209 protein-coding genes, 4 tRNA genes and 1 pseudogene (1 of these 214 running past the window's edge) are annotated in these 230686 nt (G+C 72.2%); 94 read left to right on the plus strand and 120 right to left on the minus strand.

The features are described 5' to 3' along the window. Window positions 1-85: 85 nt before the first annotated feature. Entirely contained in the window at window positions 86-880 is a 795-nt protein-coding gene (locus tag OG393_RS12290; protein WP_327374691.1) for a hypothetical protein, read from the minus strand. Window positions 881-1125: 245 nt separating this feature from the next. After that, window positions 1126-1575, minus strand: coding sequence for a helix-turn-helix domain-containing protein (locus tag OG393_RS12295; RefSeq protein ID WP_327374692.1), 450 nt, complete (start codon window positions 1573-1575; stop codon window positions 1126-1128). 185 nt (window positions 1576-1760) lie between these two features. Between OG393_RS12295 and OG393_RS12300 the strand changes: the two genes are divergently transcribed. From OG393_RS12300 to OG393_RS12310, 3 genes are all read left to right on the plus strand, one after another. Continuing rightward, on the plus strand, window positions 1761-2060 hold the full coding sequence (locus OG393_RS12300) for a WhiB family transcriptional regulator (protein ID WP_327374693.1): 300 nt from the start codon (window positions 1761-1763) through the stop codon (window positions 2058-2060). A gap of 139 nt (window positions 2061-2199) precedes the next feature. Further along, entirely contained in the window at window positions 2200-2916 is a 717-nt protein-coding gene (locus OG393_RS12305; RefSeq protein WP_327374694.1) for a hypothetical protein, read from the plus strand. Continuing rightward, a complete protein-coding gene (locus OG393_RS12310) occupies window positions 2913-3101 on the plus strand; it encodes a hypothetical protein (protein WP_327374695.1) in 189 nt (62 codons plus the stop codon). The genes OG393_RS12305 and OG393_RS12310 overlap by 4 nt, the downstream gene beginning before the upstream one ends. A 94-nt stretch (window positions 3102-3195) precedes the next feature. Here OG393_RS12310 and OG393_RS12315 read toward each other — a convergent pair whose 3' ends face one another. After that, window positions 3196-3489, minus strand: coding sequence for a hypothetical protein (locus OG393_RS12315; protein WP_327374696.1), 294 nt, complete (start codon window positions 3487-3489; stop codon window positions 3196-3198). A gap of 245 nt (window positions 3490-3734) precedes the next feature. On the opposite strand from OG393_RS12315, the gene OG393_RS12320 reads away from it, so the two are divergent. From OG393_RS12320 to OG393_RS12335, 4 genes are all read left to right on the plus strand, one after another. Next, window positions 3735-4142: a hypothetical protein gene (locus OG393_RS12320; RefSeq protein ID WP_327374697.1), complete on the plus strand. Its 408-nt coding sequence runs from the start codon at window positions 3735-3737 to the stop codon at window positions 4140-4142. Window positions 4143-4238: 96 nt separating this feature from the next. Next, the gene (locus OG393_RS12325) at window positions 4239-4835 is read left to right on the plus strand and encodes a phage tail tube protein (RefSeq protein WP_327374698.1); all 597 of its coding nucleotides are present in this window, start codon (window positions 4239-4241) and stop codon (window positions 4833-4835) included. A gap of 92 nt (window positions 4836-4927) precedes the next feature. Then, complete coding sequence (locus OG393_RS12330; protein WP_327374699.1) at window positions 4928-5218, plus strand: hypothetical protein; 291 nt, start codon at window positions 4928-4930, stop codon at window positions 5216-5218. A 65-nt stretch (window positions 5219-5283) separates the two neighbouring features. Then, window positions 5284-5628 (plus strand): hypothetical protein, encoded by a 345-nt coding sequence (locus OG393_RS12335; protein WP_327374700.1) that lies wholly within the window; start codon window positions 5284-5286, stop codon window positions 5626-5628. 198 nt (window positions 5629-5826) lie between these two features. Here OG393_RS12335 and OG393_RS12340 read toward each other — a convergent pair whose 3' ends face one another. Beyond that, on the minus strand, window positions 5827-6210 hold the full coding sequence (locus OG393_RS12340; RefSeq protein ID WP_327374701.1) for a DUF3592 domain-containing protein: 384 nt from the start codon (window positions 6208-6210) through the stop codon (window positions 5827-5829). 61 nt (window positions 6211-6271) lie between these two features. Between OG393_RS12340 and OG393_RS12345 the strand changes: the two genes are divergently transcribed. The 12 genes from OG393_RS12345 to OG393_RS12400 all read left to right on the plus strand — a co-directional run bounded on the left by OG393_RS12345 (window position 6272) and on the right by OG393_RS12400 (window position 18365). Continuing rightward, the gene (locus tag OG393_RS12345; protein ID WP_327374702.1) at window positions 6272-6886 is read left to right on the plus strand and encodes a hypothetical protein; all 615 of its coding nucleotides are present in this window, start codon (window positions 6272-6274) and stop codon (window positions 6884-6886) included. Window positions 6887-6933: 47 nt separating this feature from the next. Beyond that, a complete protein-coding gene (locus OG393_RS12350; protein ID WP_327374703.1) occupies window positions 6934-8133 on the plus strand; it encodes a phage tail protein in 1200 nt (399 codons plus the stop codon). Next, on the plus strand, window positions 8130-9419 hold the full coding sequence (locus OG393_RS12355; protein ID WP_327374704.1) for a tape-measure protein: 1290 nt from the start codon (window positions 8130-8132) through the stop codon (window positions 9417-9419). The genes OG393_RS12350 and OG393_RS12355 overlap by 4 nt, the downstream gene beginning before the upstream one ends. 36 nt (window positions 9420-9455) lie before the next feature. Then, window positions 9456-10391 carry a phage tail protein gene (locus tag OG393_RS12360; RefSeq protein WP_327374705.1) on the plus strand — a complete coding sequence of 312 codons (936 nt, stop codon included), beginning with the start codon at window positions 9456-9458 and terminating at the stop codon, window positions 10389-10391. 55 nt (window positions 10392-10446) lie between these two features. After that, window positions 10447-11652, plus strand: coding sequence for a hypothetical protein (locus OG393_RS12365; protein WP_327374706.1), 1206 nt, complete (start codon window positions 10447-10449; stop codon window positions 11650-11652). Between the two features lie 8 nt (window positions 11653-11660). Further along, window positions 11661-12767, plus strand: coding sequence for a hypothetical protein (locus OG393_RS12370; RefSeq protein ID WP_327374707.1), 1107 nt, complete (start codon window positions 11661-11663; stop codon window positions 12765-12767). A 3-nt stretch (window positions 12768-12770) separates the two neighbouring features. After that, entirely contained in the window at window positions 12771-13487 is a 717-nt protein-coding gene (locus OG393_RS12375) for a hypothetical protein (RefSeq protein WP_327374708.1), read from the plus strand. Between the two features lie 112 nt (window positions 13488-13599). Beyond that, complete coding sequence (locus OG393_RS12380; protein WP_327374709.1) at window positions 13600-15045, plus strand: phage tail protein; 1446 nt, start codon at window positions 13600-13602, stop codon at window positions 15043-15045. Between the two features lie 108 nt (window positions 15046-15153). Next, entirely contained in the window at window positions 15154-16059 is a 906-nt protein-coding gene (locus OG393_RS12385) for a peptidoglycan-binding protein (RefSeq protein ID WP_327374710.1), read from the plus strand. Between the two features lie 75 nt (window positions 16060-16134). Continuing rightward, window positions 16135-16377, plus strand: a complete 243-nt coding sequence (locus OG393_RS12390; RefSeq protein WP_327374711.1) for a hypothetical protein — start codon at window positions 16135-16137, stop codon at window positions 16375-16377. After that, on the plus strand, window positions 16364-16627 hold the full coding sequence (locus OG393_RS12395) for a hypothetical protein (RefSeq protein ID WP_327374712.1): 264 nt from the start codon (window positions 16364-16366) through the stop codon (window positions 16625-16627). The genes OG393_RS12390 and OG393_RS12395 overlap by 14 nt, the downstream gene beginning before the upstream one ends. Window positions 16628-16880: 253 nt before the next feature. After that, on the plus strand, window positions 16881-18365 hold the full coding sequence (locus OG393_RS12400; protein ID WP_327374713.1) for an outer membrane protein assembly factor BamB family protein: 1485 nt from the start codon (window positions 16881-16883) through the stop codon (window positions 18363-18365). A 306-nt stretch (window positions 18366-18671) separates the two neighbouring features. On the opposite strand, the gene OG393_RS12405 is transcribed toward OG393_RS12400, so the two are convergent. The 10 genes from OG393_RS12405 to OG393_RS12450 all read right to left on the minus strand — a co-directional run bounded on the left by OG393_RS12405 (window position 18672) and on the right by OG393_RS12450 (window position 32251). Continuing rightward, complete coding sequence (locus OG393_RS12405) at window positions 18672-22571, minus strand: DNA-directed RNA polymerase subunit beta' (protein WP_327374714.1); 3900 nt, start codon at window positions 22569-22571, stop codon at window positions 18672-18674. A 99-nt stretch (window positions 22572-22670) separates the two neighbouring features. Continuing rightward, on the minus strand, window positions 22671-26153 hold the full coding sequence (gene rpoB / locus OG393_RS12410) for a DNA-directed RNA polymerase subunit beta (RefSeq protein WP_327374715.1): 3483 nt from the start codon (window positions 26151-26153) through the stop codon (window positions 22671-22673). Window positions 26154-26696: 543 nt separating this feature from the next. Beyond that, on the minus strand, window positions 26697-27080 hold the full coding sequence (gene rplL, locus OG393_RS12415) for a 50S ribosomal protein L7/L12 (RefSeq protein WP_327374716.1): 384 nt from the start codon (window positions 27078-27080) through the stop codon (window positions 26697-26699). 113 nt (window positions 27081-27193) lie between these two features. Beyond that, window positions 27194-27724 carry a 50S ribosomal protein L10 gene (gene rplJ, locus OG393_RS12420; RefSeq protein WP_327374717.1) on the minus strand — a complete coding sequence of 177 codons (531 nt, stop codon included), beginning with the start codon at window positions 27722-27724 and terminating at the stop codon, window positions 27194-27196. A 347-nt stretch (window positions 27725-28071) separates the two neighbouring features. Next, window positions 28072-28998, minus strand: coding sequence for a hypothetical protein (locus OG393_RS12425; RefSeq protein ID WP_327374718.1), 927 nt, complete (start codon window positions 28996-28998; stop codon window positions 28072-28074). Window positions 28999-29145: 147 nt separating this feature from the next. Next, on the minus strand, window positions 29146-29874 hold the full coding sequence (rplA, locus tag OG393_RS12430; RefSeq protein WP_327374719.1) for a 50S ribosomal protein L1: 729 nt from the start codon (window positions 29872-29874) through the stop codon (window positions 29146-29148). Window positions 29875-29979: 105 nt separating this feature from the next. Continuing rightward, window positions 29980-30414 carry a 50S ribosomal protein L11 gene (rplK, locus tag OG393_RS12435; RefSeq protein ID WP_327374720.1) on the minus strand — a complete coding sequence of 145 codons (435 nt, stop codon included), beginning with the start codon at window positions 30412-30414 and terminating at the stop codon, window positions 29980-29982. Between the two features lie 427 nt (window positions 30415-30841). Then, a complete protein-coding gene (gene nusG, locus OG393_RS12440; protein WP_327374721.1) occupies window positions 30842-31735 on the minus strand; it encodes a transcription termination/antitermination protein NusG in 894 nt (297 codons plus the stop codon). Between the two features lie 42 nt (window positions 31736-31777). Further along, window positions 31778-32074 carry a preprotein translocase subunit SecE gene (gene secE, locus OG393_RS12445; protein ID WP_327374722.1) on the minus strand — a complete coding sequence of 99 codons (297 nt, stop codon included), beginning with the start codon at window positions 32072-32074 and terminating at the stop codon, window positions 31778-31780. A 104-nt stretch (window positions 32075-32178) separates the two neighbouring features. Beyond that, window positions 32179-32251: transfer RNA gene (locus OG393_RS12450), tRNA-Trp, on the minus strand. A 203-nt stretch (window positions 32252-32454) separates the two neighbouring features. Between OG393_RS12450 and OG393_RS12455 the strand changes: the two genes are divergently transcribed. Next, window positions 32455-33681, plus strand: coding sequence for a pyridoxal phosphate-dependent aminotransferase (locus tag OG393_RS12455; RefSeq protein WP_327374723.1), 1227 nt, complete (start codon window positions 32455-32457; stop codon window positions 33679-33681). A gap of 136 nt (window positions 33682-33817) precedes the next feature. Beyond that, window positions 33818-34861: an adenosine deaminase gene (locus tag OG393_RS12460; protein WP_327374724.1), complete on the plus strand. Its 1044-nt coding sequence runs from the start codon at window positions 33818-33820 to the stop codon at window positions 34859-34861. Window positions 34862-35097: 236 nt separating this feature from the next. Here the strand turns inward: OG393_RS12460 and OG393_RS12465 are convergent, their stop codons facing one another. The 8 genes from OG393_RS12465 to OG393_RS12500 all read right to left on the minus strand — a co-directional run bounded on the left by OG393_RS12465 (window position 35098) and on the right by OG393_RS12500 (window position 40009). Then, on the minus strand, window positions 35098-36153 hold the full coding sequence (locus tag OG393_RS12465) for a UDP-N-acetylmuramate dehydrogenase (protein ID WP_327374725.1): 1056 nt from the start codon (window positions 36151-36153) through the stop codon (window positions 35098-35100). A gap of 171 nt (window positions 36154-36324) precedes the next feature. Further along, a complete protein-coding gene (locus OG393_RS12470) occupies window positions 36325-37761 on the minus strand; it encodes an MFS transporter (RefSeq protein WP_327374726.1) in 1437 nt (478 codons plus the stop codon). 122 nt (window positions 37762-37883) lie between these two features. Then, complete coding sequence (locus OG393_RS12475; protein WP_327374727.1) at window positions 37884-38453, minus strand: TetR/AcrR family transcriptional regulator; 570 nt, start codon at window positions 38451-38453, stop codon at window positions 37884-37886. A 147-nt stretch (window positions 38454-38600) separates the two neighbouring features. After that, entirely contained in the window at window positions 38601-39029 is a 429-nt protein-coding gene (locus OG393_RS12480; RefSeq protein WP_327374728.1) for a MaoC family dehydratase, read from the minus strand. A 2-nt stretch (window positions 39030-39031) separates the two neighbouring features. Next, on the minus strand, window positions 39032-39484 hold the full coding sequence (locus OG393_RS12485) for a MaoC family dehydratase N-terminal domain-containing protein (RefSeq protein ID WP_327374729.1): 453 nt from the start codon (window positions 39482-39484) through the stop codon (window positions 39032-39034). An 82-nt stretch (window positions 39485-39566) separates the two neighbouring features. Then, a complete protein-coding gene (rpmG, locus tag OG393_RS12490) occupies window positions 39567-39731 on the minus strand; it encodes a 50S ribosomal protein L33 (protein WP_003956487.1) in 165 nt (54 codons plus the stop codon). Window positions 39732-39820: 89 nt separating this feature from the next. Further along, window positions 39821-39893 (minus strand) — tRNA-Met (locus tag OG393_RS12495). Between the two features lie 43 nt (window positions 39894-39936). Next, a tRNA-Thr gene (locus tag OG393_RS12500) sits at window positions 39937-40009 on the minus strand. 205 nt (window positions 40010-40214) lie between these two features. On the opposite strand from OG393_RS12500, the gene OG393_RS12505 reads away from it, so the two are divergent. Next, a complete protein-coding gene (locus OG393_RS12505; RefSeq protein WP_327374730.1) occupies window positions 40215-41495 on the plus strand; it encodes an amidohydrolase family protein in 1281 nt (426 codons plus the stop codon). Between the two features lie 2 nt (window positions 41496-41497). Then, window positions 41498-42154: an NAD(P)H-binding protein gene (locus OG393_RS12510; RefSeq protein WP_327374731.1), complete on the plus strand. Its 657-nt coding sequence runs from the start codon at window positions 41498-41500 to the stop codon at window positions 42152-42154. Window positions 42155-42271: 117 nt separating this feature from the next. On the opposite strand, the gene OG393_RS12515 is transcribed toward OG393_RS12510, so the two are convergent. Further along, window positions 42272-42353: transfer RNA gene (locus OG393_RS12515), tRNA-Tyr, on the minus strand. A gap of 330 nt (window positions 42354-42683) precedes the next feature. Here OG393_RS12515 and OG393_RS12520 point away from each other — a divergent pair. From OG393_RS12520 to OG393_RS12530, 3 genes are all read left to right on the plus strand, one after another. Next, on the plus strand, window positions 42684-43172 hold the full coding sequence (locus tag OG393_RS12520; RefSeq protein ID WP_327374732.1) for a YajQ family cyclic di-GMP-binding protein: 489 nt from the start codon (window positions 42684-42686) through the stop codon (window positions 43170-43172). Window positions 43173-43317: 145 nt separating this feature from the next. After that, window positions 43318-43824 (plus strand): methylated-DNA--[protein]-cysteine S-methyltransferase, encoded by a 507-nt coding sequence (locus OG393_RS12525; protein WP_327374733.1) that lies wholly within the window; start codon window positions 43318-43320, stop codon window positions 43822-43824. A 7-nt stretch (window positions 43825-43831) separates the two neighbouring features. Further along, the gene (locus OG393_RS12530) at window positions 43832-44455 is read left to right on the plus strand and encodes an alpha-ketoglutarate-dependent dioxygenase AlkB family protein (RefSeq protein ID WP_327374734.1); all 624 of its coding nucleotides are present in this window, start codon (window positions 43832-43834) and stop codon (window positions 44453-44455) included. Between the two features lie 88 nt (window positions 44456-44543). Here the strand turns inward: OG393_RS12530 and OG393_RS12535 are convergent, their stop codons facing one another. Further along, complete coding sequence (locus tag OG393_RS12535; RefSeq protein ID WP_327374735.1) at window positions 44544-44813, minus strand: GlsB/YeaQ/YmgE family stress response membrane protein; 270 nt, start codon at window positions 44811-44813, stop codon at window positions 44544-44546. Window positions 44814-44870: 57 nt separating this feature from the next. Here OG393_RS12535 and OG393_RS12540 point away from each other — a divergent pair, with 57 nt between their 5' ends. After that, a complete protein-coding gene (locus OG393_RS12540) occupies window positions 44871-46106 on the plus strand; it encodes an APC family permease (protein ID WP_327374736.1) in 1236 nt (411 codons plus the stop codon). Between the two features lie 77 nt (window positions 46107-46183). On the opposite strand, the gene OG393_RS12545 is transcribed toward OG393_RS12540, so the two are convergent. From OG393_RS12545 to OG393_RS12605, 13 genes are all read right to left on the minus strand, one after another. Further along, window positions 46184-46576, minus strand: coding sequence for a YccF domain-containing protein (locus tag OG393_RS12545; protein ID WP_327374737.1), 393 nt, complete (start codon window positions 46574-46576; stop codon window positions 46184-46186). Next, the gene (gene htpX / locus OG393_RS12550) at window positions 46573-47436 is read right to left on the minus strand and encodes a zinc metalloprotease HtpX (protein WP_327378403.1); all 864 of its coding nucleotides are present in this window, start codon (window positions 47434-47436) and stop codon (window positions 46573-46575) included. The genes OG393_RS12545 and htpX overlap by 4 nt, the downstream gene beginning before the upstream one ends. A gap of 157 nt (window positions 47437-47593) precedes the next feature. Further along, complete coding sequence (gene mscL, locus OG393_RS12555; protein ID WP_327374738.1) at window positions 47594-48049, minus strand: large conductance mechanosensitive channel protein MscL; 456 nt, start codon at window positions 48047-48049, stop codon at window positions 47594-47596. Between the two features lie 34 nt (window positions 48050-48083). Beyond that, a complete protein-coding gene (locus OG393_RS12560; protein WP_327374739.1) occupies window positions 48084-49634 on the minus strand; it encodes an NADH-quinone oxidoreductase subunit N in 1551 nt (516 codons plus the stop codon). Then, on the minus strand, window positions 49631-51235 hold the full coding sequence (locus OG393_RS12565; protein ID WP_327378404.1) for a complex I subunit 4 family protein: 1605 nt from the start codon (window positions 51233-51235) through the stop codon (window positions 49631-49633). Before OG393_RS12565 ends, OG393_RS12560 begins: the two co-directional genes overlap by 4 nt. Before the next feature lie 27 nt (window positions 51236-51262). Beyond that, window positions 51263-53242 carry an NADH-quinone oxidoreductase subunit 5 family protein gene (locus OG393_RS12570; RefSeq protein ID WP_327374740.1) on the minus strand — a complete coding sequence of 660 codons (1980 nt, stop codon included), beginning with the start codon at window positions 53240-53242 and terminating at the stop codon, window positions 51263-51265. Beyond that, window positions 53239-53613 carry an NADH-quinone oxidoreductase subunit NuoK gene (gene nuoK / locus OG393_RS12575; protein ID WP_327374741.1) on the minus strand — a complete coding sequence of 125 codons (375 nt, stop codon included), beginning with the start codon at window positions 53611-53613 and terminating at the stop codon, window positions 53239-53241. Before nuoK (OG393_RS12575) ends, OG393_RS12570 begins: the two co-directional genes overlap by 4 nt. Continuing rightward, window positions 53613-54170: an NADH-quinone oxidoreductase subunit J family protein gene (locus OG393_RS12580; protein WP_327374742.1), complete on the minus strand. Its 558-nt coding sequence runs from the start codon at window positions 54168-54170 to the stop codon at window positions 53613-53615. Before OG393_RS12580 ends, nuoK (OG393_RS12575) begins: the two co-directional genes overlap by 1 nt. After that, entirely contained in the window at window positions 54167-54856 is a 690-nt protein-coding gene (locus tag OG393_RS12585) for a NuoI/complex I 23 kDa subunit family protein (RefSeq protein ID WP_442817296.1), read from the minus strand. The genes OG393_RS12580 and OG393_RS12585 overlap by 4 nt, the downstream gene beginning before the upstream one ends. After that, a complete protein-coding gene (locus tag OG393_RS12590) occupies window positions 54856-55824 on the minus strand; it encodes a complex I subunit 1/NuoH family protein (RefSeq protein WP_327374743.1) in 969 nt (322 codons plus the stop codon). Before OG393_RS12590 ends, OG393_RS12585 begins: the two co-directional genes overlap by 1 nt. Next, the gene (locus tag OG393_RS12595) at window positions 55821-56966 is read right to left on the minus strand and encodes an NADH-quinone oxidoreductase subunit C (RefSeq protein WP_327374744.1); all 1146 of its coding nucleotides are present in this window, start codon (window positions 56964-56966) and stop codon (window positions 55821-55823) included. Before OG393_RS12595 ends, OG393_RS12590 begins: the two co-directional genes overlap by 4 nt. After that, window positions 56963-57556 (minus strand): NADH-quinone oxidoreductase subunit B, encoded by a 594-nt coding sequence (locus OG393_RS12600; protein WP_327374745.1) that lies wholly within the window; start codon window positions 57554-57556, stop codon window positions 56963-56965. The genes OG393_RS12595 and OG393_RS12600 overlap by 4 nt, the downstream gene beginning before the upstream one ends. Beyond that, window positions 57547-57948: an NADH-quinone oxidoreductase subunit A gene (locus OG393_RS12605; protein WP_442817297.1), complete on the minus strand. Its 402-nt coding sequence runs from the start codon at window positions 57946-57948 to the stop codon at window positions 57547-57549. Before OG393_RS12605 ends, OG393_RS12600 begins: the two co-directional genes overlap by 10 nt. Window positions 57949-58184: 236 nt before the next feature. Between OG393_RS12605 and OG393_RS12610 the strand changes: the two genes are divergently transcribed. From OG393_RS12610 to OG393_RS12630, 5 genes are all read left to right on the plus strand, one after another. Further along, entirely contained in the window at window positions 58185-59351 is a 1167-nt protein-coding gene (locus OG393_RS12610) for a sensor histidine kinase (protein ID WP_327374746.1), read from the plus strand. Between the two features lie 181 nt (window positions 59352-59532). After that, complete coding sequence (locus OG393_RS12615; protein ID WP_327374747.1) at window positions 59533-60819, plus strand: sensor histidine kinase; 1287 nt, start codon at window positions 59533-59535, stop codon at window positions 60817-60819. A gap of 260 nt (window positions 60820-61079) precedes the next feature. Further along, complete coding sequence (locus tag OG393_RS12620) at window positions 61080-61739, plus strand: response regulator transcription factor (protein WP_327378407.1); 660 nt, start codon at window positions 61080-61082, stop codon at window positions 61737-61739. A gap of 273 nt (window positions 61740-62012) precedes the next feature. Continuing rightward, window positions 62013-63965: a 2-oxoacid:acceptor oxidoreductase subunit alpha gene (locus tag OG393_RS12625; protein WP_327374748.1), complete on the plus strand. Its 1953-nt coding sequence runs from the start codon at window positions 62013-62015 to the stop codon at window positions 63963-63965. Then, window positions 63958-65010 (plus strand): 2-oxoacid:ferredoxin oxidoreductase subunit beta, encoded by a 1053-nt coding sequence (locus OG393_RS12630; protein ID WP_327374749.1) that lies wholly within the window; start codon window positions 63958-63960, stop codon window positions 65008-65010. The genes OG393_RS12625 and OG393_RS12630 overlap by 8 nt, the downstream gene beginning before the upstream one ends. A 172-nt stretch (window positions 65011-65182) precedes the next feature. On the opposite strand, the gene OG393_RS12635 is transcribed toward OG393_RS12630, so the two are convergent. Genes OG393_RS12635 through OG393_RS12645 form a run of 3 tightly spaced genes read right to left on the minus strand, consistent with a single transcriptional unit; the run spans window position 65183 to window position 70426 of the window. Next, on the minus strand, window positions 65183-67333 hold the full coding sequence (locus tag OG393_RS12635) for a bifunctional serine/threonine-protein kinase/ABC transporter substrate-binding protein (protein ID WP_327374750.1): 2151 nt from the start codon (window positions 67331-67333) through the stop codon (window positions 65183-65185). Window positions 67334-67337: 4 nt separating this feature from the next. Further along, on the minus strand, window positions 67338-69599 hold the full coding sequence (locus OG393_RS12640; RefSeq protein WP_327374751.1) for a bifunctional serine/threonine-protein kinase/ABC transporter substrate-binding protein: 2262 nt from the start codon (window positions 69597-69599) through the stop codon (window positions 67338-67340). Next, window positions 69596-70426: a hypothetical protein gene (locus OG393_RS12645; RefSeq protein ID WP_327374752.1), complete on the minus strand. Its 831-nt coding sequence runs from the start codon at window positions 70424-70426 to the stop codon at window positions 69596-69598. The genes OG393_RS12640 and OG393_RS12645 overlap by 4 nt, the downstream gene beginning before the upstream one ends. A gap of 239 nt (window positions 70427-70665) precedes the next feature. On the opposite strand from OG393_RS12645, the gene rarD reads away from it, so the two are divergent. From rarD to OG393_RS12660, 3 genes are all read left to right on the plus strand, one after another. After that, on the plus strand, window positions 70666-71682 hold the full coding sequence (gene rarD, locus OG393_RS12650) for an EamA family transporter RarD (RefSeq protein ID WP_327374753.1): 1017 nt from the start codon (window positions 70666-70668) through the stop codon (window positions 71680-71682). A gap of 223 nt (window positions 71683-71905) precedes the next feature. Next, window positions 71906-72358, plus strand: a complete 453-nt coding sequence (locus OG393_RS12655) for a VOC family protein (protein ID WP_327374754.1) — start codon at window positions 71906-71908, stop codon at window positions 72356-72358. A gap of 579 nt (window positions 72359-72937) precedes the next feature. Continuing rightward, complete coding sequence (locus OG393_RS12660; protein ID WP_327374755.1) at window positions 72938-74245, plus strand: M28 family metallopeptidase; 1308 nt, start codon at window positions 72938-72940, stop codon at window positions 74243-74245. Between the two features lie 149 nt (window positions 74246-74394). On the opposite strand, the gene OG393_RS12665 is transcribed toward OG393_RS12660, so the two are convergent. Beyond that, window positions 74395-75561, minus strand: a complete 1167-nt coding sequence (locus tag OG393_RS12665; protein ID WP_327374756.1) for a LolA family protein — start codon at window positions 75559-75561, stop codon at window positions 74395-74397. Between the two features lie 655 nt (window positions 75562-76216). Continuing rightward, on the minus strand, window positions 76217-77227 hold the full coding sequence (locus tag OG393_RS12670; protein WP_327374757.1) for a polyprenyl synthetase family protein: 1011 nt from the start codon (window positions 77225-77227) through the stop codon (window positions 76217-76219). 381 nt (window positions 77228-77608) lie between these two features. Here OG393_RS12670 and OG393_RS12675 point away from each other — a divergent pair, with 381 nt between their 5' ends. After that, entirely contained in the window at window positions 77609-79609 is a 2001-nt protein-coding gene (locus OG393_RS12675) for a CocE/NonD family hydrolase (RefSeq protein WP_327374758.1), read from the plus strand. Between the two features lie 82 nt (window positions 79610-79691). On the opposite strand, the gene OG393_RS12680 is transcribed toward OG393_RS12675, so the two are convergent. Next, window positions 79692-81002 carry an LPXTG cell wall anchor domain-containing protein gene (locus tag OG393_RS12680; RefSeq protein ID WP_327374759.1) on the minus strand — a complete coding sequence of 437 codons (1311 nt, stop codon included), beginning with the start codon at window positions 81000-81002 and terminating at the stop codon, window positions 79692-79694. Window positions 81003-81289: 287 nt separating this feature from the next. On the opposite strand from OG393_RS12680, the gene fahA reads away from it, so the two are divergent. After that, a complete protein-coding gene (gene fahA / locus OG393_RS12685; protein ID WP_327374760.1) occupies window positions 81290-82525 on the plus strand; it encodes a fumarylacetoacetase in 1236 nt (411 codons plus the stop codon). Between the two features lie 22 nt (window positions 82526-82547). On the opposite strand, the gene OG393_RS12690 is transcribed toward fahA, so the two are convergent. From OG393_RS12690 to OG393_RS12765, 16 genes are all read right to left on the minus strand, one after another. Further along, window positions 82548-83369: a dioxygenase family protein gene (locus OG393_RS12690; RefSeq protein WP_327374761.1), complete on the minus strand. Its 822-nt coding sequence runs from the start codon at window positions 83367-83369 to the stop codon at window positions 82548-82550. Between the two features lie 39 nt (window positions 83370-83408). Next, window positions 83409-84338, minus strand: a complete 930-nt coding sequence (locus OG393_RS12695) for a helix-turn-helix domain-containing protein (RefSeq protein ID WP_327374762.1) — start codon at window positions 84336-84338, stop codon at window positions 83409-83411. Window positions 84339-84548: 210 nt separating this feature from the next. Then, the gene (nuoN, locus tag OG393_RS12700; RefSeq protein WP_327374763.1) at window positions 84549-86198 is read right to left on the minus strand and encodes an NADH-quinone oxidoreductase subunit NuoN; all 1650 of its coding nucleotides are present in this window, start codon (window positions 86196-86198) and stop codon (window positions 84549-84551) included. Then, on the minus strand, window positions 86195-87808 hold the full coding sequence (locus OG393_RS12705) for an NADH-quinone oxidoreductase subunit M (RefSeq protein WP_327374764.1): 1614 nt from the start codon (window positions 87806-87808) through the stop codon (window positions 86195-86197). Before OG393_RS12705 ends, nuoN begins: the two co-directional genes overlap by 4 nt. Before the next feature lie 3 nt (window positions 87809-87811). After that, window positions 87812-89707, minus strand: coding sequence for an NADH-quinone oxidoreductase subunit L (gene nuoL, locus OG393_RS12710; RefSeq protein ID WP_327374765.1), 1896 nt, complete (start codon window positions 89705-89707; stop codon window positions 87812-87814). 11 nt (window positions 89708-89718) lie between these two features. Beyond that, a complete protein-coding gene (nuoK, locus tag OG393_RS12715) occupies window positions 89719-90018 on the minus strand; it encodes an NADH-quinone oxidoreductase subunit NuoK (protein ID WP_327374766.1) in 300 nt (99 codons plus the stop codon). Beyond that, the gene (locus tag OG393_RS12720) at window positions 90015-90881 is read right to left on the minus strand and encodes an NADH-quinone oxidoreductase subunit J (RefSeq protein ID WP_327374767.1); all 867 of its coding nucleotides are present in this window, start codon (window positions 90879-90881) and stop codon (window positions 90015-90017) included. The genes nuoK (OG393_RS12715) and OG393_RS12720 overlap by 4 nt, the downstream gene beginning before the upstream one ends. Then, entirely contained in the window at window positions 90878-91456 is a 579-nt protein-coding gene (gene nuoI, locus OG393_RS12725) for an NADH-quinone oxidoreductase subunit NuoI (RefSeq protein WP_327374768.1), read from the minus strand. Before nuoI ends, OG393_RS12720 begins: the two co-directional genes overlap by 4 nt. Beyond that, complete coding sequence (gene nuoH, locus OG393_RS12730) at window positions 91449-92846, minus strand: NADH-quinone oxidoreductase subunit NuoH (protein WP_327374769.1); 1398 nt, start codon at window positions 92844-92846, stop codon at window positions 91449-91451. The genes nuoI and nuoH overlap by 8 nt, the downstream gene beginning before the upstream one ends. Window positions 92847-92964: 118 nt before the next feature. After that, window positions 92965-95460: an NADH-quinone oxidoreductase subunit G gene (locus tag OG393_RS12735; RefSeq protein WP_327374770.1), complete on the minus strand. Its 2496-nt coding sequence runs from the start codon at window positions 95458-95460 to the stop codon at window positions 92965-92967. Then, window positions 95457-96806, minus strand: coding sequence for an NADH-quinone oxidoreductase subunit NuoF (nuoF, locus tag OG393_RS12740; protein ID WP_327374771.1), 1350 nt, complete (start codon window positions 96804-96806; stop codon window positions 95457-95459). Before nuoF ends, OG393_RS12735 begins: the two co-directional genes overlap by 4 nt. Then, a complete protein-coding gene (gene nuoE, locus OG393_RS12745; RefSeq protein ID WP_327374772.1) occupies window positions 96806-97555 on the minus strand; it encodes an NADH-quinone oxidoreductase subunit NuoE in 750 nt (249 codons plus the stop codon). The genes nuoF and nuoE overlap by 1 nt, the downstream gene beginning before the upstream one ends. Beyond that, a complete protein-coding gene (locus OG393_RS12750; RefSeq protein WP_327374773.1) occupies window positions 97552-98874 on the minus strand; it encodes an NADH-quinone oxidoreductase subunit D in 1323 nt (440 codons plus the stop codon). The genes nuoE and OG393_RS12750 overlap by 4 nt, the downstream gene beginning before the upstream one ends. Beyond that, entirely contained in the window at window positions 98871-99602 is a 732-nt protein-coding gene (locus OG393_RS12755) for an NADH-quinone oxidoreductase subunit C (RefSeq protein ID WP_327374774.1), read from the minus strand. Before OG393_RS12755 ends, OG393_RS12750 begins: the two co-directional genes overlap by 4 nt. Next, the gene (locus OG393_RS12760) at window positions 99599-100153 is read right to left on the minus strand and encodes a NuoB/complex I 20 kDa subunit family protein (RefSeq protein WP_009310345.1); all 555 of its coding nucleotides are present in this window, start codon (window positions 100151-100153) and stop codon (window positions 99599-99601) included. Before OG393_RS12760 ends, OG393_RS12755 begins: the two co-directional genes overlap by 4 nt. Before the next feature lie 17 nt (window positions 100154-100170). Next, complete coding sequence (locus OG393_RS12765) at window positions 100171-100530, minus strand: NADH-quinone oxidoreductase subunit A (RefSeq protein ID WP_327374775.1); 360 nt, start codon at window positions 100528-100530, stop codon at window positions 100171-100173. A 708-nt stretch (window positions 100531-101238) separates the two neighbouring features. Here OG393_RS12765 and OG393_RS12770 point away from each other — a divergent pair. The 4 genes from OG393_RS12770 to OG393_RS12785 all read left to right on the plus strand — a co-directional run bounded on the left by OG393_RS12770 (window position 101239) and on the right by OG393_RS12785 (window position 103553). Beyond that, the gene (locus tag OG393_RS12770; protein WP_327374776.1) at window positions 101239-102090 is read left to right on the plus strand and encodes a C40 family peptidase; all 852 of its coding nucleotides are present in this window, start codon (window positions 101239-101241) and stop codon (window positions 102088-102090) included. A gap of 264 nt (window positions 102091-102354) precedes the next feature. Then, a complete protein-coding gene (locus OG393_RS12775; protein ID WP_327378408.1) occupies window positions 102355-102669 on the plus strand; it encodes a LuxR C-terminal-related transcriptional regulator in 315 nt (104 codons plus the stop codon). A gap of 198 nt (window positions 102670-102867) precedes the next feature. Continuing rightward, a complete protein-coding gene (locus tag OG393_RS12780; protein ID WP_096624880.1) occupies window positions 102868-103110 on the plus strand; it encodes a hypothetical protein in 243 nt (80 codons plus the stop codon). Further along, complete coding sequence (locus OG393_RS12785) at window positions 103107-103553, plus strand: DNA-binding protein (protein ID WP_327374777.1); 447 nt, start codon at window positions 103107-103109, stop codon at window positions 103551-103553. The genes OG393_RS12780 and OG393_RS12785 overlap by 4 nt, the downstream gene beginning before the upstream one ends. Before the next feature lie 60 nt (window positions 103554-103613). Here the strand turns inward: OG393_RS12785 and OG393_RS12790 are convergent, their stop codons facing one another. Beyond that, on the minus strand, window positions 103614-104897 hold the full coding sequence (locus OG393_RS12790) for a geranylgeranyl reductase family protein (RefSeq protein ID WP_327374778.1): 1284 nt from the start codon (window positions 104895-104897) through the stop codon (window positions 103614-103616). A 151-nt stretch (window positions 104898-105048) separates the two neighbouring features. Between OG393_RS12790 and OG393_RS12795 the strand changes: the two genes are divergently transcribed. Next, window positions 105049-105234 (plus strand): hypothetical protein, encoded by a 186-nt coding sequence (locus OG393_RS12795; RefSeq protein ID WP_327374779.1) that lies wholly within the window; start codon window positions 105049-105051, stop codon window positions 105232-105234. A gap of 7 nt (window positions 105235-105241) precedes the next feature. Here the strand turns inward: OG393_RS12795 and OG393_RS12800 are convergent, their stop codons facing one another. After that, a complete protein-coding gene (locus OG393_RS12800) occupies window positions 105242-105994 on the minus strand; it encodes a demethylmenaquinone methyltransferase (RefSeq protein ID WP_327374780.1) in 753 nt (250 codons plus the stop codon). 185 nt (window positions 105995-106179) lie between these two features. On the opposite strand from OG393_RS12800, the gene OG393_RS12805 reads away from it, so the two are divergent. Beyond that, window positions 106180-106611: a hypothetical protein gene (locus OG393_RS12805; protein WP_327374781.1), complete on the plus strand. Its 432-nt coding sequence runs from the start codon at window positions 106180-106182 to the stop codon at window positions 106609-106611. Window positions 106612-106761: 150 nt separating this feature from the next. Here the strand turns inward: OG393_RS12805 and OG393_RS12810 are convergent, their stop codons facing one another. The 3 genes from OG393_RS12810 to OG393_RS12820 form a co-directional block, all read right to left on the minus strand. Then, complete coding sequence (locus OG393_RS12810; RefSeq protein ID WP_327374782.1) at window positions 106762-107412, minus strand: amidohydrolase family protein; 651 nt, start codon at window positions 107410-107412, stop codon at window positions 106762-106764. A gap of 7 nt (window positions 107413-107419) precedes the next feature. After that, window positions 107420-108619: a cyclic dehypoxanthinyl futalosine synthase gene (gene mqnC / locus OG393_RS12815; protein ID WP_327374783.1), complete on the minus strand. Its 1200-nt coding sequence runs from the start codon at window positions 108617-108619 to the stop codon at window positions 107420-107422. Between the two features lie 163 nt (window positions 108620-108782). Next, on the minus strand, window positions 108783-109649 hold the full coding sequence (locus OG393_RS12820; protein WP_327374784.1) for a menaquinone biosynthetic enzyme MqnA/MqnD family protein: 867 nt from the start codon (window positions 109647-109649) through the stop codon (window positions 108783-108785). A 259-nt stretch (window positions 109650-109908) separates the two neighbouring features. On the opposite strand from OG393_RS12820, the gene OG393_RS12825 reads away from it, so the two are divergent. From OG393_RS12825 to OG393_RS12880, 12 genes are all read left to right on the plus strand, one after another. Further along, window positions 109909-110112, plus strand: a complete 204-nt coding sequence (locus OG393_RS12825; protein WP_003967102.1) for a cold-shock protein — start codon at window positions 109909-109911, stop codon at window positions 110110-110112. Window positions 110113-110574: 462 nt separating this feature from the next. Then, on the plus strand, window positions 110575-111519 hold the full coding sequence (locus tag OG393_RS12830; RefSeq protein WP_327374785.1) for an SDR family NAD(P)-dependent oxidoreductase: 945 nt from the start codon (window positions 110575-110577) through the stop codon (window positions 111517-111519). A gap of 9 nt (window positions 111520-111528) precedes the next feature. Next, window positions 111529-111957, plus strand: coding sequence for a J-domain-containing protein (locus tag OG393_RS12835; protein WP_327374786.1), 429 nt, complete (start codon window positions 111529-111531; stop codon window positions 111955-111957). Between the two features lie 72 nt (window positions 111958-112029). Beyond that, window positions 112030-114132 carry a serine/threonine-protein kinase gene (locus tag OG393_RS12840; protein WP_327374787.1) on the plus strand — a complete coding sequence of 701 codons (2103 nt, stop codon included), beginning with the start codon at window positions 112030-112032 and terminating at the stop codon, window positions 114130-114132. A 133-nt stretch (window positions 114133-114265) separates the two neighbouring features. Beyond that, window positions 114266-114658, plus strand: coding sequence for a hypothetical protein (locus OG393_RS12845; RefSeq protein ID WP_327374788.1), 393 nt, complete (start codon window positions 114266-114268; stop codon window positions 114656-114658). Further along, window positions 114658-116721, plus strand: a complete 2064-nt coding sequence (locus OG393_RS12850) for a DUF6571 family protein (protein WP_327374789.1) — start codon at window positions 114658-114660, stop codon at window positions 116719-116721. The genes OG393_RS12845 and OG393_RS12850 overlap by 1 nt, the downstream gene beginning before the upstream one ends. A 14-nt stretch (window positions 116722-116735) precedes the next feature. After that, on the plus strand, window positions 116736-117227 hold the full coding sequence (locus OG393_RS12855; protein ID WP_327374790.1) for a hypothetical protein: 492 nt from the start codon (window positions 116736-116738) through the stop codon (window positions 117225-117227). Between the two features lie 92 nt (window positions 117228-117319). Next, a complete protein-coding gene (locus tag OG393_RS12860; RefSeq protein ID WP_327374791.1) occupies window positions 117320-117826 on the plus strand; it encodes a mycothiol transferase in 507 nt (168 codons plus the stop codon). Between the two features lie 73 nt (window positions 117827-117899). Further along, a complete protein-coding gene (locus tag OG393_RS35465) occupies window positions 117900-118520 on the plus strand; it encodes a Scr1 family TA system antitoxin-like transcriptional regulator (RefSeq protein WP_442817298.1) in 621 nt (206 codons plus the stop codon). After that, the gene (locus tag OG393_RS12870; RefSeq protein ID WP_442817299.1) at window positions 118517-118705 is read left to right on the plus strand and encodes a DUF397 domain-containing protein; all 189 of its coding nucleotides are present in this window, start codon (window positions 118517-118519) and stop codon (window positions 118703-118705) included. Before OG393_RS35465 ends, OG393_RS12870 begins: the two co-directional genes overlap by 4 nt. A 188-nt stretch (window positions 118706-118893) precedes the next feature. Further along, window positions 118894-123240: an AAA family ATPase gene (locus OG393_RS12875; RefSeq protein WP_327374793.1), complete on the plus strand. Its 4347-nt coding sequence runs from the start codon at window positions 118894-118896 to the stop codon at window positions 123238-123240. Then, the gene (locus OG393_RS12880) at window positions 123237-124103 is read left to right on the plus strand and encodes a hypothetical protein (RefSeq protein WP_327374794.1); all 867 of its coding nucleotides are present in this window, start codon (window positions 123237-123239) and stop codon (window positions 124101-124103) included. Before OG393_RS12875 ends, OG393_RS12880 begins: the two co-directional genes overlap by 4 nt. An 85-nt stretch (window positions 124104-124188) precedes the next feature. Here OG393_RS12880 and OG393_RS12885 read toward each other — a convergent pair whose 3' ends face one another. Together OG393_RS12885 and OG393_RS12890 are read right to left on the minus strand one after the other, a co-directional pair. Next, a complete protein-coding gene (locus tag OG393_RS12885; RefSeq protein WP_327374795.1) occupies window positions 124189-124611 on the minus strand; it encodes a Zn-ribbon domain-containing OB-fold protein in 423 nt (140 codons plus the stop codon). Then, window positions 124611-125060: a DoxX family protein gene (locus tag OG393_RS12890; protein WP_327374796.1), complete on the minus strand. Its 450-nt coding sequence runs from the start codon at window positions 125058-125060 to the stop codon at window positions 124611-124613. The genes OG393_RS12885 and OG393_RS12890 overlap by 1 nt, the downstream gene beginning before the upstream one ends. 156 nt (window positions 125061-125216) lie before the next feature. Here OG393_RS12890 and OG393_RS12895 point away from each other — a divergent pair, with 156 nt between their 5' ends. The 4 genes from OG393_RS12895 to OG393_RS12910 all read left to right on the plus strand — a co-directional run bounded on the left by OG393_RS12895 (window position 125217) and on the right by OG393_RS12910 (window position 133425). Continuing rightward, a complete protein-coding gene (locus OG393_RS12895; RefSeq protein ID WP_327374797.1) occupies window positions 125217-126395 on the plus strand; it encodes a flavin-containing monooxygenase in 1179 nt (392 codons plus the stop codon). Window positions 126396-126569: 174 nt separating this feature from the next. Continuing rightward, the gene (locus OG393_RS12900; protein WP_327374798.1) at window positions 126570-128801 is read left to right on the plus strand and encodes an acetate--CoA ligase family protein; all 2232 of its coding nucleotides are present in this window, start codon (window positions 126570-126572) and stop codon (window positions 128799-128801) included. Between the two features lie 73 nt (window positions 128802-128874). Beyond that, a complete protein-coding gene (locus OG393_RS12905) occupies window positions 128875-129669 on the plus strand; it encodes an enoyl-CoA hydratase/isomerase family protein (protein ID WP_442817412.1) in 795 nt (264 codons plus the stop codon). Window positions 129670-129996: 327 nt separating this feature from the next. Continuing rightward, entirely contained in the window at window positions 129997-133425 is a 3429-nt protein-coding gene (locus OG393_RS12910) for a FlgD immunoglobulin-like domain containing protein (RefSeq protein ID WP_327374800.1), read from the plus strand. Window positions 133426-133547: 122 nt separating this feature from the next. Here OG393_RS12910 and OG393_RS12915 read toward each other — a convergent pair whose 3' ends face one another. Continuing rightward, complete coding sequence (locus OG393_RS12915; protein WP_327374801.1) at window positions 133548-134870, minus strand: MFS transporter; 1323 nt, start codon at window positions 134868-134870, stop codon at window positions 133548-133550. Window positions 134871-135096: 226 nt separating this feature from the next. Here OG393_RS12915 and OG393_RS12920 point away from each other — a divergent pair, with 226 nt between their 5' ends. Continuing rightward, window positions 135097-136068, plus strand: a complete 972-nt coding sequence (locus OG393_RS12920; protein ID WP_327374802.1) for a GlxA family transcriptional regulator — start codon at window positions 135097-135099, stop codon at window positions 136066-136068. A gap of 315 nt (window positions 136069-136383) precedes the next feature. Here OG393_RS12920 and OG393_RS12925 read toward each other — a convergent pair whose 3' ends face one another. Together OG393_RS12925 and OG393_RS12930 are read right to left on the minus strand one after the other, a co-directional pair. Beyond that, a complete protein-coding gene (locus OG393_RS12925) occupies window positions 136384-137433 on the minus strand; it encodes a Zn-dependent alcohol dehydrogenase (RefSeq protein ID WP_327374803.1) in 1050 nt (349 codons plus the stop codon). Next, a complete protein-coding gene (locus tag OG393_RS12930) occupies window positions 137430-138362 on the minus strand; it encodes an SDR family oxidoreductase (RefSeq protein ID WP_327374804.1) in 933 nt (310 codons plus the stop codon). The genes OG393_RS12925 and OG393_RS12930 overlap by 4 nt, the downstream gene beginning before the upstream one ends. A 98-nt stretch (window positions 138363-138460) precedes the next feature. Here OG393_RS12930 and OG393_RS12935 point away from each other — a divergent pair, with 98 nt between their 5' ends. Further along, a complete protein-coding gene (locus OG393_RS12935; protein WP_327374805.1) occupies window positions 138461-139399 on the plus strand; it encodes a cyclase family protein in 939 nt (312 codons plus the stop codon). A 174-nt stretch (window positions 139400-139573) separates the two neighbouring features. Here the strand turns inward: OG393_RS12935 and OG393_RS12940 are convergent, their stop codons facing one another. The 4 genes from OG393_RS12940 to OG393_RS12955 all read right to left on the minus strand — a co-directional run bounded on the left by OG393_RS12940 (window position 139574) and on the right by OG393_RS12955 (window position 143734). After that, window positions 139574-140080 (minus strand): ATP-binding protein, encoded by a 507-nt coding sequence (locus tag OG393_RS12940; protein WP_327374806.1) that lies wholly within the window; start codon window positions 140078-140080, stop codon window positions 139574-139576. A gap of 395 nt (window positions 140081-140475) precedes the next feature. After that, window positions 140476-141402, minus strand: a complete 927-nt coding sequence (locus OG393_RS12945) for an acyl-CoA dehydrogenase family protein (RefSeq protein ID WP_327374807.1) — start codon at window positions 141400-141402, stop codon at window positions 140476-140478. A 5-nt stretch (window positions 141403-141407) separates the two neighbouring features. Beyond that, window positions 141408-142541 (minus strand): acyl-CoA dehydrogenase family protein, encoded by a 1134-nt coding sequence (locus tag OG393_RS12950; protein WP_327374808.1) that lies wholly within the window; start codon window positions 142539-142541, stop codon window positions 141408-141410. Then, a complete protein-coding gene (locus OG393_RS12955; protein ID WP_327374809.1) occupies window positions 142541-143734 on the minus strand; it encodes an amidohydrolase family protein in 1194 nt (397 codons plus the stop codon). Before OG393_RS12955 ends, OG393_RS12950 begins: the two co-directional genes overlap by 1 nt. 136 nt (window positions 143735-143870) lie before the next feature. Between OG393_RS12955 and OG393_RS12960 the strand changes: the two genes are divergently transcribed. Together OG393_RS12960 and OG393_RS12965 are read left to right on the plus strand one after the other, a co-directional pair. Next, window positions 143871-145415 (plus strand): class I adenylate-forming enzyme family protein, encoded by a 1545-nt coding sequence (locus tag OG393_RS12960; protein ID WP_327374810.1) that lies wholly within the window; start codon window positions 143871-143873, stop codon window positions 145413-145415. Window positions 145416-145518: 103 nt separating this feature from the next. Next, window positions 145519-146307 carry a polysaccharide deacetylase family protein gene (locus OG393_RS12965; protein WP_327374811.1) on the plus strand — a complete coding sequence of 263 codons (789 nt, stop codon included), beginning with the start codon at window positions 145519-145521 and terminating at the stop codon, window positions 146305-146307. 77 nt (window positions 146308-146384) lie between these two features. Here the strand turns inward: OG393_RS12965 and OG393_RS12970 are convergent, their stop codons facing one another. Together OG393_RS12970 and OG393_RS12975 are read right to left on the minus strand one after the other, a co-directional pair. Further along, window positions 146385-146966: an EF-hand domain-containing protein gene (locus OG393_RS12970; RefSeq protein WP_327374812.1), complete on the minus strand. Its 582-nt coding sequence runs from the start codon at window positions 146964-146966 to the stop codon at window positions 146385-146387. A gap of 28 nt (window positions 146967-146994) precedes the next feature. Beyond that, complete coding sequence (locus OG393_RS12975) at window positions 146995-147381, minus strand: STAS domain-containing protein (protein WP_327374813.1); 387 nt, start codon at window positions 147379-147381, stop codon at window positions 146995-146997. A gap of 222 nt (window positions 147382-147603) precedes the next feature. Here OG393_RS12975 and OG393_RS12980 point away from each other — a divergent pair, with 222 nt between their 5' ends. After that, on the plus strand, window positions 147604-148185 hold the full coding sequence (locus OG393_RS12980; protein WP_327374814.1) for a sigma-70 family RNA polymerase sigma factor: 582 nt from the start codon (window positions 147604-147606) through the stop codon (window positions 148183-148185). Continuing rightward, window positions 148182-149453: a zf-HC2 domain-containing protein gene (locus OG393_RS12985; RefSeq protein ID WP_327374815.1), complete on the plus strand. Its 1272-nt coding sequence runs from the start codon at window positions 148182-148184 to the stop codon at window positions 149451-149453. The genes OG393_RS12980 and OG393_RS12985 overlap by 4 nt, the downstream gene beginning before the upstream one ends. A gap of 29 nt (window positions 149454-149482) precedes the next feature. Here the strand turns inward: OG393_RS12985 and purU are convergent, their stop codons facing one another. Both purU and OG393_RS12995 read right to left on the minus strand, forming a co-directional pair. Then, window positions 149483-150334: a formyltetrahydrofolate deformylase gene (purU, locus tag OG393_RS12990; RefSeq protein ID WP_327374816.1), complete on the minus strand. Its 852-nt coding sequence runs from the start codon at window positions 150332-150334 to the stop codon at window positions 149483-149485. 46 nt (window positions 150335-150380) lie between these two features. Then, window positions 150381-150827, minus strand: a complete 447-nt coding sequence (locus OG393_RS12995; RefSeq protein ID WP_327378410.1) for an SCO4402 family protein — start codon at window positions 150825-150827, stop codon at window positions 150381-150383. A 181-nt stretch (window positions 150828-151008) separates the two neighbouring features. Here OG393_RS12995 and OG393_RS13000 point away from each other — a divergent pair, with 181 nt between their 5' ends. Both OG393_RS13000 and OG393_RS13005 read left to right on the plus strand, forming a co-directional pair. Next, complete coding sequence (locus tag OG393_RS13000) at window positions 151009-152280, plus strand: ABC transporter substrate-binding protein (protein WP_442817300.1); 1272 nt, start codon at window positions 151009-151011, stop codon at window positions 152278-152280. A 97-nt stretch (window positions 152281-152377) separates the two neighbouring features. After that, window positions 152378-152512 (plus strand): annotated as a pseudogene (locus OG393_RS13005) (IS5 family transposase); the annotation flags it as partial. 122 nt (window positions 152513-152634) lie between these two features. On the opposite strand, the gene OG393_RS13010 reads toward OG393_RS13005, so the two are convergent. From OG393_RS13010 to OG393_RS13020, 3 genes are all read right to left on the minus strand, one after another. After that, a complete protein-coding gene (locus OG393_RS13010; RefSeq protein ID WP_327374818.1) occupies window positions 152635-152961 on the minus strand; it encodes a hypothetical protein in 327 nt (108 codons plus the stop codon). A 125-nt stretch (window positions 152962-153086) separates the two neighbouring features. Then, entirely contained in the window at window positions 153087-154541 is a 1455-nt protein-coding gene (locus tag OG393_RS13015) for a hypothetical protein (RefSeq protein ID WP_327374819.1), read from the minus strand. A 293-nt stretch (window positions 154542-154834) separates the two neighbouring features. Further along, window positions 154835-156202: a transcriptional regulator gene (locus tag OG393_RS13020; protein WP_327374820.1), complete on the minus strand. Its 1368-nt coding sequence runs from the start codon at window positions 156200-156202 to the stop codon at window positions 154835-154837. Between the two features lie 268 nt (window positions 156203-156470). Between OG393_RS13020 and OG393_RS13025 the strand changes: the two genes are divergently transcribed. The 5 genes from OG393_RS13025 to OG393_RS13045 all read left to right on the plus strand — a co-directional run bounded on the left by OG393_RS13025 (window position 156471) and on the right by OG393_RS13045 (window position 161202). Then, window positions 156471-157148, plus strand: coding sequence for a bifunctional DNA primase/polymerase (locus OG393_RS13025; RefSeq protein ID WP_327374821.1), 678 nt, complete (start codon window positions 156471-156473; stop codon window positions 157146-157148). Between the two features lie 75 nt (window positions 157149-157223). After that, window positions 157224-158063, plus strand: coding sequence for an ABC transporter ATP-binding protein (locus tag OG393_RS13030; protein WP_327374822.1), 840 nt, complete (start codon window positions 157224-157226; stop codon window positions 158061-158063). Beyond that, window positions 158060-159706, plus strand: coding sequence for a transporter (locus OG393_RS13035; protein WP_327374823.1), 1647 nt, complete (start codon window positions 158060-158062; stop codon window positions 159704-159706). Before OG393_RS13030 ends, OG393_RS13035 begins: the two co-directional genes overlap by 4 nt. 521 nt (window positions 159707-160227) lie before the next feature. Further along, a complete protein-coding gene (locus OG393_RS13040) occupies window positions 160228-160677 on the plus strand; it encodes a subtilase-type protease inhibitor (protein ID WP_327374824.1) in 450 nt (149 codons plus the stop codon). Between the two features lie 159 nt (window positions 160678-160836). Continuing rightward, complete coding sequence (locus tag OG393_RS13045) at window positions 160837-161202, plus strand: hypothetical protein (protein WP_327374825.1); 366 nt, start codon at window positions 160837-160839, stop codon at window positions 161200-161202. Window positions 161203-161350: 148 nt separating this feature from the next. Here OG393_RS13045 and OG393_RS13050 read toward each other — a convergent pair whose 3' ends face one another. Then, window positions 161351-162163: a helix-turn-helix domain-containing protein gene (locus OG393_RS13050; RefSeq protein WP_327378411.1), complete on the minus strand. Its 813-nt coding sequence runs from the start codon at window positions 162161-162163 to the stop codon at window positions 161351-161353. 222 nt (window positions 162164-162385) lie between these two features. On the opposite strand from OG393_RS13050, the gene OG393_RS13055 reads away from it, so the two are divergent. From OG393_RS13055 to OG393_RS13070, 4 genes are all read left to right on the plus strand, one after another. Next, complete coding sequence (locus OG393_RS13055) at window positions 162386-162589, plus strand: hypothetical protein (RefSeq protein WP_327374826.1); 204 nt, start codon at window positions 162386-162388, stop codon at window positions 162587-162589. Window positions 162590-162615: 26 nt separating this feature from the next. Continuing rightward, window positions 162616-163578, plus strand: a complete 963-nt coding sequence (locus OG393_RS13060) for an ATP-binding cassette domain-containing protein (protein ID WP_327374827.1) — start codon at window positions 162616-162618, stop codon at window positions 163576-163578. Further along, the gene (locus OG393_RS13065; protein ID WP_327374828.1) at window positions 163575-164366 is read left to right on the plus strand and encodes an ABC transporter permease; all 792 of its coding nucleotides are present in this window, start codon (window positions 163575-163577) and stop codon (window positions 164364-164366) included. The genes OG393_RS13060 and OG393_RS13065 overlap by 4 nt, the downstream gene beginning before the upstream one ends. 240 nt (window positions 164367-164606) lie before the next feature. Next, window positions 164607-165788 carry a phage baseplate protein gene (locus OG393_RS13070; protein WP_327374829.1) on the plus strand — a complete coding sequence of 394 codons (1182 nt, stop codon included), beginning with the start codon at window positions 164607-164609 and terminating at the stop codon, window positions 165786-165788. On the opposite strand, the gene OG393_RS13075 is transcribed toward OG393_RS13070, so the two are convergent. From OG393_RS13075 to OG393_RS13085, 3 genes are all read right to left on the minus strand, one after another. After that, the gene (locus OG393_RS13075; protein WP_327374830.1) at window positions 165769-166707 is read right to left on the minus strand and encodes a N,N-dimethylformamidase beta subunit family domain-containing protein; all 939 of its coding nucleotides are present in this window, start codon (window positions 166705-166707) and stop codon (window positions 165769-165771) included. The genes OG393_RS13070 and OG393_RS13075 overlap by 20 nt on opposite strands. Window positions 166708-166755: 48 nt before the next feature. Continuing rightward, a complete protein-coding gene (locus tag OG393_RS13080; RefSeq protein ID WP_327374831.1) occupies window positions 166756-167613 on the minus strand; it encodes an alpha/beta fold hydrolase in 858 nt (285 codons plus the stop codon). A 546-nt stretch (window positions 167614-168159) separates the two neighbouring features. Further along, window positions 168160-168852, minus strand: coding sequence for a metal-dependent transcriptional regulator (locus tag OG393_RS13085; protein WP_327374832.1), 693 nt, complete (start codon window positions 168850-168852; stop codon window positions 168160-168162). Between the two features lie 149 nt (window positions 168853-169001). Between OG393_RS13085 and OG393_RS13090 the strand changes: the two genes are divergently transcribed. Continuing rightward, a complete protein-coding gene (locus OG393_RS13090) occupies window positions 169002-169769 on the plus strand; it encodes an SIS domain-containing protein (RefSeq protein WP_327374833.1) in 768 nt (255 codons plus the stop codon). A gap of 60 nt (window positions 169770-169829) precedes the next feature. On the opposite strand, the gene OG393_RS13095 is transcribed toward OG393_RS13090, so the two are convergent. From OG393_RS13095 to OG393_RS13145, 11 genes are all read right to left on the minus strand, one after another. After that, the gene (locus OG393_RS13095) at window positions 169830-171194 is read right to left on the minus strand and encodes a PAS domain-containing protein (RefSeq protein ID WP_327374834.1); all 1365 of its coding nucleotides are present in this window, start codon (window positions 171192-171194) and stop codon (window positions 169830-169832) included. 376 nt (window positions 171195-171570) lie between these two features. Then, a complete protein-coding gene (locus OG393_RS13100; protein WP_327374835.1) occupies window positions 171571-172827 on the minus strand; it encodes a sulfate adenylyltransferase subunit 1 in 1257 nt (418 codons plus the stop codon). 2 nt (window positions 172828-172829) lie between these two features. Beyond that, window positions 172830-173765 carry a sulfate adenylyltransferase subunit CysD gene (cysD, locus tag OG393_RS13105; protein ID WP_327374836.1) on the minus strand — a complete coding sequence of 312 codons (936 nt, stop codon included), beginning with the start codon at window positions 173763-173765 and terminating at the stop codon, window positions 172830-172832. Continuing rightward, window positions 173762-174322, minus strand: coding sequence for an adenylyl-sulfate kinase (gene cysC / locus OG393_RS13110; RefSeq protein WP_327374837.1), 561 nt, complete (start codon window positions 174320-174322; stop codon window positions 173762-173764). Before cysC ends, cysD begins: the two co-directional genes overlap by 4 nt. 19 nt (window positions 174323-174341) lie before the next feature. Beyond that, on the minus strand, window positions 174342-175700 hold the full coding sequence (locus OG393_RS13115) for an MFS transporter (RefSeq protein WP_327374838.1): 1359 nt from the start codon (window positions 175698-175700) through the stop codon (window positions 174342-174344). Continuing rightward, complete coding sequence (locus OG393_RS13120) at window positions 175697-176491, minus strand: class I SAM-dependent methyltransferase (RefSeq protein WP_327374839.1); 795 nt, start codon at window positions 176489-176491, stop codon at window positions 175697-175699. The genes OG393_RS13115 and OG393_RS13120 overlap by 4 nt, the downstream gene beginning before the upstream one ends. 73 nt (window positions 176492-176564) lie before the next feature. Further along, entirely contained in the window at window positions 176565-177710 is a 1146-nt protein-coding gene (locus OG393_RS13125) for a hypothetical protein (protein WP_327374840.1), read from the minus strand. Window positions 177711-177741: 31 nt separating this feature from the next. Further along, complete coding sequence (locus OG393_RS13130; protein ID WP_327374841.1) at window positions 177742-178473, minus strand: SDR family NAD(P)-dependent oxidoreductase; 732 nt, start codon at window positions 178471-178473, stop codon at window positions 177742-177744. Beyond that, window positions 178470-179222 carry a hypothetical protein gene (locus OG393_RS13135; RefSeq protein WP_327374842.1) on the minus strand — a complete coding sequence of 251 codons (753 nt, stop codon included), beginning with the start codon at window positions 179220-179222 and terminating at the stop codon, window positions 178470-178472. Before OG393_RS13135 ends, OG393_RS13130 begins: the two co-directional genes overlap by 4 nt. A gap of 45 nt (window positions 179223-179267) precedes the next feature. Next, the gene (locus OG393_RS13140) at window positions 179268-180494 is read right to left on the minus strand and encodes a transaldolase family protein (protein WP_327374843.1); all 1227 of its coding nucleotides are present in this window, start codon (window positions 180492-180494) and stop codon (window positions 179268-179270) included. A gap of 116 nt (window positions 180495-180610) precedes the next feature. Further along, window positions 180611-181294 carry an HAD-IA family hydrolase gene (locus OG393_RS13145; RefSeq protein WP_327374844.1) on the minus strand — a complete coding sequence of 228 codons (684 nt, stop codon included), beginning with the start codon at window positions 181292-181294 and terminating at the stop codon, window positions 180611-180613. Between the two features lie 339 nt (window positions 181295-181633). Here OG393_RS13145 and OG393_RS13150 point away from each other — a divergent pair, with 339 nt between their 5' ends. After that, window positions 181634-182458 carry an AfsR/SARP family transcriptional regulator gene (locus OG393_RS13150; RefSeq protein ID WP_327374845.1) on the plus strand — a complete coding sequence of 275 codons (825 nt, stop codon included), beginning with the start codon at window positions 181634-181636 and terminating at the stop codon, window positions 182456-182458. A gap of 84 nt (window positions 182459-182542) precedes the next feature. Here OG393_RS13150 and OG393_RS13155 read toward each other — a convergent pair whose 3' ends face one another. Continuing rightward, entirely contained in the window at window positions 182543-183376 is an 834-nt protein-coding gene (locus OG393_RS13155; protein ID WP_327374846.1) for an alpha/beta fold hydrolase, read from the minus strand. 157 nt (window positions 183377-183533) lie between these two features. Continuing rightward, entirely contained in the window at window positions 183534-184175 is a 642-nt protein-coding gene (gene pdxH, locus OG393_RS13160; protein ID WP_327378412.1) for a pyridoxamine 5'-phosphate oxidase, read from the minus strand. 216 nt (window positions 184176-184391) lie between these two features. On the opposite strand from pdxH, the gene OG393_RS13165 reads away from it, so the two are divergent. Beyond that, on the plus strand, window positions 184392-185501 hold the full coding sequence (locus tag OG393_RS13165; protein ID WP_327374847.1) for a citrate synthase 2: 1110 nt from the start codon (window positions 184392-184394) through the stop codon (window positions 185499-185501). A gap of 74 nt (window positions 185502-185575) precedes the next feature. On the opposite strand, the gene OG393_RS13170 is transcribed toward OG393_RS13165, so the two are convergent. From OG393_RS13170 to OG393_RS13215, 10 genes are all read right to left on the minus strand, one after another. After that, the gene (locus tag OG393_RS13170; protein WP_327374848.1) at window positions 185576-186649 is read right to left on the minus strand and encodes an isopenicillin N synthase family dioxygenase; all 1074 of its coding nucleotides are present in this window, start codon (window positions 186647-186649) and stop codon (window positions 185576-185578) included. 222 nt (window positions 186650-186871) lie between these two features. Continuing rightward, on the minus strand, window positions 186872-187483 hold the full coding sequence (locus OG393_RS13175) for a TetR/AcrR family transcriptional regulator (RefSeq protein ID WP_327374849.1): 612 nt from the start codon (window positions 187481-187483) through the stop codon (window positions 186872-186874). After that, window positions 187471-188193 carry an enoyl-CoA hydratase family protein gene (locus OG393_RS13180; RefSeq protein WP_327374850.1) on the minus strand — a complete coding sequence of 241 codons (723 nt, stop codon included), beginning with the start codon at window positions 188191-188193 and terminating at the stop codon, window positions 187471-187473. The genes OG393_RS13175 and OG393_RS13180 overlap by 13 nt, the downstream gene beginning before the upstream one ends. Further along, window positions 188190-189764, minus strand: coding sequence for a 4-coumarate--CoA ligase family protein (locus OG393_RS13185; RefSeq protein ID WP_327374851.1), 1575 nt, complete (start codon window positions 189762-189764; stop codon window positions 188190-188192). The genes OG393_RS13180 and OG393_RS13185 overlap by 4 nt, the downstream gene beginning before the upstream one ends. Before the next feature lie 47 nt (window positions 189765-189811). Then, complete coding sequence (locus tag OG393_RS13190) at window positions 189812-190948, minus strand: acyl-CoA dehydrogenase family protein (protein ID WP_327374852.1); 1137 nt, start codon at window positions 190946-190948, stop codon at window positions 189812-189814. Next, the gene (locus OG393_RS13195) at window positions 190945-192873 is read right to left on the minus strand and encodes an acetyl/propionyl/methylcrotonyl-CoA carboxylase subunit alpha (protein ID WP_327374853.1); all 1929 of its coding nucleotides are present in this window, start codon (window positions 192871-192873) and stop codon (window positions 190945-190947) included. Before OG393_RS13195 ends, OG393_RS13190 begins: the two co-directional genes overlap by 4 nt. A gap of 9 nt (window positions 192874-192882) precedes the next feature. Next, window positions 192883-194484 carry an acyl-CoA carboxylase subunit beta gene (locus tag OG393_RS13200; protein ID WP_327374854.1) on the minus strand — a complete coding sequence of 534 codons (1602 nt, stop codon included), beginning with the start codon at window positions 194482-194484 and terminating at the stop codon, window positions 192883-192885. Further along, on the minus strand, window positions 194481-196178 hold the full coding sequence (locus tag OG393_RS13205) for an acyclic terpene utilization AtuA family protein (protein ID WP_327374855.1): 1698 nt from the start codon (window positions 196176-196178) through the stop codon (window positions 194481-194483). The genes OG393_RS13200 and OG393_RS13205 overlap by 4 nt, the downstream gene beginning before the upstream one ends. Then, window positions 196175-196966: a TIGR03084 family metal-binding protein gene (locus OG393_RS13210; RefSeq protein WP_327374856.1), complete on the minus strand. Its 792-nt coding sequence runs from the start codon at window positions 196964-196966 to the stop codon at window positions 196175-196177. Before OG393_RS13210 ends, OG393_RS13205 begins: the two co-directional genes overlap by 4 nt. Before the next feature lie 153 nt (window positions 196967-197119). After that, window positions 197120-198076 (minus strand): EamA family transporter, encoded by a 957-nt coding sequence (locus tag OG393_RS13215; protein ID WP_442817301.1) that lies wholly within the window; start codon window positions 198074-198076, stop codon window positions 197120-197122. 137 nt (window positions 198077-198213) lie between these two features. Here OG393_RS13215 and OG393_RS13220 point away from each other — a divergent pair, with 137 nt between their 5' ends. Continuing rightward, window positions 198214-199071 carry a LysR family transcriptional regulator gene (locus OG393_RS13220; RefSeq protein WP_327374857.1) on the plus strand — a complete coding sequence of 286 codons (858 nt, stop codon included), beginning with the start codon at window positions 198214-198216 and terminating at the stop codon, window positions 199069-199071. A 212-nt stretch (window positions 199072-199283) separates the two neighbouring features. On the opposite strand, the gene OG393_RS13225 is transcribed toward OG393_RS13220, so the two are convergent. Then, on the minus strand, window positions 199284-202058 hold the full coding sequence (locus OG393_RS13225) for an FAD-binding and (Fe-S)-binding domain-containing protein (protein WP_327374858.1): 2775 nt from the start codon (window positions 202056-202058) through the stop codon (window positions 199284-199286). A gap of 80 nt (window positions 202059-202138) precedes the next feature. Here OG393_RS13225 and serC point away from each other — a divergent pair, with 80 nt between their 5' ends. Then, the gene (serC, locus tag OG393_RS13230) at window positions 202139-203257 is read left to right on the plus strand and encodes a phosphoserine transaminase (RefSeq protein WP_327374859.1); all 1119 of its coding nucleotides are present in this window, start codon (window positions 202139-202141) and stop codon (window positions 203255-203257) included. Between the two features lie 109 nt (window positions 203258-203366). Here the strand turns inward: serC and OG393_RS13235 are convergent, their stop codons facing one another. Then, window positions 203367-204395: a WD40 repeat domain-containing protein gene (locus OG393_RS13235; RefSeq protein ID WP_327374860.1), complete on the minus strand. Its 1029-nt coding sequence runs from the start codon at window positions 204393-204395 to the stop codon at window positions 203367-203369. A gap of 81 nt (window positions 204396-204476) precedes the next feature. On the opposite strand from OG393_RS13235, the gene OG393_RS13240 reads away from it, so the two are divergent. Then, on the plus strand, window positions 204477-205232 hold the full coding sequence (locus tag OG393_RS13240; RefSeq protein WP_327374861.1) for a GDSL-type esterase/lipase family protein: 756 nt from the start codon (window positions 204477-204479) through the stop codon (window positions 205230-205232). 111 nt (window positions 205233-205343) lie between these two features. After that, window positions 205344-206357 (plus strand): NAD-dependent epimerase/dehydratase family protein, encoded by a 1014-nt coding sequence (locus OG393_RS13245; RefSeq protein ID WP_327374862.1) that lies wholly within the window; start codon window positions 205344-205346, stop codon window positions 206355-206357. A 104-nt stretch (window positions 206358-206461) separates the two neighbouring features. Here the strand turns inward: OG393_RS13245 and OG393_RS13250 are convergent, their stop codons facing one another. Both OG393_RS13250 and OG393_RS13255 read right to left on the minus strand, forming a co-directional pair. After that, on the minus strand, window positions 206462-206674 hold the full coding sequence (locus OG393_RS13250; RefSeq protein ID WP_327374863.1) for a DUF4287 domain-containing protein: 213 nt from the start codon (window positions 206672-206674) through the stop codon (window positions 206462-206464). A gap of 92 nt (window positions 206675-206766) precedes the next feature. Then, window positions 206767-207438, minus strand: a complete 672-nt coding sequence (locus OG393_RS13255; RefSeq protein WP_327374864.1) for a DUF998 domain-containing protein — start codon at window positions 207436-207438, stop codon at window positions 206767-206769. 282 nt (window positions 207439-207720) lie between these two features. On the opposite strand from OG393_RS13255, the gene OG393_RS13260 reads away from it, so the two are divergent. Next, window positions 207721-208710, plus strand: a complete 990-nt coding sequence (locus tag OG393_RS13260) for an aldo/keto reductase (protein ID WP_327374865.1) — start codon at window positions 207721-207723, stop codon at window positions 208708-208710. A 199-nt stretch (window positions 208711-208909) separates the two neighbouring features. On the opposite strand, the gene thpR is transcribed toward OG393_RS13260, so the two are convergent. Beyond that, complete coding sequence (gene thpR, locus OG393_RS13265) at window positions 208910-209497, minus strand: RNA 2',3'-cyclic phosphodiesterase (RefSeq protein ID WP_327374866.1); 588 nt, start codon at window positions 209495-209497, stop codon at window positions 208910-208912. A gap of 33 nt (window positions 209498-209530) precedes the next feature. On the opposite strand from thpR, the gene OG393_RS13270 reads away from it, so the two are divergent. Continuing rightward, window positions 209531-210040 carry a GNAT family N-acetyltransferase gene (locus tag OG393_RS13270; protein ID WP_327374867.1) on the plus strand — a complete coding sequence of 170 codons (510 nt, stop codon included), beginning with the start codon at window positions 209531-209533 and terminating at the stop codon, window positions 210038-210040. A gap of 80 nt (window positions 210041-210120) precedes the next feature. Here OG393_RS13270 and OG393_RS13275 read toward each other — a convergent pair whose 3' ends face one another. Both OG393_RS13275 and OG393_RS13280 read right to left on the minus strand, forming a co-directional pair. Continuing rightward, window positions 210121-211419, minus strand: a complete 1299-nt coding sequence (locus OG393_RS13275) for an MFS transporter (protein WP_327378414.1) — start codon at window positions 211417-211419, stop codon at window positions 210121-210123. A gap of 228 nt (window positions 211420-211647) precedes the next feature. Beyond that, on the minus strand, window positions 211648-212091 hold the full coding sequence (locus tag OG393_RS13280) for a MarR family winged helix-turn-helix transcriptional regulator (RefSeq protein ID WP_327374868.1): 444 nt from the start codon (window positions 212089-212091) through the stop codon (window positions 211648-211650). A 163-nt stretch (window positions 212092-212254) separates the two neighbouring features. Between OG393_RS13280 and OG393_RS13285 the strand changes: the two genes are divergently transcribed. Next, window positions 212255-212479 carry a hypothetical protein gene (locus tag OG393_RS13285; protein WP_327374869.1) on the plus strand — a complete coding sequence of 75 codons (225 nt, stop codon included), beginning with the start codon at window positions 212255-212257 and terminating at the stop codon, window positions 212477-212479. On the opposite strand, the gene OG393_RS13290 is transcribed toward OG393_RS13285, so the two are convergent. After that, window positions 212449-213900, minus strand: a complete 1452-nt coding sequence (locus OG393_RS13290; protein WP_327374870.1) for an NCS2 family permease — start codon at window positions 213898-213900, stop codon at window positions 212449-212451. The genes OG393_RS13285 and OG393_RS13290 overlap by 31 nt on opposite strands. A gap of 234 nt (window positions 213901-214134) precedes the next feature. On the opposite strand from OG393_RS13290, the gene OG393_RS13295 reads away from it, so the two are divergent. Together OG393_RS13295 and OG393_RS13300 are read left to right on the plus strand one after the other, a co-directional pair. After that, window positions 214135-214449: a DUF2530 domain-containing protein gene (locus OG393_RS13295; RefSeq protein ID WP_327374871.1), complete on the plus strand. Its 315-nt coding sequence runs from the start codon at window positions 214135-214137 to the stop codon at window positions 214447-214449. Between the two features lie 132 nt (window positions 214450-214581). Next, window positions 214582-216984 carry an HAD-IC family P-type ATPase gene (locus tag OG393_RS13300; protein ID WP_327374872.1) on the plus strand — a complete coding sequence of 801 codons (2403 nt, stop codon included), beginning with the start codon at window positions 214582-214584 and terminating at the stop codon, window positions 216982-216984. Window positions 216985-217095: 111 nt separating this feature from the next. Here the strand turns inward: OG393_RS13300 and OG393_RS13305 are convergent, their stop codons facing one another. Further along, window positions 217096-220260, minus strand: a complete 3165-nt coding sequence (locus tag OG393_RS13305; protein WP_327374873.1) for a sacsin N-terminal ATP-binding-like domain-containing protein — start codon at window positions 220258-220260, stop codon at window positions 217096-217098. Between the two features lie 358 nt (window positions 220261-220618). Then, window positions 220619-221530, minus strand: coding sequence for a DUF3027 domain-containing protein (locus tag OG393_RS13310; RefSeq protein ID WP_327374874.1), 912 nt, complete (start codon window positions 221528-221530; stop codon window positions 220619-220621). 551 nt (window positions 221531-222081) lie between these two features. Here OG393_RS13310 and OG393_RS13315 point away from each other — a divergent pair. From OG393_RS13315 to OG393_RS13330, 4 genes are all read left to right on the plus strand, one after another. Then, a complete protein-coding gene (locus tag OG393_RS13315) occupies window positions 222082-223446 on the plus strand; it encodes an MFS transporter (protein ID WP_327374875.1) in 1365 nt (454 codons plus the stop codon). A gap of 222 nt (window positions 223447-223668) precedes the next feature. Further along, window positions 223669-224148, plus strand: a complete 480-nt coding sequence (locus OG393_RS13320; protein ID WP_327374876.1) for a DUF2771 domain-containing protein — start codon at window positions 223669-223671, stop codon at window positions 224146-224148. Between the two features lie 7 nt (window positions 224149-224155). Then, a complete protein-coding gene (locus OG393_RS13325; RefSeq protein ID WP_327374877.1) occupies window positions 224156-224944 on the plus strand; it encodes a futalosine hydrolase in 789 nt (262 codons plus the stop codon). Continuing rightward, entirely contained in the window at window positions 224941-225807 is an 867-nt protein-coding gene (locus tag OG393_RS13330) for a 1,4-dihydroxy-6-naphthoate synthase (protein ID WP_327374878.1), read from the plus strand. Before OG393_RS13325 ends, OG393_RS13330 begins: the two co-directional genes overlap by 4 nt. A 152-nt stretch (window positions 225808-225959) precedes the next feature. Here the strand turns inward: OG393_RS13330 and OG393_RS13335 are convergent, their stop codons facing one another. After that, window positions 225960-226343, minus strand: coding sequence for a cold-shock protein (locus tag OG393_RS13335; protein WP_327378415.1), 384 nt, complete (start codon window positions 226341-226343; stop codon window positions 225960-225962). Between the two features lie 326 nt (window positions 226344-226669). Here OG393_RS13335 and OG393_RS13340 point away from each other — a divergent pair, with 326 nt between their 5' ends. Next, window positions 226670-226939, plus strand: a complete 270-nt coding sequence (locus OG393_RS13340) for a hypothetical protein (protein ID WP_327374879.1) — start codon at window positions 226670-226672, stop codon at window positions 226937-226939. A gap of 214 nt (window positions 226940-227153) precedes the next feature. On the opposite strand, the gene OG393_RS13345 is transcribed toward OG393_RS13340, so the two are convergent. Then, entirely contained in the window at window positions 227154-227789 is a 636-nt protein-coding gene (locus OG393_RS13345; protein WP_442817302.1) for an HAD family hydrolase, read from the minus strand. A 133-nt stretch (window positions 227790-227922) separates the two neighbouring features. Continuing rightward, entirely contained in the window at window positions 227923-228960 is a 1038-nt protein-coding gene (locus tag OG393_RS13350) for a hypothetical protein (protein ID WP_327374881.1), read from the minus strand. A 62-nt stretch (window positions 228961-229022) separates the two neighbouring features. Here OG393_RS13350 and OG393_RS13355 point away from each other — a divergent pair, with 62 nt between their 5' ends. Continuing rightward, window positions 229023-230686: the 5' portion of a helicase C-terminal domain-containing protein gene (locus OG393_RS13355; RefSeq protein ID WP_327374882.1), read on the plus strand. It continues 934 nt past the right edge of the window; 1664 of the gene's 2598 nt are visible here — the first part of the coding sequence; the start codon lies at window positions 229023-229025; its stop codon lies off the right edge, out of view.

Below are 230686 nucleotides of genomic sequence, written 5' to 3' on the forward strand. Positions count from 1 at the left end.
ATCACCCTCCGCGCGCTGACGACCTCGGGGAACGCCCGGAGCGGGGGGTGCGGCGCCGCTCCGGGGGCGGTCCGGCCGACAGCCTTCAGGGCGGTTCACGCCCAGGTGCCGGGCGCCGTGCGCGCGGCGAGGGGATCCGGGGAATGGTCGGGACCTTCGACGTGCGGCGCTTGGGCACCAGACCGGGCCGGTTCCCGGGCGCCGCGGCGGGGGGCGCGGGGACGGCGCCCGGGGCCGGAGCCCGGCCTTCACCCGGGCCCGGACCGTCGTGCGGCCCCGTCCACCCGGCCCGCCCGCCGCGGTGACCGCCCAGGGGCACCGGTTCCCCGGCCCCGCCCGAGGCGTCGTCGGCCGTCCCGCGGCCCGCGGCCGGTGCCCGGCCCGCGTCCGACGTCATGCCCGCTCCCGGCACGCCGGCCGCTTCCACGCGGTCTCGCGGGAAGGGGATCACAGCGGCCTGCCCCGGGGTGCGGTCCACCACCCGGAGGGGACGGGCGCGGGCGCGCCGGACCTCCTCCAGGGCCGATTCGTACTCGGCGGCCGCCTCGCGCCAGCCCAGGGCGTAGGCCCGGATCTCGCGGCGCTCGATCTCCGCGCGCAGCAGGACGGCCACGTCCCCGGGGGCGTGCTCCTCCAGCAGACGGCCGAGCGCGGAGAGCAGTGCCGGGAGGTCGTCCGGACGTCCCGCCGCCTCGGGGTCGTCGGCGGCCGGCGCGGGGAGGTCGTCGGCGTGCTGCGCGCCACCCTCGCCCGCGGCCCCTGGCGGCGCCTCACCGGCCGCTCGCTCACCCCCCGGGTCCGGCGGCCCCTCGCCGCCGACCGTCGGGCCTGACCCGACGCCACCGCCCCCGGTGCCGGAGGAGCGGTCTTCCTCCTGCATACGTGTCTCTCGCTCGCGTCCCATCGCTTCGCCGCCCATCCCGCCCCCCCGTCGGAGCGCCCCCGGCGGCGCGTCCGGACCCGGGCACGCCGCGACTTCGCCCGTCGTGACACGTGTCGTGCGCGTTCGTGCGGGGCGTACTGCCTGCGTCAGCATGGGGGGACAGGCCGTGACAGCTTACTGGGGCCCTCCGGGCACGGGGTCGTGCCTCAGAGGCTGTCGGTCGAGGGCCGCCCGGCAGGCCCTCAGTCCTGGGCGAGCGGGACCCGCCGGGCGGGCGTGGACGTGGACGGCAGGAACTGCCCCGCCACCCTGATGAACATCTCACGCTGGTCGGCGGCGATGCCGAGACCTTCGGCGGCCTCCTCGAGCGTGAGCCTGCGCGTGCCGGACGTCGCCGGCCCCACCCCCGGCGACGGGGCCTGCGGGAGCGGCAGGTCCTCCTCGGTGAGCCGGCCGGAACGGATGAGCATCTCCCGCACCGACACGTCGAGGACGTGCGCGAGGCGCCGGGTGGTCTCCAGGTCCGGCATGGACTGCCGCTGGAGCAGGCGGGTGATCGCGGCGCGGTGGACGCCCGCCTCGTCGGCGAGCCGGGACTTGCCCCCGCCGCGCGGGCTGTCGATGTCGAAGCCGCGGCGACGGATGAGCTCTTCGATCCAGGCGGCGAACTGGTCCAGGTCAGTGGCGGTCATGGGTGATGTCGCCTCCCTCCGAAGCGGACCCCAGAATATCGCGCTTGCGCGCACGGAATTACGTGCTCCTGCGCGCGCACGGTGTCGATTTGGCGAAGGGTGCCCGATCAAAGAAGTTGCGAGCGCGAGCGCAACATGTCAGTGTGCGGGTTCGCAACATCCATTCCGACCCCGGAGACCGCCTGATGCACCCGCCCGAAGCGCCGGAGACCGACGACTGGCGCGCCGCCGCCGCCTGCGTGGGGCTCTCTCCCCTGATCGTGTTCGCCCGGCGCGAGGATGAGGCCCGACCTGCACTGACGGCGTGCGGCCGATGCCCGGTGGCCCGCCGCTGCGAGGAGGTGGTGGCACCCGCGGACAGCTACTTCGACGGGGTCTCCGCCGGACGCCTCTGGCGCAACGGCCGACCGGTCCGCGCCCGCCGCAAGGACGTTGCACGCTCGCGCGCTAGCGAACAGTCCGAACGCACCGGGCACCAGGCGTGACCGCTGCGCGACGCGTAGTCCCTCTACGCCACCGCGCCGATCCGCCGATGACGTCACGCGTACGCCGCTCGGAGTGCGCACGTCCGGACCACCCGGGCGCCCCGGTTGTCCCTTGTTCACCGCACTGGCTGGAGGCTTCATGACCACGCCCTCTCAGGACGCCGCCCTCTGGATCGAGGCGCTGCTGCGGCAGTTCCCCGAGCTGCTGTCCGAGCTCGCCCCGGGCCGGAGCGGCCCGTCGAACGGCTTCGCGGAGCGGCGGCCGACGGCGGGTGAGGCCGAGGAGCTGCGCCGGGAGCGCCGGGAGGCGCTGCTCATGGAACAACGGCACGGGCTGGCCGTGCCCGGTCACTCCGCCGCCCCGCTGCGGCTGTACGTCTCCGACGCCCTCCGGGACATCACCGACGGGGTCGTCGAGCTGGACGAGGCCGTCCACGACAAGCTCGGGCTGGGCAGGCCCCGCCACGCGCGGGTGCCGCAGCGCCTCGCACGGGTCCTCGCGCTGCTCGACAGGGCGGCGGACCACCCCACGCTCGTCGCACACGTCCGCGACGAGTCGCGCCGGATGGCCCGTCGTTGCGCCCGCGCACTCGGGGACAGCGAGTCGATGGTGCGGGTACGCGGGCGTTGCCCGTGGTGCGCGTCGGTGTCGCTGCGCGCTTTCCCCGCCCGCCGCGCGGTGCTGTGCGTCAACCCCGCGTGCCGCTGCGAGGACGAGCGGTGCGACTGCCACAGCGATCCGGCCTACCGGCACGTCTGGCGGGAGGCCGACTGGGCGGGACTGGCCGCGGCGGGCGCCGACCGTGCCGAGATCGCCGCGTCCATGGACACCGCGGACGAGGGGGTGCGCCGATGACCACCGCCGCGGCCCCCCTGATCAACGCGACCCTGGCCGCCGAGGAGGCGGGGGTCGTCCCCGCCACGATCCGCAAGTGGGTGCAGCTCGGGCACCTGGTCCCGGCCGGCCGTCAGGGCCGCGCGCTGCTCTACCGGCTCGAGGACGTGTTCGCCGCCGAGCGGACCGCGCGCCGCGGGCCGTAGCGGGTCCGTGGACCGGGCCCCGGCCGGTCCACGGACCAGGAAGAGGTGGCCGCCCCCGCATCGGGGGCGGCCACCTCTCACGTCTGTCCCGGGCTCATGTCCCGGAATCCCCCTCGGGGCGCATCCGCAGGACCTGGGCGCTCACCCTCGCCCCACCGCACGCGGTCTGCGCGGGCGCGGCCCGCAGAGCCTCCTGCCACCCGCTCGTGAACCCGCGGATCTCCGCGTCCACGGCGATCCTGGCGCCGACCTTGCCGACCACTGCCGTGAGCGTGCGCGCGACCTCTCCCGTGTAGCTCCCGCGCTCCCCCGCCTCGGCGGCGACTTCCACGGCTGCCGCGACCACCTCGGTAAGCCGCTCCTGCGCACTGCCACCTCCGTCGACCACACGCACCCCGCCTTTCGAATTTATGTTCGAATCTCTGAGGGTAGCGCCCTGTACGGGTGGGCGACCACTCGCCACGCGCGCGACCCCCTCCCCCTAAAGATCGACCTCGCACGAACTGGTTGCGCGCTCGCACGATCTCAATCACAATAGGTGCAGCGGCGGAGCTGTGCCCGCATCCCTCCAGGGCACCGCTCCGCCGTTCCGCTTTCCCTGTCCCCCATCGGCAACAGGAGTGATGCCCCGTCATGAGCTCAGCACCGAGCACCTTCCCGGACGTGGAGGCCATCGTCGTGGACCTCCTCTCCGACCGGGCCGAACTGGCGAGCGCGACCGTCGACGACACCCCGCCCGCGGGCTTCGACGGCACCCAGCAGGCGGTGATCGTCTCCCGCCGCGGAGGCGCCTGGATCGACGACCTCCATCTCGACCAGCCGCTGATCGAGCTGGAGTGCTACGGCCCCGACAAGGCGACGGCACACCTGCTGGCCAACGCGGCGCGCGCCGAACTCCTGGCCGCGGCCGGCACGGCGTACGGCGCGACGCAGATCACCGACGTCGTCGAGGCCGACGGCCCGCGCTGGCTTCCCGACTACCTCTACACCGCCGCCAACCGCTACCTCTGCGTGCTGCGGCTCTCCCTCCGTACGGCCTGACCCCGGGCGCGTACCCACCGACCAGGCCCCGTCGCCCGACGGGGCCTTTGCCGTACCCACGGCAGCCCACCGCACCACCCATCACAAGGAGAAACCATGGCAGGCAACAACGCCTCCGAGATCCGCGTGGCCGGCACCGGCCGCATCCTCGTCGCCGAGGTCGGCGCCGCCCTTCCGACCGCCTTCACCGGCGACTCCGCCGCCGACTGGGGCAGCGGCTGGGTCGACCTCGGCTACACCTCCACCGACGGCGTGGCCTTCTCCAAGAAGGACAAGCTCGACCCGGTGGAGACCTGGCAGTCGATCAGCCCGGCCCGGTTCGTCTACGCGGACCGCGACCTGACGCTGAAGTTCTCGATGCTCCAGTTCAACGAGGACACCCTGCCCTTCTTCCTGGGTGGCAAGAAGACGGACTTCCGCCACGACAACGCCACCAACCCGGGTGTGTACGAGTTCGACGTCCCGGACGGCCCGAGCTTCGACGAGCGGGCCCTGGGCCTGGAGTTCACCGACGGCTCCGCGGTCACCTACCGCTTCGTCATCCCGCGCGGCCAGGTGACGGCGACCGACGACCTCAAGCTCGCCCGCAAGGCCGCGGCGATGCTCGGAGTCACCTTCACCGCCCTGTCGCCGGGCGAGGGCCAGGCACTCGCCACCTTCGTCATGAAGGACGCGGCGTACACCACCGCGTAACACCCTCGCGGGCGGGTGCCGGCCCCGCGCGGCCGGCACCCGCCCGGCACCACCCGTTCCCCCGCTCCTCCTCAGACACGGAGAACACATCCATGGCTTCCTTCGACGTCAACGCCGCCCGCGCCCAGCGCATGGAGGCGCTCGGCCGCTCCTGGTCCTTCGAGCTCGACGGCGACACCTTCCAGCTGCCCACCGAACTCTCCCGCTCCGTGGCCAAGGGCCTGCGCGGGCTCGACGACAACGACGTGGACGGGCTGCTGAGGCTCCTGATGGGCGAGGAGCAGTTCGGTCGCTTCGAGACCCACGACATCACCATGCAGGACATCGCCGCGATCCTCGAGGCGTACGGCAAGGAGACGGGGCTGGGCCTGGGGGAAGGCTGAGCCTCGACGCGTTCGCCGAAGAACACGCCGAGGCCCTCGAAGCCGACCTGCTGCGGCACTACGGCGTGGACCTGCTCGACTGGCACCGCGGCCGGCTCTCCTCCCGCCGGCTCGCGGTGCTGGTGAAGCACATGCCACAGGACAGCGCCGTGGGCCGCGAACTGCACGGCGAGGACTCCCAGTGGACGGTCACCGACTATCTGCTGGCCGCCGCCGTGGACCACCTGGCCGCCGCGAACTGGATGTTCGCCTCCGTCAACACGGACGAGGACTCCGACCCGCCGGAGGCCCCGGTCCCGGTGCCGCGGCCGGGTGACGGCGACCGCCCGTCGGATGCGGGCGGGGCGACTCCGGAGGAGCCGGAACCCGAGGGCCCGAGCCGGGCGGAGCTGATGCGCTTCTTCGCGTGAGCCGTGCGGGATTCCGAGAATCATCGCCTTCCTTTGCGGCTCGCGCACCCGCGACGCCGGCGAGGATTTCACTCAGCCGGCGGGGAATTCTTTCGTCCGGCGCGGAGTCCTTTCACCTGGAACCGCGGCCGTCGACTTCCGCACACGGGGAGGGCCACCGCCTTCCGGCCGGGAGCCGGAAAGAATGCCATGGCCGTCTCAGAATACATAGGCGCCGAGGATCACGACGGCTCCCAGATTCAACACGACGGCTCCGAAAGCGAACCTGAAAACCCTCCCTATCGACAGGGGCAGGAATTCGCAGTTGGCAGGGTTTCGGGGGCTGTAGGCGACGGGGATCTCGTCGCCTACAGCCGCCAGCACCGTCTTCTGGTCCATGTTCGACACTTCGCGCTCCACCCCCTCCGGGTCCACGAAGACACCCACGGTGACGACTCCCTGCTTTCCCCATTCATGCCGCACACAGGTACCCACGGCCGGCCGCCATCGCATTCGAAGAGCGATGGCTCGAAAGAGAAGCCTGTTGATGATGAACAGCGCCGCCGCCCCCAGAAAAGCGACCGCCCCCCACAAAATAATCATTGCTCGTACCCCCAGTCGCCACGAGTAAGAATCGACACATAGTAGCACCCGGAGGTATAGGTTGATCGACGATCCAGGCATAGAAGGGCAGACCGTCACCCGCGGAGAACTGAGCAGCATCCTCTCGGATTTCAAGAAGGCGCTGGAGGCGAAATCACAAGGGCCGGCCGAGGAACTATTCGGTAAGTGGACTCCGGGATCGGAGTCCTGGAACGAGGCGGCCCAGGACGTCTACTTCAGCAATCAGTGGTTCAAGTGGGATATGGAAGCCGTGTCCGTCACACCGGACGGCCTCAAGGTCGCCGGAAAGACGGTCATCGACTTCCAGAAGTATCTCGTCGAACCCGTCTTGGAACTGGTCAAGAAGCCATTCGAAGCGAAACTCGACCAGGTCTCCGAGCTTTTCGATTTCACGCCCGGTGAGCCGTCTCGCCCCGTCGCGGGAGAGCTGGAGTCCCGAGAGGGCCGGAGTCAGCGCGTGCGCGGGGAGATCGACAACCGCGTGGCGGACGCCGAGCGGGTCGCCGCCGACATCGCCCGGCTGCAACGCAAGGCGAACAAGTCGCACGGGCAGATGCGCGAGAACTTCATCGCCATGCGCAACATCCGCACGCAGGAGTTCGCCGGCCTGGAGCGGGAGATCGGCAGGCTCTCCGCGCTGCTCTCAGGGGGCTGAGAGGACGATGAGGAAACCCGCCGTCAGCAGCAGACCGAAGGACGGACATGTCACTCTCCAGCTCTCTCGGTAGAGCCGCCCAATCCCTCAAGGGCTTCAAACAGAACGCCGACCAGGCGGCCCGAGCAGTCAACGGCCTTCAGGGCAACGCCAAAACCGGCGACCGCGAACTCAAGAAGATCAAGTCCTCGGCCTCCGGCTCCGCCCGCGAGCTGCAGAAGATGCAGCGCGCCGCGGACAAGGCCGAGCGCTCCATGGCCAAGGCCGGCAAGACCGGCCAGAAGAGCGGCACCCAGGTCGGGAAGTTCAAGTCCGGCGCCGACAAGGCGTCCAAGGGCATGAAGGGCCTGAACAAGTCGATGAAGGGCAACATCATCGGCACCCTGCTCTCGCTCTTCGCACCGCTCATCGAGAAGGTGGTCGAGATGGCCACCCGGTCGAAGACCATGCAGAAGGTCCTCAAGGTCGCCTTCACCGCGATCAAGAAGGTCATCGGCACGGTCATGAAGGCCGTCGGCCCGATCATGAAGAAGGCCGGGAAGCTGATCAAGAAGGTCTGGGACGGGATCAAGAAGGCGATCACGGTCGTCGTCAAGGCCGTCGCCAAGGTCATCACGACCTACTTCAACGCCTGGAAGAAGATCATCACTACGGTCATGAAGGCCGTCAAGAAGGTCGTCTCCAGCGTCTGGAACGGCATCAAGAAGGTCATCACCCCGGTCGTCAACTGGATCAGGAACGTCGTCCCCAGGGCGTTCACCGCCGTCAAGGACAAGCTCTCCCGCGTCTGGGGCGGTCTCAAGGACATCGCCGGCCGGGCCTTCGGCAAGATCAAGGGCGCCGTCAGGGGTCCGATCAACGCCGTCATCGACCTGATCAACTCCGCGATCCGCAAGCTCAACGGCATCAAGGTCTCGATCCCCGGCTGGGTCCCGATGGTCGGCGGCAAGACCTTCGGCGTCCACCTGCCCACCATCCCCCGGCTCGCCGAGGGCGGCGTCGTCCAGCCCCGCCGGGGCGGCGTGCACACCATCGTCGCCGAGGCCGGTGAGGCCGAGGCCGTGCTGCCGCTGTCCAAGCTGGACCGGCTGATGCGCCACACCGCACGGCGCGCACGGGCCGAGACTCTCGTCGCGGGCACCGGAACGACCGCCGGATTCCAGATCGAGAACTACTACGAGGCGTCCTCCAGCGACCTGCGGGAGACCGCCCAGGCCCTGATGTTCCTGTCCAAGGCGCGCGGATGAGTGCCGCGGCGCTCGCCCCCGGAATGGACCCGTTCGCGGGGGTCGCCTCGGCGCTGCGAGGTTTCCGCGGCGGCCTCCGGAAGAGCAACCGGTCCCTGGACGTCCTGGTCCGCCGTCTGCGCGGGGCCGCCTCGTCCGTCGACGGAGTCCGCGGCGGTGCTTCCTCGGCGGCGACCGCGGTGCGGGGGATCAAGCCGCGCGCCGACGCCTCCGCCCGCTCCCTGGTCCAGGCGGGCCGCACCGCCGGCACCACCTCGGTCCGGCTCAAGGGTTTCGGGGCGAAGGCCCGGGGCGCCGGCTCCTCGCTCGGGTCGGTGGCCTCGGGAGCCGGTGTGTTCGGCCTGCTGGGCGGGCTGCTCGGCGGCTTCGCCGGCAGGTTCACCAAGCTGATGGGCCCGTTCGGCACCGCCCTGACGGTGGCCTCCGGCGCCATGACGGCGGTGAACGTCGCCATGCGGGCCAACCCGCTCGGCTTCGTCCTGGGCCTGATCGTGCCGCTGGTGGCCGCGATCATCACCTTCGCCATGAACTCCGAGGCCGGCCAGAAGATCATGAAGCAGGTCTTCGACCGGGTCCTGAAGACCTTCCGCGTCATCGCGGCCTTCCTGGGCCCGGTCCTCAAGGCGTACGCCCGGGTGATCTCGGTCTACTTCACCGCGGTGCGGACGGTCGTCACCGTCGTGGTCAAGGCCGTCGGCGGTGCCCTCTCCAAGGGGTTCACCGGGGCCCGCTCGGCGATCTCCGGCGCGACCCGGTCGGTCACCGGGATCATCCGCACGGCGTGGGGCGGTTTCCAGCGGGTGATCCAGCCCGTCCTGGACTGGATCACGAAGAAGATCCCCGACATGTTCACCCGGGTCAAGGACGCCATGTCCCGCACCCTGCACGGCATCGGGGACTTCGTCACGACCGGCATGCAGGCCCTCGTCGGCGTGATCAAGGGACCGCTGAGCGGTCTGATCGCCTTCGCCAACTGGGTCATCGACGGGCTCAACAGCCTCAGCTTCGAATTCCTCGGCAAGAAGTTCGGCGTCCACTTCTCGAAGATCCCGCAGCTCGCCGAGGGCGGCGTCGTCCAGCCCTCGCCCGGCGGCGGTCCCGGAGCCGTACGCCCGCTGGCCTCCCTGGAGCGACTGCGGCCGGCCGAGAGCGGGCACCGGGAGCCAGGACCACGGACGGCCACCCGGGAGCGCGCCCGGCTGCACTCGTACCACCCGGGCGAGGGGCGCGGCCCGCTCACCGTCGCCACGGACCTGCTGTTCCTCCACCGGACGGCCGCCGCCTGAACGCGTTCCCCGACAGAAGTGAGGTGACGGCCCGTCATGGCCGAGACCACAAACGCATACCGAAGCGAGACCGCACCCGGCTCACTGATCACCCGCGACGGGCAGATCCAGTGGGCCGGACTGCTGATGGGCCCCGGCACGCCCTACCCGGTCGACCGAACGGGTATCACCGGCTGGGACGACCTGCCGGCCCTCGACACCGGCGACATCCCCCGCCCCGACCAGCACGGTTCCTGGCCCGGTGCCCGCTGGGCGCAGCCGCGGCTGGTCGGCGCGACCGTCTGGCTGCTCCCCGAGGACGCCTCCCGGGCCCGCGAGGTCACTTCGGACTTCCGGGCGGCCACCGGAGCCGAGGGCGGCGAGCGGTGGCTCGCGGTCCGGCTGCACGGCGAGACGCTCGCCGTGCGGGCGCGGGTCAGCCGGCGAGTCGTCCCCCAGGACCGCTCGTACCTCCACGGCGGCACCTCCAGGACCAGCCTCCAGTGGACCGCGACCGACCCGCGCCGCTTCGGCGCCGAACTGCGCCAGGGCCGTACCGTCCTGCCTCGGACCGAACCCGGCCTCGTCTGGGGAAGCGCCGTGGCCAACGGACTGGAGTTCCCGCTCGACTGGGGCGGAACCGGCTCCGCGGGTTCGCTCACCGCCGTCAACGCGGGCTCCGCGGCGAGTCATCCGGTCGTCGAGTTCCGGGGCCCGCTGCGCCGGCCGACCCTGACCCGGCTGTCCGACGGACGGCAGCTCCAGTACGACATCGTGCTCGGCCCGCAGGACGTCCTGACCGTCGACACCGAGGCGGGCACCGTCCTCCTCAACGGCTCCGCGTCCCGGCTCTACACCGCGACCTCCACGTCCTCGCCCGAGCAGCTGTTCCTCTTCGCCCCGGGCAGCACCGCGCTGGCCTTCCGGTCGGACGACGCCACGCCCGACCCGGCCGCCTCGGTGACCGTGCTGTGGCGTGACGCCCACTGGTGACCGGCCGCGGCCCCCGAATCCCCTCGTCCCGTACGTCATCTCCCAGGAGGACCACATGCCCGTGCGCAGCGCATGGCTGATCAACCGCACCGAGACCGAGTCCGGCCAGTCCCGCACCGACACCCGTCTCTCGCCCACCGGGACCCTCGCCCCGAGCGGGGCGCTCACCACGGCCTCCGGCGTCATCCCCGGGTCCCTGAACGGTGAGCACCTCATGTCGGGCCTGTACGTGTACGGCGAGGCGACGGGCATGACGGCGAACGTCGCGCCGGGACGCGCCGTCGTCCAGGGCGGCGCCCAGGCCGGGGCCTACCCGGTCGTGCTGACCGACTACACCCCGGTCACCTTCGAGGACGGCGACCCGCTCAACGCGCGTGTCGACCTCGTGGTGGTCCGGGTCTACGACGCCCAGTTCGAGGGCACCCGCACCGAGGCGACGCTGGAGATCGTCAAGGGCACGCCGGCGTCGGTACCGGAGCCGCCGGCCCTTCCCGACGGTGCGCTCCTGCTGGCCCAGGTCACCGTGCCGGCGGGAGCCTCGGTCGGTACCGGTGGCATCGACTGGCCGACCGCCGTCTACGACCTGCGCCACTCCACCGTCGCCGTCGGCGGCATCCTCGCCGAGGCGTGGAACCGCGACGTGCCGGGCGGCTACAAGGGGCAGTACCGCGACACCTCGGCCCAGCTCCAGCGCTGGGACGACGGCCGCTGGGTCTCCTACCCGCGCCAGGTCGGCGGCATCGCGCCGCAGGGCGCGCTGGCCGCGGGCGACTACGCGGGCCAGTACCGCGACGAGGGCGGACGCCTCCAGCGCTGGGACGGCACGGTGTGGCGCCCGGCCGTGGCGGCCCCGGCGAGCGCCTACGCCTTCCACAGCGACGGCGGGTACACGACCTCCACCACGTGGGTCGAGACCGTCACCGACACGACCGGTCCCACGATCACCGCGACGTTCACCGCGCCGGTCTCGGGAGCGGTCCTGGTGACGGTCGGCTTCATGGGCTACCCGCTGGCCGACGGCGAGTGGGCGAAGATGTCCGCCAACATCCGCAAGAACGGCGCCCTGGTGCTCGCCGCCGACGAGACCCGCGCCGCCCAGGCCGCGCACAAGGGCGGCTCGCACTCGGTCTGCCACACCTTCCGCGTCGGCGGGCTGGAGCCGGGCGCCACGCACACCGCCGTCTCCGCCTACCTGACCTCGGCGGCCAGCAGCCGGGCGTGGTTCGACAACCGCTACCTCCGCGTCGACCCGGTCCTGTGAGTACGCCGGTGAACAACTCCCCGACGACCCCGGTCTACCGGGCTCTCTTCTGCGACCTGCGCACCGACCGGGTGCTCGACGTGCTGCCGCTGACGGAGGCCAAGTTCGACGACTTCATCGGCAAGCCGGGCTCGCTCACCGCGACCGTCCCCCTGCCGGAGGGCAGGCTGGCCGTCCGGGCGCGGGACGCCCTGCGGCCCGGCCGTACCGCCGTCTGGCTGGAGCGGGACGGCGACATCTGGTGGGGCGGAGTGCTGTGGACCTGCACTCCGGCCTCGGACGAGCAGGGCCGGCTGAAGGTCCAGTTCCAGGCGGGCACCTTCGACTCGTACCTCGATCACCGGATCCTCTCCGGCGACCTGGCCGGCACGGCCGCCGACCAGTTCGACATCGCCAGGACGCTCGTCACCCACGCCCAGGAACAGCCCGGCGGTGACATCGGCATCAGCCTCGGCCACGAGCTCTCGGGCGTCACCCGGGACTACGCGTACGACTACTCGGCCCTGGGCCGGGTGCGGGAGCTGCTCGACAAGCTGGCCCAGCCGGCCGACGGGTTCGAATGGCGCGTCCACTGCTACCGGGACACCCAGGGCCGCCGCGTGAAGCGGCTCCAGCTGGGACATCCCCGGATCCAGACCGGCCACTTCGACATCGTCCTCGACCACCCCGGACAGGTCCTCACCTACAGCCTGCCGGCCGATTCCACGGTGCAGGCCAACGTCTGGGTGGCCCGCGGCGAGTCGGCCAACACCGACCAGGCGCAGGAGTCCCGGCCGCTGACCGTGCGCGAGGAGACACCGGACGACCTGACCGGCGGATGGCCCCGCCTGGAGCAGACCTCCGACCACAGCGGCGTGCGGGACGGGGACACGCTGCGCTCCCTGGCCCGCGCCGAACTGTCCCGCCAGAACCGGCCCGAGACCATCCCGGAACTCACCGTCCTGCTCGACGGCCGGATCACCCCGGCGCTGCTCGGGGCCCGCGTCCGGCTGCGGATCCACGACCTGTGGCACCCGGAGGGACTCGACCGTCCGTACCGGATCGTCGGCCTCGCCGTGAACCCGCCGCAGCGCACCAAGGCCGAGACGGCCACGCTCTACCTGGAAGGGGTGTAGCGGATGGCGATCATCCCCACCGACCTGCTCGACCGGATCCGCGGCCTGGAGCGTCAGGTCCGCGACCTGATGGGCAGTGCCAACACCTCGCCGCCGCTGAACCTCATCAGCGGCGGCGAAGTCGTCATCGGCGAAGGCGGCCGACTGCGGGTGCGGACATCCGGCGGCGAGGACCTGCTCTATCTCGGGCGGGTCGAGCCCGACCGGGACGAGGACACCCCGCAGCAGGGGTTCGTGGTCCGGCGGGACGACGGCTCACTGGCGCTGACGGTGTGGACGGGCAGCCCGGACACCCTCCCGGTGCAGCCGGTGCAGATCCTCGACCGGCGGGGGAACGTGGTCGTCGCCGACGACGCCGCCCGCGGAGGTCTGGCCCGCCCCTACATCCCGTACCCGCTGCCCGAGCCCGTCGACACCGGACGCTGGGAGTCGACCGGATCGACGACCTGGACCACCCTGTACAGCGGCCCCGGCATCGCCCAGCACTCCCGGCTGCACGGCCGGATCGCCGTTCAGGGCACCGCCGGCGCGGAGGTGCGGCTGCTGGTGGACGGCGTCCAGGTGGGACCGGCCGGCACGACGGGCGCGGGCCTGGTGTTCACCGAGCCCATCACCCCGCAGTTCGGGGCGACGGTCACCTTCGAGGTCCAGGCCAGGGTCGCCGCGCCGGGTGACACCGTGCGCTGCCGCCCGCTGGCCCTGTACGGCGTCCAGTCCTGAGCCCTGGTGGGGGACCGGACCGACCGGTCCGGTCCCCCACCGGCTCCTCCTCGCCGCGCCGCGGCGCGGCGCGCCCGCCCCGCCCGGCACCTTCCCGACCCAAGGAGTCACCGTGCTGCCCCCGTCCATTCCCACCGTTCAGATCACCGCCCGCTACCTGACCCCGGACGGCGGCCCGATGAGCGGATCGGTCGAGTTCCGGCCGCCCGCGCTGCTCACCCACGCGGAATCCGACGTCTTCGTCGGCGGGCCGACCCGCGCCACCCTCGACGGCGAGGGCCGGATCAGCGTCGTGCTGCCGGCCACCGACCTGCCCGGCTGGAACCCGGTCGACTGGACCTACCGCGTCACCGAGAAGCTCGGCGGACTCGAACGCGTCCGGACCTACCAGATCGCACTGCCCGCCGCCGTCCCCGTCGTCGACCTCGCCGACATCCGCCCCGCCGACCCGAACACACCGAACTACGTGGCCGTTCCGGGTCCTCCCGGCCCCGCCGGGGAACTCGGCCCGGAGGGCCCGGCCGGGCCCGTCCGCTCCGTGAACGGCCGCACCACCCCGGACATCACCCTCACCGCCGCCGACGTCTCCGCGCTCGCCGCCGCCGCGGCGGGAGCGGCGGGTGGCGTGGCCACGCTCGGCGCCGACGGCAAGGTCCCGGCGGCCCAGCTGCCCGCCGCCGGCGGCGCCGTGGCCTCCGTCAACGGCCAGACCGGGACGGTCGTCCTGACCGCCGCCGATCTGAGCGCGCTGACCCAGGCCGCCGGCGACCTGCGGTACATGGCGATCGACGGGGCCCCGGTCACCTCCGTCAACGGGCAGGCCGGCGCGGTCCAGCTCGACGCCGCCGACGTGTCGGCCGTCCCGTCCGGCGACGCCGTCCTGCTCGACGGCTCGCAGACGGTCACCGGGACGAAGAGCTTCACCGTCCCCCCGTCCACCACCGCCTCCCCCGCCACGGCCGACCAGCTGACCCGCCGCGGCTACGTCGACGCGGTGTCCGCCGCCGGCACCTGGTCCCCGGCCGCCCTCGGCTTCTCCGGCTGGGCCTTCGACCCGGCCGCCGCCTCCGCCGACCAGGCCCAGTACTGCACCAACGGCACGGTCTACCTGATCGGTGTCCCGCTGCACGCGGCGACCACCGTGCGGAACGTGGTCTTCTACGTGCCGGGATACGTCGGCGGCACCCTGAGCGCCTCCTCGTACGCCGGGCTCTACACCAGCGCGGGCAGCCGGGTCGGCCTGACCGCCGCCCTCACCACGCTGATCCCGGCGACCGAGGGCACCACCGTCGTCTGCCCGCTCGCCACCCCGTACGAAGCCCAGGCCGGTCACTACTGGGTCGGCCTGGTCGTCAACGGCCCCAGCCCCAGCTACAACGGGCCCGCCTTCCTGCGGGGCGCGAGCGTCGGCGACTTCCCGGGCGGCAGCGCCCGGATGCCGAACGCCTTCATCCGGCACGGCCGGCTCGGGACGACCGGACAGACCTCGCTCCCGACGTCCTTCAACCCCACGACCGTGGTCGCCGACGCCAACGCCGTCTGGGCCGCGCTGGCCTGAGACCCGTCGGCCCACCCGCCCACCGATCCACACCCGACGCCCCGCGCGGTCCTCAGGACCGCGCGGGGCGTCCGGCTTCACCCCGCCCCACCCACGGAAGGAATCCCCATGGCCACTCCCCTCTCCGCGGACCGGCTCCTCGCCGCCCTGCGCGCCGAGGGCGTCACCGTCGTCGAACACGACGGCTGGCGCACCCACCACCGCGACCACGTCGGCGCCTGGGGCCCGGTCAACGGCGTGATGATCCACCACACCGTCTCCAGCGGCACCGCGTCCTCCGTCGAGCTCTGCTACGACGGCTATGCGGGGCTCCCCGGCCCTCTGTGCCACGGCGTCATCGCCAAGGACGGCACCGTCCACCTGGTCGGCAACGGCCGCGCCAACCACGCGGGCGGCGGCGACCCGTCCGTCCTCCAGGCCGTGATCACCGAGACCTACGGGGACCGGCCGCCGGCCCCGCGCGAGCACCAGGGCAGTTCCGGCGCCGTCGACGGCAACGCCCGCTTCTACGGGTTCGAGTGCGTCAACCTCGGCGACGGCTCGGACCCCTGGCCCCCGGAACAGCTCGACGCGATCGAGCGCGTCTCGGCCGCCGTCTGCCGCGCCCACGGCTGGGGCGCCAAGTCGGTCATCGGGCACCTGGAATGGTCCGACTGGAAGAGCGACCCCCGCGGCTTCGGCATGCCGGGCCTGCGCGACCGGGTCCAGGCCCGGCTCGGCGCCGCCCCCGCGAAGGCCGCCTCGGCCCGGCCGGACACCCCGCGTCACGAGCCGTTCCCCGGAGCCTCCTTCTTCAAGGCCCGTCCCAGCTCCCCGATCGTCACCGCGATGGGCCGCCGGCTGATGGCCGAAGGCTGCGCGGAGTACCGGATCGGACCGGGGCCGCGCTGGACGGACGCCGACCGGCGCGCCTACGCCGCCTGGCAGCGCAAGCTCGGCTTCACCGGCTCCGACGCCGACGGCTGGCCCGGCCGCGCCTCCTGGAACGCCCTGAAGGTCCCGCACACCACGTGACGCCCCCGGGGAGAAGCAGCGAGTGCGCCCCTCACCACTCCCCGGAACACCGCACCGAAGCACGAGGAGACACCCATGTCCGATGCCGCCCAGCGCACGGTACGCACCGTCCTCCAGTCAGCCGTCGGCATCGCCGTCGTGCTGCCCGCCGTCGTCGACGCCTCCGGGATTCCGGCCTCCCTCCCCTGGGTCGCCGGAGCGCTGGCCGTCGCGGGAGCCCTGACCCGGATCATGGCCCTGCCCGGGGTGCAGGAGCTGCTGCCGCCCTGGCTGGGCGGCACCCCGGAAGACGCGGGGGACGCCGATGACCGAGGCTGAGCCGAACGACCCGATCACCGTGGCCGTCGAGCTGGAACGGCTCCGGGGCACCCTGGAGGCCGGCTTCGCCCGGGTCGACGGCGCGCTGGCGCTGCTCGTCCAGCGCAGCGACCAGACCGACAAGCAACTGGCCGACATGGAGTCCCGGCTGGACGCCCTGGAGCGCACCCGCTGGCCGTTGGCCAGCATCGCGGCGCTGACGGCGAGCGCGGGCCTGGTCCTCGCCGTCTGGGAGCTGGCCGGCCACTGACCGGCCCGTGCCCCGCCGGGCGGCCCGCCGCGCGCACACGGGCGCGGCGGACCTCCCGGCCGCGCCTCTCTTCCCCCGCCCGGCAACGAACCGGCCGAAGACCTACCGGAAACCGCACCTGACGCCTTCTCCTGCCTGCTGGGAGACTGCAGCCGGGCGCTGCCGTGCGGCCGGGGGCGACTTCCCCGCCACCGAGAACGGGTCGGCGCCCCCGGCCCGGCGGGCCGGAACGACCGGCGAAGGGACCAGGACCGTGGGTACTCGGGTGAGCGGCGGGCAGGAAGTGACATCCCTCGCCCTCGGCACGTGGTTCGGGGCCTCACTCGCCGGCGCCGTCGGGGGATGGACACTCGAGTACCGGAGCGTGGGCGGCGGCGGTCCGGCCGTCCTGGCCGTGCTCTGTTCGGTGAGCCTGCTGCCGGCCCTGGCCGTGCTCGGCGACAAGGCCGCGTCCGGCCGCTGGGCGGCGGGCGGCGCCCTGCTGGGCGCGGTACTGATGATCGGACCCCTGCTGGCGGTCATCAACGAGGGCGCGACCCCCCTCTGGGCGGCCCGCACGGACCGGCCCCTCGGCCTGAAGGCGGTCGGCAGCTGGACGACCGAGGACCTGGTGATCCGCTCGCGGCCCGACCGGGTGACCGCCCGCGCCCTCTCCGACGGCATCGTGGCCTGGCGCTGGACGCCTCCCCGCCGAGACGTCGTGTGCACGATGAGCCGGGAGACCACCGAGGGGGTGGCGCTGCTCGGTCACGCCCCGGAGACGAAGCCCTGCACCTCCGTCGTCGCCCTGGACCTCGCCACCGGCCGTGTCCGCTGGACCACGACACTTCCCGCCGGCGCGGTCCCGGCCGCGGGCGCACGCCCCGATCTGGTCGCCGCCGGCCACGGCCTGGCTGTCGTGCCGGCCGCCGACGGGTGGCGGGGACTCGACGCGGCGGACGGCAAGGAGCGCTGGCGCACCGGCACCGCACCCGGGTGCGTCCCGCTGCTCGCGCACACCGACCCCGACGGCCGTACCGCCGACGCTCCCGTCGTCACCGTCGCGGACTGCGGACCGGACAAGGCACCCGTCCTGCGCACCCTCACGGCCGGCGGCGGCCGGCGACTCTCCCGGACCGAACTTCCCGCGCGCGGCGTCCCGCGGGAACTGGCCGTCCTCGCGGCCCGCCCGCTCGCCGTGTGGGTGTGGGAGAGCGAGACACGAGGCACCCGCGCGGTCCTCTCCTACGACCCGCTCGGCAGGAAGCGGGCGACCGTCCCGGTCTCCACGCGGGACGGCGAACTCCGCGTGGTCCCCGCTCTCGGAGACCGGCCGGCACCCGTGTTCGCGGCCCGCCCGACCCGTACGGCCGTGGTCGTCGGGGAAATCCTGATCATGCCCCGGGTGCGGCCCGGGGACTACAAGGAACTGGCCAACGGCAAGGGCGGCAACGTGCGGCGCAGGTCCCGCCTCGACGGTCTCTCCCTGGCGACCGGACGCGTTCTGTGGACGACCGAGGAGTTCCACGGACACCTCCAGGGGCTCACTCGCGACGGCGCGTCCGTCTGGGCGCTGCAGGACGAGGAGATGCTGCGGATCCGCATCGCCACCGGCGGCATGGAGCAGTCGGTGTACCTGCACGGCCCCCGACCGAGTCGCCGCCCCGCGGACCTGTGGGTCAGGGGCGACGTGTACGCCGTCGTCAACGAGGACGGAACGGACGACTACGCGCCGGTCCGGGTCCTGCGCCACTCCTGACACGGAACCGCTCCGCCGGCGCCCCTGCCGGAGCCCGGCAGGAGAACACCGCCCACACGACCGGCACAGGGCTGTGCGAGCCGGGCACCCGGCAGATGATCGCCGAGGGCGAGGGGCCGGCCCGCCCGCGGCTGGGGCTGAACGGTGTCCGCACCGTCCATGTCGCCGCCGAGGACACCTGGACGTTCACCGTGCCCCGGGCCTGAGAGCCTGTCGGGTCGCCTTCGGCCGACAGGCTCTGACCCGGGGACGCCGAAGGGCGGCCACCCCACGGGGTGACCGCCCTTCGTACGTCAGGCGACTCGCTTACTGGTTGTACGGACCGTAGTCGTAGTCCTCCAGCGGGACGGCCTGGCCGGAGCCGGTGCCGAACGGCGAGTAGTCGATGTCGTCGTAGCCGACGGCCGAGTACATCGCGGCCTTGGCCTCCTCGGTCGGCTCGACCCGGATGTTGCGGTAGCGGGACAGGCCCGTACCGGCCGGGATGAGCTTACCGATGATGACGTTCTCCTTGAGGCCGATCAGGGAGTCCGACTTGGCGTTGATCGCCGCGTCGGTCAGAACCCGGGTCGTCTCCTGGAAGGACGCCGCCGACAGCCACGACTCGGTGGCGAGCGATGCCTTGGTGATACCCATCAGCTGCGGACGGCCGGAGGCGGGGTGACCGCCCTCGGTGACCACACGACGGTTCTCGGTCTCGAACTTCGAGCGCTCGACGAGCTCGCCCGGCAGCAGCTCCGCGTCGCCGGACTCGATGATCGTCACACGGCGGAGCATCTGCCGGATGATGATCTCGATGTGCTTGTCGTGGATCGACACGCCCTGCGAGTTGTAGACCTTCTGGACCTCGCCGACCAGGTGGACCTGGACCGCGCGCTGACCGAGGATCCGCAGCACGTCGTGCGGGTTGGTGGCACCCACGGTGAGCTTCTGGCCCACCTCGACGTGGTCGCCCTCGCCCACCAGCAGACGGGCACGCTTCGAGATCGGGAACGCCGTCTCGTCGCTGCCGTCGTCCGGGGTGACGACGATCTTCTTGGTCTTCTCGGTCTCCTCGATGCGGACGCGGCCGGCCGCCTCCGAGATCGGGGCGACACCCTTGGGCTGGCGGGCCTCGAAGAGCTCGACGACACGCGGCAGACCCTGGGTGATGTCGTCACCGGCCACACCACCGGTGTGGAAGGTACGCATCGTCAGCTGGGTGCCGGGCTCACCGATGGACTGGGCGGCGATGATGCCGACCGCCTCACCGATGTCGACCAGCTTGCCGGTGGCCAGCGAACGGCCGTAGCAGAAGGCACAGGTGCCGACCGCGGACTCACAGGTCAGGACCGAGCGGGTCTTGACCTCCTCCACGCCCGCGCCGACGAGGGCGTCGATGAGCACGTCACCCAGGTCGACGTTGGCCGGCGCGATGACCTTGCCGTCCACGACGACGTCCTCGGCGAGCATCCGCGCGTACACGGAGGTCTCGACGTCGTCCGTCTTGCGCAGCGCACCGTCGGCATCACGCTCGGCGATCTTCAGCTTCAGACCGCGCTCGGTGCCGCAGTCCTCCTCGCGGATGATCACGTCCTGCGAGACGTCCACCAGACGACGGGTCAGGTAACCCGAGTCGGCGGTACGCAGGGCGGTGTCGGCGAGACCCTTACGGGCACCGTGGGTGGAGATGAAGTACTCGAGGACGGACAGACCCTCGCGGAAGGACGCCTTGATCGGACGCGGAATCGTCTCGTTCTTGGCGTTCGACACCAGACCACGCATACCCGCGATCTGACGCATCTGCATCATGTTTCCTCGGGCACCCGAGTCGACCATCATGAAGATGGGGTTCGTCTTCGGGAAGTTCGCGTTCATCGCCTCGGCGACCTCGTTGGTCGCCTTGGTCCAGATCGCGATGAGCTCCTGCGTGCGCTCTTCCTTGGTGATCAGACCGCGCTCGTACTGCTTCTGGACCTTCTCGTCCTGCGCCTCGTAGCCCGCGACGATGGCCTTCTTGGCCTCGGGCACGACGACGTCGGAGATGGCCACGGTGACACCGGAACGGGTCGCCCAGTAGAAACCGGCCGCCTTCAGGTTGTCGAGCGTCGCCGCCACGATGACCTTGGGGTAGCGCTCGGCCAGGTCGTTGACGATCTCGGAGAGCTGCTTCTTGCCCACCGAGTAGTCGACGAACGGGTAGTCCTCGGGCAGCAGCTCGTTGAAGAGCGCGCGACCCAGGGTCGTCCGCAGCCGGAACGAGTCGCCCTGCTGCCACTCCGGCTCGCCCTCCTCGGCGACCGGGGGAACCCAGCCGCGCGGCGGAACGGTGCCGATGGGGAAGCGGATGTCGACCTTCGCCTGCAGCGAGAGCTCGCGGGCGTCGAAGGCCATGATCGCCTCGGCGGTGGAGCCGAAGGACCGGCCCTCGCCCTTGACCTCGCGCTCCTCCTCGTCCGTGGTGAGGAAGAAGAGACCGAGCACCATGTCCTGGGTCGGCATGGTGACGGGACGACCGTCGGCCGGCTTCAGGATGTTGTTCGAGGACAGCATCAGGATGCGGGCCTCGGCCTGCGCCTCCGCGGAGAGCGGCAGGTGCACGGCCATCTGGTCACCGTCGAAGTCCGCGTTGAACGCGGTGCAGACGAGCGGGTGGATCTGGATGGCCTTGCCCTCGACCAGCTGGGGCTCGAATGCCTGGATGCCGAGGCGGTGCAGCGTGGGCGCACGGTTCAGCAGGACCGGGTGCTCGGCGATGACCTCTTCGAGGACGTCGTACACGACCGTGCGGCCGCGCTCGACCATCCGCTTGGCGCTCTTGATGTTCTGCGCGTGGTTCAGATCGACCAGGCGCTTCATCACGAACGGCTTGAAGAGCTCCAGCGCCATGGCCTTGGGCAGACCGCACTGGTGCAGCTTCAGCTGCGGACCGACGACGATGACGGAACGCGCGGAGTAGTCCACACGCTTGCCGAGCAGGTTCTGACGGAAACGGCCCTGCTTGCCCTTCAGCATGTCGCTGAGGGACTTCAGCGGACGGTTGCCGGGGCCCGTGACCGGGCGGCCACGACGGCCGTTGTCGAAGAGGGCGTCGACCGCCTCCTGGAGCATCCGCTTCTCGTTGTTCACGATGATCTCGGGGGCACCGAGGTCGAGCAGACGCTTCAGACGGTTGTTGCGGTTGATCACACGGCGGTACAGGTCGTTCAGGTCGGAGGTCGCGAAGCGGCCACCGTCCAGCTGCACCATCGGACGCAGGTCCGGCGGGATCACCGGCACGCAGTCGAGAACCATGCCCTTGGGGCTGTTCGCGGTCTGCAGGAACGCGGAGACGACCTTGAGGCGCTTGAGCGCACGGGTCTTCTTCTGGCCCTTGCCGGTACGGATGATCTCGCGGAGGCGCTCGGCCTCCTCGTCCAGGTCGAAGGACTCCAGACGCTTCTGCAGCGCCGCCGCGCCCATCGAACCGTCGAAGTACGTGCCGAAGCGGTCACGCAGCTCGCGGTAGAGGAGCTCGTCGCCCTCCAGGTCCTGGACCTTGAGGTTCTTGAAGCGGCTCCAGACCTCGTCGAGGCGGTCGATCTCGCGCTGCGCACGGTCGCGCAGCTGCTTCATCTCACGCTCGGCGCCCTCGCGCACCTTGCGGCGCACGTCGGCCTTGGCACCCTCGGCCTCGAGCTCGGCCAGGTCGGTCTCGAGCTTCTTGGCGCGGGCCTCCAGGTCGGAGTCGCGACGGTTCTCGATCTGCTGACGCTCGACCGAGACGTGGGCCTCCAGCGACGGCAGGTCGCGGGTGCGGCGCTCGTCGTCGACGAACGTGATCATGTACGCCGCGAAGTAGATGACCTTCTCGAGGTCCTTCGGGGCGAGGTCGAGCAGGTAGCCGAGGCGCGACGGGACGCCCTTGAAGTACCAGATGTGGGTGACGGGGGCGGCCAGTTCGATGTGGCCCATCCGCTCACGGCGCACCTTGGCGCGGGTGACCTCGACGCCACACCGCTCACAGATGATGCCCTTGAAGCGGACACGCTTGTACTTGCCGCAGTAGCACTCCCAGTCCCGGGTCGGACCGAAGATCTTCTCGCAGAAGAGTCCGTCCTTCTCGGGCTTGAGGGTGCGGTAGTTGATGGTCTCCGGCTTCTTGACCTCGCCGTGGGACCACTGACGGATGTCGTCCGCGGTGGCAAGGCCAATCCGCAGCTCGTCGAAGAAGTTGACGTCGAGCACTATGCGTCAATCCCTCTCAGGGTTGAGTCTCAATTTGGTCTGATGGGGGTCCCGGGGTCGGTGGGGGGCTCGGGGTACGAGCCCCCCACCGGACTCCCGTCAGACCTCTTCGACGCTGCTCGGCTCGCGCCGGGACAGGTCGATACCGAGCTCCTCCGCCGCGCGGAAGACGTCCTCGTCGGTGTCGCGCATCTCGATGGACATGCCGTCCGAGGACAGCACCTCCACGTTGAGGCACAGGGACTGCATCTCCTTGATGAGCACCTTGAAGGACTCGGGGATGCCGGGCTCAGGGATGTTCTCGCCCTTGACGATGGCCTCGTAGACCTTCACGCGGCCGGTCACGTCGTCGGACTTGATCGTCAGCAGCTCCTGGAGGGCGTACGCGGCGCCGTAAGCCTCCAGCGCCCACACCTCCATCTCACCGAAGCGCTGGCCACCGAACTGGGCCTTACCACCCAGCGGCTGCTGGGTGATCATCGAGTACGGGCCGGTCGACCGGGCGTGCAGCTTGTCGTCGACCAGGTGGTGCAGCTTGAGGATGTACATGAACCCGATCGAGATCGGGTCCGGGAACGGCTCGCCGGAGCGGCCGTCGAACAGGCGCGCCTTGCCGGACGGCAGGACCAGACGGTCGCCGTCGCGGTTCGGGATGGTGTGCTCGAAGAGACCGGAGATCTCGTCCTCGCGGGCGCCGTCGAACACCGGGGTGGCGACGTTGGTGCCGGGCTTGACCTCGTCGGCGCCGATCACCTGGAGGCGCTGCGCCCACTCGTCCGCCAGGCCGGAGACGTCCCAGCCGCGGCTGGCGAGCCAGCCCAGGTGGATCTCCAGGACCTGTCCCGGGTTCATTCGGGACGGGACACCCAGCGGGTTGAGGATGATGTCGACCGGCGTGCCGTCCTCCAGGAACGGCATGTCCTCGATCGGGAGGATCTTGGAGATGACGCCCTTGTTGCCGTGACGGCCGGCGAGCTTGTCACCGTCGGTGATCTTGCGCTTCTGGGCGACGTAGACGCGGACCAGCTGGTTCACGCCCGGGGGAAGCTCGTCGCCCTCCTCGCGGTCGAAGACGCGGACGCCGATGACCTTGCCGGTCTCGCCGTGCGGCACCTTCAGCGAGGTGTCACGGACCTCACGCGCCTTCTCACCGAAGATCGCGCGGAGCAGACGCTCCTCGGGGGTCAGCTCGGTCTCGCCCTTGGGCGTCACCTTGCCGACGAGGATGTCGCCGGCGACGACCTCGGCACCGATACGGATGATGCCGCGCTCGTCGAGGTCCGCCAGGACCTCCTCGGAGACGTTCGGGATGTCCCGGGTGATCTCCTCGGGGCCCAGCTTGGTGTCACGGGCGTCGACCTCGTGCTCCTCGATGTGGATCGAGGAGAGGACGTCGTCCTGCACGAGGCGCTGCGACAGGATGATCGCGTCCTCGTAGTTGTGGCCCTCCCACGGCATGAACGCCACGAGCAGGTTCTTGCCGAGCGCCATCTCACCGTTCTCGGTGGCCGGGCCGTCGGCGAGGACCTGGCCCTCGATGACCCGGTCGCCCTCGGAGACGACGACCTTCTGGTTGACCGAGGTGCCCTGGTTCGAGCGGGAGAACTTGGCGATGCGGTACGTGGTGTACGTGCCGTCGTCGTTGGTGACGGTGATGTAGTCGGCGGAGACCTCCTGGATCACACCGTCCTTCTCCGCCTTGATGACGTCGCCGGCGTCGGTGGCACAGCGGTACTCCATGCCGGTGCCGACGAGCGGGGCCTCCGACTTGATGAGGGGCACCGCCTGCCGCATCATGTTCGCGCCCATCAGGGCACGGTTGGCGTCGTCGTGCTCGAGGAAGGGGATCATGGCCGTCGCGACCGACACCATCTGGCGCGGCGAGACGTCCATGTAGTCGACCTCGGTCGGCGGCACGTAGTCGACCTCACCGCCACGACGGCGGACCAGGACGCGGGCCTCGGTGAACTGAAGCTCGTCGTTCAGGGTCGCGTTCGCCTGGGCGATGACGAAGCGGTCCTCCTCGTCGGCGGTGATGTAGTCGACCTCGTCGGTGACCTGACCGTCGACGACCTTGCGGTACGGCGTCTCGATGAAGCCGAACGCGTTGACGCGGCCGTACGAGGCGAGCGAACCGATCAGACCGATGTTCGGGCCTTCGGGGGTCTCGATCGGGCACATGCGTCCGTAGTGGGACGGGTGCACGTCTCGGACCTCGAAGCCGGCCCGCTCACGGGACAGACCACCCGGGCCGAGCGCCGACAGACGGCGCTTGTGGGTGAGGCCCGACAGCGGGTTGTTCTGGTCCATGAACTGCGACAGCTGGCTGGTGCCGAAGAACTCCTTGATGGAGGCGACGACCGGCCGGATGTTGATCAGGGTCTGCGGCGTGATCGCCTCGACGTCCTGGGTGGTCATGCGCTCACGCACGACGCGCTCCATACGCGCCAGACCCGTACGGACCTGGTTCTGGATGAGCTCGCCGACGTTGCGCAGACGACGGTTGCCGAAGTGGTCGATGTCGTCGGTCTCGACGACGATCTCCCGGCCCGACTCGCCGATCGTCTCGGTCTCGCCCGCGTGGAGCTTCACCAGGTACTTGATCGTCGCGATGACGTCGTCCGTGGTGAGCACGCCGGCGTCCAGCGGCTCGTCCGCGCCGAGCTTCTTGTTCACCTTGTAGCGGCCGACCTTGGCGAGGTCGTAGCGCTTCGGGTTGAAGTAGAGGTTCTCGAGCAGCGTCTGAGCGGCCTCACGCGTCGGCGGCTCGCCCGGACGGAGCTTGCGGTAGATGTCGAGCAGCGCGTCGTCCTGGCCCTGGGTGTGGTCCTTCTCCAGGGTGGCCCGCATGGACTCGTACTCGCCGAACTCCTGCAGGATCTGCTCGGTGGTCCAGCCCAGCGCCTTGAGCAGCACGGTGACGGACTGCTTGCGCTTGCGGTCGATGCGGACACCGACCATGTCGCGCTTGTCGATCTCCATCTCCAGCCAGGCACCCCGGGACGGGATGATCTTGGCCGAGAAGATGTCCTTGTCGGACGTCTTGTCGATGGAGGAGTCGAAGTAGACACCCGGCGAGCGGACGAGCTGCGACACCACGACACGCTCGGTGCCGTTGATGACGAAGGTGCCCTTGTTCGTCATGAGCGGGAAGTCGCCCATGAAGACCGTCTGGGACTTGATCTCGCCGGTCTCGTTGTTGGTGAACTCGGCGGTGACGAAGAGCGGGGCACCGTACGTGAAGTCACGGTCCTTGCACTCGTCGATCGAGTTCTTCGGCGGCTCGAAACGGTGGTCGCGGAAGGTCAGCGACATCGACCCGGAGAAGTCCTCGATCGGGGAGATCTCCTCGAAGATCTCCTCCAGGCCGGACTTCCTGGGGACGTCCTGTCCCGACTCAAGGGCAGCCTCGACGCGAGCCTTCCAGGCGGCGTTGCCGAGGAGCCAGTCAAAGCTCTCGGTCTGCAGCGCGAGGAGGTTCGGAACCTCGAGGGGCTCCTTGATCTTTGCAAAGGAGATGCGCAGCGGGGCGGTGCTGGCGCCGTTGTTCGTATGGGTCGAGGCGTTGCGCGAGGCGGCCAAGAGGGGGTCCTTCCGAGGGCTCGGACTCACTACGCGCGTACCGGTCCCTTGCGGGGCACTGGGACAGACATTCCTGAATTGGACTGAAAAGCCAGGTCAGGGCTGGTCTGCCTACGGTGCTCTCGCGAGGGGATGCCCCTGGTGACGGGCAGGGGGCAGCTAACAGGCAGCGCAAAGGGACAGTGTAGCCACTTGGCCCACTGATGTCCAGGGCGAGTAATTCGCGACCCTCGTTGTTCTCAACTCCGCGGTACCTCGCGCCGTGCGGCGCACCTCGATACTGCCCGTTCCGCCGTCGATCCATGCCTCGGATACGGATCGTTGTGACGACGCGTCCTGAGAATTGCGCGCTGCGTGCGGTTCGTCAAGGCCCCCCGGTGGACGGGGCGCACGGCGATGATCACCATACTCCGCGTCACCGGCCTCCCACGACCCCCGCCACGCCCGGCTCCGGGTACGCCGAAGGGCGACCACCCGGATGGGTGATCGCCCTTCACGAGGCGCCTGAGAGGCGCCTGAGCGAGTCAGGGGACTCGCGAGGTGTTACTTGACCTCGACCGAGGCGCCGGCGGCCTTGAGGGACTCGGCGGCCTTCTCGGCGGCCTCCTTCGCGACCTTCTCGAGGACCGGCTTCGGGGTGCCGTCGACGAGGTCCTTGGCCTCCTTCAGACCCAGGGAGGTCAGCTCGCGCACGACCTTGATGACCTGGATCTTCTTCTCGCCGGCACCGGTGAGGATGACGTCGAACTCGTCCTGCTCCTCGACGGCCTCGGCGGCGGGGCCGACACCGGCCGGGCCGGCGACGGCGACGGCCGCGGCGGCGGTGACGTCGAACTTCTCCTCGAAGGCCTTCACGAACTCGGAGAGCTCGATGAGGGTCATCTCCTCGAACTGGGCGAGGAGGTCGTCCTGAGTGAGCTTCGCCATGATGGGCGATCCTTCCACTAATTCGGCAGGTGCCGGATGTACATGTAGGCGGGCGTACGTTCGGCCCGCTGCGACCGTCCCCCTAGCGGGCGGCGGTCAATGCGCGAGCCGAATTACTCGGCACCGCCCTGCTCGGCGAGCTTGACGCGAAGCGCCTCCGCGGTGCGGACGAACTTCGACGGCAGCGCCTGGAGGAGCGAGGCAGTCTGGGACTGCTTGCCCTTGAACGCGCCGGCCAGCTTGCTGAGCAGAACCTCGCGGGACTCGAGGTCCGCAAGCTTCTTGATCTCGTCGGCGGACAGCGCCTTGCCGTCAAGGACACCGCCCTTGATGACGAGGTTCGGGTTGTCCTTGGCGAAGTCACGAAGACCCTTCGCCGACTCCACCGGGTCACCGGTGATGAAGGCAGCGCCCGTCGGACCGTTGAACTGGTCGTCGAGCGAGGTGATCCCGGCCTCGTTGGCCGCAATCTTGGTCAGCGTGTTCTTCACCACGGCGTACTGGGCGTTCTCACCGAGCGAACGACGCAGCGTCTTCAGCTGCGCCACGGTGAGACCCCGGTACTCGGTCAGCACGACGGCGCTCGAGCTCTGGAACTTGTCCTTGAGCTCGGCTACCGCGGCAGCCTTGTCGGGCCTTGCCATGAGCGTCGGCCTCCTTCCGGGTGATGAGGACCGCTCAGAAGGGGCTGAACACAACAAACGCCCCGGCGCAGGCGCACGGGGCTCAGCTCGACCGGATTGCGAGAACCCGGGAACTCTTCCACGATCACCTGCGCGGGCCGTTCGCATCCCAGCGAACCTTCGGCCACCGCACCCCTTGCGGAGCACGGCAACGACCAGCGGTCTTTGGCTTCTCGGGAAGAGTACGCGACGTCGGCGGCGGCGAGCAAATCCGCCCGGACGGCTCAGCGCCGCCGGGGCCCCCGGTCCGGCCGGAGGCCCCCCGGCGGGTCTCGGTACCCGTCGGGTGGCCCGGGGTCGGGCGGCTCTCAGCTCGCGCCCGGAACCGAGGCGTCCCCGCCCAGCTCGCCGAGCATCTGGAAGAGGTCCACCGTCTCCCCGGCCGGCGGGGCCTGGACGCGGGCCTCGGCACCGTAGTCGGTGTAGTCGGCCTTCATGTGGACGACGCCCTGGCTCATGGTCATGCCGATGACCATCCGCGCCGGGTAGCCGTCCGCGCCGACCCAGACCTCGGTGTCGTAGCCCTTCATCCCGGCCTGCTCCGCGCTCTTCAGGAAGGTCTCCCGGTCCTTGCCGGCGAGCACCCGAGAGCTGTTCCCGTTGGCGTCCAGCATCTGCTCGACGGTGAGCGTGCCCTTGTAGTGCCGGGTGTCGACGCCGTTGACCTTCTCGCTGCCGACGTGCTTGAGGTTCGGGGACTCCAGCAGCAGCGCGAGTTGCCGGGCGGGGTCCTGGTTCATGTTCTCCATGCCGCCGGTCATCTGCTTGTGGAGGGCCTTGTCCCCGGCTGCCTCGGCCGCGGCGGCGAGGTCGAGCTTCATCCAGCGCTTGCCGTCCATCGCGGCGGCCGGCTTGGCTCCCATGTCCAGGTACATGACCTCGTCGAGCATGATCACCCGGGTCTCGTCGGGTGCCCCGGGGGCACCCGCGCCGAGGAGGGAGCTCTTCATGGTGAGGTCCATGACGCCCGGGTTCCAGCCCTGGACTCCGCTCATCTCCAGGGTGCCGCCGCCCTCCATGGCGGACGGCATGGTCACGGTCATCCGGACCTTGGCGGACTTGGCGTCCGTCGTCTTCTGGTACGCGGCCTGGATGACCCGGGTGACGCTCTCCCCGCTCCGCGGCGCCTTCGCCGCCCCGTCCTCTTCCGTACCGCCCTGGCATCCGGTGACGCCGCCGACGACGGCCACGGCGGCCAGCGTGGCCCCGGCGCGCTTCCATCCGGACAGACTCATGATTCCCCACCCCTTGAACGACTTCTCCTGCGGTCGGTCGAACGGTAGCCCACCCGGCCACCGACGCCGGAGACGCGAAAGCGGCCTTCCGCACCTCTGAAGAGGTGCGGAAGGCCGCTCAGGTTGCGCTCAGCGAGCCGGTGGGGCTCAGACCGACGCCGGGTCCTCCTCGACGAGGAGGTTGCGGGTGCGGTTGGAGTCCAGCGGGATGCCGGGGCCCATCGTCGTCGTCAGGGTCGCCTTCTTGATGTAGCGGCCCTTGGCGGCGGACGGCTTCAGACGGAGGATCTCCTCCAGGGCCGCGGCGTAGTTCTCGACCAGCTTCGTCTCGTCGAAGGAGACCTTGCCGATGATGAAGTGCAGGTTCGAGTGCTTGTCGACGCGGAACTCGATCTTGCCGCCCTTGATGTCGTTGACAGCCTTGGTGACATCGGGGGTGACGGTGCCGGTCTTCGGGTTCGGCATGAGACCACGCGGGCCGAGGACGCGGCCGAGGCGGCCGACCTTGCCCATGAGGTCCGGGGTGGCCACCACGGCGTCGAACTCGTTCAGGCGGTTGCCCTTGGAGATCTCGTCGATGAGCTCGTCGGAGCCGACGATGTCGGCGCCCGCGGCGATCGCGGCCTCGGCACGGTCACCGGTCGCGAAGACCAGGACCCGGGCGGTCTTACCGGTGCCGTGCGGAAGGTTCACGGTGCCACGGACCATCTGGTCGGCCTTGCGCGGGTCGACACCCAGGCGGAAGGCGACCTCGACGGTTCCGTCGAACTTGGTGGCGGCGGTGTCCTTGGCGAGACGGACGGCCTCGAGGGGAGCGTAGTTCCGCTCGCGGTCGATCTTGGCGTCCGCGCCGCGGAGAGCCTTGCTGCGCTTCACTTCTTCTCCTGTTGTCTCAGGTGTGGAGTCGTGGTGCGGGCCGGCGCTGGCCCTGCCACAGAGTGACCTTTGGCGGCTGGTGCCGCGTGGTCACGAGGGGGTTGATCAGCCCTCGACCGTGATGCCCATGGAACGGGCGGTGCCGGCGATGATCTTCGATGCGGCGTCCAGGTCGTTGGCGTTCAGGTCGGGGAGCTTGACCGTGGCGATCTCGCGGACCTGGTCGCTCGTGAGCTTGGCGACCTTGGTCTTGTGCGGCTCGCCGGAGCCCTTGTCCACACCCGCGGCCTTGAGGATCAGCTTGGCGGCCGGCGGAGTCTTGGTGATGAAGGTGAAGGAGCGGTCGTCGTAGACCGTGATCTCCACCGGCACGACCATGCCACGCTGCGACTCGGTCGCGGCGTTGTATGCCTTGCAGAACTCCATGATGTTGACGCCGTGCTGACCGAGCGCGGGGCCGACCGGCGGGGCCGGGTTCGCCGCACCGGCGTTGATCTGGAGCTTGATAAGCCCCGTGACCTTCTTCTTCTTGGGAGGCATTGCTCTCTCCGGGTCCTAGTGAGAGTGTCCAGCCCACCATCCGGTCATCCGGATGGAGGCATACCGCACCACGATAACGGGTACATACGCGCGGCCAAAAACCGAGCAGGTCAGAGCGTCTCCCGGGGGCGGTGGAACCGCCCGCACGAGACACCGCGGACCGGTCGGAAACCCGGGCTGCCGGGGCCGCGGCCGGCGAGGTCCACGCGAAGGGCGGACACGGCCGGCAGGATGCCGGGGTCTTCCGGCGGTAGTGGCCCGATTCTCTCACGCGCCGCGCTCGCCCGGCTCGCGCATTTCCGGCCCGCGACCGTCCCGGGGAAGCCTGCCGCCCCATCCCGGCCACCACCCCGGGGCGGCTCCCGTACACGCAGGAGCCCCTGTCCGACGGGCCGTCGGACAGGGGCTCCTGCGTGAGCCGGGAAGACTAGTTCTTCTGGATCTGGTCGAAGCTGAGCTCGACCGGGGTCTCGCGGCCGAAGATCTCGACGAGGCCCTTGACCTTCTTCGAGTCGGCGTTGATCTCGTTGATCGTGGCCTGGAGGGTGGCGAAGGGGCCGTCCGTGACGGTGACCGAGTCGCCGACCTCGAAGTCCAGCACCTGGACCTCGACCTTGCGGGCCGGAGCCGGCTTGCCCTCGGCCTCGGCGGCCTCGCGGGCGGCCTTCTCCTCGGCCTCCGGGGCGAGCATCTTGACGATCTCGTCCAGGGTCAGCGGGTACGGGTCGTAGGCGTTGCCCACGAAGCCGGTGACGCCGGGGGTGTTGCGGACGACGCCCCAGGACTCGTTCGTCAGATCCATGCGGACGAGAACGTAGCCGGGCAGCTTGTTCTGCCGGACGTTCTTGCGCTCGCCGTTCTTGATCTGGACGATCTCTTCCTCGGGCACCTCGGCCTGGTAGATGAACTCCTCGACGTTCAGCGAGACGGCACGCTGCTCGAGGTTGGCCTTCACGCGCTTCTCGTAGCCCGCGTAGGTGTGGATCACGTACCACTCGCCGGGCAGCAGACGGAGCTCGTCGCGGAGGGCCTGGATCGGGTCGACCGGAGCAGCGGGCTCCGCGTCGGCCTCCTCGGCCTTCTCCTCGTCGCCCTCGTCGGACCCGGTCTCGTCCTCGACGGACTCGGCGGTGTCGAGGTCCTCGTCGGACTCCTCGGTGCCGTCCTCGTCCTCGATCCGCAGGGCAGCCGCCTCGGCCGCCTCGCCCGCAGCGGCGTCAGCAGCCTCAGCCTGGTCCTCGTCGGCCGCCTCGACGATGTCGAGCTCGTCCTCAACGGACTCGACAGAATCGACGGCGTCGTTCAGGTTCGGGTCAGACACGGTGGCTGCTTCTTCCTGGATACAGATGGGTGGAACAAGAAATCAGCCGAAGACGTACTTGACTGCTTCCTGGAAGCCATAGTCAATCACGGTCACCAGACCGATCATGATGACGACGAAGACAATCACTACCGTGGTGTACGTCGTCAGTTGGCTGCGAGTGGGCCAGACGACCTTGCGGAGCTCCGCGATGATCTGGCGGTAGAAGAGCGCGAGGCGGCCCAGGGGGCCCTTCTTGCCGCGCTTGCCGCCCTTGCCGCCCTTGCGGGACTTCTTCTTCGAGTCCGGTGCCTCGTCCTCGGCATCAGGCATGTCGATGGAGCCCACGGCGTCCGTCACGCTTCTCACCTGATCCCGGGTCATGGCAGTGCCGTGCCCGAATGGAGCCGCACGGCGGTGCATCGAAGTACGTACATGCGCACACATCCTGGCGGTGTGTGTAGCAGGGCCGGAGGGACTTGAACCCCCAACCGCCGGTTTTGGAGACCGGTGCTCTACCAATTGAGCTACGACCCTTTGTGGCTTCCCCAACCTACCGCATCACGGGACACGGTCGGTGCGGGCCAACGAGCAGTGAGTGTACGTGGTGAGGGGGCCCCGCGTCGAACACGAGGGGCCCCGACCTGCTCCAGGACGTGCGTACGACCGGGAATGACCGTTCCTGTCCGCTCCTCGTGACCTGTGTGCGGGCCCACGAGAGGGTCTGCGAGCATGGCCGCATGAGCGCTGCTACCTCTCCGACCGAGCGCCGGGTCTCCGCCCGCGTCGGTGCGATCTCCGAGTCCGCCACTCTCGCCGTCGACGCCAAGGCCAAGGCACTCAAGGCCGCCGGGCGTCCGGTGATCGGCTTCGGCGCGGGTGAGCCCGACTTCCCGACGCCGGACTACATCGTCGAAGCCGCCGTCGAGGCGTGCAAGAACCCGAAGTACCACCGCTACACGCCGGCCGGCGGTCTGCCCGAGCTGAAGGCCGCGATCGCCGCCAAGACCCTGCGCGACTCCGGCTACGAGGTCGACGCCTCCCAGGTCCTGGTGACCAACGGTGGCAAGCAGGCGATCTACGAGGCGTTCGCGGCGATCCTCGACCCGGGCGACGAGGTCATCGTCCCGGCGCCCTACTGGACCACCTACCCCGAGTCGATCCGCCTGGCCGGCGGCGTCCCGGTCGAGGTCGTCGCCGACGAGACCACCGGCTACCGCGTCTCCGTCGCGCAGCTCGAGGCCGCGCGCACGGAGAAGACCAAGGTCGTCCTCTTCGTCTCCCCGTCCAACCCGACCGGCGCCGTCTACAGCGAGGCCGAGACCGAGGAGATCGGCCGCTGGGCGGTCGAGCACGGTCTGTGGGTGCTGACGGACGAGATCTACGAGCACCTGGTCTACGGCGGCGCGAGCGCCGTGTCCCTGCCGTCGGTCATGCCGGAGCTCCGCGAGAAGTGCATCGTGGTCAACGGTGTCGCCAAGACGTACGCGATGACCGGCTGGCGGGTGGGATGGATCATCGGCCCGAAGGACGTGGTGAAGGCCGCGACCAACCTCCAGTCGCACGCCACCTCCAACGTCAGCAACGTGGCCCAGATCGCCGCGCTGGCCGCGGTGTCGGGCAACCTGGACGCCGTCGCGGAGATGGGCCGCGCCTTCGACCGGCGCCGCCAGACCATCGTGCGGATGCTCAACGAGATCGAGGGCGTGCTCTGCCCGACGCCGGAGGGCGCGTTCTACGTGTACCCGTCGGTGAAGGCCCTGCTCGGCAAGGAGATCCGCGGCAAGCGCCCGCGGACCTCGGTCGAGCTCGCCGCGCTGATCCTGGACGAGGCCGAGGTGGCGGTCGTCCCGGGCGAGGCATTCGGCACCCCGGGATACCTGCGCCTGTCCTACGCGCTGGGTGACGAGGACCTGATCGAGGGCGTGTCGCGGATGCAGAAGCTCCTCGCGGAGGCCCGCGACTGAGTCCTCCCGAACACGCCGCTAGAACGCAAGAACGGGCCCCGGTTCCGAGGAACCGGGGCCCGTTCTTGCGTTCTAGCGCGGTCCCGATCGTGGAAAGGGGCTGTCCTCAGCCATTCGGGTGCGGCAAGATCCTTCAATGGAGCACGTTTCCGAGCACGTTTCCCGCGACATCGGCCTGCTGCCCAAGGCCCATCTGCACCTGCACTTCACCGGTTCGATGCGGCCCTCGACGCTCATCGAGCTCGCCGACAAGTACGGCGTCCACCTGCCCGAGGCGTTGCGCAGCGGCACGCCGCCGAAGCTGCGCGCGACCGACGAGCGCGGCTGGTTCCGCTTCCAGCGGCTCTACGACCTGGCCCGGTCCTGTCTGCGGGAGCCCGAGGACATCCGGCGGCTGGTCCGCGAGGCGGCCCAGGAGGACGTCCGGGACGGCTCGGGGTGGCTGGAGATCCAGGTCGACCCGACCTCGTACGCCCCGCTGCTCGGCGGGCTGATCCCGGCCATGGAGATCATTCTGGACGCCGTGGACGAGGCGGCCCGGGAGACCGGACTCGGCATGCGGGTCCTGGTCGCGGCGAACCGGATGAAGCACCCCCTGGAGGCGCGGACCCTGGCCCGGCTCGCGGTGCGGTACGCGGACCGGGGCGTGGTCGGCTTCGGGCTCTCCAACGACGAGCGCCGGGGCATGGCCCGCGATTTCGACCGGGCCTTCGCCATCGCCCGGGAGGGCGGACTGCTCGCGGCGCCGCACGGCGGGGAGCTGACCGGCCCCTCCTCGGTACGGGACTGCCTGGACGACCTGCGGGCGTCACGGGTGGGGCACGGGGTCCGCGCCGCGGAGGATCCATGGATACTGCGCGCACTTGCCGAGAAGGGCGTGACCTGCGAGGTCTGCCCGGCCTCGAACGTGGCGCTCGGGGTGTACGAGAAGCCGGAGGACGTGCCGCTGCGGACGCTCTTCGAGGCGGGGGTGCCGATGGCGCTGGGCGCCGACGACCCGCTGCTCTTCGGCTCGCGGCTCGCGGCCCAGTACGAGATCGCCCGCCGGCATCACGCCTTCACGGACGTCGAGCTCGCCGAACTGGCCCGGCAGTCGGTCCGCGGTTCGGCGGCCCCGGAAGACGTGCGGAAGAAGCTGCTCTCCGGCATCGACGACTGGTTGGCGGCCCCCGCCGCCTGAGAGCCTGTCGGGTGGCCTTCGGTCGACAGGCGGGCACGGTCCGGTGTGTGCGATTCCAAGGCGCCGGGATGCCGCCGTGGCGGAGCTACCGGGGCATCCCGGCAACGCCGGCAGCGCGCGTGCCAGGGCGTGACCACCCGGCCAGAGACCACCCGACAGGCTCCGAGAGCCCGGTGGGACCGTCCCGGGGGCGTCCCGGCCGCCGGAGCGGACTCGGGTGCGGACGGCCCCGGGACTCAGAGGCTGACGCCGACCGTCACGGGTTCGTTCTCCAGGGTGACCCCGAAGGCGTCCCGCACCCCGGCGACGACCTCGCGCGCGAGGCCGAGGAGGTCCTCGGTGGTGGCCTCGCCCCGGTTGGTGAGGGCGAGGGTGTGCTTGGTGGAGATGCGGGCCGGTCCGGAGCCGTAGCCCTTGGTGAAGCCGGCCCTGTCGATCAGCCAGGCCGCCGAGGTCTTCGTGAAGCCGTCCCCGACCGGGAACGCGGGCGCCGCCGCGTCGGGGCCGAGACGCTCGGCGACGCGGGCGCGGAAGACCGCGTACTCCTCGTTCGTGAGGACGGGGTTGGTGAAGAAGGACCCGGCCGACCAGGTGTCGTGGTCCTCCGGGTCGAGCACCATGCCCTTGCCCGCGCGAAGCTTGAGGACGGTCTCGCGGACGGTGGCCAGCGGAGCCCGCTCGCCGACCTCCACTCCCAGTGCCCGTGCCGTCTCCGCGTACGCGATCGGCATGCTCAGACCGCCGGCGTCCGCCAGCTCGAACCGGACCCGCAGCACCACGTAGTCGTCCGGCAGCCTCTTGAACAGGCTGTTCCGGTACGAGAAGGCGCACTGCTCGTTCGTCAGCGTCACCACCCGGTGCTCACGCGTGTCGTAGGCGACCACCTCGGTGATCGTGGCAGCGACGTCCTGACCGTAGGCACCGACGTTCTGGATGGGCGTCGCTCCCGCGGAGCCGGGGATGCCGGCCAGGCACTCGACGCCCGCGAGGCCCGCCTCGACGGTGCGCGCCACGGCGTCGGTCCAGACCTCGCCGGCCGCGAGTTCGAGCGTGGTGCCGTCGAGCGCGCAACCCTTGGTGGCGATGCGCAGGGCGGTGCCGTCGAAGCCCTTGTCGCCGATGACCAGGTTGGAGCCGCCGCCGATGATCAGCAGCGGGGTGCCCGTGACGTCCGCCTCGCGGACCGCGGCGACCACCTCGTCGTCGGTGGTGGCCGTGACGAGACGGTCGGCGGGGCCGCCGAGCCGGAAGGTGGTCAGGGGGGCGAGGGGGGCGTCGTGGAGTTCCTGCACGGGCCCAAGACTACGGGGACGGCCCCGCCGGTGGGGGCGGGGTCGTCCCCGGCCGGGCGGGACGGGGTGCGCGCGGGGGCCGTCGCGCGGCGGGGAGCCCTGGGGGTTGGGCTCCGGCCGGGCGGCCACGCCGCGGCACGCGTGCTTCCGGACGCGGGCCACCCCGTGGGCTCACGCGGCGACGAGCCGCTGCCGCTCGCTCTCCCCGGGGTCGCCGTCCGGTCGCCCCGCCGTCCGGCGTCCGGGGATGAAGAGCGTCGCGACCGCCCCCAGGGCGATCATTCCGGCGCCGACCCACAGGGCCGGCCGCAGGCCGTCCACGAACTGCTGGGCCGAGCCGTAGCCGCCCTGGGCGGCGAAGATGGAGGACATCAGGGCGACGCCGAGCGCGCCGCCCACCTCGCGCAGGGCGTTGTTGGCGCCGGAGGCGATGCCCTGCTCCGACGGGAGGACGCTGGACATGACCAGGTTGGCGGCGGGCGCGAAGTAGAGCGCCATGCCCACACCGCTCGTGATCAGGGCGGGCAGTTGGACGGCGTAGGCGGCGTCGGTCGTCACCACGGTCGCGAACCAGGCCAGGCCGAGCGCCTGGAAGGCGAGTCCGGTGGTGGCGACGGGACGGCCGCCGACCTTGTCGGAGAGATAGCCGGCGATCGGGGCGACGATCATCGGCATGCCCGTCCAGGGCAGCATGCGCAGTCCGGCCTCGGTCGGCGAGTAGCCGAGGACCCCCTGCATGTACTGGCTGAGCAGGAAGATCGATCCGAACATGCCCAGGAACATCAGCAGGCTCGCCGCGTTGATCCCGCTGAAGGCGCGGCTGCGGAAGAGCCGCATCGGGAGCATCGGCGCCCGCGCGCGGACGCCGTGGCGGACGAAGCCGGCGAGGAGCGCGACGCCCGCGATCAGCCCGGTGAGCACCGTGGCGCTGGTCCAGCCGTCGATGGGGCCGCGGATGAGTCCGTAGACGAGGCCGAAGATGCCTCCGCTGGCGAGCAGGGTGCCGGGGGCATCGAGCCGGGCGCCGGTACCGAAGGACTCGGCGAGGCGCAGCCGGGCGAGCGGGAGCAGGGCGAGGCCGAGCGGCACGTTCACCCAGAAGATCCACTGCCAGGAGATGTGTTCGGTGAGGCTGCCGCCGATGAGGGGGCCGGAGGCCACGGCGAGGCCGTTGACGGCACCCCAGACGCCGAACGCCATACCGCGCCGGGCGGCGGGGACGGCGGCGGTGAGCAGGGTGAGGGTGAGGGGCATCATGATCGCTGCGCCGACGCCCTGGACGGCGCGGGCGGCGATCAGGGCGTCTATGCCGGGGGCGAGGGCCGCCGCGGCGGAGGCGCCGGTGAAGACGGAGAGCCCGACGAGGAACAGCCGGCGGCGTCCGAAGCGGTCGCCGAGGGCGGCGCCGAACATCAGCAGGACGGCGAAGGTGAGGGTGTAGGCGCTCACCGTCCACTCGAGGTCGTCGAGGGCGCCGCCGAGGTCCTCGCGGATGGAGGGCAGGGCGGTGGTGACGACGAGGTTGTCGAGGGCCGCCATGAATCCGGCGGCGCCGGTGATCACCAGGGCCCAGGCGACGGAGCCGCGGCGGGCTGCGGGCTGGTTCATTGCTGCTCACCCTTCAGGTTAGTTATTGATGACTAACTTTCATGGACAGAGAGGTGCCGGGATACCGGACGGCGGGGCAGGGGCGGTCACCCGACGGCCGCGGGGCGGGACCCCGGGGCAGGTTACCCCTCCGGCGGGCCGGGGCTGCGGGCTTCGGGGTAGAAGCCCTCCCAGACCCGGTGTCCGCGCGGGAAGCCCATGGCGACGAGGGTGTTGACGAGCATCCCGTGCGCCAGGAAGGCCGTCGTCTCGTCGACGTCCGCGCCGAGCGCCAGATGGACGGTCTCCCAGAGCTCCATCCAGCCGGCCCGCACGGTCTCGCCGAATTCGTGCTCACCGGCCTCCTCCGCGGCGGCGACGGTCACGTACACCTGCATCTGCATCAGGAGCCGGTCCGGCTGCTCGGTGATCAGCCGGGTGTAGGCACCGGCCATGGCGTGCAGGGCCTCCTCGCCCGACAGCCCCTCGGACGCCTCCTCGAAGGCCCGCCGGGTGTCCTCCATGCAACGCTCGAACGCCGCCAGGAAGATGGCCTTCTTCCCGGCGAAGAGCCGGAAGAGGTACGGCTGCGAGACACCGACGCGCCGGGCGATCGCCTCCGTGGACGTGCCGTAGTACCCGCCGCGGGCGAACTCGCTCGTCGCCGCCCGGATCACGCTCTCGCGCCGTTCCTCCGCACTCATCCTGACCATGCACACGAAGTTAGTGCTCAATCACTAACTTCGTCAACCCGGGAAAGGCGGCCGTCTTGACGCGGCCGCCCCCCTCCACCGGAGCCCCGAGCGCGTCCGGAGCCCGCCGGGTGACCTCCGGCCGGGCGGAGGTCACCCGGCGGGCTCTCAGGCCAGCCTCACCACGGCCCGGGACATGCCCAGCACCTTCTGGCCCGCCGAGACGGCGGTCAGGTCCACCCGGACCCGGCCGTCGTCCAACTTCGCCGCGACCTTGGCACCGACCTCGATCAGGGCGCCCGTGTCGTCGTTCGGCACCACCACCGGCTTCGTGAAGCGCACGCCGTACTCCACGACGGCCGCCGGGTCGCCGGCCCAGTCGGTCACGACGCGGATCGCCTCGGCCATGGTGAACATTCCGTGGGCGATGACGTCGGGCAGGCCGACCCCCACCGCGAACTCCTCGTTCCAGTGGATCGGGTTGAAGTCCCCGGAGGCTCCGGCGTACCGAACGAGCGTGGCCCGCGTCACCGGGAAGGACTGGGCCGGCAGCTCCGTGCCGACCTCGACCTCGTCGTAAGCGATCTTCGCAGCCACGGTCAGACCTCCTCGGGGGCGCGCGAGACGAGCTTGGTCCAGGCGGTCACGACGTGCTCGCCGGACGCGTCGTACACCTCGCCGCGGATGTCCAGGATGTCGTTGCCCGCGAGGGACTTGATCGCCTCGATGGTCGAGGTGACCGACAGTCGGTCCCCCGCCCGCACCGGGCGGGAGTACGCGAACCTCTGGTCGCCGTGGACCACGCGGCTGTAGTCCAGACCCAGCTGCGGGTCCTCGACGACCTGGCCCGCGGCGGCGAAGGTGATCGCGAACACGAAGGTCGGCGGAGCGATCACATCGGGGTGACCGAAAGCCTTCGCCGCCTCCTGGTCGGTGTACGCGGGATTCGCGTCACCCACCGCCTCGGCGAACTCGCGGATCTTCTCGCGGCCGACCTCGTACGGCGCGGTGGGCGGATAGGTCCGGCCCACGAAGGACTGGTCGAGCGCCATGGACTCGATACCTCCTGGATTTGTTGCCGACAAACGACACGAGGCCGCCCCCTGGCGGGGACGGCCTCGTGTACGAGCCTGATTAGCGCGTCTCGCGGTGCGCCGTGTGAGAGTTGCAGCGAGGGCAGTGCTTCTTCATCTCAAGACGGTCCGGGTTGTTACGCCGGTTCTTCTTGGTGATGTAGTTCCGCTCCTTGCACTCCACGCAGGCCAGCGTGATCTTCGGGCGGACGTCGGTGGCAGCCACGTGAGTGCTCCTTGGACGGACGGATGGACGGATGAACGCATAAAAGAGTAGCCGATCGAAGGACCGACCCCACAATCGGCTACCGTGTGTAGCGGTGACCGGACTTGAACCGGTGACACAGCGATTATGAGCCGCTTGCTCTACCGACTGAGCTACACCGCTTTGATGTTCCGGAGCCCGCCCGAAGGCGGGTCCTTCACACCAGAGCCCCAATACGGAATCGAACCGTAGACCTTCTCCTTACCATGGAGACGCTCTACCGACTGAGCTATTGGGGCGAGCGATGAAGACATTACACGGTCCTCCGCCGATCGCCCAAATCCGTTTCGCGGCCCCCGCTCACCCCTCCGTCGCGGCCGTCCCGCGGGCCACACGCGACCCCATCAGTACGACTATTGCCTTCCTCCTCGAAGGGCGGCCGGACCGCCTCTAGGCTCGGCACACGCTGCGTGATCTTGATGGTGAGGAGCCTTGAGGAGCCCGATGTCAGCCGACAGCAAGCAGCCCCAGCCGCCCGACGACTGGGCCGCCGCCACCGCGGACTCCCCCGCCTCCCTGCTGCTCTCCAACGCCCGGCTCACGGACGGCCGGAGCGTCGACGTACGGCTCGGCGGCGGGCGGATCGTGGCCGTCGGCACGGCGGGCAGCCTCCCCGCCGCCGGCGCCCGCGTGGACCTCGCCGGCTATCTGCTGCTGCCCGCCCCCGCCGAGCCGCACGCGCACGCCGACACCGCGCTCGGCGCCGACTTCCCCGGGCCTCTCCGCCCCACCCCCGACGAGGTGCAACGACGGGCCACCGAAGCGGCGCTGCTCCAGCTCGGGCACGGCGCGACCGCGCTGCGCGCGCACGTCCGGATCGGCGACGTACAGGGGCTCGGGGCGCTCGGAGCGGTGCTCCAGGCCCGGCGCTCGCTGCGCGGCCTGGTGGATGTGACGACGGTCGCGGTGCCCCGGCTGCTGACCGGCGTGGCCGGAGCCGACGGGCTCGCCATGCTGCGGGACGCCGTGAAGATGGGCGCCGCCGTGGTGGGCGGCTGCCCGGACCTCGACCCCGACCCGGCCGGATACGTCGAGGCGGTCCTGGACCTGGCGGCGGAACACGGCTGCCCGGTCGACCTGCACACGGACGGCGGCGACCCGAGGCGCCTGGCCCGGCTGGCGTCGATGGCGGGCGGGCTGCGGCCGGGGGTCGCGATCGGGCCGTGCGCGGGCCTCGCGCGGCTGCCCGCCGACCAGGCCGGGCGGGCGGCGGAACGACTGGCTGCGGGCGGGGTGACGGTGGTCTGCCTGCCGCAGGGCGGCTGCGGCGGCGCCGGAACGCGCGGCGCGGCCCCGGTCGGACTGCTGCGGGCGGCCGGCGTCCGGCTCGCGGCGGGCAGCGGGGCACTGCGGGACGTCGCCAACCCGGTGGGGCGCGGGGACCCCCTGGAGGCCGCGTATCTCCTCACGTCCCTGGGCGGGCTGCCGGCGCCGGAGGCGTACGCGGCGGTGAGCGAGGCGCCGCGGGCGGCGATGGGGCTGCCGGAGGTGCGGGTGGAGGCCGGCTTCCCCGCCGAGCTGCTCGCGGTGCGCGGCGAGCGCCTGACCGGCGTGCTGTCCCTGGCGTACAGCCGCATCGTGGTGCACCGCGGCCGGGTCGTCGCCCGGACGAGTGCGGTGCGGGAGTACTGCGATTCGGCGGCGGCGCTCGACCTGCCGCGCCAGGGGCGCCCCGAGCGGCCGGAACCGGGAAGCCCTCCGGCCGGACCCGTCGTACGGTCGTGAGTATGCGCATCGTCATCGCTGGAGGACACGGTCGGATCGCCCTGCGTCTCGAGAGGCTGCTCGCGGCCCGCGGACACCGGCCGGTAGGTATCGTCCGCACCCCCGGACAGGCCGCGGACCTGCGTGCCGCGGGCGCCGAACCCGCCGTCCTGGACCTGGAGTCGGCGTCCCCGGACGAGGTCGTGGCCGTCCTGCGGGACGCCGACGCGGCCGTCTTCGCGGCGGGTGCGGGGCCGGGCAGCGGAGCGGACCGCAAGGACACCGTGGACCGCGCGGCGGCGGTCCTCTTCGCGGACGCGGCCGAACGCGCGGGCGTACGCCGGCACGTCGTCGTCTCCTCGATGGGCGCGGACGCGAACCACCAGGGCGAGGAGGTCTTCGACGCCTATCTGCGGGCCAAGGGAGCCGCCGACGACGCCGTGCGGTCCCGGACCGGCCTCGACTGGACGATCCTGCGCCCCGGCATGCTGACGGAGGACGCGGGCACCGGCCTGGTACGCCTGGCCGCCTCGACCGGACGGGGACCGGTCCCGCGTGACGACGTGGCGGCCGTCCTGGCCGAGCTGCTGGAGACCCCGGGCACGGCGGGCCTGACACTGGAACTGGTCGGCGGCTCGACCCCGTTCGACGTCGCCGTGCGCGATGTCGCGGGCAACTGACCCTCCCCTCCGGGGAACGCGTGATCCGCCGGGACAGGAGGTCCGGCGCTGCGACACTTGCACAGCAGAACGGCCCCTGATCAACGTTTCCGCTGATCAGGGGCCGTTCTCATCGCGTGGCGGCGCCAGGATTCGAACCTGGGTAGGCTAAGCCGACGGATTTACAGTCCGCTCCCATTGGCCACTCGGGCACACCGCCATGGGACATGTCGCCGGGACCCGCGTTTCGGCGGTGCTCCGTGGCAACGACGTAAACGATACCCGATGACCAAGGGTGCTTCGCCACCGGATAGCGCGGCGGCGGGACAGGACCCGGCGGTCGCGTTCCCCGGCGGACCGACGGACGGCGGCGGGTGCCGCAGGTCGCACGGCGGAGGGTGCTCTCGCGAAGGCCGCGGGCGGGCGTTCCGGCGGGGTCGCGGGGCGCCCCGGCCCTCGTCCGGCACCCCCCGGGGAGTGCCGGGGAAGCCTTAGGCTTGCGCCGTACGCCCAAGCAACCGCAGGCATTCGACGCAAGGAGCCACACGTCATGGCCGACTCCAGTTTCGACATCGTCTCCAAGGTCGAGCGGCAGGAGGTCGACAACGCCCTCAACCAGGCCGCGAAGGAGATCTCGCAGCGCTACGACTTCAAGGGCACCGACGCCTCGATCTCCTGGTCCGGCGAGAAGATCCTGATGCAGGCCAACGGCGAGGAGCGGGTGAAGGCGATCCTCGACATCTTCGAGACCAAGCTGATCAAGCGCGGGATCTCCCTGAAGTCGCTGGACGCGGGCGAGCCGCAGCTGTCCGGCAAGGAGTACAAGATCTTCGCCACGATCGAGGAGGGCATCTCCCAGGAGAACGCCAAGAAGGTCGCGAAGACCATCCGCGACGAGGGCCCCAAGGGCGTCAAGGCACAGGTCCAGGGCGACGAGCTGCGAGTCAGCTCGAAGAGCCGGGACGACCTCCAGGCCGTGCAGGCGCTGCTGAAGGGCAAGGACTTCGACTTCGCCCTCCAGTACGTGAACTACCGCTGACCGCGGGCGGCGGCGTTCGCCCTCGGGCACCCGTCGCGCGGCCGGCGGCCACCGGCGTGACCGCGGCGTCCGAAAACCGCCGGACCGCCGGCCGTGACCCTCGCACACTGGACGGAGACCGAGGGCGCGAGGAGAGGAACGAGCCATGACCGCAAGCGGCGTGTACGCCCGCGTCGACGGGCCGCTGGGCGAGATGACGCTGGTCGGCCGCGTCACCGCGACCGGGACCGCGGAACTCGCCTCACTGTCCCTTCCGGGACAGAAGGGCGGCGTCGGCGTCCGGGACGACTGGCGGCACGCGCCCGCGGCGTTCGAGGACGTCGCGCGGCAACTGGGCGAGTACTTCGCCGGCCGGCGCACCCGGTTCGACCTCGTGTGCGTCCCGGGCGGTACGGACTTCCAGCGACGGGTGTGGCGGGCCCTGGAGGAGATCCCGTACGGCGCGACCGTCTCGTACGGGGAGATCGGTCGCCGGGTCGGCGCCTCCGGCGCCGGGGTGCGGGCGGTGGGAACCGCGATCGGCCGCAATCCGCTGCTCGTGGTGCGGCCCTGCCACCGGGTGATCGGTGCGGACGGGACCCTGCGCGGGTACGCGGCCGGGCTGGAGCGCAAGGAACGACTGCTCGGGCTCGAAGGCGCCCTGGTGACGTGAGGTCGTGGTGACGGACGGGCTCTTCCCCCGCGAACGCGCGGTCGTCGCCCCGGGCGCGGTGCACGTGCCCGAGTGGCTTCCGCCCCTCCGGCGGCGGGAGTTGGTCGACGCCTGCCGGGCGTGGGGGCGCGGGCCGGTCCCGTACCGGCACACCGTGCTGCCGGGCGGGGGTGTGATGTCGGTACGGTCGCTCTGTCTCGGGCGGCGCTGGGAGCCGTACCGCTATCTCGACACCGTCGGGGTGGAACTGCCCGCCTGGCTCGCGGAGCTGGGGCGCGAGGCGCTGGTCGAGGCGTACGGGCAGCACGGCGGCTTCGCCCCGGACACCGCTCTGGTGAACTTCTACGAGCCCGGCGCGACGATGGGCATGCACCAGGACAAGGAGGAGCGGTCCGGCGCGCCGGTGGTGTCCCTGAGTCTCGGCGACTCCTGCGTGTTCCGGTTCGGGAACACCGAGAACCGCGGACGTCCCTACTCCGACGTGGAGTTGGCGTCCGGGGACCTCTTCGTCTTCGGCGGGCCCTCGCGTCTCGCGTACCACGGGGTGCCCCGGGTGCGGCCGGGCACCGCCGACCCGGCGCTCGGGCTGACCGGCCGCCTGAACATCACCCTCCGTCAGACGGGTCCGTGACGGAGGAGCCCGGGGCGACGGCCCGGCGTCCCGCGCGGGCTCGGAGGCTGTCGGGTGACCGCCCGGTCAGAGGCCACCCGGCAGGCTCTCAGCGCGAGCGCGAGTGGCCGAAGAGGACCCGGTAGCCGATCAGCAGGACGAGCGCGCCGCCGATGGCCGAGAGCCAGGTGGCGCCGTCGTAGAACTCCGTGCTGATCGGGCGGTCCAGGAAGCGCGCCGAGATCCAGCCGCCCACGAAGGCGCCCGCGACGCCGATCAGGGTCGTGCCGATGATGCCGCCCGGGTCCCTGCCGGGCAGCAGGACCTTGGCGATGACGCCCGCGATGAGGCCGAGGACAATCCAGCTGACGATGCTCATGCCGGGAAGGACGCGCGGGACCGCGTACCGGTTGCCGGACTGGCTAATGTGCGGCACATGACACAACTGCGCCGCTCGCTGGGAGTCTTCGACGCCGTCGTCATCGGGCTCGGTTCGATGGTGGGAGCGGGCGTCTTCGCCGCGCTCGGCCCGGCGGCACGGGCGGCCGGCTCGGGGCTGCTCCCGGCGCTCGCCGTCGCCGCCGTCGTCGCCTACTGCAACGCGACGGCCTCGGCCCGGCTCGCGGCTCTCTATCCGGCCTCCGGCGGCACGTACGTGTACGGCCGAGAACGCCTCGGCGCCTTCTGGGGGTACCTGGCGGGCTGGTCGTTCGTCGTCGGCAAGACGGCCTCGTGCGCGGCGATGGCGCTGACGGCGGGCGTGTACCTGTGGCCGGAGCACCCGCACGCCGTGGCGGTCGCGGCCGTGGTGGCGCTGACGGCGCTCAATTACGGCGGGGTCCACAAGTCGGCGCTCGTGACCCGGCTGATCGTGGCGCTGGTACTCGCCGTCCTGGCGGCGGTGGTGGTCGCCGCCCTGGTCTCCGAGGCGGTGGAACCCGGTCGGCTGACGCCCGGACCGGACGTCACGCCGGGTGGGGTGGCGCAGGCCGCGGGGCTGCTCTTCTTCGCGTTCGCGGGGTACGCGCGGATCACCACGCTCGGCGAGGAGGTGCGGGACCCCGCCCGGACGATTCCGCGGGCGGTTCCGCTGGCCCTGGGCATCACGCTGGTCGTGTACGCGGCGGTGGCGGTGTCCGTGCTGGCCGTGCTGGGGCCGGAGGGGCTGGCGGCGTCCCCCGCCCCGCTGGCGGACGCGGCCCGGACGGCGGGCGCCTCGTGGCTGGTGCCGGTGGTCACGGTGGGCGCGGCGGTCGCGGCCCTGGGGTCCCTGCTGTCGCTGATCCTCGGCGTGTCGCGCACGACGCTGGCGATGGCCCGGGACGGGCACCTGCCGGCGCCGCTCGCGGCCGTGCACCCGCGGTTCCGGGTACCGCACCGGGCCGAACTGGCGGTCGGCGCGGTGGTGGCGGTGGTCGCGGCGACGGTGGACGTGCGGGCCGCGATCGGGTTCTCGTCCTTCGGGGTGCTCGTCTACTACGGCATCGCGAACGCCTCGGCCTGGACGCTGGGCCCGCGGGCGCGTCCGCTCGCCGTCTGCGGGCTGCTGGGCTGCGGGGTGCTGGCCTTCGCCCTGCCGCTGACCTCGGTCCTCGCGGGGCTGGGGGTGCTGGCGGCCGGTGTCGTCGCGCACGCGGCCACCCGGGGGCGGCCCGAGGACCCGCGCGGCTGAGAGCCTGTCGGGTGACCTCTGACCGGGCGGTCACGCCCTGGCGCGCACGGGGCGGGCGGGCCCCGGTCCGTGCGGGATCAGTAGGCCGCGAACTGCTGGTCGGTGCGGACGATCTCCTTGCCGAGCGGGAGCAGCGAGACCGGGATCAGCTTGAAGTTCGCGATGCCCAGCGGGATGCCGATGATCGTGAGGCAGAGGGCGATGCCGGTGGTGATGTGTCCGAGCGCCAGCCACCAGCCGGCGAGGAGCAGCCACAGGACGTTGCCGACGCAGGAGGGGGCTCCCGCGTCGTGGCGGTCCACCACGGTGTAGCCGAAGGGCCAGAGCGCGTAGACGCCGATGCGGAAGGCGGCCAGGCCGAAGGGGATGCCGATGATCGTGATGCAGAGCACGACTCCGGCCAGCAGGTAGGCCAGGAACATCCAGAAGCCGCAGAGGACCAGCCAAATGACATTGAGGACTGTCTTCATGGTCGATGACCTGCCATCTGTTCGAGTCGGGAGATGCGCTCCGCCATCGGCGGATGCGTCGAGAACATCCTGGACAGTCCCTGGCCGGGACGAAAGGGGTTGGCGATCATCATGTGGCTGGCGGTCTCGATCCGGGGCTCGGCCGGCAGCGGAAGCTGCTTCGTGCCCGTCTCGAGCTTGCGCAGGGCGCTGGCGAGGGCGAGCGGGTCTCCGGTGAGCTGGGCGCCCGAGGCGTCCGCCTCGTACTCCCGCGACCGGCTGATGGCGAGCTGGATGACGGAGGCGGCGACCGGACCGAGGATCATGATCAGCAGCATGCCGAGCAGACCGGGACCGTCGTCGTCGCTGGAGCGGCCGACCGGGATCAGCCAGGCGAAGTTGACCAGGAACATGATCACGGAGGCGAGCGCTCCGGCGACCGAGGAGATCAGGATGTCCCGGTTGTAGACGTGGCTCAGTTCATGGCCGATGACCCCGCGCAGTTCTCGCTCGTCGAGGATGCGGAGGATGCCCTCGGTGCAGCAGACGGCGGCGTTGCGGGGGTTGCGGCCGGTGGCGAAGGCGTTCGGTGCCTGGGTGGGCGAGATGTAGAGCCGGGGCATCGGCTGGCGGGCCTGGGTGGAGAGCTCGCGGACCATGCGGTAGAGAGCGGGCGCCTCGAACTCGCTGACCGGGCGGGCGCGCATGGCCCGCAGCGCCAGTTTGTCGCTGTTCCAGTAGGCGTAGGCGTTGGTGCCGAGCGCCACGAGGAGCGCGACGATCAGGCCCGTACGGCCGAAGAAGCTGCCGATGAGGATGATGAGGGCCGACAGCCCTCCGAGGAGTACGGCGGTCCTCAGCCCGTTGTGCCGGCGGTGCACGGTACGCCCTCCCAGTGGTGCGGCGGGGGAACCCTTTGCCTGGTGCTGGTCCACTCGTCCAGTGGACCCTCCCCTACGGGTCAACGCCAGGCGGGAGGCACGGGTTCCCCTGGCCGCACCGGGCGCGAGCGCGCCGCGGTGTGGGCCGTACGGGTGATCAGCGGGGGGTCGGGAGGCCGGCGTTCTCCAGGACGGCGGCGACCGGCTCGACCTCGCTGGTGCAGTGGGCGCACCGGGAGGCGACGGCGGGGATCGAGGAGAAGCAGCGGGGGCAGTCACGCTTCGCCGCCGTGGCCTCGGCCTTCTCCTCCTTGGCGAACCGCGCCTGGATCTTCGCCATCGGGACGACGACGAGGAAGTAGAGCACCGCGGCGGTGATCACGAACGCGATGGCGGCGGCGATCAGCAGACCGTAGGGGAAGACCGTGCCGCGCAGCGTGAAGCTGGCCTCGCTGAAGTCGCCGACCGAGCCGGTGGCCAGACCGATGAGCGGGGTGATGAACGCCTTGCTGAATCCGGTGACGACGGCGGTGAAGGCGGCTCCGACGGCCAGCCCGATGGCCATCGAGATGATGTTGCCGCGGAGGATGAATTCCTTGAAACCGTTCAGCACGGGTGATGCTCCTTGTGCGTTTCCGTGGGGAGGGTCAGAACAGGCCGGTGTTCGCGAAGCGGAGGGCGAGCTGCGGGTAGCCCGACAGCACGACGCCCGCGACGGCGGTCAGCGCGATCGTCAGGGTCACCGGGGCGGGGACGCGCGGGCGGACGGCCGGCGCGCCCTCCGGGGTGTCCTGGGGTCCGCGGAAGAGTACCGCCGTCCAGCGCAGGTAGTAGACCAGGGCGATCACCACGTTGACGCCCATGACCACGGCCAGCCAGCCGAGGCCCGCGTCGACCGCGGACGAGAAGACGGTGACCTTGGCGAAGAGACCGATGACGCCGGGCGGCAGACCGGCCAGGTTGAGCAGGAAGAAGCCCATGGCGAGCGCCACGGCCGGACGGCTCGCGTAGAGGCCGACGTAGTCGGAGATCCGGTTGCGGGGGTGTGTGCGGGAGACCAGCGAGGCCACCGCGAAGGCGCCGAGGTTCACGACGGCGTACATCAGTGCGTAGGCGACGGTCGCGCCGATCTGGTTGTCATCGGAGTACGCGGCGGCGGCGATCGGCACCAGGAGGTAGCCGGCCTGGGCGACGGAGGACCAGGCGAGCAGCCGGACCGCGCTCCACGCGCGGGTGGAGACCTGGCGCAGGGCGGCCACGTTGCCGACGGTCATGGTGAGCGCGGCCAGGACGGCCAGCGCGGGGCCCCATACGTCCGCGTACGAGGGGAAGGCGACGACGGTCACCAGGATGAGGCCGGTGAAGCCGACCGCCTTGCCGACCACGGAGAGGTAGCCCGCCACAGGCAGGGGGGAGCCGACGTAGGTGTCGGGGACCCAGAAGTGGAAGGGGACGGCGGCCGTCTTGAAGGCGAAGCCGACCAGGGTGAGGATCACGCCGGTGCGGGCGAGGGTGTGCAGCGGCCCGGGGACGTCGCCGAGCCGCTGGGCGATCTCGGTGAGGTGGACGGTGCCGGTCGCGGCGTAGACGAAGCTGACGCCGAGCAGCGTCACGGCCGTCGCGGTGACCGAGGAGAGGAAGAACTTCAGCGCGGCCTCGCTGGACATCCGGTCGCCGCGGCGCAGTCCGACGAGGGCGAAGGCGGGCAGCGAGGCCACTTCGAGGGCGACGACGAGGGTCGCCAGGTCGCGGGAGGCGGGCAGCAGCGCGGCTCCCGCGGCCGAGGACAGCAGCAGGAACCAGTACTCCCCCGCGGGCAGCCGCTCCTCGGTGTCGGAAAGCGAGAGCAGCGCGGTGAGGAGGGCGCCGCCGAGTACCAGGAACTGGATGACCAGGGTGAAGTGGTCGGCGGTGTAGCTGCACGCCGCGTCGCCCGCCGCGTCGCGGGCCAGGCCGGCGGTCTCGGCCGCGCCGGGGGTGAGGCAGAACGTCGAGCGGTCGCCGGCGCGCAGCGGGATCAGCAGGGCCAGCGAGGCGACGAGTCCGGCGATCGCCGTCCAGCCCAGGTACCGCTTGCGCGCCGCGGGGAGGAACAGGTCCGCGACGAGGGCGACGAGCGCGGCCACCGCGGTGAGGGTGGGCGGCGCGATCGTGAGCCAGTCGACGGACTGGACGAGGTTCGCGGCTGTCTCGGTCACTGCGTTCCTCCCGCGAGGAGCTTCTGGACGGCCGGGTCGGTGAGGCCGAGGAGGACCGCGGGCCAGAGGCCGGCGAGGACGGTGAGGGCGACGAGCGGGGTCCAGGCGGCGAACTCGTACCCCTGGACGTCGGCGATGGCCGCCTCGCCACCGGGCCGGGGGCCGCCCATGCAGACGCGCCGCACGACCACGAGGAGGTAGGCGGCGGTGAGGAGGGTGCCGAGTCCGCCGATCGCCATGAAGGTGAGGAAGGCGGGGCGGCTGAGCCCCTCGGCCGGGTCGAAGGCGCCGAACAGGGCCAGCATCTCGCCCCAGAATCCGGCGAGGCCGGGCAGTCCGAGGGAGGCGACGGCGGCGAAGGCGAGGAGGCCGCCGAGGCGGGGCGCGCGGCCGTAGAGGGCGGCGCCGGTCGCGCCGGCGAGGGTGTCGAGGTCGGCGGTGCCGTACCGGTCCTTGAGCGCGCCGACCAGGAAGAAGAGCAGGCCGGTGATGAGGCCGTGGGCGATGTTGGCGAAGAGCGCGCCGTTGACGCCGGTGGGCGTCATGGTCGCGATGCCGAGCAGGACGAAGCCCATGTGGCCGACGGAGGAGTAGGCGATCAGGCGCTTGAGGTCGCCGTTGCCGCCGTTCGAGGAGCGGGGCAGGAGGCGGCTCGTCGCGGGGCGGCCGTCGGGTGACGGGAGGGCCAGGGCGAGGCAGGCGAGCGAGCCGTAGACGATGCCGGCGACGGCGAAGGCGGCGAGGTAGGGCGCGAAGACCCGCATGCCGTCGGGGGCGATCGGCAGGACGATCCGGACGAAGCCGTAGGTGCCCATCTTCAGCAGGACGCCGGCGAGGAGGACGGAGCCGACCGTCGGGGCGGCGGTGTGGGCGTCCGGGAGCCAGCTGTGCAGCGGCCACATCGGGGTCTTCACGGCGAGGCCGAGCCCGATCGCGAGAACGGCGACGACCTGCACGGTCAGGGTGAGTCCGCGGCCGTTGCCGGCGGCCAGCGCCACCATGTCGAAGGTGCCCGCCCGCACACCGATGAGAAGCAGGCCGAGCAGCATGACGACCGAGCCGAGCAGGGTGAAGAGGATGAACTTCCAGGCGGCGGGCCGCCTGCCCTCGCCGCCCCAGCGGGCGATGAGGAAGAACATCGGGATGAGGACCGTCTCGAAGGCCAGGAAGAAGAGGACGAGGTCGAGCACGGCGAAGGTCGCGAGCGTGCCGGCCTCGAGGACGAGCAGGAGGGCGACGAAGGCCCTCGGGGACGCGCCCGGCGGCATCTTGAAGTAGCTGTACAGGGCGCAGAGGAAGGTCAGCAGCGCGGTCAGGACCAGCAGGGGGAGCGAGATGCCGTCGACGCCGAGGTGGAGGCGCACGTCGAGTGCCGGGATCCAGGGGACGTCGGTGGTGGCCTGCATGACCGAGGGCCGGTCGTGGTCGAAGCCGAGGGCGAGGACGATCGCGGCGGCCAGGACGGCGCCGGTGACGGTCACGCCGTGCCGGAGGACGGCCTGGTCCGGGGACCTCCCCCGCAGTCCGGGCGGGGCGGGGAGCAGCGCGGCGGCGGCGCCGAGCAGCGGTACGGCCACCACCGACGCGAGGAGGTACTGCATCACGGTTTCGCTGACAGGGATCACGGCTCACGCTCCGGCGGCGACGAGTACGGCGGCGATCGCCAGGACGACGGAGCCGGCGAGCAGGGCGCTGAGGTAGGTCTGCACGTTGCCGGTCTGGGCGCGGCGCGCCAGCCAGCCCAGCCCTTCGGTGCCGGCGGCGGCGCCGCGGACGTAGGTGTCGACGACCTCGCGGTCCAGGAAGCGGACCAGGGCCGCGGCGGCCACGACGGGCCGCACGAACAGCCGTCGGTAGAGGGCGTCCAGGTGGAAGCCGGTGGCCGCGTGGGGGTGCAGCGGGCCGAGCAGCAGGCGGCCCGGGTCGGACGGGTCCGACGCGGGGTGCGGCAGGTGCAGCGCCTCGGCCTCCACCCGGCCGGCGTCCGCGTCGGGATGGGCGACGCGTGCGGGGCCGGCTGCCGGGCCGGGGGCGGCGGTCCGCGCCGTCAGCGTGTGCCAGGTGGCGTAGGTCATCAGCGCGCCGACGAGGGCGAGTCCGGTGCCCAGCACCGCCGTCGTGAGGGTCGGGGTGAGGGGCCGGCCGTCGAACCAGTCGTCGAGGTAGGTGACGGTCAGGCCGAAGCCGAGGGAGGGGATCGCGAGCACCCACAGGACGGTGGTCATGGCGAGCGGCTGGCGGCCGTGGTCGGGCGCGGCGGCGCCCCGGCCGTGGAAGGCGCGCAGCCACAGCCGGGTGGCGTAGGCGGCCGTGAGCAGGGCGGTGAGCAGCCCCGCGAGGAGGACGGTCCAGCCGGCCCCGGCGGGGGCGTCGGCCCGCTCGCCGAGGGCGGTGTGCTCGGCGGCCACGAGGACGGCTTCCTTGGAGAAGAAGCCGGCGAACGGTGGCAGCGCGGCCAGTGCGAGCAGGGCGACGGTCATCGTCCAGTAGGCGTCGGGGACCCGCTTGGTCAGTCCGCTCATCCGGGACATCGCGGCGAGTGAGTTGGTGCCGGCGGCGTGGATGACGGTGCCGGCCGCGAGGAAGAGCAGCGCCTTGAACGCGCCGTGCGCCATCAGGTGGAAGACGGCGGCGCCGCGGTCGCCGACGGCCAGGGCGCCGGCCATGTAGCCGAGCTGGCCGATCGTCGAGTAGGCGAGGACGCGTTTGATGTCGTCCTGGGCGAGCGCGGCGAGGGCCGAGCCGACCATGGTGAGCGCGGCCATCACGGCGAGCACGGTCATGGCCGCCGCGGACTCGGTGAAGACGGGCAGCAGCCGGGCCACGAAGTAGATGCCGGCGGCGACCATCGTGGCGGCGTGGATGAGCGCCGAGACGGGGGTGGGGCCGGCCATCGCGTCCGGGAGCCAGGTGTGCAGCGGGAACTGTGCCGACTTGCCGGCGACGCCGGCGAGGAGCAGCAGGGCGATCGGGGTGGGGTGGTCGACGCCGTCGGCGGCGACGGCGTCGAGGATTCCGCCGATGTCGAAGGTGCCCGCGTCGGCGGCGAGGGCGAACAGGCCGAAGAGGAAGGGGACGTCGCCGAGTTTGGTGACCAGGAACGCCTTGAGGGAGGCGGCGCGGGCCTCGGGGGTCTCCCAGTAGTGGCCGACGAGGAAGTACGAGCAGATCCCCATGACCTCCCAGCCGACCAGGAGCACCATCAGGTCGCCGGAGTAGACGACGAGCAGCATCGCGGAGGTGAAGAGGGAGACGAGCGCGGCGTAGGAGGGGTAGCGCGGGTCGTCGCGCAGGTAGCCGGTGGAGTAGATCTGCACGCAGGTGGCGACGACGCCGACCAGGACGGCGACGAGGGCGGCGAAGCCGTCGACGCGCAGCGCCAGGTCGATGGGGACGGACCCGGTGGGGGTGAGTTCGGTGGCGGCCTCGATCGTCTTGCCGCCGCCCTGCCGGACGGCGACGAGGACGGCGAGGACGGCCGCTGCGGCCGTCGGCAGGACGGCGAGCGGGCGGACGAACCCGGGCGCGGTGCGGCCGAGGAGGAGGCCGGTGACGGAGCCGAGGAACGGGAGGAGGGGGACGAGGACGGCGAGGGTGGTGGTGGTCACGCGGCGGCCTCGGTCTTCTCGTCGTCGGACGCCGCTCGGTGTGTGTCGGCCGGGCCGTCGGTGCCGGTCTCCGCGGTGTCGCGGAGCCGGTCGATGTCCGAGGTGCCGCGGTTGCGGTAGACCATCAGGACGATCGCGAGGCCGATGCCGATCTCCGCGGCGGCGATGGCGATGGTGAACAGGGTGAGCGCCTGGCCGGCGTGCAGGGTGTCGCGGAGCCAGACGTCGAAGGCGACCAGGTTGAGGTTGACCGCGTTGAGCATCAGCTCCACGGACATCAGGACCAGGATCGCGTTGCGGCGGGCGAGGACGCCGTAGAGGCCGACGCAGAAGAGCAGGGCGGCGAGGACGGCGGGGTAGGCGAGGTGCATCAGCGCTGCCCCTCCGGGGTCTCGGGGTCCCTGCGGGAGAGCACGATCGCGCCGACCAGGGCGGCGAGCAGGAGGACGGAGAGCGCCTCGAAGGGCAGCACCCAGTGTCGGAAGAGGAACTCGCCGGTGACGGCGGTGGACCCCTGGGCCGGTCCGTCGAGCTCGATCCAGGTGGTGCGGAACGCGTCGACGACGACCCAGACGAGCGAGGCGGCGGCGGCCAGGGCGACCACGAGGGCGACCGGGCGGTTGCCCGAGTCGGCGTCAGGGGAGCGGCCGATGGGGGCCTTGGTGAGCATGAGGCCGAAGAGGAGGAGGACGACGACGGAGCCGACGTAGATGAGGACCTGCACCCAGGCGATGAACTCGGCTGTCAGGAGCAGGTACTCGACGGCGACGCCGCCGAGCGCGACGACCAGCCACAGGGCGGCGTGGACGAGCTGCCGGGTGGTCACGCTGACGACGGCCGCGCCGAGGGTGACGAGGCCGACGAGGACGAAGGCGATCTCGACGCCGGACGGCGAGAGGAAGGCGGGGGTCTGTGTCGCGAGCGTCACCGCTGTTCCCCCTCCGGGTCGTCGTTCGCGGTCCCGGTCCGGGTCCCGTCGCCGGGGGTTCCGCCGGTGGTTCCGCTCTGCGCCGCCTCGGCCTGGGCCGCTGCCGCTGCCTGGGCGGCGGCGGCCTTCTCGGCGGCCTTGCGCGCCGCGGCGATCTCCTTGGGCTCCTCCGCCCGGGGGTCGAGCGCGGGCGGCTCGGGGACGGTCCACATCCATTCGCGGAGCTTGTCGCGCTCGTGGGTGAGTTCGTGGATGTCGGTCTCCGCGTACTCGAACTCGGGCGACCAGAAGAGCGCGTCGAAGGGACAGACCTCGATGCAGATGCCGCAGTACATGCAGAGCGAGAAGTCGATCGCGAAGCGGTCGAGGACGTTGCGGCTGCGCTCGCGCCCGCCGGGGGCGGCCGCCGGGACCGTCTCCTTGTGGGAGTCGATGTAGATGCACCAGTCGGGGCATTCGCGGGCACAGAGCATGCAGACCGTGCAGTTCTCCTCGAACAGCCCGATCACCCCGCGCGTGCGGGGCGGCAGTGCGGGCTGGGCGTCCGGGTACTGCGCGGTGTGCGCGCGCTTCGTCATCGTGCGGAACGTGACGGCGAGGCCCTTGGCGAGGCCCGAGCCGGGGAAGGAACGGGCCCGGCCGGAGGGTGTCGAGGGGGGACGGTGGTCGGGGGACGCGGTGGGCATTACTGGATCGCCACCTTCACGATGCCGGTGAGCGCGATCTGCGCGAGGGCGAGCGGGACGAGCGTCGTCCAGGCGAGCTTCTGGAGCTGGTCCTCGCGCAGGCGCGGGTAGCTCACGCGGAGCCAGATGACGACGAAGGCGAGGACCGCGGTCTTCAGCAGGGTCCAGACCCAGCCGAGGCCGTCGGCGCCGAACGGTCCGTGCCAGCCGCCGAGGAAGAGGACGGTGGTCAGGCCGCAGAGGACGACGATGCCGGCGTACTCGGCGAGCAGGAAGAGCGCGAACCTCAGGCCGGTGTACTCGGTGTAGGCGCCGAAGATGATCTCCGAGTCGGCGATCGGCATGTCGAACGGGGGACGCTGCAGTTCGGCGAGACCGGCGACGAAGAAGACGAGGGCGCCGACGATCTGCCAGGGCAGCCACCACCACTCGAAGGCGTCGAGGATGCCGGGGAGGGAGACGGTGCCCGCGGCCATCGCGACGGAGGCGGCGGCGAGGAGCATCGGCAGCTCGTAGGCGAGGAGCTGGGCGGCCGTGCGGAGTCCGCCGAGCAGGGAGAACTTGTTGGCGGACGCCCATCCGGCCATGAGGCTGCCGAGGACGCCGATGCCCATGACGGCGAGCACGAAGAAGATGCCCGCGTCGACGGCCTGCCCGACGGCTCCCCCGCCGGGCCCGACCGGGATGGCGACGAGGACGAGGAGGTACGGGAGCAGGGCGACGGCGGGCGCGAGCTGGAAGACGCGGCGGTCGGCGTCGGCCGGCACCACGTCCTCCTTCTGCGCGAACTTCACGCCGTCGGCGACGAGCTGTGCCCAGCCGTGGAAGCCGCCGGCGTACATGGGTCCGAGGCGGCCCTGCATGTGGGCCATGACCTTGTGCTCGGTCTGCCCCACGACGAGGGGGAGGACGAGGAACACGGCGAAGACGACGAGCAGCCGGAGGGCGACGTCGAGTGCGTCGTTCACGCGGGATCGCCTCCGGCGGGGTCGGTGGTGGGTGGGCTCGCGGACGGGTCGTCGGGCGCGGGCCGGGGGTCGGCTTCGGTGTCGGCTTCGGGCGGTGCCTGGGCCGCGGGCCGGGGGGCGGCGTCCGGCTCCGGCGCGGGTGCCGGCGTGCCCTGGGCGTCCTTGTCGTCGAAGGCCGGGCGGGGGTGGTGCCAGGGCGCGTCGGCGCCGCGGGTAAGCGGCGGTGTGGCCGCCGGGGCCGGCTGGTCCACCGCGCCGTCGGCCGCCGGCGCCGCCGCGCGCTGCGTCGCCGACCCCTGGCTCGCGGAGCGCGAACGACGCCCGGGTGCGGGTGCGGCGGCGGAGTCGGACGGGGGTGCGGATTCGGGCCCACCCGCCGTCTGGCTCGCGGAACCCTCGGCCGCGGAGCGGGCGCGGCGGGCCGGCGCGGCGGGGGCGCCCTCCGACGGGGCGGCCGGTGTGCCCGGCCGGCCGGCCGGACCCTCGGCGGCCGTGCGGGCGCGGCGCGGCGGACGGTCGCCGGCCGCGCGGGATGTACGGGCCGGAGCGGGCGGAAGCTGTCCCTTGAGCGGGCCCCACTCGTTCGGGTCCGGGACTCCCGGCGGGAGCATCTGGCGGCGCTTCGGACCGCCGTGTTCGGACTCGCCCGGTTCCTTGGCGCCCGGCCACGCCTTCGCGACGCGTGCCGCGAGCACGAAGTCCTTGCGGAGCGGGTGGCCCTCGAAGTTCTCGGGGAGCAGCAGCGGCACCAGGTGGGGGTGGCCGGTGAAGACGACGCCGAACATCTCGTGCGTCTCGCGCTCGTGCCAGTCCGCGCCCGCGTAGACCGCGACCGCCGTCGGCAGGACCGGGGCGTCGTGCGGGACGGTCGTGCGCAGCAGCATGCGGCGGACGGCCCCCGGTTCCGGCGCCACCACGTGGGCGCAGACGCGGAAGCCCGTGCCCGGCTCGTCGACGGCGCTCAGCCAGTCGAAGAAGGTGCAGCCCAGTGTGGTGCGGGCGGTCTCCAGCGCGGCGGTCCACGCGTCGGCGGGGACGTCGACGGTCAGCAGGTCGTACGCCCGCTCGGCCGTGGCCTCCTCGCCGAAGAGCTCGGTGACCGCGTCCGGGAGGGTGTCGTACGGGTGCGCGTTCCCGGTCACTCGGTGCCTCCGGACGGCTTCGGCGGGGCGACCGGTCCGCTGGTCAGCTGGGCGACGGAGGGCCGCCCCTCCGGCGTCCCGTAGCGCGCGGCCAGCGACTCCCGCGCGATCTTCTCCTGGAGCTTCAGGATTCCCTGGAGCAGCGCCTCCGGGCGCGGCGGGCAGCCCGGCACGTAGACGTCTACCGGAATGATCTGGTCCACGCCCTTGGTGACCGCGTACGAGTCCCAGTACGGGCCGCCGCAGTTCGAGCAGGCCCCGAAGGAGATCACGTACTTCGGCTCGGGCATCTGCTCGTAGAGCCGCTTCACCGCCGGAGCCATCTTGTCGGTCACCGTGCCGGAGACGATCATGAGGTCGGCCTGGCGCGGGCCGGGCGCGAAGGGGATCACGCCGAGCCGGATGAAGTCGTGCCGGGCCATCGACGCGGCGATGAACTCGATCGCGCAGCAGGCGAGGCCGAAGTTGAAGACCCACAGGCTGTAGCGGCGGCCCCAGTTCAGGACCACCTTCATCGGCTCCGGGGCGAGGCGCGCGAGCGGGCCCAGCTTCGGAGCGGGCAGCGGGGTGGGCGGCGGGGTCACGTCCATGTCAGGACGCCCTTCTTGTACGCGTAGAGCAGGCCCACGGCCAGGAAGCCGAGGAAGATGAACATCTCGACGAGCGTCGTCGCGCCGTAGCCCGGCGCGGCGAAGACCGTCGCCCAGGGGAAGAGGAAGATCGAGTCGACCGCGAAGATCACGTAGAGGAAGGCGTACACGTAGTAGCGGACCTGCGTGTGGGCCCAGCCCTCCCCCACCGGGTCGACGCCGCACTCGTACGTCAGCAGTTTCTCCGGCGTCGGGACCACCGGCCGCAGCAGCCGCCCGGCGCCGAAGGCCACGGCGACGAAGAGCAGGCCCAGGACGGCGAGCAGTCCGACGACGGAGTACGTCTGGAAGTAATCCGCCGCGAGTTCCGCGCGTACGGTCGGTTCCGGCACGTCCGCCCCTCGCTCCGTATCGACGATCTGTACGGACGGGAGTCTAGGCCCTGCTAAAGGGAGCGTAAGTAGGCGTGTCATCCATTGAACCCCCGGCCCGCGTCCCCGGTGGGCGGGCCGGGCCGAGGGGGCGGCGAGCGGCGCCCCGTGACCTGCCGCGGTGGGGATATCCCCACCGCGGCTCCCCCACGAACCCCATGGCGTGACGGACCCGCCGCCCGGCAGGCTGGCGTCTCATGAGCGTCGACACCGAAACCGCTGCCCGCGACAGGCCGCCTCCCGTCCGCGTGGCCTACGGCCGGCACACCTGGAAGGAGGTCTCCTTCCTTCTCACGAGTCTCCCGGTCTCCCTCGTCGGCTTCGTCTACACGGTGGTCTCGGTCGTCCTCGGCGTGGGCCTGGCCGTCACCGTGATCGGCCTGCCGCTGCTCGCCCTCGGACTGGCCGGCGCCCGGCTGCTCGGCCGGGGCGAGCGGGCCCGCGCCCGCGCGCTGCTCGGCGCGCGGGTGGACGAGCCGAGCCCGCTGCCCCGGCCGCACGGTTTCCTCCCCTGGCTGTGGGCGTCGCTCAGGGACCCGGTGGCCTGGCGGGCGGTGCTGTACGGCTTCGTCAGGCTCCCCTGGGGCATCCTCACCTTCGTCGTCTCCCTGGTCTCGCTGATCGTGCTGTGGCCGCTGCTGCCGTGGATCGCCCGGGGGCTGGCCAACGCCGACCGGGCCATGGTGCGCGGCCTGCTCTCCCCCTCGGACGAGCTGGAGCGGCGGATCGCGGAACTGGAGACGGACCGCGGTGTCGTCGTCGACACCGCCGCCGCCGATCTGCGCCGCATCGAGCGGGACCTGCACGACGGCGCGCAGGCCCGGCTCGTCGCGCTCGCCATGGGGCTCGGTCTCGCGAAGGAGAAACTGCTCGAAGACCCGGAGGCGGCGGCCATGATGGTCGACGAGGCGCACGGCGAGGTGAAACTGGCGCTGCAGGAGCTGCGCGACCTGGCCCGCGGCATCCACCCGGCGGTGCTCACCGACCGAGGGCTGGACGCCGCGCTGTCCTCGATCGCCGCGCGGTGCACGGTCCCGGTGACGGTCACGGTCGACCTGGACGCACGGCCGGCCGAGGCCATCGAGGGCATCGCCTACTTCACCGTGTCGGAACTGCTGCAGAACGTGTCCAAGCACGCGCGGGCGCGCTCGGCGTCCGTGGACGTGTGGCGCACGGGCGGCCGGCTGATGCTCCAGGTGCGGGACGACGGCCGGGGCGGCGCGCGGCTGGACACCGGGACCGGGATGGCCGGACTCGCCGAACGGCTGGGCGCGGTGGACGGGCTGTTCGTCCTCGACTCGCCGGAGGGCGGACCGACGACGGCGACGGCGGAACTTCCCTGGCGGGCGCGGCCGGCGTCCTGAGCGCTTCGGCCCCGGGCGCCGTGCCCGCAGCCGGGCCACCCGGCAGCGGCTTCTGGGGGCGCCGGTGTCCCGCGGTGGGGAAAACCCCCCGCCGCGGACGCCGACCCCCCTCATGGTCAGCCGCTCCCCGGGACGGAAGTCTTGGGGTACCCCCTCCACCACACAGAAACGGACACAGGCGATGGCCGACCACCTCCTCCCCGTGGCGATCCGCGCGCCGTTCCAGGCCCGCACCTGGCGCGAGTTCGGCTATCTGGTCCTCGGGCTGCCCCTCTCCGTCGTCTTCTTCTCCCTCTCCGTCGCCCTGGTCTCGGCCGGCGCCGGCCTGCTGGTCACCTTCCTCGGCATTCCGGTCCTGGCCGGCTGCCTCGCGATGTGCCGCGGCTTCGGCGCGGTGGAACGGGCCAGGGCGCGGGGCCTGCTCGGGCTGGACGTGGCCGCGCCCCGGCCGGTGCGGGGGCGTACCGGCGGGGCGCTGTCGTGGATGGGCGCGATGCTGAGGAGCGGGGCGTCCTGGCGGCACCTGCTGTACGCCGTCGTGCACATGCCGTGGGCGGTCTTCTCCTTCTCCCTGGCCGTGACCCTCGGGGGGTGGGGCTGGGCGTTCCTCACGTACCCGCTGTGGCAGTGGGTCTTCCCTGCGTACGCGGGCCAGGACGGCCTGCAGCTGTACGGGGACGGATCGCACGACCTCTATCTCGACTCGCCCTTCGAGCTCGCCGTCACCAGCGGCGTCGGTCTGCTGGTCGTCATGGCCTGGCCGTGGGCGGTCCGTTCCGTCGCGGCGGTCGACCGGCTGATGGTGGCCGGGCTGCTCGGCCCGTCGCGGATGGCGGACCGGGTGACGGAGCTGGAGAAGGACCGGGGGGTGGTGGTGGACACCGCCGCCGCCGATCTGCGCCGCATCGAGCGGGACCTGCACGACGGCGCACAGGCCCGGCTCGTCTCGCTCGCCATGGATCTGGGGCTGGCGAAGGAGAAGCTGTCCGAGGACCCGCGGGCCGCCGCGCGGATGGTGGAGGAGGCGCACGGCGAGGTGAAGACGGCGCTGCAGGAACTGCGCGACCTGGCCCGCGGCATCCACCCGGCGGTGCTCACCGACCGAGGGCTGGACGCCGCGCTGTCCTCGATCGCCGCACGGTGCACGGTCCCGGTCGCGGTGGAGGTGGACCTGCCGGCGCGCCCGCTGCCGGCGATCGAGGGCATCGCGTACTTCACGGCGTCCGAGCTGCTGCAGAACGTGTCCAAGCACTCCGGCGCGCGGCGGGCGTGGGTGGACGTGTGGCGGGCGGGCAGCCGGCTGATGCTCCAGGTACGGGACGACGGCCGGGGCGGCGCGGAGACGGCGACGGGCCGGGGGCTCGCGGGTCTCACGGAACGGCTGGACGCGGTCGACGGCGTGCTCGCGGTCGACTCGCCGGAGGGCGGACCGACGACGGTCACGGCCGAGCTGCCCTGGCGGGCCTGACCCGGCCGCCCCCGGGGGGACCCGCCGCGGCCGTACCCGGCCCCGACCCGCCGGCCGGCGGTCCCGCCCGCCTCCGGCGTCCCACCCGCCTCGCGGTGCCGGCGTGTCCGGCCCGTTCCGCGCTCCGGACATCGGTGATCCTCTTCCGGCCCCGGCGCGCCCCTCTTGCTGCGATGCTGGGGTCCGCTCGCCGGACCCGGCGGGACCGGTACCGGACAGGGGGCTTCGGAGACGTGGGTGTGGAAGACGTGGCGGACAGGGTGCGCGTGGTCATCGCCGAGGACTCGGTACTGCTGCGCGAGGGCCTGACCCGGCTGCTGACCGACCGGGGGCACGAGGTCGTCGCCGGAGTGGGCGACGGGGAGGCCCTCGTGCGGACCGTCGCCGGGCTCGCGGGCGAGAACGCGCTGCCGGACGTCGTGGTGGCGGATGTGCGGATGCCTCCCACCCACACGGACGAGGGCGTCCGGGCGGCGGTGCGGCTGCGCAGGGACCACCCCGGGGTCGGGGTGCTGGTGCTCTCGCAGTACGTCGAGGAGCGGTACGCCACCGAGCTGCTGGGCGGTTCCAGCCGGGGTGTGGGCTATCTGCTCAAGGACCGGGTGGCCGAGGTCCGTGAGTTCGTGGACGCCGTGGTCCGGGTCGCCCGGGGCGGCACCGCCCTGGACCCGGAGGTCGTGCAGCAGCTGCTCGGCCGCAGCCGCAGGCAGGACGTCCTGGCGAACCTCACCCCGCGTGAGCGCGAGGTGCTGGGGCTGATGGCGGAAGGGCGGACGAACTCCGCGATCGCGCGGCGGCTGGTGGTGAGCGACGGCGCCGTGGAGAAGCACGTCAGCAACATCTTCCTGAAGCTGGGCCTGTCCCCGAGTGACGGGGATCACCGACGGGTACTCGCGGTGTTGACCTATCTGAACTCCTGATCGACTGACACTCTGTCAGATATGGACCCACAAGGGGTCCGCAGACCGAAGGACGAACAAAGCACCACTTTCCGGACCCATCTGGGGGCGACAGAACGTGACATCAACGGCCAGAAGAGCGTCTCAAAACGACGTCCACGATACGAGAAGTCCCGGGAGGGGCACCCTTGCCGTCGTAGGGTGGGCCACGGGACGGCCGGTCGTCCGGTCGTCTCCCGAGCCTTCTCCCGCCTCGGGCGGGGAAGACCCTTGCCGCGAGGGAGGTCCAGTTCAGTGACCAGCCAGGTCAGCAGCCCGGCCGAGCAGGCCGACGAGGCCGACGAGGCCGTCGTCGGGGAACAGCGCAGCGCTTCGGCACCCACGGACGGCACCGAGAAGGAAGTCCGGCGCCTCGACCGGGTGATCATCCGCTTCGCGGGTGACTCCGGCGACGGCATGCAGTTGACGGGCGACCGTTTCACCTCCGAGACGGCGTCCTTCGGCAACGACCTCTCGACGCTGCCGAACTTCCCCGCCGAGATCCGGGCTCCCGCCGGCACCCTCCCCGGCGTCTCCTCGTTCCAGCTGCACTTCGCCGACCACGACATCCTGACCCCGGGCGACGCGCCGAACGTGCTGGTCGCGATGAACCCCGCCGCCCTCAAGGCGAACATCGGGGACGTGCCGCGCGGCAGCGAGATCATCGTCAACACGGACGAGTTCGCCAAGCGCGCGATGGCCAAGGTGGGTTACGCCACCTCCCCGCTGGAGGACGGCTCACTCGCCGGCTACCGGGTCCACCCGGTCCCGCTGACGACGCTGACCGTCGAGGCCCTCAAGGAGTTCGGCCTGTCCCGGAAGGAGGCCGAACGCAGCAAGAACATGTTCGCGCTCGGACTCCTCTCCTGGATGTACCACCGGCCGACCGAGGGCACCGAGAAGTTCCTGCGCGCCAAGTTCGCCAAGAAGCCCGAGATCGCCGAGGCGAACGTGGCGGCGTTCCGGGCCGGCTGGAACTTCGGCGAGACGACCGAGGACTTCGCCGTCTCCTACGAGGTCGCCCCGGCGACCAAGGCGTTCCCGCCGGGCACCTACCGGAACATCTCCGGGAACCTCGCCCTGTCGTACGGCCTGATCGCCGCCTCCCGGCAGGCCGACCTCCCGCTCTACCTCGGCTCGTACCCGATCACACCGGCCTCGGACATCCTCCACGAGCTGTCCCGGCACAAGAACTTCGGCGTCCGCACCTTCCAGGCGGAGGACGAGATCGCGGGCATCGGCGCGGCGCTCGGCGCGGCCTTCGGCGGCTCCCTCGCCGTCACCACCACCTCCGGGCCCGGCGTGGCGCTGAAGTCGGAGACGGTCGGACTCGCCGTCTCACTCGAACTCCCGCTGCTGATCGTCGACATCCAGCGCGGCGGACCCTCCACGGGCCTGCCGACCAAGACCGAACAGGCCGACCTCCTCCAGGCCATGTACAGCCGCAACGGCGAGGCCCCGGTCCCGGTCGTGGCCCCGAGGACCCCGGCCGACTGCTTCGACGCCGCGCTCGACGCGGCGCGGATCGCCCTGACCTACCGCACCCCGGTCTTCCTGCTCTCCGACGGCTACCTGGCCAACGGATCGGAGCCCTGGCGCGTCCCGGACCCCGACGAACTCCCTGACCTGCGCGTCCAGTTCGCCACCGGGCCGAACCACGAACTGGCGGACGGCACCGAGGTCTTCCACCCCTACAAGCGCGACCCCCACACCCTCGCCCGGCCGTGGGCCGTGCCCGGTACGCCCGGCCTCGAACACCGCATCGGCGGCATCGAGAAGCAGGACGGCACCGGCAACATCTCCTACGACCCCGCCAACCACGACTTCATGGTCCGCACCCGGCAGGCCAAGATCGACGGCGTCGAGGTCCCCGACCTCGCCGTCGACGACCCGGACGGCGCCCGGACCCTGGTCCTCGGCTGGGGTTCCACCTACGGCCCCGTCACGGCGGCCGTACGCCGGCTGCGGATCGCGGGCAAGCCGATCGCCCAGGCGCACCTGCGCCACCTCAACCCCTTCCCGAAGAACCTCGGCGACGTCCTGCGGCGCTACGACAAGGTGGTGATCCCGGAGATGAACCTCGGTCAGCTCGCCTCGCTCGTCCGGGCGAAGTACCTCGTCGACGCCCGCAGCCACACCCAGGTCAACGGCATGCCGTTCAAGGCGGAGCAGCTCGCCACGGTACTCAAGGAGGCCATCGATGGCTGAGTCGCTCCTGAAGCTCGTGCCCAGAGCCGAAGCCGCGCAGTCGATGAAGGACTTCAAGTCCGACCAGGAGGTGCGCTGGTGCCCGGGGTGCGGCGACTACGCCGTCCTCGCCGCCGTGCAGGGCTTCATGCCCGAACTGGGCCTGGCGAAGGAGAACATCGTCTTCGTCTCCGGCATCGGCTGCTCCTCCCGCTTCCCGTACTACATGAACACCTACGGGATGCACTCGATCCACGGCCGCGCCCCGGCCATCGCCACCGGACTCGCCACCTCGCGCCGCGACCTGTCGGTCTGGGTCGTCACGGGTGACGGCGACGCGCTCTCCATCGGCGGCAACCACCTGATCCACGCCCTGCGCCGCAACGTCAACCTGAAGATCCTGCTCTTCAACAACCGGATCTACGGTCTGACCAAGGGCCAGTACAGCCCCACCAGCGAGATCGGGAAGATCACCAAGTCGACGCCGATGGGGTCGCTCGACGCGCCCTTCAACCCGGTGTCGCTGGCGCTCGGCGCGGAGGCGTCGTTCGTGGCCCGGACGGTGGACTCGGACCGCAAGCACCTCACCGAGGTGCTGCGCCAGGCGGCGGACCATCCCGGCACGGCGCTGGTGGAGATCTACCAGAACTGCAACATCTTCAACGACGGCGCCTTCGAGGTCCTCAAGGACCGGGAGCAGGCGCAGGAGGCCGTGATCCGGCTGGAGCACGGACAGCCGGTGCGCTTCGGCACCGGCCTCGCCAAGGGGGTGGTCCGCGACCCGGCGAGCGGGGACCTGAAGGTCGTCGTGGTGACCCCGGAGAACGAGCGCGACGTCCTGGTCCACGACGCGCACGCCGCGTCCCCGACGACCGCGTTCGCGCTGTCCCGCCTGGCGGACCCGGACACCCTGCACCAGACGCCGATCGGGGTGTTCCGGTCGGTGGAGCGGCCGGTGTACGACTCGCTGATGGCGGACCAGCTGGAGGCGGCGGTCGAGCAGCACGGCAAGGGCGACCTGGGCCGGCTACTCGCCGGGAACGACACCTGGACGGTCGTCGGCTGAGGGCCTGACCGCCCGGCCAGAGGCCACCCGACAGGCTCCGAGAGCCTTGACGCGTGGCCCTCGGCCGCCCGGTCCGGAGGTCACCCGGTCGGGCTCCGGGCCATACGTGCGGGAAGGGCCCCGGTGCGGCACGCCGCCGGCCGGGGCCCCTGCCGCGTCCGGTCCCGGGTGGTCACGCCTCGGCCGCCTCGTCGAACCTGCCGAGGAAGCGGGGCACCCCGTCCCGCACCTGCCAGAGGAACAGCCCCTGGACGTGGACGAACGAGTTGTCGTTCCCGCTGATGGCGTAGGTCTTGGCGAGCCCCTGGTACGACGTCTTCTGCAGCCTGCCGCGCACCCCGTTGCGCTTCACCGACTCCGCGGGCTCCTCCGTGACGAGCCGCCGGAGTGACTCGGCGAAGAAGTTCGCGACGTCGAACGCCTCCACGGCGTACCGGTCCACCGGTGTGTTCTTCGCCAGCCCCCACCGCTCGCGGTAGGCGGCGGTGAAGGACGCCGCGGCCGGCAGCCGATCGGGGTCGACGTAGCTCGTGCCGAAGAACCAGCCTTCGGCGGCGGCCCCGGCCACCGTGAGGAACTCCGGCTGCAGGGGCTGTTCGACGCTTCCGCACCGTCCCCGGTACCCCTGGGCGCGGATCTCCCTGGCACACAGGGCGGCGCGGCGAGGCGAGGTCCCCGCGTACATCACGCCGTGCGGGTCGGTGGCGAGCGCCGCCCGGACGGCGGCGGTGAAGTCCTCGCTGTCGGCGGCGACGGGATGCGAGGACACCGTCCCCCTGCCCGGCGGCGAGTCCTTCATCGACTTGACGGCGAGCCAGCTGAAACGGCCGGCCTGCTGGTCCTCGACGACGGCGGTCCGGCGGGCTTCGTGTTCGGAGAGAAAGCGGGCGAAGGGCACGATCAGGGTGTCGGGGCCGGCCCGCATCTCGAAGTAGGTCGGCCCCGAAGCCTGGCCGCGGATGGCTCCCACGGGAACGGACGCGACGACGCTCACCAGGGGCACGACCCGACTGACGAGTTCGTTGCCGACGGCGACCGCGGTCTCGGTGGTGGTCGGTCCGAGCACCGTGAGCACCTCGGGGTCGCCGGCGTAGGTCCGGGCCGCCGCTGCGGACGCGGCCGGGTCCCCGCCGTCGTCGGTGACCCGCAGCGCGAGGGTGAACGGGCGGCCCGGGAGGGCGTTGAAGCGCTCCACCGCGATCCGCGCGCCGCGCTCCTGCGCCCGGCCGTCCGGCCCGCCGAGGTCGGAGATCAGTCCGAGCGCGTACGTCGGCAGGGGGCCGCCGGAGCCCTCGCCGCCACCGCCTCCGGTCAGCCAGGCGGCCAGGCCACCGGCCCCCGCGACGCCCGCCACCGCGCCGGCCGTCAGGAATCCACGCCGGGTGACGCCCTTCCGCGGTTCCTCCGGGCTCACCACCACGGTGGGTTCGGCCACCGGCAGGTCCAGCACCCGGGCGGACCGGACGGCGATCAGCGCGGGGAGTCCCGGCGGCAGCCAGTCGTCCGCCGGACCGTCCGCCGGGCCCAGCGCGGACCGTACCTCCACCGCCGACGGCCGGTCCGCGGGGTCCTTGGCGAGACAGGCGGTCACCAGCGGCAGCAGGATGTCCGGGACACCGCCGAGGTCGGGCTCCTCGTGCACGGTGCGGTAGACGACCGCGGCCACGGTGCCCGTGCCGAAGGGGCGCCGGCCGGTCAGCGCGTAGGCGAGGACGCAGCCCAGCGAGAAGACGTCGCCGGCCGGTCCGACGGGGCCGGACCCGTCGACCCGTGCCTGTTCGGGCGCGAGGAAGCCCGGGGTGCCGACCATCGCGTCGGTGGCGGTGAGCGCCGTTGCCCCGGCGGAGCGGACGATGCCGAAGTCGATCAGACGGGGGCCGTCGAGGGCCAGCAGGACGTTGCCCGGTTTCACGTCCCGGTGGACGAGCCCCGCCGTGTGCACGTCGGCGAGCGCGTCCGCGAGCCGGGCGCCGAGGGCGCGGACGGTCGTCTCGGGCAGGGGGCCGTGCACGCCGACGGCCTCGGCGAGCGAGGGTCCCGGCACGAACTCGGTGGCCAGCCAGGGTTCGCGTGCCTCCGGGTCGGCGCCGATGACCCGGACGACCCAACGGCCCGTGAGGCGCTCGGCGGTCCGCGCCTCCCGCCGGAACCGCTCGCGGAACCCGGGATCGGCGGCGTGCTCGGCACGGATGAGTTTGAGCGCGGACAGGGCCCCGCCGGCGGAGCGGGCGAGGTAGACCACGCCCATGCCGCCGGCGCCGAGCCGGCCCAGGAGGCGGTGGCCGGCGATCGACGACGGGTCCGCCGGACGCAGTGGCCGCACCGGGTCAGCCCTGCTTCGTCCTGGTCGGCGTGGCGGGCGCGGCGCCGACGAGCTTGTAGGCGCCGCCGGTCACCGCGTACAGGAAGGTGCCGCCCTGGGTCAGGTCGCCGCTCTCGTTGAAGGCGTAGGCGCCCATCGCGCCGTCGTACCGCTGCGTGCGCAGTGACTGCCAGAGCCCCTTGCGGGCGGGGGCGCGGCCGGCCGCGGCGGCGGCGGCCAGCTGCCGCAGGGTCATGGCGACGATGTCGTAGGACTCGCCCGCGTAGGGCGGCGGAGCCGTGCCGTACCGCTTCCGGTAGGCGGCGGCGAAGGCCGCGGACTTGGTGCGGGTGTCGGCGGAGGTGTCGGGGGCGGGCGAGACGGGGTCGCCGACGGGGGCGGTGACGAACCAGCCTTCGGCGGACCGTCCTGCCTCCTTGAGGAACGTCGTCCCGAAGACGTGCTGTCCACCGAACCTCGGTCCGGTGAAACCCAGTGCGGTCAGGGCGCGGGCGGCGAGGACGGCGGTCTCGGCGACGCCGCAGTGGATGTAGCTGTCGATGCCGGCGTCGATCATGCCGGCCAGGATCGGACGGTAGTCGGTGACGCGGCCGGGGATCACGCGATAGCGGCGCTCGACGCCGGCCACCCGCAGGCCGTAGTCGACGCCCCGGACGTACTGCCAGCTGTAGTGGTCGTCGGTGCGCTCCTGCAGGACACCGGGCCGCCGGACGCCGTCGAGGAGCAGGGCCGCGTAGGAGAGGTGCATGCCGGCGAAGATGTGGTGCGGTATCGCGCGCAGGATGGTGACGTTCGGCGGGGCCGACGTGTCCCGGAGGGTCAGCAGGTTGTACCCGGCGGAGACGGTGACGAGCGCCAGGCCCGCCTCCTCGAAGACGGGGAGCACGGCCTGGCCGGTGGCGTCGGAGGTGGGGCCGAGGACGGCCAGGACGGCCGGGTCGGCGGTGAGGGCGCGGGCGGCGGCCGGGGCTCCCGCCGGGTCTCCCCGTTCGTCGGAGACCTTGAGTCCGGCCGGCGGGAGTTTCCCGAGCGGGTCGCCGTTCTTCGCCGCGGCGATCCGGGCGTTGAACTCCTCCACGGCCAGCCGGGCGCCCCTCTCCTGGGCCCGGCCGATCTCCCGCGCCGGGCCGGAGAGGTCGGCGAGGACGCCGACCGACCAGTGCGCGGACGAGGCCGCGGGTGTGGTTCCAGGGCCGTCGTCGCCGTCGCGGAGGGCGGCCCAGGTGCCGAGGCCACCGGCGGCGACGAGGGCGGCGCCGCCGGCCGCGAGAAGGAATCCGCGCCTGCCGGTCGCCGGCGTCGGGGTGTCCGGTCGGTCGGCCTGGGTGAGGTCGATGGCGGGCAGGGCGAGCATGCGGGCCGCCCGCTCGGCGATGGTCCGGACGACGGGGGCGGGCAGCCAGTCGCCCGCCTCACCCGGGGCGTCCTCGGTGAGCAGGACGGTGGCCTCCGCGGCGGTGGGCCGCGCGGCCGGGTCCTTGGCGAGGCAGCTGCGCACCAGGCCCAGCAGCCCTTCCGGCACGCCGTCGAGGTCGGGCTCGTCGTGGACGGTCCGGTAGAGGAGGGCCTCGACGCTTCCGGCGCCGAAGGGCGGCCGGCCGGTCGCCGCGTGGACCAGCAGGCAGCCGAGGGCGAACACGTCGGCCGGCGGTCCGAGTTCGCCGGTCCGGGCCTCGGCCTGTTCGGGGGCGAGGAAGCCCGGGGTACCGACGACCATGTCGGTCGAGGTGAGCGTGGTGTCCCCGGTCGTCCGGGCGATGCCGAAGTCGATCAGACGGGGACCGTCGACGGCGAGCATGACGTTGCCCGGCTTCACGTCCCGGTGGACCAGCCCCGCGGCGTGCACCGCGGCGAGCGCGCGGGCGACGGCGCCGCCGAGGATCCGCACGCTCCGTTCGGGCAGCGGTCCGTGGGCGGCGACCGCCTCGCCGACGGAGAGGCCGGGGACGAAGGCGGTGGCCATCCAGGGTGCGGGGGCGTCCGGGTCGGCGCCGGTCACCGGGACGGCCCAGGGACTGGTGACGCGCCGAGCGGCCTCGACCTCGCGCCGGAAACGGGCCCGGAATTCGGGCTCGTCCGCGTACTCGCCGTGGGTGACCTTGACGGCGGCGAGTGCGCCCGCGTCCGTGCGGCCGAGGTAGACCACGCCCATGCCACCGCTGCCGAGCCGGCCCAGGAGGCGGTAGCCCGCGAGCGACGAAGGGTCCGCGGGCAGCAACGGCTGGAGGGCGCCCGGCTCGGGCACCGGTGGGGTGTCGGGGCTCACGACTGCACCTTCAGCTCTGCCTTGACGCGCTCGATCATGGTGACGAGTGCCTGGATCTGGGCACTGTCTGTCTCCCCGTCGACGTAGCCCGGCGCACCCTTGACGACGGTGGCGACGGTGACCTGGCCGATGCGGGACTGGTACCAGCTGTAGAAGTACCGGCCCTCGACCGCGTCGTTCTCGTAGGCGCCGCGCTCGCCGAGCGAGTCGGAGGCCGTGTAGTTGCCGCCGACGCCGAACGGGTTGCCGAGCGAGTTGAGACCGGTGAGCCGCTCGCCCTCGCGCAGTGTCTGATTCGGGCAGCGCAGCGCCTCCTCCAGGGTTCCGGCCATCTCCCAGTCGCCGTCCTCCTCGGTGCGGTGGACGGTGACGGTGGCGGAGACGCGCAGCAGTCCCTTGCCCGCGGTCGCGGGGACCTGGCTGGAGGCGGTCACGCTGTACAGCACGGAGGCGGGCGGGGTGCCCCGGTCCCACACGCAGTCGTCACGCAGGACGGGCCAGTGCTCGGGGTCGCTGACGTAGGGGGTGCGGCGGACGTAGCCGGGGCCCCAGGCGTCCGGGCCCGCGACGACCCGGAGCGCCAGCCGCTCGGCGTCGGCGCGGTTCGCGGGCGCCCGCGAGGGGTCGGGGGTGAAGTCGAGGCGGGAGGGAGGCGCGGACGGGACGGCGGCGGTGCCCGGTGCCCTCGCGGTGGGACTCGCTCCGGTCGTGCCGCTGTTCCTTCCGTCGTCGCGGTCCGCCCCGCCGGCCGCGCAGCCGGTCAGGACCAGGGCGCCCGCCAGTAAGGCGTGGCAGGCGCGCACCACTCTTCCGTCCCCGTACGCCACGGATCCCCCACGGTCCTTCGTACGCTCCCGATTGGTGAGCAGATCGTACGCCGGAGCGGGTCGGCTGATCTTCTTTATCGCCGCATCGAGGCGCAATGATGACGATTCCGCGACGCGCCCCGCCGGTCCCGCGCCGGGCCGCACCCCAAGGTCATGACCGTATCGCGGTACGGGCATGACAGTCCGCCCCCCTCGGCGCTACCTTCATCGGGACGGCGCGGCACGGGGCAGGAGGTTCGGTGAAGACGGACGACGAGGGACGGGCAGGACTCCTCTACGGGATCGGCGCCTACGGCATGTGGGGACTGGTCCCGCTCTTCTGGCCGCTCCTGAAGCCGTCGGGGGCGATGGAGATCCTCGCCCACCGGATGGTGTGGTCGCTGGTCGTCGTCGCCGTCGCGCTCCTGGTGCTCCGCCGCTGGGGCTGGATACGCGCCGTGCTGCGCACCCCGCGCAGACTGGCCCTGATCGCCGTGGCCGCGTCCGTGATCACCGTGAACTGGGGCCTGTACATCTGGGCCGTGAACGCCGGGCAGGTCGTCGAGGCATCGCTCGGCTACTTCATCAACCCGCTGGTCACCATCGCCATGGGCGTCCTGCTGCTGAAGGAGCGGCTGCGGCCCGCGCAGTGGGCGGCGGTCGGCATCGGCTTCGCGGCGGTGCTCGTACTGGCCGTCGGATACGGGCGACCGCCGTGGATCTCACTGGTCCTCGCGTTCTCCTTCGCCGTCTACGGCCTGGTGAAGAAGAAGGTCAACATCGGTGGCCTGGAGTCGCTGGCGGCGGAGACCGCGATCCAGTTCCTGCCGGCCCTCGCCTTTCTGCTCTGGCTGGGCTCTTCCGGCACCTCGACCTTCACGGGCGGGGACCCCGGGCACGCGGCCCTGCTCGCCGCGACCGGCGTCGTCACGGCCGCGCCGCTGATCTGCTTCGGCGCCGCCGCGATCCGTGTCCCGCTGTCGACGCTGGGACTGCTCCAGTACCTGGCGCCGCTCTTCCAGTTCGGCCTGGGCGTCGCGTACTTCCACGAGGCGATGCCGCCGGAACGGTGGGCGGGCTTCTCCCTGGTGTGGCTGGCGCTGTCGGTCCTCACCTGGGACGCGGTGCGCACGGCGCGCCGGAGCCGGGCGGCCGTCGAGGCGGCGGGCGCGGTCGCGGCGGAGGTGGTCGCCCACGAGGCGGCGACGGCGGCCGTGGAACCGGACGCCCCCGGGACGGGCGGCGGGGCCGGAGTGCGGAGCGGGACCGGCGGCTGAGAGCCCGTCGGGTGGCGGACGGGGCCACGCCCCGGGCGGGCGCCTCCCCACCCGTCGCGGCGGGCGGTCCCCGCTCCTGCGCCGGCCCGGGGCGGTGGGGCCGGGACCTCGGTGAGCAGCGGTCCAGCCGGAACGCACCGGTGCCGAAAAGGGCCGCCCGGCCGGATGCCCGGAGCGTCGTTCCGGTGGCGGACCGCGTCATGCAACCGCTATGACAAGTCACATGACTCCACTGCACTGGAAGCTTGTGATCGACGCCTCCGACCCGCACGCCCAGTCGGCCTTCTGGGCGGCGGCTCTCGGCTACCTGGAGGAGGACCACAGCGCGCACATCACCCGGCTGCTCGACCTGGGCGCCGCGCCACCCGAGGTGACGGTCACCGTGCACGATCACCCCGCATGGCGAGATCTCGCCGCTGTCCGCCATCCGGACGACCCCTTCGAGCCCGCGTCGGACGTCGGTCTGGGCCGGCGCATCCTCTTCCAGCGCGTCCCGGAGAGGAAGTCGGCCAAGAACCGGCTCCACCTCGACCTCCACCCGGCCCCGAACACCCGTGAGGAGGAGGTCGGACGCCTGGAGGGTCTGGGCGCCTCGGTCCTGCGCCGGGTGAGCGAACCGGGCGGCTCCTGGGTGGTGATGTCGGACCCGGAGGGCAACGAGTTCTGCGTGCACTGAGGCCCGCACGGCAGGTGAGCCGAACGGGGCGTTTTGCCCGCTCTCGCTTCACGAGACTGCCGAGCGGCAGCGTCGGATAGTCGTGGTCCACGCCGAGCGCGGCGAACTCGGCAGCCATCCGTTCGCACCGTGGGTCGGGCAGCTCTCGCGTGTGCTCGTCGCGGAAGATGGCGCGCACCTCCCGTGGAGCCGAGACCACGCGTCCGGACCGGACACGCCCCGCGCTCGGCAGCGGGCGCGTGACAGAGCTCCCGCACCCGTCGCCCCGGTGTGGATGACGCGTGCGGGAGAACCAGGCATCAGCCGTTCGGTACACGCGTGAGGCGGGCAGCTGTCACGGACTCGACGCTGCGAGCGGAACCTCATGAGGACGGTCCTCACCCGGACGCCGTCCGGTGAGCGAACTCCTCTGACCGGTTTCCGCTCTTGACGAGAAGTCAAAACCTCGTTGAACATTCAGCACGCACAGCCGTACGACGCACAAACGCACCATGCACAGCTCCAGCGCCTCGTGGCACCCATGCCCCGGGGCGTCTCGCACGTTCCGTCCCATCCCCGTTCGGAATCCGGAGCCCCCACATGAAACTCTCCGTTCCCGGAAGAGCCGGTGCCGTCGCCGTGCTCGCCCTCGCCGGGCTGCTCGGCACCTCGGCCCCCGCCGCCGTCGCACAGCAGGACGCCGCGCTCGCCGCGCCCGACATCCCCGTGGCGAACGTCAAGCAGCATCTCGCCGACCTCCAGTCGATAGCCAACGCCAACGGCGGCAACCGCGCCCACGGCCGTACCGGCTACAAGGCGTCCATCGACTTCGTGAAGGCCAAGCTGGACGCGGCCGGATACACCACCACGGTCCAGCAGTTCACCTCCAGCGGCTCCACCGGCTACAACCTGATAGCCGACTGGCCCGGCGGCGACCCGAACCAGGTCCTGATGTCGGGCGCCCACCTCGACTCGGTCACCTCGGGACCGGGCATCAACGACAACGGCTCCGGTTCCGCGGCCGTCCTGGAGACCGCGCTCGCCGTCTCCCGGGCCGGTCTGCAGCCCACCAAGCACCTGCGCTTCGGGTGGTGGGGCGCCGAGGAACTCGGTCTGGTCGGGTCGAAGTACTACGTCAGCCAGCTGTCCTCGTCGGAGCGCTCGAAGTTCTCCGGGTACATGAACTTCGACATGATCGGTTCGCCGAACCCCGGCTACTTCGTCTACGACGACGACCCGACGATCGAACAGACCTTCAAGAGCTACTTCGCGGGCCTCGGCGTTCCCACCGAGATCGAGACCGAGGGCGACGGCCGCTCCGACCACGCCTCGTTCAAGAACGTGGGCATCCCGGTCGGCGGTCTGTTCACCGGCGCGAGCCGCGTGAAGAGCAGTGCGCAGGTCCAGAAGTGGGGTGGCACGGCCACCTCCTTCGATCGCTGCTACCACTCCTCCTGCGACACGACGTCGAACATCAACGACACCGCTCTGGACCGCAACAGCGACGCGATCGCCCACGCGGTCTGGACGCTGTCGGCCGGTACCACCCAGCCGCCCGGCGGGACGGTCTTCGAGAACACCGCCGACGTGTCGATCCCGGACTACGGCTCCGCCGTCACCTCGACGGTCAACGTCACCGGCGTCGCCGGCAACGCCCCGAGCAACCTCGCGGTCGGCGTGGACATCATCCACACCTGGCGCGGTGACCTCGTGGTCGACCTGATCGCCCCCGACGGCAGCGTCTACAACCTGGCCAACCGCTCCGGCGGCAGCGCCGACAACATCCAGCAGACGTTCACCGTCAACGCCTCCAGCGAGGTCGCCAACGGCGCCTGGAAGCTCCGTGTCCAGGACAAGGCCCGCTACGACACCGGCTACATCAACAGCTTCAAGCTCACCTTCCCGTAAGCCCCGGTACCCGGAGTCCCGCGCACCCGGCGGGCTTCCGGGCCGAGGGCGGCGTCCGGCTCCACGGCCGGGCGCCGCCCGCACGACTCCCGGGTGGGCCGGTGACGCAGCCCGGCCCACCCGGGCAACCACCGTCGGGGCGGTGCGGGTCAGCGGCCGGCGTTCGCCGCGTCCACCAGGGCGTCCTTGGTGACGGCGCCGACGTAGACCTTTCCGTCATCCGTCATCAGCGCGTTGACGAGCTTGGTCGAGAAGACCGTTCCCGTACCGAACTTCCCGCTGACCTTGTCGCCCAGCGCGTCGAGGAATCCCCGTGCCTCCGCCGGGATCTCGGAGTCCTCCGGAGCCGGGGTCCCCGTGTCGAGCCTGGCGATCGCCGTCCAGCCCTCGCCGATGACGTTCACGCCGTCGCCGTCCTCCAGGCCCGTGAGGTCCCCGAGACCCCCGAGACCCCGCGGCGCCTTGTCCTCACCCTCCGGGAAGCCCTCCGTGATCCTCGCTCCGCTCGGTGCCGCGAAGGACGAGGCGGCCGGCTTGCCGAAGTCGATCTTCGTGAAGCCCGCGTCCACGACCGGCTTCCCGCCCGAGGCCGACCGGAGCGTGAACTTCAGCGGGGTGCCCGTGGCGGCGTCCACGGCCACCTTCACCGACTCGACCGTCGAGCCGCTCTGCTTCGGCTTGACGACCAGCTGGTAGGCATCCCGTCCGGCCACCTTCGCCGTTCCGCCGACCGTGATCGACGTCGTGCCGTCGGCGACCCTCAGAAGCTCGTCCGCGAGTTCCTTCGGGGTGGCGGGCACGCCCCCCGGCGTCCCTCCGGCCTTCGCGCCGTCCTCGGCGCCGCCCTTCGGGCCGTCCGCCTTCTCGTGGTACGCCTCCTTGGACGCGCTGTCGTACGCCCAGACGTCCTCGCCGTTGTGGATCAGGCTGTACTCGTCCGAGCCGTCGAGCACCGTCAGCCGCTGCCGCTCGGGGCCGTCCGCCGCGAGCCGCAGCGTGTGCGTGCCGGTGAAGAGCTCGGTGAGGCGGTCCTGCGGGTCCGCCGAGGAGGAACCGCCGCCGCCGACCAGACCCGCGAACGACGGCAGGCCCAGATCCGTGCTGATCTTGAAGGTGCCGGACAGCGACTGGGTGTCCGAGGCGGCGATCTTCTCGACGAGTTCCCGTGCCGTGATCTCCGGCAGGTCGGGGTCACCGGACGCGGCCAGCGCCGGGACCAGGCCGATGGTCGCCGCGGCCACTCCGGCCACCGCGACAGGGACGATGTAGCGACTCGCCCGGCGGCGGGGCGTCTGCGTGGTGTCGTTCGGTGCCATGGTCTGTGCTACCTCCGTGGTCGATGACATCCATCTGACCAAAACGGCGGTACGGAATCGTCAGTCTCCGGGCGCAACCTCACGTACTGCTACGGGATGACGGAACCCTGAGATCCCCGGGGCCGTCTCGGGCCGGTGCGCCGGGGTTCCCGCGCGCCGGACACCGGCCACGGGCGGGAGAAGGCCGCCTTCCGGACCGACGCGGTCCACCCGTACGGACCCTCACCGGGGAGCCGTACCGGGACCGGCCCGCGCCTTCGGCGACGCGGGCAGCGCGCGTGCCGGCGGCGTGACCGCCCGGCCGGAGGTCATCCGGCGGGCTCTCAGAGCCTGTCGGGTGGCCTTCGATCGACAGGCGGGCGCGGTCTGGCGCGGGCGATCCCAAGGCGCCGGGATGCCGCTGTAGCGGAGCTACCGGGGCATCCCGGCAACGCAGGCAGTGTGCGTGCCAGGGCGTGACCGCCCGGCCGGAGGCCACCCGGCGGGCTCTCAGAGCCTGTCGGGTGGCCTTCGATCGACAGGCGGGCGCGGTCTGGTGCGGGCGATCCCAAGGCGCCGGGATGCCGCTGTAGCGGAGCTACCGGGGCATCCCGGCAACGCAGGCAGTGTGCGTGCCAGGGCGTGACCGCCCGGCCGGAGGCCACCCGGCGGGCTCTCAGCCCGCGCGGTGGACCACCGCGTCGCACAGCTCCTCCAGGGCCGCCTTGGCATACCCCTCGGGCAGCGGCGCCAGCATCGCCCGCGCCTCCTCGGCGTACCGCACGGTGTCCCGGCGTGCCTGCTCCAGGGCGGGGTGGACCCGCAGTCGCCGCAGGGCCTCGGCGTGCCGTACGTCGTCGGTGAGGTCGCTGTCGAGGAGCTCGACGAGCTCCACGTCCTCGGGGCGCCGGTGCGTGGCTGCGGCGGTCCGCACGTGGAGCACGGGGAGGGTCGGAACGCCCTCCCTGAGGTCGGTGCCGGGCGTCTTGCCGGACTCGTGGGAGTCGGAGGCGATGTCGAGGACGTCGTCGGCGAGCTGGAAGGCGACGCCGAGCCGCTCGCCGTACTGGGTGAGGATGCCGACGATCCGCTCGTCGGCACCGGACATCATCGCGCCGAAACGGCAGGAGACGGCGACGAGCGAGCCGGTCTTGCCGCTGAGGACGTCGAGGTAGTGGTCGACGGGGTCGCGGTCGCCCTGCGGACCCGCCGTCTCCAGGATCTGACCGGTGACGAGCCGTTCGAACGCCTCTGCCTGGATGCGTACGGCCTCGGGTCCGAGGTCCGCCAGGGTGTGCGACGCACGGGCGAAGAGGAAGTCACCCGTGAGGACGGCGATCGAGTTGCCCCAGCGGCTGTTCGCGCTGTCGACACCGCGTCGTACGTCCGCCTCGTCCATGACGTCGTCGTGGTAGAGCGTGGCCAGGTGGGTGAGCTCGACGACGACGGCGGAGGGCACGACACCCGGTGCGTAGGGGTCGCCGAACTGGGCGGCGAGCATGACGAGCAGGGGCCTGAAGCGCTTGCCTCCGGCCAGCACGAGGTGCTGGGCGGCCTCCGTGATGAAGGGAACCTCGCTCTTGGTGGCGTCGAGGAGACCTGCCTCCACAGCCGCGAGTCCGGTCTGGACATCGGCTTCGAGAGCCTGGTCCCGCACGCTCAGCCCGAACGGCCCGACGACGGTCACGAGGGGGTCTCCTGTCTGCTGAAGCCTGCTGACGATCACGCGGATTGTCGATGTGTCTCCGGATTCGCTCAAGTCAGCGTATCCGGTCGCGTTTCGATCACCATGGGCGCCTTCCCGCCACCCCCGGTATGTTCGTGATCAGTTCATACGACCAGGAGTAGGCGTTTTGTCCCGAACGGCGATCGAGCGTGTGACGGGCGGCCACGACCGCCGCCCCGAGACGATCATGCCTGCTTCGGCCGGCCGGGGGAGGCGTCGCCCGCTTCGGGACCGCGGTCCGCGAACCCTCCCCGCCCCTTCCCGGCGCACGGCCGAGGGCGCCTGGCGTCCCGCCCGCGCCGCCCCCCGCTCCCCGTCCGCCCAGGCAGCCCCGAGGTGACCGTGCCGAAGATCCGCACCGAGTTCCCCTACGAGACCGTCCACGAGGACGTCCGGATCCCGCTGCCCGACGGCACGCCGCTGTACGCGCGGGTGTGGCGACCGGTCACCGACGAGCCGGTACCGGCCCTCCTGGAGTACCTGCCGTACCGGCTGACGGACTGGACCGCGCCCCGGGACCGGCAGCGCCATCCCTGGTACGCCGGGCACGGCTACGCCTCGGTGCGGGTCGACGTGCGGGGTCACGGGAACAGCGGGGGGCTGCCCGGGGACGCGTACGACCCGGTGGAGCTGGCGGACGGGGTGGCCGTGGTGCACTGGCTCGCCGCGCAGGAGTGGTGCACGGGCCGGGTCGGCGTGTTCGGCATCTCCTGGGGCGGCTTCGACGCGCTCCGGATCGCCGCACTCGCGCCCGAGCCGCTGAAGGCGATCGTGACCGTCTGCGCGACCGACGACCGCTACGACAACGACGTGCACTACCTGGGCGGCTCCGTCCTCGCCGTCGACATGCACGCCTGGTCCTCGACCATGCTCGCCTTCGCCTGCCGCCCGCCCGACCCCCGGTACGCCGGGCGGGAGTGGCGTGACCTGTGGCTGCGGCGCCTGGAGGCCGTGGAGCCGCCCGTGCACACGTGGCTGGCCCACCAGACCCGCGACGACTACTGGCGACGGGGCAGCGTCCGTGAGGACTACGGGGCGGTGCGGGCGGCCGTCCTCGCGGTGGGCGGCTGGCACGACCCGTACCGGGACACCGTGCTGCGGCTGGCCGAGCACCTGCCCCAGGACCGGGTCCGCGGGATCATCGGGCCCTGGTCGCACCAGTACCCGGACCGGGGGCTCCCGCCGGGTCCCGCGATCGGATTCCTGCAGGAGACCCTGCGCTGGTGGGACCACCATCTGAAGGGCGCCGAGAACGACGTGATGGCCGAGCCCCTGCTGCGGTCCTGGATCAGCGGCGCGCACCCGCCGGCCACGGTCTACGAGGAGCTGCCCGGCCGCTGGGTCGCGGACCCGGCCTGGCCCTCACCGAACGTCACACCGGTGGTGTACGCCTTCCAGGGCGGACCGGTAGCGGTGGACTCCCCCCAGTACACCGGTCTCGACGCGGGGCGTTTCCTCCCCCGCGGCGACGCCGCCGATCTCCCGCCCGACCAGCGCGACGAGGACGCCCGCTCCGCCTGCTTCGACTTCCTGGTGCCGCCGGACGGCGGGCCCGTCGAGATCCTGGGCCGACCGCGGGTGAGTCTGGCGCTGTGCGCCGCCGCGCCGACCGGTCAGGTGATCGCCCGGCTCTGCGACGTGGCGCCGGACGGCTCCTCGACACTGGTGACCCGGGGCGCGCTGAACCTGTCGGCCCGCTACGGGACCGACCGGGCGGTGGAGTCGCAGATCGGCGAGAGCGAGGACCACGTCGTCGAACTGCACGGCATCGGCCACGCCTTCGCACCCGGACACCGGGTGCGCCTCGCCGTCTCGTCCGCGTACTGGCCGTGGATCTGGCCCCAGCCGGACGCGGCGGGCTTCACGCTCGACCCGGCCTCCTCCCATCTGACGCTGCCGGTCCGCCGGCCCACGCGGGACGCGGTCGAGTGGGAGGAGCCGGAGCAGTCCGAGCCGCTGGGGGTGAGCGTCCCGGCGACGCTGGAGGAACCGCGGCCGGAGCGGCTGGTGGTGCGGGACGTGGCGAAGGGCGAGTGGCGGCTGGAGGTCGGTCCGCCGCACGGTGGGACCCGGGTCTGTCCGGACGGTCTGGAGCTGACCGAGGAGGCCCTGGAGACGTACACGATCGTCGAGGGCGACCCCCTGTCGGCCCGCACCCGCACCGACCGGTCGATCCGGCTGCACCGGCCGGAGGAGGGGTGGGACGTCACGGTCGAGACGCGGTCGGAGATCACCTGCGACGCGGACGCCTTCCTGACGGCGGACGAGGTGGTGTGCCGGGAAGGCGGGGAAGTCCTTTTCCACCGGACCTGGCAGGAGCGAATTCCCCGTACGTCGGGATGAATTCCGCTTCCACGCGGAGAATGCGGCCCGCACTCCTCCCGGAATGCGGGCCGCATTCGCCCGCGGTCTCGTGCCGTGGTGACTACGCCCGCGAATCGGCCTTGCGGCGGCGGACGACGAACATCGCGCCGGCGCCGAGCACGACGGCCGCGCCACCCGCGAGGGCGATCTGCGGCACGGCGTCACCGGAGCCGGTCTTCGCCAGCGAACCGGTGGTGCCGGTGGTGCCGGTGGTGCCGGTCGTGGTCACCGGGGTGCTGGACGTGCCGCCCTGGCCGGTGGTGCCGGTGTTGCCGCCGGAGGAGTCCGGGAGGGGCTTCTTCGACTTGGCGGCGATGTCGAACTCGAGGACGGACTCCTGGGACAGGCCGCAGGAGCCGTCCTCGCCGTCGTAGCCGCTGACGGCGAACATGAGGCCGCGACCGGCCGGCGACGTGGCGTCGACGGTCAGCTTCAGCTTGATGTCGGCGCGGGCGCCGGGGTTCAGACGGCCGAGGTCGATGCCCTCCTCCTCGTCGACCGAACGCCACTTCGGACTGGCGGCCGAGGACCACTTCAGGTCCAGGTACCGGTCCAGGTCCTTGAAGGTGTCGGCGTTGAACCCGGTGACGAAGGCGTAGGCGCCGGCCTGGTCCAGCACCTTGCCGGTGCCGTTGGTGATCTTCAGGCTGTAGTCGGCGGTGGTGCCGGCGACGACCTTCTTCGGACCGGTGAGGACGGTCACGAACGTGGACTCGTCGACGCACTCCTCGCCGCCTTCCTCGGCCTCCTCCTCGGCGTCGGCGAGGGCCTTCTTGGCGGCGTCGAGGGCCGTGCCGGCCTCCGTCTTGGCCTTCTGGGCCTTGGACAGTTCGCGGACGCCGTCGACCCGGGCGTCCTCCACGGCCGTGCGGGCCTTCGCCGCGTCCGCGTCGGCCGTCGCCTTGGTGGCGGCGGCGGTCTCGGCCGCCTTCTTGGCCTCGTCGAGGATCTTCTCGGCGGCGGCCTTCTCCTCGTCGGTGGTGGCGGCGTCCACCTTGGCCTGGGCGTCGAGGACGGCCTGGTCGGCCGTCTTCTTGTCGGTGTCGGCCTTCTCGGCCGCCGCCTTGGCCTCGGTGTAGGCGACGGCGAGCGGGTGCGTCCCGCCGTTCTCCAGGGACTTCAGGAGCGCGTCGAGGGTCTTCTGGGCCTCGGCCTCGGCGACCACGGCGGCGTCGTACGCCTTCTGCGCCGCGGTGACCTCGAGCCTCAGCTGCTCGATGGTCTTCTTCTTGTTCTGCGTCTGGTTCTGCGTCTGGTTCCGCGTCTGTTCGGCCGGCTTGGTGTCGGCGAACGCGGGCGCGGCGGAAAGGAGAACCACCGGCGTGGTCACAGCTGCCGCCACGGTGGTGGCGAGAATGCGACGGATGTTCAAGTCGGACCCTTTTTCTGGTCTGGGAAAGAAGGGAAGGAGGTGAGGTCGCGCCTGCGGAGGACTACACGCGACACGACATGAAGAGGATCGTATGACCTGAATGCGCGTGCGACGGAAGGAAATTCGAGGCCGCCGACACGCACAGCCGCCTCACAGGACGCGTAAACCACCTGAACGCGGACAGTTGTGCACGGAGGCCCCGGATTTTGTGTGACCCATGTCATCCGCGCCGCGCCGCCCGCCCCGTAACGTGTCCCCCACACCCGTGGAAAGCGAGGCAAGCACCGATGCCCGAGCAGTCCCCGCTCGACCTGCCCGAAGGCGATCCCTTCGGCCCGCACAACCTGCCGTACGGCGTCTTCACGACCGCGGACGAGCCCAGCCGGCGGAGGGTCGGCGTCCGCATCGGCGGGCATGTCCTCGACGCGGGGGCGGCGGCGCACGCGCTCGGCTCCCCCTACGCGGCGCTGCTCGACCGCCCCAGCCTCAACCCACTGCTCGCCGCCGGGCGCACCGCCTGGCGCGACGTGCGCCGGGCGCTGACCGCCTGGGTGACCGTACCCGCCCACCGGGCGGACATAGAGCCGCTGCTGCACCCGCTGGACGCCGTCACGACGCACCTGCCGTACGAGGTCGCGGACTACGTCGACTTCTACGCGAGCGAGCACCACGCCACCAACGTCGGCCACATCTTCCGGCCCGACGGCGCTCCGCTCACCCCGAACTGGAAGCACCTGCCGATCGGGTACCACGGGCGCGCGGGCACCGTCGTGGTCTCCGGCACCGACGTCGTGCGCCCCTCGGGCCAGCGCAAGGCCCCCACCGACCCGGCCCCGGTCTTCGGCCCGTCGGTCAAGCTGGACATCGAGGCGGAGGTCGGCTTCCTCGTCGGCACCCCCTCCGCGCAGGGCGCGCCCGTCCCGCTCGGGGACTTCCGCGAGCACGTCTTCGGGCTGACCCTGCTCAACGACTGGTCGGCGCGGGACGTCCAGGCATGGGAGTACGTGCCGCTGGGGCCGTTCCTCGGCAAGTCCTTCAGCACGTCGGTGTCGGCCTGGGTGACGCCCCTGGAGGCGCTGGACGCGGCCCGGGTCGCTCCGCCGGCGCGCGACGCCGCGCTGCTGCCGTACCTGGACGACTCGGCCGACGAGGAGCCCGGCGGCTTCGATCTGCGGATCACGGTGCGGATCAACGGCGAGGTGGTCTCCGAACCGCCGTTCTCGACGATGTACTGGACGGCCGCCCAGCAGCTCGCCCACATGACGGTGAACGGTGCCTCGCTGCGGACCGGCGACCTCTACGGCTCCGGCACGGTCTCGGGCCCCGAGGTGCACCAGCGCGGCTCGCTGCTCGAACTGACCTGGAACGGCCGGGACGCGCTCGAACTGCCCACCGGCAAGAGGACGTTCCTGGAGGACGGCGACGAGGTCACTCTGACCGCCTGGGCGCCGGGTCCGGACGGCACCCAGGTCGGTCTGGGCGAGGTGACGGGCCGGATCGTTCCGGCACCCCCCGCGTCCTGACCCCCGCCCGGGAGGGGGAGCCCTACGCGGCCCGCCAGAGCGCGGGTACCGAGGGGGGCTCCCAGCCCGGCTGGGCCACGTGGCCCTGGAGGCAGGCGTATCCCCGTCCCGCGTGGCTCACGCGGTCACCCGTCCGGTAGGCCGTGCCGGCGGCCCAGGTACCGGCGGGCGGCGGGGTGGTGGGGGTGGCGGTCGGTGTGGGGCCGGGGTCCTGCGGGATGTCCAGCACGACGTCGTAGGCCGCCTGCTTCGCTCCGCCCTCCTCGCGTACGGTCATCAGCAGCCGCGGGTCGAAGATGCCGTCGGTGTTGTTGCGCGGTTCGCCCGGGAAGTAGAGCTGTGTGGTGAGCACGGGCCGGCCGGGCGCCTGCACCTTGACGTGGATGTGGCGGGTGCGGCCGGGATAGAGCCCCGGGACGATGGTGGTGAGGGCGAACGCGCCGGTGGAGTCGGTGAACTGGTGGCCGCGGAAGCGGAAGCCGGTGTTGTCGTACGCGCCGTTGACGTCGGCCTGCCAGAAGTCCATCAGCACGCCGGCGACCGGCCGGCACGCCAGCCCGAAGACGTAGCCGCTGACCGTCAGGCGCGTGCCGGGCGTGCCGGGCTCCAGCAAGGACGTGCGCAACGGCGAGCCGGGCGTGAAGTAGGGCCCCTCGGTCTGCGGCGGGGTGGGGTCGTCGCCGTCGTCGCACGTGGGCGTGAGGGCGGGTGTGCCCCCGTCCGCCAGGGTGCGTGCCAGCGCCGGTACGCCCATCAGGGCCATGGGCGCCGCCATACCGGCCGCGAGCGCGGCGCGCAGAACCGTCTTGCGGCTGGGGTGTGCCGAGCTGATCTCGCCGTCCATGCCTGCTCCTTGTGGGGGGCTGCGGGGTCGGCCACGAACCTACGCAGCCCCGCGCGGCCCTTCGATGGACCGGGCGCGGGCGTCATGGTGTTTTCGGAAGTCCCCCGGGGTGGTGCCGGTCTCCCTGCGGAAGAAGCGGCAGAAGTAGGCGGGGTCACCGAATCCGGCCCTTGCGGCCACCTGATGAACCGACAGTTCCGTTCGGGCCAGCAGCCTTTGCGCCTCGGCCACGCGGGCCTCACGGAGCAGGGGACCGGGGGTACGGCCGGTGGCGGTGCGCACGGCCTCGGTGAGGTAGCCGGTGGTGACGCCCAGACGTCCGGCACACTCCCGTACGCTCCACGCCCCCGGTCCGGGCGGGGCGATCAGCCGCGCGAACCGCTCGGCGAGGGCCGCGGGGCGGCCGGGGGCGGAAGCCGGGACATCGGCGCCGGCCAGCCGTCCGGCGCGGATCAACAGGACGTGCAGCAGGGAGCGCAGGACGGTCTCGTGGCCGGGAGGCCGTCTGCGGTACTCCTCGCCCAGTTCCGCCATCAGCGCGCCGACCGTGGCGTGCGCCGCCCCGTCGAGGGTCGTCGCGGACCGGTCCGCCAGCCGACGCAGGATCTCCCGGTCGCCGGGGTGGTCGAGGAGGAATTCCTCGGTGAACAGCGCGACGGCGCCGTCCAGGCCGTCGGCGTCCTCCCAGTGGTGGATCCGGCCGGGGAGGATCACCTCCAGCTGGGGCGGGCGCAGCCGTCGGTGCGCGAGGTCGACGACGTGCGCGCCGGTGCCGGCGGTGACGTGGACGATCTCGTAGAAGGTGTGACGGTGGGGGAAGTCGGCGCGGGACAGCGGGCCGATGGTGTCGAAGGTGCCGGCGGCGAACGGCACGGCGTCCGGCAGGCTCAGTTCGAGGCGATGGAGCGGTGGCTCCCCCTCACGCGGTGTGAGACAGGGCGCTCCGGGTGACACGGTGGTGCCGCGCATCGTGCGTCTCCCTCGGCTCGGGACTACAGGTCCAGACCGGTCGGTGGTGCCGCCCACCCTGACACGGACCGGCCGGACCGGGCCACCGTGCGGGCGGCGCGCGGGCGGCTCAGAGCCTGTCGGGTTTCGGCCATGCGTCAGGGCCCGGTACCCGCCGACGCGGGTACCGGGCCCTGGGGGTCCCGCCGGGTGGCCTTCGGCCGGCCGGAATCAGCGCACGAACACGCTCGCCTGGTTGGCGAGGTCCAGGAAGTACTGCGGAGCGACGCCCAGGACCAGGGTGACGGCGACCCCGACCGTGATCGTGGCCGTGGTGAAGCCCGAAGGCACCGCGACCGTGGGGCCGTCGGGCTTGGGCTCGCTGAAGAACATCAGCACGATCACCCGGATGTAGAAGAACGCGGCGATCGCGGACGAGATCACGCCGACCACGACCAGCGCGCCCGCGCCGCCCTCCGCCGCCGCCTTGAACACGGCGAACTTGCCGGAGAAGCCGGCGGTCAGCGGGATTCCGGCGAAGGCCAGCAGGAAGACCGCGAAGACCGCCGCGACGAGCGGTGAACGACGGCCCAGGCCGGCCCACTTGGACAGGTGGGTCGCCTCGCCGCCCGCGTCCCGCACCAGGGTGACGACGGCGAAGGCGCCGATCGTCACGAAGGAGTAGGCACCCAGGTAGAAGAGGACGGAGGAGATGCCGCTGGGGGTGGCCGCGATGACACCGGCCAGGATGAAGCCGGCGTGGGCGATGGAGGAGTAGGCGAGGAGCCGCTTGATGTCGGTCTGGGTGATGGCGACGATCGCACCGCCCAGCATGGTGACGACGGCGACGCCCCACATGACCGGCCGCCAGTCCCAGGTGAGACCCGGCAGCACCACGTACAGCAGGCGCAGCAGCGCGCCGAACGCGGCGACCTTCGTCGCGGCGGCCATGAAGCCGGTGACGGGGGTCGGAGCTCCCTGGTAGACGTCCGGGGTCCACATGTGGAACGGCACCGCGCCGACCTTGAAGAGCAGGCCCATGAGCACCATCGCGAAGCCGATGAGCAGCAGGACGTCGTTGCCCATGGTCTGGGCGAGGGCCGGGTCGGCGGTGCCGACGGTGCCGTCGACGACGTTCGCGATGGTGGCGTACGAGACGGAGCCCGCGTAGCCGTAGAGCAGGGCGATGCCGAAGAGCAGGAAGGCCGAGGAGAAGGCGCCGAGGAGGAAGTACTTGACCGCGGCCTCCTGCGACATCAGGCGCTTGCGGCGGGCGACGGCGCACAGCAGGTAGAGCGGGAGGGAGAAGACCTCCAGTGCGATGAAGAGCGTCAACAGGTCGTTGGCGGCGGGGAAGACCAGCATGCCGGCGACCGCGAACAGCACCAGCGGGAAGACCTCGGTGGTGGTGAATCCCGCCTTGACCGCGGCCTTCTCCTGTTCGCCGCCGGGGACGGCGGCGGCTTCGGCGGCGAAGGAGTCGACCTTGTGGCCGTGGTCCGCCGGGTCGAGCCTGCGCTCGGCGAAGGTGAAGACGGCGACGATCGCCGCCAGCAGGATGGTGCCCTGGAGGAAGAGCGCCGGGCCGTCCACGGCGACGGCGCCCATGGCGGCGATGTGCGCCTTGGTGGAGCCGTAGCCGCCGGCCGCGAGGCCGACGACGGCGGCGAACGCGGCGGCCAGCGCCAGGACGCTGAGGAACACCTGGCTGTGGTAGCGGCCCCTGCGGGGCACGAATGCCTCGACGAGGACGCTGAGGACCGCGGCGCCGACCACGATCAGCACCGGTGAGAGCTGGGTGTACTCGATGTGGGGTGCGGGAATCCGGGTGATCGGCTCGGCGGCCGTCGCCCACAGGCTGTGGACAGCCGTTTCACTCACTTGGCCGCCTCCGCGTTCTGAATGGGGACCGTCGGCTCGGGGTCCTGCTGCCGGACGTCGGACAGGGTGTGTGTGACGGCCGGGTCGACGACGTCCGTCAGCGGCTTCGGGAACACGCCGAGGAAGATCAACAGGGCGATCAGCGGTACGACGACCGCCAGTTCACGCGCCCGCAGATCCGGCATGGTCCGCACCTCCTCCTTCACCGGGCCCGTCATCGTCCGCTGGTACAGGACGAGGGTGTAGAGCGCGGCGAGGACGATGCCGGTGGTGGCGATGACGCCCGCCACCGGGTAGCGGGCGAAGGTGCCGACGAGGACCAGGAACTCGCTGACGAAGGGCGCGAGGCCCGGCAGCGAGAGGGTGGCCAGGCCGCCGATCAGGAAGGTGCCGGCGAGGACCGGGGCGACCTTCTGCACGCCCCCGTAGTCGGCGATGAGCCGGGAGCCGCGCCGCGTGATCAGGAAACCGGCGACCAGCATGAGCGCGGCCGTCGAGATCCCGTGGTTGACCATGTACAGCGTGGCACCGCTCTGGCCCTGGCTGGTCATCGCGAAGATGCCCATGATGATGAAGCCGAAGTGCGAGATCGACGCGTAGGCCACCAGGCGCTTGATGTCCCGCTGGCCGACCGCCAGCAGCGCGCCGTACACGATGCTGACCAGGGCGAGCGCGACGATCACGGGGGTCGCCCACTTCGACGCCTCCGGGAAGAGCTGGAGGCAGAAGCGGAGCATCGCGAAGGTGCCGACCTTGTCGACGACGGCCGTGATGAGCACGGCGACCGGCGCGGTCGCCTCGCCCATCGCGTTCGGCAGCCAGGTGTGCAGCGGCCACAGTGGCGCCTTCACCGCGAAGGCGAAGAAGAAACCGAGGAAGAGCAGCCGCTCGGTGTTGGTCGCCATCTCCAGCTGACCGTTCACCCGCGCCTCGGCGATCTCCGTGAGGGAGAAGTTCCCGGCGACGACGTAGAGCCCGATGACCGCGGCCAGCATGATGAGCCCGCCGACCAGGTTGTACAGCAGGAACTTGACCGCCGCGTAGGACCGCTGGGCCGCGGCGTTCTCGTCGGAGCCCGTGTGCGCCCGGTCGCCGAAGCCGCCGATGAGGAAGTACATCGGGATGAGCATGGCTTCGAACAGGATGTAGAAGAGGAAGACGTCGGTGGCCTCGAAGGAGAGGATCACCATCGCCTCGACCATCAGGATCAGGGCGAAGAAGCCCTGGGTCGGGCGCCAACGGTTGCCCGGCTTCTCCGCCGGGGCCTCGCCGCCGGAGGCGGCCGGGACGTCGGCGTCGTGCCAGCCGGCCAGGATGATGAAGGGGATGAGCAGCGCGGTCAGCGCGATGAGCGCCACCCCGATGCCGTCCACGCCCAGTTCGTAGCGGACGCCGAAGTCCTTGATCCAGGCATGGGACTCGACGAGCTGGTAGCGGTCGCCGCCGGGTTCGAAGCGGACGAACACGAACGCGGCACACACCAGCGTGGCCACGGAGACCAGCAGCGCCAGCCATTTGGCGGCGGTGCGGCGGGCGGCGGGCACGGCGGCGGTGAGGATCGCACCGGCCGCCGGCACCGCCGCCGTCACCGTCAGGAGGGGAAAGGACATCGGTTACACCGCCCTCATCAGCAGGGTCGCGGCGATCAGCACCGCAGTACCTCCGAACATGGAGACCGCGTACGAGCGGGCGTAGCCGTTCTGGAGCTTGCGCAGCCGGCCGGACAGGCCGCCGACCGAGGCCGCGGTGCCGTTGACCACGCCGTCGACCAGGCTGTGGTCGACGTAGACGAGCGAGCGGGTGAGGTGCTCGCCGCCGCGGACGAGGACGACGTGGTTGAAGTCGTCCTGGTACAGGTCGCGGCGGGCGGCCCGGGTGAGCAGCGAGCCGCGGGGCGGCGCGACCGGGACCGGGCGGCGGCCGTACTGGAGGTAGGCGACGGCGACGCCGACCACCATGACGGTGACCGTCGCGGCGGTGATGGCACCGGCGCTGATCGGCGGGTGGCCGTGCTCGAACGGGGTCACCGGCTCCAGCCAGGCGACGAAGCGGTCGCCGATGCCGAAGAACGCGCCCGCGAACACCGACCCGAGGGCCAGCAGGATCATCGGGATGGTCATGGACCGGGGCGACTCGTGCGGGTGGGGCGGTTCGCCGTTCTCGTCGGCCTGCCAGCGCTTCTCACCGAAGAAGGTCATCAGCATCACGCGGGTCATGTAGTACGCGGTGATCGCGGCGCCGAGCAGGGTGACCGCGCCGAGGATCCAGCCCTCGGTGCCGCCCTTGGCGAAGGCCGCCTCGATGATCTTGTCCTTGGAGAAGAATCCGGACAGGCCGGGGAAGCCGATGATGGCGAGGTAGCCGAGCCCGAAGGTGACGAAGGTGACCGGCATGTACTTCCGCAGGCCGCCGTAACGGCGCATGTCCACCTCGTCGTTCATGCCGTGCATGACCGATCCCGCACCGAGGAAGAGGCCGGCCTTGAAGAAGCCGTGGGTGACCAGGTGCATGATGGCGAAGACGTAGCCGATCGGGCCGAGGCCCGCCGCCAGGATCATGTAGCCGATCTGCGACATCGTGGACCCGGCGAGGGCCTTCTTGATGTCGTCCTTGGCGCAACCGACGATCGCACCGAAGAGCAGCGTGACCGCGCCGACGACGGTGACCACCAGCTGCGCGTCCGGCGCGGCGTCGAAGACGGCGGCGGAGCGGACGATCAGGTAGACACCGGCGGTGACCATGGTGGCCGCGTGGATGAGGGCCGAGACCGGGGTCGGGCCCTCCATCGCGTCACCGAGCCAGGACTGCAGTGGTACCTGGGCCGACTTGCCGCAGGCAGCGAGGAGCAGCATCAGGGCGATCGCCGTCAGGGTCCCCTCGCTCGCGCCGTCCACGGAGCCGAGGACCGGCCCGAAGGCGAAGGTCCCGAAGGTGGTGAACATGATCATGATGGCGATCGAGAGGCCCATGTCGCCGACCCGGTTGACCAGGAATGCCTTCTTGGCGGCGGTGGCCGCGCTGGGCTTGTGCTGCCAGAAGCCGATCAGGAGGTACGAGGCGAGGCCGACACCCTCCCAGCCGAAGTACAGCAGCAGGTAGTTGTCGGCGAGGACGAGCAGGAGCATCGCCGCGACGAACAGGTTCAGGTACCCGAAGAAGCGGCGGCGCCGCTCGTCGTGCTCCATGTACCCGATCGAGTACACGTGGATGAGCGTGCCGACACCGGTGATCAGCAGGACGAACGTCATCGACAGCTGGTCGAGCTGGAAGGCGATGTCCGCCTGGAAGCTCTCGACCGGGATCCAGGTGTACAGCGTCTGGTGCAGCGCCCGGTCGTCGGCGCCCTTGCCGAGCATGTCGGCGAAGAGCAGCACGCCGAGGGCGAAGGAGACGGCGGCGAACAGGGTGCCGAGCCAGTGCCCGGCCTTGTCCAGGCGCCGGCCGCCGCACAGCAGGACGGCCGCTCCCAGCAGGGGCGCCGCGATGAGCAGCGCAATCAGGTTCTCCACGATTCAGCCCCTCACAGCTTCATCAGGCTGGCGTCGTCGACCGAGGCCGAGTGGCGCGCACGGAAGACCGACACGATGATCGCGAGGCCGACGACGACCTCCGCGGCGGCGACGACCATCGTGAAGAACGCGATGACCTGGCCGTCGAGGTTGCCGTGCATCCGGGAGAACGTCACCAGCGCGAGGTTGCAGGCGTTCAGCATCAGCTCGACGCACATGAACACCACGATGGCGTTGCGCCGGATCAGCACACCGGCCGCGCCGATGGTGAACAGCAGTGCGGCGAGATACAGGTAGTTGACGGGATTCACCGCGGGGCCTCCTCTTCGTCCCGGTCCCGGCCGAGCCGCTCCTCGGAGCGCTGTTCCAGCGCCTTGAGATCGGCCAGTGTCTCGGTGGACACGTCCCGGATCTGGCCGCGCTTGCGCAGCGTCTGCATCACCGTCAGCTCGGCGGGGGTGCCGTCGGGCAGCAGACCGGCGACGTCCACGGCGTTGTGCCGGGCGTAGACCCCGGGCGCGGGCTGCGGGGTCGGCAGCGGCCAGGCGGTGTCTCCGGCCGAGGGCCGGTGGTCGGGCGAGCCCTCGCGCACACGCCGCTCGGACAGCTCGCGCTGGGTCCTGGCCTTCTCGGTGCGCTCGCGGTGCGTGAGCACCATCGCGCCGACGGCGGCGGTGATCAGCAGCGCACCGGTGATCTCGAAGGCGAAGACGTACCGGGTGAAGATGAGCGCGGCGAGACCCTGGACGTTGCCGCCGTAGGCGCCGTTGGCCGCGCCGAGTCCCTCGAATTCGGTGAGCGACGCCTGGCCGATGCCGGCGACGAGCAGGATGCCGAAGCCGAGTCCGCAGGCCGCGGCCCACCAGCGCTGTCCCTTGATGGTCTCCTTCAGCGAGTCCGCGGCCGTGACACCGACCAGCATGACGATGAAGAGGAAGAGCATCATGATCGCGCCGGTGTAGACGACGACCTGGACGATGCCGAGGAAGTACGCGCCGTTGGCGAGGTAGAACACCGCCAGGACGATCATGGTCGCGGCGAGGCACAGCGCGCTGTGCATGGCCTTCTTCATCAGGATCGTGCACAGGGCGCCTGCCACGGCGACGGTGCCGAGCACCCAGAACTGGAATGCCTCACCGCCGGAGGTGGCGTACGCCGCGAGGTCGGCACTCATACGTCCACCTCTTCCGGCTCGCCCTTCTCCCCCTTGGTGGTGGCGACCTGCCGGACCGTGCCGGGCGCGGCTTCGGTGACCAGCCCCCGGTAGTAGTCCTGCTCGTCCATCCCCGGGTAAATGGCGTGCGGGGAGTCGACCATGCCCTCCTCCAGCCCGGCGAGGAGCTGTTCCTTGGTGTAGATCAGGTTCTCGCGGGAGGAGTCGGCCAGTTCGAACTCGTTGGTCATCGTGAGCGCCCGCGTCGGGCACGCCTCGATGCACAGTCCGCACAGGATGCAGCGGGCGTAGTTGATCTGGTAGACCACGCCGTACCGCTCGCCCGGGGAGTAGCGCTCCTCGTCGGTGTTGTCCGCGCCCTCCACGTAGATGGCGTCCGCGGGGCAGGCCCAGGCGCACAGTTCGCAGCCCACGCACTTCTCAAGTCCGTCCGGATGACGGTTGAGCTGGTGCCGGCCGTGGAAGCGCGGCGCCGTCGCCTTCTGCTGCTCCGGGTACTGCTCGGTCAGCCGCTTCTTGAACATGGCCTTGAAGGTCACGCCGAAGCCGGCCACCGGATTCTGGAAATCAGACACCGTCCGTCTCCTTTCCCTCACTCGCGGTAGCAGAATCGGGGGCGCCGCTGACCACCAGGTCACGGTCGTGGCGGGGCCGCCGCCGCGGGACCGGCGGCAGGGACTGTCCCGGCTTGGGCGGTACGGGGAACCCGCCGGCCATCGGGTCGAAGGGCCGCGTCTCCTCGGACTCGGACTCGGCCGCCTCGCCCTTGGCCTTCCGTTCGCGGAACATGTCCGCGACGAAGGAGAGCAGCAGGACGGCGAGGACGGCGCCGGCGACGTAGAGCACGATCGTCTGGAACGCGTAGTTCTCGTTCCGCAGCGCGCGGACGGTGGCGACCAGCATCAGCCAGAGCACCGAGACCGGGATGAGGACCTTCCAGCCGAGCTTCATCAGCTGGTCGTAGCGGACGCGGGGCAGCGTGCCGCGCAGCCAGATGAAGAAGAACAGCAGCAACTGGACCTTGATGACGAACCAGAGCAGCGGCCACCAGCCGTGGTTCGCGCCCTCCCAGAAGCTGGAGACCGGGTACGGGGCCCGCCAGCCGCCGAGGAAGAGCGTCACGGACACGGCCGAGACCGTCACCATGTTCACGTACTCGGCGAGCATGAACATCGCGAACTTGATCGAGGAGTACTCGGTGTTGAAGCCGCCGACCAGGTCGCCCTCGGACTCCGGCATGTCGAAGGGGGCCCGGTTGGTCTCGCCGACCATGGTGACCACGTAGATGATGAAGGACACCGGCAGCAGGACGATGAACCAGCGGTCGGCCTGCGCCTCGACGATCGCCGAGGTCGACATCGACCCGGAGTAGAGGAAGACGGAGGCGAACGCGGCGCCCATGGCGATCTCGTAGGAGATCATCTGCGCGCAGGAGCGCAGACCGCCGAGCAGCGGGTAGGTGGAGCCGGACGACCAGCCCGCGAGCACGATGCCGTAGATGCCGACGGAGGCGATGGCCAGCACGTACAGCATGGCGATCGGAAGGTCGGTGAGCTGCATCGAGGTGCGGTGGCCGAAGACCGAGACCTCGTTGCCCGCCGGGCCGAAGGGGATCACGGCGATCGCCATGAACGCCGGGGCCGCGGCGATGACCGGGGCGAGGACGTACACGACCTTGTCGGCCCGCTTGACGATCACGTCCTCCTTCAGCATCAGCTTGATGCCGTCCGCGAGGGACTGGAGGAGGCCCCAGGGGCCGTGCCGGTTCGGGCCGACCCGCCGCTGCATCCAGGCGACGACCTTGCGCTCCCACACGATGGAGAAGAGCACCGTGATCATCAGGAAGGCGAAGCAGAAGACGGCCTTGACCGCGACGAGCCACCAGGGGTCCGTGCCGAACAGGGAGAGGTCCTCGGCGGCGAGCACGCTGCGCTGTGCGTCCGCGAGTGGAGCGAGGGCGGTCATGCGCGCACCTCCGGAGCGGCTACGGCGCGGGCAGCGCCCGGCCTGACGAGGGGGAAGCGGGGGCGCTGCCCGGCGGGCCCGCGGCCTGTGGCGGGGCCCGGCCGGGCGAGGGACACGGTCATGACCGGACCTCCGCCGCGCCCGCGCCCGCCGGACCGATGCGGACCAGGTCGCCCGGGTGGGCGCCGGTGTCGGAGAGGACTCCGCCGCCGGTGGAGTTGAGCGGCAGCCAGACCACCCGGTCGGGCATGTCGGTGACCGTCAGCGGGAGGTCGACCGAGCCGGCGGGGCCGGTCACCGTGAGGAGGTCGCCGTCCTTCACACCGGTCTCGGCGGCGGTGGCCGCCGAGAGCCGGGCGGGGGCCGCGTGACGGGTGCCGGCCAGGGCGGTGTCGCCTTCCTGGAGCCGGCCCAGGTCCAGCAGGAGCCGGTGTCCGGCCAGGACTGCCTCGCCCTCGCCCGGCCGGGGCGCGGCCTGGGCCGGCTCGACGGGCTCGGAGGCCCGTTCGCCGGTCCAGCCGCCCAGCCGGTCGAGTTCGCGGCGGATCGAGCGCAGGTCGGGCAGTGCCAGGTGGGCGTCGAGGGTGTCCGCCAGCATGTGGAGCACGCGGGCGTCGGCCGGGGCCAGGCTCCGGGTCATCTGCTCGGGCTTGAGCGCGGCCTCGAAGAGGCGTGCCCTGCCCTCCCAGTTGAGGAAGGTGCCGGACTTCTCGGCGACGGCGGCGACCGGCAGGACCACGTCGGCCCGCTCGGTGACCTCGCTCGGCCGGAGCTCCAGCGAGACCACGAAGGCCGCGTCGAGCGCCTCGCGGGCGCGGGCGGGGTCCGGCAGGTCCCGGACCTCGACACCGCCGACGAGCAGGGCGCCGATTTCGCCGATGGCGGCGGCCTCGACGATCTGGCCGGTGTCGCGGCCGTAGCCGTGCGGGAGTTCGCGCACGCCCCAGGCGGCGGCGACCTCCTCGCGGGCGCGGGGGTCGGTCGCCGGACGGCCGCCGGGCAGCAGCGTCGGGATGGCACCGGCTTCGAGCGCGCCACGCTCTCCGGCCCGGCGCGGGACCCAGACCAACGCGGCACCGGTGGCCGTCGCGGCGCGGACGGCGGCGGTCAGGGCGCCGGGTACGGCGGCCAGCCGCTCGCCGACCACGATGACGGCGCCCTCGGCGCGCAGCGCCTCGGCGGCGTCCGCGCCGGCCGGGTCGAGGCCGACCCGGGAAGTGAGGGCGTCGAGCCATTCGGTCTCGGTGCCGGGAGCGGCGGGCAGCAGCGTGCCGCCGGCCTTGGTCAGTCCACGGGTGGCGTGCGAGGCGACGGCGTAGGTGCGGGTGCCGTGCCGGCGCCATGCCTTGCGCAGCCGCAGGAAGACGCCGGGAGCCTCCTCCTCGGCCTCGATACCGGCCAGGAGGACGGCCGGGGCGGCTTCCAGGGCGGAGTAGGTGACCCCGCTGCCGTCCAGGTCCTTGCCGCGTCCGGCCACCCGCGAGGCCAGGAAGTCGGCCTCCTCGCCGGAGTGGACGCGGGCACGGAAGTCGACGTCGTTGGTGTCGAGGGCGACCCGTGCGAACTTGGCGTAGGCGTAGGCGTCCTCGACGGTCAGCCGGCCGCCGGCCAGGACCCCGGTACGACCGCGGACCAGTCCGCGGGCCGCCGCCTCCAGGGCCTCGGGCCAGGAGGCGGGTTCGAGGACGCCGTCGGCGTCGCGGACGAGGGGGGTCGTCAGCCGGTCGCGCTGCTGCGCGTACCGGAAGCCGAACCGGCCCTTGTCGCACACCCACTCCTCGTTGACCTCCGGGTCCTCGGCGGCCAGGCGGCGCATGACCTTGCCGCGCCGGTGGTCGGTCCGGGTGGCGCAGCCGCCCGCGCAGTGCTCGCAGACGCTCGGCGTCGACACCAGGTCGAAGGGCCGGGAGCGGAAGCGGTAGGCCGCGGAGGTGAGTGCGCCGACCGGGCAGATCTGGATGGTGTTGCCGGAGAAGTACGACTCGAAGGGGTCGCCCTCGCCGGTGCCGACCTGCTGGAGGGCGCCGCGCTCGAGCAACTCGATCATGGGGTCGCCGGCGACCTGGTCGGAGAAGCGGGTGCAGCGGGCGCAGAGCACGCACCGCTCACGGTCGAGCAGCACCTGGGTGGAGATCGGCACCGGCTTCTCGTAGGTCCGCTTCCTGCCCTCGAAGCGGGACTCGGACTGGCCGTGCGACATCGCCTGGTTCTGCAGCGGGCACTCGCCGCCCTTGTCGCAGACCGGGCAGTCCAGCGGGTGGTTGATGAGCAGCAGCTCCATCACGCCGTGCTGGGCCTTCTCGGCGACCGGGCTGGTCAGCTGTGACCTGACCACCATGCCGTCGGTGCAGGTGATGGTGCAGGAGGCCATCGGCTTGCGCTGGCCCTCGACCTCGACGATGCACTGGCGGCAGGCGCCGACCGGGTCGAGGAGCGGGTGGTCGCAGAACCGCGGGATCTCGATGCCGAGCTGCTCGGCGGCGCGGATGACGAGTGTCCCCTTGGGGACGGAGACCTCGGCGCCGTCGATGGTCAGCGTGACCATGTCCTGGGCGGCGGCCCCGGACGGCCCCGCCGCGCTGCCGCCGCTGGGCGTGGACGCGATGACGGTCATGCGGTCACCTCCTTGTGGTTGTCCGCCCAGGCGGTCGACTTGGCCGGGTCGAAGGGGCAGCCGCGGCCGGTGATGTGCTGCTCGTACTCCTCGCGGAAGTACTTCAGCGAGGAGAAGATCGGGGAGGCGGCGCCGTCGCCGAGCGCGCAGAAGGACTTGCCGTTGATGTTGTCGGCGATGTCGTTCAGCTTGTCGAGGTCGGACAGGGCGCCGTCCCCGTTCTCGATGGACCGGAGCAACTGCACCAGCCAGTAGGTGCCTTCGCGACAGGGAGTGCACTTGCCGCAGGACTCGTGGGCGTAGAACTCGGTCCAGCGGGTCACGGCCCGGACGACGCAGGTGGTCTCGTCGAAGCACTGGAGGGCCTTGGTGCCGAGCATCGACCCGGCCGCGCCCACGCCCTCGTAGTCCAGCGGCACGTCGAGGTGCTCGTCGGTGAACATCGGGGTGGAGGAGCCGCCCGGGGTCCAGAACTTCAGCCGGTGGCCGGGCCGCATCCCCCCGCTCATGTCGAGGAGCTGCCGCAGGGTGATCCCGAGCGGGGCCTCGTACTGGCCGGGCGAGGCGACGTGCCCGCTGAGCGAGTAGAGCGTGAAGCCGGGGGACTTCTCGCTGCCCATCGACTTGAACCAGTCCTTGCCCCGGTTCAGGATCGCGGGAACCGAGGCGATGGACTCGACGTTGTTCACCACCGTGGGGCAGGCATACAGACCGGCGACCGCGGGGAAGGGGGGACGCAGCCGGGGCTGGCCGCGCCGTCCTTCGAGCGAGTCGAGCAGGGCGGTCTCCTCACCGCAGATGTACGCGCCGGCGCCCGCGTGCACGGTGAGTTCGAGGTCGAGTCCGCTGCCGAGGATGTCCTCGCCGAGGTAGCCGGCCTGGTATGCCTCGCGCACGGCCTCGTGCAGCCGGCGCAGGACGGGGACGACCTCGCCGCGCAGGTAGATGAAGGCGTGGCTGGAGCGGATCGCGTAGCAGGCGATCACGATGCCCTCGATGAGGGAGTGCGGGTTGGCGAAGAGCAGCGGGATGTCCTTGCAGGTCCCGGGCTCCGACTCGTCGGCGTTGACGACGAGGTAGTGCGGCTTGCCGTCGCCCTGCGGGATGAACTGCCACTTCATCCCGGTGGGGAAGCCGGCGCCGCCGCGTCCGCGCAGTCCGGAGTCCTTGACGTACGCGATGAGGTCGTCGGGCGACATCGCGAGGGCCTTCTTCAGGCCCTCGTAGCCCTCGTGCCGCTTGTACGTCTCCAGGGTCCAGGAGTTCGGCTGGTCCCAGAACGCGGACAGGACGGGCGCGAGAAGCTTCTCGGGGCTGCTGTTGTCGATCTCGGCTGCCAAGGTCATCACTCCCCCTCCCCACTGGCTGATTCGCCACGCGGGTGGACGATCTTGTGGTGCGGGGCCTCTCCCTTGGCCAGGCGAAGCCCGATGAGCGAGGCCGGGCCGGCCCCTCCGGTGGCCTCCACGGCCCCCTCGCGCTCATCGGGGAAGCCGGCCAGGATGCGGGCGGTCTCCTTGTACGTGCACAGGGGCGCGCCCCGGGTGGGTACGACGGGACGGCCGGCGCGCAGGTCGTCGACGAGCTTCCGGGCGGACGCGGGCGTCTGGTTGTCGAAGAACTCCCAGTTGACCATCACCACCGGCGCGAAGTCGCAGGCCGCGTTGCACTCGATGTGCTCGAGGGTGACCTTGCCGTCGGCGGTGGTCTCGTCGTTGCCGACGCCGAGGTGCTCCTTGAGCTCCTCGAAGATGGCGTCGCCGCCCATGACCGCGCAGAGCGTGTTGGTGCACACGCCGACCTGGTAGTCGCCCGACGGCTTGCGGCGGTACATCGTGTAGAAGGTCGCGACCGCGGTGACCTCGGCCGTCGTCAGGCCGAGGACGTCCGCGCAGAACCGCATGCCCGTGCGGGTGACGTGGCCCTCCTCGGACTGCACCAGGTGCAGCAGCGGCAGCAGCGCGGAGCGGGACCCCGGATAGCGGGCGATGATCTCCTTGGCGTCCGCCTCCAGCCGGGCCCGGACGTCGGCCGGGTAGGCGGGGGCGGGGAGCTGGGGCATGCCCAGGTCCGTCGACGAAGCGTTGTCGGTCATCGGTCGACGCCTCCCATCACGGGGTCGATGGAGGCGACGGCGACGATGACGTCGGCGACCTGGCCGCCCTCGCACATCGCCGCCATGGCCTGCAGGTTGGTGAAGGACGGGTCACGGAAGTGGACCCGGTAGGGGCGGGTGCCGCCGTCGGAGACGACGTGCACGCCGAGTTCGCCCTTGGGTGACTCGACCGCCGTGTAGACCTGTCCGGCCGGGACCCGGAAGCCCTCGGTGACCAGCTTGAAGTGGTGGATCAGGGCTTCCATGGAGGTGCCCATGATCTTCTTGATGTGGTCGAGGGAGTTGCCGAGTCCGTCCGGTCCGAGGGCGAGCTGGGCGGGCCAGGCGATCTTCTTGTCGCCGACCATGACCGGGCCGGGCTCCAGGCGGTCGAGGCACTGCTCGACGATCCGCAGGGACTGCCGCATCTCCTCCAGGCGGACCAGGAAGCGTCCGTAGGAGTCGCAGGTGTCGGCGGTGGGGATCTCGAAGTCGTAGTCCTCGTATCCGCAGTACGGGTCGGTCTTGCGCAGGTCGTGCGGGAGACCGGCGGAACGCAGGATCGGCCCGGTGGCGCCCAGCGCCATGCAGCCGGTGAGGTCGAGGTATCCGACGTCCTGCATGCGGGCCTTGAAGATGGGGTTGCCGGTGGCGAGCTTGTCGTACTCCGGCAGGTTCTTCTTCATGGTCTTCACGAACTCGCGCACGGCGTCGACTGCGCCGGGCGGGAGGTCCTGGGCCAGGCCCCCGGGGCGGATGTACGCGTGGTTCATCCGCAGGCCCGTGATCAGCTCGTACAGGTCCAGGATCATCTCGCGGTCCCGGAAGCCGTAGATCATGATCGTGGTCGCGCCCAGCTCCATGCCGCCGGTGGCGATGCACACCAGGTGCGAGGAGAGCCGGTTGAGCTCCATGAGCAGGACGCGGATCACGGAGGCGCGGTCGGGGATCTCCTCGGTGATGCCGAGCAGCTTCTCCACGCCCAGGCAGTACGCCGTCTCGTTGTAGAACGAGGTGAGGTAGTCCATGCGCGTGACGAAGGTGGTGCCCTGGGTCCAGGTCCGGTACTCGAGGTTCTTCTCGATGCCGGTGTGGAGGTAGCCGATGCCGCAGCGGGCCTCGGTGACGGTCTCGCCGTCGATCTCGAGGATCAGCCGGAGGACACCGTGCGTGGAGGGGTGCTGGGGGCCCATGTTGACGACGATCCGCTCGTCGTCGGCCTTGGCCGCGGACTGCACGACCTCGTCCCAGTCACCACCCGTGACCGTGTAGACGGTGCCTTCGGTGGTCTCGCGGGCGCTTGCCGATGGGGTAGTCACGAGTACGACCTCCGCTGGTCGGGAGCCGGGATCTGGGCGCCCTTGTACTCGACGGCGATGCCGCCGAGGGGGTAGTCCTTGCGCTGCGGGAAGCCCTGCCAGTCGTCCGGCATCATGATCCGGGTGAGGGCGGGGTGGCCGTCGAAGACGATGCCGAAGAAGTCGTACGTCTCGCGCTCGTGCCAGTCGTTCGTCGGGTAGACGGCGGTCAGCGACGGGATGTGCGGGTCGGCGTCCGGAGCGGACGTCTCCAGGCGGATGAGCCGGCCGTGGGTGAGCGAGCGCAGGTGGTAGACGGCGTGCAGTTCGCGGCCCTGGTCGCCCAGGTAGTGGACGCCGGAGACACCGGTGCAGAGCTCGAACCGCAGGGCGGGGTCGTCGCGCAGGGTCCGCGCCACCCGGACGAGGTGCTCGCGCGCGATGTGGAAGGTGAGCTCGCCGCGGTCCACGACCGTCTTCTCGATGGCGTTCTCGGGCAGCAGCCCCTGCTCGTCGAGGGCGCCCTCGAGTTCGTCGGCGACCTCGTCGAACCAGCCGCCGTAGGGGCGGGTGGCCGCGCCGGGGAGGCGCACGGAGCGGACGAGGCCACCGTAACCGGAGGTGTCGCCGCCGTCGCCGGCGCCGAACATGCCGCGCTGGACGCGGACCTCCTCGCCGTGCTCCCCGCGCTGACCGGGCAGGTTCTGCTCGCTCAGCTCCTTCTCGGGGTTGGGTGTCTCGTCACTCAACGGAGGAGCCCCTTCATCTCGATCGTGGGCAGCGCCTTGAGCGCCGCCTCCTCCGCCTCGCGGGCCGCTTCCTCCGCGTTCACGCCGAGCTTCGAGTTCTGGATCTTCTGGTGGAGCTTGAGAATCGCGTCCATCAGCATCTCGGGGCGCGGCGGGCAACCCGGCAAATAGATGTCAACCGGCACAATATGATCAACGCCCTGCACAATCGCGTAATTATTGAACATTCCGCCCGACGAAGCGCAAACCCCCATGGAGATGACCCACTTGGGGTTCGGCATCTGGTCGTAGACCTGCCGCAGGACGGGCGCCATCTTCTGGCTGACACGGCCGGCCACGATCATCAGGTCGGCCTGGCGCGGCGAGCCGCGGAAGACCTCCATGCCGAAGCGGGCCAGGTCGTACCGCCCGGCGCCGGTCGTCATCATCTCGATGGCGCAGCAGGCCAGGCCGAAGGTCGCGGGAAAGACGGACGCCTTGCGCACCCAGCCCGCGGCCTGTTCGACCGTCGTCAGCAGAAAGCCGCTCGGCAGCTTCTCTTCGAGTCCCATAGGTGCCCCTCAGCCCCTCAGTCCCATTCCAGGCCGCCGCGCCGCCACACGTAGGCGTAGGCGACGAAGACGGTGAGCACGAAGAGCAGCATCTCCACGAGCCCGAAAAGCCCCAGGGCGTCGAACGTGACGGCCCAGGGGTAGAGGAAGACGATCTCGATGTCGAAGACGATGAAGAGCATCGCCGTCAGGTAGTACTTGATGGGGAAGCGTCCGCCCGCGACAGGTCTGGGCGTTGGTTCGATACCGCACTCATACGCCTCAAGCTTCGCCCTGTTGTACCGTTTTGGGCCGATAAGCGTGGCCATGACCACGGAGAAGATCGCAAACCCCGCACCCAGGGCGCCGAGCACGAGGATGGGCGCGTACGCATTCACGCTCCTCGCTCCTTCCAGTCGTCCTTGACCGTTGGACCGCACCGTCGGGGTCTTCCTCGTTCGCGGCCCCACCGCCACGCGAAGATCGCGTTCATGTGAGGCAGTTCACAAGCCCGACTGCCCCGCATCCTATGCCCGCCCCTCTGTGATCTGCGACACGGGGTACGACAACGTCTTTGTGATCTCCACCACCTGACGAACGATCATCAAGTCGGATGAGCGGTGATCTTGACACGCGAAGCGCCCAGGCGATCACCAGTCGTGACATCCGGACCCGAAACAGCAGGTCGGAAGGGTGTTGCCCTATCAAGAGCTTCCGAGTACAAGCAAATTGGCGGGAGACTCCAGCGGGGTGATAAAGAGTCCGCCCGTCGCCCGGTCGAGGGTTCCGGCGTACCGAAGTGGACGCCCGCACCCCCTCGCGCACCCGAGAGGCGACCCGAGGTTGCCTGAATGTGACCTGCACCACACTCGCACCCGCCCCAGGAAAGCAGGGCTTGGCCATCGGTGCGAAGAGGTGGTAAGTGGCGGTCAATTCGGACGTTTCGCGGAAAACCCATGATCAAGGGCTTGATCATGGATGTCCGATTTGCCCGTTACGGCGTCAATAAGGGACCCAGAGAAGCGGATTGGACGCTTCCGGTCGTAACTGTGGCGCAACACACGTTTCTTGAAGGGAACCGCGAACGCCTGATAGCGGTTGTTCCTATGTCCCAGACCGCTCACATACCCAGCCACCGGAAGCCCCGTCGCGGCGCCTCGAAGCTCTCGCTGCGGGCCGGAGTTGCCGGTGGCGTCCTCAGCACCATCGCGGTGGCCGGAGCCGCCGGGCCGGCGAACGCAGAACCGCTGACCGAGACCGTCGAGATGCCGACGCTGACCTCGCTCGACACCGACCTGGCGAGCGTCGTCGCGGCGTCGGCCGAGGCGTCCCAGCAGGAGGCTCTCGACCTGAGCCTGCGCGCCCAGGAGGACGCCGCCCTCCAGAAGGCCGCCAAGGAGGCCAAGAAGGCCAAGGCGGAGGCCGTCCGCAAGGCGGAGGCCGAGAAGGCGGAGGCCGAGAAGGCGGAGGCCGAGAAGGCGGAGAAGGCCCGCTCCGAGGCGCGTGAGCGCGCCTCCCGCACCGCGAGCCGCACCTCGCTGACCGCGCACTCCTCCGCGGGCACCTCCGCCGGAGGCTCCAGCACCGCCTCGAAGCCGGTCACCGGCTCCGCCGCGGCGATCGTCGCCTTCGCCCGCGCCCAGGTCGGCGACGCCTACATCTCCGGCGGCACCGGGCCGAACTCCTGGGACTGCTCCGGACTCGTCCAGGCCGCCTACCGGCAGGCCGGCATCAGCCTGCCCCGCGTCTCCAGCTCCCAGTCGTCCATGGGGACGTCCGTCTCGCTGAGCAGCCTCCAGCCCGGCGACATCCTCTACTGGGGCAGCCGCAGCGGCTCGTACCACGTGGCCATCTACGTGGGCGGCGGCAAGTACGTCGGCGCGCAGAACCCGTCGACCGGCGTCGTCGAGCGCTCCCTGGACTGGGACATGCCCTCCGGCGCCGTACGGATCGTCTGAACACCCGCTCCGCGAAAATCCGTCACTCCTCGGGGGAGTGACGGATTTTCCCTTTTCCGCCCCCTTGTGGCGTTATGGAATCCGGTCGGTCCGCGTGGATGCCGCTGCCGCGCGGGCGGCGGGCCGCTGTCCGGCCGACGGCGCTCCTTCCGGCCAGTGTCGCCGCCCTCCGGCCGACGGCGCGGACTCCGGGCCGGAAGCGGAGCGCTGGGCCCTCGGACCGGGTGAAGTCCGAGCCGGGAACTCGTTCGCGCCCCGCGGCCGATCGGTGACACGGGCCCGCCGGGCGGACCCGGCCGAACCGAACGTCGGTTTCCGGCCTGTCCGTCCCGGGCCGCCGGGCGAAAGGACCTCGCGCCGCGGCTCGGGATCACCGAACGCACCGTGAAGTTCCACGTGACGAACATGCGCGGGAAACTGGGCGGGCTCTCCCGCATCCAGCTCCACCTGGTGGCGCTGCTCGCCGAGATCGTCCGGCCGGGCCCCCACCACCGGCCCGCCGGGACGCCGGCCATGACCGTGCGGAGCCACGGGCTCCGGCTACGGCGCAACCCCGGGGTCCGGGCCTCCTGCCCCTAGGGCCACCGCCGAGGAGCTTCCCGGCTCACCGAAGGTGGGGATCGTCGGCGTGTGAGGGTTCACCCGCCGCCGTAGGCCGGGCCACTCCCCCTGTGCCGATGGCCCGGCCCGGGACGGTCAGGCTTTCGGCGCCACCTTGGTTCCACCGAGGTAACCATCGGACGAGAAATTTCCTACCGGCGGTGTTACGTTTTAGGTATGAGCAGTCACGTAGCACCCCAGGCCGTCGAGCGGGCCGGCAAGAGATCCGTGTCGCTCGCCCAGTCATTGATCAAGGAAGTCGAGGAACGCACCGGCAAGAGCGGGTTCTCCTCCGTTGTAGCCGAAGCTCTGGAGGAATGGCTCGCCGCGCAGAAGCTCCGCGAAGTCGTGACCGCTGACCGCAAGGCGTTCGGCCCCGTCTCCGCCGAAGCGCGGCGGCAGGCGGAACAGGAGTGGTGAGCAAGCGCCTCAAGATCAAGGCAAAGAGCGAGGGCACGCTCGTTCTGGACGCCCAAGGGCTTTCACTGCACGTCGACGGCGACGACGGAATGCGGGCCCGCATCGAGGTCGCTCAGCAGAGCGGCCGACGAGTGGCGCTGTCCGCACTGACGCCCTTGGAAGTGCGGCGAACAGGACAAGCCGCCAAGCGACTCCAGTTCCTGCTGTCCCGGTTCGACGTAAAACCGGTCAACGACGCGGTGATAGACGCCGCAGCGAAGCTACTGGACACCTCAGGCATTGACGGGCACGAATGCCTCGTGGACGCACTCGTGGTGGCCACGGCCGCACTCTGCACTCCCCCGGTACTACTCGTCACTTCTGACAAGTCGCACATCCCAGCGCTGTGCAAGGCCGCCGAGGAGCTTCCCGGCTCACCGAAGGTGAAGATCGTCAACGTTTGACGGCCAAACGCCACGAGCCGGGCCGCTCGACTACCCAACGAGCGGCCCGGCCTTGAATGGTCAAGCTCGGGGGGCCACCTTGGACAGGCCGTTGATGATCCGGTCCATGGCGTCGCCGCCCGTCGGGTCCGTCAGGTTCGCCAGCATCTTCAGCGTGAACCTCATCAGGACCGGATGCGTCAGGCCGCGCTGGGTGGCGATCTTCATGACCTTCGGATTCCCGATGACCTTCACGAACGCGCGGCCGAGCGTGTAGTACCCGCCGTAGGTGTCCTTGAGGACCTTCGGGTAGTTGTGCAGGGCCAGTTCACGCTGGGCCGGGGTCGTCCGGGCGTGCGCCTGGACGACGACGTCGGCCGCGATCCGGCCGGACTCCATGGCGTACGCGATGCCCTCGCCGTTGAACGGGTTGACCAGACCGCCCGCGTCACCGACGAGCAGCAGACCCTTGGTGTAGTGCGGCTGACGGTTGAAGGCCATCGGCAGCGCGGCACCGCGAATCGGCGTCGTCATGTTGTCCGGGGTGAACCCCCACTCCTCCGGCATGGAGGCGCACCACGCCTTGAGGACCTCGCGCCAGTCCAGCTCGCGGAAGGCGGAGGAGGAGTTGAGGATGCCGAGGCCGACGTTGGACGTGCCGTCGCCCATGCCGAAGACCCAGCCGTAGCCGGGCAGCAGACGGTCCTGCGCGCCGCGGCGGTCCCACAGCTCCAGCCAGGACTCGAGGTAGTCGTCGTCGTGGCGGGGGCTGGTGAAGTACGTCCGCACGGCCACGCCCATCGGCCGGTCCTCGCGCCGGTGCAGCCCCATGGCGAGGGAGAGTCGCGTCGAGTTGCCGTCCGCGGCGACGACGAGCGGCGCGTGGAAGGTGACCTCGCGCTTCTCCTCGCCGAGCCGGGCGTGCACGCCGGTGATGCGGCCGGTGCGGTCGTCGACGATCGGGGCGCCGACGTTGCAGCGCTCGTACAGGCGCGCGCCGGCCTTCTGCGCCTGCCGGGCGAGCTGCTCGTCGAAGTCGTCCCGCTTGCGGACCAGTCCGTAGTCCGGGTAGGAGGCGAGGTCAGGCCAGTCGAGCTCGAGCCGGACACCGCCGCCGATGATGCGCAGGCCCTTGTTGCGCAGCCACCCGGCCTCCTCGGAGACGTCGATCCCCATGGCGACGAGCTGCTTGGTGGCGCGGGGCGTGAGCCCGTCGCCGCAGACCTTCTCGCGCGGGAACGCGGTCTTCTCCAGGAGCAGGACGTCGAGTCCGGCCTTGGCGAGGTAGTAGGCGGTCGTGGAACCGGCCGGTCCCGCCCCGACGACGATGACGTCTGCGCTGTGCTCGGAGAGGGGCTCGGTCACGGCGGGGTCTCCCGAAGACTCGACGGTAGTACGTACCGGGGCAGTCTATGGTGGCGTCCCCCGGACCGGTCCGAGGGGCGCCCGTCGGCGGATGCCGTCCTCCCGTAGCGCAAGAGGGCGCGTGCGAGCGGCGGAGGCATGATCGTCACCCGTGACGAGATTTCCTCAGCGGATACCACCGGGCGGGGTGATCGCGGCCGCACTGGCCCTTCTCGCCCTCGCCGGCACCGAGCCCCTCACCCCGCCGACGGACCGGGCCGGCGGGGCCGATGTCCACCGGCGGATCGCCGAGGCCGTCTACACGGGAGTCGGCGGCTACGGGACGTACGCCCGGTAGTCCCGGTTCAGGGCCTGCCGGGCGCGGTGGCCTCCGGCAGGTCAGCAGGCCCCGGCAGGCTCTCGCCCCCGGCCTTGAAGCCCCGGTGCATGGCCACCACACCGCCCGTCAGGTCGCGCCAGGCGACCTTGGACCAGCCGGCCTTCTGCAGCAGTCCCGCGAGGGCCGGCTGGTCGGGCCAGGAGCGGATGGACTCGGCGAGGTAGACGTAGGCGTCCGGGTTGGAGGAGACGGCACGGGCCACCGGCGGCAGGGCGCGCATCAGGTACTCCTCGTACACGGTGCGGAACGGCGCCCAGGTCGGGTGCGAGAACTCGCAGATCACGACCCGGCCGCCGGGCTTCGTCACCCGGTACAGCTCGCGCAGGGCGCCCTCGGTGTCCTGGATGTTGCGCAGGCCGAAGGAGATGGTCACGGCGTCGAAGACCTCGTCGCGGAAGGGGAGCTTCGTCCCGTCGCCGGCGGTGAACGGCATCCACGGGTGCCGCTCCTTGCCGACCCGGAGCATGCCGGTCGAGAAGTCGCAGGGCACGACATAGGCGCCGGCGCGGACGAAGGGCTGCGAGGAGGTGCCCGTGCCGGCCGCCAGGTCCAGGATCCGCTGTGCCGGGCGGGCGTCGACCGCCTTGGCGACCTCCTTGCGCCAGCGCCGGTCCTGGCCGAGCGACAGCACGTCGTTGGTCAGGTCGTAGTTCGCCGCCACGTCGTCGAACATCGAGGCGACTTCGTGCGGCTTCTTGTCCAGGGATGCTCGGATCACGCACCCATTCAAGCAGCCCGGCCCCGGGCTCCCCCGCGGCGGTCGCCCGCGGGTCGGACCCCGGCTTCCCCGGCGCCGGAGCGCCTCCTCCGGCGCCTGCACCGACTGCGCGACCTGCTCGCCTTCACCAGGACCGGCGGACTCGGCAGGCCGCCGCCCTCCTGGACGAACTGCTGCCGTCGGCCGTGACGGACGTCCGGCCGGTGGCGGGCGAGGTGGCCCTCCACCGGACCACCTCCGCCGGCCGGAACTTCGTCACGACCCTGTCGGTCCGCCCGGCGGAAGGGGAGTCGCTCCGTACCTGCCGGAACGTCCCGTCGAAGAAGACGACCTGCGAGACGGCGGACCTCGCCGCGGGCCGCACGGCACAGGCGTACACGATGCCGGTCGACGACGTCGACACCCTGGGCGCGTCGGTGCTCTTCGCCCACGGCCGCAGCCATGTCCTGCTCTCCGTCGCCCTTTCGGAGAGGGCGACGTCCACGCCCGGCGCCTCGGCGCCGGTGACGGCGGATCAACTGCTGGACGTCGCCCGCGACCCCCGTTTCACGAGCCTGGTGAAGTACGCGGACGAGCACCCGGTGCAGGCGGCGTCGGAGGCGGTCCGGGGCGGCTGACCGCGTCGGGCGTGCCGGGGGACCCGTGCCCACCCGGCCGAAGGGACCGGCGTAAGAGCACCCCCGGGCGCCGCTGAGCTTGGTGTCCAACCTCGTGGGAGCCTGTCGGGTGGCCGCTGACCGGGCGGTCGCAGGCCACCCGACCGGCTCTCAGCGGCGGCGGAAGACCAGGCGCCCGCCGAGGACCGTGGCGAGACAGCTGCCGGCCCCCCGGCCGGCCAGGTCGGTCGCGTCATCCGCGTCGAAGACGGCGAGGTCGGCGGGTCCGCCCACGGTCAGTGGGCCGTGCGCGGTGCCCGCCAGGTCGTGGCCCTCCACGAAGGGGTCGAGGTGCGGGCCGTCCCGGACCGGCGGGGCCAGGCGTGGCGCGTTCGCCACCTCGCGCAGACCGGCTCGCGCCACGGCCTGCCGGATCTCCGGCCGGGCCCCGAGGCCGACGTGCGTCGTCCCGTGCGCCAGCATCCGCTGGATGCCGCGCCGCACGCTTCCCGCCATCCGGGCGGCGTCGGGCGCGAGGGCCTCGAAGGCGGGGCCCGTGAGCGGAGCGGTGCCCAGTTCACCGACCTCGCGCGGGTCCGGGTGGTACACCCGGGTGAGGAGCCAGTGCGCGTGCCACTGACGGAGCCCCGGCGTCAGGACACCCGGCCAGCGCCGCACCCGCGCGCCCGGGTGGGCGGCGACCACCACCTCGTACGGGCCGATCGCCGCGATCTCCGCACCCCGGACGACGACGGCCCCACCGGCCACGGGGCTGTCCTCGCCGGCCGGCAGGACCAGGTCCGCCGCGTGGATCGTCAGCACGCGCAGGTCAGTTGGCGTTCAGGAGCTTCAGCTCCGGGTGCGCCGTGCCGCCCTCGATCGCCGTGGAGGAGATGTGCGAGACGACCCGCTCGTCGACCGGGTCGTTCGCCGGGTCCTCGTGGACGACCAGGTGCTCGTACGTCGTCGCGCGCTGGGCCGGGACCCGGCCCGCCTTGCGGATCAGGTCGATGATCTCCAGGCGGTTCGAGCGGTGCTTCGCGCCCGCCGAGGAGACGACGTTCTCCTCCAGCATGATCGAGCCCAGGTCGTCGGCGCCGTAGTGCAGCGACAGCTGGCCGACCTCCTTGCCCGTGGTCAGCCACGAGCCCTGGATGTGGGCCACGTTGTCCAGGAAGAGCCGCGCGATCGCGATCATCCGCAGGTACTCGAAGAGCGTGGCCTGCGTGCGGCCCTTGAGGTGGTTGTTCTCGGGCTGGTAGGTGTACGGGATGAAGGCCCGGAAGCCACCCGTCCGGTCCTGTACGTCGCGGATCATCCGCAGGTGCTCGATGCGCTCGGCGTTCGTCTCGCCGGTACCCATCAGCATCGTGGAGGTGGACTCCACACCCAGGCCGTGGGCGATCTCCATGATCTCCAGCCAGCGCTCGCCGCTCTCCTTGAGCGGGGCGATCGCCTTGCGCGGGCGCGCCGGGAGCAGCTCGGCGCCGGCGCCGGCGAAGGAGTCCAGCCCGGCCGCGTGGATCCGGGTGATCGCCTCCTCGACGGAGACGCCGCTGATCCGGGCCATGTGCTCGACCTCGGAAGCGCCGAGGGAGTGGATGACCAGGTCCGGGAAGTCCTTCTTGATCGCCGCGAAGTGCTCCTCGTAGTACTCCACGCCGTAGTCCGGGTGGTGACCGCCCTGGAACATGATCTGCGTGCCGCCGAGCTCCACGGTCTCCGCGCAGCGGCGCAGGATGTCGTCGAGGTCGCGGGTCCAGCCCTTGTCGGTGGCCTTCGGCGGGGCGTAGAAGGCGCAGAACTTGCACGCCGTGACGCACACGTTCGTGTAGTTGATGTTCCGCTCGATGATGTACGTCGCGATGTGCTCGGTACCCGCGTACCTGCGGCGCCGCACGGCGTCGGCCGCCGCGCCCAGGGCGTGCAGCGGCGCCGAGCGGTAGAGGTCGAGCGCCTCCTCGGGGGTGATCCGGCCACCCTCTGCGGCGCGGTCGAGGACGGACTGAAGGTCGGCCTTCTCGGTCACCGGGTGAGTCCCTTTCGGAGGGGTTCTGGACGGACCGAACCAGCCTACGCCAGCGTTTCCCGGGACTTTCGCAGGGTTCCCGCGGGTCTCCCCCGCCGTACCCGCCGGGCCGAGAGCCTGTCGGGTGGTCGCTGACCGGGCGGACGCGGGCCACCCGACCGCTCTAACTCGGTCCCAGCAGCTCGACCCGCACGTCGGCCGGGAACCCGGTGGTCGGGCCGGTCCGGCGGGCGAATTCCCGCACACCGGACAGCTGCTCGGGACCGAAACGGAAATCGAGGGTCCGGAAGTACCGTTCCAGGAGCTCCGCGTCGAAGGACTCCCAGCGCGCGGCCTGCTCGGCGACCTTGGTGACCTCCACCAGCGACAGGTCCCGCGAGGCCAGGAACGCCTCGTGGACCTCGCGGACGGTCTCCGGCCGCTCCGCCAGGAAGTCCTTGCGCGCGGCCCACACCGCGAAGACGAACGGCAGACCCGTCCACTCCTTCCACATCAGCCCCAGGTCGTGGACCTGCAGGCCGAGGCGCGGAGCGTCGTGCAGGGAGGCCCGGAGGGCTGCGTCGCCGATCAGGACGGCGGCGTCCGCCTCCTGCATCATCAGCCCGAGGTCGGGCGGGCACGTGTAGTAGTCCGGCCGCACCCCGTACCGCTCGGCCAGCAGCAACTGGGCCAGCCGTACGGAGGTGCGGGAGGTGGAGCCGAGGGCCACCCGCGCCCGGTCCAGTCGGTCCAGCGGACGCTGCGAGACGATCACGCAGGACATCACAGGGCCGTCGCAGCCCACCGCGATGTCCGGCAGGGCGACAAGACCGTCCGCGTTCCGGAGATATTCGACGAGCGTGATGGGTCCGATGTCGAGGCCGCCCCGCACCAGCCGCTCACTGAGCTTCTCCGGAGTGTCCTTCGTCAGCTCCAGATCGAGAAGCGTTCCGGTGCGGGCCAGACCCCAGTAGAGGGGCAGACAGTTCAGGAACTGGATGTGCCCGACCCGGGGCCGGCGGGGCTGCTCGCCATCGGTTGCGTTGTCCACAGCGCGAGGCTAGACCCGTCTCGTACGGTGGACGCCTTCGGGGCACGCGTCAGCACGTCAGAGCCGTGTCAGACCTCCGGGTGACGTGATCTTTCCCTCTAGTGCGTCGCACACCCTGCGTGCTACGCTCATCGCAAGTTGCAGTTTGGTTTCCCTTGCAGTACAGAGCCTGCGGAGCATGTGACCCGCAGGCTTTTGTAGTTTTCAGACTTCTTTGCAGGTTCTGGAGCAGGGCAACCCTTTGGCCCAAGGAGGGCTTATGGCTACCGGAACCGTCAAGTGGTTCAACGCTGAAAAGGGCTTCGGCTTCATCGCCCAGGACGGCGGCGGCCCGGATGTCTTCGTCCACTACTCCGCGATCAACGCGTCCGGGTTCCGCTCCCTCGAGGAGAACCAGGTCGTGAACTTCGACGTCACGCAGGGTCCGAAGGGCCCGCAGGCGGAGAACGTCACCCCGGCCTAAGTTGCCCGGGTCGGCGATCGCGCACGGCTAGAGAAGTACCCAAGGAGCCCCGCTCCGTGTCTTCGGGCACGAGCGGGGCTCCTGCCTTGTTCCCTTTCGCGTATTTCCGGTCCCGGCGGTCCGGCATTCACCCGGTCGCCTTTGTCCCGTGGCCCGTCGTTTCCCCGCGAGGGGACACGGACGCGGATTTCCCGCGGAAAGGGAACGGCGGGGACCCGCGGCGGGCCTCAGCCCCTCTTCATGGCGTTCCGTCGGCATCTCGACCGGCCCCGGGGCGCCTCTTAGTGGTCCGCTCCGGAAATCCTTCGGGGGTTGATTCCGGGGCCGGGCGGTGTGTGTCGCATCGTTGGACGTCCGGGGCGGTGTGGTGGGGGCGTTCTCGGCCCCCGCGGAAGGGGGGCCTGGGAGACCCAGGTTGATCTGGGCCTGGCCGGCCCGAAGGTTGGTGGCGAAGCTGTGGTCGTGACCGACAGCAACAGCGATGTGACCGGCTTCCACGACCGTGTCGTCCTCATCACCGGCGGAACCAGCGGAATGGGCCTGGCCACCGCGCGTCCACTCCTGGAAGCCGGCGCCCATATCGTCATCACCGGCCGCGACGACGCCCGCCTGGACCGCGCAGCCGAACAATCGGACACGGCGTCCGACCGGGGTGGCCGTCCGTCCACGGTCCGGGCCGACTCCGCCAGCCTCACCGATCTCGACCGCTTGGCTGCCCTGATCCGTGAACGCCACGGACGTCTGGACGGGGTGTTCGCCAATGCCGGGGTCGGAGTGTTCCAGCGCAGTGGTGAGGTCACTGAGCAGGACTTCGATCTCAGCGTCGACGTCAACTTCAAGGGGCGTTCTTCACGGTCCAGAAGGTTCTGCCGCCGCTCCCTCCCGCACCTCGAAGACGTCGCCCTGCCGGCCGGAGGCCGGCGCCGGGTCGCCGGCCCGCGCCGCGAGGAGATCGCCCAGCTCGCCGGAGTGAGCGTCGACTACTGCACCCGGATGGAACAGGGCCGCGTACCCAACCCCTCGGGTGCGGTACTCGACGCCCTCGCCCGCGCCCTGCGGCTGGACGGGGATGCCACCCGGCACCTGCACCGCCTCGCCGGACCGCAGTCCGCCGCCCGGCACGTTCCCCGACGCCCGACCCGGCCGCAACACGTACGCCCTGTGCTCCAGCGGCTGCGCGCTGACCTTCCGGGCAGTCCCGGCCTCGCCGCCGGCGACCCGCACCTGTGTCAGACACACCACCGGTCGCCGAGGCGGGTACAGCAGACGACAGGGCGGAGTGATCCACTTCTCCCGATCGGCCCGCCTGTCATGCCCGTTGCCCCGGCCCGCCCGCCCGCTATACCCAACCGCTGGGCCCTGGCAGCCCGATCAACCCCCGAAGGATTTCCGGAGCCGACCACTTAGGCTGGACGCATGACCGAACGCAAACCGCCCGGCGTCAGCTTCGAGTCATTCGTGGACAAGCAGATCCGCGAAGCGGCGGAGCGAGGCGAGTTCTCGCGGCTCGCCGGCTTCGGCAGACCACTCGGCGACGACCGCGCCCCGTACGACGAGCTCTGGTGGATCAAGGGGAAACTGCACCGCGAGGGTGCCTCCGTCCTGCCGCCGTCGCTCGCGCTGCGCAAGGAGGCCGAGGACACCGTCGAGGCGGTCCGCGCTGCCGTCTCGGAGGGTCAGGTGCGGCGACTCCTCGGCGAGATCAACACCAAGATCGCCGAGGCGGTGCGCCGGCCCCCGGCGGGCCCTCCGCTGAACCTCGTGCCGTTCGACGTGGACGCGATGGTGGAGACATGGCGTCGCGAGCGGGAAACCGGGCCGGGAGCGGGGTCGTCCTCCGACTGAGACCGGCCTCCTCTACCCTGATGCCCGTTCGACTGACCACGCATCAGGTACGACCGGGGGGAACAGACCGGCATGCGCAGCGACAGCGGCACGGAGAACACGGAGGGCGGGGGCGGGGGCGAGGACGGCATAGCACCGCTCGTCGCCGGCGATCCGCGCAGGATCGGCCCCTACCGCCTGCTGGGGCGGCTCGGCTCCGGGGGCATGGGCCGGGTGTATCTCGCCCGTTCCGAGGGCGGGCGGACGGTGGCCGTCAAGGTGGTGCACGAGGAGCACGCCTCGGACGGCCGGTTCCGGGCCCGGTTCCGTCGCGAGGTCGAGGCGGTGCGGAAGGTCGGCGGCGACTTCACCGCCCCCGTGCTGGACGCCGACCCGGAGGCGGACCGGCCCTGGGTGGCGACCGGCTTCGTCCCCGGGCCTTCGCTCGAACAGGTCGTCCGCACCCACGGGCCGCTGCCCTCGGCCTCGGCGCTGGCGCTCGCCGACGGCCTGCTGAAGGCGCTCCGGGGCATCCACGGGGCGGGCATCCTGCACCGCGACCTGAAGCCCTCCAACGTGATGCTCACGGTGGAGGGCCCCCGCGTGATCGACTTCGGCATCGCGCGGGCGCTGGAGCCCTCGGTCGAGTCCTTGCTCACCAGCACGGGCATGGTGGTCGGTTCCCCCGGGTTCATGGCCCCCGAGCAGGTGCGCGGCGGGGCCCTGGGTCCCGCCGCCGACGTCTTCACGCTCGGCTGCGTGCTCATGTACGCGGTGACGGGGCGCCTGCCGTTCGGGCACGGCGCCGGCAACCAGCACGCGATCATGTTCGGGATCGTGGAGGCCGAGCCGGAGCTCGACCGGGTGACGGACGACGCCCTGCGCGGGGTCATCGCCCGCTGTCTGACGAAGGACCCCGACGAACGCCCCGGCGTCGAGACGCTCCTGGCGGACCCTGCGCTGTCGGCTGCCGTCACGGCCGAAGGTTCCTGGCTGCCCCCCGCGCTCGTGGCCCGCCTCGCACGGCAGGCGGCGCGACTGCTCGACGCCGAGGCGTTGTCGGAGCAACTCGCGGAGGAGACGGCGGAGTCACGCGCGGCGCGGGGGTCCGACGCGCTCGATGGACCCGACGAACCCGACGCACCCGATGAGACCGGGGAAGGCGACCAGGGCGGCGAGGCCGCGGCCGGCACCCTCCGGCTACGGCCGGGAACGGCGGGCTCGGCCTCCGACACCCCTGATGCCGCCGACACCTCCGGTGCTTCCGGCCCCTCGGCCTCCTCCGACACCCCCGACGCGGGCACCCTCGGCCTTCGGCCGAAGGCAGCCGTCGCCGCGACCGGACGGGACGGCGGCGACCGGGAGCCCCGCCGTGCCTCGCGGGCCTGGGCGGTCGTGGCCGCCGTGTTCGCCGTGATCGGTATCAGCGGCACCGTGGTGCACTTCGTCGACGACGACGCCCGGCAGCGCGACGTCCGAAGCGCCCCGGGCGCATCCGGCACCACCCCGCCCCCGTCCGCCGGCTCCGACAGCGCGTCGTCCGCTCCCCCCGCCGGTACGCCCGGTACGGGCGCGGCTCCCTCGCAGGGCTCCCCGCCACCCGGCGGCGCCGACACGGCCGGAGACGCCGGAGGCGCGGCGGGCGGTGGCTCGGCCGGGACGGTCACGGCCGGTGTGGCGACGGCGGGCAACTCCTCCTCGGGAAGCGGCTCGGGAAGCGGCTCGGGCAACGGCTCGGGAAGTGGTTCCGGAACCACTTCCGGCAGTGGCTCCTCCGGGCCGGGCGGGTCCTCCGGGGTTTCCTCGGCCGGCTCGTCGGCCGGCACCACCAAGCCGCCCGCCACCGCGGACAACCAGGTCCCCGCGGCCTTCGTCGGCACCTGGGCCTACGCGGGCCAGTTCAACATCAACCAGCCCGCCACGGTCTACCTCTACCGGGTCGCCCCGGGGCAGATCGCGGCCAGGATGATCACCGACGCCGGCGGCGCCCACTGCGAGCACGTGGCCAAGCTGGTCTCCGTCACCAACGGCGGCAAGCGCGTCAACCTGGGCACCGGCACCGTCGACAAGGCCCGCTCGGCGAGCTACTGCGGCAGCGCGGACCCGTCGTACTTCGAACTCGCCACCCCCACCGGACTGCGCCACGACGTCGGTCCGGCGCACGGTGACGGATACCACTACGAGCGGTCGAACTGAGCCGCACCCGTTCCGGCGGCGGCACTATGGTGAGTCGCACTCACGTACCAACAGGGAATCGCACGGGGGTCTTGTGTCATTCGAGGACGAATGGACCGGTATCCGGACGGCGGCGCATGAGAAGCAGATCAGCATGCGCCTCAACCAGCTCGACGGCGGCGGAGGGAGCGGCGGTGGCGGCGCGCAGCAGGGCGGAGACCTGCGCGTGGAGCAGACGGACCTGGCGGCCGTCGGCGACGCGGCGTTCAAGCTGTACCAGCGGCTGGACACCGACGGCGATCACGCCAAGGCCAGCACCCAGGAAGCCGGTACCGCGATGAAGCGGGACTTCGCGCTCGGCCCGGCCCTGACCACCGTCGCGGAGAAGTGGGACAACCAGGTCAACACCTTGCTCGACGCCTGCGGCCACATCTCCAACCACCTCGAGTACTCGAAGAAGACCCACGCGGACGACGAGTACTGGATCGCCACCCAGTTCAAGTTCGAGCAGCTCGACAAGGGCTTCGAGGAGAGGGCGCGGCACTGATGGATCTCGACGCGCTCAGGTTCGGGGACTTCTCGAAGCTCGGTACGGCCGCCGGTGACTGGGAGGCGATGGGCAAGAAGCTGTGGGAGCTGGAGTCGGACGCCCGTGACGACCTCGGCGGCAAGGCTGCCAAGGCGAACTGGGAGGGCGTGAACGCCACCGTCACCAAGGAGTTCATCGGCAAGACGGCCAAGGAGTTCGCCGACGCCGCCACGCAGGCGACCAGCATCGCCAACATCCTCAAGGACACCCACGGCGAACTCGTCGGATACAAGCAGCAGTTGAACGAGGCGATCGAGCAGGGCCTGACCCGGAACCTGACGGTGGTGGAGACCGGGAACGGTGGATTCACCGTCACCATGAACATCCACCCCGACCGAGCCGCCAAGGGCCACGAAGTGCCGGAGCACACCCAGGCCGACGTCACCGCCCTGCGCGATCAGGTACAGAGGATCCTGGAGCAGGCGACCGAGAGCGACACCACCGCCGGGCAGGCGCTGACCATGCTCGTCAGCCAGACCCCGTACGGCTTCTCGGACGCCGCCTACTACAACCGGGACCGTGCCGCGCAGGCCATGAAGGACGCCGAGCGGATCGCGGACCTCCTGAAGACCAAGGGGGACGACCTGTCCCCCGAGGAGTTCGACCGGCTGAACAGGGAACTCGCCGCCTACAAGGACGACCGGCTCTTCCAGGAGAAGCTCGCCACCACGCTCGGCCCGCGCGGCGTCCTCGACTTCTGGGCCGACCTCTCGGACGGATCGGACGGCGGCGACCTCCAGCGCGCCCGGCTCAAGGAACTGGGGGACTTCCAGCGGAACCTGTCCTTCGTCCTGGCCGGTGCCACCCAGTCGGACAGCCCGGCCATGCGCGGCTGGGAGAACGACATGGTGAGGCTCGGCGAGGAGCGGATCCAGACGCGCGGCAGCCAGGTGTACGGCTACCAGCTGATGAGCAATCTGATGCGGACCGGTGACTGGGACGACCGCTTCCTCAACGACTACGGCAACAAGCTCGTCGAGACCGAGAAGAAGATGAAGCTCCCGGCCAACTACTGGAACGCCGGGGCGCCGCCGATGCCGAAGATGAACTTCATCGGCGAGGACTTCGGCCGGGACCCGATGACCGGGTTCATGACGGCACTGTCCGCCAGCCCCAACGCGGCCACCGAGTTCTTCAACGCCACCGAGCCCGACGACAACGCGGCGTACGTCCTCGGCGACCGCCAGGTCTTCGACGACACGCCGCTGGACAACAAGGACGGCAACTCCGCGTTCGACGCCACCGGCGCCGCGCTGGCCGCCGCCGCCACCGGCATGAACCCGAACGACCCGACGGCCCCCCAGGTCGAGCTCACCCCCGAGCACCGTAAGGTCCTCGACCGGTCGCTGGAGTACCTGTCGGCGCGCGGCGACGACTTCCCGCCGGAGATACGCGACGACATGGCGAAGACCCTCTCCCGCCACAGCGACGTCGTGCACCACTCGATGAGCTCCCTGTCGGACAACGGCAAGGACCCGCGCCTGCTGGACCGGCAGGCGCTCCTGGAGGTGAGCAAGCAGATCTCGCGTGACCAGAATGCGTACGGCATGATCAACGAGGCCATGAACCAGGAGATCATCAGAGACATCCACGAGGACGACCAGAGGCACACCAAGGAGACGCTGCGGCGTGGCGGCGCCACCATCGGCTTCCTGGAGCAGGCCCGCTACATGGCCATGGAGACCGACAAGGAGGATCCCTCCTGGGACGCCAAGTGGGGCTACCACGGCTTCGGTGGCGCGGCGAACTTCATCCCCGTCGTCGGCGACGCGGTGCAGCGCGGGGTGGACGCCCTTGCCTACCAGTGGCAGCTCGACGAGCAGGACCGCATCGACGACGAGATCAAGGAGCAGAACGGGAAGACGTTCGAGCACCGGTCGAACCAGCTCAGGACCATTGCCGAGGAGTGGGCGAAGATCAACCCTAGTCACGGGGAAACGCCGTACCTGCTTGAAGAAGAAATCAATGGCGCGGCGTTGAACGGAAACGACCAGGCCAAGGGTCTGGCAGGTGCCAAGTGAGGCGCGGCGCGATCGTGACGATCGCCGTGATCGTCGCTCTGGCGGGCGCGGGATGCACGGAGAAGAAGGAAGAGTACGCCACGCCCAGCAAGCTGTGCGGGGTCCCGGTCGACCCGGCCGTGCTGCGGCCGGTGCTGCTGCCGGGCGAGAAGTTGACCACCAGTACGGCGTACTCGAACCCGACGACACAGCGTTGTTCCGTGGCCGTCGACGGAGAGCGCGTCCTCTCCCTGGAGAGCAGCGCGGACGAGAAGTACGAGGCGCTGTGGGACTACCAGATCGCGGGTGGCACACCCGTGGACATCGGCGATGAAGGGCGTGCGAACGATACGGCCGTCGGCGCCCATGGACGTTGTGTCCTCAAGGGTGAGGAGCGGGACTTCTATGCGCTGGCCATGCGTTTCTACCCCAAGAAGGATGACGCCGCCGCCCGCAGGGAGGCCCTGATCCGGTTCATGGCCGCTTACCTTCCCGCCGCGCGGAAGGCGGCCGGCTGCGCGGACTGAGGGCCGCGGGGCCGGCGGCCGTCCGGGTGAATCCCGCCCGGACGGCGCCGGTCCCGTGCCGGCACGGGACCGCGCTCGGCGAGGCTGGCGGCATGAGAAGCAGCGATCTGCTCCTGGACGCGTTCGACCGCGTACGGGAATCCGTGCACGCGGCCGTGCGGGGTCTGACCGAGGACGACCTGACCGCGCGTGTCGATCCCGACGCCAACTCGATCGCCTGGCTGGTCTGGCACCTCACCCGCATCCAGGACGATCACGTCGCGGGTGCGTTCGGCACCGCGCAGGTGTGGACCGAGGACGACTGGATCTCCGCCTTCGGTCTCGGTTTCCCGCCGGGGGCGACCGGCTACGGTCACTCCCGCGCGCAGGTCGCCGCCGTCCGCGCCCCGGCGGACCTGCTGCTCGGCTACTACGATGCCGTGCACGCCCGCACGCTGGAGCACCTGGAAACCCTCACCGAAGCGGACCTCGACCGTGTGGTGGACGAGGCGTGGGACCCACCGGTGACCCTCGGTGTCCGCCTGGTGAGCGTGATCACCGACGACAACCAGCACGCGGGCCAGGCGGCCTACGTCCGGGGCATGCTGGAACGGCGGTAGGGCCGGGCCCGCGCCCCGGCAGGGCGGGGGACGCCGGGACGCTCACCGCACCGGGACCGTCGCCCAGACCGTCTTGCCGACGACGCGGGGCGCTGACACCCCAGGCGGTGGTGAGGGCGACGACGAGCAGCAGCCCGTACGCCCTCGTCGGGTACCGCCACCGGCTCCGGCCGGCTGTCCCCGCGCGCGTCGCAGACCGCGATGCGGACCTGGTCCCCGTACGGGACGAGGTGTAACGCGAAGTCGCGCCCGGCCACCCGGCCGTGGCGCACCGCGGTACGGCGCACTTGTTCCGTGCGCTCGGCAGAATCGTCAAGGTGCTGCGCCGCAACGCTCGGCTGAGCCAGGCGGAGCCGGCGGAGGCCACGCACTGCAGCGAGGACCTGCGAGGACCTGCCCGGACGTCCACCGCGAGCAACCGCGGCGGGTGCGGGAGGTGGCCACGCGGCGGACGGTCGACCTTCAGGTGATGCCCCTGGACCGGCCCGAACACCCCTATCTGGGTGGCGCGTTCATCCTGCTGACCCCGCGCGGTCGGCGGGAGGTGGCCTATACCGAGATCTACGGTCACGCCCGGCTGATCACCGACCCGGAAGAGGCACGCCAGTACGCCGAGCGCTATGGCATCATCCGGGCGCGGGCGCTCACACCGCAGGAGTCCCTGACCTGGATCGAGAAACTGCCGGGAGAATGATGAACACCACGGAACTGACCTGGTTCAAGAGCGGTCACAGCGACTCCGAGGGCGGCGAGTGCGTCGAGGTCGCCGCCCATCCCGCCGTGCACGTGCGCGACTCCAAGAACGCCGACGGCCCCCGGCTCACCCTCGCCCCCGCCTCCCGGGCGGCCTTCGCCACCGCCGTGGCATCCGGCATGTGACCAGCGGGAAGTACCTCCTCTTCGACGTCGAGCGGGGACGCGTCCGGGACCCGGCTGATCGTGGACGCCGCCTCTCCTGAACCCCGTTCGTCGTCCACGGCCTCTGCGTTCGCCGGGACCACACCCGCCTCCTTCACTATCGTCGGAGGTGGAGCCCACGGGACGGGAACGGGGAACGGGGAACGGCCATGACCGAGGAACAGCGGCATGCCGTGCTGTCCTTGGGCATTGCCCTGGAGCGGACCGAGGACGGGTCGTCTCCGCGTCTCGGGCTCGACCCGCTGGAGCAGGCCCCACGGCACTCCGAGGACGTCGTGGCCGTGCTGGGCGACTTCCGGTACGAGCCACTGCCCCCGCCGGGCGAAGGGCCCGTCGGCCACCTGCGGCAGGTGGAGAGCGCGGTGGTCAGCCAGGACGTCGACGTCCTGATCGTGCACCTCGTGGGCCACGGTGAGCTCGCCGAGGAGCGCAGCGAGAAACTCTACGTCCTCGACGGGGACGGCAGGCGGCTGGCGCGGCCCGTGGCCTCGTGGATCGAACTGATCGAGGACCATCCGGACGAGCACCGTCCGATGACGCTGTTCATCCTCGACGTCTGCTACGCGGGCGAACCGGCCGTGCGGGCCTGGCACGGCCGGATGGACGTGGCCAGGCGCAGGGCCTGGGTGCTCGCCGCCACCGGGCCGCGGGACACCGCCTTCGGCTACCGGCTGAGCCGGGCCGTCGTCCGGGTCCTGGAGAAGTACCGCAACCGCGAGGTGCGCTTCGACCCGTCGGTGCGGTACATCCCGCCCGGAACGTTCTTCCGGGAGATCGACCGCACGGTCAACGACCTGGTGGCCGAGGCCCCGGGGAACCTTCCGCAGTCGATCCTCACCAGTCTCGTGCCGGCCCACGCGGACCTGTCGGGGCTGCCGTTCTTCCCCAATCCCTCCTACGGCGAGCCGGCGGCCGACGGCCTGCCGGGCGATCTGCCGCCGGAGATCGCCCGGCTCACCGACTGGGCGTGGGACCCCGAGCACTTCATGCGGCGCGGGGGCGGAGGCGAGCCGGTCGGGCGCGACTGGGGGGAGGGCTACTTCTCCGGCCGTGAGGAGGAACTGGGCGAGCTGTCCGCGTGGCTCGACGACGCGGAGGCCGGACCGCGCGTGCGGATGGTCACCGGAAAGCCGGGGTCGGGGAAATCGGCCCTGCTGGGCGTCCTGGTGTGCGCGGCCCACCCCCTGTTACGGCGGCACACCCGGCGGCTCTGGCACCGGCTGGACGGTCCGGTGCCCGGCGAGAACGACCGGCTGGCCGTCGTGCACGCCCGGCGCCTCGGGCTCGACCAGATCACCGCCGCGCTCGCCCGCCAGCTGCGCCCCGGCTCCCCCGCCGAAGAGCCGGGCGGCGCCGCGAACCCCGCCGACCACCTGTACGGGCTGCTGCCGGAGGAGGGCGCACCGGTCACCGTCGTCCTCGACGCGCTCGACGAGGCCGACCGGCCCGAGGACATCGTGGCCGCGCTGCTCCTGCCGCTCGCCCAGCGGGCCCGGGAGCCGGGCAGCCGGCTGCGGCTGCTGGTCTCCACCCGCGAGGACGCCCGCTTCCGCCCGCTGTTCGACCTGGCCTGTGACGACGGCGGACACACCGATCTCAGCGGCGCGTCCCCCGACACCGTCCGCCGGGGTGTCGCCGCCTACGTGGAGCGGCTGCTGCGGGACGACGGCCCCTACGCCCGGGGCAGCCGGAGCGGGGCCCGCGAGGCCCTCGCACGGGCCGTCGCCGAGCGGCTGGTGGGCCGGGGAGACGAACTGCAGTGGGGCGAGTTCCTGGCGGCGGGACTCTACGTGCACTACCTCCTCGCCGCCGAGGAACCCCGCGACACCCCCGAGGAGGCCGCCGCGCTCGGCGCCCGGGTCCCGCTCGGTCTGCCCGAGCTGCTCGAACTCGACCTGATGCGCCACTCCGGCGAACCGCGGCTGCGTCCGCTGCTGACCGGGCTCGCCTTCGCCCAGGGCCGGGGCATGCCCGAACGCGTCCTGGCCTCCGCCGCCTCGGCGTTCACCGGCTCCCTCGACGCCGAGCCGCCGCTGCCGCCGGCCGCGCTGCACGAGGTGCTGGACCGCACGGCCCGCTTCTACCTGCGGCGGGAGGTGGACGAGGACGGCACGACGCTCTACCGGCTCTTCCACGAGGGGCTCGCCCAGTGGCTCCAGGCCAACGCCGTCGTGCCGGCCGGGGAGACCGGGGAAGCCGGGGGGGCCCACCCGGTCGGCGACGGGGCCCCGGCGGGGCACTCGGTGACCGGCGCGCTCTACGCGCGGCTCCTGGAGTCCGTCCCCCGCGACGGGACGGGCCGTCGGCTCTGGCATCTCGCGGCCCCGTACCTCTGGCGGCACACCGCCCGGCACGCGCTCGACGCGGGCCGGCTGGACGACCTCGTCCGGGAGAGCGAGTTCCTCCTGCACGCCGATCCGCACGCCCTCGCCGACGCCCTGCGGAACGTCGGCTCGGAGCGGGCCCGCCACATCGCGGCGGTGTACCGGGCGTCCTGGGGCACGCACCACACCCTGCCGCCGTCCGGACGACGACAGCTCCTGGCCCTGGACGCGGCCCGGTTCCGCGACGAGGAGCTGCGGGCGAGTCTGCCCGGGGACGCGGACTGGAGCGTCCGCTGGGCGACCGGACACCAGGTGACGCTGGAGCTGGTCCGCACGCTCGTGGGGCACGACCGGACCGTCACCTCGGTGGCGGTGACGGCCGTGGGCGGGCGCGTGCACGCGGTGACCGGAAGCACGGACCGTACGGCGCGCGTATGGGACCTGACCACCGGACGGCAGGTGGGCACCCTCGTCGGAGGGCACGGCGAGGTGGCCGCGGTCGCGGTCGCGGAGGTGGACGGCCGGCCGCACGCGCTCACCGCCGGTCAGGGACCCGCCGTCCGGGTGTGGGACCTCAGTAGCGGGCGCCTGGTACGCGAGCTCCGCGGCCACACCGGCCCGGTGACGGCCGTGGTGGTGACGTGGGTGGACGGCCGGCCACACGCCCTCACCGGAAGCCAGGACCGGTGGGTGCGGATGTGGGACCTGACGACCGGGGAGCAGACCCAGTTGGTCGGCCGGCACTCCAAGATGGTCATCTCGCTGGCCGTCACCGAGCTGGACGGCCGCCCGCACGTCGTCGTCAGCGACCGGTCCGGCGCCGTGTCGGTGTGGGACCTGGTCGCCGCCTACCGGGTGCGGGAACTGAGCGGCCACCGCGACTGGGTGGTGTCCTCGGCCACGGCGGTCGTGGACGGTACGCCGCAGGCGCTGACCACGGACACGACCGGCACGGTGCGGGTGTACGACCTGGTCACCGGGCGGCTGGTGGGCGAACTGACGGGGCACACCAAGGCCGTCGACGTGGTGACCGTGACAACGCTGGACGGTCGGCCGCACGCGCTCACCGGGGACCGTTCCGGGGCGGTCCGGGTGTGGGACCTGACCACCCGGCGGCAGGTGCGGGTGCTGATCGGCCACACCAAGGCCGTCGCCTGGGTCACCGCCGCGACGATGGACGGCCGGCCGCACGCGCTCACCGGCGGCCACGACGGGACGGTCCGGGTGTGGGACCTGACCGCGCGGCCCGAGACGAGCCCCTTGCGAGGCCGGACCGACCGGGTCGACGCCGTCGCGGTCGCCGAGGTCCACGGCGCGCCGTACGCGCTCACCGGGGAGCGGGCCGGGGCCCTCCGGCTCTGGGACGTGGCAGGCGGCCGGTACGCGGGGGAGCTGAGCGATCACGGCAGCGCGATCCAGACCGTCGCGGTGACGACGGTGGCCGGCCGGCCGCACGCCCTGGCCGTCGGCATCGACCCCGAGGTGCGGATGTGGGACCTGACCACCCGTACTCCGGCGCCCTCGCTGGTCGGCCACGAGAGCGCGGTGGTCGCGCTCGCGGTGACCGAGCTGGACGGGCGACCGCACGCCGTCACCGCCAGCCACGACCGGACGGTCCGGGTGTGGGACCTGACCACGGCCTCGGAGACCGGCCGGATGACGGGTCACAAGTCGGCGGTGATCTCCCTCGCCGTGACGCGGGTGGAGGGGGTGCCGGTCGTCCTCACGGGGACGAGCAGGGGCACCGTCGAGGTCTGGGACCTGACCACCAGGACACGGATACGGACGCTGACCGGGCGCGGCAGCGCGGTGATCGCTGTGGCGGCGACGGAGGTCGACGGACGGCCGCTCGTCCTGGTCAGCCGGCGCTCCGGCAAGGTGGACCTGTGGAATCCGGCCACGTGCCGGCCGGCCGGCACGCTGTCGGAAGGGCACGCGGCGGTGCCCGCCGTGTCGACGGTGACGTTCGACGGCCGCCCCTGTGCCGTCACCGCCGGGCTCGACCGGACCGTGCGGCTGTGGGATCTGGGAACGCGGACGTGCGTCTCCACGTTCCATCTTCCGGACGAGGCGCGGGCGGTGACCGTCGGCCCCGGCTCGGCCGTGCTCCTCGGCGTCGGCCACGAGGTCGTCGCCCTCAGCCTCGAACCCCTCGCGCGGAGGCTTGGATGACCGCTGCCACTCCCCTGTCCCTCGTCGCCGTCCACGGTGTCGGCAACAGCTTCGGCGCCGACGTGACCGGGGCCCTGCTCGAGGACCTGCGCCGACGCAAGGCCGCCGACTGGGGCACGGCGCTGGCCAAGGGTCTGGGCGTGGACCCGGGGCGCCTCGACGTGGACTTCGCCTACTACGCCGACAGACTCGCCACCCGCCCGGTGGCGCAGGGCGACGGCGAGGATCTGTCGGACGACCCCGCGGCCCGGGAGGTCCTGGAGCGGTGGGCGCGGGAACTCGGTGTCTCCGACGAGGAGTCCCAGGGCCACGCGGGAGTCCCGCTGCGGGCGCTGTCCTCCTGGATGGCGCGGAAGTTCGACCTCGCCGAGGGCCCACTACGGATCTTCATCCGTCTGCTGTGCCGTGAGGTGGCGACCTACCTGCGGGCCGAGGACGCGCCCGAGCGGGTGGCGGCCCGCGAGGAGGTGGCGGCGCGGATCGCCGCGCATCGCCCGCGCGTCGTCATCGCGCACTCGCTCGGTTCCGTGGTCGCCTACGAGGCACTGCACGCCCATCCGGAGCTGCGGTGCGACCTGTTCCTGACACTCGGCTCCCCGCTCGCCCTGCCGCGCGTCGTCTTCGAGCGCCTGACTCCCCGCCCGGAGGGGCGGGGCACCCGCCCGCCCGGAGTCGGCCGTTGGGTGAACATCGCGGACCCGGGTGACCCGGTGGCCGTGCCACCCGGTCTGAGTGGCTGGTTCGACGGGATCGCCCTCGACCACACCTCGGTCGTGGGCTTCCACTTCGACCTGCACAACGCGGTGAACTACCTGCGGGGGGCCACGACGGCGGCGACGCTGGCGCCGTACCTCGGGGTGTGACGCCGGTCCGGGACGAGGGGCGTGCGCGGGGCGAGTCCGCCTGCGGGTACGCCCGGGGGTGGCGCGCGGACCCGGCCGTCCGGGGTCAGGCCGACGCGGCGCCGGCGCCGCGGGCGGTGAAGAGGGGGATCGCCGTGCCCTCCACCGTGCGGACGGTCAGCTCCAGGTCCATGCCGATGCGGAGGTCGTCCTCCGCCACTCCGACCACCTCGGTCGTCATCCGCGGGCCCTCCGCGAGGTCGACGATCGCGGCGACGTAGGGCACGCGTTCGCCGAAGGGCGGGAGGTCGTTGCGGTGGACGACGGACCAGGTGTAGAGGGTGGCCAGGCCGCTCGCGGGCTCCCAGGCCACGTCCTCGCTCCAGCAGTGCGGGCAGGACTCGCGCGGGTAGTGGTGGGCGCGCCCGCAGCCGGCGCAGCGGCGCAGGAGGAGCCGGCCTTCGGCCGCCGCGTCCCAGTAGGGCCGCGTGAAGGCGTCGGTGTCGGGCAGGTCGTAGCGCGCGCCCATCAGAAGAGCCCGGTCGCGTGGTCGAGGGACCAGGTCTGCCAGGAGACGGCGAGGAGGGCGACCACCGAGATCAGCGCCATCATCGCGTTCTGCCCCTGCTCGGCCCAGTCGTGGATCATCAGGACCAGGTAGAGGAGGTTCAGGAGCAGTCCGCCGATCAGGGCCACCGGGGTGAGGAGGCCGGCGACGAGGCCGAGACCGAGGGCGAGTTCGGCGTGGACGACGATGTGGGCCATGAGCTTGGGCCGGGGGGCGACGACCGTCTCGAAGCCGCGGCGCACCGCCGTCCAGCGGTGCCTCGCCGCCACGTCCGCCGCCCAGGCGATGCCCGTGCCGCGCTTGAGCCAGCCCTTCCTGTCCTTGTGGCGCCAGCTCTCCAGCCACCACAGGCCGAGCCCGATACGGAGGACGGCGAGCCATTCGGCGCCGGTGAGCCAGACGGTCTGCATGGGTCGGTACCTTTCCCTCCCGAATACATCTGACGATACGTCAGTTCAGCGGACGGCGCCCTGTCCCGCAAGAGGCAGGCGGGCGTGACCTATTCGCAACCAATTCCCCTCTTGACCGAGACCCAACAAGTGGTCATGTCACTACGCTGAGCATTCATGGCCAATACCCCCCATGCCCACCCCGACCACCCCGTTTACGTCATCGGCGGCGGACCCGGCGGACTCGCCGTCGCCGCCGCCCTGCGCGCGCGGGACGTCCGGGCCGTCGTCCTGGAGAAGTCCGACGCCGTCGGCGCCTCCTGGCGCGGGCACTACGACCGGCTGCGGCTGCACACCACCCGCCGCCTGTCCGGCCTCCCCGGACTCAGGATGCCGCGCTCCTTCGGCCGCTGGGCCGCCCGCGCGGACGTGGTGCGCTATCTGGAGAAGTACGCCGAGTTCCATGAACTGGAGATCGTGACGGGCGTCGAGGTCACCCGCGTCGAGCGCGAGGGGGACGCGTGGCTGCTGCACGCGACCGGCGGACGGCGACTGACCGGACGGGCCGTGGTCGTGGCCACCGGATACAACCACACCCCGCGGATACCCGCGTGGCCGGGTCGCGAGGAGTACGACCGGGAACTGACGCACGCGAACGCCTACCGCAACCCGGCCCCCTACGCGGGCCGCGACGTACTCGTCGTCGGCGCGGGCAACACCGGCGCCGAGATCGCGGCCGACCTCGCCGAGGGCGGTGCGGCCCGGGTGCGGCTCGCGGTGCGTACCGTCCCGCACATCGTGCGCCGCTCCACGGCCGGATGGCCCGCGCAGCGCACCGGCATCCTGGTGCGCCGCCTGCCGGTCCGCCTGGTGGACCGGATGGGCGGGCTCATGGCGAAGGCCGCGGTCCCCGACCTGTCGGCGCACGGACTCCCGCGGCCGGACACCGGGTTGTACTCGCGGGTCCGTGAAGGCGCCGTCCCGGTGCAGGACGTGGGCCTGATCGACGCGGTCCGGACCGGGAGGGTGGAAGTGGTCGGGGCGGTCGAGTCCTTCGACGCCGACAAGGTCGTCCTCGCGGACGGGACCCGGATCACCCCGGACGCGGTGATCGCCGCGACCGGCTACCACCGGGCGCTGGAGCCACTGGTGGGCCACCTCGGCGTACTCGACGAGCGGGGTCGGCCGACGGCCCGGGGGGCACGGACACCGGAGGGGGCGCCCGGACTCTACTTCACCGGGTTCACGAGCCCGATCAGCGGGATGCTGCGGGAACTGGCCATCGACGCGGAGAAGATCGCCCGCCGGATCGCCCGCCGGTCCGCCCGCCGCGACACGGAGCGCCGGGCGGCCTGAACCGGGCCCGGCCGCCGGGCCGGGGGGACCGAGGCCCGGAAGGGACCGACCGACCACGGGGCCCGGTCGAGAGTTCGCCCCCACCCATTCCTGACTTGCCGTCAGTTCTGTAATCTGACTATGCGTCAGTTCACTGCGGGCTCTTCGGCGACGAGTGGGAAAGCGGGCGGAACGATGCTTGGATCGACTCACGGCACCTTCACCTCCGGTCTCCGCGCCCGCGTGGTCGCCTGCGGGGAGCACGCGGGGACGCCCGGCTTCGCCGTGCACGGCACGACGGCGGTCGAGGGTGACGTCGACGTCAGCGGCCGGCCGCTGTACGCCCCCGTGCCGGACCTCGACAGGTTCTTCCGGCCCCGGTCCGTCGCCGTCGTCGGAGCCTCCGACGGCGAGGGCCGCCCCCACACCGGCATCACCCGGCAGCTCATCGCCTGGGCCGAGCGGGTCGGCGCCCGGCTCGTGCCCGTGCACCCCACCCGCACCCGCGTCTTCGGGATCGACTGCGTGCCTTCGGTCGGCGCGCTCGGCGAGCCCGTCGACCTCGCCGTGCTGCTGGTCGCCGACCCGCTGCCGGTCGTCGAGGAACTCGCCGGGGCAAAGGTGCGGTTCGCCGTGGCCTTCGCCTCCGGATTCGCCGAGGCGGGCGACGAGGGGGCCGCCGCGCAGGAACGCCTCACGGCCGCCGTGCGCCGCTCGGGGATGCGCCTGCTCGGCCCCAACACCAACCTCAACGCCTTCGAGCACTTCCGTGAGGACCTGGACGGTCCGGCCATCGCGCTCATCACCCAGTCGGGACACCAGGGGCGCCCCGTCCACACCCTCCAGGAGCTCGGCGTACGGCTCTCCCACTGGGCGCCCACCGGCAACGAGGCCGATCTGGAGACCGCCGACTTCGTCTCGTACTTCGCGACCCGGCCGGAGGTCGGGGCCATCGCCTGCTACGTCGAGGGGCTCAAGGACGGGCGCTCCTTCCTGCTCGCGGCGGACCGCGCCGCCCGCCAGGGCGTGCCGGTCGTCGCGGTGAAGGTCGGACGGACCGAGACCGGAGCGCGGACGGCCGCCTCGCACACCGGCAAGCTGACCGGGGCGGACCGGGTCGTCGACGCGGCCATGCGGCAGTTCGGCGTCATACGGGTCGACGGACTCGACGAACTCCAGGACACCGCCGCCCTGCTGGCCCGAGCACGCAAGCCGGTCGCGGACGGCGTCGTCGTCTACTCGATCTCCGGCGGCACCGGCGCCCACTTCTCCGACCTGGCCACGGCCGCCGGCCTCAGCCTGCCGACGCTGCCGCAGGCCAAGCAGGACGAACTGCACACCTGGATACCGCCCTACCTGAGCGTGGCGAACCCGGTCGACAACGGCGGGCACCCGGTCGGCGACTGGCGCGGCCGGAAGATCATCGACGCGATCCTCGCCGACCCGTCCGTCGGCGTCCTCGTCTGCCCCATCACCGGGCCCTTCCCGCCCATGAGCGACCGGCTGGCGCAGGACCTGGTCGACGCGGCAGAGGCCACCGACAAGCTCGTGTGCGTGGTCTGGGGCTCGCCGGTCGGGACCGAGGCCGCCTACCGCGAGACCCTGCTGGGCTCCTCGCGCGTCGCCACCTTCCGCACCTTCTCGAACTGCATCGGGGCGGTGCGCGCCTATCTCGGCCACCACCGCTTCTCGGGCGGCTACCGCTCACCCTTCGACGAGGCCCCCCGCACCCCCTCCCCCTCCTTCCGCAAGGCGCGGGCCCTGATACGGCCCGGCGAACAGCTCAGCGAACACGCGGCGAAGCAGCTCCTGCGGGCGTACGGAATCCGGGTCCCGCGCGAACAACTGGTCACGAGTGCCGCGGCGGCCGTCCGGGCGGCCGGGCTCGTCGGCTATCCGGTGGTGATGAAGGCGTCCGGGGCGCGGCTGGCGCACAAGACCGAACTCGGCCTGGTGAAGGTGGGACTGACCTCGGCGAGCCAGGTCCGGGACGCCTACCGCGAGCTCACCGACATCGCCCGGTACGAGGGCGTCGGCCTGGACGGGATCCTCGTCTGCCAGATGGTCGGCCGCGGGATCGAGATGGTGGTGGGCGTGGCCCGGGACCCGCTCTTCGGGCCCACGGTCACGGTGGGCCTGGGCGGTGTCCTGGTCGAGGTCCTGGACGACGCCGCGGTGCGGGTACCGCCGTTCGACGAGCGCGAGGCCCGGTCCATGCTCGGCGAACTGCGCGGCCGGGCCCTGCTGGAGGGCGTACGGGGCGCGCCGGCGGCGGACACCGAGGCGCTGGTGGAGGTCGTGCTGCGGGTGCAGCGGATGGCTCTCGAACTCGACGGCGACCTCGCCGAGCTGGACATCAACCCGCTGATGGTGCTGCCGCGCGGGCAAGGGGCGGTCGCCCTGGACGCCCTGGCGGTCTGCCGATAGGAGACCCGTGCCGGACGTACTGCACGCCGTCGAGGACGGCGTCTCGTGGATCACGCTCAACCGCCCCGCCGCCATGAACGCGGTCACCTGGGACCAACGGGAACGGATCATCGCCCTCCTGGCCACGGCCTCCGCGGACCCCGACGTGCGGGCGGTGGTCCTGACGGCGACCGGCCGGGGTTTCTGCGCGGGCGCGGACCTGCGCGGGTCCCCGCCCGCCGACGGAACGGGGGCGATACCGGACCACGGGCCGGGCACGGCGGGCGGAACGGCCGGGGCGGCGGGGGCCCCGGGCGCCGCGCGCGTCCCCGGGGACGTGGCGCGGACCATCCGGCTCGGGGCGCAGCGCCTCATCGCGGCCGTACTGGACTGCGAGAAGCCGGTGATCGCCGCGGTGAACGGCACGGCCGCCGGAATCGGCGCGCATCTGGCCTTCGCCTGCGACCTGGTGCTCGCGGCCGAGTCGGCCCGGTTCGTCGAGGTCTTCGTCCGGCGGGGCCTCGTACCGGACGGCGGCGGGGCCTACCTGCTGCCACGGCTGATCGGCACGCAGCGCGCGAAGGAGCTGATGTTCCTCGGCGACGCGGTGGGCGCGGGCGAGGCGCGGAGCCTCGGCCTGGTGAACCGGGTCGTGCCCGACGAAGAGCTGGCGAAGACGGCCCGCGCCTGGGCCGAGCGCCTGGCCCAGGGACCGACCCGGGCGATCGCGCTCACCAAGCAGCTGGTGAACGCCTCCCTGGACACCGACCGCGCGACCGCGTTCGCGGCGGAGGCGGCGGCCCAGGAGATCAACATGGCGACGCGCGACGCGAACGAGGGCGTGGCGAGCTTCGTCGAGCGGCGGACGCCGCGCTACGAAGGGCGCTGAGAGCCTGTCGGGTGGCCTCCGGCCGGGCGAAGTGACCGGTCGAGCGGCCGGATAACGAGTCATATCGTGGCTGAAAACCCTTGCAGGTACCCACATCGGGACGTCTCCCCCGCCGGAGGCGGCACCGCGCTCCGGCGGCCCGGTTCACCCTCCTCGACCGCCCGGAACGGGGCCGGACTCCGCCCGCCACCTCAGGGAACGCGACTGTTAGGGTCCTGTCCATCGCACAGGGGTCCCCGCCCCCGGCTGCGGCGAGATGACGGCTGCCCTGACCGGCAGGTGGTTCCCCCAGTACCGGCAACGGGACCCTCAGGGGAGGGGAACCAGATGAATCGTCGGGCGTGGGCACGCGGCGGACTCAGCGCCGCCGTGGTCGTGGGGCTGCTCGGATCACCCGCCGTACTGGCCGGACCGGCCGTGGCCGAGGAGCCGGTACCGGCCGAGACCGTCTTCCAGTCGGACCGGTACGTCCCGAGGGAGACCGTCCCGATCGGCGCCGGAGCCTCGGGCGTCCTCTACCGGCAGGAGGGGCGCGCCGGATACCTGTGGAGCGGCTGGGACGGCGGCACCCGGACGGTGGACCTGGGCGGCATCGCGCTGGACCCCGGCTACGGCGGGTCCACGCGGTCCTGGCTGCCGGCCGGCACCGACGTCTTCCTCCACTCGGTGGCGGGTCAGTGGACCCGTGAGGACTTCGGTACGGGCGCGAGGGTGACCTTCGCGCTGCCCCAGGGGCACACCGTGGTCGCGCGCGCCGGCGACTCCGCGCTGACCCGGACCGGGGCGGCCGGATCGTACGCCTTCCAGTTGTTCGAGGTCGGCGCGGACGGCACGGCGACCGAGACGGCCGGCGTGCCACTGCCGGCCGGCGCCACCCTCTACCAGCAGGTCGCGGCGGACGCGGGAACCCTCGTCGTCGTGTACAAGGACCCGGAGGGCGTCACCCGGCTCGGCCTGATCGACCTGAAGACCGGCGCGTTCACCAAGGGTCCGGTCTCCGGCGACATCCGGAGCACCCAGATCGCCCTCACGCCGGACCGGATCGCCTGGGTGACGTACAGCACCCGGCGGGTGCGGTGGGCACCACGGACCGACCCCTCCGCCACACCGAAGGTCCTGCCGGTGAAGCCGGTCGGCGACGAACGGCCCGTCATCGGGGCCGCGGGCGACGACCTGCTGCTCACCTGGTACGACCTCAACGACCCGAACGACATGGTCGACCTGTCCGGTTACCGGCTCCAGCGGATCTCCTTCGAGGGCGCCGCGCCCGTGGAGGTGCTGCGGCACGCCGGACCCGCGATCGTGACGAACGGGGCCGGTGAGGCCGTCGTCACCGGCGGCACCGACTCCTCCCACTGGGCGCTGCGCACGGTACCCGGCGGCGGCAAGCCCGTGACGGCCGTCACGGCCGTCGAGCCGGTCGCCGCGAAGGTCACCGACCTCTCGCTGGCCAACGGCCTGCTCGCCACCCGGGAAGTCGACGCGAGCTTCATGGACAGCTACCAGACCCGCCCCGTCACCCGGGACGGGGCCGCGTTCAAGCCCGGCGAGCGGGCCTGGAAGAGCTGGACGATCGGCGACGCGGCCCACTCCGGCCCGTACGCGACGGGCGACGGGCGCGTCGAGCGACTGCGCCCCGACAACAGCGGCGCGGTGCTCGGGTCCCCGGACAGGCAGGACGACGCCGGCTTCTTCCGTACGGCGTCGAAGACCGCCGAGCTCGTCGACCTCACCGGCCGCTACGCCATCCTGAACGGCGCCGACCCGGCCCGCCAGTACGTCGGCGACATCGGCGTCCACCACGACCTCGGGCCGATCCGCACCGGACCGGTCACGGCGGCCTCGGTGTGGGGCTCCACCTACTGGACGCAGACCGGCACCGCCGGCCGGCTGTCGGGCGAGGACCTGCGCACCGGCGCCACGACCACCCTCGACACCGGCGCGCCCTGCGTGGCCGAGGAACTCCAGGCGGTCGGGCGCTGGCTGTACTGGTCCTGCGGCACGGACGCTCCGGCCGGCGTGTGGGACCGCACGGCCCGGAAGAACATCGACGTGCCGTCCGGCGAGGCACTCGTCGGTGACGGCTACCTGGTCCGGCACGACAAGACCGCGGGCGAGCTGCTGCTCACCGCGTTCCGGGACGGCTCGACCGTCACGCGCGCCATCGGCGACCTGGCGGGCACGGCGGCCGACCAGCGCGGCGTGACCTGGACGGTCGACAAGTTCGGCGGCCCGGCGGCCTACGTCGACGCCGACCGGCGGATCCACCTCGTGCCGAGCGGGGTGCCGACGGAACCGTTCGCCGTCGTGCAGTCCACGGTGAAGAGCGGCGAGCGGGTGTCCTACGGCACGACGTGGACGCCGCGCTGGCTGACGTCCCGGCCCGCCGGGTCCTGGACGGTGACGCTGCGGGACAAGAGCACCGGCGCCGTGGCGCGCACCCTGACCGGCACGGGCGGCGGCCCGTCCGGCGGCGCGGTCTCCGTCTCCTGGGACGGCAAGGACGACCGGGGCCTGGGCCTCGCGGACGGCGCCTACACGTGGACGTTGGACGTGCTGCCCGCCGACGGTCCGGGGGCCGCGCTGCGGGAGTCCGGGGTGGTCGAACTGCGCGACAGCGCGGTGACGGTGCCCGAGGGCACCTTCGCACCGCTGACGCCCACCCGGGCGCTCGACACCCGGTCCGGGCTGGGTGCGCCGAAGGCCAAGGTCGGGGCGGGCGAGACGGTGACGCTCCCGCTCGCGGGGGTGGCCGGCCTGCCCGCGACCGGTGTCACGGCGGTCGTCCTCAACGTGACCGCGACGAACCCGTCGGGACCCGGGTACGTGTCGGTCCACGCGTCGGGCCTGAAGCGGCCGTACACCTCCAGCCTGAACTTCGCCGCCGGGCAGACCGTCGCGAACGCGGTGGTGGTGCCGGTCGTCGACGGCAAGGTGAGCTTCTACAGCAACTCCGGCACGGTGGACCTGGTCGCCGATGTCTCCGGCTACTTCGCGCGCGGCGAGGACGGTTCGGTCTACACGCCGGCCGGCCCGGCGCGGCTGATGGACACCCGGTCCGGTCTCGGGGTGCCGAAGGACGAGGTCGGCGCGGGCGAGACGGTGACCCTGCAGGTGGCCGGCCGCGGCGGAGTGCCGCAGACCGGCGTCACGGCGGTCGTCCTCAACGTGACCGCGACCGCGCCGACGCGGAGCAGCTTCGTGACGGTCTTCCCCGCGGGGACGAGCCGCCCGACGGCGTCCAGCCTGAACTTCACGGCCGGGCGCACGGTGCCGAACCTGGTCACCGTCCCCGTCGTCGACGGCAAGGTGAGCTTCTACAACCACTCCGGCACGGTGGACCTGCTGGCCGACGTGGCGGGCTACTACTCGGAGGACGCGTCCGCGGGCTCGGCCTTCACCGGCGTCTCCTCGGTGCGGGTCCTGGACACCCGGTACGCCGTTCCGTACAGCATCCGGCTGACCAGCTCGGGCTCCTCGGTCTCCCTCCGGATGGCGGGCGCGCCCGGCATCCCGCCCGAGGGCGTGACCGCGGTGGTCCTGAACGTGACGGCCACGCGGCCGACCGAGACGAGCTTCGTCTCGGTGTACCCGACGGGCGGCGACCGCCCGAGCGTGTCGAACCTCAACTTCGCCGCCGGGCAGACCGTCTCGAACCTGGTGGTCGTCCCCGTCGTCGACGGGGAGATCACCTTCTACAACCACCTCGGTTCGGTGGAACTGATCGCGGACGTCGCCGGCTACTACGGCGGCTGACCCCCGCACCCGGAACCGCCCGGACCCGCCTGCGAGGGCGTGTCCGGGCGGTTCCGTGCGTTCCGGGGCCGTCCGGGCTCCGGGCCGTCCTGGCGGTGTCCGCGGGCCCGTCCGACAGGCTCTCAGGCGGTGGGCGGCGGCGAGGCCGCGACCCCGGGGCGGCGGCGGATGACCAGGGCCATCAGGGCCGCCGCCGCGCACAGTGCTCCGGAGGCGTACCAGACGACGTCGTAGGAACCGAAGACGTCCCGCGCCACCCCGCCCGCGAACGCGACCACCGCCGCGCCCACCTGGTGGGAGGCGAGCACCCAGCCGAAGACGATCGCGCTGTCCTCGCCGTAGTGCTCCCGGCACAGAGCGATCGTCGGCGGGACCGTGGCCACCCAGTCCAGGCCGTAGAAGACGATGAAGAAGATCATCGGCGGATGGATGGAGGGAGCCAACAGCATCGGCAGGAACAGCAGGGACACACCGCGCAGCGCGTAGTACACCGACAGCAGTCGGCGCGCCTCGAAGCGGTCCGTGAACCAGCCCGACGCGATCGTGCCGACCACGTCGAAGACACCGATCACGGCGAGCAGCGAGGCCGCGGCGGTGATCGGCATGCCGTGGTCGTGGGCGGCCGGGACGAAGTGGGTCTGGACCAGGCCGTTGGTCGTGGCGCCGCAGATCGCGAAGGTGCCGGCCAGCAGCCAGAACGGGCCGGTGCGGGCCGCCCGGAGGAGGACCCCGACCGTGCGGCGCGCGGCCCCCGTGACCGGTGCGGACTTCTCGGCGTACACGCCGCCGTACGGCGCCTGCCCCACGTCCGCGGGGTGGTCGCGCAGCAGCAGCCATACGAAGGGAACGACCACCAGGGCGGAGAGCGCGACGGTCACCGAGGCCGGGCGCCAGCCGTGCTCCTCGACCAGCCAGGACAGCAGCGGCAGGAAGATCAGCTGCCCCGAGGCGCTCGCGGCGGTGAGGATGCCGGTGACCAGTCCCCGGCGCTCGGTGAACCAGCGGTCGGTGACGGTGGCGGCGAAGGCCAGCGCCATCGATCCGCTGCCGAGTCCGACCAGCAGTCCCCAGTACAGGACGAGCTGCCAGCTCGACGACATGAAGACGGTGAGTCCCGAGCCGACCGCGATGACCGTCAGGGCCACCGCGACGACCCTGCGGATGCCGAAGCGGTCCATCAGCGCAGCCGCGAACGGCGCCGTCAGCCCGTACAGCGCGAGGTTGACCGAGACCGCGAGACCGATGGTCCCCCGGGACCAGCCGAACTCGCCGTGCAGGGGATCGATGAGCAGGCCCGGCAGCGAGCGGAACGCCGCCGCGCCGATGATCGTGACGAAGGCGACCGCCGCGACGAACCACGCGCGGTGAATCCGGGGACGGCGGGGCGAGGGCGGCGCGGAGGGCGGGGCGGTGGTGTCGGTTGTCTGGGTCACGTCACTCAGCATCCTGAGGCGGCACCGCGCGGGCCATTGGCCCGGATGACAGCTTTGACAAGAATCAGGCCAGCCGGCGCCGGGGATGCCTGGGCCGGGCACCCCGCTCCGGCGGCTCCGCGTGCCCCGGGAATGACGGCGCCGGACTCGGGCTTGTACGGGTGGGTACCGTCACGGTCGGGCCCGCGATGAATCGACAAGTGGTCTGGGCCACCAAGGGGTCTTCGGAGGAACCACCGTGCCGCACCGCGTCGTCGTCCTGGCCCTGCCCGGCCTGCTGCCCTTCGAGCTGGGCATCCCGCACCGGATCTTCGGCAGGGCGAAGGACGCCGAGGGGCGTTCGCTGTACGAGATCGTCACCTGCGCGACGGCCGCCGGTCCGGTCCGGACGGACGCGGACTTCGCCGTCCACGTCGAGCACGGGCCGGAGGCGCTGGCGACGGCGGACACGGTGATCGTCCCGGCCTCGTACGAGCTCGGACCGGTCCATGAGGAGGGCCGGCTGCCCCCCGAGCTGGCGGCTGCGCTCGGTCACGTCCGGCCCGGGACGCGGATGGTGTCCATCTGCACGGGCGGGTACGTGCTGGCCGCCGCCGGGTACCTCGACGGGCGGCCCGCCACCACCCACTGGTGCTCGGCGGAGCACTTCCAGCGGCTCTTCCCGCGTGTGCGGGTCGACGCGGGCGTGCTCTTCGTGGACGACGGGGACGTGCTGACGTCGGCGGGCGTGGCGGCCGGTATCGACCTGTGCCTGCACATCGTGCGCCGGGACCACGGCGCGGCCGTCGCCAACGAGGTGGCGCGCCGCACGGTCGTCCCGCCGCACCGGGACGGCGGCCAGGCCCAGTACATCGAGCGCCCGCTGCCGGAAGCGGGGTCGGCGACCACCACGACGGCCCGCGCCTGGGCGCTGCGACACCTGCACGAGCCGCTCCGACTGCGGGACCTGGCGGCGCTGGAGTCGATGAGCGTGCGGACGTTCACCCGCCGCTTCCGCGAGGAGGTGGGCGTCAGCCCGGGGCAGTGGCTGACCCGTCAGCGGGTGGAACGCGCCCGTCACCTCCTGGAGTCGACCGACCTCCCGGTCGACCGGATCGCCCGGGACTCCGGCTTCGGCACCCCACAGTCCCTGCGGACCCACCTCCAGACGGTGATCGGCGTGACGCCGACGGCCTACCGGCGCACCTTCCGGGCGGAGGCCGCGGGCTGAGAGCCCGTCGGGTGGTCTTCGGCCGGCAGGCGGGCGCGGTCTGGTGCGTGCGGTTCCAAGGCGCCGGGATGCCGCTGTAGCGGAGCTACCGGGGCATCCCGGCAACGCAGGCGGCGTGCGTGCCAGGGCGTGACCGCCCGGCCAGAGGCCACCCGACGGGCTCCGAGCCCGTCGGGTGGTCTTCGGCCGGCAGGCGGGCGCGGTCTGGTGCGTGCGCCCCCGTCCTGACCGGGGGCGCGGGCGCACCCCCGGCGGCCCGGGTCGCGGAACACCGGAGGCCGGTCGCGGCGGGCCAGGAAGCGAGGCACGGAACACTCAGAAGGTGAGCACTCCGCGTGCGACCCTCCCCTGTCCGGCGTCCTCGGCCGCCTTGGCGAAGTCCTCCACCGGATAGGTGGCGGTGACGAGTTCGTCGAGGAGGAGGCCGCCCCGGCGGTACAGCTCCGCGTAGAGCGGGATGTCCCGCTGCGGGCGTGAGGACCCGTAGCGGCAGCCGAGGACCGACTTGTCCAGGAACATCGCGGCGGGCGGGAAGCTCGCCTCCTCCGACGGGGCCGTCATGCCGAGCAGGACGGCCTGGCCGTGCCGGTCGAGCAGGTCGATCGCGGTGCGGACCAGGCCGACGTGCCCCACGCACTCGAAGACGTGGTCGGCGCCGGTGGGCAGGATCTCCCGCACACCGTCCGCCGAGCGCAGGAAGTGCGTGGCGCCGAAGGCGCGGGCGGTCTCCTCCCTGGCCGGGTTGGTGTCGACGGCGACGATCGGGTGCGCGCCCGCGATCCGTGCGCCCTGGAGGACGTTGAGGCCGATGCCCCCGGTACCGAGGACGACCACGGTCTCACCGCGGCCCACCCTGGCCCGGTTCAGGACGGCGCCGACCCCGGTGAGGACGGCGCAGCCCATCAGGGCGGCGGAGGCGAACGGGATGTCGGAGGGGACCGGCACCGCCTGGACGGCCTTGACGACGGTCCGCTCGGCGAAGGAGGAGTTCGAGGCGAACTGGAACAGCGGCTTCCCTCCCCGGGTGAAGGGCTGTCCGGGTCTGCCGATGGTCTTGCGGCACATCGTGGGGCGGCCCCGGTCGCAGTCCGCGCAGGCACCGCAGTTGGCGAGCGTGGAGAGGGCGACGTGGTCGCCGGGGACGAGGTGCGTCACCCCGGGTCCGACGGCCTCGACGACACCGGCACCCTCGTGTCCGAGGACGACCGGGGCCGGGAAGGGGATCGTCCCGTCGACGACCGCGAGGTCGCTGTGGCAGAGTCCGGCGGCGGCGACGGCGACCAGCACCTCGCCCGGTCCCGGTGCGCGCACCTCCAGGTCGTCGACCACCAGGGCCCGCTCCCCGTCGAACACGACACCCCTCATGACCGCTCCCCACCCGGGACGTTCGGCCGGGCACCGGCCGCCGCGGCGCGCGCCATCTCCTCCAGCCGGCCGAGCAACGGCATCGGGTCGGTGCCCACCGTGCCGGGCAGGAAGTCCGCGATCCGCTCCGGCGTCCACGCCCCGCCCTCCGCGTACCCGGCCCGCAGTTCCCGGGGCTGTGCCCACACGGCGATCTTGGGGCCGGCGACCGTGTAGACCTGGCCCGTGATCCGCTCCGCCCGCGCCCGGTCGGAGAGGAGGTAGACGACGAGCGCGGCGACGTCCTCGGGAGCGCCGATCTCCTTCAGCTCCATGGGCACGCCGGCCGACATCCTGGTCCGGGCCACCGGCGCGACGGCGTTCGCCGTCACCCCGTACCTGTGCAGTCCCAGGGCGGCGCTGCGGACGAGCGAGATGATCCCGCCCTTCGCCGCGGCGTAGTTGGCCTGGGCCACCGAGCCCTGGTGATTGCCGCTGGTGAAGCCGATCAGCGTTCCGCCGCCCTGGGTTCGCATCACCGCCGAGGCGGCCCGGAAGACGGTGAAGGTGCCCTTCAGGTGGGTGGCGACGACCGGGTCCCACTCCTCCTCGGACATGTTGAACAGCATTCGTTCGCGCAGGATGCCGGCCACGCAGACGACCCCGTCGACCCGTCCGTACTCCGCGAGCGCCACGTCCACGACGCGCTGCCCGCCCGCCATCGTCGAGATGTCGTCGGCGACGGCCACCGCCGTGCCGCCGGACCCCTCGATCTCCTTCACGACGGAGGCGGCCACCTCCGAAGTGGGCTCCGCGCCCCCGACGGAGACGCCGTAGTCGTTGACGACGACCCTCGCGCCCTCCGCGGCGCAGGCGAGGGCGACCGCGCGGCCGATCCCCCGACCCGCGCCCGTCACGGCGATGACCTTGCCAGTCAAGAAGTTCCCCACGCCCGGCCCCTTCCCGCACTTTCTGACGGTCCGTTAGATTCTTCGACAGGATTCTACGGCCCGTCAGATACCGGAGAACAAGACCCTTGGAGGCTCCGATGTCCCAGCCCCCGGCTCTCCCCGCCGCCTTCCACGACATCGCCAAGCGCGTCAACAACTGGGGCCGCTGGGGCCGGGACGACGAGATCGGGACCCTGAACCTGGTCACCGACGAGGTGGTACGGGAGGCCGTCGCCACGGTCCGCACCGGACAGCGGGTCCCCCTCGCACTCGACCTGAGGCAGGACGGGGTGCAGACCGGCGTGATCCCCGGGCGGGTCAACCCGCTGCACGTGATGATCCAGGTCAACCAGGAGCTGTTCGGCCCCGGAACGGTCGCCATCAGCGACGACGCGGTGACCTTGGGCCTCCAGGCGGCGACCCACTGGGACGCCCTCGCCCACGCGTCGCACTCGGGCCGGATCTACAACGGGCGCCCGGCCGGCTCGATCACCCCGCACGGCCGCTCCGGATTCAGCGGCATCCACACCGCACGGCACCTCGTCAGCCGCGGGGTCCTGCTGGACGTGGCCGCCGCCAAGCGTCTCGACCGCCTGCCGGGCGACCACGCCGTGACCCCCGAGGACCTGGACGAGGCGGCGGACTTCGGCCGGGTGACCGTCCGGGCCGGAGACATCGTGCTCGTACGGACCGGGCAGGTGCGGCAGTACCTGGCCGGGGACAGGCACGGCTACGCCTTCCCCTCACCCGGGCTCTCGGTGCGCACGCCCGCCTGGTTCCACGCCCGAGACGTCGCCGCCGTCGCCAACGACACCCTCACCTTCGAGGTCTTCCCGCCCGAGATCGAGGACCTCTGGATGCCCGTGCACGCGCTCGACCTGGTCGAGATGGGAATGCTCCAGGGCCAGAACTGGAATCTGGAGGAGTTGTCCACGGCCTGCGCGCGGCACGCGCGGTACGCCTTCCTGCTCTCGGCGACGCCCGAACCGTTCGTGGGCGGTACGGGCGCACCGGTGGCGCCGGTCGCGGTGCTCTGACCACCGCCCACCCGCGACGCACCGGATCACCCGGGGCGCGGGCTCACGGGCGCGGGCTCACGGGTGGCGGCGAGCATCATGCCCGCCCCGAGCACGGCACGGCGGCCGCCACCCTGTCGCGGCCCGCACTCGTCGAGGGTGCGACATCCTCGACGTCCCCTCGCGACGGATCGCTCACCCCAGGGTGAACACACCGTCACGAACCGTCGACAACGCCTTCGGGGGCGGGTCAGCGGGAGGCGCGGTCGAGAGCGACCGGCTCCGCACGGCCGACGCGGACGGAACGCTCCGGTCCACCTCGCACCAGATGCTCTTGCCCGCGCCCTCGCGTTGCCATCCCCACCGGTCGGCCAGGCCGTCCACGAGTTCCAGGCCGCGCCCATTGGTGTCCTCACCCCGGGCGTGGCGCTGGAGCGGCGGCCGGTCGCTGCGGTCGGCGACCTCCACGCGTACCGTCCCGGCGTCCGGACAGCCACCGAACAGCATCCGCAGCACGGCCGGACAACCCGTGTGCACCACGGCGTTGGTCACCAGTTCGGAGATGAGCAGCACCAGCGTCTCCGCGAGCGGCTCGTCCTCCCCTATGCCCGATCCGGCGAGCCGTGAACGAGCCCAACGCCTGGCTCGTCCCACCTCTGCCGGGTCCGGCCCGACCTCCAACTGAACCTGAAGCACCTGCACCGTTCACACCATCCGAACCGGCGGACACATCGCCTCGCGCCCCACAGCCATCGACGTCCTCACGGAGCGTGATTTCCTTGCGAGACAGCATGGTTGACGTACAGTCACCGCAACAAGCGCTTCAGGCATATTCCAGCGCGAAGGAGTACGCGTGGTCCATACTGTGCGACGCACGTTGCGGGGAGTCGAACAGGGGCGCGCACGGCGCCTCCAGGGAGCGCGAACGGCGGGCATTCCGGGACACGGAGCCGCCGCACCGGCGGCACCGGGACAAACCGGGACCACAACCACTCGCATCTCACGGAGCGTACCGGAGTGGGACCCCGACTCCGGCCCGTGACGGCCCGGTCGAAGGACACAACCCGATATCGACGCTCCGTGAGCGACTCGGCACACTAGAGACAGGCGGCCTCCACCTCCTCCGCGAGGGTCCTCGGGATCCACCGCTCGGCCCTCACCCAGGCTCGTTTCAGATGCAGATGGACCTCCGCCTCCCAGGTGAAGCCCATACCACCGTGCACCTGAAGGCAGTCCCGGGCACAACCGACCGCGGCCTCGTCGGCGAGCAGCTTGGCCCCCGCGATCTCGACCGGGTCGCCCGTCACGGCCGCCGCGTAGACGGCGGCGCGGGCTACTTCCGTTCGTACGAGCATCTCGGCGCACAGGTGCTTGACGGCTTGGAAGGCTCCGACCGGTCGCCCGAACTGCTGCCGCGCGCGGGCGTGACGCACGGCCGCCTCGGTGGTGCGCCCGGCGCTCCCGAGCTGTTCGGCGGCGGTCAGCAGCGCCCCGAGCGCGACGGCCGGCTCGGATACCGGGCCGGCCGGCGCACCCTCGCGCACCCCGGCCGCGCCGGTCCGCCAGGCAGCCGGCGCGGCGGTGTCCGGCAGCCGGTGCAGCGGGGTGAGCGGGTCGACCGAGCGCACCGGGGCGGCGCCCGAGGTGTCGCCCCGCACCACGTCCGCCTCGTCGAGCCACTCCACGAACGGCCCGCCGGGCGCCGTGACCACGGTCTTGCCCTCCGCCGCCCCCGGCACCTCCCCGGCCGCCAGGTGCGTGGCGACCAGCGGACCCGGCAGCAGGGCCCGCCCCGCCTCCTCGAAGACGAGCACGGCCTCGGGTGGTCCGAGACCCACGCCCCCGGACTCCTCCGGCAGCCGCAGCGCGAAGAACCCCAGCTCGCCCAGGTCCCGCCACAGCGCCCGGTCGAGCCTCCCCGACGCGACGGCCGCCCGGAGCGCGTCCGGGCCGAACCGCGCGGTGAGCATTTCCCGTACGCCCGCCTTCAGGGCCTTCTGGTCGTCCGTGAGCCGGAAGTCCACGCGGGTCACCGTCCCTTCGGCAGGCCGAGGACGCGCTCGGCGACGATGTTCCGCTGGATCTGCGAGGTGCCGGCGGCGATGGTGTACGACAGCGAGGACAGCCGGTCGGGGTTCCACTCCCGCCCGAGGTCCAGCGCGTCCGGGCCGAGGACGGCGGCGGCCGTGTCGTACAGCTCCTGACGGGCGTGCGAGTAGCGCAGCTTGAAGACCGAGCCGCCGGCGCCGGGGGGCCCGCCGCCGGCCTGCGCCTCGCTGACGTTCCACTGCGTGAGCCGCCACAGCGCCCGGAACTCCGCGCTCAGCGCGCCCATCCGGCGACGCAGTACGTCGTCCGACCAGGCGCCGTTGCGCCGGGCCGCGCGGGCGATCTCACCGAGGGTCCGGCGGCAGGCGACGACCTCTCCGGCGAAGGCGGTACCGCGCTCGAAGGACAACGTCACCATCGTGACGCGCCAGCCGTCGTTCTCCGCGCCGACCCGGTTGGCGACCGGCACCCGCACCTCGTCCAGGAACACCTCGGCGAACTCGGTGGACCCGGCGAGCGTCCGCAGGGGCCGGACGGTGATCCCCGGCGCGTCCATCGGCATCGCCAGCCAGCTGATGCCGCGGTGCCGGGGCGCCTCCGGGTCGGTGCGGACGAGCAGTTCGCACCAGTCGGCCACCTCCGCGTGCGAGGTCCATGTCTTGGAGCCGGTCACCACGTAGGCGTCGCCGTCCCGTACCGCCCGGGTCCGCAGCGACGCGAGGTCGGAACCGGCCTCCGGTTCGCTGAAGCCCTGGCACCAGACCTCCTCGCCGCGCAGGACGGGCGGCAGCCAGCGTTCCCGCTGCTCCCGGGTGCCCTCGGCCGCGATGGTCGGCCCGGCGTGCAGCAGGCCGACGAAGTTGGCGCCGACGTAGGGGGCGCCGGCCCGCTCGGTCTCCTCCAGGAAGATCAGCCGCTGGGTCGGCGAGGCGTCCCAGTGCACGTCCGCGTACCCGGCGTCGTGCAGCCGCCGTTGCCAGTCGCAGTCGTACGCCCGCCGGCCCGGCCAGTCCAGGGGGTCGGGCCGCGGCGGCAGGGTGGGCAGCACGGCCGCGAGCCAGGAGCTCAGCCGCGCCCGGAAGTCCTCCTCCTCGGCGGTGTACGCCAGGTCCATCAGACGATGCCCAGTCCGAGCATGCGGATGGCGTTGCCGCGCATGAGCTTGTAGACCGTCTCGTCGTCGAGGTCCTTGACGTGGTCGAGGGCCACCTGGCGGGTGTGCGGAAAGGTCGAGTCGACGTGCGGGTAGTCGGTCTCGAAGGTGGCGTTGTCCCGTCCGACCACGTCGATCGAGGCGATGCCGTGCTTGTCGCGGAAGAAGCAGCAGAAGATCTGCCGGTAGTAGTAGGTGGACGGCGGTTCCGGGATCAGGCCGCGGACACCGCCCCAGGCACGGTGCTCCTCCCAGACGTCGTCGGCGCGTTCCAGGGCGTAGGGGATCCAGCCCATCTGGCCTTCGCTGTACGCCAGCCTGAGCGCCGGGAAGCGGACCAGGACCCCGCTGAAGAGGAAGTCCGTCATCGAGGCCATGGCGTTGTTGAAGCTGAGCGCGGCCTGGACGGCGGGCGGGGCGTCGGGGGACGCGGCGGGCATCTGGGAGGAGGAGCCGATGTGCATGTTGACGACGGTCTCCGTCTCCTGGCACACGGCGAAGAAGGGGTCCCAGTAGCCGGAGTGGATCGACGGCAGGCCCAGATGGGTGGGGATCTCCGAGAAGGTGACGGCCCGCACGCCGCGGGCGGCGTTGCGCCGGATCTCGGCCACGGCGAGGTCGATGTCCCACAGCGGGATCAGGCAGAGCGGGATGAGCCGCCCGCCGCTGTCGCCGCACCACTCCTCCACCATCCAGTCGTTGTAGGCGCGGACGCAGGCGAGGGCGACCTCCTTGTCCCCGGCCTCGGCGAAGGTCTGGCCGCAGAAGCGCGGGAAGGTGGGGAAGCACAGCGACGCCTCGACGTGGTTGAGGTCCATGTCCCGCAGTCGCTCGCCCGGGTCCCAGCAGCCGCGGCGCATCTCGGCGCGGGTGATGCCCTCCAGGGTCATGTCGTCGCGGTCGAAGCCGACCGCGGCGATGTTGCGCTTGTACGGGAACCTCAGGTCCTCGTAGACCCACCAGTCGGTGGGCGGACCGTCCGGGTCCATGGTGATCCGGTACTTCCCGCCCACGTAGGCGAGCTCGCCGATCCCGGCGGTCACGGGGCGCGGGCCGCGGTCGCGGTACTTCGCCGGCAGCCAGGTCTCGAAGAGGTGCGCGGGCTCGATCACGTGGTCGTCGACGCTGATGATCCGAGGCAGTTCCTGTTCCATGGGCGCTCCTCTTCTGACGGGCCGTCAGATATCAGGCTAGCCCCGCCCCCCTGGACCGACAAGGAGCGCGGCCCTACGCTCTCCGCACGATCTGACAGACCGTCAATTCACTGGAGCCGTCCCGCTCGGAGTCGCCATGACCGACACCGCACACGCCCTGGGCACCTCGCGCACGCTCTGGGAACTCGTCGACCGCCGCGCCGCCCTCACACCCGACCACCCCGTCCTGCTCCAGGGCGACCGGACGCTGACCTTCGGCGAACTGCGCGACCGCGCCGAGCGGTGCGCCGCCGGCCTGTACGGCATCGGAGTACGCCCCGGCACGGTCGTCGCCTGGCAGTTGCCCACCCGCGTCGAGACCGCGGTCCTCTCCTTCGCCCTGGCCCGCCTCGGCGCCGTCCAGACACCGCTCATCCCCTTCCACCGGGACCGCGAGGTCGGCTTCGCGCTGCGCGCGTCGAAGGCCGAGTACCTCGTCGTCCCCGGGGTGTGGCGCGGCTTCGACCACACCGCGATGGCCCGGCGGCTCGGCGCGCCCCACGTCCTGACCGCGTACGACACGCTGCCCGACGGAGACCCGGCCGTCCTGCCGCCCCCGCCGTCCCCCGCGTCCGGCCACGACGTGCGCTGGATCTACTGGACCTCCGGGACCACCTCCGACCCCAAGGGAGTCCTGCACACGGACCGCTCGCTGCTCGCGGGCGGCTCCTGCCTCGCCCACGCCCTGCGCCCGACCTCCCGCGACGTGGGCTCGATGGCCTTCCCGTACGCGCACATCGCCGGACCCGACTACACCGTGATGCTGCTGCTGTACGGCTTCCCCGCGGTGATGTTCGAGCGGTTCGCCCTGCCCGACGCCCTGGCGGAGTACCGCAGGCACCGGGTGACGGTGGCGGGCGGCTCCACGGCCTTCTACGCGATGTTCCTGGCCGAGCAGCGCAGGCTGCCGCCCGGCGAGAGGCTCATTCCGAGCCTGCGCCTGCTCGCGGGCGGCGGGGCGCCCAAACCGCCGGAGCTCCACCACGCGGTGGTACGGGAGATGGGCTGCCTGCTGACGCACGGCTACGGCATGACCGAGGTTCCGATGATCACCATGGGCTCGCCCGACGACACCGCCGAGAACCTGGCGACGACGGAGGGCCGGCCCCCGGAGGGCATGGAGATCCGCGTCGTGCCCGACGCCTCCGGCAACGGCGAGATACGGCTGCGCGGCGAAGCGGTGTGCCGGGGCTATCTCGACCCCGCGCAGACGGCGGAAGCCTTCGACGAGGACGGCTTCCTCCTCACCGGTGACGTGGGGCACCTCACACCCTCCGGCCACCTGGTCCTCACCGGAAGGATCAAGGACATCATCATCCGCAAGGGCGAGAACATCTCGGCCAAGGAGATCGAGGACCTCCTCCACCGGCACCCGGCGGTCGGCGACGCCGCCGTCATCGGCCTGCCCGACCCGGTGAGCGGCGAGCGGGTGTGCGCGGTCGTCGAACCGGCCGGACGACCGCCGGGCGCCGAGCCCCTGACCCTGGAGTCCGTCACCGGGTTCCTGCGCGGCGAGGGCCTCTCCGTCCACAAACTGCCGGAACAGCTGGAGGTGGTGGAGGAACTGCCGCGCAACGAGACCCTGCGGAAGGTCCTCAAGTACAGGCTGCGGGAGCGCTTCGCCCCGGCCGGCCCGGCCTGAACGACCCTCGGGGCCCGGCCGGGCCCCGAACGGGTGAAACCCTTTCGTCCTTCCTCCCGTCCTCCTCTCGGGAGAGGGTCGCGCACCGCCGGGGAGGACGTTCATGACACTGGGGAAGTACACCGCGCACATAGCCGTGGTGGCATCGGCGATCGCGCTGACCGGAGCGGTGTGGGGGGCGTCCGTCCTGACGGGGCCTGAGCCGGGGGACGCGGGGCGGGTGCCGGCCGCCACGGACCACCCCTCGGCACGGCCGGCACCGGTCCGCCCGGCACCGAAGATCCCGGAGAGCATCGCGCACGCCTCGGAGGCGGGCGGACGGGCCGTCAACATCACCATCGACGACGGGCCGGACCCGCGGTGGACGCCCGACGTCCTGCGCGTGCTGAGGAAGAACGACGTGAAGGCCGTTTTCTGCATGATCGGCCCGCAGGCCCGACGCCATCCGGACCTGGTGAAGCGGATCGTCGCGGACGGCCACCGGCTGTGCGACCACACCACGGACCACGACACGGCGATGGACGGCAAGTCCGTCGAGTACCAGCGGCGGCAGATCATGGCCGCCAAGAAGATGATCGAGGACGCCGCGGGCGGCGCGAAGGTCGAGTACTACCGCGCGCCGGGCGGCGCCTTCACCCCCGACAGCCGCCGGATCGCCGCGGCGGCCGGCATGCGGCCCCTCGGCTGGAACGTGGACACCAAGGACTTCCACCGTCCCGGCGTGGCGGCGATCGTCGCGACCGTGCGCGAAGAACTGCCCAACGGGCCGACGATCCTCTTCCACGACGGCGGCGGGGACCGCGGACAGACGGTCTCCGCGCTGGAAGAGCTCCTGCCCTGGCTCGCGGCACAGGGCCACCCGACCGGCTTCCCGGTCCGGACCTGCCCCTGATTCCGGGGTCTCAGAGCCTGTCGGGTGACCTTCGGCCGATGGCGTGACCGCCCGACCAGAGGCCACCCGACAGGCTCTCAGGCGCGGTCCTCCGTCATGAAGTACCGGGCGAAAGCGGTGACGGCGGCCTGCTCGTCGACCACCCCGGAGTCCACGGTCGGCAGCGTACGGGCGCTCAGCGCGGCGGCCACCGGGGAGAGGCCGAGCGCGAGCAGCCCGCGCTCCACCTCCGCGGGGGTCGAGGCGATGGCCAGCGCGGCGTGCAGGAAGGGCCGGGCGATCTCGGCGAAGCGCTCGGGGTGGTCGTGCAGCCGCTTGGCCGCGCCGCCGAGGAACTCCTCGTGGCTCACCTTCTGGTCGCCGTCCACGTCCGCGATCCCGTCCATGCCCTGCCAGAACGCCTCGGCGCCGTCGCACAGGGCCTGGCCCCGGTCGGAACGGAAGGTGACCCCGAACTCGGTGAGCAGGCGTTTCGCCGCGGTGGAGAAGTCCTCGCGCGAGATCGTCCCGTCGCCCTGCTGGTCGAAGGCGGCGAAGCGGGAGGCGAGCCGTCGTCGCAGGAGCCGCCGGCCCTCCGTCTCCCCGGTGTCCGCCACGTGCTCACCGCGTTCCCCCGGCTCGGTGTGCTCCGTGTGCTCCATGTGCTCCATGTGCTCCATGTGCGGGAGACTACGACTCCGCGGCCCGCTATGCCGAGAGCGGCCGGGCGTCCTCGTTCACGGCCGCGTCCACGTCCCGGTACACCTCGAACAGGCGCCGTACGCCGAGCGCGGCGAGCACCCGGTTGACATGGGCGCCCTCCATCGCACCCGGCGCGGGCAGCACCACGTGCAGCCGGCCCCGGCAGGAGTGCATCAGACGGCGGGCGGCGATCAGCACGCCGACCCCGCTGGAGTCGCAGAACACCACCCCGGACAGGTCCAGGACCAGATCGTGCCGCCCTTCGGCGACCGCGTCATGGACCCGTCTGCGTACCAGGGGAGACGTCACCAGATCGAGCTCCCCGCGGATGCGCAGCACCATCCAGGAGCCCTGTCCGTCTTCGTCATCGTCTTCGTCGACATGGAGCGTCACCGATCGCGCCCTTCAAGCGGAGGGAGTCCTTCCCGTGACTCTCCCGCTGCCCCGGGAGGACTCCGTGAAACCCCCGGCCTCACGGATGGCGCTTTCCTTACCATCGGAATTTCCGCCGAGGGCGCACTTGCGGCAAAGAGGAGTGCACCGGCGCCGCCGCCCATTACTTTGGAGTATGAACTCGGGTCGGGAGGGCCGTCGCAGAGCTCCGGAGGGCTTCGTATGGCGAAGGACACACCACCGCGCTGGGACCGAAGGATGCAGCAGCGGCTGGCGCGCGGCGAGGCGGCCGCGCTCGGAGAGCTGTACGACCGTTTCGCCTCGCTGGTCCACAGTCTCGCCCACCGGGTCCTCAACGACGACGCCGCGGCCGACCAGGTCACCCGCGAGGTCTTCGGCTACATCTGGGAGAACCCCGACGCCTTCGATCCCAAGGAGGGCAACATGCGTGCCTGGGTCGCCCGGCTCGCCCAACGCCAGGCCGTGCACCGGCTGCGGCAGTCGGAGGCCGTGGCCTACGCGGAGACCGGCGAGGGGTCCGCGGAGGAGCTGGAGCAGAAGGTGCGCCGGGCCTCGGTCGCGGCCCGCGCGGACTACATCGTGACCTCGATGCCGGCGCCACTGCGCGCGGCGCTGGAACTGGCTTATTTCCAGCGGCGCGACTACCGGCAGACGGCGGCCGACCTCGGCGTGACGGAGGACGAGGCACGCCGCCGGCTGCGGCTCGGGCTCCAACTGCTCTCGACGGCGAACACCCGCCCGCTGGAGGGCTCCTCGCCGCCCGGCCACGGACCCGCCCGGTGAGCGCGCCCGACGGACCCGACGACACCCCCGACGACACCCCCGACGACGTGGCACGCGCCCCGCGGATACCGGGCCCTCGCCGGGCGGCGGACGACCACGCCGACCTCTCGCGCGCGGTCCCGTCCGCGGACGGGCGGTCACCCGAGCCGGCGGCCCCGCCGGCTGCCCCGCCCCCGCACTCGGTGCTCAAGTCGCTGCTCGGGGCCTGGGCCCTGTCGGCGTGCTCCCCGGAGGAGACGGAGCAGGTCGAGAACCACCTCACCGAGTGCGCCCCGTGCGCCGACGAGGCCCTGCGGCTGCGGGACGCCGTCGGGCTGCTGCACGCGGAACGCGACCTCGATCTCGACCCGCTGCTGCGCTCCCGGGTCCTGGAGAACTGCCTGGGCCGCCGCCCCGCCAGGATCCCCGTCCCGGCCTGGGCCACCCCGTACGACGCGGAGACCGCCCGCCTCGACGCGCTGCTCCGGGACATCGGAGAAGCGGAGTGGCACGCGCCGGTCCGGCTCAAGTGGTTCGAGGCGGAACGGAGCGCCGACCGCCGGACCACCGTGGCCGGGGTGATCGGCCACCTGATGGCGGTGGACGGCCTGGTGGCGACGGCGCTGGGCCTGGACGACCCGCTCGGCGCGGCGGCCACCGAGGTGTCGCCGACCCTGCGGACGGAGGCGTACTGGCAGGGCGCGGAGCATCCGGTGACGTGCGAGGTGCGTGAACCGTGGCGTGAGCAGAGCCACACGCTGATCCGTACGGTCTCCTTCGCGGGCCGCGGCGTCGGGGACCTCGCGGTCGGCTACGGGGACTTCACGCTGCCGATGCGCGACTCCCTGCTGGAGCGGGCCTTCGAATGCTGGGTGCACGCGGACGACATCGCCAACGCGGTGGCCTATCCGTACGAGCCGCCGAGCGGGGCGCATCTGCACGGCATGATCGACCTGGCGGCCCGGATGCTTCCGACCGCGCTCGCCGGCCGGCGCCGCGCGGGCCTCGCCGCCCCGGCCCGCGACCTGGTCACGGCCGGCGCCCCCGGCCGCTCGCTCCACCTGGAGGTCGAGGGCGCGGGCGGCGGTCACTGGTACATCGCCCTGGACTCGCCGGCGGCCGTGGGGTCGCCGGACCACGCGGTGGCCCAGGTGGCGATGGACGGTGTCGAGTTCTGCCAGCTGGTGGCGGGCCACGTCCCGCCCGAGGAGGCCGCGGCGGGTCAGGACGGCGACCGCGAGGCGATCCGGGACGTGCTGTTCGCGGCGGCTTCGCTGAGCCGCCTCTAGCCGGGTCCGACCGGGTCTGGCCGGCTTGGTCAGGCGAAGACGACCGTGCGCCGGCCGTTGAGCAGGATGCGGCGTTCGGCGTGCCACTTCACCGCGCGGGCCAGGGCCTGGCACTCCACGTCGCGGCCGGTCGCCACCAGCTGGTCCGGGGTGACCTCGTGGCCGACCCGCTCGACCTCCTGCTCGATGATCGGGCCCTCGTCGAGGTCGGCCGTCACGTAGTGCGCCGTGGCGCCGATCAGCTTCACACCGCGCGCGTGGGCCTGGTGGTAGGGCTTCGCGCCCTTGAAGCTCGGCAGGAAGGAGTGGTGGATGTTGATGATCCGGCCGGAGAGCTGCTTGCACAGGTCGTCGGAGAGCACCTGCATGTAGCGGGCGAGGACGACCAGCTCCACGCCTTCGGCGCGTACCAGCTCCAGGAGTTCGGCCTCCGCGGCCGATTTGGTGTCCTTCGTGACCGGAACGTGCCGGAACGGAATGCCGTACGAGCCCACCAGTTCCGCGAAGTCGGTGTGGTTGGAGACGACCGCGACGATCTCGACCGGCAGCGCTCCGATACGGGAACGGAAGAGCAGGTCGTTGAGGCAGTGGCCGAACTTCGACACCATCAGCACGACCCGCATGCGCTCGTCGGCCCGGTGGATCTGCCAGTCCATCGCGAACGCGTCGCCGACCGCGGCGAACCCGGCCCGCAGCTTGTCCACCGAGACCGGCGCCTCCGCCGAGAAGTGGACCCGCATGAAGAAGAGCCCGGTGTCCCGGTCTCCGAACTGCTGGCTGTCCTCGATGTTGCAGCCGGTGATGAAGAGGCAGCTCGACACGGCGTGCACGATGCCCTGTTTGTCCGGGCAGGAGAGCGTGAGGACGTACTGGTCGGTCATCCCCGTAGCCTGCCACACGCCGGGAACGCGCACCGGCCCCCGTCCGTCAGGCGGAACGCGTCATGATCCGCAGCACGTCCAGCGAACGCGGAGGCGTGTCCGGGTCCTCGCCGTCGGCGGACGCCAGCCGGACGTGCGCCTCGCGCGCGGCCCGGACGGCCTCCGGCCAGCCGTGGTGGTCCATGTACGCCGACACGGGCGCGTCCGGACCGACCTGGTGCATGATCCGGAGCACCCGCAGCACGGCCACGTCGACGAGCGCGGCCTCTCCCGAGTCGCGGAAGATCGTTCCCACGTACTTCTCGGCCGACCAGTTGTCCAGCCAGGTGTCCTCGACCAGGCGGTACACGGCGTCGGTGACGTCGCCGTACCCCTCGCGGCCGGCCAGCCAGGTGTTCTCGTGGAACCCGGGATCGGAAAGCATGTGCAGCGCCGAGCGCACGTTGCTGCGCCAGCGCCACCAGGGCAAGTCGTTGAGCGGCATGCCGCCCATGGTGGAGGAGCGACGGCCGCGACGGGAAGAGTTCACCGAACCGGAGACTGGACTGGACACCTTTCGATCGTACGTTCCCCCGGGGTGGGCGCGGACGGGCCCCCGGGATTCACCTTCACGTCACCCAACGTTGAGCTGTGCTCACTCCGGCGTTCCGAGTGAGGCGGAAATGTGCATGCCCATGACCGGTAGGCGACTGACCTCACTCCTCGCGTACGTCACGACAGCGGCGACCGGAGTATCGCTGCTCACCGGGTGTGGCGTGCTCCCTGGTGCCACGGGGGGCTCCAGGGAGCCCGTCACCGTGATGACCTGGGCGCCCGAGAACACCCGGGCCACCAACATGCCCGGCATGCCCGCCATGGCCGAGGCGTTCGGCCGTTGGATCAACGAATCCGGAGGCATCGACGGACACGATCTCCGTGTCCTCACCTGCAACGACGAGAACACCTCCGCCGGCGCCGCGGCCTGCGCGCGCCGGGCCGTGGAGGAGGGCGCCGTGGCCGTGGTCGGCTCCTACAGCCAGCACGGACGGTCCTTCCTCGCCCCTCTGGAAGCCGCGGGAATCCCGTACATCGGCGGCTACGGCATCTCCGAGGACGAGTTCACCAGCGCGCTCTCGTACCCCGTCAACGGCGGCCAGGCGTCCCTCATCGCGGGCAACGGCATCCAGCTCGCGGAGACCTGCCGCAAGGTCTCCCTCGTCCGGCCGGACACCAGCGCCGGGGACAAACTGCCCGAACTCCTCAACAACGGCCTGCGCCACTCGCGACACGGCGGCGCCGTCGACATCCCTGCCGCCGAGGACTCCACCGAGTACACCGAACAGGCCGGCCAGGCGCGCAGCAAGGCCGGGCGGGAGAAGGGCTGCGTCACCGCCGTGCTCGGCGAGCGCACCCAGACCTTCTTCGACTCCTTCCGCCGGCTGCCAGAGCCCGAGGGCGACACCACGGACGGGGGCGAGGACGGCGTCCGGATCTCCTCCGTCCTCGGCAGCGTCGGACAGCCGGTCATCGACCGCACCGGAGGGCCGCACAGCCCCTTCGAAGGCGCGTTCGTGACGGGCTGGTACCCGGCTGCGAGCGACGCCCGCTGGGCGCCGATGCGGAAGGTCATCAAGGAGCAGGCGTTCGTCGACAACCGTGTCGACCCGGCCGACACCGGCGTCCAGACGACCTGGATCGCCTACACGGTCCTGAAGAAGGTGATCGAGTCGCTCGACTCCGACTCGATCAGCGCGAACGCCATCTCACTCGCCCTGGACCGCGGGGTGCGGGTCGACACCGGCGGCCTCACACCCGAACTGCGCTGGCGGTACGAGGACTTGCTCGGCGCCTCCGGATTCCCCCGGATCGTCAACCACAAGGTGACCTTCCAAGTGGTCCGCCAGGGAAGGCTGGTGGCGCAGAAGCCCGGCTTCGTCGACGTCGGCCAGACGGTGCTCGCTCCGTAGCCCCGCCGGTCCGGACAGAGGCTCCGGCCTCTGTCCGGACCGGCGTTGCCCGCCCCGGCCGTACGGTCCGTGAGGCCGAGCGTACGACTTGTTCCGTCGGTGGCGGCGAGACGGCACCTGGCAGCGGATCTTCCCGGCGCTCCAGGCCCGGGCCGACGCGAAAGAGCTGATCACCCGGGATATCAGCGTCGACTCCACGGCGTGCCGGGCTCACCAGCACGCCGCCGGGTCGAGTGCGGTACCAATCGCCTCGAGCGCCAGCGGACGGTGGCCACGAGGTACGACAGGCTCGCGGTCCGCTACGAGGCGACCGTTCTCCTGGCGGCCGTCAACGAGTGGCTGCGACCAGCACGGTCACTCCACGACCGCCTCAGGACACCGGGCGATCCGCCGGGCAACCCCGCGGATCGCGCCCATGAGCCGCGATACGGCATTCAGCGACAGGATCACGGCAGCCAGCATCAGGCAGGCACGTGCCGCCCCCCAGGACCCGGCAGCGATCGCGCGGGCGTACGACGCCACCCAGGGCCCCGCGCTTCCAAGGTCCCGGACAGGCCGCTGCGGGAAGTCGGCGCCGACCACCTCGCTCAAGCACCAGCTCGAAACGCCGAGCATCGTCAGGGCGAAGGCCGCGATCGCAAGTCTCCACAGAACCGGATGCCGCTTCGGTACCTCACTCATGCCCTCCCCCTCGTCAGCTCCCTGGCAACCATACGGACCGACGCGCGATTCGCCCGCCGCACTGCGTCGAAGCGGATTCAGACCGCGACGTTCGAGTGCGACATGCACGTTCGCCACGCCCCGCCCTAGAGCTGGGTGGGGTTCCGCGTGGCGAGTCCGAACTTCTCGGCGGTCGGGTTCCACAGCGCGGCTGCCTTCCGCTTGGCGACGGTCGCCTCGCTGCTCGCCTTGCCGGCCGCGAGCGTCTCGCCCGTGCTGCGGGCCTTGCCTCCCTTGCACTGCTTCTTGTTCTTCATCTGGTCGGCCCAGGCGGCGTAGTGGTCGTCCGCCGAGGCGGACGCCTTCCACGCCTCCGTCAGGGAGGACGTCAGTTCCGCGTGGTCGGCCAGCTTGTCGACCGACAGCGTCTGGAGGCGCGTCACCAGGCCGCGACGCTGCTCGGCGGCGTCCCGCAGATCGTTGGCGGCCTCGTCGAGGTTCTCGCACCGCTTGATGGACTCGACCGAGCGGATCACCGCGTCCCGGCTGCTGTTGCTGTCCGCGAGCAGCTTGTCGAGCCCCTTCGCCTGCGGCTCGGCCGGGTCGGCCGCCTTCTCGGTGGGCGCGGGGGATGGGGTGTCGGACGTCGCGGCGACGGTCTGACCGGGCTGCTTGCTCGTGTCGTCGTCCCCGCCACTCAGCAGCGCACCGGCGCCGAGACCGACGACCGCGCAGCCGATGACGACCGCGGCAATCAGCGCGACCGGCGACCTGCGGCGCGGCGCGGGCTCGTCGTCGTACCCGTCCTGGTAGGCGCCCTGGAAGGGCGACGGCTGCTGGAGTTGCTGCTGCGGCGCGTACGCGGCCTGTTGGTACGGCTGCTGCGGCGGGGCCTGGTGATGCGGCGCGGGCGGCTGGGGCAGGTGAGCCGTCGCGTCACTGCGGAAGAGGTTGTCGAACTCCGCCGGAGGCTGGCGCTCGCCGCTCGTCCGCGGCGGCACGGGAGGCATGTACTGGGTCGCGTCGGAGGCATCGGCGGGTGGCCGCGCCTGCGGATGTCCGTGCGGCTGCTGCGGGTCGGCGCCCGGGAACGGAGGCTGCCCGCCGCCCGGACCGGGGACCGGCGGGATGTACTGGGTGGCCTGCAGGTCGGAGGCACCGGCCGCCGGGGCCTGGGGGTAGCCGTAGCCGCCCTGGGGCGGGTACGCGTCCGCCGGGGCCTGGGGGTAGCCGTAGCCGCCCTGGGGCTGCCGTCCCTCCGGGGCCTGGGGGTAGCCGTAGCCGCCCTGGGGCGGGTACGCGTCCGCCGGGGAGCCCGTGCCCGAGGCCGCGGGCATCGCGCCCGGCATCGGGCCGGGCCGCTCGGGCTGCGGCGGGACCGGCGGGATGTACTGCGTGGCCTGGAGGTCCCCGGCCGCGCCCGGCGCGGATTCCGGCGGCAGCGGCTGCCCCTGCCGCCCTCCGCCGGGGCCCCAGGCTCCGCTCCACGGCGCCCCGGCGACCTGACCGCCCGCCGCACCACCCTCGGCGGGCAGCGCGGCACCTTCGCGCGTGGGCCGCGCCGGGTACTGCGGCTCCGGACCCTGTCCGCTTTGCGTCACCGGGACTCCTACTGGTGGACCTACCGAATCGTCGGCTCACGCTACCGGGTGCGTCCCGCGGCGCGCACACCCACGTGAGAGCGGTCACACAACCGCGACAACTCCCGTCACTCACCGCCCTGGTGGGGGAAGTGACGACACTCACCGCCCGGCCTTCGCGGGCGACGGACACCCCGGCCCGCCCGGCCAGGACGTGTTGCGGGAGTACCTCCTGGCCCGTGACGCCGGCCCCGCCCTCCGGGCGGACGGAGCTACTTCCGCAACCTCGCAGGGCAATACACCTAGGACGGCGCTCAGAGCCGGCCGGTGAACTCCCGGACCACCGCCTCCCCGGCGAAGGGCTCGAGGCGCTCCCTCAGGTCCTCCAGGTACTCCACGCCCCGCGAGGACCGCAGCGTGCCCAGGAGGTCCAGCGCCCGCGTGCCCGTGTGACATGCCTGTTCCACCTCGCGCCGCTGCACCTGCGCCGACGCCAGCAGCACCAGCCCGATCGCGCGGCGCCGGGCCCGCGTCTCGGGATGTCCGTTCAGGGAGTCCTCCGCGGCCCGCGCAGCGGCCTCCGCCTGCCCCAGGTCGCGGTAGCAGTGGGCCAGTTCGTCGGCGAGGTAGGCGTGGTCGAAGTGCGCGATCCACGCCGGGTCGTCCCCCGAGTCCGGGTCCGCCCGCTCCAGTGCCCGCACCGCGCGCCCGGCCACCACCTCGAAGGCCCGCTGGTCCCCCAGCAGCGCGTGCCCGCGGGCCTCCGCCGCGCAGAACATCGCCTCCGCCCGTGGCGTCACCCGCCCCCGCGCCCCCTCCTGGGCCGCCCGCGCCAACTGCGCGATCTCCCGGGGGCTGCCGAGCTGGGCGGCCAGATGACTCATGGAGGCCGCCAGCACGTATCCGCCGTAGCCCCGGTCCCCCGCCGCCTGGGCCAGCCGCAGCGCCTGGATGTAGTAGCGCTGGGCGAGCCCCGGCTGGCCGGTGTCCACCGCCATGTAACCGGCCAGCTCCGTCAGCCGGGCGACCGCCGCGAACAACTGTCGGCCCACCGCCTCCCGGTACGAGCCCGACAGCATTCCCGCGACCACGCTGTTCAGGTAGTGCACCACCACCGGGCGGACGTGCCCGCTGCCGAAGCGCCGGTCCAGATCGACCAGCGCGGCCGTCATCGCCCGGACCGCCCGCACGTCCGCGACCCCCACCCGCGCCCCCATCGACCGGGCCACCTGCGCGTCCGCGCCGGTGATCAGCCAGTCCCGGCTCGGCTCGACCAGCGCGGAGGCCGCCACCGCGGAGCCCGACAGGAAGTCCCGGCGTCCCACGTCGCTGCGCCACAGCTCGCAGACCTGCTCGATCGCGCCGAGCACCGTCGGCGCGAACTGGAGCCCCACCCCGGTGGCCAGGTTCCTGCCGTTGGCCATGCCGATCTCGTCGATCGTGACCGTCCGCCCGAGCTTGCGCCCCAGCGCCTCCGCGATGACGCCCGGCGCCCGGCCACGCGGCTGCTGTCCCCTCAGCCAGCGCGCCACCGAGGTCTTGTCGTAGCGCAGTTCGAGGCCGCGTTCGGCTCCGACCATGTTCACCCTGCGCGCGAGACCGGCGTTGGAACACCCGGCCTCCTGAATGAGCATCTGCAGCCGTTCGTTCGGCTGACGGGCAACGAGTGGCCTGGCTGCCATGACTTACCCCCTGAGGCCGGTGTGCGAGCGATTGGACTGATCACTGCCCGGCAGATATCCGGTCAATGCAGATGTGAACACGCGAAACCGGACGCATCGGCCACGCCGTTGCCGCCGACCCCACCCACCCCTCACTACCCCGCCGCCGCTCTCCGGCCGCACGCGCGCCCCCACCCGTGCACCGATGCGCCCCACGTGCGGGATCGATGTTCCGCACCGCTCTTCGCCTCGCCCGTAACCCCAGGTGGCGGGGGGAGTTGAGTTCACCGTGGAAGAGACGATCGGAGTCACGGAGGCCGCGCAGATCCCCCAGCAGCGAGGGGAGCTGCTGCTGGACAGCGCCGTGCGATACGCGGAAGAGCGGCACTGGGACGTGTTCCCCGGCACATGGCTGGAGGCGATCGAGGGCGGGGAACGGTGCTCCTGCGGTGTCGACGCCTGCGCGGCGCCCGGAGCCCACCCGGCCCGGCCGGACTGGTCGACCCAGGCCACCGGCAGCGCGGTCGGGGCGCGGCGCATGTGGTCGAAACAGCCCAAGGCGTCGATCCTGCTGCCCACCGGCCGCACCTTCGACGCGATCGACGTACCCGAGTCGGCCGGCTTCCTGGCCCTCGCCCGCATGGAGCGCATGGAGCTGACCCTCGGCCCGGTGACCTGCACGCCCGACCGCCGGATGCTCTTCTTCGTCCTTCCCGGCGCCGCCACCAAGGTGCCCGACATGGTGCGCAGACTCGGCTGGGCCCCGGCCTCGATCGACCTGATCACCCGGGGCGAGGGCCACTACGTGGCGGCTCCGCCCACCCGGGTCGGCGGGATCGGAGCCGTGCAGTGGGCACGCCGTCCCACCCCGGCGAACCGCTGGCTCCCGGACGCGGAGGAGCTGCTCAGTCCGCTCGCCTACGCGTGTGGCCGGGAAGCGGCGGCGGAGCGGGCCCGCACGTCCTGATCCGGTCGGCTCGAAACGGTCGCCGTAAGGTGGGGCCCCGTCGTAATACGGGGACAGCCGAGGGGTTGACAGAACATGCCCGACCAGGCATTTGGTGATGTTTTCGGACAGGCGGACCTCGATACGGACGACGGCGCGGTGCCCGCCGTCCGTATCGAGGGACTGTGGAAGCGCTTCGGGGCGCAGGTCGCGGTGGACGGGATCGACCTCGTCCTGCCGGCGGGGAAGTTCATCGGGCTCGTCGGGCCCAACGGGGCGGGTAAGACCACCACTCTCTCCATGATCACCGGCTTGCTGCGGCCCGATCACGGACGTGTCCTGGTCGCCGGTCACGACGTCTGGCGCGATCCGGAGTCGGTGGCCGAGGCCAAGGCCCGGATCGGCATCCTGCCCGAGGGCCTGCGGCTCTTCGAACGGCTCTCCGGGCGCGAACTCCTGGCGTACACAGGGCGGCTGCGGGGGCTGCCCGGGGCGGAGGTCGACAAGCGGGCAGCCCAGCTCCTCGACGTCCTGGACCTGGCGGGGTCGCAGAACAAGCTGGTCGTGGACTACTCGACCGGTATGCGCAAGAAGATCGGCCTGGCCGCGGCGCTGCTCCACAACCCCGAGGTCCTCTTCCTCGACGAGCCGTTCGAGGGCGTCGACCCGGTGTCCGCGCAGACGATCCGAGGCGTCCTGGAGCGCTACACCGGCTCGGGCGCGACCGTCGTCTTCTCCAGTCATGTGATGGAGCTGGTCGAGTCGCTGTGCGACTGGGTCGCGGTGATGGCCGCCGGCCGGATCCGGGCGCAGGGCACCCTCGCCGACGTGCGCGGCGGGGCTCCGTCCCTGCAGGCGGCCTTCCTCGAACTCGTCGGGGCGAACGGACGCGACAACGGTGAGTCGCTCGACTGGCTGGGTGGTCCCGCCCGATGACCGCGACCACCTCCGGTCTCCCGACCGCTCCCCCGCGCCGCGCCTCGGCGCCCGCCCTGACGTCCGTCTTCGTACGGCTGAAGCTGACCCTGCTGCGCAACGGGCTGCGCCAGTCCGGGGCCCGGACGGCCGTGTACGTCACCTCGGTCGTTCTGACGCTGCTCCTCGCGGCGGCGATGATCCCCGGCTTCCTGCTGATGCGGGGGAACGCGGGCGCGGCCTCGCTCGCCGTCCTGGCGACGGCGGTGCTCGCACTCGCCTGGACCGTGATGCCGCTGTTCCTCCCCGGCGGTGACGAGACGCTCGACCCTTCGCGGCTGGTGATGCTGCCACTGCCGCCCGGACCGCTGGTACGGGCGCTGTTCTCCGCCTCGCTGGTCGGCATCGGTCCGCTGTTCACCCTGTGCCTCGCGCTCGGCGCGACGCTGTCCCTGGCCCGGGGGGCCGCCGGCGTCGTGACCGCGGTGCTCGCGGTGCCGCTGGTGGCCCTGGTGTGCGTGGCGCTGTCGCGGGCGGTCGCGGCGGCCAACGTGCGCCTGCTCACCTCCCGTAGGGGCCGGGACCTGGCCGTGCTGAGCGGCCTGGTGATCGCGGTCGGCATGCAGTTGGTGAACTTCGGTGCCACGAGCCTCAGCCGGTCGGGCGGGCTGGCCGCACTCGAACCGGCCGCCGAGGTGACGGGCTGGCTGCCGCCGGCCGCCGCGATCGCGGCGGTCGACGCGGCGAGCCGGGGCGACCACGCGAGCGCCGCCGCCCGCCTGCTGCTGACGGTGGCCGCGCTGGTGGCGCTGGTGTACTGGTGGCAGCGGAGCCTGGTGAAGCTGATGACCGCGCCGGACGGCTCGACGATCGGCGCGGCCGACGGGAGGTCCGCGAAGGAGCGGCGCGGGAGCGGCCTGCTCGCCCGGCTGCTGCCCGGCGGGCGCACGGGCGCCGTGATGGAGCGCAGCCTGCGCTACATCCTGCGCGACCCGAAGACGAAGGCGGCGTGGATCACCGCGCTGGCGGTCGGCGCGATCGTGCCGCTGCTCAACGCCTTCCAGGGAACGGGCTCGATCTACTTCGCGTGCTTCGCCTCGGGGATGCTCGGCCTCCAGATGTACAACCAGTTCGGCCAGGACACCTCGGCGTTCTGGATGGTCGCGCAGACGATCTCGACCGCGGCGGACGCGTACGCCGAGTTGCGGGCGCGGGCGCTGACGCTGCTGGCGATCACCGTGCCGTACATGATCCTGGTGACGACCGTGACGGCGGCGGTCCTCGGCGACTGGTCCTCGCTGCCGAGTGCGCTGGGTCTGGCGTTCTCGCTGCTCGGCGCCATGGTGGCGACCGGTGCCGTGGCGTCCGCGAGCTTCGCGTTCTCGATCCCGCAGGACAGCGGCTTCAAGAACGTCGCGCCGGGGCAGGCCGGACTGGCCTGGATCTCGATCTTCGGCGGGATGTTCGTGTCGGCGCTGGTGTGTTCCCCGGTGATCGGCGCGATGGTCTACCTGCGGGTGACGGACCACCACGGGCTGCTCTGGACCCTGCTCCCGGGCGGCGTGCTCTACGGGGCGCTGGTCGTGCCGGCGGGCCTGAAGCCGGCGGCGGCGCGGACGGCGAAGCGGCTGCCGGAGATCCTCGCGGCGGTCAGCAAGGGCTGAGAGCCTGTCGGCCGAAGGCCACTCGACAGTCTCTGCGACGGATGGTGTTCCCGCCCGGCCGGGCGGGAACACCACGCCGCGCCGCCGCGCCTTTCCGTCCGGCACCGCACCTGCGGCCGTCCGGCATCGCACCTCCGGCTGCCGTGCGCTCCGGCGACGACGTCGCCCTCGCGCCCTTTCCGTGTTCCCTGGCTCACACCCGGGCCGGCCGGCGCCGGGACGGAGCGAGGTTTTCCGGCCGAACGGACCACCCCGGTGTTGCTGCAGCCCTCAACCTCTTTCGCGTCCTCCCAGGTCACGGGTTCGTTCTGGGTTGAACGACGCCTAAGCGGGCGTACAGCGGGCGCACTGCGTCGGCACCGGCGCACCGAGCGCCAACTGCCCGAACGACCAGTCGGTCGGCTCGAAGCGGCGGGCGTGGACCGGGGGCGGCCGGAAACCGCGCGAGCGACGTGCGATCACCCTGCGCATCGGCAAGACTCCGGACCGCAATCGCACCCGCATCCGAAAAGGAGTCATCCGTGCGTTCCCTCCGCAGCACCCTCGGCGCCACCGTTGTCGCCACCGCCACGGGCGTCGCGTTCATCGGCACGGCCCTCGCGGGCATCGCCGACGCCAAGCCCGCACAGCCCGCCTCCCTCTACCCCGCGTCGGCCGTCGTACTCACGATCGGCAAGGGCGAGACCGCCGCGACGGCGGCGGTGCAGCGGGCCGTGACCCTGGACTGCACGCCCCGCCCCGCGGGCAGTCACCCCACGCCCGTGGCGGGCTGCGCGGAACTCGCCGTGGCCGAAGGCGACTTCGCCCGGCTGTCCGCCGCGCCGGACCACCGTCCGTGCACCCGCGAGTGGGACCCCGTCACGGTCACCGGGGACGGCGTCTGGGAGGGCAGGCGCGTCAGCTGGTCGGCGACCTACGGCAACGCCTGCACGATGAGGGCAGACCTCACGGGAACGGTCTTCGCCTTCTGACCCGGCCCGCCGCTCCGAGCCCGCCCTCACGGACGCGCGCCTTCCCGCGCCGGCCGGACCGGACCGGGCGGCGCGATCGTGGTCACCGGGGAACCGGGGCCCTATCCTCGGTCTGGGGCACGGCCCCGGTTCAACGGTGTCACGGGGGAGGGAAACGGTGTGAACTGGATCTGGGTGGTTCTCATCCTGTTCTGGACGGGCGGCTTCGCGTGGGCGGCCGACAACGTGCGCACGGCGCTGCGCCATCGACACGAACGCAAGATGGAGCGGCTGGAGGCCGCGAAGGCGGAGCGGCTGGCCGTCGAGGCCGCGCATCGGACCCCGGAGCCCGTCTGCGGATGCACCCACCACCTCGCCAAGCACGACAAGCAGGGCCAGTGCCATGAGCGGGTCGAGGTGCCCACGGCCTGGGACGAGAACAAGTTCCCGCTGCGCTACGAAGCCGCGCAGTGCAACTGCCAACAGTACGTGGGCCCGCAGCCCCTCTCACAGGTGTACGCGGAGGAACTGACCGACCGGGCCTGACCCGCGCCGGCGGGCGCAGGCGGCCGGTGTCGGCCGCCTCCGCACGCCGCGCCGCCCCGGCCGCCCACTCGCGGGACGGTCGCGCGGCACTCTCCGGAAGTACCGCACGGCCTCCCGGACGACGCTCCCCGCACGGCCACCGGACCTCCTATCCGCGCTCCGGATCCGCTTCGGGGGCCGAGGCAGGGGCCGGCTCCGCGCCCGGGTCCGGAGGGTCCGGAACCACCGCGGCGCCCTCCGGGGCCCCTCCGGCCTTGTCGGAGAGCAGGATGTCGCGGGCCTGGTCCGCGGCGCGGGCGAGACTTTCGGCGACGAAGTCGAAGAAGCGGGCGACGTTCTCCAGACGTACGGCGGCCGGGGTGCCGGGACCGAGGACGCCGACGCCCTGACGTGAGATCTCGACCTGCTGGATGAGCGCGCGGACGCTGGCGGTCATCGACTGGTGCCAGAGGGTCTCGTCGATGATGTAGCGCTCCCGGCGGCGTTCGTCGCGTTCCCGACGGACGAGCGCCTGGCTCTCCAGGAAGGCGATCGCCTTGGAGATGGACGCCGGACTGACCTGGAGGCGCTGGACGAGTTCGGCGGCGGTCAGGCTGCCGGAGTCGGTCGTGAGCAAGGAGACCATCACCCGCGCCATCATCCTGTTCGGCAGACCCGATTGCATCAGGACGGTGGTGTACCTCTCCTCGTACTCGGCCACCGCCTCCGGGTCGCGTCCGTGCGGCAGGGCGACCGGCTCCGCCACCCGGGACGAGCCGGACTTCCGCCGGGCACGCCGCTCCGTGGCGCGATGGGCCAGGTCCGCACGGTATCCGGCGGGGCCGCCGTTGCGCATCACCTCACGCGTGACCGTCGAGGTCGGCCGTTCGAGACCCCGGGCGATTTCCGCGTAGGCGAGTCCGTCCGCCAGCCCCAGCGCGATCCGCCGACGGTCCTCCTGGGTGAGCCTGCCTCCCGGCATCCCTGCCTCCTTCGTGTTGCCCGAGGTCCGCAGCATAGCGTTCACAGTCACTTCATTGCAACACTCCACCACTCGACCGTTGCGTTAAACCCACCCCCATAGCAACGATTTCAACGGCGAGACCTGCGATGACTGCCTTGTGACGCAACAAGCATGTTGCCACTATCATGAACGCAACGTAGCTTTTCCATTGTTCGAAACAATGAGCAACGGGAGAGCACCATGCTGACGTTCGACACCCCCGCCCCGATCGCCACCGACCGTGCCGGCACCACGGGGGCCACCCCCGGTGTGCCGGCCTCCCTGGACACCGGCACCCTCCACGGCCGCTTCGGCGACGGCGACGGCCCCGGGAACGACGGCACCGCCAGGCTCGAGAGCCACGCGACCACCTCCCAGGGCGGCGTCACCGCCCGCGGCCTCTGACCGGCAGTCCCAGAAGGAGCACCCTCATGACCAGCTTGGCCATCGCGGCGAACGGGCTGCGCAAGTCCTACGGCGACCAGGTCGTGCTCGACGGCGTCGACCTGGCGGTGCCGGCCGGAACGGTCTTCTCCCTGCTCGGACCGAACGGCGCCGGCAAGACCACCGCCGTCAAGATCCTCTCCACTCTCATCGGCGCCGACGGCGGCGAACTGCGCGTCGGAGGCCACGACCTGGCGACCGCCCCGCAGGCGGTGCGGGCCATGATCGGCGTGACCGGTCAGTTCTCGGCGGTCGACGGGCTGATCACCGGCGAGGAGAACATGCGCCTCATGGCGGACCTGCACCGCCTGCCCAAGCGGGAGGGACGGCGGGTCAGCGCCGAGTTGCTGCACCGGTTCGGCCTGTCCGAGGCGGCGAGCAAGCCGGCCGCCGGCTACTCGGGCGGCATGCGGCGCCGTCTGGACATCGCCATGACGCTGGTCGGCGACCCGCGCGTCATCTTCCTCGACGAACCCACCACCGGCCTGGACCCGCGCAGCCGCCACGACATGTGGCGGATCGTCCGTGAGCTGGTCTCCGGCGGCGTCACCGTCTTCCTCACCACCCAGTACCTGGAGGAGGCCGACGAGCTCGCCGACCGCATCGCGGTACTGAACGACGGCAGGATCGCCGCGGAGGGCACCGCCGACGAGCTGAAGCGACTCGTCCCGGGCGGACACGTCCGGCTGGGGTTCACCGACCCGTCCGCCTACCGGTCCGCCGCCGTCGCCCTGCGCGGGGTGACACGGGACGACACGTCCCTGTCCCTGCGCATCGCCGCCGACGGCAGCCCGCGCGCACTGCGCGCGATCCTCGACCGGCTGGACTCGGCCGGCGTCGAGGCCGACGAGCTGACCGTACACACCCCCGACCTCGACGACGTGTTCTTCGCCCTGACCGGCTCCGCCGTGCCCGCCCGGAACGACCAGCCCGAGGAGGCTGCCCGATGAGCGCCCTGTCCCTCGCCGTTCGCGACTCGTCCACGATGCTCCGGCGCAACCTGCTGCACGCGCGCCGCTACCCGTCGCTGACCCTGAACCTGCTGCTCACGCCGATCATGCTGCTCCTGCTGTTCGTCTACGTCTTCGGTGGCGTGATGAGCGCCGGCATCGACGGTGGCGACGGCGACCGCTCCGCCTACCTCGCCTACGTCGTCCCGGGCATCCTGCTGATGACCATCGGCAGCACCGTCATCGGGGCCGCGGTGTCCGTCGCCACCGACATGTCCGAGGGGATCATCGCCCGCTTCCGCACCATGGCCATCCACCGCGGGTCCGTGCTCATCGGGCACGTCGTCGGCAGCGTGCTGCAGTCGATCGCCGGCGTGGTCCTCGTCGGCGCCGTCGCCGTGGCCATCGGCTTCCGCTCCACGGACGCCACCCTCCTGGAATGGCTGGCGGCGTTCGGCCTCCTCACACTCTTCTCGCTGGCCGTCACCTGGATCGCGGTCGGCATGGGCATGGCCAGCCCGAACGCCGAGGCCGCCAGCAACAGCGCGACGCCGCTGATCCTCCTGCCCCTGATCTCCAGCGCGTTCACGCCGATCGACGCGATGCCGGGCTGGTTCCGGCCCCTCGCCGAGTACCAGCCCTTCACCCCCGCCGTCGAGACCCTGCGCGGCCTTCTCCTCGGTACCGGGATCGGGAACAACGGATGGCTCTGCCTCGGCTGGTGCCTGGTGCTCACGGCACTCGGCTACCGCTGGTCCACCGCCTCGTTCAGACGCGACCCGAGGTAGCCGGTCCGTACCCGCGGGCCGCACCCGCACCTCGCCGCACCCCGGCGGTCCGTCGGCACCACACCGGGGCCGCCGCCCACGGACCCGGCGTCCGCGTCCGTCTCACGAGTGCACCGGCCGGCCTTCCGCCCGGTCTCCCCCGCCGCCCGTCCGGCTCGCCGCGACGACGCGACCTGCCCGGTGGCGCGGGAGACGGTGCCCGTAGGCTCGGCCTCTCCTGCCGTCTTGAGGAGTCGTCACTTGATCAAGCTCTCCGCCGTCACGCCCCCGCTCCTGTCGGGAGCGACGCTGGCCTCACCCGTCAGCGTCGCTCAGTCCGTCTACTGGGAGTCCGTCGACCAGCTCTGGTACCTCTGTCAGCCCGACGGCACCGAAGCCGACATGGACCGTGTCACCGTCACCCGGCTCACCGCGGACGGGGTCCTGCTGGACTCGATGCACCTCGGTCGGTCCGGACACGGTACGGGGCTGAGCGTCGAGCGGGACGCGACCGGCGTCCACCTCTGGGCCGGTGCCCTGCCGCAAGGCGGCTGGTCCAGGGCCCTCGCCCGGGTGCCCTACGCGGCGGGCGGCACGGCCGACGCCTCCGACCCCTCCGTCCTGCGCACCCCCCGCTCCGGGGTGTACCGCGTCTCCTCGACGATCGACCCGACCCGGCGCCAGCTGATCTTCCGCTGGCAGTCGGACAACGTCTCGTCCCCGTCGGGCTCCGGCGGCATCGACCGGTACGACCTGGCCGCCGCCGCTGCCGGAACGTTCACTCCCCTCCAGACGCTGCCCTTCGGCCCCTCTGGCAAGACCCTCCAGGGCTTCGTCGGCCTGGGCGACCACGTGTACCACCTCTACGGCGACCAGAACGTCGACAACACCACCGTGACCTGCACGGACTGGAACACCGGAACGGTGCTCCAGTCACAGTCGGTCGGCGCCTTCCCCGGGCTCGTCAACCGCGAGCCCGAGGGCATATGCGTGTACGGGAACAGCCCCGGTGACCCGGCGGCCACCCTCGCGTTCGGCATCGCGGCGAAGCCCGCGTCGGGGCGGCAGATCAACATCGCCCGCTTCCCGCACCCCGGCACGAACCCCTGGGTCGAGGTGCCCTACGACACCACGGCGTACACGCCGAACAGCCCGAACTACGTGCCCCAGTACCGGCTCTCCGGCGACCGGGTCCATGTGCACTTCTCGCTGGCCAAGGCCGACGGGACGGCCTGGGAACCGGGTGAGACGCTCTTCCGGCTGCCGCTGCGGGCCCGGCCGGACCGGACCCAGCGTCTGGTCGGAGTGGTGAGCGGGGCCGCCGTCGCCGCGGACACGATGGCCGTGCGGTTCGAGGTGACCACGGACGGCCGGGTGTCCGTCTGGGACGAACGCGATCTGGCCGGCTGGATCGGCGGGGACGTCAGCTTCTGGGTCTGCTGACCGTCGCCAGCATCCCGTCCAGCAGCTCGGTCGCGGCCCGCCGGGCCTCCGCCGTGGCGTGACCGGGCTCGCTGAGGGTGAACGGCCGCCGGAGACCGGCCGTTCCGCCGGGCGAGCGCGTCACGGCCGCCCTGGTCCGGCGGGCCCAGCGGCCCTCGCCGGGGGAACCGGGGAGGACGACCACGCCATACCGCGCCGGATCGACCCTGGCCCGGTGCAGATCCTCCTCGGTCGCGTAGGTGACGTCGTAGCCGGACTCCTCGAGCCAGCGGGCCGCGCTGGTGTCCGTGGCGAAACCCGGGGGCATGCCCAGACCCGGGTACGCACCGGCCGCGGCCGACAGGGGGACCACGGCCAGCACGTCGGAGCGGCGGGCCGGATCGCGGACGACGAAGGGGGCGTAGGCCCGGTGGCCGTCGGCGGACGTGAGGACGGCCAGGAAGATGCCGGACACCCAGCTCGGGGGCACGCGCAGCGTCCAGGCCGGGCGGGCGCCGGCGGCGGCGGCGACCGCCACGTCCTCCGCGGTGAGCAGATGGCGGGCGCGCAGCCCCCCGTAGTGGCCGAGCCGGTAGACCTCGACCGTGCAGGACCGGGCGGTACGGGAGGAGAGGCGCAGACCGAGGGTCTCGCCGGGGGCGACGGAGGCGGTCGACGCGCTGCCCTGGATCTGCGGCCGGTCCAGGTCGACCCCGCAGGTCTCGCGGCAGCCGAGACCCCATTCGTCGGAGCCGGCCGCCGTGTTCTCCCGTACGACCGGGTTGTCGCCGGTGCTCACGGGCGGAGCGGTCGGCAGCGCCTCGGCGGGGCCGGCCGTCCACCAGGCGCTCGCGGCGACGCCGGTCCCCGCGCCGAGCGTGCGCAGGACCGTACGACGGGACAGTTCCCCCACGGGTCGACCTCCGGAGCCGGTTGTCATGGAGTGATCATCGTACGGACACCGGGGGGTGGCCCTCACCGCGGTCGGTCAGGACGTGAGGACGCCGTTCAGGAAGGGTTCGACGGCCTCGCGCCAGGCGGTGGCGTGCGCGGCTTCGTAGGGGAGCAGATGGCCGGCGTCGGGGACCTCGGCGTACGCCCCACGGGGCAGCACCCGCACCATCTCCTGGGCCTCCGCGCGCCCCAGTTCACCGTCCAGGCCGCGGACCACGAGGGTGGGGCAGCGGACCTGGGCGAGCGAGTCCCAATGGGCGTCGTGAACCCAGGTCTCGCGGGAGGTCAGCATCTGGGCGGGGTCGAAGACGGGCCGCCAGCCGTCGGGGCCCTCGGTCATCACCTCGGCGAAGAACTCGCCGCGGGCCGGGTTCGGGCGGTCGACCCAGGGGTCCTCCTCACCGAACCACGCGCGTACCGCGTCGAGCGAGGCGAAGGGGACGGGCCAGCGGCGGAACCAGTCCTGCCACTCCCGCTGGGACGCGGCCCCGAGGGCGGAGGCCCGCATGTCGCAGATGACCAGGGCGCGGACGAGATCGGGGTGCTGGGCGGCGAGCTGCCAGGCGGTGAGGGCTCCCATGGAGTGTCCGACGAGGGTGACGGGGCCGAGACCGAGCCGCTCGACGACGGCCGCCGCGTCGGCGACGTACGCCTCGCGCGTGAACGGGCCCGCGACGGGTTTGCCGCTGCGGCCGTGACCGCGCTGATCGAGGGCGACGGTCCGGTGACGCCCGGCCAGCCAGTGCGCGGTGGGGGCCCAGTGGGAGGCCCGCCCCATCAGCCCGTGGAGAAGTAAGACCCCGGAGGTGTCCTCCCGGACACGCTCCTCGCCGAACTCCCAGGCAACCAGGCGTACGCCGTCGGCTCCGGGGACGTCCATACGTCGCACCATGTTCCCTGGCACCCCCTCTTTTTCATCGAGCGTGTCCAACCCGGCCAGACTATCGAACCTCTATTCGAAAACGGCGGTCCGCCGCTCAACACCCCTCGTTCGAGTGACCACGTTCAAGGATTGACGGCCGACGCCGGGGGGAGATGTTCAGCGGGAGGCGGACCGCTCGGGGAAAACGGTCCGAGGGGAACGACCCTGGGAGCTCGGGGCTCCGGGTCGACACAGGGGAGGACAGGCCCCGGCGTCCATGGGCGCCGGGGCCCTCTGTCGTTCGGCGCACCGCCCACATCGCACCCTCCCCGGCACGTACGGCTTGCTCGCGTGGCACCAGCGTGGCACGCCGCGGGTGCGGCCGTGGTGGTTCCGCCGTAAAACGGGAGGGCTGTTGACCGCGCGAGGGGCGCGCGGCCGACGACGACCCGCCCCGGTCATGGCGGAAACCCGCCGGGCGGAACACCCGGGGGCCTCCGCCGGCGGGTCCGCGGTGCGGAGGAGGGAGCGGCGGGGCGGACGGTACGGGAAGAGCGGGTGCGCGCAGAGCGGGGGTCAGCGCTTGGCGACGAAGACGTGCGCGGCGACCTCGGCGTCCAGCTCCGCCGCCTCGCCGCTGCTGCCGACGAGGACACCGCCCGGCGACTCGGTCACGCTGACGACCGAACCGGGCTGCACACCCGCCCGCCGCAGCGTGTACATCAGCTGCGCGTCCGTCTGGATCGGCTCGCCGATCCGGCGGACGATCACCGTCTTGCCGCCGTCGCCCGTCTCCAGGTCCGCCAGCGACACCATGGAGTCGTCCAGGAACGCCTCCGCCTCGGCCTTCTCGCCCAGCTCCTCCAGGCCCGGGATCGGATTGCCGTACGGCGACTCCGTGGGGTGCCGCAGCAGCTCCAGCACGCGGCGCTCCACGGCCTCGCTCATCACGTGCTCCCAGCGGCATGCCTCGGCGTGGACCTGCTCCCACTCCAGGCCGATCACGTCGACAAGCAGGCACTCGGCGAGCCGGTGCTTGCGCATCACGCGGGTCGCCAGTCGTCGGCCCTCCTCCGTCAGCTCCAGATGACGGTCGCCGGCGACGGTCACCAGGCCGTCGCGCTCCATACGGGCGACGGTCTGGCTCACGGTGGGACCACTCTGGTCCAGCCGCTCCGCGATCCGGGCACGCATCGGGACCACACCTTCCTCTTCGAGTTCGAGGATGGTGCGGAGATACATCTCCGTTGTGTCGATCAGTCCGGACATACGTGCCCCTCGATGAGTCGTGCGCTGGCCCTGCACCAATTCTGACGCATCGCGCCGACAACCGTGCCGCGCCGGGGCGAGGCGGTATTGACAGAGCAATGGTCCAGACCGCACCGTGATCCGCGACACGACGACAAGGAGCTTCTGGAATGGGCGACAGCGCGGGCGAGAGCAAGCTGGCCGGAGAGTTCTTCGACGCCGCGATCGGCCTGCTCCAGCGGGTACGCGACGAGGACGCGGGAGAAATCGCCGCCGCCGGCACGGCGATCGCGGAAGCCGTCGCGGCGGGCGGCCGGCTCTTCGCCTTCGGCGCGGGCCACTCCTCGCTGGCCGCCCAGGACGTCGTCTACCGGGCGGGCGGACTGGCGCTCATGAACCTGCTGGCCGTACCGGGCGTGGTCGGCGTCGACGTGATGCCCGCGACGCTCGGCTCGGCCCTGGAGCGGGTCGACGGCCTGGCGAGCGCGGTCCTGGACTCCTCCCCGGCGAAGGCCGGCGACGTCCTGATCATCATCTCGCTCTCCGGCCGCAACGCCCTGCCGGTCGAGATGGCGATGAACGCCCGCGCGCTCGGCCTCACGGTGATCGGCGTGACGTCGGTGGCCTACGCGACGGAGACGAAGTCACGGCACGTCTCGGGCGGCTACCTGAAGGACCACTGCGACATCGTCCTGGACTCCCGGATCGCGGTCGGAGACGCCGAACTGACCCACGCGGGCATCGAAGCGCCCTTCGCCCCCGCGTCGACGGTCGTCACCAGCGCCCTGATGCAGGCCACGATGGCGGCGGCGGCCGAGGAGATGGTCCGTCTCGGCGTCGAGCCGCCCCTGCTGCGCTCGGGGAACGTGGACGGCGGGCACGAGTGGAACGGGCGCGTGATGACGGAGTACCGGGACCGGATCTTCTACCGGCACTGACGGCACGGACCGGCACAGACCCGGCCCTCCGGGCCCGCCTCCTCGGGGGGCGACGGCCCGTCAGAGGGCGCCCGCCGGGTTCACCGGGTTCACCCCCGCCAGGTCGAGCGAGGCCGCCACCCGGACCGCGACCGTCTCCGCGTAGACCGCGTCCGGGCGCTCGAAGGCGGGACGGGAGGACGAGCGGAGCAGTGTCAGCACGCCGACCGTACGCCCCCGGCTGCGCAGCGGCATGCACAGCGCGTGCACGGCGTCGCGCGGCCACTGGCGTTCCGCGGCCCAGTCCTCCGCGGCCCGCGTGCTGCCCACCGACGCGGAGGCGCGGACCGGTCCGAGGCGTGTGACGGCCTGGAGGGCCGGATGGCCGGAGGCGTACCGCAGCGGGATTCCGGCGCCCGCCACCGCACCGACCGGGCCGGGTGCGCCGGTCGGGGTGGCCGCGGCGCGGACCAGACGCTGCTCGCCCGCCAACTCGTCGACGAGCGCGTGGTCGGCGAACCCGGCCAGCGCGAAGTCCAGCAGCACGGCCGCCGCCTCCCGCGGGTCCTCGCATTCGGCCGCCGCCGCGCCCGCCCGGTGGAGCTGGCTGTAGCGGAAGCGCATCCGGTCCGCCTCCTGCTCGGCCAGCCGCTCCTCGGTGACGTCCTGGAACAGCCAGCCCACGCCCAGGGGCACCGGCTCCTCCGCCAGCGGGGACGCCAGCCGCAGGAAGCCGCTGCGCCAGCAGCGGCGCCGTTCGCCCTGCGCGGTCCGCAGGGTCACCCAGACCTCGGCCAGGGCCCGCGGCGCCCCCTCGGCCAGTACGTGCTGGAGCGCGCCCTCCAGGTCCTCGACGCCCTGGACGACGACTTCGCCGAGCGGCCGGCCCAGCAGCGCCGTGCGTCCGACACCCATGACCCGGGCCGCGTGCGCGTTCACCACGGCCGGGCGCAGGTCGACGTCGACGAGGACCACCCCCCAGGAAGCGTCCTCGAACAGCGCCTCGCTCAGCGCGATCGACCGTTCCAGGTCGATCTGCGCGTGCACCTCGCTGAACGCGCAGTAGACCCCGGCCGGGGAGCCGTCGGGTCCGCGCACCCCGGCCGACTGGGTCCGCACCAGGACCCGGCTGCCGTCCTTGCGCAGCAGCGCGAACTCGTGGACCTGGCGCCCCGGCGTCCGCATCGCCGCCATGAGCCGTGTGAGCGCCTGGTCGGCGTCGGCGGCGCGCGCCGCCCAGCCGTCGAAGCCGTGCCGGCCCACCGCCTCCGACGCCGACCAGCCGAGAATCCGCTCGGCCTCCCGGTTCCAGTGCGTGACGTTGCCGGCGGCGTCGAACGCGCAGAGCGCCGCGTCCATCCCGTCCAGCAAGGCGGCGAGCAGATCCTCCCCCGGGCCGTGGCCCTCGGCCCCGCGCTCCGCGGTCTCGCTCCTGGCAGCACTCATCCCGGACCCCCTGGCAGGACGGTGTACGCGCGTGCACCCGCACGCCCCGGGCAATTCAACTGGAACGTGACCCAGGACACACCCGGTTCGCGGAAATCGTTGCCCCGCGATAAATCGGTTGAGCCCCCGCACCGAGCTTCCTAGGGTGGGCGCACACGCTGAAAGGAGGTGATCCGAAAACATGGTTTCTTTTCGGACTCGTGAGGTGACTGCGGGCTAAGGCCTGCCGTCGCACTCTGTGCACCCCGGCAGGTCTTCTGCCGACATCAACGCAGTCACCCGACCCGTGGGCCGCCGGTATGTCCGGCCGGCTTCCGTCCGACTCGAGCGGACGGGACCAGGCCCACGGGTCGTCTGCGTTCGCGCATCCCGCGGATCACCGGATGTCGTCGACCATGCCGGCGGCGAGGGTGGTGCCGTCGGCGGGGTCGATGAGGAGGAAGGAGCCGGTGCGGCGGGAGTCGGCGTAGGCGTCGAGGGCGAGGGGTTCGGCGGTGCGGACCACGACCCGGCCGATCGCGTTGGCGGTGAGCCGCCCCGGACTCGGCTGCTGGGACAGGTCGTCCAGGGAGAGCCGGGACGGGATCTCCGCGACGACCGCCTTGACCGTGCGGGTGGTATGCCTGAGCAGCACCCTGTGGCCGACGGCGAGCGGCCGGTCGGCCACATGGCAGACGATCCCGCCGATCTCCCGCGAGACCGGTGGCGCCGCCGACGTCGGGGCGATCAGGTCGCCGCGGGAGATGTCGATGTCGTCGGCGAGCCGGATGGTGACCGACTGGGGTGCCCAGGCGATGTCGACCGGGTCGCCGAGCCGATCGATGGCCTCGATGGTGCTGGTCCGGCCCGAGGGCAGCACGGTCACCGGCTCTCCGACCCGGAGCGTGCCCGTGGTGATCTGCCCGGCGTAGCCGCGGTAGTCGGGGTGCTCGGCGGTCCGCGGACGGATCACGTACTGCACCGGGACGCGGGCGGCGGTGCCGGAAGGATCGGCGGTCACCGGAACGGTCTCCAGGTGTTCGAGGACGGTGGGGCCGCCGTACCAGTCCATGTGCGCGGAGGGTTCCACGACGTTGTCGCCGGCGAGCGCGGAGACCGGGATCGAGATGACCGGGGGCGCGCCGAGCGCGGTGGCGTACCGGGTGAACTCCTCGGCGATGGCGGTGAACACGGGCTCGGCGTAGTCGACGAGGTCCATCTTGTTGACGGCGAGGACGACGTGCGGGACGCGTAGGAGTGCGGCGACGGCGGCGTGGCGGCGGGTTTGTTCGACGACGCCGTTGCGGGCGTCGACGAGGACGAGGGCGAGGTCGGCGGTGGAGGCGCCGGTGACCATGTTGCGGGTGTACTGCACGTGGCCGGGGGTGTCGGCGAGGATGAAGCGGCGTCGGCTGGTGGCGAAGTAGCGGTAGGCCACGTCGATGGTGATGCCCTGCTCGCGTTCGGCGCGCAGGCCGTCGGTGAGCAGTGCGAGGTCGGGGGTTTCCTGGCCGCGGGAGCGGGAGGCGTGTTCGACGGCTTCGAGCTGGTCGGTGAGGACCGATTTGGAGTCGTGGAGCAGGCGGCCGACGAGGGTGGACTTGCCGTCGTCGACGGAGCCGGCGGTCGCGAAGCGCAGCGTGTCGATGGTCATGGCTAGAAGTACCCTTCGCGTTTGCGGTCTTCCATCGCGGCCTCGGACATCTTGTCGTCGGCGCGGGTGGCGCCGCGTTCGGTGAGGCGGGAGGCGGCGATCTCGGCGATCACGGCGTCCAGGGTGGTGGCGTCGGAGTCGACGGCGCCGGTGCAGGACATGTCGCCGACGGTGCGGTAGCGCACCAGCCGCTTCTCCACCCGCTCGCCGTCCCTCGGACCGCCCCACGCTCCGGGGGCCAGCCACATCCCGTCGCGGGCGAAGACCTCCCGCTCGTGCGCGAAGTAGATCCGGGGCAGGGCGATGTCCTCGCGCTGGATGTACTGCCACACGTCCAGCTCGGTCCAGTTCGACAACGGGAACACCCGCACGTGCTCACCCGGCGCGTGCCGCCCGTTGTACAGCTGCCACAGCTCGGGCCGCTGACGACGCGGGTCCCACTGCGAGAACTCGTCGCGCAGGGAGAACACCCGCTCCTTGGCCCGCGCCTTCTCCTCGTCACGCCGGCCGCCACCGAACACCGCGTCGAACCGGTGCTGACGGATCGCCTCCGTCAACGGCACCGTCTGCAACGGGTTACGCGTCCCGTCCGGGCGCTCCCGCAACCGGCCGTCGTCGATGTAGTCCTGCACGGAGGCGACATACAACCGCAGCCCGTGCGCGGCGACCGTCCGGTCCCGGTACTCCAGCACCTCGGGAAAGTTGTGCCCGGTGTCCACATGCAGCAACGTGAACGGCACCGGCGCCGGCGCGAACGCCTTCAACGCCAGATGCAGCATCACGATCGAGTCCTTACCACCGGAGAACAGGATCACCGGCCGCTCGAACTCACCCGCCACCTCACGGAAGATGTGCACCGCCTCCGACTCCAGCGAGTCGAGATGCGACAGGGCGAACGGACTGTCGGTCGCCTCGTGGACGTTGACAAGGGTGGTCACGCCAGGCCCCTCTCGGTGAGCAGCGCGTGCAGCGCCGCCGCTGACTCCTGCACGGTCTGGTTGTGGGACTCGATCCGCAGATCGGGATCGCGCGGCTCCTCGTAGGGGTCGTCGACCCCGGTGAGACCACTGATCTCACCCGCCGCCTGCCGGGCGTACAGCCCCTTCACATCACGCACCGAACACACCTCCACCGGCGCCGCGACATGCACCTCGACGTAGGGGGTGCCCTCGGACCGGTGGCGTTCGCGGACGCTCTCGCGGCTGTCCTGGTAGGGGGCGATGACCGGGACGAGGACCTTCACGCCGTGGGAGGCGAGGAGTTCGGCGACGAAGCCGATCCGCTGGACGTTGGTGTCCCGGTCCGCGCGGCCGAAGCCGAGCCCCACGGAGAGGAACGTGCGGATCTCGTCGCCGTCCAGCACCTCGACCCGATGGCCCGCACCCCGCAACCGTCCCGCGAGTTCGTGGGCGATGGTCGTCTTGCCCGCGCTCGGCAGACCGGTCAGCCAGACCGTCGCACCCGGCCGACGGGCGCGGGCCCCCCGCTGATTCATCGGGTCCCCTCCATGGGCGTCAGGAAGTGGCACGGACGACGTCCCTATCGGGCTCGGGCGCGGGCTTCCCGACGCCGATGGCGCTCTCGGCCGAGCCCTCCCGGGGCAGCCGGAGGGTCAGGACGCCGAGGAGGACGGTGGTCGCCGCGATCACGACGTAATACCACATGAAATCGCCGGTGAGGTTCTTCAGGAACGCGGCGGTGTAGTTGCCGACGATTCCACCGACGCCCTGGGTCACATTGGTGACACCGAAGATGACCGTCGCCGCGGCGCCCGAGGCCGATTTGGACACGTACGCCGGAACGAGTCCGTAGATCGGGTAGAAGGCCAGGGCGAAGAGCACGCCGGACACCATGGGGAGATACCCGACCGGCGCGACCGCCAGCAGGACGGCGGAGGCGAAGAAGAGCGCGTAGCACATCACCAGCGAGGCCCGTACGCCGATCCGGTCGGAGAGCCAGCCCACGGCGAATCCGGCGAACATGCCGATGACACCGATCGTCCCCCAGACCTGGGCCGTGAATTCGATGTCGAACCCGAGGCCCTCACGGAGATAGGGCGACAGGTAGTTCTGGAACGGCATGCAGGCGAACCCGTTCAGGAACTTCATCGTCCAGACGATGACCACCCAGCGGACCAGCACCATGCGCCAGCCCGCGCGGGCGCTGTTGCCGCGCGGGCCGGCCCCGCCCTCGGCGCTCTCTCCGGCGTCGCCGGGGCGCGCCTCCTCCTCGGGGCGGAACAGGCCCAGCCGGAAGAAGGTGACGGCGGCCACGGCGGTCACCATCAGCGTGCCGAACCCGACCGAGTACCACAGGCCCCTCCAGTTGCCGTCCTGGACGTAGGCCGGCACCAGCAGGCTGTTGACGAACACGCCGTAGCTGGTGCCGCTGGACACCAGGCCCAGCACCTTGCCGCGGTGCCGGTAGTCGATCACCCGGCCGACGATCTCGACGAGCGGGACGTACACGGACGCCGCGGTGCCGCCGAGGATCGTCAGCAGGACGCCGATGAACACGATGCTGTCGGTCACCGGCACCAGGACCAGGCACAGTCCGCACAGGACGACCGAGCCGATGACGACCTGGCCGCCGCCGATGCGGGTCGACAGCCAGGTACCGAGGAGGGCGAACAGCAGGAAGCCGAGCTGTCCGGCCGCCGTGACCGTCCCGACCACCGTGTAGCCGAACCCGAGATCGTTGCGCATGTCGGTGACGATCTGCGCGAAGAGGTAGAACCCGAATCCGTAGGTCGCCGCGACGAAACTGGTCAGCAGCACGGTCACGACGAATCCGGCGAGGATCTTCGAGCGGTGTCCGCCGGTGTTCTTCTCGCTCACCACTGACCTGGCCTTCTCCGATGCGTTCTCGTTCATGACTTCCGGGCGACGTGGATCACGAAGTCCACCTCGTCGAGGTCGAAGTCCTCCCGGAAGTCGCCGAAGGTCTGCACGGTGTCGAAGCCCGCTTCGACCAGCAGCGCCGCCAGCTCCGCCGACAGAACGGGGTAGACCTCCAGGTGGTGCGTACCGCCGTCCGGGAAGTCGTACCTGAAGCGGCAGAGCCGCTCGTCGACGTGGGCCACGGTCACCTCGGCCCCGGTCCCGCAGTAGTAGTAGTTGCCGCTGCTCTGGTACCGGTGCCGACGGATGGCGTCGAAGTTCCGGTGGTCGACGATGAGGATGCCGCCGGGGTTGAGCGCCTCGTGGAACTCCTCGAGCACCGCTCGCCGGTCGCTCTCCTGGAAGAGGTGGGGGAAGGAACTCCCCAGGCAGATGACCGCGTCGTAGCGGCCGTCGACGTGTTCCCGCAGGCCGCGCCAGTCCGCCCGCAGGATGCGGAAGGACTGCCCGTGGCGTTCGGCGTTCCGACGGGTCCGCTCGATCATCTCCGCGCTGCCGTCCGCCGCGGTGATGTCGAAGCCCTGCTGGGCCAGGGTGATGGAGTGGTAGCCGGTGCCCGCGGCGACGTCGAGCACCCGGCGGGCCTCGGCCCCGTTCAGCAGTTCCACGAAGAAGTCCTGCTCGCTCGCCCGGCGGCGGTCCCAGTCGATGAGCTGGTCCCATCGGTCCACGAGTGTGGGGATGTACTGGGCCTCGAAGCCGTCCGCGTCGGCCGTCTCGGCGATGGGGGCCTGGCCCCCGTTCCGGGGTGCCTGTGTGGTCATGATGGTCCTCTGGCTCTCTCCGACGGTGCACAGCAAGGGGGGCGCGGCCGTGCCGGGCCGGGCCCCGGCGGGCTCAGGCGTACCGCGCCGCGAACGCCGCGTATTTCGTGCCGAGTTCATCGGCCCACCCGGAGACGTCGCCGAGCTTCATGCTCTGGCACTCGTAGCGGAGCAGCCGCTTCATGACCGCCATCTCCGGCTCCGTGAAGTGCACGGTGCCGTCCTGGTCGATCCGGTCGATGCCGTCGGCCCGCTGGCACTCCTCGTTCAGCCGGATCGCCTCGGCCAGCCCGAGCCCGTCCGGCAGGTCGAGCGCGGCACCGTCCCGGTGCACCCGAACGGGGTAGCCGCCGGGCAGGCCGTCCGGTGCGGGAGCGTGCGCGAGCGTCCCGCTGTCGGTGGCCAGGCCCCGCAGGACGCGCACCGCGGAGGACGCCGTGAGCAACTGGCCGTCGATGCCACCCAGGCGCTTGAGACGGCGGTCGAGCTGGGCGAAGAGGGCGCCGTGGTCCACCTCGGCGCCCGGCCGTCCCGCCACCCGTACCGAGAGGTGGTAGGCGCCGCGCCCGGCGTCGCCGAAGCGGGGTACGTAGTGGCTGAAGTAGTGCTGCGCGGTGAGCCGCAGTTCCACGTCCGCCGGCCGCGCGTCCAGCAGGTGCGCGGCGCCCAGGGTGAGCGCGGGCACGATGTTGGCCACGTTGCCGACGCCGACCGTCGGGGCCAGGCCGACCCTGTCGAGTACGGGGCCGACCGCGTCGGGGAAGGAGGCGTTGACGACCTTGGCGTCGGTGCCGGAGTCCCGCACCGCCCGCATCAGCAGGTGGTTGAGTGTCAGGTGCATCGGCAGCCAGGGCCCGAACTGCGCCTCGTCCAGCTTTTCGAAGACGTCCTTGGGCAGCGCCGTGATGACCCGCCAGGACTGCAGTGACCCGCCCATGAAGATGATGTCGGGCCGGACCTCGGCCAGGGTCTGGGCCGTGGCGTCGACGTCGCGGAGGTCGACCCGCACGGTGTCGACGGTGCCGTGGTGGCCGAGGTTGGTGGCGGTGAACAGCGCGAGGTTGCCCCGTCTGCGGATGGTCTCGGTGTCGCGTCCGGCCAGGACGACCCGGTTGGTCGCCGGGTCGCTCAGGAGCATGGTGAGCACCTTGGCGGACAGGTCGCCCATGCCCACGAGCATGATGAGCGGCTTGTCGGGGCCGTCGGTGAGGGAAGTCAAGGGATCGCCTCCGGGGTGCGGGGTGTGGGGGTCAGCGTGGGTAGGAGCCGTTGTCGGCGCGGAGCAGGGCCCCGGTCAGCGTCCGGGACTCGTCGCTGAGCAGATAGGCGCACACGTCGGCCACGTACTCGGGGAGGATGTCGCCGTCGAGTTGCTCCTGGCGCTTGTACTCGGCGTAGCGGTAGGCCGGTATCCGGTCCGCGATGGCCGTGTTGACGATCAGGCCGGGCGAGACGACGTTGACCCGGATGTAGGGGGCGAAGTTCATGGCGTTGGACTTGGTGAGGCCGATGACGCCCGCCTTGACCGTGCCGTACAGGGCGTCGGAGCTGCCGACCTCACCCGCGACCGACGCCAGGTTGACGATGGCGCCGCGCCGTTCGGCCGGCAGCAGGTGACCGGCGAAGCGGCGGGAGAGCCACACCGGGCCTTTGATGTTGACCGCGATGACGCGCTCGATCGTGGCGTCGTCGTAGTCCTGGACCGGCTGTCCGAGGTAGAGGCCGGCGTTGTTGACGAGGCCGTCGACGTCCGGGTGGGTGGCGAGGACCTCGTCCATGAAGGTGTCACACGCGGCGTGCGAGGCGATGTCGGCGACGTGGGTGCGCAGGGCCCGGCCGCGGTGCTCGTCGGCGAGCGACTTCAGGCCCGGCTCGTCGATGTCGCAGGTGACGACGGTCTTGCCGGCGTCGAGCAGGCGGCCCACCAGGGCGCGTCCGACGCCGCCGGCTCCGCCGGTGACGATGACGGTGCCGACGCTCATCGGGTGACCTCCTCGGCCGGCCGCAGCCGGTACTGGTCCAGGTGTTCGTAGGCGGGACGGCAGGAGCGCTCGAACTCGCGCAGTTCGGGCCGTGTCTCGAAGGTGCAGCTGTAGTTGCGGCGCGGTGCGCCGAGGCCGGCGCTGGCGGCCACGTCGGTGTGCCAGCCGCTCCAGGTGGTCCATTCGGGCTGCTCGCCGGCGGACCAGTTCAGCGCCTCGGGCAGGAAGGGGATGCCGGCCGCGGCGCAGTAGGCGGCGATGGTGGCCTCGGGACGGGCGGCCAGGTCCGCCGCGTTCACGACCAGCGGCGCGGCGCCGGTCAGTTCGTGGACGAAGTCGAAGGTCCGGGCCAGCTCCGCGTATCCGAGGACCTCTCGGGTGAGCCCGGGGTGCACGGTGGCGTGCGAGAGGACGGCTTCGGCGGGGTCGCGGATCAGGAAGGTGTTGACCTGCCCGAGCAGATACTCGGGGTCCTTCAGCAGATGGTCGAGGCAGTGGTACGGGAAGTCCTTGTGGAACACCGGGCGTTCGAGCCGGGCGGACTCCATCATCGCCTTGACGTCCGGATAGGTGAGCGGATGGTCCGGGTCGGGGTTCTTGTGTGGAATGGCGGCACGTTCTTCGTGCATGAAGAAGACGTACGCGAATGCCTCGTGGAACACCTTGAAGTCGCCCCGCTCGATGAACGAGCGTTCCAGCGCGGTCGACATGGACCTGGGGTGGCTCCAGAGCGCGATGGACTGGTGCACGCGGCACCTCCTTCTGTGGGGGAATGCGCGGGGTGGGCGGACCGCTCAGGTCAGCAGGACGGGCCGCGCGGAGGCGGCGATGGTCTGGAACTGGTGCGCGACGAAGTCGATGAGTTTGCGGGTGTTCGTCATCACCTCGGCATAGGTCGAGACGAACGAGCCGTAGTGGGCGAACTCCTCCGGGCGCATCCCGGCCGGGTCGTAGGCCCGGTGGAAGGAGGGCAGCCAGAGCAGCTTCTCCAGGACCCGCGGGGGCACTTCCTGGGCGATGGCGCGGTCGTCGAAGACGGGCAGTTCGCTCTCCCGGCGCATCACGTCGGCCACGAAGCGGGGTTTGCAGGTGTAGGCGACGGCGCCGCCGGCGCTCTGTTCCAGGTGCATGCTCAGGGTGTTGCCGCCCGCGGTCGGATCGTCGGCCTCCAGGCTGGAGAGCAGCGGCTTGAGAGGGTGGCCGCCCTCCTGGATGAGGGCGTGGATGCGTTTGAGGATCGCGAGCTCGGCCCAGCGCACGTCGGTCCGGGAGAGTTCGATCTCGCGGATGGCGGCCTCGTAGCGGAGGTCGGTGTTGGCCCCGAAGCGTCCGATCATGTGGGTGAAGACCGCGCGCCACCGTGTCGTGTCGATGCCCTGGTCGTGTGCCTCCTTCAGGCCGGACTCGACCGCCTCGGCGCAGGCCGCGAACTGGGGAACGGTGTAGGACAGGGTGGAGTTGACGGAGATACCGCGGGCCACCAGTTTCCGGATGACCTCGTACCCCTGCTGGGTGCCCGGCACCTTCACCATCAGGTTCGGGGAGATCCGCGCGAGGCGGAGCGCCTGTTCCAGCATGAGGTCGGCGTGCAGCATGAACCGCGGGTCGAGCTGCCCGGAGACCCAGCCGTATCTTCCTTCGCTCGCCCGGAACATGGGCAGCATCTCGTGTGCCGCGCGGCGCAGGGCCTCCTCGTAGACCAGGGCGAAGGTGCTCTCCACGGTGGGGGTCGGCTGGTGCCGGATGAGCTCCCGGATCTCGCGGCGCCAGCCTTCGGGGGAGGCGAGGACGCTCTGGGCGACCAGGGAGGGGTTGGTCGTGATGCCACGGACCAGTGAACGGTCGGGCTCGGCCGGGCAGAGGAAGCGGTCGAGCTGTGCCCGCCAGCGTTCCCCGGTGTCCGGGTCGGGTGCGGTGGCCAGGTGGCGGTCGCGCCACAGGGGGAAGTCGAGGGGCGAGGAGTCCCACCAGATCTCCGCCGACCTGCCGACGCGCTGCAGCTCCTCAAGAACACGGGGCATGGGAAGGGAACCTTTCCGGCTCGGTTTCTCGGACCTGTCGGTGGGCCTGTGGCCGCGAGGCGTGACCATCCGGCCCCGCGCCGCCCGACGGGCTCTCAGGAGGAGGCGGGACGTGCTCAGTCACAGGCGGCTGCCCGGGCCGGGGTCGTGGTGATCCACCTGTCCAGCAGCCCGGGAAGTTCCTTCATCGAGCCGAAGACGACGGCCCCTTCGGCGGCCAGGGCCGCGGTCGTCCCGTTCTCCTCCGGCGCGTAGCCGAACACCGACATGCCGGCCGCGACGCCGGCCCGGACGCCCACCCGGCTGTCCTCGACCACCGCGCAGCGCTCGGCGGGTACGCCGAGGTCCGCCGCCGCGTGGAGGAAGAGTCCGGGGTCCGGCTTCCAGACGCCGACCTCGTACGCGCTGTAGACACGGTCCCGGAAGAAGGGCAGCAGACCGGTCAGTCCGAGGGTGTGGACGATCTTCTCGCGCGGGGCGCTGGACGCCGTGCAGAAGGGCAGTCCGAGGTCCTCGACGACGCGCTTCACATGGGGGACGGGCCGTAGTTCGGTGGCGAACAGGTCGGCCGTCCCGCCGCGGAACCGCGGGACGAAGTCGGCCGGCAGCGCCCTGCCCAGCCGTTCCTCCAGTTGCCCGACCCACTCGGCGACCTTGCGGCCCCGAATGAATGCGAGAGCCTGCCCGGCAGAGAAGTCGAGCCCCTCCGCCGCGACCATTTCGCGCATCACCCGGGCACTCAGCTTCTCACTGTCGACAAGAACTCCGTCGCAGTCAAATATGACCAGATGTTCCGTCATGGGAACCCTTACGTCGTCGTACGAATGGGTCCTTCGGCAGCTTCCAGCGCTTCTGCCTGCAGGATTCGAATCAAATCAAAGCGACCTATCGGCCCGCTCATTTCTCGATACCGCGGACAGGAAATGTGGTCAAATGTGCCAAATCGGGGCACGATTGACAGAGTCTCGGGGGCCATCTGGCCCCCCTGCTCACGCTGCCGTTAGATTCATTTCAGGTTCCACCCGGCGATCACCCCGATATCAAGGCTTCGTCCTCAATTCGCGTCGATCACCGCCGATCGGCGCCGATCGCCTTTTCCGTCAGATCCTTGGCCAGGTTTCTGCACGAAAGGGAGTTCAATGCAGTTCGGAGTCCTCGGTCCGCTCTCGTTCACGGAGGGCAGCGACTCTCTCCTGCCATCCGCCCCCAAGACCCGCCAACTCCTGGCACTCCTCGTACTCAACTCCGATTCCCTGGTCCCCCTGGACACCTGCGTCCAGGAACTCTGGGGCGAAGCGGTACCGCGCAGCGCGGTGCAGAGCGTCCACACACGGGTCTTCCAGATACGCCAGGCGCTGGCCGGCGGCCCTTCCGGGAGGACAGCGGAGGAGAGCAAGCGGATTCTGGAGACGCACTACCAGGGCTACTCGCTGCGTATGGCGGAGGGAGCGCTCGACCTTCATTCCCTCGACCGGCACCTGGCCGATTTCCGACAGGCGCAGTCCCGGAAGGACGACCTCGGCGTATCGTCCGCGCTACGTTCGATGCTCGGCCTGTGGCGTGGGCGGACCCTGCTCGACATTCCACAGGGGCCGCATATACAGGCGTACGCCACGGGGCTGGAAAACCTCCGCGCGACCGGACTGGAACAGTGCATCGACGCCGAATTGAGGCTGGGAATGCACCATCAGCTTCTCTCCGAACTCAGCACGCTCGTCTCCCGGCATCCGGTGCACGAGAACCTGCACGCCCAGTACATGATCGCGCTGTATCGGTCGGGCCGCACGACGCAGTCCCTGGAGACCTACCACCGGCTCCGCAGGGCGCTCGCGGACGAACTCGGCATCGCGCCGTCCCAGCGGATCAGACAGTTGCAGACGGCGGTGCTGGCCGAGAGCGCGGAGCTCGACGTGATGCCACCGGACCGGACGGGCCTTTCGCTCGACCTGATGGCGCCCCGCTGACGCGGCTCGGAACCCGTCGGGTGGTCTTCGGCCGGCAGGCTCTCAGACCCACCGGCCACGTCACCACGTCACACATCCTCGCTGTCAGCCGAGGTCGTGCAGGAAGGCGAGCAGCGCGCAGACGAGGGCGGCGGGGGCGTCCACCGGAACGAGGTGGCCCGCGTCGGGGATCACGGTGAGCCGCGCCCCGGGGATCACCGAGGCCAGTTCACGGGCCTTGGCCACGGGGATCCAGGTGTCCTCCGCACCCCAGCACACCGCGACCGGGATGTCGATCCGCGGGTACAGCGGCTGGATCTCGTCGGTGTACCGCTGATCGGCCTGCGCGATCTGCCGGTAGAAGGCGGCCTGGCCCTCCGCGTCCGACCAGGGCGCGGCCAGCCCTTCGGCCACGTCCGCGCGCAGCCCCGGAAAGCTCGCCGAACCGATGTACTCGCGCACCAGCGCGCGGTGCAGGGCGGGCGGAAGCTGTTCGAAGACCTCGGCGTGGCCGCCCACGAGACGGAAGAACGGCGAACCCCAGGGGGCGAGGGCGACGGGGTCGACGAGCGCCAGGCCCCGGTAGGCGGCCTTGTGGAGCAGGTGCGCCCGGAGCGCGACGGCGCCGCCGAAGTCATGCGCGACGACGGCGGGGGCGGTCAGCTCCCAGTGGTCGAGCAGCCGGGCGAACACCTCGCCCTGCGCCGCCAGGGAGACGTCCTGCCCCGGGTGTTTCGCGGAGGCCCCGTAGCCCGGCATGTCCCAGACGAACACCTGGTACCGCCCGGCGAGCGCACGGGCGATCTCCTGCCAGACGAACGAGGAGAACGGCGTGCCGTGCAGCAGCACGACGGGCTCCGCGTCCGGTGGTCCCAGCCGGCCCCACCGGACCGTGCCGGAGGTACTGCTGAAGCTCTCGTCCAACTGCCAGCCGGCCACTGCCTGATCCCTTCGGCGTTCTGGTCGTCCGGCCATTCTCCACGGACCGCGCGTCCCGCCGGCGGGACGCGGGTGCGGGGCGGCCGGGAGCGGCGGATCAGAGCCCGTCGGATGGCCTCCGACCGGGCGGTCACAGGCCACCCGACGGGCTCTCGGCTCAGGGCGAGAGGCGTTCCACCCGCCATTCCCCGGCGTCCCCGGCGTTCCCGGTCCGGACGTACCGCAGCCGGTCGTGCAGGCGGTTCTCGTGGCCCTGCCAGAACTCGACCGTCTCGGGGACGACGCGGAATCCGCCCCACTGCGGCGGCACCGGCACCTGATCCCGCTCGGGGTGGCGGGCGGCCAGTTCCTCGTAGCGGGCGAGCAGCTCCTCGCGGGAGTCGATCACCGAGGACTGCCGGCTGGCCCACGCGCCGAGCTGGGAGCCGTGCGGACGGGTGCGGAAGTAGGCGGTCGTCTCGTCCCGGCCGGTGCGGGCCGCGCGGCCGGTGACGATGACCTGGCGGGCCAGCGGGTGCCAGGGGAAGAGCAGCGCGACGTACGGGTTGGCCGTCAGCTCGGCGCCCTTGCGGGAGAGGTAGTTGGTGTAGAAGACGAACCCGGCCTCGTCGTAGTGCTTGAGCAGCACCGTGCGCGAGGACGGGCGGCCGTCGGGGGTCGCGGTCGAGACGACCATCGCGTTGGGTTCGTGGATCGCCGGGCTGTCGGCGGTCTCCTTGAACCAGCGCGTGAACTGTTCGACCGGTTCGGGGGCGAGGTCGCTCACCGTCAGCTGGGGCGTGCGGTACTGCTCGCGCATGTCGGCGGGGTCGAGAGCATCGGTCACGGGTTCATCCTGCCGCAGGCCGTAGTCTGCCCGGCACCGTGTACCGCCAATCCTCCGTAGCCGGATCGGCGCAGTGTGCCGGATGTCACGCTTCCCCGCATCATCGGAACCGTACAGACTCTTCCGCTGGATGACTGTTACTTCCCGACCAATACCCGGATGATTGATCATCGATAGAGGAGCCGCCTGATGTCCGACTTCGTACCCGGACTCGAGGGAGTCGTCGCGTTCGAAACGGAGATCGCCGAACCGGACAAGGAGGGCGGCGCGCTCCGGTACCGCGGCGTCGACATCGAGGATCTGGTCGGCCACGTCTCGTTCGGGAATGTCTGGGGCCTGCTGGTCGACGGGGCGTTCGACCCCGGTCTGCCGGCCGCCGAGCCCTTCCCCATCCCGGTGCACTCCGGTGACATCCGGGTCGACGTCCAGTCCGCGCTCGCCATGCTCGCGCCGGTCTGGGGTCTCAAACCGCTGTTGGACATCGACGCCGAGCAGGCCCGTGAGGACCTGGCCCGGGCGGCGGTCATGGCACTGTCCTACGTCGCCCAGTCGGCCCGCGGCCAGGGCCTGCCGATGGTGCCGCAGAGCGAGATCGACAAGGCGGAGTCGGTCGTCGAGCGGTTCATGATCCGCTGGCGCGGCGAGCCCGACCCCCGGCACGTCAAGGCCGTCGACGCCTACTGGACGTCCGCCGCGGAGCACGGCATGAACGCCTCCACCTTCACCGCCCGGGTCATCGCCTCCACCGGCGCCGACGTGGCCGCCGCGCTCTCCGGGGCCGTGGGTGCCATGTCCGGCCCGCTGCACGGCGGCGCCCCGTCCCGGGTCCTCGGCATGATCGAGGAGATCGAGCGGACCGGTGACGCCGTGGCCTACGTGAAGAAGGCCCTCGACAAGGGCGAGCGTCTGATGGGCTTCGGCCACCGCGTGTACCGCGCGGAGGACCCGCGCGCCCGGGTGCTGCGCCGTACGGCCAGGGAACTGGACGCGCCGCGCTACGAGGTGGCGGCGGCGCTGGAGAAGGCCGCGCTGGAGGAGCTGCACGCCCGTCGCCCGGACCGGGTCCTGGCGACGAACGTGGAGTTCTGGGCGGCGATCATGCTCGACTTCGCCGAGGTTCCGGCGCACATGTTCACCTCGATGTTCACCTGCGCCCGGACGGCCGGCTGGTCGGCGCACATCCTGGAGCAGAAGCGCACGGGCCGCCTGGTGCGTCCCTCGGCGCGCTACACCGGCCCGAGCCGCCGCGACCCCGGCGAGATCGCCGGCTACGCGGACCTGGCCTCCTTCGCGGGCTGAGAACGGCCCCGGTCACCCGGCTCCCGTGCCGCTCCCGGGCGGCACGGGACCGCCGGGGTCGACCGCGGCCCCGGTCAGCTGGCGGTCGACAGCGGACGGCCCCGCGAGGCCGCCAGCCGCGGGTGGTGGCGGGCCGCGACCGACGGGTGGGCGCGCAGCTTCCCCTTGAGCTCGTTGAGGCCGTACTCGGCGAACAGCGGGTTCGCGGGGTCCGCCGTGACCCCGGGCGCGGCGGACGCGTGCGGAAAGCGCAGCGGGACGATCCGGGCGTCGAGCCGCGGGTTGTAGAAGAACGGGACGGAGAAGCGTTCCGTCGCGCCGGGCGGGGAGACCACCCGGTGCTTGGTGGCGACGAGGTAGCCGTCGGTCGCGACCTCGAGGAGTTCGCCGAGGTTGACGACGAAGGCGCCGGGCAGCGGCGGCACGTCCTGGTAGACGCCGCCCGCGCGCTCCGGCCCGGAGTCGGCGCCGACCGCCGGTCCGCCCCGCTCGACCTGGAGGCCGCCGACGCGGTCCTGCAGGAGCAGGGTCAGGAAGCCGTAGTCCTTGTGCGCGCCGACGCCCTGGCCGGCGCCGTCGCCCGCGCTGCCGGGGTAGCGCACCAGCTTGAGGTGCGGGTGCGCGCGGGGCCCGAAGATGTCGTCGTAGAAGTCGGCGCGGGCACCGATCGAGGCGAGCAGCTCGTGCAGCAGCCGTTCGGCGACCCCGCTGAGCCGCTCGACCCAGTTCAGCGCGGCGGCCCGCAGTTCGGGCAGGGCGGCGGGCCACTGGTTGGGGCCCTGGAGCCACCAGTAGGGGGGCTCTCCGGGGCCGGGGACGTGCGCGGGGCGTTCGGCGCCGATGTCGAGCTGGTCGCGCCAGTCGCGGGAACCGCCGGTACGTTCGTCTCCGACGCGGGTGTAGCCGCGGAAGTGCGGCGAGTTGATGTTGTCGACGGCGAGCCGGTCGGTCTCCGGCAGGGCGAAGAAGGCGCGCATGGCGGAGGTGAGCGCCGTGGTCTCCGCCTCGGTGACGCCGTGCCCCACCAGCTGGAAGAAGCCCACGTCATGAGCGGCGCTGTGGAGCTGGGCGTGCAGCAGACGCCGGGCCTGGGGGCCGCGGTCGGCGGCGGCGAGGTCGACGATGGGGAGCTGGGAGGTGTGCGTCATGGTGTGCGTCCGCGGGGTGTACGGGAGCCCGTGGCGCCGGCCGGGCGGGGCGGGGGCCTCGGGCGCCGCCTGAAGGGGGCTCGCCCCGTGGGGGGCGTCCGGGTCAGGCGGTGCGACGACAGCCCGTGCTCGTGACGCGGAGGAAGTCCACGTGGCGGCGGCGTACGAGCGACAGCATGGAACCAGCGTACTGCGGTGCCGGCGGTACGGATGTGGTCCGGGTCACCGTTCCCGCTCCCCCGCCGGCCGCGGAGGCCGGCCGAGTGCCTCGTCCAGCAGCGCGGCCCACTGCGCGACGACCCGTTCGCGCCGGGCCCGGTCGTCCGTGAGGAGGGTCGCCAGGCCGAGGCCACGTGCCATGTCGAGCAGGCCCTGGACCGTCTCGCGGACGCCGGGGACCGACTCGTCGGCGCCCAGCAGCGCGACCGCGATGCGATGCGACTCGCGGCCGACACGGGCCTCCAGCTCGGACACCCGGTCCCGCAGCTGGTCCTCGTTGGAGGCGGCGACCCACAGCTGGAGAGCGGCGCGGAACAACGGGCCCGTGTAGAGGTCGACGACGGCCGCGACGACCTGCGGGCGGCTCTGGACGGGCAGGGTGCGCAGCGCCTGGGAACGTTCCTCCGCCACGTACTCGACGGCCGCGGTGAACAGGTCCTCGCGGGTCGGGAAGTGGTGCTGGGCGGCGCCGCGCGAGACCCCGGCGCGCTCGGCCACCACGGAGACGGTGGAGCCCGCCCAGCCGTGTTCGGCCAGGCAGGACACCGCCGCCTCCAGGAGTCGCTGCCGGGTCGCCCGGCTGCGGTCCTGCTTCGGAGGGGTCACCACACCCATTCGGGGTCCCGTCGTTCGAGGAAGGCCGTCATCCCCTCGCGCGCCTCGGCGGAGGCGAACAGCGTCGCGGAGCGCCGGACCAGCTCCTCCGCGTCGCGTTCGAAGGTCTCCAGGACTCTAGCCGCGACCAGCCGCTTCGACTCGGCCAGTCCCTGCGGTGACCCCTTGCGCAGTCCGTCCAGGATGCCGTCCAGGTCCTCGTCCGAGGCCGTGACCAGGCCCATCCGGATCGCCTCGGCCGGCCCGAAACGCTCGCCGGTGAGGTAGTACCGCGCCGCCGCCCGCTGCTCCAGCTTCGGCAGCAGGGTGAGCGAGATGACGGCCGGCGCCACCCCGATCCGGACCTCGGTGAGGGCGAAGTCCGCCGTCTCGGAGGCGACGACCAGGTCGCAGGCGCCCAGCAGGCCGAGACCGCCGGCCCGGGCGTGCCCCCGTACGACGCCCACGACGGGCTTCGGCAGTTCGACCAGCTGCCGCAGCAGCGCCACGAAGGTGTACGGGTTCGGCGGGGCCTTCAGGTCCGCGCCCGCGCTGAAGGTGGACCCGGTGTGCGCCAGCACCACCGCCCGGACTCCCGGGTCCTTCCCGCAGGCCGTCAGCGCCGCCGCGAGCTCGGCGACGAGGGCCGCCGAGAGCGCGTTGCGGTTGGCGGGCGAGTCGAGGGTCAGGGTCGTGATGCCGCGCTCACAGGCGGCGGTTACCAGGGTCATGCGCCTTCTCGCTCCCTCAGTTCGCGGCGCAGGATCTTCCCCGACGCGGCCCGCGGGACCGTGTCGACGAACTCCACCCGCCGGATCTTCTTGTACGGGGCCACCTTCCCGGCCACGAAGTCGGTCACCTCCCTCGCCGACAGTTCCTCCGCGCCCGCCTGCCGGACGACGTACGCCTTCGGGATCTCGTTGCCGTCCTCGTCGTACACGCCGATCACGGCCGCGTCCGCGACGCCCTGGTGGGTCAGCAGCAGCGCTTCCAGTTCGGCCGGGGCGACCTGGAAGCCCTTGTACTTGATGAGTTCCTTGACCCGGTCGACGACGAAGAGCCAGCCGTCCTCGTCGACCCGGCCGACGTCCCCGGTGCGCACCCAGCCTTCGGCGTCGATCATGGCGGCGGTGGCGTCGGGCCGGCCCAGATAACCCTTCATGACCTGCGGGCCGCGGATCGCTATCTCACCCTCCTCGCCGACGGCCGCGTCCCGGGCCGGGTCCGCCAGTGAGACCAGCCTCATCTCGGTGGACGGGAGGAGCTTGCCGACCGTCCCGGGCGGCGGGGCCGGGGCCCGCAGCGGCACGACGTGCGTGCCGGGCGAGAGTTCCGTCATGCCGTACGCCTGCCGGATCGGGGGCAGCTTCAGCCGCTCCGAGCAGGCCCGCGCGAGGGCTCCGTCCAGCGGGGCGGCGGAGCAGACGATGTACCTCAGGGACGACAGGTCGTACCGTGCGACCGACGGGTGCTTGGCCAGGGCGAGGACGATCGGCGGGGCGACGTACAGGGCGTTGATGCGGTGCTTCTCGATCGCCGCGAGGAACTCGTCGAGGTCGAAGCGCGGCAGTACGACGACCGCGGCTCCCTTGCGCAGCGGGGCGTTCATCAGCGCGGTGAGGCCGTAGATGTGGAAGAACGGCAGCACGGCGAGGATGCGGTCACCCGGACCCATCGGGATGAGGGGTTCGAGCTGGGCCAGGTTGGTGGCGATCGAACGGTGGGTGAGCATCACTCCCTTGGGGACTCCGGTGGTGCCGGAGGAGTAGGGGAGCGCGGCGATGTCCTCGTCCGGGTCGATGGGGACCTCCGGCTCGGGCGCTTGGGTGCCCAGCATCGCCTGGAGGGAGCGGTGCCCCTCGGCCCGGTCGCAGACGAGGATCTCCTCGACGCCGCCGGCCAGCCGGGCGGCGTGGCGGGCGGCGTCGAGGAGCGGGGAGACGGTGACGATCCAGCGGGCCCCGCAGTCCCGCAGCTGCTTGGCGAACTCCTCCGGCGTGGACAGCGGATGGACGGTGGTGACGGAGGCGCCGGCGCGGGAGGCGGCGTAGAACGCGACCGGGAAGAGCACGGTGTTGGGGCTGTGCAGGGCGAGGACGTCTCCCTTGCGCAGCCCCGCCTCGGCCAGGCCCGCGGCGATCCGCCGGTGGAACAGGTCGACCTGGGCGTAGGACAGGGTGGTGCCGCCGTTCCCGTCGATCAGGGCGGGCAGGTCGCCCCGTTCGGCTGCGTGCCCGAGGACGGCCTCGTGGATGGGCTGGGAGACGGCCGGGACATCCGCGTACTCGCTGAGAAACACCATGGCTTGACCCCTTGGGTTGCGGACAGTGTTCGCCAGAATCGCGCGTGTCAGTACGACTTGGGGAGACCCAGGGACTGATGGGACACGTAGTTGAGGATCATTTCCCGGCTGACCGGCGCGATCCGGGCGACCCGGGAGGCCGCGATGAGGCGGGCGAGGCCGTACTCCCGGGTGAGGCCGTTCCCGCCGAGGGTGTGCACGGCCTGGTCGACGGCCTTCACGCATGCCTCGGCGGCGGCGTACTTGGCCATGTTGGCGGCCTCCCCCGCGCCGGCGTCGTCGCCCGCGTCGTAGAGGTGGGCGGCCTTGCCCATCATCAGCCGGGCGAGTTCCAGCTCGATGTGGGCCTGCGCCAGCGGGTGGGCGACGGCCTGGTGGGCGCCGATCGGCGCCTTCCACACCTGGCGCTCCTTGGCGTAGCGGACGGCCTGGGCGAGGGCGTAGCGGCCCATGCCGATGGCGAACGCGGCGGTCATGATCCGCTCGGGGTTGAGTCCGGCGAACAGCTGCAGCAGTCCGGCGTCCTCCTCGCCGACCAGTGCCTCCGCGGGTAGCCGCACGTCGTCCAGGGTCAGCTCGAACTGCTTCTCCTGGGCGTCGAGTTCCATGTCGATCCGCCGGCGGCCGAAGCCGGGGGTGTCGCGCGGGACGACGAAGAGGCAGGGCTTGAGGTTGCCGGTGCGGGCATCGGCGGTACGGCCCACGATGAGGGTGGCGTCGGCGATGTCGACCCCGGAGACGAAGACCTTGCGGCCGGTCAGGACCCAGCCCCGCTCGGTCCGGGTCGCGGTGGTGGTGATGCGGTGCGAGTTGGAGCCGGCGTCGGGTTCGGTGATGCCGAAGGCCATGGTGCGGCTGCCGTCGGCGAGACCGGGCAGCCACTCCCGCTTCTGTTCCGCGGTGCCGAACCTGGCGATGACCGTGCCGCAGATGGCGGGCGAGACGATCATCATCAACAGGGGGGCGCCGGCCGCGCCCGCCTCCTCCAGGACGATGGAGAGTTCGGCGATGCCGCCGCCCCCGCCGCCGTACTCCTCGGGCAGGTTCACGCCGAGGTAGCCGAGTTTGCCGGCCTCGGCCCACAGCGTGGCCCGGTCGAAGCCCTGGCCGTGGCGGTGGCCCAGGGCGGAGACGGCGGCGCGCAGGGCGGTGTGCTCGGCGGTCTCGACGATGGTTCCGGTCATCGCTCTTCCTCCTGTGCTTCGTGCTGGACGACGGCGAGAAGTGCACCGACCTCGACCTGGCGGCCGGGGACGGCGTGGAGCGTGGTGAGCGTGCCGGAGGCGGGAGCGACGACGCGGTGCTCCATCTTCATGGCCTCCAGCCAGAGCAGCGGCTGCCCGGCGGTGACGGTGTCACCGACGGCCAGGCCCTCGGCGACGCGGACGACGGTGCCGGGCATGGGCGCGAGCAGGGAGCCGGGTTCCCGCTGCGCGGTGGGGTCGGGGAAGCGGGGGCGGGCGGTGAGCCGGTGCGGTCCGGCGTGGACGGTGTCCCCGTGCCGGACGACCTCGAAGTCCCTGACGACTCCCCCGATGTCGAGCCGGACACGGTCGGGGGCGACGTCGACGGCGCGGACGCCCTCGGGCGCGAGGATCTCGTACCCGCCGCCCCGGGCGGGCCGGTAGCGGACCTCGTGGTCCCCGTACGTCCGCCGCTGGTCCTGCGAGGGCACGTTGCGCCAGGCGCCGCCGAAGCGTCCGCGGCTGCCGGCCGCCTCCGCGAGCGCGGCGGCCACCGCGGCGTACGCCTCGCCGGGCAGCGGGCGGGTCAGTTCGGCCAGGTTCCGCTCGTAGAAGCCGGTGTCGAGGCGCCGTTCGTCGTGGAAGTCGGGGTGCCGCAGCGAGGCGACCAGCAGGTCCCGGTTGGTGACGGGTCCGTGGATCCGCGCCCGGGACAGGGCGTGCGCGAGGCGACGCACGGCCTCGGCGCGGGTGGGCGCGTGCGCGACGACCTTGGCGAGCAGGGCGTCGTAGTGCACGCCGACGGCGTCGCCGGAGGCGTACCCGCTGTCGACGCGGAGCCGGGCCCCGGCCGCGGCGTCCGGGAAGCCGGTGCCCCGCCGGCCGCCCTCGCGGTCGCCGTCCGTGAGGTCCAGAGTGTGCAGGACGCCGGTCTGCGGGGCCCAGTCCCGCGCAGGGTCCTCCGCGTAGAGGCGGGCCTCGACCGCGTGCCCCCGGGCGGCCGGCGGCTCGGCGGGGAGCGGGGCGCCCTCGGCGACGGCGAGCTGGAGCGCGACCAGGTCCACCCCGAAGACGGCCTCGGTCACCGGGTGTTCGACCTGGAGGCGGGTGTTCATCTCCAGGAAGTGCGCCCGGCCGTCCGCCACCAGGAACTCGACCGTGCCCGCGCCGACGTAGCCGACCGCCTTGGCCGCGGTCACCGCCCGCTCGTGGAGTTCGGCGGCCAGCGCGGGCGGCAGGCCGGGTGCCGGGGCCTCCTCGACGACCTTCTGGTGACGGCGCTGGAGCGAGCAGTCGCGGGTGCCGAGCGCCCATACCGTGCCGTGCGCGTCGGACAGGATCTGCACCTCGACGTGCCGGCCGTTCTCGACGTACGGCTCGACGAACACCTCCCCGTCTCCGAAGGCGCTCGCCGCCTCCGCCGACGCCGCGGCCATCTCGCCTTCCAGGGCGGCCAGTTCGCGGACGATCCGCATACCCCGGCCGCCGCCGCCCGCCGCCGCCTTGACCAGTACCGGCAGGTCCGCCTCGGTCACCTCGGCGAGCGGGGCGACACCGAGGAGTTCCTTCGCCCGCGTCTTCGACGCCATCGCCTCGATCGCGGCCGGCGGCGGTCCGATCCAGATCAGTCCGGCGTCGGCCACCGACCGGGCGAACTCGGCGTTCTCCGAGAGGAAGCCGTATCCCGGATGCACCGCGTCCGCGCCGGCCGCCAGGGCCGCCTTCACCACCAGGTCGCCCCGCAGGTACGTCTCCGCGGGTGTCGCCCCCGGCAGCCGTACCGCCGTGTCGGCCTCCCGGACATGCAGCGCGGAGCGGTCCGCGTCCGCGTACACGGCCACCGTCGCGATGCCCCGATCACGGCAGGTGCGGAACACCCGGCAGGCGATCTCCCCGCGGTTGGCGACAAGTACCGACTGAATCATCGCAGTGCCTCACATTCGGAAGACGCCGAAGCCGCCGCGCGCGCCCTCGACCGGTGCCGTGTGGATCGCGGACAGGCACAGCCCGAGGACCGTGCGGGTGTCGCGGGGGTCGATGACGCCGTCGTCGTACAGCCGCCCGGACAGGAACATCGGCAGCGACTCGGACTCGATCTGGGCCTCGACCATCGCGCGCAGCCCCGCGTCCGCCTCGTCGTCGTACGGCTGTCCCTTCGCCGCGGCGGCGGCCCGCGCGACGATCGACAGCACGCCGGCCAGCTGCTGGGGCCCCATGACCGCCGACTTGGCGCTCGGCCAGGCGAACAGGAACCGCGGGTCGTACGCCCGTCCGCACATGCCGTAGTGCCCGGCGCCGTAGGAGGCCCCCATCAGCACGCTCAGATGCGGGACCCGGCTGTTCGCCACCGCGTTGATCATCATCGCGCCGTGCTTGATGATGCCGCCCTGCTCGTACTCCTTGCCCACCATGTAGCCGGTGGTGTTGTGCAGGAAGACGAGCGGGATGTCCCGCTGGTCGGCCAGCTGGACGAACTGGGCCGCCTTCTGCGACTCGGCGGAGAAGAGCACGCCCTGAGCGTTGGCGAGGACGCCCACCGGATACCCGTGCAGCGAGGCCCAGCCGGTCACCAGGCTCGGCCCGTACAGCGGCTTGAACTCGTCGAAGTCCGAGCCGTCCACGATCCGCGCGATCACCTCGCGCGGATCGAACGGCGTCTTCAGGTCGCCCGGCACGATGCCGAGCAGCTCGTCCTCGTCGTACCTCGGCGGCTGTGCCGGTCCCACCGGGTCGGGGTGCGCCTTGCGGTGGTTGAGCCGGGCCACGATCCGCCGCGCCTGGCGCAGGGCGTCGGTCTCGTCGACGGCGTAGTGGTCGGCGAGGCCGGAGGTCCGGGCGTGCATGGCGGCGCCGCCGAGCGACTCGTCGTCGCTCTCCTCGCCCGTCGCCATCCTCACCAGCGGCGGACCGCCGAGGAAGACCTTCGACCGCTCCTTGATCATGACGGTGTGGTCGGACATGCCCGGGACGTACGCGCCGCCGGCGGTGGAGTTGCCGAAGACGACGGCGATCGTCGGGATGCCGGCCGCCGACAGCCGGGTGAGGTCGCGGAACAGCGCCCCGCCGGGGATGAATATCTCCTTCTGCGACGGCAGATCGGCGCCGCCGGACTCGACCAGCGAGATGACCGGCAGCCGGTTGGCGTAGGCGATCTCGTTGGCGCGCAGCGCCTTCTTCAGCGTCCACGGGTTGGAGGCCCCGCCGCGCACGGTCGGATCGTTGGCGGTGATCAGGCACTCGACGCCCTCGACCACCCCGATGCCCGTCACCAGCGACGCGCCGACGGGATAGTCGCTGCCCCAGGCGGCGAGCGGCGACAGTTCCAGGAAGGGCGTGTCCGGGTCGACCAGCAGCTCGATCCGCTCCCGGGCGAGCAGTTTGCCGCGCGCCCGGTGCCGGGCGACGTACTTCTCGCCGCCGCCCGCGAGCGCCTTCGCGTGCTCGGTGTGCAGGGCGGCGAGCTTGTCCAGCATGGCGGCGCGGTGCGCCGCGTAGTCGGGTCCGCCGGTGTCGAGGGCGGAGGCGAGAACGGTCACGGCTGTTCCTCCAGTAGGTCCACCGGGATGTCCAGGTGGCGCGAGCGGAGCCACTCGCCCAGCGCCTTGGCCTGCGGGTCGAATCGGGCCTGGGAGGCGACGCCCTCGCCGAGGAGCCCGGTGACGACGAAGTTCACCGCCCGCAGTCCGGGCAGGACGTGACGGACGACGGTCAGGCCGGCGGTCTCCGGCAGCAGGACGCGCAGGCGCTCCACGGTGAGGGTGTGGACCAGCCAGCGCCAGGCCGCGTCGGACCGGACCCAGAGACCGATGTTGGCGTCTCCGCCCTTGTCGCCGCTGCGGGCGCCCGCGACCCGGCCGAGCGGGGCCCTGCGCACCGGGCCCGCCACCGGCGGCGGGGGCGGCGCGGGCTCCGGCACCGGCTCCAGGGCCCGGGTCCGGCCGGGCGCGGGGACGGCGAGCCGTGTCCCGTCGGGGAGGACGGCGGTGTGCGGGACGTCGTTGGCCGGTACGTACGTCGCCTCGAACACGCCGTAGGGGGCGCCCTTGCCGGGCGGGGCGGTGACGTGGAAGCCGGGGTAGCTGCCGAGGGCGAGCTCGATGGCGGCGCCGGTCAGCGCGCGGCCGACGGCCCGCGGGTCAGGGTCGCGGACGACGAGTCGCAGCAGGGCGCTCGCGGTCTCCTCGGTGTCCGCGTCGGCGCGGTCGGTGCGGGCGAGTTCCCAGCGCACGTCGGCGGGACGTGCCGCGGCGCGTGCGAAGGCGTCCTCGATCTGGTCCCGGACGAGCCGTGCCTTCTCCTCGATGTCGAGGCCGGTGAGAACGAACACGACCTCGTTGCGGAAGCCGCCGAGCCGGTTGAGTCCGACCTTGAGCGTGGGCGGCGGGGCCTCGCCGCGCACACCGGTGATCGCTACCCGGTCGGGCCCGTCCTGGGCGAGCCGTACGGTGTCCAGCCGGGCGGTCGCGTCGGGGCCGGCGTAGCGGGCTCCGCCCGTCTCGTAGAGCAGTTGCGCGGTCACGGTGCCGATGTCGACGCGTCCGCCGGTGCCGGGGTGCTTGGTCACGACCGAGCTGCCGTCGGCATGGATCTCGGCGAGCGGGAAGCCGGGACGGCGCACGTCGGCGGTGCGGAAGAAGGCGTAGTTGCCCCCGGTGGCCTGCGTGCCGCACTCCAGGACGTGCCCGGCCACGACCGCGCCCGCCAGCTTGTCGTGCCAGTCCGGGTCCTCGGGGGTCCAGCCGAACCGCCACTGCGCCGGTCCGGTGACGAGGGCGGCGTCGGTGACCCGGCCGGTGACGACGACGTCCGCACCGGCCTGGAGGCAGGCGGCGATCCCGGCGCCGCCGAGGTAGGCGTTGGCGGTCAGCACACCGTCGGCGGCGGGCAGCGCGTCCCCCTCGACGTGCGCGATCCGGGTCGGCAGTCCGAGCCGTTCCGCCAGGGCGCGCAGCGCGTCGGCGAGCCCGGCGGGGTGGAGGCCCCCGGCGTTCGTGACGATCCGGACGCCGCGCTCGTGGGCGAGACCGAGACCGTCCTCCATCTGCCGCAGGAAGGTCCTGGCGTATCCGGCGTCGGGGTTCTTGAGGCGGTCGCGGCCGAGGATGAGCAGGGTGAGTTCGGCGAGGTAGTCGCCGGTGAGCACGTCGAGTGCACCGCCGGTGAGCATCTCACGCACGGCGTCGAAACGGTCGCCGTAGAAGCCCGAGGCGTTGCCGATGCGGAGGATCACCGGCGCTCTCCCCGGGCCCGGCCGGTCCCGGGGGGCCCGGCGAACGCCTGGGCGAGGGAGAGCCACCGCTCGGCGTCGGGTCCCTCGGCGGTGAGGCCGGTGTCGGCCCGGTGCGCCCGCTGGGTGACCAGGAGGCAGAAGTCGAGGGCGGAACCGGTGATCCGCTGGGCGGCGTCGGCGGGCCCGTAGGCCCACTCCTCGCCGTCGGGGGCGAGGAGTTCGATCCGGAACGGTTCGGCCGGAGGGGTGAGCCCGCGGACGAGATAGGCGTAGTCGCGCGCCCGGACGCCGATCCAGGCCACGTGCCGCAGCCGGGCGCCGGGCTCGCGCACGACCCCGAGGGCGTCGGCGACGTCCTGTCCGTGGGCCCAGGTCTCCATGAGGCGCGCGGTCCCCATCGAGGTGGCGCTCATGGGCGGCCCGTACCAGGGGAAGCGGGCCCCGGGCGGGGCCGCGCGGAGGACGTCCTGCAGCTGTTCCCGGCCGGTGCGCCAGCGCCGCAGGAGGTCGGCGGGCGGCAGCGCGGCGCCCTCCCGGGCTCCGGCGTCGACGAAGCCGTCGGGGTCGGCGAGGGCCTTCCCGGTCTCGGCGGCGAACCCGGCGGGGTCGGTCGCGGCGAGCAGGGCCGCCCGGTCCGTCCAGGCGAGATGGGCGATCTGATGGGCGACGGTCCAGCCGGCCGCGGGGGTCGGCTTCGTCCATCCCGCCTCGCTCAGTCCTCGGACGAGCCGGTCGACTTCTTCGCTCTCACTGCGCAGATCGTCGAGGACGACGACGGGGTCGGACACGGTGCGCTCCTCTCGGGGCACGGGCGAACCACGGGCGTGTGCCGAGGAGCATGGCAGCGACCAAGGAAACAATCAAGCGTGCTTGCTTGAGATTTCCGGCCGTTCCTTCGCGCCGCGCGGAGCGAGAGCCGCGGAGGCGGACTCCCGGTGCCCCTACCCCCGCGCGGTCGGGGCCGCGCGCTTCGCCTGGGTACGGACGGCACCCATGCTCGCCGCGATGACCAGCGCGATCGCCAGCGCGTCGGCCGCCGACAGGGCCTGGCTCAGGACGAGGAAGCCCGCGGTCGCGGCGATGGCGGGCTCCAGGCTCATCAGGATCGCGAAGGTGGGTGCGGGCAGCCTGCGCAGGGCGAGGAGTTCGAGGGTGTACGGGAGGACGGAGGACATCAGCGCGACGGCCAGGCCCAGGCCGATCGTGGACGGCACGAGCAGCGCGCCGCCCGCCTCGACGATGCCGAACGGCAGGGACAGCACGGCGCCGAACGCCATGGCGAGCGCCAGCCCGTCCGCCTTCGGGAAGCGCCGCCCCGTACGGGCGCTGAACACGATGTACGTCGCCCACATCGCACCCGCGGCCAGCGCGAACGCGGCACCCAGCGGATCGAGCCGGCCGAATCCGCCTCCGCCGAGCAGGGCGACGCCGCCGAGGGCGAGGCCCGCCCACAGCAGGTTCATCAGCCGGCGTGAGGCGATCACCGACAGGAGCAGCGGGCCGAGGACCTCCAGGGTGACCGCGGCGCCGAGCGGGATACGGGCGGCGGACTGGTAGAAGAGCATGTTCATCCCGGCCATCGCGGCACCGAAGGCGAGGACGGTGCCCCAGTCGGCGCGACGGTAGCCGCGGACACCGGGGCGGCAGACGACGAGCAGCACGGCGGCGGCGAGGACGAGGCGCAGCGTGACGACACCGAGGGCCCCGGCGCGCGGCATGAGCAGGACGGCCACGGCGGACCCGAACTGCACGGACAGCCCGCCGGTGACGACGAGGGCGACGGGTCCGAGGCGGGAGGCGGGACCGCCCGTGCCGGGCGCGGCGCCGGCGGCCTCCCCCGACACGGAGGCGGTCTCGGGCAGGGAGACGGCGGCGATGTCCTTGACCGGGCTGTCCACCGACCCACTCCCTCAGTTCACTGAAATGCACTTCGAGTCCAGAATAATATACTCTCGGCGCGAGCTCCGCATCTCACGCTACGGGCCCCCGCGCGCCACGTGAAATACCGATTGGGCTGCGGTTATTCTCCGGACGCATGGGTCTTGAGCTGCGTCACCTGCGTGCCTTCCTCGCCATCGCCGACGAGGGCAACGTGACCAGAGCCGCGGCCCGCCTCCATCTCACCCAGCCCGCCGTCTCCCGCACCCTCGCGGCTCTGGAGACCCACCTCGGGGCGCGCCTCGTCGACCGGTCCACCCATCACCTCGCCCTCACCGCGGAGGGCCGCGCCTTCCGCGACCGGGCCGCCTCCGCCGTGGCCGCCTTCGACGCGGCCGTGGACCCGGCGCGCCTGCGCCACCGGCCCCTGCGCCTCGGCCACGCCTGGGCGGCGTTCGGCCGCTACACGACCCCCCTGCTGCGCCGGTGGCAGCGCGAGCACCCCGACATCCCGCTGGAACTCCTGCGGGTGGACGACCGCACGGCCGGTCTCGTACGCGGCGAAGTGGACGCCGCGCTGCTGCGCGGTCCGGTGGACGCCCCGGGGCTGGCGACGGAGCGGCTGACCACCGAACGCCGGGTGGCCGCGCTCCCGGCGGACAGCCCCCTGGGCGGCCGCGACGTCCTGGGCCTGGCCGACCTCGCCGGCGAGACCGTCGTCCTCAACACGGTCTCCGGAACGACGGGCCTCGACCTGTGGCCGGCCGAGGCGCGTCCCGCCGCCACGCTCACCGTCGCGAACACGGACGACTGGCTCACCGCGATCGCGGCGGGCCGGGGCATCGGTGTCTCCGCGGCCTCGACGGCCGCGATGCACCCGCACCCGGGGGTGGTGTACCGCCCGCTGGCGGACGCGCCCCCCGTCCATGTCGTCCTGGCCTGGCGTGACGCGTCCCCGCACCCGGCGACGGGACTGCTGGTGGCCCTGGCCCACGAGGTCACACGGGAGGAGTGAGCCGCGCCCCGCCCGGCCGCTCCCGGGCCGGCTCCCGGGCGGTGGCTCCCGCCGCCCGGCGACGGTTGCCGGTCCCACCGCTCCCTACACGGGCACCTCCGCCCCGCCGGGAACGGGGCGCCATGGCCCGGGACGGAAGACGTCCGCCACCGCCGGCACGCGCCGGCAGGTCCCTCCGGTGCGGACCGCCCCACCCGGTACGTCCGGCTCGTTCACTCCACCCCGTCCGCGCGGTCCGTCCCGTCGGACCGGTGCGACCCGCCCTGGCCGTCCCGCTCGCCGGGGCCGCCGGCGCGACGCTCGTCGTGCAGCGCCTCCGCCAGGACCTCCGCCAGGTGTCGGCCCCGACGCTCCGACAGATGGGCCAGTTGGGTACGGCAGGAGAAGCCGTCCGCCAGGATCACCGCGTCCTCGCCGGCGGCCCGCACCGACGGGAGCAGCCGCTCCTCCGCGCAGGCCACCGAGACCTCGTAATGCCCCTTCTCGAAGCCGAAGTCGCCGGCCAGGCCACAGCAGCCGCCGCTCAGTTCACCCGTGAGACCGGCCCGCTCCCGCAGGCGCCGGTCCGCCGCGTCGCCCAGGACCGCGTGCTGGTGGCAGTGGGTCTGGCCCGCGACCTCGCGGTCCAGGCGCGGCGGGCGCCAGTCCGGCGCGCACTCCTCCAGGGCCTCCGCGAAGGTCCGCACGGAGGCCGCCAGCCGGGCCGCCCGAGGGTCGTCCGCCAGGAGTTCCGGCAGGTCGGTACGGAGGGTGGCCGCGCAGGAGGGTTCGAGGACGACCACCGGCCGGTCCGGCCCCTCGCCCAGCGCGTCCAGGGTCCGGCGCATCACCCCGCGCGCTCGGTCGAGCTGGCCCGTGGAGACGTAGGTGAGGCCGCAGCAGACCCGCCCCGGCGGCAGCCCCACCCGCACCCCCGCCGCGTCCAGCACCCGGACCGCGGCCCGGCCGACCTCCGGGGCCAGGTGGTTGGTGAAGGTGTCGGGCCACATCAGCACGTCCGACGGTGCGCCGAGCCGTGCCCCGAACCACGACACGAAGGTCCGCGGCGCGACCCTCGGCAGCGGACGCCGCGGCGTCACGCCCGCCAGCCACGCCGAGAAGGGCAGCACCCGTGCCACGTTCAGCAGCGGGCCCGCCCAGCGCAGCCACTGCGGCAGCCGGCCCATGGTGACGTGCGACCAGGGCCGCCGGCGCTCCTCGTAGTAGCGGTGCAGGAACTCCGCCTTGTACGAGGCCATGTCCACGCCCACCGGGCAGTCGCTGCGACACCCCTTGCACGACAGGCACAGGTCGAGCGCCTCGTACACCTCCTCGGAACGCCAGCCGTCGGTGATCACCTCGCCCAGCGCCATCTCGTGCAGCAGCCGCGCCCGGCCCCGCGTCGAGTGCCGCTCCTCACCGGTCGCCCGGTACGAGGGACACATCACGCTCTCGCCCTGCCCGGGGCCGTCCACCCGGCACTTGGCGACCCCGACGCAGCGGGCCGCCGCGGGCACGACGGGCAAGCCCTTGAACCGCAGATTCCGGTCGAGTCCGTCCGGGCGCACCAGCATGCCCGGGTTGAGGCCGCCCGCCGGGTCCCAGACGTCCTTGACCCGCCCGAACAGCCCGACGAGCTCGGGGCCGTACATCCTCGGCAGCAGCTCCGCCCGCGCCTGTCCGTCGCCGTGCTCGCCGGACAGCGAACCGCCGTGCGCCACCACGAGGTCGGCCACCGCCTCCGAGAAGCGCCGGAAATGCCGCACGCCCGCCGGTGTCCACAGGTCGAAGTCGATCCGGACGTGGACGCAACCCTCGCCGAAGTGGCCGTACGGCGTACCGCGCAGCCCGTACTCCCGCAGCAGCCGCCGGAACTCCCGCAGGTACTCCCCCAGCCGGGCGGGTGGTACCGCGCAGTCCTCCCAGCCCGGCCACGCCTCCTCGCCCGTCGGCATCCGGGTCGCCGTCCCGGCCGCGTCCTCGCGGAGCCGCCACAGGGCCCGCTGTCCGGCCGGGTCCGTCACCACGGCGGCGTCCAGCGCGTCCGCCGCCCGCACCAGCGCCCGCGCCGCCGCCTCCCCGTCCGTCTCGACGAACAGCCAGGCCCGGCCGCGCGGCAGTCCGGCGGCGTCCCTCACCAGGTCGGCCGCCATGCCCTCGACCGTCAGCGGCCGGTGCGCGAGGAGCCCCGCCGCGGCGTCGGCCGCCGCGCCCTCGTCCGGGTACCCGAGGACGGCGAGGACCGGTGAGGACGGCGCCCGCACCAGCCGTACCGTCGCCTCCGTGAGCACTCCGAGCGTGCCCTCGCTGCCGCAGTACGAACGGGCCACGTCCGCGCCCCGCTCCGGCAGCAGCGCGTCGAGCGCGTAGCCGGAGATCCGGCGCGGCAGGCCCTCGGGGTAGCCGGTGCGCAGCAGCCCCAGGTTCGCGCCGACCAGCTCCCGCAGTCCCTCCGGCGCGCCCCGCCAGTCCCGCCCGGGGCGCAGCCGTGTTCCCGCGTACGTCAGGACGTCGAGTTCCAGGACGTTGTCGGCGGTGGTGCCCCAGGCCACCGAGTGCGCGCCGCACGCGTTGTTGCCGATCATGCCGCCGAGGGTGCAGCGGCTGTGGGTGGACGGGTCGGGCCCGAAGGTCAGTCCGTGCGGGCGCGCCGCGTCCCGGAGCCGGTCCAGGACCACACCCGGCTGGACGACGGCGGTCCCGGCCACCGGATCCAGTGACACGATCGAACGCATGTGGCGGGTGAAGTCGAGAACCACGCCGGTGCCCGTCGCCTGGCCCGCGATCGAGGTGCCGCCGCCCCGTGCCACGACCGGCACCTCGTGGGCGCGGCAGACCGCGAGGACGGCCGCCACGTCCGCCGCGTCCCGCGGGGCGACCACACCCAGCGGGACCCGACGGTAGTTGGACGCGTCCATGGTCACGAGGGCCCGCGCTCCCGCGCTGAAGTCGACTTCTCCGCCGACGGCCCGCCGCAGTTCCTGAGCAAGATCCCCGGGTTCCACCATGGGGACAGAATGTCTCACCCGGTGTCTCATCCGGCGGACATCGTCCCTCGCCACCCGTCCGACCCGATACGCTCCGCCTCGTGGCTGAGATCCGGATTCCCGCTGACATCAAGCCCGCCGACGGCCGTTTCGGCGCGGGCCCCTCCAAGGTGCGTACGGAGGCGCTGGACGCCCTGGCCGCCACCGGCACCTCCCTCCTCGGTACGTCCCACCGCCAGGCCCCGGTCAAGAACCTGGTCGGCGAGGTACGCGCCGGAGTGCGCGACCTCTTCTCGCTGCCCGAGGGCTACGAGGTGATCCTGGGCAACGGCGGCTCGACCGCGTTCTGGGACATCGCGACCCACGGGCTCATCGAGAACAAGTCGCAGCACCTCACCTTCGGCGAGTTCTCGTCCAAGTTCGCGAAGGCGGCGAAGCTCGCCCCCTGGCTGGCGGAGCCGACCGTGATCGCCTCCGACCCGGGCACCCACCCGGAGCCGGTGGCCGAGGCGGGCGTCGACGTCTACGCGTACACCCACAACGAGACCTCCACCGGTGTCGCCGCGCCCGTCAGGCGGGTCGCGGGCGCCGACGAGGGTGCGCTGGTCCTGGTGGACGCCACCTCCGGCGCGGGCGGCCTGCCGGTCGACATCACCGAGTCGGACGTCTACTACTTCGCCCCGCAGAAGTCCTTCGCCGCCGACGGCGGCCTGTGGCTGGCGGCGTTCTCCCCGGCGGCCCTGGAGCGCGCGGCTCGTGTCCACGCCTCGGGCCGGCACATCCCGGAGTTCTTCTCCCTGCCGACGGCGATCGACAACTCGCTGAAGAACCAGACGTACAACACCCCCGCCCTGTCCACGCTGTTCCTGCTCGACGAGCAGCTGAAGTGGATCAACGGCCAGGGCGGTCTGGACTGGGCCGTGGCCCGCACCGGCGCTTCCTCGCAGGCGCTGTACGGCTGGGCCGAGGAGTCCAAGTACGCCTCCCCGTTCGTCACCGACGCGGCCAAGCGTTCGCAGGTCATCGGCACGATCGACTTCTCGGACGAGGTCGACGCCGCGGCGGTCGCCAAGACGCTGCGCGCCAACGGCATCGTCGACACCGAGCCCTACCGCAAGCTGGGCCGCAACCAGCTGCGGATCGCGATGTTCCCGGCGATCGACCCGGCGGACGTGCAGGCGCTGACCGCCTGCGTGGACTACGTCATCGAGCAGCTCTAGCGCTGCTCCGCGCACGTTCGTGGAGGGGTGTTGGGTCTGATCAGGCGGTCCTGAGTGGGTTGCCGTCGTAGGTCCACCTGTGTCGGCGATCTCGACGTTGTTCGCCGTGTCAGCGCCGACGCAGGAGCCGCTTGCCGCCGAGGACGAGCGCGGTGGCCGCGCCGAGCACCAGCACCCCCAGCGTGAAGTTTCCCTGTTCTCCCTGGCCGGCGCCCGCGCCGGAGCCCCCGGTCGCCGGTCCCGCGCCGGTGCCCCCGGACGGCCGCGCCTCGTCCTTACGCTCGACGTCGACCCGGACGACCCGGCTGTTCTTGCCCTCCGAGCCGAACATCAGCGCCGAGCCGTCCGCGGTGTACGTGACGGACTCGGCCTGACCTTGGAACGGCGCTCCCGGTGACGTGCCGTCACCTTCCGTCCGGCCGTTCCTCCAGTCGTAGACCCGGGCACTGAAGTACCCGCGCAGCGCGAGCCGTTCGCCGTCCGGGGAGAAGGCTCCGTCGGTGACCCAGGGCACCTCGCCGACCCGCCGGAACACGTTCGCACCGGCGGACGAGAGCTTCGCCGGACCCTCGTACAGGCCGCCGCCGCCCTCCCGTTTGCTGGCGATGTAGACCCGTCCGGTCTTCGGATGGACCATCAGCGCCTCGGCGTTGCGGGGCCCGTCCTCGTACGTCACGTCGTACTGCCGGGCCTGGACCGTCTGGTCCCCGAGCCGCTTCGGCTCGGGGAACCGGTAGATCCACACGTGGTCCCAGGAACCGTCGAGGTTGTCGCCGATGTCGCCGACGTAGAGGTCGCCGTCCGGGCCGATGGAGACGGCCTCCATGTCACGGGGCGTGCCGACGCCCTTCATGGTGAGGGTCGCGACCGTCTCGCCGGTACGGGAGTCGATGCCGTAGATCAGGGGAGCGTCCTGGTCGTTGTGCGTCCAGTAGACACCGGGGTGGAGACGGCTCGCGGCCAGTCCGCTGGACTCGGTGATCCGCGGGTCCTTGATCGTGAAGTCCCGGTCGGCCCCTTCCTCCGCCGGAGCCGCGGCGCCCGCGACGACCGCGTCCGCCCCGTGCGTGGCGGCGGCCGGTGTCGCCGCGAGCAGGACGAGGGCCGCCGTGGCGGTGGCGCGCAGAAACGATCGCATGATCCCAAGACTGCCACGACGGCGCGGAGGTGGTCCGGATCACGTCGCGGGCCGCCGTCACCGTCCGCGATGATGGGCGCCATGCGTTTTATGTTCGTCGGCGACAGCATGACCATCGGACGCGCCGGCGACTACACCTGGCGCTACCGCATGTGGCAGCACCTGGACGCGGCCCTGCCGGACCGTTACGAGATCGTCGGCCCCCGCACCGCGCTGTACGACGCCGTCGCCGACGCGCCCCTCTCGCACGACTACCGCGACCCCGCCTTTCCCGCGCCCGCCCGCCGCCACCTGGCCGGCTGGGGCGAGGGCTGGCTGCACATGGCTCCGGTCGTCGGCGAGACGGTCGCGCGGACCCGGGCGGACGTCCTCCTCGTCTCGCTGGGCCTGATCGACCTGGGCTTCTACACCTCCAGCGATCAGACGGCGGAGAACGTACGCGCCTTCGTGGGCGCCGCCCGCGCGGCGAACCCGCGCGTCAGAGCCGTCCTGCTGCCGGTGATACCGAATGTGCGGGCCGAGTCGGACGGACCCTTCGCGGCCGAGTGCCACCGCTTCAACGAGCTGCTCGCCCGGACCGTGGCGGACCTGGACACGGTGACCTCGCCGCTGCTCCTGGCGACCGTGCCCGGCTCGTACGACCTCCGCACGGACACCTACGACGGCACCCACCCCGGCCCCACGGGCGAGCACAAACTGGCCGCGGCCTTCGCGGACCGCCTGTACCGCTCGTGGGGCATCGGCGCCGCCTACGGCTCGGCGCGCCGAGCCGGGGCCGCGGACGACGGGGCCGCGCGGAACGCGGCGATACCGGCCGGGACGCCGGCCGGCGTCTGAGCTCCGGCACCCCGCAGGGTCCGGCCCCCGGGAGGCCGGCCGTGTGGTGGCGGCGTCCGCCGGCGGCGAAAGCCCGCCCGCGGTCGGCCCGCGGCGTGGTGGGCTGTCGCCATGGAGATGCTGGTACTGGGCGGGACGGCGTGGCTGGGACGGGAGTTGTCCCGTCAGGCGATCGGGCGCGGCCACCGGGTGACCTGCCTGGCGCGCGGTGAGAGCGGCGCGGTCGCGGACGGGGCGCGCCTGGTGGCGGCCGACCGGAGCGACCCCGCGGCGTACGCGCCGCTCCTCGACCGGACCTGGGACGCGGTCGTCGAGGTGTCCTGGCAGCCGGGCTTCGTGCGGGAGGCGCTCGCGGCCTTGGGCGGCCGGGCCCGCCACTGGACGTACGTCTCGTCCGTCAGCGCCTACGTCTCCCACGCCGAGACCGGCGCGGACGAGTCGGCGGCCCTGCTGCCGCCGACGGACCGGGCCGAGGTCGGCCGCGAGCTGTACGGCGAGGCGAAGTCCGCCTGCGAGGAGGCGTCCACGACGGCCGTGGGCGGGCGTCTCCTGATCGCCCGCGCGGGCCTCATCGGCGGTCCGGGCGACGCCAGTGGGCGCTCCGGCTACTGGGCGGCCCGTGCCGCCCGCGACCCGCGGGGGCCCATGCTGGTGCCGGATGAACCGGCCATCGCCACCCAGACCGTCGACGTGCGCGACCTGTCCGCCTGGCTGGTCCGGTCCGCCGAGACGGGAACGGCCGGGGTCTTCGACGCCGTCGGCCCGGTCCTGCCGTTCGGGGAGTGGATCGAACTGTCCCGCGCCGCCGGCGGGCACACCGGTCCGGTGGCCACCGCGGACTCGGCCTGGCTGCTGGCGAACGGTGTGGTCCAGGCCATGGGCCCGGAGTCGCTGCCGATGTGGGTGGTGGACAGGGGCTGGGAGGGATGGGCGGCCCGGAGCGGTGCCGCCGCCCAGGCGGCGGGGCTCCGGCACCGCCCCCGGGCGGACCTGCTGGCCGACACGGTGCGCTGGGAACGCGAGCAGGGGCTGGACCGCGCCCGGCGCGCCGGCCTCAGCGCCGCCCGCGAGCACGAACTGCTCACGGCCCTGGCCGCGCGGACCGTCCCGGCCCCGGAGTCCTGAGGCCGCGTCGGACCGGGTCCGTCACCCAGGGCTCGCGTCCGGCGCGGCGGGCCGCAGGGCGCCGGACTCACGACACAGACGCAGCCGAGGCCGCCGGCCGCGGATCACTTTCCGCTGTCCTCGGCGAGGGTGTGCGCGACGAGCGCGTTGGCGTGGCCGTGGCCCAGGCCGTGTTCGGTCTTGAGCCAGGAGACGAGCTCCATGTGCTTGGTCAGGGGCGAGGAGCGGATCAGATCCTTCCACTCGGCGATCGAGCGGCCGTACTTCTTCTCGATCGAGGGGAAGTAGGCTGCGGGGCCCTTCACTGGTGCGGTCATGACGCTGAATGCCGTCCGTTCATACTCGGTGATCTTGGATCGTCGGTCTCGGAGTGCCGCCCGCTCCGGGGCGACGGGCGAGGGGAACGCGCTCAGCGCCGCGCCGGGGACGTCTCGGTCATCAGCCGGGTGGTCACCGCGGTGAGCCAGAGGAGGCCGAGTCCGGCTCCGGCGGTGAAGGCCAGGACGGAGGCGGACGAGCCGGCGAACCCCGCGAGGACCACCGCCGGCACGACCCGGGAGGCGACGGCCCACCCTCGTCGGCCCTGGACGGCGAAGTGGCGGGCCAGCACGAGGAACGCGACACACAGCGCCAGGTAACCCACCATCCCGCCGGCCATGTGGACGGCGCCGTGCGTGCTCAGCGAGGCGGCGCGGGCCTCCGGGGCGCCGGCGGGGAATCCGGCGCCCGGGTCGGCGGCGAAGGCACCGGCGAGCAGGAACGAGGCGCCGAACACGCCGATCAGCCGGGGCGCCCAGGTCCCGCCGGGCGCCTCGCGCAACGTCCGGCGCATCCCGGCCGCGCCGGCGATGACCAGGACACCCGCGAGCAGGAAGGCGACGACCTGGATCCAGCCGAGGTCGCCGAGGCTCAACTGGCTGAGGGCGTTGCGCGTGAAGTCGAAGCCGTCGCGGGTGAGGCCCTGGATCACGCCCGCGCCCAGGAACAGCGGTCCCGCCAGGACGGCGCCGGCCAACAGGGCCCGCGTCGCCGGGAGGACCGGGGCGGAGACGGCGACCACGGCACTGGGGGTCTGGGACATGCGATGTCCTCCTCGACGGAGAGAAGCGATACCGGATGGACTGACTACAGCGGAACTGGACGGTACAGTACTCGCTCAGGTACTGGACTGTCCAGTACTGCACCGGGGGAAGACGCACGCCTGCCGACACACACCCCGAGGGGACCGCATGACCTGGACCGTCACGGCCGGGGCTACCCGATCCTCGCGGGATCCGGTACGAACAGACCGACAGTCGCATGGACGGGCTTCTACCGGGCGGCTCTTGCTTGGAGTGCGCTCGAAGCAGTTGGCTTGTGCCCCATGAAGTACACGCAGCTCGGACGCACCGGACTCAAGGTCAGCCGCCTCGTCCTCGGCACGATGAACTTCGGCCCGCAGACAGACGAAACGACGAGCCACGGCATCCTGGATGCCGCGCTCGACGCGGGTCTGAACTTCGTGGACACGGCCAACGTGTATGGGTGGGGTGAGAACAAGGGCCGTACCGAGGAGATCATCGGCTCCTGGTTCGCCCAGGGCGGTGGCCGGCGGGAGAAGACGGTCCTCGCCACCAAGGTCTACGGCTCCATGTCGCGTGAGGGCGAGACCTGGCCCAACGAGGACCGGCTGTCGGCGTTGAACATCCGCCGCGCCGTCGACGCCAGCCTCAAGCGACTCGGCACCGACTACATCGACCTGTACCAGTTCCACCACATCGACCGCCGCACTCCCTTCGAGGAGATCTGGCAGGCCGTCGACGTCCTGATCCAGCAGGGCAAGGTCCTGTACGCGGGCTCCTCCAACTTCCCCGGCTACAAGATCGCCCAGGCGAACGAGGCAGCCACCCGGCGCGGGATGGTCGGCCTCGTCAGCGAGCAGTGCCTCTACAACCTCTACGAGCGGCGCGCCGAGATGGAGGTCATCCCGGCCGCGCAGGAGTACGGCCTCGGCGTCATCCCCTGGTCGCCGCTCCATGGCGGACTGCTCGGCGGCGTCCTGAAGAAGGAGACCGAGGGCAGGCGCCGCACCACGGGCCGCGCGGCCGAGACGCTCGCCGACCCTGCGACGCGGGCCCGGTTCCAGGCGTACGAGGACCTGCTCGACAAACACGGGCTCGCCCCCGGCGAGACGGCCCTGGCATGGCTGCTGACTCGGCCGGGGGTCACCGGACCGATCGTGGGGCCGCGCACGGTGGAACAGTTGGAGAGCGCGTTGCGCGCGCTGGAGCTGGAGTTGAGCGAGGAGGTGCTGGCCGGGCTGGACGAGGTCTTCCCCGGGCCCGGGTCGTCGCCGGAAGCCTTCGCCTGGTGATCGAGTAGCGCCTCGCGGGCGAGGTCGCCGCCCGCGGAGTCGCGCGTCGACGTGCCGGCCCCGCGGGCGGGGACCGGCGGGCCGCCGGGTCCCGGGATACGCGTCAGCCCACGACCGAGGCCACCGCGACGATCGCGAACATCAGGACGAGCACACCGGCCATGATCCGGTTACGGGTCTTCGGGTCCACCCGTCGAGGTTAACCCGGAACCGGTGCCGGTTCCGCCCCGCCCAGGGGCCAGGAACCGGCCGTCTCGTAGCGCGGCAGCTCTCCCGGGACACCGGAGACCGGGAGCAGGCTGCGGACCAGGACCAGCTCGGACACCTGCCAGCGGGTGCCCTCGAAGTCGTCGAGCGCGGCAAGGAACGGTCCGAGGTCCCGGTCGGTACGGGTCCGGGCGAGCGTCAGGTGGGCCTGGTAGCGCCTGTGCTCGCCCATCGGGACGCCCGCGTGGCGGGCGGCGGCGTCGGCGCGCTCGGCGAGCAGGCGCAGCTCGTCCAGTCCCCCGGCGGCCCCCACCCACAGCGCGCGCCGGCCGAAGTGCCCGCCGCGGTGGAGGCGCAGCGGGAAGGGGTCGGTGCGGCGGGCGGCCCGTGCCAGGCGCGCGCGCAGGTCGGGCAGCAGGTCCGCGTCGACCTCGCCCATGAAAGCGAGGGTGAGGTGCCACCCCGGCCGGGAGGTCCAGCGCAGTCCGTCGGCGCCGGGCAGCCCGGTCAGGCGGTCCACCACGCGGCCGAGCTGGGCCAGCTGCTCGGCGGGGGGCTGTACGGCAGCGAAAAGCCTCATGGGAGAAGTCTGGCAGCGGCTAACGTCGACCGGATGGAGATCACGATCAGAAGGGGCGGGGCCGAGGACGCTCCCGCCGTGCTCGCGATGCTCGACAGCGCCGTCGTCTGGCTGAACGGCAAGGGGATCACCGCGCAGTGGGGGACCGAACCCTGGACGTCACGGCCGGCGGCCGTGCGGACGGTGGAGGAGATCGTGGCCTCGGGGACCCCGTGGATGGCGGAGGTGGACGGGGAGCCGGCCGGAACGATGACGCTGACCCCGCACCCGGCCTCGTACGTGGCACCTGCGGACGAACCGGAGGTGTACGTGCACCTGCTGGCGACGGACGGCCGGTTCCACGGGCGGGGCGTCGGAGCGGCGCTGCTCGCGCACGCGGTGGCGGAGACCCGCCGACAGGGCCTGTCCCTGCTGCGGGTGGACTGCTTCGCGGGGAGCGAGGGGCGGCTGGTGGCGTACTACGAGCGCCAGGGCTTCCGCCGGACGGAGTCCTTCCGGGTCGGTGACTGGCCGGGCCAGGTGCTGGAGCGGCGCGTCCTCTGATCCGCCCGGCGGCGTCCGCCGCCGGGCGGACCGGTCCGCGTCCGGGGCGGGTGGGGAACCGGCTCCCCACCCGTCGGCGATCAGGCCGCGGTGACGAGACGCTCGCGGGGGACGAAACGGACCTGGGGGTGGGTGCCCCGCCAGGTGAACGACATCCGCAGTCCGCCGACGCGGGCCAGGATCAGGCCGATCACGGCCGCCGCGGCCAGCGACACCAGGCCGCCCGTGGCGAAGCCGACCCGGGGGCCGTAGGTGTCGGTGATCCAGCCGAGCAGCGGAGCGCCGATCGGAGTGCCGCCGGCGAAGACCATCATGTAGAGACTCATGACCCGGCCCCGCATGACGGGGTCGGTCGCCAGCTGGACGGCCGAGTTGGCGGTGATGTTGACCGTGAGGCCGAACATGCCGATCGGGACGAGCAGCAGCGCGAAGAGCCAGAACGACGGCGACAGCGCCGCGGCGATCTCCAGGACGCCGAAGGCGACCGCCGCGCCCACCAGCATCCGCAGCCGGGAACTGCCGCGCCGTGCGGAGAGCAGGGCGCCCGCGAGCGAGCCCGTCGCCATCAGGGTGTTGAGGAAGCCGTAGGTTCCCGCGCCGACGTGGAAGATCTCGCCCGAGAAGGCGGTCAGCCAGATCGGGAAGTTGAACCCGAAGGTGCCGACGAAGCCGACCAGCACGATCGGCCAGATCAGGTCCGGGCGCCCGGCGACGTACCGCAGGCCCTCCCGCAGCTGCCCCCTGCCTCGCGGCGCGCGCTCCACCTTGTGGAGTTCGGCCGGCCGCATCAGGAGCAGCCCGGTGAGCGGCGCCAGGAAGAACAGGCCGTTGAGGAGGAACGCCCAGCCGCTGCCGACGGTCGCGATCAGCAGCCCCGCGACGGCCGGTCCGACCAGGCGGGCGGACTGGAAGTTCGCGGAGTTGAGCGAGACGGCGTTCCGCAGTTGGTCCGGACCGACCATCTCGGAGACGAAGGACTGCCGGCTGGGGTTGTCGACGACGGTGACCATGCCGAGCAGGAAGGCGATCAGATAGACGTGCCAGACCTGGACGTGGCCGGAGAGGGTGAGGACGGCGAGCGCCAGTCCGCACAGCCCGAGCGCGGCCTGGCTGAACAGGAGGATGAGGCGCTTCGGGTAGCGGTCGGCGATGACGCCGCCGTAGAGACCGAAGAGGAGCATCGGAAGGAACTGCAGGGCCGTGGTGACGCCGACGGCCGCGGCGGACCCGGTGAGGCTCAGGACGAGCCAGTCCTGGGTGATCCGCGCCATCCAGGTGCCGGTGTTCGAGACGATGGCTCCGGTGAAGAACAGCCGGTAGTTGCGGATGCCGAGGGAGGAGAAGGTGCCGCGGTCGCCGGTCCGGTCCGCCGGGCGGATCGCCGCGGAGCCGTTCGGCCGCCCGTGCCCGGTGTCTTCGTCTTGCGTACGACCGGCCTCGGAGCCGGTCTCGTCGCCCTGTGTGCGACCGCCCCGGGGGTCGGTCCCGTCGTCGTGCGCCCGGCCGTCGCCGAGTTCCTCAGGGTTGTCGATATCGGATGGGTGGACGGGGGCGGAGTCTGCTCCGGGTCCCGTACTCAAGGTGCGTCGCCTCCTCGGCGTCGGGGTCTACAGATGGGCGAGCTTCTCCAGCACGGGGGCTGCCGCGCGCAGCTTGGCCCACTCGTCCTCGTCCAGACCCTCGGCCAGGGTGGCCAGCCAGGCGTTCCGCTTGCGGCGGGACTCCTCGAGCATGGCCTCGGCCTGCTCGGTCTGGCTGACGACCTTCTGCCGGCGGTCGTCGGGGTGCGGCTCCAGCCGGACCAGTCCCTTGGCTTCGAGCAGCGCGACGATACGGGTCATCGACGGCGGCTGGACGTGCTCCTTGCGGGCCAGCTCACCGGGGGTGGCGGAGCCGCAGAGCGACAGCGTGCCGAGTACCGACATCTCGGTGGGGCTCAGCGACTCGTCGACGCGCTGGTGCTTGAGGCGTCGGCCCAGTCGCATGACGGAGGAACGGAGCGCGTTCACGGCCGCGACATCGTCGGGGGTGCCGTGGGACAGGTCAGGCATGTTCCTTAGCGTAACTCATTACCCTTCCTAAAGACCAATGGGATCTCCCGGGACTCCGGCCAGCGCCCGCTTGGTCACGGTTGGCTCTCGATGCATCACCCGAACGAGTGAGGTGTATCCGGAAAGTGACGCCCGGGGCCCGGTCTGGCCCGACGCTGACGGCATGGGATCGACAGTGCTCAGCCTGCGCATCGACGGTGAGCTGCTCGACCGGCTCAGAAGTCACGCCGCCAAACGCGGAATGAGCGTCCAGGACTATGTGGCCCGGACGCTCATTCGCGAGGATTTCGACGAGCGGTTCAACACCGCGGTCGACGAGACGGAGAAGTTCTACGGGACGCCCGACGCGCCCCGTGATCACGTGAGGCCGAGCGCCGGCATCGCGTAGTAGAAGACGAAGACCGCCGACACCACGTACATGGCCACCGGGACCTCGCGGCCCCGGCCGGCCGCGAGCCGCAGCACGCTGAAGGCGATGAAGCCGATGCCGATGCCGTTGGTGATCGAGTACGTGAACGGCATCATGACCATCGCCAGGAACGCCGGCACCGCGATGGTGAAGTCGCTCCAGTCGATGTCCTTGACCGACCCGGCCAGGATCAGGAAGCCGACCGCCAGCAGCGCGGGCGTGGCCGCCTGGGACGGGACCATCGTCGCGAGCGGCGTGAGGAACAGCGCCACCGAGAAGAGCGCGCCGGTGACCACCGACGCCAGACCGGTGCGGGCACCTTCGCCGACGCCCGCCGTGGACTCCACGAAGCAGGTGGTGGCCGAGGAGGAGGTCGCGCCGCCGGAGGCGACGGCCAGGCCGTCCACCAGCAGGACCTTGTTGATGCCCGGGAAGGTGCCGTCCTCGTCCATCAGCTTGGCCTCGTCGCCGACGCCGAGGATCGTGCCCATCGCGTCGAAGAAACAGGACAGCAGCACGGTGAAGACGAAGAGGACACCCGTCAGCAGGCCGACCTTGTGGAAGCCGCCGAAGAGGCTGAACTCCCAGAGGAGGCCGGTGTCGGGCGAGGCGACCGGGTTGCCGGGCCACTCCGGGGTGGTCAGGCCCCAGGACGGGACGTCCGCGACCGCGTTGACCACCATGGCGACGATCGTCATGGCGACGATCGAGAGGAGGATGGCACCCGGGACCTTGCGGACGATCAGGGCGAGCGTGAGCAGGGTGCCCAGGACGAAGACCAGGACCGGCCAGCCGGTGAGGTGACCGTCGGCGCCGATCTGGAGCGGGACGGTGGTGTGCGCGGCGTCCGGGATGCGGGAGACGAAGCCCGAGTCGACCAGACCGATCAGCATGATGAAGAGGCCGATACCGATCGCGATGCCCTTGCGCAGACCGACCGGGACCGCGTTCATCACGCGCTCCCGCAGACCGGTCGCGACGAGCAGCATGACGACGAGACCGGCGAGCACGACCATGCCCATCGCGTCCGGCCAGGACATCCTGGGCGCGAGCTGGAGCGCGACGACCGTGTTGACGCCGAGACCGGCGGCGAGCGCGATCGGGACGTTGCCGATCACCCCCATGAGCAGGGTCGAGAAGGCCGCGCTCAGCACGGTCGCCGTGACCAGCTGTCCGCCGTCGAGCTGGTGCCCGTACATGTCCTCGGCGCTGCCGAGGATGATCGGGTTCAGCACGATGATGTAGGCCATCGCGAAGAACGTGGCGAAGCCGCCGCGCACCTCGCGGGCCACCGTGGACCCGCGCTGCGAGATCTTGAAGTACCGGTCGAGACCGGACGTCCGGTCCCGTGGGGACGTGGGTTCGGGGGGCGTGGCCTGGGCGGTGGCCGTGCTGCTCATGGGGGGGTCCTCTTCGGGGCATGTTCTTGGCGGTTCATACGAGGGAAACCCGCCAGAGGCAAACCGTTTCAGTATGAACAGATGAACGAAGCGACGTCCATCTCCGCGCGTAGACCCGTGCGGGTCACCGCTTCACAGCCGCTCCGGTGCCGCCACGGACGCAGGGTCCAGGGCCGCGTCAGGCGACCTTCGCCCAGGACGGACCTCGCCTGACGCGGCCCTAGACTGACCCGCATGGCGAAGTGGACCCCCCAGCACGAGGCACCCGAGCCCCTGGAGGGGCCCGTCGTCGCCACCATCACCGGCGGCACGATCCTCTGGTTCGTCCTGTTCCTGGCGCAGGTCCCCTTCTACGGCTGGTTCGACGACCGCGACCTGACCTGGTGGGTGTGGACCTGTCTGGCCGGTGGCGGACTCGGGCTGATCGGCATCTGGTACGTCCGCAGGCGCGACGCGGCGATCAAGCGGGACACGGCCCGGCGAGCGGCGGAGGCCGACGGCGCCCCGGACCGCCGGGAGACGGACGGCCCGGACGGCTCCCCCGGCTGACGCGCTCGTCCGTCGCCCGTCGTAGGCCGTGGCCCCTCCGTCACGCCGAGGGACCACACGCCCTCCTCCTCCGGTCTGATCTTCCGTCCACTCGGCGGGTGAACACGTCGCTCCGGCCGTAACGTCGAGAGCATGACTCAGCGGGCGAAGATCGACACGGACCAGGCCGCGGCGCCCGGACCACCCGTCGTCCACCGTGTCGCCGGGCTGACCTCGGCCGAAGTGGCCGAGCGCGTCGCCCGCGGCGAGGTCAACGACGTTCCCCTGCGCTCCAGCCGGTCCACGGCGGACATCGTCCGCGGCAACGTCTTCACCCGCTTCAACGCGATCATCGGCGTGCTCTGGGTGATCATGCTCTTCGTGGCGCCCATCCAGGACGGCCTCTTCGGCTTCGTGATCATCGCGAACACCGGTATCGGCATCATCCAGGAACTGCGCGCCAAGAAGACCCTGGACGGCCTCGCCCTGATCGGCGAGGCCAGACCGACCGTGCGCCGCGACGGAGTGGCGATCGAGGTCTCCACCTCGGGGATCGTCCTCGGTGACCTCATCGAAGTCGGCCCCGGCGACAAGGCCGTGGTCGACGGCGAGGTGGCGGAGGCCGACAGCCTGGAGATCGACGAGTCGCTGCTGACCGGCGAGGCCGATCCGGTCGTCAAACACCGCGGCGACCGGGTGATGTCAGGTTCCTTCGTGGTCGCGGGCGGCGGGGCGTACACCGCCACCCGGGTGGGCCGCGATGCCTACGCCGTCCAGCTGGCCGAGGAGGCGTCCCGCTTCACCCTGGTCCACTCCGAACTGCGCAGCGGCATCTCCACGATCCTCAAGTACGTGACGTGGATGATGATCCCGACCGCGATCGGGCTCGTCATCAGCCAGCTCGTGGTCAAGGAGAACAACTTCAAGGACTCCGTCGCCCGCACCGTCGGCGGCATCGTCCCGATGATCCCCGAGGGCCTGGTCCTGCTGACGTCCGTCGCCTTCGCGATCGGCGTCATCCGCCTCGGCCGCAAGCAGTGCCTGGTGCAGGAACTGCCCGCCATCGAGGGCCTGGCCCGGGTCGACGTGGTCTGCCTGGACAAGACGGGCACGCTGACCGAGGGCGGCATGGACGTCACCGAGCTGCGTCCCCTCGGCGGCGCGGACGAGTCGTACGTGCGCAAGGTACTGGGCGCTCTGGGCGAGTCCGACCCCCGGCCCAACGCCTCGCTCCAGGCCGTCATCGACGCCTTCCCCGACGGCGAGGACTGGCGCTGCACCCAGGCGCTGCCCTTCTCCTCCGCACGCAAGTACAGCGGCGGCGCCTTCAGCGAGGGCGACGGCGAGAACTCCGCGTGGCTGCTCGGCGCCCCCGACGTGCTGCTGCCGGCCGGTGACCCGGCCCTCGGCGAGATCGACCGGCTCAACGAGCAGGGCCTGCGTGTCCTGCTCCTGGCCCGCGCCGCCCGAGAACTCGACGAGCCCGACGTCACGCGCGACGCCCGCGCCACCGCCCTCGTCGTCCTCGAACAGCGGCTGAGGCCAGAGGCCGCCGGCACCCTGGCCTACTTCGCCGACCAGGACGTCGCCGCCAAGGTCATCTCCGGGGACAACGCGGTGTCGGTGGGTGCCGTGGCGGGAAAGCTCGGCCTGCCGGGCGCCGAGCACACCGTCGACGCCCGCCGGCTGCCCACCGAACGCGAGGAGATGGCCCAGGCCCTCGACGCGCACACGGTCTTCGGCCGGGTCACCCCCCAGCAGAAGCGGGACATGGTCGGCGCGCTCCAGTCCCACGGCCACACCGTCGCGATGACCGGCGACGGCGTCAACGACGTCCTCGCCCTCAAGGACGCGGACATCGGCGTCTCCATGGGTTCCGGCTCCGAGGCCACCCGGGCGGTCGCCCAGATCGTCCTGCTGGACAACTCGTTCGCGACGCTGCCGTCGGTGGTCGCCGAGGGCCGCAGGGTCATCGGCAACATCACCCGGGTGGCGACCCTGTTCCTCACCAAGACGGTCTACTCGGTCCTGCTGGCGATCCTGGTCGTCTGCTCCCAGGTGGAGTACCCGTTCCTGCCCCGGCACCTGACCCTGCTGTCCACCCTGACGATCGGCGTCCCGGCCTTCTTCCTCGCGCTCGCCCCGAACAAGGAACGCGCCAGGCCGCACTTCGTGAAGCGGGTGATGCGGTACGCGATCCCGGCAGGCATCGTCGCCGCGGCGGCGACCTTCACCACGTACCTGCTCGCCCGCCACCACTACAGCGGCACCGACGCGCTGGACGCCGAGACGAGCGCGGCGACGCTGACGCTCTTCCTGGTCTCCCTGTGGGTGCTCGCGATCATCGCCCGCCCCTACACGTGGTGGCGCGTGGTCCTCGTCGCCGCCATGGGCGGCGCCTTCCTGCTGGTGCTCGTCGTCCCCTGGCTCCAGCACTTCTTCGCCCTGAAGCTGGTGGGCACGACCATGCCGTGGACGGCCGTGGCCATCGCGGCGGCGGGAGCGGGCGTCCTGGAGTTCGCCTGGCGGTGGGTGGACCGGAGGTTCCCCGCCTGAGCAACGGATACCCCGTCGGTCACCCGCCGGGCCGCGGCCCCGGACCGGCCCTCCCCCGAGCGGCCCGCGCCACCCGCCGGGCCGGGCGCGGGCCGGCGCGAGACCGGGCCGTCAGTCGAACCAGCGGTCGCGGGCCAGTTCCGCCGTCCTCGACGGGTCCTCGATCAGCGCCGCCACCTCGAACCGGCGGGGCCACTGGCCGGCCGCCCAGGCGAGGCCCGCGGCGACACCTTCCAGGGTGGCGGCGTGGATGACGCCGTCCGGGGTCCGGCGCCAGTCCAGTTCGACGCCGGCCGCCCGGAGTTCCTCGTGCTCGAGGTACGTCTCCGGGGTGGCCGGGCCGAGCAGCGCGTGGACCGCGGGCGGGACGTCGTGCTCCTCGCCGACCGTGGTCACCTCCGCCTCGACGGCCTCGCTCAGCCGGCGGACCTGGAAGAGCTCCGCCAGGTCCTCCGCACGGGATGGGGAGACGGGCAGCAGGGGCAGGCCGCCCGCGAGCGGGAGGAGGTCGGGCGCGTCGGCGACCAGCGCCTCGGCGGCGTCGACCACCACCAGCGTCCCGTCCAGGACGGCGCGCAGCTCGTCGGGCAGTGTGACCTGGTCCGGGTCCAGGTCGGCGAGCGCGCTGTAGAGGGCGTGCAGCTGCGCGCCGGTCACCTCGCGTTCCGGATCGGCGAGCCGGGCCAGGAGTTCGGCGGCGCCGCCGGGCTCGTCGAGGAGCGCGGACACCGAGGTGCGCACCCCGAGCGCCCGGAGGACCTGCTCGTCCTCGAAGCCGGTCGCGTCGGCGGCGTCGTAGAGCCCGGCGAGCAGCGGATCGGTGCCCGCCGCGCGTAGTCCGGCCGGCCGGCGGCCGTCCAGGACGGGGTGGTCCCGCAGCCACCAGGCCGTGTACGGCCGTACGGTGTCGGTCGTGCCGTCCGGGAGGAGCACCCGGACCGGCTGGGTGAGCGCGTCCCGCAGCGGGGGCCGCGCCAGCATCGCGAGGACCTGGGGCCAGGCGTCGTCGTCGACGAGTTCCAGGTCCCGTACGGCGGCGATCTCGGTCGCCACCGGCGGCACCGGGGAGTCGGGCAGCCGGTCCAGGACGTCCTCGCACCAGACGTCGACGGCGTCGAGCAGACCGGCGTCGTCGGGTTCGGCGAAGTCCCCGTCCCGTGGCTCCATCTCGTCGGGGTCGAGAACGAGGTCGGTGGCCCGGACGAGGACGAAGCCGGCGAGCACCCCACAGGCGGCGAGCGGCTGTTCGCCGCAGCGCTCGGCCAGTTCGGCGTCGCAGAAGGCGAGTTCGCCCTCGCGCATCACCTCGGCGAAGGCGCTTCCGGGCAGGACCAGTTCACCGGCCGGCGCGGGCTCGCCGTCCTCGTCGGGCAGCGCGAGCGCGCCGAGCCACGGCTCGTCGCCCGGTTCGAGTTCCGCGTCCCGGACGAGCGCGAGCACGGTCTCGGCGAGCTCGTCGGCGTCGAGGGCGTCCGCGTCCTCGTACCAGATCTCCCCGGCTTCCATGGACGCGGCGACGGCCGCCCTGACCTGGGGGGTCGTCAGCACCGAGCGGGGTGTGGCGGGCAGCGCGCCGAGCTTCTCCAGGAGCGGGTGGACGGCGTCCGGGTGGGCGACCTTCAGGCCGAGACGGGTCAGTTCGGCGGGCGTGCGGTCCTGGGGCAGCAGGACCTGGCGGGGGCCGAGGGTGGTGCGGGTACGCGCGGGGCCCTCCGGGCCGTCGGGCTCCGCGGCGGCGAGCGGGACGGGCAGGCCGGTGAGCCGGTCGGGGTCGACGCCCGCGAGGGAGTCGTAGAGCCGCCACCACCACGTCGGCGGGCGGTCCACCCCGGCGAGCCGGTCGATCGCCTCGGTCAGCGGCACCCGGCCGATCCCGAGCGTGCGCAGTTCCACGCGCCGCTCCAGGCCGGCGGGCAGCAGCGTCGGGAACACCTCGGCGAGGACGGCGACCGTCTCCGCGCCCGCGCCCTCCACGACCTCGGCCTCCACGGGCCGCAGCGCGGGCAGTTCCTCGGAGGGTGCCTCGGGCGCCAGGAAGGCCACCCTCGGCAGGCGTTCCAGGATCGCCGACCGCAGCGCCCCGTCGAGGACGCCCTTGCCGAGCGGTCCGGGTACCAGATCGAGGGTGCCGACCGTCACCGGCCGCCATGTGGTGAGGAGTTCGGCGTACGCGTCGGCCGCCCGCTCCACCAGGAAGTCGGTGAGCGGTCCGGGGGCGGGGTGCCGGCGCGTGGTGTCCAGCGGCAGGGAGGCGATCAGGAGGGCGGGCAGATCCAGCGGTTCGTCCGTGGGGGTGGGCGCGTGGACGACGGGCGCGGTGCCGGGCAACCGCGCGGCCCCGGTGGCGTCGACGGGGACGGCCCAGGTCACGGACCAGTGCGGGCGGAGCCGCTCCTCGACGGGCCGGCCCTTCAGGAGGGCGGGGTCGAGGGGGCCGCCGTGACTGACGGTCCGCCAGCGGTGGGTGCCGGACGGGGACGCGCTGTCGTCGATGTGGACGTAGCCGTCGTGTTCGGAGCGCCGGAGGGTGCGGACGCCGCCGGCCGTCTCCACGACGACCTCGGCGAGGCCGGACAGGGTCAGGAGCAGGGCGTCGTCGAGGGAGGCGAGGAGCCGCTCGGCGAGGTCGACGGCGGCGGAGTCGCGCAGCGGGAGGACGACGACGGTGTCGTAGCCGTCGGGCGCCGTGCCCTCGGCGGGCAGCGGCAGGCGGAGCAGTGGCACATGGCCGTCGCGACGGCGGATCTCGTCGCCGAGCCCGGGGCTGTGGCGGGCGGCGTCGGCGGTCAGCTCACGGGCCTCGGCGAGGGACCAGCGGACGCCGCCGTGACGGCCGAGGACGGCCGGCTCGTCGCTGACGGCGAGGACGGCGGCGAAGCCGACGCCGAAGCGGCCGACGGCGCCGCTGTCGTTCTCGCGCTTGGCGGAGGCGCGCAGGGTGGACAGCGACTCGACGCCGGTCGCGTCCAGCGGGGCGCCGGTGTTGGCGGCGGCCAGGACGGCGGGGACGTCGTCGCCGGCCGGGTGCAGGGTGAGCCGCAGGCGTCCGGTGACACCGGCGCGACGGGCGGCGTCGGCGGCGTTCTGGGCGAGTTCGACGACCAGCCGGTCGCGGTAGCCGCCGAGCGCCAGATCCTCCTCGGCGTTGGCGTCCTCGCGGAACCGGGCGGGTCCGGCTCCCCAGGCGTCGAGTACGCCCCGCCGCAGCCGGGCGGTGCCGAAGGGATCGGCACCGTCGGTCGTCGTCCTGACGCTGACGCTCACGTCTGACTCCACTCTGCGGGACGGGATGGGGCGGGTGCCCGAAGGTACCGCGACCTGTGGGTGTCCCGCGTCGCCCGTTCCGGGGCCTGCCCCGGGCGGGGTGCCGGCCGGGTCCCGCGAGGCACCCCCGGGCTCCGGCCACCGGACGGCGGGACCCGGTCGTCCGGGAGGCGGCCGGCGGGAGGACACGCACGGGCGGGGCGGGGGACGGTCCGCGGCGCGGCCGGGAACGCACACGGTCGGGGTATCCCCGGGCCCGGTCGTCCCCCGGTACGCGCGGAAGCCCGGGTACCCGGAGGACCGGGCCGCGAGGGGCCGCCGTGTCCGCCCCGCGCGGGCGGCGGGACGGGCCGCGTCGCGGCCCGCGCCCTCAGGAGTGGCCCAGGTCCTCCGAGGCGCCGTCCGGAGCGGTCGTGGAGCCGGAGTCCTTGGCCGGGCGGAGCGGGAAGGCGTCCGTCGCCATCGAGTCGAGGACCGGCTGCGCCGGGCGCGTGGGCTTCGGCATGACCGCCGCCTCGGAATGGCCTCCGCAGCCGTAGGACAGTGACACGACCCGCCCGTCCGCCGGGGAGAACTCGTTCGCGCAGACCCCGAACGCCTGCTTCAGCGAGCCGCCCAGCGGCACCAGGAAGCCGCACGACTCGCAGGACGCCGGAGCGGCCTGGGCCATCGGGGTCTTCGCGCCGAAGGACTCGTCCCAACGGTCCGCCGCCACGTGCAGGCCGTACCGGGACAGCACCCGCGCCCGCCGCACACCGAGTTCCTCGGCGACCGAGGCGATCGCGCCGCGGGACGGCGTGCGGGAGACGATCTCGGCGTCCTCGGCGTCGAGGTGGTCCGCCAGGTCCTCGGAGACGGCGGAGTTCGGCGGCGGGGCGTCCTCGCCCGAGTAGCCCGGCTCCAGCCGCAGGTCGTCCTGTTCCGTGGGCAGCAGGTCGCCCGGACCCATGTCGCCGGGACGGAGCCGCTCACTCCACGGCACCCACTCCGGGGCAAGGAGGGCGTCGGCACCGGGCAGCAGGACGGTCTCGTCGAGCGTGACGTTCTTGGCGCGGGAGGCACGGGTGACGGTGACGGCCCAGCGCCAGCCCCGGTAGCCGGGCTCCCGGCACTCGAAGAAGTGGGTGACGACCCGGTCGCCTTCGGCGACGGTCCCCACGTGATCCCCGATGTTCCCGGGGGCGGCCGCCTCCTCGGCGGCCTCGCGGGCGAGGTCTACCGCCTCGGCGCACAGACGGTCGGGGGTACGCGGGGTACGGCTTCGCGTCGTCGCAGCACTCACAGGTCTCGCTTCTCTCCTACGCCGTCTCACGGGTGCGCCGGCCGAGGAGCGGAGCGAAGCACCGGGCGGCGGGCGGAGCGGACCGGAGGGCCGCATCGACGTCCGCACCCGACACGTCTCGCGTGTCTCGGGCACACCTATCGTCATCCATTCTGCGGGATGCCGAAGAGGCGCGCGGCCGGGAACTTCCGCCGGTGGCGCGCTACGCACGCTACCCCCTCCGCCGCGCTGCGCCCACCTGCCCGTCCCAAGTAGCCCGGATCGCGGACCGCCGGAAGCCCGGTACGGGCCCCGGAAGGGACACCGAGGAGACCCGTCACGGGCCCCTCACGGGCCGCCGGATCGTGTCCGGGCACGCGGGACGGCACCGGCGGCCGTCAGGGGCGGAGCCACGCTCGGCGCGACGCGGCACCGCCGGGCGGCGCGCCCGCGGGCCGCCCCGCGACGGGGCTTCCGGCGCGCCCGGGTCCGAGGCGGGCTTCCACGGGCCCGTGGAAGCCCGTGGGCCGCGCCACGGTTCGTAGGCGAGGGGCGTGGGGCACTATGACGGGGTGGCAGCCGAACGGTCTTCCGTACGATCCCACGAACCCGCCGGGCCGCTCAGCCGAGCGGGCCGGTCGCTGGGGCGCGCCCTGCACCTGCCCTTCACCGGCACCGCGAGAGGCATCAGGAAGGCGACCCACGCGCACGGCGCGGGCGAGTCGGGCCTGGGCAGGCTGATCGAACTGCACGCCGTGAACGGCGCCGGCGACGTCATGATCACCGTCGCGCTCGCCTCCACGGTCTTCTTCTCCGTACCGACGGACGAGGCGCGCGGGCGGGTCGCCCTCTACCTCGGCATCACCATGCTGCCGTTCACCCTGCTGGCCCCCGTGATCGGCCCGCTGCTGGACCGCGTCCCGCACGGCCGGCGCGCGGCGATGGCCGGCGCGATGCTGACCCGGGCCGTCCTGGCGCTCACGATGTCGGCGGCGGTGGCGACCGGCGGCATCGAGCTGTACCCGGCGGCGCTCGGCGTCCTGGTGGCCTCGAAGGCGTACGGCGTGGTCCGCAGCGCCGTCGTGCCCCGGCTGCTGCCCCCGACCTTCTCCCTCGTCAAGGCGAACTCCCGCGTCACCCTCGCGGGTCTGCTCGCCACCGGGATCGCCGCGCCGATCGGGGCGGGGCTCCAGCAGATCGGGCCCCCGTGGCCGTTGTACGGGGCGTGCGTGCTGTTCCTGCTGGGCACGTACTGGGCGTTCCGGATGCCGCACAAGGTCGACTCGGCGAAGGGCGAGCGGCGCGCGCACCTGCTGACCCACGGCGAGAAGAAACCCAGCCTGCGGACGGTCGGCCCGTCCGTCCTGCACGGGCTCCAGGCCAACGCCGCACAGCGGATGCTCTCCGGCTTCCTGATCTTCTTCCTCGCCTTCCTGCTGCGGGTGCACCCGCTGCCAGGCCAGAGCGCGGCGGTGTCGCTGGCGATGGTCGCGGTGGCGGCCGGGGTCGGCAACGCCTGCGGCACCGCGGTCGGGTCGCTGCTGCGCGAGCGCGGCCACGGACCGGAGGTGATCATCGCCACGATGATCACGATCGTGCTGACCGCGGCGATCTGCGCGGCGCTGTTCTTCGGCGGGCTGATGGTGGCGGTGCTCGGGGCGGTCGCGGGGCTGACCCAGGCGCTGTCGAAGCTGTCCCTGGACGCGCTGATCCAGCGGGACGTCCCGGAGGTGGTGCGGACGTCCGCCTTCGCCCGTTCGGAGACCGCGCTGCAGATGGCCTGGGTGGTGGGCGGCGCGATCGGCATCGCGCTGCCGCTGAACGGAACGGTGGGCATGTGGGTCGCGGCCGGAATCCTGGGCCTCGGTGCCCTGCTGTCGGTCCGCGGCCTGCTGAGGGCGGCCCGGCATCCCGGGCGGCGGCAGCGCGCGCTCTGAGGGCCTCGGGTGGCCTTCGGCCGACAGGCGGACGCGGTCTGCACGCGCGCTGCCGGCGTTGCCGACAAGCCCCGGTAGCTCCGAGCTCCGCTACCGCGGCCCCCGGCGCCACCCGATCCGCGGCGGGCACGTCAGGCAAGAGGGGGCCGCATCGGGGGCGGAAAAAGCGGCGCGCCGCACCCCCGCGTGGCACAGCTCGACACGCCCGATAGCCTTCGGGCCATGACCGTTGCGTTCTTCACCGGCTCGCGCCGCCGGGCCGCCGTCGCCCTCGGGGCCGTCTCCGCCGGGCTCCTCGTCCTCTCCGCCTGCGACAAGCCGACCCCGATCGCGACCCTGACGGTCGGGACCGAGTCGGTGCACTCCGGGGCCGCCTGCTACAACAACGGCGACGCCATCAAGGAGTCGCAGTTCCAGAAGTGCCTGAACAAGAAGGCCGAGAAGACCATCACGGTCTCCGCGGACGACAAGATCCGCTTCGGTGTGGATCCCGAGATCGCCGACAACGGCTGGACCATCTTCCTCGGTGGCCAGGCAGCCGAGCCGGAGCCGTACAAGAAGACGTACCGGTCCATTCCGGCCAGCGCGTTCTTCGCCGCCCAGACGGGCGAGGCCACCGACCAGACCCAGGTCACCATCGTCGAGACCGACGGCAAGAAGCTGACCGGTGTCTGGCACTTCGACCTGAAGAAGGACTCCTGATCCTCCGGTGACCTTCCGGACCCTGATCGTGACGGCCGTGGCGGCGGAGGCCGACTCCGTCGCCCGCGGCCTTCCCTTCCACGGTCCGGGCTCGGGCGAGGTCCCGCTCCCGGGCGGCTTCGCCCTGCGCCGTCACGTCGCCGTTCCGGAGCCGGACCCGACGGCGGTCTCCGGCGAAGCCCCGGCCCGCCCGCGCTCCGGCGCCCTGGCCGACGTCCTCGTCGGCGGGGTCGGCCCCGCGGCCGTCGCCGCGGCCACGGCCACCGCGCTCGCCGTGGCCACCGCCCCGTACGACCTGGTCGTCTCCGCCGGGATCGCCGGCGGTTTCCCGTCGCTGGCCCCCCTCGGGTCCGTCGTCGTGGCGGACTCCCTCGTCGCCGCCGACCTCGGGGCACAGACGCCCGACGGCTTTCTCGACGTCGAGGCGCTCGGCTTCGGCCGCTCCACGCACCACGCTCCCGCCGCGCTGACGCGGCGCGTCTCCGCCGCGCTCGCCGAGGGCGGGCAGCGCCACACCGTCGGGCCCGTCCTGACCGTCTCCACCGTGACCGGCACCGCCGCACGTGCCGCGGAACTGACCCGGCGCCACCCGGGCGCCGCCGCCGAGGCGATGGAGGGCTTCGGCGTCGCCGAGGCCGCCACCGCGTACGGCGTGCCCGTCGTCGAGCTCCGCGCGGTCTCCAACGCCGTCGGGCCCCGTGACCGCGCCGCCTGGCGGATCGGCGAGGCCCTGGACGCGCTGCGGAACGCCTTCCAACTGCTCAGCCACTCCGTCCTCGTGGAGCCCGCCCCATGACGTCCGCACTCAGGATCGCCTACTCGCCCTGCCCGAACGACACGTTCGTCTTCGACGCCTGGGCGCACGGCCGGGTCCCGGACGCGCCCCGGCTCGACGTGACCTTCGCGGACATCGACCGGACCAACGGATGGGCCGAGAGCGGCCCGTCCACGTGCGGGTACGACGTCCTGAAGGTGTCCTACGCCGTGCTGCCGTGGGTCCTCGACGAGTACGCGCTGCTGCCCTGTGGCGGCGCTCTGGGCCGAGGATGCGGCCCGCTCGTCCTCACCCGCGAGCCGATGGCGCCCGGGGCGCTGGCGGGCCGGACCGTGGCGGTGCCGAGCGAGCGTTCGACGGCGTACCTGTTGTTCCGGCTGTGGGCGGCGGCCGTCGTCCCGCGGGACGTCGGCCGGATCGTGGTACTCCCCTTCCACGAGATCATGCCGGCGGTGCGCGACGGGAAGGTCGACGCGGGCCTGGTCATCCACGAGGCCCGGTTCACCTACCAGGACTACGGTCTGCACGCGCTGGCCGACATGGGGGCGCACTGGGAGGACACCACCGGGCTGCCGATCCCGCTCGGTGCGATCATCGCGCGTCGCTCGCTGGGCGCGGACGAGCTGCGGCGGCTGGCGGACGCCGCCCGCACATCGGTACGGATGGCCTGGGACGATCCGGCCGTCTCACGCCCGTACGTACGGGAGCACGCCCAGGAGATGGACCCGAAGGTGGCCGATCAGCACATCGGGCTCTACGTCAACGAGTTCACCGCGGACCTGGGCGAGAGCGGATACGCGGCGGTCCGCGGGCTGCTCACCCGGGCCGCGGCCGAGGGGCTGGTACCGCCCCTCGGCCCGGACGCGCTGGCGTTCCCCGGCTGAGAGCCTGTCGGGTGGCCTTCGGCCGACAGGCTCTGACGCCCGTCGGCCGTGTCCCGGGACCGGGTGACACCCGGGAACGGTCCGGGATCACGACGCGACGGACGGCCCCGGAATCGCGGACCGGCCCGAGGGCCGGCCGGGGAGCCGAGGGATCAGACGTCGAGCTGGTCGGCGACCGCCCGCAGCAGACCCGCGATCTTCGCGCCGTGGGCCTTGTCGGGGTAGCGGCCCCGTTCCAGCGTCGGCGTGATGTTCTCCAGGAGCGTCGTCAGGTCCTGGACGATGGACGCCAGCTCGTCCGGCTTGCGTCGCTGTGCCGCGGCCACGGAGGGCGTCGGGTCGAGCACCGTCACGGAGAGGGCCTGGTCACCGCGCTGTCCGGCGACGACCCCGAACTCGACGCGCTGTCCCGGCTTGAGGGCGTCGACTCCGGCGGGCAGGACCGACGAGTGCACGAAGACGTCGCCGCCGTCGTCACGGGAGAGGAAGCCGAAGCCCTTCTCGCTGTTGAACCACTTGACCTTGCCGGTAGGCAAAGCACGCACCCCATTCCACCAGTCAGCCGAACCACAGTCGTTGCAGGTCAGGCTATCTAGCGCATGCTCGTGCCTGCCGTGTCGCCTGGAAGCCTCCTCAGCTCTGTACCCTCCGTCAAGCCGGTCCATCCATGTCGGCCACGCGGAGTGGCCGAGTTCGATCGCCGCGTACTCGGGGCGGGAAGAGGCACGCCCATCACAGCACAAGCGGGGCGGGTACGGACACCGGATTGACCCGGCGCGTCCGGGATCGTGTGCGGCCCCCCGGCACCCGGCGCCCGTCACGCGGCTGACGGGGACGGCCGGGCAACCCTTAATCTGGCCGAATGCGCAGTGAAACCCTCCCGGCCCCGACGGACGACGCCGCTCCCGGTGACGGCCTGGTCCGCGCCGGCGCGATCGTCTTCGTCATCGGCGCCGTGGCCACGCTCGTCACGGTGGCCCCCCTGTTCCTGGGGACCGAGCCGTTCCCGCCCGTCGCCTACGCCGTGTGCATGCTGATGGGGGTCGGCTTCCTCGTGGCCGCCGCCGGGGTGCTGCGCTCGATCGCGGCCCAGCGCCGCCAGGCGCGGCGGTCCGCCGCCCAGACCGGCTGAGAGGCCGTCGGGTGGCCTTCGGCCGACGGGCGGACGCGGTCTGGCGCGTGCGATCCCAAGGCGCCGGGACGCCGCGGTAGCGAAGCCCCGGAGCTACCGGGGCTTGTCGGCAACGCCGGCAGCGCGCCGGGCCAGGGCGCCTCAGCGCCCGGCCGGAGGCCACCCGCCAGGCGCTGAGGGCCCCCGCCCCGGCCCGAGGCCACCCGGCGGAGTCTCAGACCGCGGACCGGTCCTCGGCCTGACCGGCCAGGAACCCGTCCCACCAGGCACCGAACTCCGTCAGATCACCGAGGACGATGTCGGCCCCGGCGCCCCGCAGTTCGTCGGCGTCGCACGGACCCGTGGCGACGCCGACCGAAAGGGCGCCCGCCGTCACGGCGCCCCGCACGTCGCCGGTGTGGTCGCCGACGTAGACCCGCGCGCCGTACGCGCGCAGCGCCTCCGCCTTGCCCTCGGCCCAGAGTCCGCCGATGACGGCGTCCGGCTCCATGCCGAGGTGGGTGAGGTGCAGTGCGGCGTGCGGCCCGTTCTTCGCGGTCACCACGATCGCCCGCCCGCCCGCCGCACGAACGGCTTGAATCGCATCCCTGGCGCCGGGCAGGGCCAGGGACGGCTCGATCGCGTACAGGGGGTAGAGCGCGCGGTACTCGGCGGTCCGCGCCGCTATCTCGCTCTCGGGGAACCAGTGCGCCAGCTCGTGCTCGAGCGGCGGCCCGAGCCGGGACACGACGAGATCGGCGTCGATCGGCACACCCGTGCGGGCGGAGTACTCCTGGAACGCGGCCTTGATGCCGGGACGGGAGTCGATCAGGGTCATGTCGAGGTCGAAACCGACGGTGAGAGGAGTCATGGCGGCCATTGTGCCGGGCGCCGACCGAGCACCGGCCTGACGACCGGACAGGCCAGACAGGAAACGCCCCCGGGCCGGCCGAGCCCGGCCCGGGGCGTCCGGGACCGCACCGGCGGGGCGTTCCGCCGGGTTCTCAGCGGCGCTGGGACCGCCACAGCAGGAACAACGCCGAGGAGACCGCCGCCACCCGCACGACCCACGGCCAGGTATCCCCGAGCGCCGCGCCCATCGCGGCGCCGCCCTCGACGATCGGCTGCCCCCAGCGGCCCGCCACCCGGCCCCAGAGCCAGACCGCGCCGGCCGTGGCAGCGAGCCCCGGCAGGACGATGACGGCGACCTGGACCTCACGCCGGGTGAGCCGTCGGGAGGCCCAGGCCAGCAACCAGCCGAAGGCGAGGGCCGGCAACGAGCCGAACAGGGCGCCGCCCAGCAGGAGCAGCGCGGCCAGCAGCAGGAACGGGTTGGCGAGCCGCGGGCTCCGGGGCACCACGGCCGGCCCCGGGGCCGCGTCCGCACCGGGCTCGGCGCCCGCGTCCCCGACGGCGTCGCGGCGCGCCCACGGAAGGCGGCGCGCCCAAGGCCGGCCCGGCGCGCCCGCCTCCGGGCCGCCGGCCCGTCCGTCCCCGTCCCCGGCCTGGTCCGCGTCCGCGTCCGCGTCGACGGGGGGCTTCAGCAGCTCCGGGATCTCCACCCCGCCCACGAAACCCGGCACCAGATCGTCCCCGGGCCTCGGCGTGGCTTCCATACGCCACCAGTCCGGTTCCGTGTCCGCCGCGCCGACCTCGTCCGTCCCCGCGAGGTGCGGCGACGGCGCGCCCGAGGACGAGGGCCGTTTCGACGACGTCGCCGTCGCGCCCGGACGCGGTGTCGGCACCCCGCCCCGCCTCCACCGCCGTCCCCGTTGCTCCGGCAGCCCCGGCTCCGGCAGCCCCGGTACGGGGTCGACGCCCGCGGCCCGGTCCACCAGCTCGTCCGGTGTCCCCAGCTGCCGGAGGATGCCGCGGACCGCCGCCGGGGACTCCTCGCCGCGGGTGGCGCGCCGCCGGTCGATCTCGCCCCGCAGGCCCGACACGAGGCGCATCCGGGTGTTCGACGGCAGCTGCCGCTGCTGTGCCAGGTCACCGACCCGGCTCAGATAGTCGAAGACCAACTGGTCGCTCTCGATCCCCACAGTCCCCTCCACGGCCGGTACGCCCCGACGTTAGCGCCCGCGCAGGGGCTAACGTGGGGCGGATGGGGATCGGTGAGCTCGACCGGGAGGCGCACGTGCCCGCAGGAACAGGTGCCACCGCACCGCGCACGCTCGCGGAGGCGCTGCGCGCCCGCGGTGACGAAGGACTCGCGGCGCTGCTGCGCGCCCGCCCCGACCTGCTCAACCCGGTACCGAACGACCTGACCCAGCTCGCCACCCGCGCGGGCACCCGCGGCTCGGTCGTGCGCGCCCTGGAGCGGCTCGACCGTTTCACCCTCCAGACGGCCGAGGCACTGGCCGTGGCCCCCGACCCCGCGCCCTACCCGGTTCTCCTCGCCCTGCTCACCGGGGACGAGGGGGACCCGGACATCGAGGCGGCCCTGCCCCGCACCCTGGAGGCCCTGCGCGAGCAGGCGCTGGTGTGGGGCGCGGACGACCGGCTGCGCCTGGTGCGCACCGCGCGCGAACTGCTCCTGCCCTCGCCGCAGCACCCCTCCCCGACCGGCCTGGGTCCCACCGTCGCCGAGGCCACGTCCGGGATGTCCCCGGGCCGCATCCAGGAGATCATCGCGACGGCCGGCCTGCCCGCCACCCACGACCCGGTCTCGGCGGTGGTGTCGCTGACCGGGCTGTTCACCGACCGGGAGCGGATGGGAGCCCTCCTGGACACGGCGCCACCGGACGCGCTGACGGTCCTGGACCGGCTGGTGTGGGGGCCGCCGTACGGCGAGGTCACGGCGAACCCGGCCCCGCCGGTTCGCTGGCTGCGCGACCGGGGACTGCTGCTGCCGGCCTCGCCACGGACGGTCGTGCTGCCGCGGGAGGCGGCACTGCACCTGCGCGGCGGCCGGGCGCACCGGGCGCCCGAACCGCACCCGCCGTCCCTGACCGTGCTGCGCGAGTACCGTCCGCAGGTGGTGGACAGCGCGGCGGCCGGCCAGGCGTACACGGCGCTGGCGACGGTCGAGGAGCTGCTGAAGTCGTGGGACCACGGGGGCCCGCAGGTACTGCGTGCGGGCGGCCTGTCCGTACGGGACCTCAAGCGGACGGCGTCCGCCCTCGACGTGACGGAGCAGGCCGCGGCCTTCTGGCTGGAGCTCTGCCACGGGGCGGGGCTGCTCGCCTCGGACGGCGAGGCCGACGAACGCTACGCGCCCACCCCGGCCTACGACGACTGGCTGGACCTGCCGCCGGCCGAGCGCTGGGCCCGGCTCGCCGCCGTCTGGCTCACCGCGACCCGTACGCCCGGCCTGGTCGGCGGCCAGGACCCCAAGGGCCGTACCCTGTCCGTCCTCGGCCCCGACCTCGACCGGGGTCCGGCCCCGGAGGTCCGCCACCGGGTCCTGGCCCTCCAGGCCACCCTGCCGCCCGGCGCCGCGGCCGACCCGGAGTCGCTGCTGGCGCGGCTGCGCTGGGAACGGCCGCTGCGCGGTGCGGCGGCGGGCACGCCCGGAAGCCGGAGCGCCGGTGCGGGGCAGTCCCCCGGCGGACACCCGGGCACGAACCCGCCCGCCCACTCCACGGCCACCGACCCGCGGTCCCGGATCGCCCTGTGGACCCTGACCGAGGGCGAGATGCTCGGCATCACCGGTCGTGGCGTCCTCTCCTCGCACGGCCGGGCCCTGCTCAACCTGCCGCTGACGGAGGCCGCCCCGGAGCCGGTGAACGACGGTGGCGTCGAACCCTCACTGGCCGCCTCGCGCGC

The sequence above is a fragment of the Streptomyces sp. NBC_01216 genome (genome assembly GCF_035994945.1).
Taxonomy (GTDB): domain Bacteria; phylum Actinomycetota; class Actinomycetes; order Streptomycetales; family Streptomycetaceae; genus Streptomyces.

Bases quoted from the DNA above. Each gene is read 5' to 3' on its own strand.
- OG393_RS12950 (WP_327374808.1), bottom strand. From the start codon at position 142,541: ATGGACCTGGCGTACACCGCCGAGGAGGAGGACTTCCGGGCGCGGCTG.
- OG393_RS12845 (WP_327374788.1), top strand. From the start codon at position 114,266: ATGCGCCTCAACCAGCTCGACGGCGGCGGAGGGAGCGGCGGTGGCGGC.
- OG393_RS13165 (WP_327374847.1), top strand. From the start codon at position 184,392: ATGTCCGACTTCGTACCCGGACTCGAGGGAGTCGTCGCGTTCGAAACG.
- OG393_RS12540 (WP_327374736.1), top strand. From the start codon at position 44,871: ATGACACAACTGCGCCGCTCGCTGGGAGTCTTCGACGCCGTCGTCATC.
- OG393_RS13000 (WP_442817300.1), top strand. From the start codon at position 151,009: ATGACCGGTAGGCGACTGACCTCACTCCTCGCGTACGTCACGACAGCG.
- OG393_RS12690 (WP_327374761.1), bottom strand. From the start codon at position 83,369: ATGGACGGCGAGATCAGCTCGGCACACCCCAGCCGCAAGACGGTTCTG.
- OG393_RS12300 (WP_327374693.1), top strand. From the start codon at position 1,761: ATGCACCCGCCCGAAGCGCCGGAGACCGACGACTGGCGCGCCGCCGCC.
- OG393_RS13050 (WP_327378411.1), bottom strand. From the start codon at position 162,163: ATGCCGGGAGGCAGGCTCACCCAGGAGGACCGTCGGCGGATCGCGCTG.
- OG393_RS12535 (WP_327374735.1), bottom strand. From the start codon at position 44,813: ATGAGCATCGTCAGCTGGATTGTCCTCGGCCTCATCGCGGGCGTCATC.
- OG393_RS13085 (WP_327374832.1), bottom strand. From the start codon at position 168,852: ATGTCCGGACTGATCGACACAACGGAGATGTATCTCCGCACCATCCTC.
- OG393_RS13150 (WP_327374845.1), top strand. From the start codon at position 181,634: ATGCAGTTCGGAGTCCTCGGTCCGCTCTCGTTCACGGAGGGCAGCGAC.
- OG393_RS13185 (WP_327374851.1), bottom strand. From the start codon at position 189,764: ATGGTGTTTCTCAGCGAGTACGCGGATGTCCCGGCCGTCTCCCAGCCC.
- OG393_RS13130 (WP_327374841.1), bottom strand. From the start codon at position 178,473: ATGAGCGTCGGCACCGTCATCGTCACCGGCGGAGCCGGCGGCGTCGGA.
- OG393_RS12455 (WP_327374723.1), top strand. From the start codon at position 32,455: ATGAGCGCTGCTACCTCTCCGACCGAGCGCCGGGTCTCCGCCCGCGTC.
- OG393_RS12760 (WP_009310345.1), bottom strand. From the start codon at position 100,153: ATGGGACTCGAAGAGAAGCTGCCGAGCGGCTTTCTGCTGACGACGGTC.
- OG393_RS12355 (WP_327374704.1), top strand. From the start codon at position 8,130: ATGAGTGCCGCGGCGCTCGCCCCCGGAATGGACCCGTTCGCGGGGGTC.
- OG393_RS12485 (WP_327374729.1), bottom strand. From the start codon at position 39,484: ATGGCGCTCGACCAGTCCTTCGTGGGCCGGACCTATCCGCCCACCGCG.
- OG393_RS13095 (WP_327374834.1), bottom strand. From the start codon at position 171,194: ATGAGTGCTGCCAGGAGCGAGACCGCGGAGCGCGGGGCCGAGGGCCAC.
- OG393_RS13035 (WP_327374823.1), top strand. From the start codon at position 158,060: ATGACCGCGACCACCTCCGGTCTCCCGACCGCTCCCCCGCGCCGCGCC.
- OG393_RS13285 (WP_327374869.1), top strand. From the start codon at position 212,255: ATGGGATCGACAGTGCTCAGCCTGCGCATCGACGGTGAGCTGCTCGAC.
- OG393_RS12910 (WP_327374800.1), top strand. From the start codon at position 129,997: ATGAATCGTCGGGCGTGGGCACGCGGCGGACTCAGCGCCGCCGTGGTC.
- OG393_RS12320 (WP_327374697.1), top strand. From the start codon at position 3,735: ATGAGCTCAGCACCGAGCACCTTCCCGGACGTGGAGGCCATCGTCGTG.
- nuoE (WP_327374772.1), bottom strand. From the start codon at position 97,555: ATGACCGACAACGCTTCGTCGACGGACCTGGGCATGCCCCAGCTCCCC.
- OG393_RS12395 (WP_327374712.1), top strand. From the start codon at position 16,364: ATGACCGAGGCTGAGCCGAACGACCCGATCACCGTGGCCGTCGAGCTG.
- OG393_RS13240 (WP_327374861.1), top strand. From the start codon at position 204,477: ATGCGTTTTATGTTCGTCGGCGACAGCATGACCATCGGACGCGCCGGC.
- OG393_RS12505 (WP_327374730.1), top strand. From the start codon at position 40,215: ATGTCAGCCGACAGCAAGCAGCCCCAGCCGCCCGACGACTGGGCCGCC.
- OG393_RS13065 (WP_327374828.1), top strand. From the start codon at position 163,575: ATGAGCGCCCTGTCCCTCGCCGTTCGCGACTCGTCCACGATGCTCCGG.
- OG393_RS13120 (WP_327374839.1), bottom strand. From the start codon at position 176,491: ATGACCACACAGGCACCCCGGAACGGGGGCCAGGCCCCCATCGCCGAG.
- OG393_RS13290 (WP_327374870.1), bottom strand. From the start codon at position 213,900: ATGAGCAGCACGGCCACCGCCCAGGCCACGCCCCCCGAACCCACGTCC.
- OG393_RS12890 (WP_327374796.1), bottom strand. From the start codon at position 125,060: ATGCAGACCGTCTGGCTCACCGGCGCCGAATGGCTCGCCGTCCTCCGT.
- rplK (WP_327374720.1), bottom strand. From the start codon at position 30,414: ATGCCTCCCAAGAAGAAGAAGGTCACGGGGCTTATCAAGCTCCAGATC.
- OG393_RS12350 (WP_327374703.1), top strand. From the start codon at position 6,934: ATGTCACTCTCCAGCTCTCTCGGTAGAGCCGCCCAATCCCTCAAGGGC.
- nuoK (WP_327374741.1), bottom strand. From the start codon at position 53,613: ATGCACCTCGCCTACCCCGCCGTCCTCGCCGCCCTGCTCTTCTGCGTC.
- OG393_RS12900 (WP_327374798.1), top strand. From the start codon at position 126,570: ATGCTTGGATCGACTCACGGCACCTTCACCTCCGGTCTCCGCGCCCGC.
- OG393_RS13080 (WP_327374831.1), bottom strand. From the start codon at position 167,613: ATGGTGCGACGTATGGACGTCCCCGGAGCCGACGGCGTACGCCTGGTT.
- OG393_RS12510 (WP_327374731.1), top strand. From the start codon at position 41,498: ATGCGCATCGTCATCGCTGGAGGACACGGTCGGATCGCCCTGCGTCTC.
- OG393_RS12780 (WP_096624880.1), top strand. From the start codon at position 102,868: ATGAGCAGTCACGTAGCACCCCAGGCCGTCGAGCGGGCCGGCAAGAGA.
- OG393_RS12770 (WP_327374776.1), top strand. From the start codon at position 101,239: ATGTCCCAGACCGCTCACATACCCAGCCACCGGAAGCCCCGTCGCGGC.
- OG393_RS12425 (WP_327374718.1), bottom strand. From the start codon at position 28,998: ATGAGTCTGTCCGGATGGAAGCGCGCCGGGGCCACGCTGGCCGCCGTG.
- OG393_RS12860 (WP_327374791.1), top strand. From the start codon at position 117,320: ATGAGAAGCAGCGATCTGCTCCTGGACGCGTTCGACCGCGTACGGGAA.
- fahA (WP_327374760.1), top strand. From the start codon at position 81,290: ATGCCCGAGCAGTCCCCGCTCGACCTGCCCGAAGGCGATCCCTTCGGC.
- pdxH (WP_327378412.1), bottom strand. From the start codon at position 184,175: ATGCGCGAGCAGTACCGCACGCCCCAGCTGACGGTGAGCGACCTCGCC.
- OG393_RS12695 (WP_327374762.1), bottom strand. From the start codon at position 84,338: ATGCGCGGCACCACCGTGTCACCCGGAGCGCCCTGTCTCACACCGCGT.
- OG393_RS12825 (WP_003967102.1), top strand. From the start codon at position 109,909: ATGGCTACCGGAACCGTCAAGTGGTTCAACGCTGAAAAGGGCTTCGGC.
- OG393_RS12525 (WP_327374733.1), top strand. From the start codon at position 43,318: ATGACCGCAAGCGGCGTGTACGCCCGCGTCGACGGGCCGCTGGGCGAG.
- OG393_RS13220 (WP_327374857.1), top strand. From the start codon at position 198,214: ATGGGTCTTGAGCTGCGTCACCTGCGTGCCTTCCTCGCCATCGCCGAC.
- OG393_RS12290 (WP_327374691.1), bottom strand. From the start codon at position 880: ATGCAGGAGGAAGACCGCTCCTCCGGCACCGGGGGCGGTGGCGTCGGG.
- cysC (WP_327374837.1), bottom strand. From the start codon at position 174,322: ATGAATCAGCGGGGGGCCCGCGCCCGTCGGCCGGGTGCGACGGTCTGG.
- OG393_RS12470 (WP_327374726.1), bottom strand. From the start codon at position 37,761: ATGAACCAGCCCGCAGCCCGCCGCGGCTCCGTCGCCTGGGCCCTGGTG.
- OG393_RS12305 (WP_327374694.1), top strand. From the start codon at position 2,200: ATGACCACGCCCTCTCAGGACGCCGCCCTCTGGATCGAGGCGCTGCTG.
- OG393_RS13345 (WP_442817302.1), bottom strand. From the start codon at position 227,789: ATGACTCCTCTCACCGTCGGTTTCGACCTCGACATGACCCTGATCGAC.
- OG393_RS12460 (WP_327374724.1), top strand. From the start codon at position 33,818: ATGGAGCACGTTTCCGAGCACGTTTCCCGCGACATCGGCCTGCTGCCC.
- nuoH (WP_327374769.1), bottom strand. From the start codon at position 92,846: ATGACCGCCCTCGCTCCACTCGCGGACGCACAGCGCAGCGTGCTCGCC.
- OG393_RS12630 (WP_327374749.1), top strand. From the start codon at position 63,958: ATGGCTGAGTCGCTCCTGAAGCTCGTGCCCAGAGCCGAAGCCGCGCAG.
- OG393_RS12340 (WP_327374701.1), bottom strand. From the start codon at position 6,210: ATGATTATTTTGTGGGGGGCGGTCGCTTTTCTGGGGGCGGCGGCGCTG.
- OG393_RS12835 (WP_327374786.1), top strand. From the start codon at position 111,529: ATGACCGAACGCAAACCGCCCGGCGTCAGCTTCGAGTCATTCGTGGAC.
- nuoF (WP_327374771.1), bottom strand. From the start codon at position 96,806: ATGACCTTGGCAGCCGAGATCGACAACAGCAGCCCCGAGAAGCTTCTC.
- OG393_RS12330 (WP_327374699.1), top strand. From the start codon at position 4,928: ATGGCTTCCTTCGACGTCAACGCCGCCCGCGCCCAGCGCATGGAGGCG.
- OG393_RS12655 (WP_327374754.1), top strand. From the start codon at position 71,906: ATGACTCCACTGCACTGGAAGCTTGTGATCGACGCCTCCGACCCGCAC.
- OG393_RS12310 (WP_327374695.1), top strand. From the start codon at position 2,913: ATGACCACCGCCGCGGCCCCCCTGATCAACGCGACCCTGGCCGCCGAG.
- OG393_RS13090 (WP_327374833.1), top strand. From the start codon at position 169,002: ATGGGCGACAGCGCGGGCGAGAGCAAGCTGGCCGGAGAGTTCTTCGAC.
- OG393_RS13010 (WP_327374818.1), bottom strand. From the start codon at position 152,961: ATGAGTGAGGTACCGAAGCGGCATCCGGTTCTGTGGAGACTTGCGATC.
- OG393_RS12995 (WP_327378410.1), bottom strand. From the start codon at position 150,827: ATGGGCGGCATGCCGCTCAACGACTTGCCCTGGTGGCGCTGGCGCAGC.
- OG393_RS12520 (WP_327374732.1), top strand. From the start codon at position 42,684: ATGGCCGACTCCAGTTTCGACATCGTCTCCAAGGTCGAGCGGCAGGAG.
- OG393_RS12955 (WP_327374809.1), bottom strand. From the start codon at position 143,734: ATGGAACAGGAACTGCCTCGGATCATCAGCGTCGACGACCACGTGATC.
- OG393_RS13320 (WP_327374876.1), top strand. From the start codon at position 223,669: ATGACCGTTGCGTTCTTCACCGGCTCGCGCCGCCGGGCCGCCGTCGCC.
- OG393_RS13330 (WP_327374878.1), top strand. From the start codon at position 224,941: ATGACGTCCGCACTCAGGATCGCCTACTCGCCCTGCCCGAACGACACG.
- OG393_RS12615 (WP_327374747.1), top strand. From the start codon at position 59,533: ATGGCCGACCACCTCCTCCCCGTGGCGATCCGCGCGCCGTTCCAGGCC.
- OG393_RS12295 (WP_327374692.1), bottom strand. From the start codon at position 1,575: ATGACCGCCACTGACCTGGACCAGTTCGCCGCCTGGATCGAAGAGCTC.
- OG393_RS13195 (WP_327374853.1), bottom strand. From the start codon at position 192,873: ATGATTCAGTCGGTACTTGTCGCCAACCGCGGGGAGATCGCCTGCCGG.
- OG393_RS12880 (WP_327374794.1), top strand. From the start codon at position 123,237: ATGACCGCTGCCACTCCCCTGTCCCTCGTCGCCGTCCACGGTGTCGGC.
- OG393_RS13280 (WP_327374868.1), bottom strand. From the start codon at position 212,091: ATGCCTGACCTGTCCCACGGCACCCCCGACGATGTCGCGGCCGTGAAC.
- OG393_RS13075 (WP_327374830.1), bottom strand. From the start codon at position 166,707: ATGACAACCGGCTCCGGAGGTCGACCCGTGGGGGAACTGTCCCGTCGT.
- purU (WP_327374816.1), bottom strand. From the start codon at position 150,334: ATGACCGACCAGTACGTCCTCACGCTCTCCTGCCCGGACAAACAGGGC.
- OG393_RS12840 (WP_327374787.1), top strand. From the start codon at position 112,030: ATGCGCAGCGACAGCGGCACGGAGAACACGGAGGGCGGGGGCGGGGGC.
- OG393_RS12870 (WP_442817299.1), top strand. From the start codon at position 118,517: ATGATGAACACCACGGAACTGACCTGGTTCAAGAGCGGTCACAGCGAC.
- OG393_RS12325 (WP_327374698.1), top strand. From the start codon at position 4,239: ATGGCAGGCAACAACGCCTCCGAGATCCGCGTGGCCGGCACCGGCCGC.
- OG393_RS13170 (WP_327374848.1), bottom strand. From the start codon at position 186,649: ATGACGCACACCTCCCAGCTCCCCATCGTCGACCTCGCCGCCGCCGAC.
- OG393_RS12960 (WP_327374810.1), top strand. From the start codon at position 143,871: ATGACCGACACCGCACACGCCCTGGGCACCTCGCGCACGCTCTGGGAA.
- OG393_RS13180 (WP_327374850.1), bottom strand. From the start codon at position 188,193: ATGACCCTGGTAACCGCCGCCTGTGAGCGCGGCATCACGACCCTGACC.
- OG393_RS12970 (WP_327374812.1), bottom strand. From the start codon at position 146,966: ATGGAGCACATGGAGCACATGGAGCACACGGAGCACACCGAGCCGGGG.
- OG393_RS13255 (WP_327374864.1), bottom strand. From the start codon at position 207,438: ATGTCCCAGACCCCCAGTGCCGTGGTCGCCGTCTCCGCCCCGGTCCTC.
- OG393_RS13250 (WP_327374863.1), bottom strand. From the start codon at position 206,674: ATGACCGCACCAGTGAAGGGCCCCGCAGCCTACTTCCCCTCGATCGAG.
- OG393_RS13270 (WP_327374867.1), top strand. From the start codon at position 209,531: ATGGAGATCACGATCAGAAGGGGCGGGGCCGAGGACGCTCCCGCCGTG.
- OG393_RS13340 (WP_327374879.1), top strand. From the start codon at position 226,670: ATGCGCAGTGAAACCCTCCCGGCCCCGACGGACGACGCCGCTCCCGGT.
- OG393_RS13175 (WP_327374849.1), bottom strand. From the start codon at position 187,483: ATGGGTGTGGTGACCCCTCCGAAGCAGGACCGCAGCCGGGCGACCCGG.
- OG393_RS13115 (WP_327374838.1), bottom strand. From the start codon at position 175,700: ATGAACGAGAACGCATCGGAGAAGGCCAGGTCAGTGGTGAGCGAGAAG.
- OG393_RS12905 (WP_442817412.1), top strand. From the start codon at position 128,875: ATGAACGCGGTCACCTGGGACCAACGGGAACGGATCATCGCCCTCCTG.
- OG393_RS12360 (WP_327374705.1), top strand. From the start codon at position 9,456: ATGGCCGAGACCACAAACGCATACCGAAGCGAGACCGCACCCGGCTCA.
- OG393_RS12735 (WP_327374770.1), bottom strand. From the start codon at position 95,460: ATGACCGTCATCGCGTCCACGCCCAGCGGCGGCAGCGCGGCGGGGCCG.
- OG393_RS13225 (WP_327374858.1), bottom strand. From the start codon at position 202,058: ATGGTGGAACCCGGGGATCTTGCTCAGGAACTGCGGCGGGCCGTCGGC.
- OG393_RS12875 (WP_327374793.1), top strand. From the start codon at position 118,894: ATGACCGAGGAACAGCGGCATGCCGTGCTGTCCTTGGGCATTGCCCTG.
- OG393_RS12980 (WP_327374814.1), top strand. From the start codon at position 147,604: ATGGCGAAGGACACACCACCGCGCTGGGACCGAAGGATGCAGCAGCGG.
- OG393_RS13100 (WP_327374835.1), bottom strand. From the start codon at position 172,827: ATGACCATCGACACGCTGCGCTTCGCGACCGCCGGCTCCGTCGACGAC.
- OG393_RS13020 (WP_327374820.1), bottom strand. From the start codon at position 156,202: ATGGCAGCCAGGCCACTCGTTGCCCGTCAGCCGAACGAACGGCTGCAG.
- OG393_RS12585 (WP_442817296.1), bottom strand. From the start codon at position 54,856: ATGCCCACCGCGTCCCCCGACCACCGTCCCCCCTCGACACCCTCCGGC.
- OG393_RS13295 (WP_327374871.1), top strand. From the start codon at position 214,135: ATGGCGAAGTGGACCCCCCAGCACGAGGCACCCGAGCCCCTGGAGGGG.
- OG393_RS12925 (WP_327374803.1), bottom strand. From the start codon at position 137,433: ATGAGGGGTGTCGTGTTCGACGGGGAGCGGGCCCTGGTGGTCGACGAC.
- OG393_RS12895 (WP_327374797.1), top strand. From the start codon at position 125,217: ATGGCCAATACCCCCCATGCCCACCCCGACCACCCCGTTTACGTCATC.
- OG393_RS12475 (WP_327374727.1), bottom strand. From the start codon at position 38,453: ATGGTCAGGATGAGTGCGGAGGAACGGCGCGAGAGCGTGATCCGGGCG.
- OG393_RS12915 (WP_327374801.1), bottom strand. From the start codon at position 134,870: ATGCTGAGTGACGTGACCCAGACAACCGACACCACCGCCCCGCCCTCC.
- OG393_RS12610 (WP_327374746.1), top strand. From the start codon at position 58,185: ATGAGCGTCGACACCGAAACCGCTGCCCGCGACAGGCCGCCTCCCGTC.
- OG393_RS13030 (WP_327374822.1), top strand. From the start codon at position 157,224: ATGCCCGACCAGGCATTTGGTGATGTTTTCGGACAGGCGGACCTCGAT.
- OG393_RS12385 (WP_327374710.1), top strand. From the start codon at position 15,154: ATGGCCACTCCCCTCTCCGCGGACCGGCTCCTCGCCGCCCTGCGCGCC.
- OG393_RS12390 (WP_327374711.1), top strand. From the start codon at position 16,135: ATGTCCGATGCCGCCCAGCGCACGGTACGCACCGTCCTCCAGTCAGCC.
- OG393_RS12705 (WP_327374764.1), bottom strand. From the start codon at position 87,808: ATGTCCTTTCCCCTCCTGACGGTGACGGCGGCGGTGCCGGCGGCCGGT.
- rplL (WP_327374716.1), bottom strand. From the start codon at position 27,080: ATGGCGAAGCTCACTCAGGACGACCTCCTCGCCCAGTTCGAGGAGATG.
- OG393_RS13060 (WP_327374827.1), top strand. From the start codon at position 162,616: ATGACCAGCTTGGCCATCGCGGCGAACGGGCTGCGCAAGTCCTACGGC.
- OG393_RS12850 (WP_327374789.1), top strand. From the start codon at position 114,658: ATGGATCTCGACGCGCTCAGGTTCGGGGACTTCTCGAAGCTCGGTACG.
- thpR (WP_327374866.1), bottom strand. From the start codon at position 209,497: ATGAGGCTTTTCGCTGCCGTACAGCCCCCCGCCGAGCAGCTGGCCCAG.
- OG393_RS12965 (WP_327374811.1), top strand. From the start codon at position 145,519: ATGACACTGGGGAAGTACACCGCGCACATAGCCGTGGTGGCATCGGCG.
- OG393_RS12665 (WP_327374756.1), bottom strand. From the start codon at position 75,561: ATGGCACCGAACGACACCACGCAGACGCCCCGCCGCCGGGCGAGTCGC.
- OG393_RS12365 (WP_327374706.1), top strand. From the start codon at position 10,447: ATGCCCGTGCGCAGCGCATGGCTGATCAACCGCACCGAGACCGAGTCC.
- OG393_RS13190 (WP_327374852.1), bottom strand. From the start codon at position 190,948: ATGACCGGAACCATCGTCGAGACCGCCGAGCACACCGCCCTGCGCGCC.
- OG393_RS12375 (WP_327374708.1), top strand. From the start codon at position 12,771: ATGGCGATCATCCCCACCGACCTGCTCGACCGGATCCGCGGCCTGGAG.
- OG393_RS13245 (WP_327374862.1), top strand. From the start codon at position 205,344: ATGGAGATGCTGGTACTGGGCGGGACGGCGTGGCTGGGACGGGAGTTG.
- OG393_RS12660 (WP_327374755.1), top strand. From the start codon at position 72,938: ATGAAACTCTCCGTTCCCGGAAGAGCCGGTGCCGTCGCCGTGCTCGCC.
- OG393_RS12565 (WP_327378404.1), bottom strand. From the start codon at position 51,235: ATGCAGTACCTCCTCGCGTCGGTGGTGGCCGTACCGCTGCTCGGCGCC.
- OG393_RS13260 (WP_327374865.1), top strand. From the start codon at position 207,721: ATGAAGTACACGCAGCTCGGACGCACCGGACTCAAGGTCAGCCGCCTC.
- OG393_RS13300 (WP_327374872.1), top strand. From the start codon at position 214,582: ATGACTCAGCGGGCGAAGATCGACACGGACCAGGCCGCGGCGCCCGGA.
- OG393_RS13055 (WP_327374826.1), top strand. From the start codon at position 162,386: ATGCTGACGTTCGACACCCCCGCCCCGATCGCCACCGACCGTGCCGGC.
- OG393_RS12720 (WP_327374767.1), bottom strand. From the start codon at position 90,881: ATGAGTGCCGACCTCGCGGCGTACGCCACCTCCGGCGGTGAGGCATTC.
- OG393_RS12885 (WP_327374795.1), bottom strand. From the start codon at position 124,611: ATGGGCGCGCGCTACGACCTGCCCGACACCGACGCCTTCACGCGGCCC.
- OG393_RS12935 (WP_327374805.1), top strand. From the start codon at position 138,461: ATGTCCCAGCCCCCGGCTCTCCCCGCCGCCTTCCACGACATCGCCAAG.
- OG393_RS13235 (WP_327374860.1), bottom strand. From the start codon at position 204,395: ATGCGATCGTTTCTGCGCGCCACCGCCACGGCGGCCCTCGTCCTGCTC.
- OG393_RS13140 (WP_327374843.1), bottom strand. From the start codon at position 180,494: ATGCCCCGTGTTCTTGAGGAGCTGCAGCGCGTCGGCAGGTCGGCGGAG.
- rplJ (WP_327374717.1), bottom strand. From the start codon at position 27,724: ATGGCAAGGCCCGACAAGGCTGCCGCGGTAGCCGAGCTCAAGGACAAG.
- OG393_RS12545 (WP_327374737.1), bottom strand. From the start codon at position 46,576: ATGAAGACAGTCCTCAATGTCATTTGGCTGGTCCTCTGCGGCTTCTGG.
- OG393_RS13145 (WP_327374844.1), bottom strand. From the start codon at position 181,294: ATGACGGAACATCTGGTCATATTTGACTGCGACGGAGTTCTTGTCGAC.
- OG393_RS12600 (WP_327374745.1), bottom strand. From the start codon at position 57,556: ATGGACGTGACCCCGCCGCCCACCCCGCTGCCCGCTCCGAAGCTGGGC.